Here is a 230,686-nt window from a genome sequence, read left to right on the forward strand (position 1 = left end):
ACCACTCGTTTAAATGAGTGGAACCATCTAATGGATCAGTTCCAAACGCACCCTGAACAACTCTCTAGTAATCATGCCCAGTGGATCAAAACGCTTGCTCAAAACTCCAAAGCGATGATGAGTGTGGTTGAAGCACTGCAGGATCAAGCGACCGACTCCAGCGAGCAACTGAAAAAGCTAAGAGAAGAGTTGCACCAATTCAACGTCCAACTTCTTCTGCAACAGGCGAGTTTGCCACAGCAGATGGCACCGCTCTTGTTCACTCACACCCACTTATCGACCCTGTTTAATGAGGAGCAACTCGCTAAATTTGAGCAGTTAAAATCCTCATTGAACACTCCTCAGTTTGAAAAACTTAACCAACTGATTGAATCCTTTATGCAGTGGCAGCAAGCAGGCCAAACACTGACCGAAGAGATGAATCAGATTACTGAGTTGGCAACGCAGACCTGGCAAGAGCAATTCGATGACTCACTCTCTGCCAAGGATCAGATTGAGCTCTGGGGGAAGATCTACGACAACACCTACCAGGTTCAATTCCAAGAGCCCTCGATGCAGCTAGCTCAAAGCGGGTGGCTGAATGGATGGGCCGATCTAAAACTGGCATGGAAACAACTTCTGACGCAACTTACAGAGCAAGCGGGACTCCCCTCACCTGAGCAACTCGATAGAATGATTGAACAGCTCGATCAACAACGCAGACGCATTCGACAGTTAGAGAAGCGACTCTCTGCCCTTGAATCAGGTGATCACAATGGCTAATCGCTATAACCAAGCCCTGCTCGATTCACAAAAAGAGCTGGCTAAGGCTATGGCGGTACTCAGTGAACTCCCCCCTTTGGAGGATAGCTCACTGAAAGCCGAGGTGGTGTTAACCCTCGATAAGATGAGACTGCTGCACTTTAAACAGTCTGGACGACGCAGACAGCCGCCGCTGATTATCTGTTACGCGCTGGTTAATCGACCCACTATTCTCGATTTAGCCCCCGACCGTTCACTGGTTCAAGATTTACGAGCCAAAGGGCGTGATATCTATCTGATCGATTGGGGTTATCCCGATCTGTGTGATCGACATATTGGACTTGATGACTACATTGGCGACTATCTAGATAGCGTCGTGCAGTGCGTTATAGAGCGTTCCGGTTTTGAACAGATTGACCTAATGGGCATATGCCAGGGTGGCGTATTCTCTCTCGCTTATGCGAGTTTAAAACCAGAGCGTGTTCGTAAACTGGTCACTTTGGTCACACCCGTGGATACTGATGTCGAGGGGTTTACGCTTAGCGAAATGGTCCGAGAGACGAACATTGAACAGCTGGTCAAATCCTATGGAAACCTTCCGGGTCAGTTTCTCAATCAGATCTACGCTGCGCTTAAACCACTGCAACTGGGTGTCGTAAAAGAGATGGGCCTGAGCCGCTCGATTCAAGACCCGACAAGCGCCGAGCTATTCTTGCGAATGGAGCAGTGGATCAATGACAGTCCTGATCTAGCAGGCCGGGCCACTATAGAGTTTGCAGAGACATTTTTTAAAGGGAATGGACTGATTCAAGGATCATTCTATGTCGACTCCAAAGCCGTTAAGCTAACGTCCATTCGCTCCCCCATATTGAATATCTTTGGGACTAAAGACCACTTGGTACCACCTGCCTCAAGCCAAGCGTTACAAACAGCCATTACCCCCAACACCCCCTACCAAGAGTTGGCTCTCCCTGCCGGCCACATCGGCGCCTTCATCAGTGATCGCTGTCGTTCCCAAGTGATTGATGCCATCGAGACGCACTTGAGCCAAAAATAGCAAAAGCACTCATTTTTTCGTAAATCACCAAATACCAGGATTGCAAAAAGGTTCAACACACTGTGGTTTGTTGGTAGACCTTGGCAGAGCTTTGCCATCCAATGATAAAGCCAACCACCCCTGCGGCATGGAAAGCATGTATGGAGCCGGAAGCTGTTTCTCACTGATCGATTGAAACCCCAGTTTGGAGTAAAAATTGGGGTCGCCATAAGTAACCAGAAATGGGTAAGACGCCTCCTTCAACTGCTCGATTGCAAATCTGATTAGATTTTGACCCACCCCCTTACCTTGAGCCTCAGGAATTACAGCCATCGGTGAGAGAAGTAAGCCATGTATTTGATCGGTGTAGATAAACTTCGAGAATAGCACTGCCCCAAGAAGCTGATCATCCTCAAGAGCCATAAAGCACAGGACATCTTCTTCTGGCAGGGTAAATAGATCAGTAACCAGCTCACGAATTAATGCGCCTTCACCCTCACCCTCACCTTCGGATGCGGAAAACGTTGTTAAAAACAGACCCGGAATGTCAGCAGCATCCGACTTAACTCTTTTGATGAAATCCATCATTTGTGACCTACCTTTTTTCTAACATGGTGAGAATATTAGAAGCATTCACTTACAACAAGCCAACGCTAAACGGTACATGACTAATGTGACATATTGAACTTGTTTCAAACTCTGATCGTACATCACAGTGATTTAAAACCCTCACTTAGGAGTACTAAGTTGAACCCAGCCCCTCACGAACTGGATATGCTGATAACCAGTATCTTTGTTTTTGCACTGGTTTTGTTCATGGTGTTTGTTGTTTTGAAAGACCTTGTCCTTCCAAGCAAAATGAACAGATTTGGTGTCTTTTTAACAGTAGGCGTTCTACTAACAGCACCTGCGGTTTTCGTTGCGAAAAATATTTACGTGGTTTTCGCTTCATTTAACCTGTAAGGCATTTATCGACCTGCAAAGAACGCACTGTGAAGGTGGATAAAACTCGAGTAACGATGATCTGAAAGATGTAGGTAGTCGGGTTCGCCTTCACAATTTACCAAACAGGTAGACATGTTCGCGTTGCGTCCAGCCTCTAGATCGTATTTGTAATCACCCACCATCATGATGGACGGGTTAGGCAGAGAAAAATTCTTCTCAACTTCGTGTTGGTGGATAATCGCTTCGGCGTCAGCCCTCTCTGGCAATGAAAGTGTTTCAACAAAACTCAACACATCTACATCAGCTGGACACCCGATATCCAAACGAATTTGATTGAAATCCAGTGTGGATGTCACAAGCGTTCCATCAAGGTCAAAAACAATACCGCGTATATGATTCAATTTAAGAGTCCTCAATTTATGATTTGCTTACGTAAATGTTCAGAACAGTGATCAATTCTCAAAGGCCAATAGTGTTAAATACTCCTCAACATTTCCAAAGCTGGCCTATTTTTTGCATTTGTTTATTGATGTTTCCTAATTCCCTACTAGAGTCAATAGATGCGAAACCGACACTTGATAAACCGTCTGATTGAACTGTCAAAAACAGCAGATCATCACGATATTCTGAGTAAGATCACACAGGCTTTCAGCGAAGCCTATTCACCCTCTCTGGTTTTTGTAGGTGTGTTAGTTGATAGCCACGCTGAGCTGATTGAAGGCCATGCCGCTTTTCGTGGGGAGGAGCCTTCTGAACCCTGGGTGTACTGCATGACCGATCAACCCTGTGCACTGGTTTATAAAGGGAAAAAGGTCTCTATACCCTGTGATGTCCAGAAAGACTTCATCAAAAAAGAGGGTTCAGGATTAGAGAGCTTTCTTGGCTTACCGATCAACCACCCCACTGCGGGTACCCTAGCTCACTTTGCCGTCTATGACAGTCAACCCAATCACTTTGATGACATCAAAGAGGAGACCCTCTGCCTCCTTCAAACGCTCATTGAGCGGGAATACTGGCGAATTCATGCGTTGCGTGCAGAACGTGTCGTTGACCTATTCAGCGACCTAGAAATCGGCATTCACCGCACCGAGACTGCAACCGGAAAAATTGTTGAGATAAACCCTTATCTGTCAGAAAAAACAGGGATTAAGATTAATGCTCAACAGGCTGTGCCAATCTGGGAAATGGATCTACTCAGCTCAGAGAACCAGATCAAGAATAGGGTTTTTGACCAAAACTTGTCTCATGAGTCCCTGTATAAGCTAGATGATGATCGTGAGTTCCCTGTTGAAGTGAGAACGATTTGTAACCCAGCGGACAGTCTAATGAATGAACATTGGGTAAGCGTGGTACTGGATCAAACAGAGCGATTAGCCAGAGAGAAAGAGCTCAGACTTGCGTTAGAACAACTCAAAGCTAAACAGGAACAACAAAAACAGTTTTTCGCAGTGGTTGGACATGAATTGCGTACCCCTATTGCATCGATCAACATGCTACTTAAAGATGAATCGATACCCCGCGAAGAGATCGATACCTATTTAAAATCGACTGCCAGCAACTTACTCGATGTTTTAGAAGATCTTCGCTTTATTGGCGAACCAGAAAAACGAGTAGTTCAATTTAAAACAGCAACTCCGGAATCCATTATTCAAGGTGTTTGCGGATCGCTTCATGGACTTCTGCTTCAACGCCAACAGCAATTGACTCTCAGCTTACAAGAGAGCGGTCAATTTGTACTGCCTGTACAAGCCATTCGACAAATCTGCACAAACCTAATCAAGAATGCATCGATTCACAGCGGGGGTCACCAGATTGCTGTCTCTCTGACACATGCAAGCGATCAAAACCTGTTGCAAATCGTTGTTGAAGATGACGGCGTAGGCATCCCTAAAGAAGCATTAGAGGATCTATTAAAGCCATTTAATCGAGGCAAAACAGACGCGGACGGTACAGGACTTGGGTTGTACATCGTAAAAGAGATTGCCAATGCTATTGAGGCTAAATTGGACTACAGCACTTCAGAACTAGGGGGTGCAAAATTCATACTGGAATTTGCCGTTAATGAACCTGAGATTAAAAATTCATCGCAGATAAGAGATTCAATCAACTTTTCAGACATGCGAATTCTGATAGCAGAGGATAATAAGACGCTTCAGCTACTGACCCAAAAGATGTTAAGTAAAGTTGGTGCACATGTAGAGGTTGCTGATAACGGTCGTGATGCGTTGCAGCTTGTAAAAAGAGATAGTTTTGATCTGGTGATTACGGATCTGAACATGCCAGAAATGAATGGCTTAGAACTGATCGAGCAACTCACGAAACAAGATTTCAAAGGGACGATTTTGGGATGCACGGCAGCGATTACGGGTAATGAGACAGAGCAGATGATAATTAAAGGCGCCAAAGAGGTTATCCCCAAGCCGATCTCATTGGATCAGATAGAACAGGCACTTAAGTAACAAAAAGAGAGCAAAAGCTCTCTTTTTTGTCGAATGAGAAACCAAGAAAAGAGCTATTTCTCCTCTTTCTCACCCTCTTGTTTAGCCGTTGGATTGAACATATTCCAGAAGGCCATGTTCTGATCCGTCAATTTGTTCATCATCGTTAATGGATTGGCTGCGCCCATCATCGTCTCCATCTGATCACGGATACGATCTTGGTGCTCTAGGAAGGCGCTGATGCTCTGTTCTAGGTACTGGCTCATCATGCCCTGCATGCTATCACCGTAAAAGCGGATGAGTTGCTGAAGCACCTGATTGGTTAGCAAGGTACCACCCCCATCAGCCTCTTGCTCAGAGATGATTTGCAGGAGAATGTTGCGCGTTAAATCTTGGCCTGTTTTAGAATCCTGAACCTGAAAGGTCTCACCGTTCATTACCAGCTGCTTTACATCTTCTAGGGTAACGTAGCAGCTGCGAGATGTGTCGTAGAGACGGCGGTTTGTATATTTACGAAGAATGCGCACAAAAGTACCTCAACAATTATTTATCGTTCTTATCGCTAGTGTTGCTGGTCATCATTCCGAAGAAAGCCTTTTGCATGGCCTCCATCGAATTTAGGCCTGAATTTAGATAGGGCTGCATTAAAGAGAGAGCGTCATAACCATCTGCGCCATTAAGCATCTGCTGTCTAAACTGTTCAACTAACTCTTTTTGAATTTCGGACACATCGGGTAGACCTAGGGTGCGGCGAAACTCTTCTGGGGTTAAATCAACATCTACACTGATTTTCATAACGATCTCCATGCAGCACTTTTAAGAAGCCTGTAGGCTTGAGCATAACGCGTTTATTTTCGCACTGCAAAAAAACCTTTTTAGCTATTTTGCTGCACTTTTGCCGGCAACTTTCCGAAGGATATCAACAACAGAGCTACGAGACTGGCCGCCGCCGCAAAGATGAAACTAACGCCAGAACCGAAGTGGTGCCAAAGGTAGCCGGCAATGATGGAACCAAACAGACCACCCAAACCAAAGCCGAGACTAGAGTGCAGAGCCTGCGCCCTGCCCTCGCTTCCAGCGGGAAAGAGCTGCTGCACAATACGAATACCACTGGCATGCAGCACCGCAAAACTGGCCGCATGTAGCAGTTGAGAGAGTATGATCATTAACAGTAAGTCAGACAGGGTTGCCATCATTAACCAGCGCAGCACTGCCAGCATTAAACTCGCCATAAAGACACTTACGAGCGAAAAGCGTTGCCACAATTTGTGCAACACAGCGAACATCGCTATCTCAGCCAGAACACCTAAAGACCACAATAAACCTATGGATAAGCCGCTGTACCCCTCTTGTTGCAGCAAGAGCGTGTAAAAACCGTTGTAGGGGCCGTGAGCCAATTGTGCAAAAAAGATCAGCGCAAAGAACTGCATCACTTCAGGACGTCTCATCACCTTTGCAACAGAGACAGATTTGGCTGAATTGATCGGTGCGGCAGCCGGCTTGGGAACCGTCCAGGTTGCAAAGTAGATAGCAATTAATACCACCAACAACCCAATAGGCACCCACTCGATCTGATCGTCTATGAACAACTCACCACCGATCAAGGTAGCCGCTATGAACCCAACGGAGCCCCACAAACGAATTTTCCCATAGCGATCTCGCTTCTCACCTAGATGACTTAAGGTCACTACTTCAAATTGCGGCAAAATCGCATTCCAGAAAAATGAGAAGCAGAGCATCGCAAGCAGCAGCGGCCAAAACCCCTCAATGAACAGCACCGGAATAAAGGCTAATACAGCCAGCAGCGCACCCAGTTTAACAACCCGCATGCGCTCCATATGACGATCGGCCACATAGCCCCAAATGCTGGGAGCATAAAGCCTAGAGAGGTGAAACGCGCCCAACAGGAGTCCAATCTCCTCAGCATTGAAACCTTCATGACTCAGGTAGGGAGCCCAAAAGGGCATCACCACCCCTAACAGCGAGAAGAAGGTGTAGTAGAAAAGCGAAAGTCTCAGCTCAAGGCGCATCGTTAACTACGCTCACCAAGTAAGAGGCGTAGTCCGAACATCAGATAAACAGTTCCACTTAAGCCATTTAAGGCTCTGATCACACCTCTATTGAACAGAAGATGACGGGCTCGATCGACACCTAATACCAAACCACCCTGCCAGACCATGGCAATACAAAAATGGATTAACGCCATCATCAGAGACTGTAGGAGAGGTGAATAGCCCGATACCAGAAATTGCGGTAACAGAGCCATATAGAAGAGTAAGGTTTTCGGGTTTAACAGATTGTTGAGAAAACCTTGGTAGAAGGCCGAGCGTAGAGCGCTTTCATTAGTAGCAGTTTCCAAAATCAATGCGCGTCCTCTGAACAGATCTTTAAACGCTTGCAGTGCAAGATAGATCAAATAGCCTGCTCCTAACATCTGCATGTAAAAGAACAGTGTTTCTGAACTGGCCAGAATGGCAGCCACGCCTAATGCACTCAATGTTCCGTGCACAAACAGCCCCAAGCAGATACCAAGACTGGCTAAAAACCCCTGGCTTCGACTGCCTACAGAGCGTCGCAATACCATCATCGTATCGACACCGGGGGTCAGTGTTAATAGGGTAATGGCCACCAGAAACGCGGCCCAAGGGAAGAGTTCAAGCATTAAAAAAGCCCAGTGCGATAACAAGTTTTCGTTATAACATCTGGGCTTGATGGGAGCTAGTCGATATTAAGAGAAATCGAGCGGACGCTCTCCATTTTCGTCACGGATCCATGTTGGCAGACCCATGTGGTTAAGATGATTCAGGAATGGACGTGGATCCAACTCCTCTACGTTAACCATCGTTTTACAATCCCATTCACCCGTCGCAATCAATAACGCAGCTGCAACCGGTGGAACACCAGCGGTGTAGGAGATACCCTGGCTACCGACCTCATTGTAGGCATCTTTATGGTCAGCAACGTTGTAGATGAACACTTCACGCTCTTGACCATCTTTAGTTCCTTTCACCTGATCACCTATACAGGTCTTACCGGTGTAGTTGGGTGCAAGTGACGCAGGATCTGGAAGACAAGCTTTAACCACTTTAAGAGGGACAACACTCTGCCCTTCAGCCGTTTCGATTGGCTGCTCAGAGAGAAGACCCAGATTCTTTAGAACCGTGAATACGGTGATGTAACGTTCCCCAAAGCCCATCCAGAAACGTACATTAGGACAACCTAGGTTGGCTGATAGAGAGTGGATCTCATCGTGACCCGTCATGTAGCTTGTGCGCTCACCCACCACAGGCAGATCGTCAGTACGACTGATCTCAAACATCTGGTTGGTTTGCCACTGATTGTTCTGCCAAGAGTAGACACGTCCGGTAAACTCACGGAAGTTGATCTCAGGGTCGAAGTTGGTGGCGAACCAGTGACCGTGATCGCCCGCATTGATGTCGATAATGTCGACTGACTCGAGCGTATCGAAGTACTTATTTTTAGCCAGTGCCGCATAAGCGTTTACGACACCTGGATCAAAGCCACAGCCCAAAATAGCCGTGGTGCCTGTCTCTTTACAGCGCTCGCGACGTTTCCACTCGTAGTTACCGTACCAAGGTGGGTTTTCACAAATCTTAAGTGGGTCTTCGTGAATAGCGGTGTCTAGGTAAGCGACACCCGTTTCAATACAGGCTTCAAGTACCGACATATTGACGAAGGCTGAACCGACATTAAGCACGATCTCAGAGCCCGTCGCTTTGATCAATGCAACCGTCGCGGCTGTATCCATTGCATCCAGTGCATGAGCCGTTAACTTGCCATCCACCTTCATTGCACCCTTCTCGTGGATGCTGTCGATGATCGCGTCACACTTCGATTTGGTTCTTGAAGCGATCGCTATATCACCGAGGATATCGTTGTGTTGGGCGCATTTATGCGCCACCACCTGGGCAACACCACCGCCGCCAATAATTAGTACATTCTTTTTCATAAGATCGCGCACTCCGATGCGTTACTTAACACTATTAAGAGAGGTTATCGACAAAGTCCTGATAACCAAATTCACGAACAAGTTTGATCGAACCATCAAACTCTTTAATGGCTATAGAGGGCATTTTCACACCATTGAACCAGTTTTTCTTAACCATGGTGTAGCCACCCGCATCCTCTATTGAGAGTCGATCACCGGCTTTAAGCTCATGATTAAAATTAAACTCACCAAAAATATCGCCTGCCAAGCAAGACTTACCGCACAGTTGATAGCTGTACTCACCATCACAAGGTGACATACGAGCGTCCTCTCGATAGATCAAAAGATCGAGCATATGCGCTTCAATCGAGCTATCAACAATCGCTAGGTGCTTACCGTTGTAGAGTGTATCTAATACCGATACTTCGAGCGTTGTGCTCTTGGTAATGGCCGCTTCACCAGGCTCTAAATAGACCTGAACACCATAGGTTTCAGAGAAGGACTTCAAACGCTGACAGAATTGATCAAGCGGATAATCATCCCCGGTAAAGTGGATACCACCCCCTAGACTGATCCATTTCATTTTGGCAATCAGGTGGCCAAAGCGCGCTTCGATATCACTGAGCATGGCACTGAAACGCTCAAAATCGCCATTTTCACAATTGTTGTGGAACATGAAACCGGAAATTTTATCGACTACCGTTTCGATACGCTCAGGGTCCCATTCACCCAGGCGGCTATACGGACGTGCTGGATCGGCAATGATGAACTCAGAGGTTGAAATACCCGGATTCACGCGCAAGCCACGCGTCTTGTCACGGCTCTGCTCTTCAAAGCGTTCAAACTGATTGATGGTGTTGAAGATGATCTTGTCACAGTTAGCGAGCACCTCCTCTATCTCATGATCGTCATAGGCGACCGAGTAAGCGTGTGTTTCACCGGGAAACTTGTCATGACCTAGCTTAACTTCATAGAGTGAGGATGAGGTTGTACCGTCCATATATTGCGACATTTGATCAAACACGGACCAGGTCGCGAAGCATTTCAGTGCTAGCAGAGATTTAGCACCCGATTGCTCACGTACGTAGGCGATCTTCTCCAGGTTCTTTTGGAGTTTCGATCGATCGATAAGGTAGTAAGGGGTCTTTAACATCTTAAAGCTGACCCAGCACCGGCGTATCAACCGATACATCCGCATTTTGGCCGCGATGACGCAGCAGATGATCAACCAAAGTCAGAGCCATCATCGCTTCTGCAATGGGTGTGGCACGAATACCGACACAGGGGTCATGACGGCCTTTGGTAACCACCTCCACTTCATTACCAAACTTATCAATACTGCGTCCAGGCAGGCGCATGCTTGAGGTTGGCTTAAGCGCGATGTGCGCAATGATATCTTGGCCACTGGAGATACCGCCTAAGATTCCACCCGCGTGATTCGAAATGAAGCCCTCTTTCGTCATCTCATCGCGATGCTCAGTCCCTTTTTGCGCAACCGATGCAAAACCATCACCAATCTCTACCCCTTTCACGGCATTGATACTCATCAGTGAGTGGGCAAGATCGGCATCCAAGCGATCGAAAATAGGTTCACCCAGCCCGACAGGAACACCCGAAGCAACGACAGAGATCTTAGCGCCCACTGAGTTACCCTCTTTGCGTAACTCGTCCATGTAGACTTCCATTTTTGCTGCAGCATCAGCATCAGGTGAGAAAAAGGGGTTATTACCCACTTCATTCCAATCAAACTGAGTGTGATCAATAGCAATAGGACCGAGTTGTGACAGGTATCCACGAATTTCAATGCCCTGCTTCGCCAGTACTTTCTTCGCAATAGCACCGGCTGCTACACGCATCGCAGTCTCACGAGCAGAAGATCGACCACCACCACGGTAGTCACGGATACCGTACTTGTGATGATAGGTGTAGTCGGCGTGAGCAGGACGGAATTGATATTTGATGTTGCCGTAATCTTTTGAACGTTGATCAGTATTCTCGATCAGCAAACCAATGGATGTACCGGTTGTCTTACCTTCAAAAACCCCAGACAGAATCTTCACTTGGTCCGGTTCGCGACGCTGCGTCGTGTGACGTGATGTTCCTGGTTTACGACGATCAAGATCCAGCTGCAGATCCTCTTCACACAACTCAATCCCAGGAGGACAACCATCGACAATGGCCCCCAGTGCTGGGCCATGGCTCTCGCCAAAGGTGGTGATTGTGAAAAGCTTTCCGTATGTATTACCGGACATGGTCCTAATCCTTCTGTTTGAGCCTCGGCTCAGTCATTAAATAAATTCTTGGTGTGCACGAAGACTGGGCGCATCAATAACAAAGACACCATTGCCGCCCTGATCGAGCTCAACCCATATCAGTGGAAGCTCAGGGTAAGCCTGCATCAGATGCACCTCTGAATTGCCCACTTCCACCACCAGTAGCCCCTGTTCACTCAGATGACGACCCGCCTCTTTCAAAATGCGGCGAGTAATATCGAGGCCATCCTCACCTGAGCCTAACGCCATTTCAGGCTCATGCTGATATTCGGCAGGCATTGAGGCTACATCGGGAGCATCAACGTACGGCGGATTGGTAACGATTAGATCGTAAACCTCACCTTCTAAATTGTTAAACAGATCACTGTGGACAACGCGCACACGCTCTTCCATCTCATGACGTGCCACATTGATATTAGCCACCGCAAGTGCATCATCTGATAGATCCGCAAGATCTACCTCAGCTTGATCAAACGCATAGGCACACGCGATACCGATACAACCACTGCCGGTGCAAAGATCCAGAACGCGCTCAACATCCACATCGCCCAGCCAAGGCTGGAACTGCTGTTCGATCAGCTGTGCGATCGGCGAGCGCGGAACCAGGACACGCTCATCAACCGTGAATGGCAGTCCCATAAACCAAGCCTCACCGGTGATGTACGGTAATGGTTTACGTTGCTGGCAGCGCTGCTGCACAAAATCGATGACACGCTCTCTTTCTGAGGGCAGAAGTTTTGCGTCTAACAGTTCAGCTGAACTGTCCCACGGAAGGTCAACCGCATTAAACACTAACTGCAGCGCCTCATCCCAAGCGTCTACATGGCCATGACCTAAATAGACTTGGTGACGGTTCATCTCACTGAGTGTCCAGCGAACGTAATCGCGAAGAGTGAGAAGTTGTTCGATCACTGCTTGATCTGAGCTCATGGCTAACCTGATAATATCCGAATCAAAAGTTGCCATAGTTTACCTGTAATCAACATGTCTGATAAGAGTGATAAGATCAGTGATTTCGCTTCTCTAAAGGAGCTTTTTAAGGATGTGACGCCGATTGAGCAGAATCGCGCTGATATTCAACGCCCCGTCAACAAACCCGATGAGGGATCGATTGAATATCGTCGACTGGCGGCCGCCGAAAAAGAGGAGCTTATCGTCGATGGGCTAAACTCTACTCATCACGAATTACTCAGTGCCGAAGAGAGCATTCTTTTTGCAGTACCCGGTGTTCAACTGAAGTTAATCAAACGGATGCAATCGGGTCACTTAGGTTGGGATGCTGGTCTTGATCTGCACGGATTTACCGTCGACCAAGCACGCAACGAGTTGCATCTGTTTATTAGGGATTGTCGTAAGCAGGGCCTCAAATCGGTACTGATCGTACATGGCAAATCCTATACTGACCCTAACAAACCTGCCCTTTTGAAGACTTACGTCAGCGAGTGGCTGCAACAGACAGAGGGCGTGCTAGCGTTCTGCTCTGCTCAGCCAAAAGATGGCGGAACCGGAGCACTCTACGTGCTTCTTAAATCGGATGAGCGTAATAAATCCAACCGGTAAACCTTTACCCAAGGGAGACATTGGCGTATGTTTGCCCGCTTAGTTGTTAACGGGCATAAAAGGGCCCGAGAAAGGAATAGAGTCATGGAAAAAGCCTACGAAAACATCATTGAAGCGATTGGCGAAGATCTTAACCGCGAAGGTTTGTTAGATACGCCTAAACGCGCTGCAAAAGCGATGAAGTTTCTGACCAAAGGCTACGACCAGTCGCTTGAAGAGGTGGTAAACGGTGCGCTTTTCCCATCAGACAACTCTGAGATGGTGCTCGTGAAAAATATTGAGATCTACTCAATGTGTGAACACCACCTACTCCCTTTCATTGGCAAAGCCCACGTTGCATACATTCCACAGGGTAAAGTGATTGGTCTGTCGAAAATAGCGCGTATCGTCGACATGTACGCACGCCGTCTTCAGATCCAAGAGAACATGACCAAAGAGATTGCCGAAGCACTTCAAGAGGTTACCGGTGCTCTGGGTGTAGGCGTGGTGATTGAAGCGCAACACATGTGCATGATGATGCGCGGTGTCGAGAAGCAAAACGCGATGATGAAGACATCGATGATGCTGGGTAGCTTCCGATCTAACCCCGCAACACGTGCAGAATTCCTGTCACTGGTAAACTAATCACCTCAGCTGTTTGGTGTCTGACTTCCAGTCTGACACCCAATCGGATCTTCTATTTAGCGATCACGACCACAGCAGATTGGTCGGCACCCAGCACACTGGGTGCTAATGCCCCTAATCCGTGTACTTCGAGTTGGCCAGTGGCTACGCCTGCCCTATCCAGATAAGCCCTCACCTGTTCAACTAAGCGCATTGATTCCTGTTCAGCAATTCCTTGATCACTGCCCTGCTGATGACCGACCAATCGAATGGGCAAACTGTTTTGCTTTAGATGATCAGCTAACAGCTTAAGGGTTGGCTCTTCGATGTTGGGTAGTTTAACCCAGCCACGATCTTCTAGTAGCACCAACCAAGGCACCGCCTGTTCCGCTTCAGTGATCTGATCGAGGTGAAGATAGACACGTCGGTTACCCCGCCTTACCGCGTAAGCCGCAAGGTATTGGTCGCCCAGCTTGGCAGCAAAATAGCGTTGGTAGTCATCACGACCATAGAGATCGGCATTATTAAATAGGTCATTCGCCCAGATATTACTGGTTCCGCAATCTCTACCATCACACTCAAACAGGATCTCACCTTTTTGGGTGATTACTTGATCACGAAGCACCTGCAGCAGTTCATGGGGATCAAATGATTTTGGCATCTCCCAGGTTGTACGCGTGAGTTGGCCCGACAGTTGCTGCTCTTTATCGATGCGAACATCTCGATTGATCTTAACGACAGCGCCTAAGGGAAAGCGATAATCTCGAACGGTTTGAGTGGTCTGTTTATCGAGCTCAGCGGATGGGTCAATACTGATGCCATTGGGCAGAGGAGCAGCCCCATTCGCATACGTCATGGAGGAGAATAGAAACAGAGGTAACAGTCGATGTAACACTAGCCTAATCATTCAACACACTCACTCAACCAAAAAACTCATTAAATGCCGCAGCCATCTGTGGCACGACCTCATCCTCTAAGTGTAGATGATGCCCACCCGGCATCCATCTAAATTCGATATTTTTTACGAAGGGTAAGCGTGCTTGGGTCAGCTCCTGGCTCAAACCTGACTGACCCGCAATCACCAAAACAGGTGACTCTATCTGAGCAAGAGTGCTGCGAACCTGCTCTTCTGTTAAACGTACTGAAGAGCGCAATTTGAGTCTGGGATCCACTCGTATTCTGAGCTCTCCATTGGGCAGTTGTTCACTACTGCGCACCACTAAGCGCTCAGCCGCATCCACTGGCACAGGGAAGCGACCCGTTGCTCTTAACTTGGTCAGCAATGCTTTGGATTTAGCAGAAGCCTGTTTTTGAATCGACAAGTTATCCGTTATCGACTGGCTTAAATTCTCAGCAAATTGATCGGGGGCGTTTGTAAACGGAGCTAGGTTCTCTATCAAGCCAAGTGTTAACACCTGATCCGGAAATGTCCCGGCGTAGAGAGACGCCACACCAGCACCTAACGAGTGAGCCAGTATTCGAATTGCCCCATCGGGTTGAAGTTGGCGCTTAACCGCATGAAGATCTTCTACATAACCCCAAACAGGATAGCCCGAATCCGCACTGCGCCAATCTGACTGACCATGCCCTGCCATATCGATAGCGACAACACGAAAACCCGCCAAGTGAGGCGCTAATTTGTAGTAACTCTCGGCATTATCTAGCCAACCGTGTAGTGCCAAAATCAACGGTTGGTCATCCTCACCCCACTGCAGTGCAGTAATGGTTCGACTGTGAACGGTAAACCTAATCTCTCTTGGATGAATCATGCTGTTTTCTATCAAATGTAAGCGGTAGGTTCAGGGGTAATGAGTAAACTGAGCAATGGAGCGACCCAGCCCCGCTGCAGGCAGATCACAATCGACCACCTCGATTTGAGCGGGCATAAACCCAACGCCAAAGCGACTTTCACCCTCAACGAGCGAGCTGAATAGACGACCCACCAAGGGCATGTGTGTCACTAATAGAACCCTGCTCTCATCGGGCAGAGATTGCAGATAGTTAAACACGGCTTCAGGCTCACCCTCAGGGGTAATCAGATCAAGAAGCAGAGCCTCCCGATTGGGCAGAAGGTTAGCTAATGTCTGCTGAGTACGCTGATAGGGGCTGACAAAGATGTGGGTCACTTCATCTAAGAAAGGTTGTAGACCTTCAGGGCGATTTTGCAGTGACGCCTCCCCATAAGGGGTTAAGCGACGTGATTCGTCCGGGAAGCCAGGGGCAGCCTCCGCATGACGCATCAATAGGATTCGCATGTTCAGGAACCCGACAGTGTAAACTCAACATCGGCACTGTGGGCACCCTCCATCATCTTACCGATGACCACTTTGACGGGCGCCTGATTAAAGACTACCTCGTAGAGGCCACGCACAAGAGGCATGTAGACATCTTGCTGCTCTGCGTGCTCGCTCACCAACTTCAGTGTATTGACACCCTCAGCGACCTCTCCCAGCTCAGCCACTGCTTGATCCAACGACTTACCCTGCCCCAACGCATAACCAACTCGGTAGTTACGTGACAGAGGTGATAGACAGGTCACGACCAGATCTCCCACACCCGCTAATCCAAGGAAGGTCAATGGATTAGCGCCCATGCTCACCGCAAGACGACTCATCTCTGCTAGAGAGCGCGTGATCAGCATGCTTTTAGTGTTTTCACCCATACCCAACGCAGCACTCATGCCGGACGCAATGGCGTAGATGTTCTTCAAGGTGCCACCGAGCTCCACACCGAAGGTATCAGCGCTGGCATAGACACGGAAATAGCTAGACTGAAGAAGCTCTTGAACCGTCTCTCGAAGATTCTCATCGTTACTGGCAATGACCGTAGCGGTCAGTTCACGCTTGGCGATCTCTTTGGCCAGGTTAGGGCCACTGATCACCCCAGATCGATGTGTTGGGCACTCCTGCTCCATGATCTGACTCATCAGACTGAAGCTAACGGCTTCAATGCCTTTAGTCGTACTGACGATCAATTGATCATCGCTGAGGTAGGGTTTAGCTTGATTCAGAACCGCTCGAAAGCCACTGCTTGGAATCGCAATAAAGACAACCTGAGCGTCTTTTAATGCGGACTCGATATCATCAGTCGCAACCAAGGAGTCGGCTAATGGGTAGTTGGGCACATAGCGATCGTTACAACGCTGCTGGTTAATATCATTAGCCAGTTCAGCTCGACGTACCCACAAGGAGGTCGGGATACCTTTTTCAGCCGTCATATTGGCGATGACGGTACCGAAACTCCCACCGCCTAACACGGCAACCTTAGTCACTGTCTGCATTACCTTTACCTAACTCAACCTAAGGAGTCTAAAATTCGTTCAACCAACTTGAACAGCATTCCAATCACATACCAAGAGATGATTGCTGCAACGAGAAAGAGGATCAGCTGAACCGGATCTCCACTATTGCTAAAGCCTAGCAAGCCAATCACTGCGAAGAACGCACTGACAATCATGGCCACTATTTTTTGAATACCCGCTAGGCCGTGACGATCACCACTCATTAACTGCGAGACTCCTTATCGTCGTTCTCTTCAGTGATCTCTAAATCTAACTGCTCTTCGCTTGTCTCAGCAGCTGTTTCAAGGGGTAGCACATCAATCTCGCCAGCCGTCTCTTCTGATGAGACTTCCGTTAGGTCGACTGACTCATTTGCTAGAGGCTCTTCCGCCACTGGCGCGTCAACAACGGTTTCAGTTTCAGTCTCTGTCGCTTCCAATTCGGTCGACTCTGTTTCAACAGCCTCTTCCACTACAACACTGTTTGGATCAACCAGCAATTCAGCATCAGGGTGGATACAGTTCAATTTAACACCGGTCATCGACTCAATGTCTGGGATAAGGAACGAATCGTCTTCACAGGCAAAACAGATTGATTCACCGGTAGCGCCTGCACGGCCGGTTCGACCAATACGGTGAACATAGTCATCCGCATCTTCAGGAAGCTGATAGTTCACAACATGGCTCACACCATCAATGTGTATACCGCGACCAGCAACGTCGGTAGCCACTAGGACTTCGATCTTGCCACTGCGGAAACCCTCTAGGGTTTTGATGCGTTTGTTCTGTGGGATCTCACCCGACATCATGGCCGCTTTGACACCGTCTTTCTCTAGACGCTCTGCCAACTTACGCGTCTCATGACGACGGTTACAGAATACGATCGCTTTCTCGACGCCATTGATACGTAAGTAGTTACGCAGCAAGTTGTACTTCTCATCACTTGAGACAAGAAATACCGTTTGAGAAACGTTATCCGTAGTTTGATGCTCTGATTCGATCTCAATCGTGACCGGATCACGCGTCCACTGCGCCGCTAAACGCATAATCTCATCGGTAAAGGTCGCACTGTAGAGCAGTGTTTGACGCTCAGCGCCCTTACGCGGTGTTGAACGAATGATGGTACGCACATCGGGAATGAAGCCCATGCTCAACATACGATCAGCCTCATCCAGCACCAACACCTCTACGTTGTAGAGATCGATATCCTGATTTCTGACGAAGTCGATCAAGCGACCCGGTGTCGCGACCAAAATATCGACAGGCGCTTTGGCGAGTGCTGCACGCTGCACGTCATAATCCATGCCACCTACCAGCGAGACGATACTTAAACCAGTGTATTTACATAGGCCTTCTGCATCGGCTGCAATCTGCAGAGCCAACTCTCGTGTCGGTGCAATGATCAATGCACGGGGTTCACCCTTGCGCGGTTCAACATCCAACTTGAAGTCGAGAAGATCGGTAATGATCCCGATTAGAAAAGCTGCAGTTTTACCGGTACCGGTCTGAGCCTTACCAATGATGTCACGGCCTTGAAGTGCCGGCTTAATCGTTGCCGCTTGAATCGGTGTTGCGTACTCAAAGCCAAGCTCATGAATACCACGCATCAATGAGTCTGGCAGATAGAAATCGTGGAAACGATCCTTACCCTCTTGAGGCTCTACAACAAACTGATCAAGGCTCCACTCTTGCGAGCGACGAGGTTTGTCGTCACGGCTTTTGCGGGGACGACGACGCTGGGTGCGACGCCGCTTTTCATTTGAATCTTGATTACCTTGTTGCTGTTCAGGGTTGGTATCTGTAGTCAAAATCGGGATCTCTCAATCAATAGATCATTCAAAATGGCGCGCAAAAGGAGGAAGCGCATCGATCAACTGCTGTCCATAACGACGTGTCACGACACGCCTATCAAGTAAAACAACACGACCGGAATCATTCTCCGTACGCAGTAATCTGCCTGCCGCTTGAGTTAGTTTGATAGAGGCTGCGGGTACACTTATCTCCATGAAAGGGTTACCACCGCGGGCTTCTATCCACTCAGCCAAGGTCGCATCCACAGGATCATCTGGAACACTAAAAGGCAACTTGGTAATGATAACATCTTTTAGGTAGTGACCGGGTAGATCTACACCCTCTGCAAACGACGCCAAACCAAAAATAACACTGGGTTCGTCACGGTCGATTCTCGCTTTGTGCTCTATCAGCATCGCTTGCTTACTGAGTTCACCTTGAACCGTTAAACGCGACAGCAGTTTGGTATCCATTAACTCTTCGACTCGACGCATTTGGCGCCAAGAGGTAAACAGAACCAATACAGAGGTTAAATTGGGTAACTCTCGGTTAAGCCAATCAGCAACCTCTTCGGTATGAAGATCCGCTTTTGAAGGATCGAACTTCATTTTCGGGACATGCAAAACGGCCTTATTGGCGTAGTCAAAAGGACTAGGCATTCGCAGTGCTGGCGTATCCAAAGGGAGACCCAATTGAGTAAAGAGGGAATCAAACCGCCCAAGGGCCGTTAGCGTTGCTGAGGTTAAAACCGCACCGTAACACTGATCCCAGAGCAGATCTTGAAGATGGTTTTGAGCGGAGACAGGGGCGCTGTGAAGTTCAATATCGCGACCCGCTTCAGACTCATGACGAACCAACCACCTTGCAACTTTATCCTCTTCATTTTCAATATCTTGCGAAAAACTTCTACACAGCCACATCATCTTCTGGACACGGCTAAACTGGGTACTTAGCGGTGGCAACCAGCGCTCCCCTACACCCTTATCGAGTGCAGACTCTTCATCTTCCATCGCCCCTTTAAGGGCATTAATAATCTTCTCTAACTGAGGATCAACCTGTGATAAAAACTGAGCCAATTCACGTGTCAGGCTAGCCAAACTGTCGGGTACCCTGCCTTGCGGGTAGCGCAACCTGCGCTCATCCACCGGGAGTGGCAAAAACTGTTCAGAGACTAGATCGTCCAGACGCTGCAAATGCCCCTGAACCACATTGAGACTGGATTGAATACGACTGATTGGATCTTGCAAAACCAATGCAGAATCCGCTTCATCCAACAGCCCTTTTAACTGACGCTCCAGGGTTTTGAAGGCCTTTTCACTCGCTTTAACTCGCATAGAGAGCGCGAAGTGGTTAGTCGCCTTATCACCCAGATGATGCGCCTCATCAAATATGTAGATTGAATCGGCCGGTTCAGGAAGAATCGCACCACCGCCTAACGCCAAGTCAGCCAGTACAAGATCGTGGTTGACCACCAAGAGATCGGTTGTCTCAATATCGGCCCTAGCACGATAAAACGGACAGGCGTTGAAATGCGCACAGCGACGATTAGTACACTGCATATGGTCTGAGGTAAGCGGCATCCAGGTCTCATCATCCAGGTTGCGCTCTAGCTCATCACGATCACCCTTCCAACGACCACTGGCAAACTCATCCAACAGGCCGCTGTACTCTTTGATCTGTTCAGGCCCCAAAACTTGGGCCAACTCATCTTCAAACAGGGCTGACTGTGAAAGATCCTGCTGATTACTAAGAAGAGACTCTAATCGGCTAACACAGAGGTAGCGCCGACGCCCTTTAGCAATTTCGTACTTAAATTCAATACCGGCGTGCTCAGCCAACTCAGGAAGATCTTTTAATAAAAGCTGCTCCTGAAGCGCAACGGTAGCGGTCGAAATGATCAGCGTTTTACCTTTAGCCTGCGCTATTGGAAGTGCGGCCAGCAGGTAAGCAATGGTTTTACCGGTGCCCGTTCCAGCCTCTACGGCGACCAGATGATTTTCACCCAGACGCTGACCCGCATCGTCCGACAAGATACCACCCAACTGCCGTGCGACCGCTGCAATCATATGCTTTTGTGCATAACGAGCCTTTAAATCGCGAGCATTTAGAAATGCGCGATAAGCTGTCTGTATGGTGGTTTGGGTCTCTTTGTTAAGCACATCGCCTCCGAATTAGTTGGCCATCATACAAAAATACTGGATATACAAACAGAAAAAACTTGACGACATTTAAAATACTGTATAAAAATACAAATACTGAATAAACAGACAGTCATTTAAATTCCAATCAGTACTGTCATAGGGGGCGTTTATGAAGCTTACAAATCGTCAAGAAGAGGTGCTTGATTGCATCCGTCGCCATATTGATGAAACAGGATTTCCACCTACACGCGTCGATATTGCTCGCGATCTAGGGTTTAAATCTGCCAATGCAGCAGAGGAGCACCTAAAGGCCTTAGCACGTAAAGGGGCCATTGAGATGATCCCTGGCACCTCTCGCGGTATCCGTATCGTCGGTGAAGAGGAGGAGCAGGAGGGCCTAGCGATCATCGGTCAGGTTGCCGCAGGTGAACCCATCCTCGCTGAACAACACATCGATGATTACTGCACCATCAGCTCAGACTTCTTTCGCCCAAGAGCAGACTACCTACTCCGTGTCCGCGGCATGAGTATGAAAGACATCGGCATTATGGATGGTGATCTCTTAGCAGTTCACCAAACACGTGAAGCACGTGAGGGTCAGATAGTCGTTGCTCGTGTCGGTGAAGACGTCACGGTAAAACGCTTCCACCGCGATGGTCACATGGTCTACTTGATAGCAGAAAACGAAGAGTTCGACCCGATTAAAGTTGATCTTCGTGAAGAGCAGTTAACCATCGAAGGCTTGGGTGTTGGCGTGATTCGTCAACAGAATGACTTTTAAAGGTAATGACCATGCTTGCTTACAATCAATTTGCACAGAATGATGCGAGTCTTAAACCACTGGTTTTGACTGAGCTGGTTCAGCATACCTCACAGGTAAATTTGAACACCATGCTTATGCCGATGCTTGCCGCATTAAGTCAAAAAGAGAGCTGGCTAGTTATGTTAGAGCCGCCAAAATCATTAACTAAGCAGGTGCTAGCGGATGCAGGCGTCGACCTTAAGAAAGTGTGGATACTTCGTCGTGATAAGCGCCATGGTTTAGACAAACTGGCTCAGCGCGCACTGCAAGCGGGAACCTGTCACACACTGATCTGCTGGCACAATGACCCTGCCGATGACGCGTTAGTCAGCCAACTGAAACGCACTCAGATCTGTAGCGACACTGAGTGTCTATTGGTACGTAAAAAAATTTAGCCTCCCCCTTTGCTGCGTTGTAGCAAAGACCCCCATAGCCGCTCTTTGAGCGGCTTTTTTATTTAGCTTGAATCAGACCCAGAACCATCATAGGCTCAATAGAGGAGTACCACTTACAAGGAGAACAGTGTGGGATCGCACAAGCCAAATCAGCAGCCGTATCAGTTAACCGACTTTCCTATCCAAACATTCGATAAGATCCGTTATGCCGATACCGATCGTCAGGGCCACGTGAATAATGCCGCATTCAGTACCTACCTAGAGACGGGCCGTGTCGAATTTCTCTACGATCCAAAAGACCCACTGGCCAATGACAATTGCGAATTTGTCATTGCCAGTCTGCATTTGAACTTTCTAGGTGAGATCACTTGGCCAGGACGTCTGGATATTGGCACCGGTGTAACTCGCGTGGGTACCAGCTCATTTGGACTCTACCAGGTGCTATTCCAAGATGATGTCTGTGTCGCGACGGCTGAGACGACCATAGTTCAGATGGATGTGAGCAGTCGAAAATCAGCCCCACTAGGGGATGCTACAAGACACTATCTAAATGATCATCTCTTTGTGAAGGGTGTTGAAACGAAAGGAATGAACTGAGCTTACCACTCTTGCGCGTTAGAGCGATGCCTCAGGATCATCGCTCGTAACTGCTCATACCAACCCTGCAACTGAGTCTCAAGTTGCTCCTCAAGGCTCGCTTCTTTCGCTAAATCTATAATTGCTATGTCAGATTGGCTAGCGCTCTCTTGCGAGGGAGGTAGGGGTTTATGAATAGCTTTGATGGCACTGATCAACTTAGACAACCAACTACCGGAATCCTGACAGAGCAGCTCCATCTCATCCAACTCACTGGAATGGATTCCCTGTTGCTTAAAAGCCTTGCTCAATTCAGAGGGTGTCGACTGGGTCAGCAGGACACGCTCACGTTCAGCCAACTCATTAAGATAGGCTTTATAGGCGCTGTCTAAATGAAACAGCGCAGCCTCTTGCAGGCCACGAAGCTTCATACGATTGGTCGATTCACCGGTCAACTCAGTGTTGATACCCACCAGCGCATATTGTGCAAACGCGAGTGTTTGATTCACACGCTGGGAGTATAGGTCAGCCATTAACGCTTCTTAGCTTTGGCTGCTTCAATTTGCCACATACCATTGGTGAAGTAAGCTCTCCAACCAGTCGCCTTACCGTCAACTTCCGTCATAAGGTACTGCTCTTTGGTTTTGCGGCTGTAACGTATTTGAGCGGGGTTACCCTGCTCATCTTGCTGAGGCCCTTCCATTAAGAAGTGATATTTAGGGTCAATCGCATTTTTATGTGGAATCAACTCTTTGACCAGAGGTGCACGGGTCTCACGATTACGTGGGAATTGGCTTGCTGCCAGGAATAGACCACTGGCTCCATCACGCAGGATGTAGGTATCGTCAACCTTCTGACACTTAAGCTCCGGCATCGGAACTGGATCCATCTTAGGCGGAGCCACTTCACCATTCTTGAGCAGCTTACGTGTGTTTTTACACTCTGAGTTGGTACAACCAAAGAACTTACCGAAACGGCCCGTTTTAAGGTGCATCTCAGCGCTACACTTATCACACTCGACTACAGGGCCTTCATAGCCCTTGATACGGTAGTTACCCTCTTCGACCTCAAAGCCGTCACAATCTGGGTTGTTACCACAGATGTGTAACTTGCGCTTCTCATCGATCAAGTAGGAGTCCATAGAGGAGCCACATTTACCACAACGGTGCTTCTCTAGAAGCAGACGTGACTCTGCCTCATCGTCTGCATCCACTGCGACAACCTCATCACCAGGAATCAGGTTGATGGTCGTTTTACAACGCTCTTTAGGTGGCAAAGCATAACCAGAGCAACCCAAGAAGACGCCCGTCGTTGCCGTACGAATCATCATTGGGCGCTGACATGCTGGACAGCTGATATCGGTCTCGGTTGGATCATTGGCACGCATGCCACCATCCGCTGATTGAGCCGCTTCCAGTTCGCCTTCAAACTGTGTGTAGAAGTTGTTAAGAAGATCCTTCCAGTTGATGTCACCATCTGCCACATCATCCAGCTTCTCTTCCATACGCGCGGTAAAGCTGAAGTCCATAAGGTCTGGGAAACTTTCAGCCAGACGATCCGTAACGATATCGCCCATTTTTTGTGCATAGAAGCGACGGTTTTGAACTTCGACGTAACCACGATCTTGAATTGTCGAGATAATCGCTGCGTAGGTGGACGGACGACCAATACCGCGCTTCTCAAGCTCTTTAACCAAACTCGCTTCTGTGTAGCGCGGTGCCGGTTTCGTAAAGTGCTGGCTAGGGTCCAAGGCTTTAAGTGTTAGTGATTCACCCACCTGCATGTCAGGTAGGATCTGATCTTCATCCGATTTACCGCGGAAGTTCATCACACGGGTGTAACCGTCGAACTGCAAGACACGACCTTTAGTGGTCAGCTCATAGGCACCCGCTTTCACTGTGACACGGGTACTTAGGTAACGAGCGGGTGTCATTTGACAGGCTAGGAATTGGTTACGAATCAGGTCGTAGAGTCGAACTGCGTCGGCATCGACACCGTTCAATGAGTCAGAGGTAACATTGACATCAGATGGACGGATCGCCTCGTGCGCCTCTTGTGCGCCCTCTTTAGAGCTATAACGAATCGGCTGAGGTGGCAGGTATTCACCACCAAACTGAGAACCAATAAACTCTCGTGCCGCTTCAACCGCCTCGTTACTCAAGTTGGTCGAGTCGGTACGCATGTAGGTAATGTAACCCGCTTCATAGAGACGCTGAGCGAGCATCATGGTCTTCTTAACACCGAAGCCTAGACGGGTGCTGGCGGCCTGTTGCAAGGTAGAGGTGATAAACGGCGCAGAGGGCTTGCTACTGGTTGGACGATCTTCACGATTAACAACCTCATAAGAGGCACTTTGCAGCGCTTTGACTGCAGCCATCGCCTGATCTTCATTGGTCGGTTTAAATGCCGCACCGGCCTGTTTAACGACCTCTAGACGAACCGCCTTATCACCTTGGGTCTGCGCATCCGCATGCAACTCCCAATACTCATCTGGAATAAAGGCACGAATTTCACGTTCACGTTCAACGACCAGGCGTACTGCAACGGATTGAACACGACCCGCCGACAGACCACGAGCGACCTTCTCCCAAAGAAGTGGAGAGACCATATAACCAACAACGCGGTCAAGAAAACGGCGCGCTTGCTGCGCATTAACACGATTTAGGTCTAGATCGCTCGGTTTTTCGAACGCTTCATTGATCGCTTTCTTGGTAATCTCGTTAAAGACAACACGACGGTAGCGTGAATCGTCACCGCCAATCGCTTCGCGAAGGTGCCATGCAATGGCCTCCCCTTCACGGTCCAAATCGGTTGCGAGATAGATCTGATCAGCGCTCTTAGCCAGTTTGCGCAGTTCATCAACGACCTTCTCTTTACCGGGAAGGATCTCATAATGAGCTGCCCAATCCTTGTTGGGATCAATCCCCATACGGGCAATAAGCTGCTCTTTCTGTTTGCGCTTTTTATGCTCAACCTTCTGCTCTGGCGAGAGTTTGCGTGTCAAAGCAGCCTGTTTAGCGCGCTCTTTAGGATCAGACTTCTGGGCACTACCACTGGTCGGCAGATCACGGATGTGACCAACGCTGGACTTAACCACGTACTGGTTACCAAGATACTTATTGATCGTCTTGGCCTTGGCTGGTGACTCCACAATTACCAGGGTTTTACCCATCTTTATCTACCTATTCAAAACTCTGTCTATTTTTACAAATACGTGGAAACTGACTTCAGCGTCAAGTGAGCATTGCAAAAAATTTATCGGCGCAACAATACAGCGCTAAAAAATAAATGCAAATAAACGCCTTAATAATAAGTGCTAAGAGAGCTGTTTAGATCAGTGAAAATCGATCAACCTCTTCCCCAGACTCTAAACGCACTTTTTCAACAAACATCTCATAGGGACGCACCCAGAGATCGAAGTTGCCATAGAGTGTTCGATAGACCACCATCAACTCTTCTGTCTCTGAGTGTCTGGCGGTTCCAATCACTTCGTAGTCATTGCCTTTATAGTGTCTGTAAATCCCTGGGGTTAACTCGCCGCTCATTAAATCATCTCCGTTAACAGTTGATTGGCCTTTTCACCTAGCTCATCCAGTGCGCCAGCCCGATCGGGTTCGCGCCAATAGAGCGTCAGGTGAATGGCGGTTGATTCAACCGCAACGACCTCTTCAGGCAACTGATCAAGCCAATCACTGAGCGCTTTCAGCTTAGTAGGACTCAAAGATCTTTCACCCTTTGCCCAGGACCAGCCCTCAGGAAGGCCATCAGCGGCCATGGCGTCGACTCGAGCCACCATCCACTCAACCCACTGCTCTTTTGCTGATCGATCCAATTTGCCACGCAGCATACGGTAAGCCGCCATATTGATAATTTCTGACTCCATCTCGCCCTTGGCTCTGGGTATCTCTAGACGCGATAGCTGCACCTGAAAACCGAGCTTGCGTGCCTCTAGTCTGAGCTTAGATTGGAAGCGCTGACGAGGACTTGGCATGACCCACATCATAGAACCGATCAAAGAGAGCATGATCAGAACAATAATTGCCCACTTCATATGTTAAAAACCTTCTTGTCTGCTATTAATAGTAGTAGGGACTAAACAGGGAGAATCACCATGAGTCACTACAATCGTATTCTTGTTGCCATCGACCTTTCTGAAGAGTCTGGTGTTGTGCTTGAAAGAGCCAAACTGCTAGCCGAACAGAATCAAGCTGAGCTCAATCTGATTCATGTGGTCGAGATTGTCAGCTACGCCTATGGCGGTGAGATCCCTGTCGACATTGCCGACATCCAAACTCAAATTGAGAACCACGCCGAGTCTAAACTGAGCGCCCTTGCCACCAGCCTTGGCTACCCTATTAATAAAGCGATTGTCGCAACGGGCAACACTGGTTCAGAGATTCATGCCGTCGCGAAAGATCTTAAAACTGATCTCATCGTGATTGGCTCTCACGGTCGCCATGGTCTATCGCTGTTACTTGGGTCCACCTCCAATGGCGTTCTGCACGGCGCAGAGTGCGATATTCTGGCCGTACGATTGGGGCATTAACCCTCAGCCATCGCCTCTAACTCCATCCAGCGCTCCATCTGCGTCTCCAACTGGGCTTCTAGAGTGCTTAACTTTTCAAGTTCAGCGGTGACCTCTTCATGAGGTCGCTGATAAAAGTCCGCTGAACCACAAACGGCCTGCTGCGCTTCAACGGCCGCTTCAGTCTGCTCCATCTGTTCTGGAAGCATGTCCAACTCTCGCTGCAGTTTATAGGAGAGTTTAACGGGCTTTTTAGCCTCTGCAGCCTCTTTTTTAGCCGGTTTAGCTGGCTCAGATTTTGGTACAACACTCTGAGTCACTACATTTTTAGGTCGCTGACGTAACCAGTCGTGGTAACCGCCCACATATTCACGAATGACACCCTCACCCTCAAACGCAAGCGTGCTGGTGACGATGTTATCGAGGAATTGACGATCATGGCTCACCAACAAAAGCGTCCCTTGATAGTCGAGCAGAATCTCTTCGAGCAGCTCCAGTGTCTCGACATCCAAGTCATTGGTCGGCTCATCGAGCACCAACAGGTTCGAGGGCTGACTGAACAACTTAGCCAACATCACGCGGTTAGTCTCGCCGCCGGACAGGGCTTTAACCGGTGTGCGCGCACGCTCTGGTGTGAACAGGAAATCTTGAAGATAACTGATGATATGACGTGATCGACCGTTAATATCGATACTTTCACGACCGCCTGAGACGTTATCGATGATGCTCTTCTCGGGGTCCACTTGGCCACGCAGCTGATCGAAATAACCCACCACCAGTTGGCTACCAAGGCGCACATCCCCCTGATCCGGAGCCTGCTCCCCTAAAATCAACTTAAGCAGCGAACTCTTACCAATACCGTTCGGACCAATCAGACCGATGCGATCGCCTCTCTGAATACGCACTGACAGATCCTTAACGACTGGCTGTCCCGCATAACTCAGTGAGACATTTTGTAGCTCGGCCACCAACTTACCCGAGCGAACCGCCTCTTCCACATCGAACTTGGCTTTACCCTGACGTTCACGGCGTTCGGATCGCTCAACACGCAGCTGCTTCAGAGCACGAACACGTCCCTCGTTACGGGTACGACGAGCTTTGATGCCTTGACGTATCCACGCCTCTTCCTGCGCCAATTTTTTATCAAACAGAGCGGCCTGCTTGGCCTCCTCCTCGAGCAATTTCTCTTTTTGCGTAAGGTAGGTTGCATAACTGCCTGGAAAGTCGACCAACTGACCTCGGTCTAACTCAATAATACGGGTTGCTAAACGCTCGACTAGAGCACGGTCGTGCGAGATAAATAGAAGCCCGCCTTTGTAAGCGGCTAATACCTCTTCTAACCACTCGATGGTCTCAATATCCAAGTGGTTGGTTGGCTCATCCAGCAGCAACAGATCAGGGCTTTGAACCAGTGCAGCCCCTAAGGCAGCTCGACGGCGCCAGCCACCTGAGAGTTCAGACATCAGCTTTTCGCCAGGTAGCTGAAGTTGACTAAGAATACGATCCACACGCGTCTCAAGTGACCAAGCATCACGGGCTTCCAGATCATGCTGAAGACGCTCCAACTCATCGAGCGAAGCATTACTGTTAGCCAGTAATGTCTCGTAGCGATCTCGCAACTCAACCAGATCAGCCAAACCTGCTTCTACAACACTGCGAACCGATCGTTCATCGGCCGCGGGTAGGCTCTGTGGTAACTGAGCAATTCGAGCGGTTGGGCTGCGCCAAATGACACCGCTATCAACGTCCATTTCACCCGAAACGATTTTTAGTAGGGTTGATTTACCCGTACCGTTAATACCGACCAGCGCTACTCGCTCACCCGCCTCAATTTGCAGGTTTGCGTTGTCTAAAATTGCTCGGGTACCAAAGGCCAGAGAGACCTGATCAAATCGAATAAATGCCATGTGAGTCGCTTAATTGTAAAACTGGTCGCGTAGTTTAACTCAGTTGCTAAAAATTAACCTGACAAGGGGTGAAATTTTTGCAGATTTAAACCATAGTTAGTGCAGAGACTTATTTGAGTGCGAGCTTTGTTAACAACGAATAAATTGAACAAATACTTAGCCCCCATTCTCTTTAGCACTTTTGCCATCAGCATAGAATCAATGGCCAAAGGTAAAGAGAGTGCAGAGCAACTCGCATTTCTAAAAGCCGAGAGACTCGCCAAACTGGGTCGCTTAGATCTTGATGACCCCGCCGCTAAACAGCTCGAGTCTTACCCCCTCTACCCCTACCTAGTCTTCAATCAGTACAGTGCCGAACTGAATCGACTCAAGCCAGAGGATATTCAACAGTTTGCCAACCGGTACCCTGATTCACACTTAGAGGGGCTATTGCGTTTCAACTACACAGAGCATCTAGGGGAAAAGAGAGATTGGGGGGCATTCCTCAGCCACTACACTGAGATCGACTCCCCTAATACTGAGATGCAGTGCCGCTATGCCGAAGCTCTCTATCGACAAAAGCGCACAACTGAAGCCTCTAAACTTGCGGCATCACTCTGGAGTGTGGGCCGCTCTCAGCCAGACAGTTGTGATGATCTATTCAGACTGTTTAGAGCCAATGGTGATCTGACCAGCGATGTCGCACTCAAACGGGTTCTCAATGCGTTGGATGCCAACAAATGGGGACTGTCGGGTTATGCGCTGCGCTTTGTTAAGTCAGAGTCTGATCGTCGCATTGCTGATGCGGCTCGATCGGTCTATCGATCACCCTTTAAAGTCCTTCGAATGGGCAGCGGTTACTCAGCTAAGCAGCTCGCCAAAATTCAACGCATTGCGATTGAACGTGCGTATCGTCACGACCCATATGAAGCGTTAAATCTGTTGCTAAAACTGGGCAAAGGATTTGATCTGAGTCTGGCGGATAATTTACAAGAGCTCACGCGTGTTGGTGTAAGGGTCGCTAAGGAGCTTGATGCACATGATCGAATCAAACTCGCCAAGCTTGATCCAACCTTTGCCAGTGCTGAACTCACTGAATGGCGCATACGCTTAGCCCTGCTTGAACAGGACTGGCAAGAGGTCGCCACCCTGATTGCTAAGCTCCCTAAAGAGCTGCAAGACTCCCCTCGTTGGCAATATTGGCTAGCCGCACTCCCCAATAATCCATTGCGCACAGAAATATTAAATACACTGCGTACCAAGCGCAGTTTTTACGGATTTCTAGCAGCTGATCATCTTGGGCAACCCGCTGATTTGAATCATGAACCGATCACGCTTGATCCAACCCTGCTAGCTAAATTAAGAGACTCCAAACACTACCTGCGCATTAAAGAGCTGACAGCGCTTGATCGCTATACAGTCTCACGATCTGAGTTTAATCGTTGGATAGAGACGATGTCTTCGAATGAGATCCAACACGCCGCGCACTTGATGAATGAGCTAGGTTGGTACCAACAGGGAATTCTAGCCGCCGCTTACCATGAGTTTTGGAATGATATGGACCTTCGCTTCCCAGAGGGGTTTGAGAGTCTCTTTATCAAACATGCCAATAAGCGAAATATAGACCCTATCTGGGCACAGGCCCTAGCTCGACAGGAGAGCGCCCTATTCCCCTGGGCTCGATCCAGTGTTGGTGCTAGAGGGCTCATGCAGCTGATGCCCAGAACAGCTAAGCGAACTGCCAAAGCAATCAAGGTGAAGTATAAAAGTAGTAACCGCCTCTACGATCCTGATTTCAATGTACAGCTAGGTACAGCTTACCTAGCGCAGATGTATCGTCAATTTGATAAAAATCGAATCTATGCAACGGCGGCCTATAATGCGGGGCCTCACCGTGTCAGCCGTTGGCTGAAGGGCCGTGAGAATTTGCCGTTGGAGATATTCATAGAGCTCATCCCCTTTGATGAGACCCGTACCTATGTGCAGAATGTTCTCAGCTTCTCTGTCATCTACGCACAGCGTAAGGGCCAAACACGACAGATGCTAACACCGACCGAACAGGCCCTACTGGCCCTCAACTGATCTGATAAACTGTGCCAACTGCTCAGCATCAAACGGCCAATCCAGTGACTGCTTAGATTGAGGATCGACCAAGACCGGTATCCGGGTGGCATATTGATTCATCAACTCGTCATCAAAGGCTATATCGACCAGATCCACTTCATACTTTGACGGATCAATACCAGAGACCAACAGAGGGAGTGCTTGATCACACAGATGGCAACCCTCTGTCGTCATTAATTCCAACAATTTCACGATTTAAAAATCCCTTAACATTAAAGCCATAGAGTAAGACTAACCTCTAACTTGTTCCCTACGAATCTTGGGGTTATTCTACGATAATATTTTGCGGTGCAACATTGACTGCATTAAACGTCATTCACACTGGAGTTTTACCATGGCGACTAAAGGTAACGGACCGACCGATCCTCAAGAGTTCATCAATTACGTAAGCCAAGAGACAAGCAAGATGCTTGAAAACTTCTCTGGCAAGGGTGCTGAGGATATGTTCTCTCAATTCACCAAGTCATGGACAGAACTTGCGACGCGTTCACTGCAAGATCCAACCTTGTGGATGCGTGCAATCGCCGATTACCAAACCGCGCAGTTTAACCTATGGCGCAACTTGTTAACCGGTAATACTACTGAAGCACCGGTTGCTGAGCCAGAGCGTGGCGATCGTCGTTTCCAGGCTGAAGAGTGGTCAACTAATCCTATTTACGACTACATCAAGCAGTCTTACCTACTGAGCTCTAAGATGCTGACTCAGATGGCTGAGAGCGCGAACCTATCGGATCAAGATCAGAACAAATTGGAGTTCTACACTCGCCAGTTCATCGATGCGATGTCGCCAACTAACTTTGCAGCAACTAACCCTGAAGTTCTGCAACAGGCGCTTGATACTAAGGGTCAGTCACTGCTCGATGGTATGAAAAATCTACTAGCCGACTTTGAGAAAGGTCGCATCTCAATGACTGATGAGAGCGCGTTTACGCTGGGCGAAAACCTTGCGACAACCGAAGGCTCTGTTATCTTCCAGAACGATGTCATTCAGCTGATTCACTACAAGCCAGAGGGTGAACAGGTTTACACTCGCCCGACTCTGATCATTCCACCGAGCATCAACAAGTTCTACATCCTTGATCTTCAGCCACACAACTCATTTGTTAAGTACTGTGTTGAACAGGGCCAAAACACCTTCCTAGTCTCTTGGCGCAACCCAACCTCTGAACAGTCAAACCTTAGCTGGGATGATCTTGTGTCAGAAGGTATCTTCGAAGCCGTTCGTGTGACCAAAGAGGTCTCAGGCAGCGATAAGATCAACACGGTGAGCTGGTGTGTCGGTGGCACATTAACAGCAACTGCACTGGCGGTTATGGCGAAGCGTAAAGATACCAGCATCGCAAGCGCAACCTTCCTAACAACACTGACAGACTTCTCTGATCCAGGTGATCTCTGCGTCTTCATTGATGACTACCAAGTCAAACAGTTGGAGCAGAAAGTGAGCCAAGCAGGCTTCCTAAACGGACGCGAACTGGCGACGTCGTTCAACATGTTGCGCTCGAACGATCTCATCTGGTCTTACGTTGTTAACAACTACCTAAAAGGTCAGACACCACCGCCGTTTGATATCCTCTACTGGAACTCGGACAGCACTAACCTTCCAGCGGCCATGTACACCTACTACATCAATAAGATGTACCTAGAGAACAAACTGGTTGAGCCGAATGCACTGGAGATCTGTGGTGAGAAGATCGATCTAGGCGAGATCAAAATCCCTTGTTACTTCCTTTCGACCATTGAAGACCACATTGCACCTTGGAAAGCGACCTTCAAAGCGACAGAGACCTTTGGTTCAGAGATCGAGTTCGTCCTTGGCGCAAGCGGTCACGTTGCCGGCGTAATCAACCCAGCTTCTAAAAACCGTCGCAACTACTGGGTTAAAGGTGAACAGGGCCAAGGCGCTGACCACTGGTTTGAAACCTCTGAAAAAGTTGAAGGCTCTTGGTGGCCAAACTGGGCTGAGTGGGTTCGTCGTCGTGCTGGTAAAAAAGTGGATGCACCTAAAACTCTTGGCAGCAAAGAGAACAAACCGATTGAAGCTGCGCCTGGTAGCTATGTAAAAGTTCGTATCGATTAATCTTCCAAATCGATGTAAAAAACCGGACACTGTGTGCCCGGTTTTTTTATGTGTGACTGAAACGATCAGGAGATCAACATGGATAACTTTTTTGATAAGGGTTTAGAGATGCGTCGCAGCACACTGGGTGCTGAATACGTTGATAAAAACCTAGCCGCTGCTGATGACTTTAACCGTCCCTTTCAGGAGGCGATGACCGCTTGGTGCTGGGGTTTCGGTTGGGGCGATGATGCCATTGATCCCAAAACACGTTCGTTAATGAATTTAGCGATGCTCGGCGCCATGGGCAAAAGTCACGAATGGGCTACCCACTGCAAGGGCGCATTGAATAATGGTTGCAGTGTTGACGAGATTCGAGCAGCCATTCATGCCGTCGGCATCTATGCCGGCGTGCCTGCCGCCGTTGAGTGCTTTCGTATTGCACGGACAGTGCTTGAGGAGGCGGGAGAGCTTTAAGCGCCCCTTATACGAAAACTAGCATGTCATTTTTTCCGCCCAACTCCAGAGTAGAGATCAAGCAGCTACTCCACCTTGCTTGGCCCATGCTGCTGGCTCAGTCCTCGCAAACAGCGATGAGTCTATCCGATACTCTGATGGCCTCTTGGGCGGGCGCTGAAGAGCTAGCAGCTATTGCTCTGGGGTCAAGTATATGGACGCCACTCTCGCTATCCTTGGCAGGCGCTATGATGGCATTGACCCCTATCGTGGCACATCATGTTGGTGGAAAACGTGAGGAGGAGACCGCCTCAGAACTGTTTAACAACCTTCTGATCACACTTGCGATCGGCGTGCTCAGCTGGCTCTTCATCAATGGCGCCTCTGACTGGATTCTTACCCTACTGTCTGTAGAACCGGCTCTTAAATCCACTGCCAATGACTATCTGTTTGCGATCAGCTGGGGCATACCAGGCATGCTGCTCTATCAATCGATCAGGGCGTTCGCTGAGGGACATGGGCAGACAAAAATTGTCATGAAAATAGGCATCAGCGCTGTACTGCTCAATCTACCTCTTAACTATATTTTCATCTTCGGCAAACTGGGTATGCCTGAAATGGGCGGCGTGGGCTGTGGATGGGCGACAACGATTGTATTCTGGTACATGTTCATAGCCGGTGCTGCTTATCTGATCTACAGCCGCTATTTCAAACCGTTGAACCTCTTCAAACAGACCCTCAAACCGAACAGAGAGAAGATCAAACATCAGCTCTCTATTGGCATACCGATTGCCGCGAGCCTTGGTGTTGAGACCACCATGTTCTGCCTGATTGCGCTCTTTTTGGCCGATTACGGTGCAACGGTGATCTCTGCTCACCAGATCACACTCTCGATATCGAGCCTGATCTTTATGATGCCGCTCTCACTCTGCTTGGCCGTCACCATTAGGGTTGGCCAGCTCAATGGCGCTAAACGCTTTGCTGACGCCCAGCAAGTAGGATTCCTGGGACTGCGCATCGCCCTTTTGATAGCCTGCTTCAGCTCAACGATTCTGTTTATCCTGTCCGATGGCATTGCTGCACTCTTCTCTAAAGATGCTGAACTCATCGCCATCGCCTCAACCCTGCTTAGCTACGCTGCACTCTACCAATTCTCCGATGCGCTCCAGCTGACCGCGAATGGCGCACTGCGCGGATACAAAGATACTCGAATCCCACTGCTGATCGCGTTTATCGCTTACTGGATACTTGGGCTACCCAGCGGTTACCTCATTGCCGAGTATTTAGAGATGGGGGCTGTTGGTTACTGGTTAGGCATACTCATCGGCTTAAGCTTTGCCGCCGTACTACTGATAAAACGACTCTATAAGCTATCCAATGAAGCACTGGTTAACCCTCCTAATTTCAACTAGTTTTATCGCGGGCTGTATCGATACCGATCCAGCCCAGTCACTGATTGAGACCTATGCCGAGCGTACCAGTCGAGCCATAGATATCGATTTTGATCTTCAGCTGAGCAAAACTTCTGAGCTCTACCCTATTCTTCCGGATCGAAGAGAGCGAACTGAAACCCTGACACCCATTACCGAAGGCCTGATCGATGTTCTCGATCTTAAGCAGTGTGGGCTGATCAATCTAATCGCACAGAGAAACACCAGCCTTGGCAAATTGGCCGGTGGATCACAACGACTGATTTACGAACTGGAGTTCATCCCTAAATTACGCAGCTGTCAGAAGCTGCTCACAGGCAACAGTAGTCAAACTGAAGTGTTAGCGCGTGTTCAAGAGATCAATCAGATCAAGAACGATAACTGGCCAAAGCAGATATGGAACAGTCTATACAGTAGCCCAGAGATGGAACAACACTTCTCACTGGGGGCTGCACCGCTGCCACCCGATGCAGACTACTCAACCTCAGAGTTAATGCTGACAATGCAGCGCTTTGCTGAGATCGCTGAAACCCAAAACAATAGAGACTGGCAAACACCCTCTTTTGCCAATGAGCTGGAGCGTGACTACGAAACGCTCTATCGATCCAATTTCGGATCAGAGTGGCTCGCCAGTATGGCACTGTTAACTCAGGTTTTAGAGCAGACCTCAGAAGCGATTAACCAAAGAATCAATGACAGACCGATCTGCTTTAATCAGAGGCAAAACCAGAAGTCAGAGATACTCTGGAACGTCTTTATGAAGTTTTACGTCAACAGTTTGCAACCCTACATCGCTCAGGTTGAACGTACAGGCCGCCAATGGAGTAACCTTCATCAAGCCATCATCGCGTCACTCAACCTCCCTCAAAGCCGATGGCTAGACACCTATACCCATCCCGAAGGAGAGGTCTGGTCTAGGTATCTAAAAGCTCGAGAGAACCACACCCAATCTTGGCAGAATATTTTGGATCAGTGTGGACTTCGTCCGGGTAATCAGAACTGAATTAACCCACCCACTGCTGCAGCTGGCTGATGTTCATTGCGCCCGACTGACGCTTGACCTCTTTACCACCCTCAAAACGGACAACGGTTGGTAGGCTTCTGATGTTATAGCGAGCGGCCAACTGTTGATTGGCTTCGGTATCAACTTTAACGAAGCGCACGTTTGGTTCAGTGCGTTTTGCCACTTCGGCAAACGCCGGTGCCATCATTCGACAGGGTCCACACCAACCTGCCCAGAAGTCAACAATGACGGGAATATCCGTATTGCGAATAAACTTAGCGAAATTCTCTTCGCTCAGGGCGATCGGTTGCTGAGTAAAGATCGCTTTTCGGCATTTACCGCAGGCAGGCCCTCTATCGAGCTTATCTTTAGGCACTCGATTGGTTGCTAAACAGTGTGGGCAGCTGAGATTGACTGATTGACTCATAACGTCTCCTATATCATTAATTACTAATATATAGGCGGAAATTCAGAGTTCAAGGGGAGAGAAAAACAGAGCAGCGAGATCCGCTGCCCTGCTCGAACGATTAGAACTTCTTAACGAGAGCTTCTAGTTTAGAGGTAAGACGCTCCTCTTTTTGAGCAACGCGTTGTTGTTTACGAGCCTCTTGATGGCGCTCTTTACGGCGCTGCTTGTATTCGTCTAGCTTAGCTTTAGCATGCTTTTCATCTTCAGCAGTCACTTCAGCTACTTCAGCACCGGTCAAATCGACACGCTGAGCGCCAACAACCATTGACTGAAGGTAACGTGGGTTACGAACATAAGTCGCTAGCGCACGCTTAATCTTACCGCGACTTACTTTTTCATCCGCCACTAAGTCCTCTTGAATACCAATTTTCAGAGGCTTGGGTTCTTCCAGGCTAAATGTGTTGGGGTAAGCGGCAATAAGCAGTTCGACTGCGGCTTGGTTAGCTTCACGGTTTTTATTGCGAGGCTTAGCTGTGTTCTGTTCTGTCACTGTTTTATTCTCTTGAAGTTGACGAGGTTCAGTTCGATCAACTTGTTGTTCAACTCTGATTAAAATCTCTTCTGCCTCTTGCAGAAGGCGCTCTGTATCAGAGGCTATCTGTTGAATGATTTTACTCATCCACCTTTCCGTATTCGATAGATGAAAAGATCATCCTTCACTTCATGACTGACCAACTCGTGCCCTAAGAAGTTACAAAACTTTGGGATATCACGCTCTGTAGAGGGGTCCGTCGCGATCACTTCAAAGAGATCACCCGTTTGAAGTTGAGCAATTTTACCATGCAACATCATCACTGGCTCTGGGCAGTAGAGGCCGCGCGCATCCAGCTGTTCAATGGGTTTTTCAATGCTCATTGCACTATCCTTTCAATCAAGTCGCGCATTGTCGCAAATAGTTTTTAAAAACTCCAACGAGTTTAAGCCCGATTCACCTTTACCTAGACAAATCCGAGCGTTATTCTCAAGGTATAACAAGTAGTTAGAGGACAAATCGATGATCAAGGTTTTTATAAACCGTAAGGTTCCTGCCGAACTAGAGCCACAATACACGGCCATTGCTAAAGAGACTCTGCAAGCTTCTATGCGCTCACCAGGCTTTATCAAAGGTGAGGTCATGCATGACATCAATGATCCAGAGCACCGATTAGTCATTGCCACCTACAGTACACTGGCTGACTGGGAGCGTTGGTATCAATCTCAGGAACGCCTTGAGCTGATGAACAAACTCCGCCCTATGTTAGAGCGTGACGAGCTGATCAAAATCTACGAGCACTAATTAGACGTCTAACTCCAGGTAGCAAGTGATCTCTTCACGGTCGTGGTAGAGATGCTTGCTTACCAGACGGTAGGGTTTTTCATGTTCCTGAAGAATCATCTCCAACTGCTCTATTCGATCTGATACTTCAATGTAGCGCTTTTTCATTGGCAACTTTAAGTTGAAGATCAAACGATCAGCCCAACCATTAATGGCCCACTTTGCCATCAACTCAATGACACGTGTCGGTTTATCAACGACATCACACACCATCAGATCCACTGGCTTGGCAGGCGCAAAGGTAAAGGCATCCTCGCGTTGGTGATCAACCTGACCGGTCTCCATTAGATCACCCTTCATGGGCCCATTATCAACCGCTGTGACAAACATGCCGCGTTTAACCAGCTGATAGGTCCAGCCACCGGGGGCCGCCCCCAAATCGACTGCTTTCATACCGCGCTGCAACCGCTCATCCCAGGCTTTTTGTGGGATAAAGTAGTGCCACGCCTCTTCAAGTTTTAATGTAGAGCGGCTCGGTGCATCGGCTGGGAATTTAAGTCGCTTAATCCCCTGCTCCCATTTGGAACTGTTATTGATCGGACTGACACCGACCCAAATCTGATTATTTTCGAGCAGGAAGATATGTAGCCGATATTCAGCCTTTGATTTTCTTGGAAGTAAAAGATCCTGCTGTCGTAAAAAGCCTGCTGCAGCACTACCGAGTTTTTTAGCCAAACCATTAAGGTTGCGGCCATCAGTAGTATCCGCACTCTCAACCAACAACTCAGAGGCTTTGGGCAGCTTAGCAACCGCTTCACTTATGGGTGTTAGGCGATCTTTTGACGAAACGCCCTGCAGCATTGGCTCACAGGCGATCCATTGGCGCGCAAAGATGAGATCGCGAAAGCGCAGCTTACTCATCAACTGCAGCGCGTTGTGAGGAGGGTTGATCACAAACTCTATATAACCCGCCAAATCATCAAACTTCGGATAACCGTAAACTCCAGCCTCCGCAGCTTTTACTGATATTTCACTGGCGGCCTCACTCTCAAAGCCACTGCGACAATAGATAATAATGTGATTCAAAGGAACCTCTCCCTAAAACAGAGGCGACAGTTTAACGAGTTAGCCGTCGTAATAGCAAAAATCAGTCACTTTTATGAAAATTGATACATATCAAAAAAGCGTTATTTTTGATGAATCAACAAATTGACTAAAATCGAACAAATAATAAACAGATATATAGTTTGAACCAATCGTAATAAACAATTAAATCAATAAATATCAGTAACTTATACTAACCAAGAATCATATCCGCCTTTTTAAAATTCACGACAACCGACTTATTAGATAATACTAATGGATAGCTACAACGCCCTATTTAGGGGCGTTTTGCATTGAAAAATCTTGCCCCATAACTGATAATTCGCAACGGTTTCAAAAACTATCAATTCACTTAGCTTTGATGAGAGCATGAAATGAGCACTGCAACAGCAAACACGACTTACAACTACAAAGTTGTACGCCAGTTCGCCATCATGACTGTAGTCTGGGGCATAGTTGGTATGACGATGGGTGTACTCATCGCCGCACAACTAGTCTGGCCGGCACTTAACTTCGACACTGCATGGTTCTCTTTCGGACGTCTTCGTCCGTTGCACACCAACGCAGTAATCTTCGCCTTTGGCGGATGTGCACTATTTGCAACGTCTTACTACGTTGTACAGCGCACCTGTCAGACGCGTCTAATCTCTGACGGTTTAGCATCGTTCACTTTCTGGGGTTGGCAAGCAGTCATCGTCGCAGCAGCAATCACGCTGCCGATGGGTCTGACAACCACTAAAGAGTACGCTGAACTTGAATGGCCTATCGATATCTTGATCGCGGTTGTATGGATCTCATACGCAATCGTCTTCCTAGGTACCGTTAAGAACCGTAAAACGTCGCACATCTACGTGGGCAACTGGTTCTACATGGCATTTATTATCACTGTTGCAGTGCTTCACATCGTTAACAGCATCTCTATGCCTGTTACACTTTGGAAGTCTTACTCAGTCTACCCTGGCGTTGTCGACGCGATGGTACAGTGGTGGTACGGACACAACGCAGTAGGCTTCTTCCTAACGGCAGGCTTCCTAGGCATGATGTACTACTTCGTACCTAAGCAAGCAGAGCGTCCAATCTACTCATACCGTCTATCGATCGTTCACTTCTGGGCACTGATCGCAACGTACATGTGGGCTGGTGGTCACCACCTACACTACTCTGCGCTTCCAGACTGGACTCAGTCAGTGGGTATGGTTATGTCTTTGATCCTTCTTGCACCTTCTTGGGGCGGTATGATCAACGGTATGATGACGCTATCTGGCGCTTGGCATAAGCTTCGCACAGACCCAGTTCTTCGCTTCCTTGTTGTCTCTCTATCCTTCTACGGTATGTCAACATTCGAAGGCCCAATGATGGCAATCAAGACAGTCAACGCACTGTCACACAACACTGACTGGACTATCGGCCACGTACACGCTGGTGCTCTAGGTTGGGTTGCAATGATCTCTATCGGCGCGGTTTACCACATGATTCCTAAGCTGTTTGGTAAGGCTCAGATGTACAGCGTCGGCCTAATCAACACTCACTTCTGGTTGGCAACAATCGGTACAGTTCTTTACATCTGTGCAATGTGGGTTAACGGTATCCTACAGGGTCTAATGTGGCGCGCAGTTAACGAAGACGGCACGCTTACTTACAGCTTCGTAGAAGCGCTAGAAGCGAGCCACCCAGGTTACTTTGTACGTTTCCTAGGCGGTGTCTTCTTCGTAACCGGTATGCTTCTAATGGCTTACAACGTATGGCAGACCGTACGTGCAGGCAGCACAGTAGCTAAAGCTGAAAACCCAGATCCATCAGCAGCTACTGCGTAATTAGTACCGGAGACATTAAGATGATTAAACACGATACTATTGAAAAGAACGTCGGCCTCCTTGCCCTACTGATCATCATCGTGATCAGTGGTGGTGGTTTGGCTGAGATCGTACCTCTGTTCTTCCAGAGCTCTACGACTAAGCCAATCGAAGGTCTTCGCACCTACTCAGCTCTAGAGCTTGAAGGTCGCGATATCTACATCCGTGAAGGCTGTCACGTATGTCACACTCAGATGATCCGTCCTTTCCGTGCGGAGACTGAGCGTTACGGTCACTTCTCTACTGCTAACGAGCACGTTTACGAGCACCCATTCCTTTGGGGTTCTAAGCGTACAGGTCCAGACCTAGCTCGTGTCGGCGGTCGTTACTCAGATGACTGGCAGCGTGCTCACCTATACAACCCACGTGACGTTGTACCTGAATCAAAAATGCCATCTTACCCTTGGCTGTTCGAACAGAAGCTAACGGGTAAAGATACGGCTGCGAAGATGGAAGCTCTTCGTAAGCTAGGCGTTCCATTTGACGATGCAACAATCGCTTCAGCGCGTGAAAACGTAGAAGGCAAATATGAGATCGATGCTCTAGTTGCTTACCTACAAGCGCTAGGCAAGATGCATACTGTGTACAACAACAAGCGGTAATTAATAGTGAGCTACGACGTCTACGGTCCATACATTCCAGTAGTGATGCTGGTAACGTTTCTGGCCCTGTTCATCTGGGTACTGAATCCGAAAAACCGCAAACGGTTTGACGATGCAGCCAACCTCCCCTTCCAGGACGAGGAGATTGATGAACGCACCAGAAAAACTGACAAAGACGTCGAGTAAGGAGTAGAAAGATGAGTGCTTTTTGGAGCGCATGGATCACAGTCATCACTCTAGCCGTTATTATCGGCTGTACTTGGCTGCTTCTAGCAACGCGCAAAAGTGAAACACACAAAGAAACAACTGAAGCGACTACGGGCCACGAATTCGATGGCATCGAAGAGCTTGATAACCCACTACCACGCTGGTGGTTCCAACTATTCATTGGTACGGTTATCTTCTCACTCGGTTACCTAGCGCTTTACCCAGGTCTTGGTAACTTCAAGGGCCTTCTTGGTTGGACGTCGGCTAACCAGTGGGAAGAGGAAGTGGCACACGCAGAAGAGGTCTACAAACCTGTTTTCGCTAAATACGCTTCGCTATCAATTGAAGAGCTAAACCAACCAGGTAACGAAGCAGGCCTTAAAATGGGTCAGCGCATGTTTGCCAACAACTGTTCTGTTTGTCACGGTACTGGCGGTCAGGGTGCTTACGGCTTCCCTAACCTAACCGACAAAGATTGGTTGTACGGTGGCGAGCCACAAACCATTATGATGTCTATCGTCAATGGTCGTCGTGGTGCGATGCCTGCTTGGGGTGCGGTACTGGGTGAAGATGGTGTTCAAGACGTGACTAACTACGTGCTTAGCATCAGCGGCAACGAACACGACGCAGCAGCCGCTGAACGTGGTCAAGCACAATACAACACTCTGTGTGCGGCATGTCACATGCCAACAGGTAAAGGTATGGCGGCACTGGGTGCACCAAACCTAACTGATGACACTTGGCTATACGGCGGCAAGTTTGAGCAGATCGCTCACACTATCCGAGCTGGCCGTGCAGGCGTAATGCCAGCGCACAAAGATCTTCTTTCAGAAGATAAGATCAAACTGATCTCTGCATACGTCTACAGCTTGTCTAACAACTAATAGACCCCCTGCAGAAGAAAAGGCGACCTGATATATATCAAGTCGCCTTTTTTTTATTCCATTTATAATAGACAATCAAATCAAGTCATATAAGCACAGGCGAGTTGCATGTCTAATATCCCAGTTAAAGATGTCACCCCAAAAAAGGGCTCTGGCGCTACTGAAACCTACGATCTGTACGCGAAGCGTGAAGAGATCTACGTCAAGTACACGACCGGCCTATTCAAGAATCTACGAAACATCTCAAGTGCGATCATGCTGCTGATGTTCTACGGTTTCTCTTGGATCCAATACGATGGCAAACAGGCCGTGCTATTTGATCTGCCAAACCGCCAGTTCCATGTCTTTAACTTCACGTTTTGGCCACAAGATTTCATGCTGCTTTCGTGGCTGCTGATCATTCTGGCCTTCACCCTCTTCTTTGTTACGGTGTTTGCCGGTCGTCTCTGGTGTGGCTATGCCTGCCCACAGTTTGTCTGGACTTGGTTGTTCATTCGTATCGAGCAACTAACTGAGGGTGATCGCAACGCTCGCATGAAGCTGGACAAAGCGCCTTGGAGTGCGAACAAGGTTCTGCGCAAACTGGCTAAGCACCTTATCTGGCTTGCTATAGGTGCCGTTTCAGCCGTTGCATTTGTTGGCTATTTCTCACCGGTACGCGAACTGGTTCCAAACATTCTGAGCTTCAATCTTGGACCTTGGGAACTTTGGTGGTTGGCGTTCTTTACGGTTGGTACCTACGGTGCGGCTGGCTGGTTACGCGAACAGGTCTGTATCTACATGTGCCCATACGCTCGTTTCCAGAGTGTTATGTTTGACCAAGATACCTTGATCATCTCTTACGATGAGAAACGCGGTGAGAATCGTGGTGCTCGTAAACGCCACATCGATCACAAGGCTGAAGGCCTGGGTGACTGTATCGACTGTGGTCACTGTGTGCACGTCTGCCCTGTCGGTATCGATATCCGTGATGGTCTTCAGTATGAGTGTGTCGCTTGTGGTGCCTGTGTCGATGCCTGTGACAACATCATGGAGAAGATGGGCTATGAGAAAGGTCTGGTTCGCTACACCACCGAGCATGAGCTTAACGGTAAAAAAACCCATATCTTCCGCCCTCGCTTGATCGGTTACTTCGTCGCGATCTGTGCCATGTTCATCGCCTTCAGTTATGTACTCTTTACACGAGTGCCGCTTGAGGTGGACGTTATTCGTGAACGCGGTCAGCTCTACAGCACTACTAATGATGGGTTGATCCGTAACACCTACACACTAAAACTGGCAAACAAATCACAACGTGATTACCAGTACGAGATCCGTGTTGAAGGGTTAGAGGATGCCATCATCAATGGTGATACCGTTGTAAACGTAGCCGTTGGTGAACTACTCGATCACAACCTGTCGATCATTCTGGATCCTCGCGCTATGGAGCGAGCAAACTATGAGATCGATTTTATCGTAACAGCGACTGATGGCTCAGGCGTTGAAGCTGAATCAGAAAGTCGTTTCATAGGTCCTGCGCCTAAGCGTTAAGACAGTGTCACAGAGAATCTGTGATATACTCGCGCGCGGATATTCTTAGGGATATCCGCGCTTTATTTTAGTCACTATTTTGAGGTTTACATGACTGAACAGACTCACGACATTGGCCCTTGGTACAAGCAGAAATGGCTATGGTTTGTATTGGCGCCGTTGATCGCTGTGGTTATCTATGGAACAACCTTCCTCTATCTTGCTATTACGACTATGGATGGCGTGGTTAAAGACGATTACTACAAAGAGGCACGTGGTACTAATGTCGACACCAGCCGTTCAGATGAAGCGGATCGCTTAGGCATTCATGGTGAAGTATTGTTGGACACACTGACCGGTGATATTCGCTTGGATCTTAAATCGAACAGTTTTTTGGGTGATCAACTATCCGTTGACCTGGTTCACCCTACCCACCAGAAGTATGATCAAAGCCTAACGGTTCGCTCAGTGGGCGGTACAGGCGTCTACGTTGGCAACTTACAGAGCACACTAACCGGCAAACGCTACCTGATCATTACCAACACTGAGGGTAACTGGCGTCTACGTCGCGAAATATTGCCCCCTTACGATCAAAATACCTTCAAGGTGGGTAAGTTCTAACAGACCAAAATGAGTAATCCAAAAGACTCTTGTTTTCACTGTGCCACCCCTATTCCTAAGGGGGTGAAGGTTGAGCTTTCAATTGATGGAAAGCAAGAGTCATTTTGTTGCCCCGCCTGCCGCGCGGTCACCCAAACAATACTGGGATCAGGTCTAGAGAAGTACTACCAGCACCGCGGCAATCAACAGCAAGAACGCCCCACTGAAATAGAGTCCGAAGATCAACTCGCACTCTATGATAATGAATCCATTCAAGCACCCTTCGTCAGAACCATAGACTCCGATCGCAAAGAGGCCCTCTTTGTCATTGAAGGGATCCACTGTGCTGCCTGTGTTTGGCTTTTAGAGAAGCATCTGACCGAACAGGTTGGTGTCACTAGCTTTACCGTTAACCTAACCAACCACCGCGCTCGACTCGTTTGGAACCCGTCAGAGAAACCCTTAAGTGAACTGATGGCCGCCATCATTTCGATCGGTTACACACCTCACCCGTTTACGCCCAACCAAGAAGAGAAGCTCTACGAACAGGAGCAAAAAAAGGCGATGCGCCGACTCGGTGTGGCCGGTGTCGGCATGATGCAGGTGATGATGATGTCATCGGCACTCTACCTAGGTGACGCCTTCTTCATGGAGGAGCACATCCAGAACTTTATTCGCTGGACCAGCTTCATTGTTGCCACCCCTGTTGTATTTTATGCCGCGCGCCCCTTCTTCAACGCGGCCCGACGGGATCTTCGCACCCGACACCTCAGTATGGATGTGCCGGTATCTATCGCTATTGGTGGCGCTTATATAGCCAGCGTATGGGCTACGATCACACAGAGCGGCGAGGTCTACTACGACTCGGTCTCGATGTTCACCTTCTTCCTGTTGATTGGCCGCTTCTTCGAGATGAAAGCTCGCCACAGAACGGGTATGGCTGGCAATGAGTTGGCCAATATTCTTCCAGCCAGCGCTACGCGATTGACCGAGACCGGCGAACAGCTTGTCCCTGTATCGGAACTCAATCCAGGGGATCGCGTACTGGTTAAGCCCGGTCACTCCATACCGGCTGATGGCATACTCTTTACGCAACACACCAGCATTGATGAATCGGCCCTCACCGGTGAGCCTCTGCCCGTCAGCAAAGCGCTTGGCGACCCTTTAGTAGGCGGTACCATCAATATGGAGCAAGCGATTGAGATGGAGATCACCAGCAGTGCTGAACAGTCGCGCATGTCCTCCATTTTGAATCTATTGGATCGTGCTCAGGCTGATAAACCCAAGGCGGCTCAGATTGCCGACAAGGTTGCGAGCTATTTTGTCGCTGGTGTTCTTCTAACGGCTGTCGTTGTCAGTCTTATCTGGTGGCAGATATCCCCTTCAGACGCTTTCTGGGTGACACTCTCTGTCCTAGTAGTTACCTGCCCTTGCGCACTATCCTTGGCTACACCGACGGCTTTAACAGCAGCCATAGGTTCTCTGCGTAAAATGGGACTGCTGGTTACTCGCGGGCATGTATTAGAGAGTTTGGCACAGTGCACGGCCGTCTACTTTGATAAAACCGGCACACTGACCACCGGCAAACTGACGTTGCGTGAGACCACCCCTCTCTGTGAGCAGTCCGTTGATGAGCTCAATCAACTAGCGGCAGCAATTGAGAGCCGCTCAGAGCACCCCATCGCGTCCGCTTTTGCTCCCTACTTTGAATACTCTGTTGAAGAGGCCACTAACCATGTGGGTAGAGGCGTAGAGGGAACGATTAACGGAAACACCTATCGTATTGGTAAACCCGGGTTTGTATCCGAACTCTTTGGAAACCAACCTCCCACTCACCCAGAAGGGACAGGGATTTTTCTTCTGATGGGTAATAGCTCCGGCCCTCTCGCCTGGTTTTCGATTGACGATCAACTTCGACCTGAGGCTATTGAAGCGGTTAAGCAGATCCAAGCATTAGGATTACCTGTTGGCATGCTAACCGGTGATCGCGAAGCGAATGCACAACGCATCGCCTCTGAGTTAGGGATCGATCATGTTGAAGCGCACTTGTCGCCAGAAGATAAGCTAGCTCGTGTAAAGGCGATGCAAAACGACGGTGAACGCATCCTGATGATTGGCGATGGTATCAACGACATTCCCGTTCTGTCCGGTGCGCAGACCTCTATTGCGATGAACGGCGCGACAGACCTTGCCAAAACATCCTCTGATGCTGTGTTGGTCAGCTCTGATCTAAGACGCATCCCTGGCTCCCTTAACATGGCTCGTAAAACACGAAACATCATTCGTCAAAATATTGGCTGGGCTTTGTTATACAACCTAATCGCGCTACCCTTAGCAGCAAGTGGTTTTATTGCCCCCTGGATGGCGGCTATTGGCATGTCCCTTAGCTCGCTGATTGTTGTCGGCAATGCCCTTCGTCTAACCAAACAGCTGTAGGTTTTTATGGAAATCGTCTATTTACTTATCCCTGTCGCGATCATCTTGGTAGCCTTTGCGACCTGGGCTTTCTTCTACAGCGTTAATTCTGGTCAATTTGATGACCTAGAGTCCCCTGCTCATCGCATTCTATACGACGATGATGAAGATATGATTCCTGAAGACGCGCGCGTCAAAAAAGAGCCTGAAGCTCCATCCTCTGAAACACCAAAAGATTGAGCATGCTGCCCGCCTCTCTTAGCTTCACCTCGGCATTCATCATTGGCCTTCTTGGCACAACACACTGCCTAGCCATGTGTGGTGGACTTGCCTCGAGTCTCAGTATAGGTGGAACAGGTCGAGCCAACTCCCTATTAGGTCTGTTTAGCTACAATCTTGGACGTATCGCTAGCTACTGTGCAGCGGGTGCCATTCTTGGTCTGTTAGGTGCAACCCTACAACAGACAGAGATAGCCTTTGCGCTACGCTGGATTGCAGGCCTTCTACTGATCAGCATGGGCCTCTACATCGCACAGTGGTGGTTTGGTTTAACCAAACTGGAACAGGCTGGTTCGCTATTGTGGAAACAGATAGCGCCTCTCCTTAAACCCTTTATGCCTGCCGATACCCCGTTTAAAGCCCTAGTACTGGGCATTGGCTGGGGCTGGCTACCTTGCGGTCTGGTCTACAGCACCTTGATCTGGTCATCAGCCGCCGGGAGCGTTACAGAAAGCACTCTACTCATGCTGGGCTTTGGCTTGGGTACATTACCAGCCATGCTCGCCACTGGACTACTGGCTAAACAACTACGCGAGCTGGTCGCCCACACTTTGGTACGCAAACTCTCGGGGCTGCTGTTGATACTGATGGGCATTTGGACACTGTTAAGCGCGTAGCGGTTGACCCGTATCAACACATAAACCTCTATTATTGCTTAATATTCTGACATCTGATGATTAAGGAATATTACTGTGCTGCAACAGACCAACATCCAGTGGGATACCGACCTGATTCGCCGTTATGATTTAGCAGGTCCACGCTACACCTCTTACCCAACCGCACTGCAATTTACTGACACTCCAGACAGTGTCAAAACGCTCTCTAAAGCGATCAGTGAGCGCGACAGTCGTAAGCCTTTATCACTCTATATTCACATCCCCTTCTGTGCACACGTCTGCTACTACTGTGGATGCAACAAAGTGGTCACAAAAGATCGTTCCCGCGCAGAACCCTACCTTCAGACGCTGTTAAAAGAGATTAAACTGCGCAGCGCTGAACTGGGCAGTGACGTTCAAGTGGATCAGCTTCACTGGGGTGGTGGTACACCCACCTTCATCGATGATGAGCAGACCGCTCGCTTAATGCAGGCACTAAAAGAGGCCTTCAAACTGCGTGATGATGATCAGGGTGACTACGCCATCGAGATCGACCCTCGCGAGATGACACCTGGCCGCTTAAAACTGCTGCGTGAATTGGGTTTCAACCGCATCAGTATAGGGGTTCAGGATTTTAATGAAGCGGTTCAAATCAAAGTAAACCGCGTGCAATCTCTCGAGATGACAACGGACCTGCTTAAAGAGGCGCGTGAACTGGGCTTTCGCTCAATCAACGTTGATCTAATCTATGGCTTGCCGCTGCAAACTGAAGAGAGCTTTGCCGAGACCTTGGACCGAATTCTAGAGCTACGACCCGATCGTCTCTCGGTATTTAACTATGCTCACCTACCCGAGCGCTTTAAACCACAGCGTCGCATCAATGCCGATGAGCTACCCGATGCGCTAACTAAACTGGCGATTCACCATCAAAGCATTGAGAAGCTGACTGCAGCGGGCTACCGCAACATTGGTATGGATCACTTTGCTCTGCCAGACGATACACTGACACAACACCAAGACGATGGAACGCTGCATCGAAACTTCCAGGGCTATACCACCCACTCACAGTGTGACTTGATTGGTTTGGGCGTCTCATCCATCAGTCAGATTGGTGATTACTACCTACAGAACAGCCCTAACATTGAGCGCTACACGCAGGATATTGAATCTCAGGGCTCAGCATTAACCAAAGAGTACTGCCTCAATGAGGATGACAAAATTCGCAGAGCGGTGATTACCCGCCTGATCTGTGACTTCCAACTCGATTTTGCGGATCAATCCAAAGCGCTCAACATCGACTTTAAAAAGTATTTCGCTAACGAATTAAAACTGCTTGAGCCTATGGCACAGGATGGCCTAATTCATTTAAGTGAGGATGGAATGGATGTCACCGCCGCTGGGCGTTTGTTGATTCGTCGAATCTGCATGACCTTTGATGCCTATATCGATCACTCAGAACAGCGATTTTCTAAAATCATCTAATCCGATTCCGCCCAGCAAATTGTATTAAAAGTGGACCGCTAAAAAGTCCACTTTTTTATCTAAATTGACTTGGGTCAATAAAGCGCTTTTGGATATACTGTCAGACAACTAAGGAGCCGTTATGTCTGACACCAAGAACATCAAACTCGCAAGCATCGGCCAGGTAAGCTGTAACACCTGTAGCTTGAGTACACTCTGCTTGCCTGTCTCTCTAAACGACGAAGAGGCGCTTCGCCTCGACGACATCGTTGATAAGAGTAAACCACTTCACAAAGGCGACTTCCTGTTTAGACAGGGTGAAGAGTTCACGTCACTGTTCGCCATTCGTGCGGGGTCGTTAAAAACTTACTCTGTAAACCCTGAGGGAGAAGAGCAGATCAACGGTTTCTACTTCCCAGGTGAACTGGTTGGCCTAGCCGGATTCGATTCAGGCAGCTACCCAATGTCGGCTAAGATGCTTGAGACGACCACTGTCTGTGAGATCCCTTTCTCACGCTTGGACGATCTGGCAGGTCAAATGCCAGAGCTGCGTCGTTCTGTGATGCGCTCTATGAGCCACGAGATCAGCGATGACCAACAGATGATGATGCTGCTCTCTAAAAAGACGGCTGAACAACGTATCGCAACCTTTATTTTCAAGCTGTCGCAACGTTATGCCCTGCGTGGCTACTCTGCACAATCCTTCCGACTTTCGATGTCACGTAACGAAATAGGCAACTACCTTGGCCTAGCGGTCGAGACGGTCAGTCGAATCTTTACACGCTTCTCTTCACAAGAGCTGATTCGTGTTGAAGGTAAAGAGCTGGAAATTCTTGATCAAGCAGCGCTGCTGGATGCGGCTGGTGAAGCACCCAGCCCAGAGTGCAATCAACACCACGGTTAAATAAGGATCTTTAATGTCTTACGACGAGCACTATGTAAAATCGGTTGTCCGCTCTATTCCAGATTGGCCAGAGCCTGGCATTCTGTTCCGTGATATTACGCCGATTTTTCAAGATCCACGTGCCTCTCGCATGGTCGCAAACGCCTTTATTGATCGTTACATGCAGATGGATATTACCCACATCGCCTGTATCGATGCTCGAGGTTTTCTATTTGGTGCGATTATTGCGCACCAGCTGAACAAGCCTCTGATTTTGGTTCGTAAAAAAGGCAAGTTGCCCGGTGAAACGATTCACCAAGACTATACGCTAGAGTACGGCACAGCCTCCGTGGAGATTCAGAAGGATGCCGTTACCGCTGGCGACAAAGTGGTATTGATCGATGACCTTATTGCCACTGGGGGCACAGCACTGGCGGCCTGCACACTGATCAACGGTCTAGGGGCTAGCGTTGTTGAGGTAGCAGCGCTGATTGACCTGCCAGACCTTAACGGATCACAAAAAATCCAAGACACCGGCGTCCCCGTATACTGCTTACTGGCCTACGACGGTCTCTAATAGAAACCGAGGTTTAGCCACCTCGGTTTTTTTATACCTAGAAACGATAAAAATTTTAAGTTTAATGGAGTTTTAAATGCTTCGACTATCGACCACCCTACTCGCTGCATCACTTATGGCAGCAACTGCACAGGCTGAACAGGTTCAGATTCCTTTTGAGGGTTTAACACTCAACGGCAATCTTGAACTGGCTGCTGATAAATCCTTAGCAGACGGTGTCCTAATGCTGACGCACGGCACCCTGGCTCACAACGAGATGGAGATCATCAGCTACGTGCAGGAACAGATGGTCGATTACGGCATCTCTACTTTAGCCATCAACCTAAGTTATGGATTGGATAACCGCGAATCAGCGATGTACGACTGTACCGTTCCGGCTCAACACACCATGCAGCAAGCACTGGCTGAAATGGATGCTTGGCAGACTTGGCTGGATGGACAGGGCGCAGGCGATCGTTGGGTAATGGGTCACTCACGTGGCGGCAACCAGACGGCTCAATTTGCTGCAGCTAACCAAGATAAGATCAAAGGCCAAGTTCTATTAGCACCTGCAACTTGGGACTACGGCAAGACGTTAGAGGGTTATGGCAAACGCTATGAAACGCCCATCGAGCCGATTCTAGAGAAAGCTAAGGGCATGGACCCTAAAGCGATAATCGATGGCATCAGCGTCATCTACTGTGAGAACAGCGGTGCGTCGGCTGAAGCCGTCCTAAGCTACTACGGCAACTACCCAGAGTACGACACACCCACAGTGTTAAAAGAGACGAACATCCCTACTCTAGTCATCGCAGGCAGCTTGGATACCGTGGTTGCAGATCTTCCTGAAAAGATGGAAAGTATCGACAAAGAGAACATTGAACTAGTAGTCGTTGAGGATGCAGATCACTTCTTCTTAGATCTGTTTGCCGACGAGGCGGTGGAATATGCGGTCGATTTTATCGAAAACCTGTAGCGCACTTCTTCTCAGCTTGGGCCTTATGATAAGCGCCCAAGCCGAGGTAAAGCTTGAGACAGCTACGGATCTTCAGTCGCTTGGTAAAGCGAACCCTAACGAAGTAATTGTTCTGTTGGTCTCTCAGGATGGCTGTGCCTTCTGTGTTACCGTCAAAGAGGATTTCCTAAAACCTCTTTTACAAACGAACGATGCACCCCCTATTCAGGTACTGGATCTGAGCAACCCTACTCCCGTTATCAACTTTGATGGCTCAACGGGCTCGGCTGAACAGGTTGCTAAAAGCTTGGGTGGACGCTTCACCCCGACCATTCTATTTGTCGATGCAAAGGGCGAGACTCGCGCTAAAAAGATCGTCGGTGTGAACACGCCAGAGTTCTACGGTTACTACATCGATGAAGCGATTAAATCGGCTCGTAACAGTTTTTAAGCTCAGAAACTAACCGCAAGCAGAGGGCTCTCTGCTTGCATCCCTTCTATCAGAGCAACATAATAGCGCCCCTTCACCTAATCCGCATTTAGAGGTTTTATGCTCTGGTTTCGTAACGCTATTTGGTACCGTTTTTCTCCCAGTGATTCATTCAATGAAGCCGCACTGATGGAGGCGCTAGAAGCCAGACCCTTCGTACCCTGCAAAGGCGCAGAACCACGTTCAGTGGGTTGGGGTGAAGTGGCGCCAGGTGTCATCGATCTACCGGTACTGACCAGTCACGGCTTTCACCTTATCTCACTGCGAGAAGAGGAGAAGATCCTACCCTCGAGCGTGATCAAAGATCAGCTCAACGAGAAGGTAGAACAGATAGAGGCGACCGAAGATCGTAAGGTCTACCGTAAAGAGAAGGTGCAGCTTAAGGACGAGATCACTCTGACACTGCTACCACGCGCATTTACACGCCGTAAAACCACACGTGCTCTTATTGCGCCTCACCATAAACTACTGATTGTGGAAGGCAGCAGCTTTAAGCGCGCAGAAGAGCTGCTAAGCACACTGCGTGAAGATCTAGGGTCACTCTCGGTAAAACTGACCTCGACCGCGCTTCCTGCCAACAAAGTATTCAGCGACTGGCTACTAGAGAACCGTGATCTACCCCGTGCACTTGAACTGGGTGCTGTCACCGAGTTTACCGATCCTCTAGAGACCAGCAGCCAGATCAAGATTAAAGGCCAAAACCTGACAGATAAAGAGATCCAAGCGCACCTTAGCGGAGGCATGTTAGCAGAGCGCCTAGAACTGGTGTGGCGTGATCAATTGCAGTTTGTCATGCACTCGGATCTAACCCTGCACTCGATTAAAATGACGGATCAGTACCAAGAGCAACAGAGCGACCGCGAGCAAGAGGACGAAGCACTGGCACTGGATGCTGATCTAGCCCTGTTGGGCATTGAATTTACCCGCCTACTCCCTGAGCTTTTGGAAGCCCTGGGCGGTGAGGCAGAAGAGGCTTAATTTTGGCAAAGACCTACTCCGTAAAAGAGATCTTCTACACCCTACAAGGCGAAGGCTTTCACGCAGGACGCCCTGCGGTGTTCTGTCGCTTTACCGGTTGTAATCTTTGGAGTGGTCGTGAAGCCGATCGAGTGGCTGCAGTCTGCCAATTCTGTGACACCGATTTCGTGGGTACCGATGGTCAAAACGGCGGCAAGTTCACCTCCGCCGAAGCCCTGGCACAAAGGATCGCTAGCTTCTGGCCAGATCCTAAGCAAGGACAACCCTTTGTCGTCATCACCGGGGGCGAGCCTGCCCTGCAGATGGACAGCGATCTGATCGATGCTCTACATAACCAAGGGTTTGAGATCGCCATTGAGACCAACGGCACCCTACCGCTTCCAAACGGAATCGATTGGGTCTGTGTCAGCCCCAAAGGGAGCTCCGAGATTCTTCTTTTAGAGGGCCACGAGTTGAAGCTGGTCTACCCGCAAAAAGAGCTCAGAGCACAGCCAGAACAGTTCCAAAATCTAAGCTTCGAACACTTCTACATCCAACCCCTGGATGACCAAAACGCGCTTGAAAATCGTGCACGTTGTATCGAATATTGTATGCAAAATCCTCAATGGAAATTGAGCATTCAGACCCACAAAATCCTTGACATCGACTGATCGTTTTTAACCTTTAATTCTCTAAAATCGACCACCCCAGTAACCATGGGGGCTAGCAAAGTGTGCTCACATTATCTGTGGATAACCCTGTGCACAGAGTCATCAAAGGTGAACTAAAGCGTCATTAAAAGGTAAAAGCAGAAAATTGGTTAAAATTTAACCAATACCATTAAGCCTATAATAAACAATAACTTACATTGGCAATGTAATCTTAAATTGTCTATTTTGGGCCTAACTTGTTCATAATGTCGAAAATAGAACTTAAGTTAGTACTTTGGCGACACTGATGCAGAATTACTCACTCGCCTCTTTAAAAAAGCGTTCGATATCGTCTCTTAACACCCTGCCAATGGGGCGGCCTTTTCTAGAGACAAGCAACTCATCTTGGCCACTCGATTGCATCAGCTCCATCGCTTGTAACAGGGTCGCTTTGGACTCAATCACAACCTGTTCATCCGTCGCAAAATCAGCATCACTTTCACTCAGCTGAATCATCAACTCTTTAACGCTGTGGCTGGTCATGACGCGTCTGTAGATTTGAGTATTTCGACTTAAGCCTTGAAGCAACAGCAGTCGTTCAAAGATCGAGGGGCGATTGAACAGCGATCGCATGATCAGGTCTGAGAGTACGATTACCGTGAGGGCTAGCGTTAGGGTGTGGACATTGCCGCTGAGTTCAAATACGGCCAGTAGAGCTGCCAGTGGTGCATGTATGACCGCTGATAACATCGCAGCCATTGCGATTAGCGATAGGCTTGCCTGATCAATCTCAAAATCGGTACCGAGTAATTGATACCCAAGGATGGATCCAATCAACGCGCCTAAGGTAAGCGAGGGGCCTATCATTCCTCCAGGTATGCCTAGGCCGATTACTAGAGGCGGTATAAATAGGTAGAAGAGGAGTAATAGATAGAGGGCTTGTTCCGCATAGGCTTGATCAAGCGTACCCAGCATCACTTCGTGTACTGGGGTGAACAGGATCGGCTCATAAGCAACCAGCGCACCGACTAATAGACCGGAGAAGATCAATTTCGCTGGCCAATATTGCCCACGCTGCTTTGCTAATCGCGTGACGATCTCGTGAAACAGAAACGCCCCCACTCCAATAAGGGCTGCCAACAGCACCAGAACTGGCAGGTGAGCAAACAGGTCACTGCTTTTCAGGCTGTGACCCAACAGTTCTGGAGAACCAAATAGGGCTCTGGAGATGGCATCGGCACTGATGGAAGCGACAATAATGGCGGTAAAGCCGACCAGGCTGTATTCAAGAAGAATGACCTCCATCGCAAACAGAACACCGGCTAACGGGGTATTAAAGAGCGCAGCGATGGCGGCCGCAGAGCCGCAGCCTATCAGCAGCCTTTGATAACTGTTAGAGACGCCCACTTTGGTGCCCAACCAACTACTGAACGCCGCACCAATGTGAACCCCAGGCCCTTCACGACCTACGGGTTGTCCGGTGCCTATGGCCAAGGTCGCACCCACGATCTGATTCAATAAGTTTTTAAAGGGTAAGGCGCCATGTTGGTAAGAGAGGTGCTCAAAAAGATGCGGTATGCCCACTCGGCGGCTGTCTTTAGATTGACCACTCCAAAAGAGCCATAAGAGCACAGAACCCGTTACAGGCAGAGCAAAAAGAACCCAAGGATCAGATGTCGACAACCCAAGCCCGCTAACCAGTTCAGTCGGTAGCGTAATGAGCCAACGGAACAGCCCCATCACCAATGCGGTGACGACGCCGACGGCGATACCTAATAGCACAAGCTGGGGTAACTTATTAAACGACGCTCTACTTGAGTTAGGTGTCGTATCTGACGGCTTTGAAGACATGTCGCTAGGCCAATAGTCATGAATGAATAGACAAAATTTTATCACATTCATTTTACAGAGACTCTGGCCCTGAATGCCTTAGTCACTTATCCTTATCAGAGTTAACTCTGGGAGCTTTCATGCAAAACGAATTGGATACCCGCCGTAAAGAGGCCGAAAAAGTCACACTCATTGGTTCAGCCGTCGACCTCTTTTTAGGGGTGACTAAAATTGTGGTTGGTTATTTTGCCAACTCGGCTGCCCTGATTGCTGACGGTGTTCATTCGCTCTCAGATCTTGCCACCGATTTTATGGTGATTGCGGTTCTGCGCATTTCCCATCAAGAGCCCGACGAAGATCACCCTTGGGGTCATGGTCGTTTTGAGACTGTGGGTACCACGGCGTTGGGTGTTGTCTTGATTCTGGTCGGTCTTGGTATGGCCTACGAGTTAATCAGCAATCTATTCTCAGGTGTCCCTGCCGAGGTGCCTACCTGGCCGGCTCTGGTTGTTGCTGCCATCTCGATCATCTCTAAGGAGTGGATCTTCCGCTACAGCCTTGCGGTGGGCAAGCGCCTTAAGTCGGATCTATTGATTGCGAACGCCTGGCACTCTCGTACCGATGCACTGTCATCGATTGTGGTGTTTGTTGCACTCATTGGGGCCATGCTCGGCTGGGTTTGGCTTGATGCAGTGGCGGCAGTATTGGTAGCGGGCCTAGTCACTAAGATCGGTTGGGGACTGGTTAAACGCAGTCTTACTGAGTTGGTTGATACCGCCCTACCCGAAGAGCAAGCCGCCGAGTTTCGTGCCGTTGTGAATGAGGTTGAGGGCATCATTAATGTTCACGACTTCAAATCGCGTCCTATGGGAAGCCAGATCATTCTAGAGATGCACCTTCAGGTTGCTCCGCATTTAAGCGCCAGCGAAGGCCACTATTTAGGGGACCAAGCTGTCTGCGCGTTGACCGAGGCGTTTCCGGAGATCAGCCAAGTGATCTTCCACATCGATACCTACAATGATGAGCATTTAGATGAGTTGAGCTGCCCAATCATGCCGACTCGTGGCACCATTCGAGAAGCGGTTGATGCTGCATTGAACGATGCCGTTGGCAGCAGCAGTGGTTATCAGCTGCAGCTCTACTATTCGCCGAAGAAGGTTGATTTAGAGATTCGTCTACTACCGGCTATGCAGCCGTTACTGGATGAGAAATCACTGACGCCCAGTCAGTTGAAGCAGGCGCTTAAAGAGACGTTAAGCAAACACAGTTGGCTTCACCATCTAGAAGTGTTGGTGGTTGCACAATAAGAAGTAACACACTGGTATCGGCCATTAAACACACCGATACCAGTGGCTTTAATGGTTAACGGGTTTTCTGCCTCATTGTTACAAACTCTTCAGCAGCCGTTGGGTGAATGCCGATCGTTCGATCGAAATCACGTTTAGTCGCGCCAGCGATCACTGCAACAGCAAGACCTTGCAAGATTTCTCCAGCATCCGCACCGACCATATGAATGCCCACGATTTTATCAGTGGCAGACTCCACGATCAGTTTCATCAGTGTGCGCTCTTCACTACCCGAGATGGTGTGGCGCATCGCTCTGAAATCAGAAACGTAAACATCCACGCTGTCAAAGCGTTCACGCGCCTGCTCTTCCGTTAGTCCCAAAGTACCAATATTGGGCTGGCAGAAGACCGCCGTTGGGATTAACTCATAGTTAGGCAGTTCGCCCTCACCGCTGCCATAGAGGTGATCAACCAACGACATCGCCTCAGCGAGCGCGACAGGCGTTAACTGAACACGATCGATCACATCACCTAAGGCGTAAATTGATGGCACTGAGCTTTGGAAACGATCGTTAACCTCAATGGCACCTTTGTTATTCATCGCTACGCCTGCTGATTCGAGCCCAAGGTTGGCCGTTTTAGGCACACGACCTGTGGCGTACAGAATCTGATCAACAACACGGACTTCACCGTTAGACAGGGTCACATCGAGTGCACCGTCAGAGCGTTTCTCAATGCTGGCGACATCGGTATTAAAGCTTAATTTAATGCCTTTGCGAGCCACTTCAGTTGCCGTGAACTCGCGCACCTCTTGGTCAAAGCCACGCAAGAATAGATCGCCTCGGTAGACCAGTTCCGTTTGTGCTTGCAGACCGGCAAAAATACCGGCGAACTCAATGGCAATGTAACCGCCACCAACCACCATGACGCGCTGTGGGAAGCTGTCTAGATCAAAGACTTCGTTTGATGTGATGGCGTGCTCTTTACCAGGAATATCGGGCACAAACGGCCAACCACCAACTGCCACTAAAATACGCTCAGCCGTTATTGTCTCACCATTCACGCTGACTGAATTAGGGCCTGTCACCGTCGCACGTCCATTGATGCGGGTACAACCCGAGTTATCCAACAATTTACCGTAGATACTATTGAGGCGAGCGATCTCGTGCTTTTTGTTATCACGCAGCGTCGCCCAATCAAAGCTGACTGAGTCTGCATTGACACCAAAGCCTCGCCCCTCTTCGATCTCTTGCATGTACTCCGATGCATAGACATAGAGTTTTTTAGGCACACAACCAACGTTGACACAGGTCCCCCCCAAATGGAGATCCTCTGCCACGGCCACTTTAACCCCTTTCGCCGCCGCCATACGCGCCGCACGCACACCACCAGACCCTGCACCAATAACAAAAAGATCGTAATCGTAACCGCTCATGCTCTACCTATCTGAGATCATTAATATTCAATCACTTAAGCTTACCCTGTGTGAGAGGCTGCATCCAATTAAGAAGCGCAAATGATGTGATTGAGTAGGGCTATTGGACTAACGTTTGTTTTTAAAATTTTCTAATCGCCTAAAGGCGACCAGCCTTACTTTTTGGTCAGCAAAAAGTAAGCAGCACCGAAAGTGTGCTCCTGCACTTTCGGTATTCACCACATCCTGAGGATCAAACTGACCACGCTCACTCGGCCTGCGGCACGCTCCGTTCAATGATTTTTCACTGAAGTCCAATAGGACACTGCAAACCGTTAATTGCTCCTGCATTAACGGAATACATGCCATCCATGGCACTAAGTCGGCTCCTGCCTCCGTTGCAGACTTCGGCCATCCGGGCCTCAGCCGATTGAACTCTTAATCGTGAAAAACCATCGTACTCACTCTCGATCGGACGTGGACGACTGGCACGAGATTTGAATCTGGCACTGTTGGAGCGGTCTAGAAAAGGCCGCGAAGGAATAGGTGCGTGGGGGAACCGTGGTGTCAGACCAGAGGTCATATATGGTCCGTCCCGCGTTATGCAAGATAAAAGTATCAATGGTTAAGGTGAGCTGCAGTCATATATCCGGCTTTTGATGAAGATCTATTTCTCCTAGCCCCAATGGATTCTGCATACTTCCTGCTTAATCAGACTTGCGGCTTCGTTGAGCCATAGACCTCGCCAAGCTGTTGGAAGTATAGGTCTTACCTATTTGCCATCTATCTACTTTTCTCTTAGCAACTCGAGATTAACGTTAATTGGTTAGACTGAGTACTTTAAAGCTCAGTCGAACTTCTGTTTTAGGCCGCTAGGTAGTTATTGCCATCCTGCAATATTTTCCAAGCAGTTCTAACATTCTTATTGGCCACCGCTACAGATGCCACATTCACATTTCGACGTCGTGCAAGGTCTGTAATCCAGTTACTGCGGTAGTCGTTATGCTTAGGCGATGTCCTGACTACCGCTCTACCACCATGTATCGACAACGATCGTAAATATTGATCACCACGTTTACTGATACCTAATAGCGTCGATCTGCCACCGGTTGAGTTCTGTCTTGGTACCAACCCTAGATACGCTGAAGCCTCACGCCCATCTTTAAATGCACTTCCGTCACCTAAGGTCGCCACTAATGCAGTTGCAGCCATGGGTCCAATACCGGGTATGGTTTGCAAACGAACACATCGTTCATCCTGTCTGGCTAATAACTCAATCTTTTGATTAAAGCTCTCTACCTGCTGATCTACCGTGATCAGTGCACTGTAGAGATTCTGAAGTAGTTCTCTAAATAAAATTGAAAGCTCTCTGTTATCGCTATCGATAATGGACGGCAAACTTCTTCGCAAGATCGATATACCTTGCGGAAGCACAATACCGTATTCAGTAAGTAAACCTCTTATCTGGTTCGACAGAGCCGTGCGATGAGCGACAACTAGGCTACGCGCTCGATGAATACTCTGAATATCTTGTTGTGCTGTATCTTTAGGCGATACAAAACGCATATCCGGCCGTTGCGATGCTTCACATATTGCCTGGGCATCAAACGCATCATTCTTGTTCGACTTTACAAACGGCTTAACAAACTGGGGAGCGATTAGCTTTACCGTATGCCCCATAGCTGTGAACTTCCGAGCAAAATGATTTGCTCCACCACAAGCTTCCATAACTACTGTGCAAGGCTGTAAGTTCGATACGTATTGAATAAGCTTCGATCGATTTACCGGCTTTGAATGTATCTTCACCCCTGATCGATCAGCCGCATGTATATGAAAACTCGTTTTCGCCAAATCAATTGCTAGGGTATGCACTTCTGCGTTTGATATAGTCTGCGTCATGGTCCGTCTCCTTTGGATAAAAGTGTGGTAACTAATATCCTGGCACATTGTGATGCCGTTTAAGAAGCGGGACGGACCATTCCATTAGACACCGGAGTATCAAACTTGCTACGCAGTTTCGGGTCTGACCTCTGATCTGACCCAACTTTCTCAGCGTTTTCCAGATAAGTAGTAAAGCATACTTGCGGATGACAGGCTGAAGCCAGTCACCGAAAAGATCGCCTCATCTTTGATAAGGCTCCAACAATAATTGGGTTATTCTTTTAACCCTCCCCCATTTTCGGTAGCATCCAAGCCACTAGACTTTGGAGGTTGTTATGTTTGTTGTCTCGTTTAATACCAATGGCATTCGTGCGCGTTTTCATCAGTTGCAGGCTTTGGTGGATAGCCACTCGCCCGATGTCATCGGTATTCAAGAGACCAAGGTGCATGATGATCAGTTCCCGATTGAAGAGATGGAGAAGCTGGGTTACCACGCCTATTTCCATGGTCAAAAGACCCACTACGGGGTTTGCCTTCTCTCCAAAGAGCCGGCTTTATCGATTCAAAAAGGGTTTGTCACCGATGATGAGGATGCTCAACGTCGTATGATCATCGGGGATTTCAAAACAGCCAAGGGCGAGACACTGCGTGTTATTAACGGCTATTTCCCACAGGGTGAAAACATAGCTCACGAGACAAAATACCCTGCTAAACGCAAATTCTACGCGGATCTCAGTGACTACCTACAAAATGATAATGACCCCAACAGCAATCTACTTGTGATGGGGGATTTGAACATCTCTGCGACCGATAAGGATATCGGCATTGGTGAACCCAACCGTCTTCGCTGGCTTAAAACCGGTAAAACCAGCTTCCAACCCGAAGAGCGTGAGTGGTTACAGCGCCTGTATGACTGGGGACTGGTTGACTCATTCCGTGAACAGCATCCAGAGACCAACGATCTGTTTAGTTGGTTCGATTACCGCAGTCGCGGGTTTGAGGACACGCCTAAACGGGGTCTGCGTATCGATGCGATCATGCCGACCAAACCTCTAATGCAAAAGTGCGTGGAGACCGGCATCGATCTTGATATTCGCGGTATGGAAAAACCCTCTGACCATGCACCAGTCTGGGCTAAGTTCGATCTTTAAATACTTTATTGATCGTGAATAACCAAAATATCGGACTCTATTCTATTTAAAAGACGTGCGGTGGTGCTGCCCATTAAGAAGCGCTCCACCCACCCTTTTTCGGGTGCGCCCAGAATCAACAGATCGATCTTCTCTTGCTGACAGAACTCAGGCAATTTTTCATCCGCATCCCCCACAATCAATTTAAGCAGTGGCGAACCCAATGGACGGTTTAGAGGTTCAATCAACGATTCAATTCTTTGACGATGCTCCTCACCCACCTGTTTTTGAAGCGACTCAAAATCTTCCACTAAATGCTCATCATAGATGACGCTCTGTGGAAGTGTTTGAAAACAGTGAACGACATGAAGCTCAGCTGACAGCCGTTGTGCAAACTGATCAGCCACCTCAAGCAGTTGCTTCTCCAACCTGTGATTGCGACTATCCAGATGGAACGGATCAATGGCTACGGCAATCCTTGGGTGGGCCTGCCAGGGTTGATCACTGGCTAGCAGAACCGGTTCATGGAGACGGCGGACCAACTCTTGCTCATCGCCACCGATTAGCCAATCCAACAGATCATGTTTTCTGACACGGGGTACCACCATCAAGTCAGGCTGGTAACGATCTGACTCTTCTAGTGCCGCTTTAAGAAAGCTAGGGTGCCAACGAATATCAGCCGCTACATCCTGTGGTAGGTCTAACTCTTCGATGTGCCGCTCAGCTTGGTTGAGCCTGTGCGTCACATAGAGTGCCAATGCATCCTCTTGTGATGGTTGATCTTCCGCCGTCGCCGTTTCAAACGCAGCGTTATAGACCGACTGAAACCACTCAATATGAGACGACTCTGCACAGAGTGCCGACGCTTTTAACAGTGGCTGCGGGGAGTAGTGTGACTCTTCATTGGTGACCAGGACTCGTTGGAACATAAGTACTCTCCTACCCTCTACTATGTGATTAATTGCAGTATAGCGTTAACTGTCGAAATGAGCCTGACTCAGCGCAATTAAGGGCGATTAAACGATGCGATAGGATAATAAAAATTTACAAACACCCATCAAGTCGTTATATTCAAAACTGCTAATTAAGCAAATCAACATCCCTTTTGGGACAGATCAATACCGAGTTCAACTATGACAGATACACAACGCCTACCCGCAGACACATTAGAGCTAATGCGTGAAAACTCAAAAGAGGCCGCGCGCTTGATGAAGGCACTCGCGAACGGTAGTCGCTTGATGATTCTTTGCTACTTGGAAGGTAAAGAGCTCTCTGTCACCGAACTAAACGAGCATCTGGATCTTAGCCAGTCTGCCTTGTCACAACACCTAGCGGTGCTGCGTCGTGATGGCCTAGTTAAAACTCGTCGAGATTCGCAAACGATCTACTACTCACTTGAAGGCGATCGTGCACAACGAATTATCAGCACTCTGCACGGTATGTACTGCGGTATTTAAATCAATAGCATGTACAACAGGCTGCCGAGCGCAATGCTGAGCAGCGCATTTTTGCTCAACCACTGAGTCACGGCTAACAGTATTAAACTTCCCAGACTGATTACCCACTGTTGATTGGCCATCGGCAGATCAGAGACCGCATACACCACCAACAGCACCATCAAAACCGGTGGCAGATAGCGACCCAGATACTCCAGTAGTGGGTGCTGACTGTGACGCGATAAAAAGAGAAACGGTAGCGCACGTGTTGCCACTGTTGCCAACGCTGCTAACGCTATAAAGCTGATCAGATAGAGTGACTGGTCCATCGCTGCCTCAAGTAGTTAATTAACATTAGAACCAGTGCGGTAGTGATCGATAGCAACAGCATCTGATCTTGCCAAAGCCAAATGGCAATCAGCCCAATCAAACAGGCTATCAACATCAAACCCGCCGCTCTATGCGTTCGATACTGTTCAACGGCCAGTACCACGAACAGTGCTGGCAGCACTATCTCCAAACCTAAATCGGGCAGTGTCAGTTGAGCACCCAATAGTGCACCAATCAATGTACCGAAAACCCAGTAGCTCTGATTGATGCCTGCCAAGCGCCAATAATCTTGCTGCTGCAGGCCGCTCTCTTTTGGCAGCCCGGTAATCAGTGAGAAGGTCTCATCGGTCAATGCGAAGACCATATAGGCCTTACGCCACCCAGTAAGCTTTAGCGAAGATAGCAGTGTCAGGCCATAGAAGATGTGGCGACTGTTCAGGAGGAAAACAGCCACAAACACTTCTAACAGCCCTGCATGATTGGCAATCAAACCCACCGATAAAAACTGGGCAGAGCCGGCAAACACAATGACGCTGAATGCGACGGCCCAATACCAATCCAATCCCAACTCGGTGACAAACAGCACGCCGAAGGCCATCCCAAGTGGAAGGTAGCCAAATAGAACCGGCAATGAGAGTCTAAAAAGATGCATGCATTCACTTCTCGTAAAAAAGCGATCCTCGCTCAGGCTCTTGATCAGGTCAACTTTATAGATAGTTAAAATATCGATTTTTATTGAAATCAGATTGAAAAAATTAATTTTCTCAAAATTCTAAGCATGAACTATATTCCGCATTAACGGTAACCCTCGACCGTGACTAGCGTCAGAACTGAGCGATCAATTTTATAGAGTGAGATTAAGAGATGGGCAGCAAAGTCCGTGTCGATGAAAAGATCGAAGACCTCGACGATTGGAATGATCAATTCGAAGAGCAAGAGAGCCAACGTAACCGATCCAGATACAATGCTAAGCGCAGACGTCAGATCGAAGATATTATGGATGATCGCGTTCTAGCCAGTCAGTTACGTGACGCTTACGACGAACTTTACTAGGCTCCCCGTACCACCTAAGTCTTAATAAAAAAGGTTGTGGTCAAAGTTTAACTTTGTTTATATGGAGTTGACTGAAGTTGACCTTAATTATTGAGGGCAAGTTCGGCACACCCGACCGGTGGCAGTATCAATAGCTGACACCGGTCGACCTCTTCTTCTTTCCCTACTTCGCTTCTGATACTATCTCAGCTCAAATTTATCCATTTGTAAGGTTTCGTTATGAGTAAGTTTTGGAGCCCGCAGATCAATGATCTCGTTCCTTATACACCCGGTGAACAACCTAAGGTTGCCAACTTAGTTAAACTCAACACCAATGAGAATCCTTACCCCCCTGCACATGGGGTTCAGGAAGTGTTAAACGCGTTTGAGACCGATCGCTTACGCCTCTATCCAGATCCTGAGTCTTCTGCGCTCATCAACGAGCTTTCAACCACTCTGGGTGTGCCTAACGAAAATCTATTTGTCGGTAATGGCTCAGACGAAGTGTTGGCTCATGCGTTTATGGCTTTCTTCCGTCAAGAGAAGCCACTGGTCAAACCAGACATCACTTACAGCTTCTACGACGTTTATGCCGATCTTTATAGAATTGATATTAAAAATCAAAAACTTAATGATGACTTCTCAATTTCTTTAGAAGATTACCCACTGGATAATGGCGGTATCATTTTTGCCAACCCGAATGCTCCGACTGGGTTAGCTCTGCCGTTAGAGCAGATCAAAAACCTACTCGATCGCAACACTGAAACAGTTGTATTGGTGGATGAAGCGTACGTCGATTTTGGTGGCGAATCGGCCATTGAGCTAGTGAATCAATACCCCAACCTAGTGGTGACACAGACCTTCTCTAAGTCGCGTTCACTTGCTGGTTTGCGCATCGGTTATGCCGTCGCACAACCCCATCTGATCGACGGTTTGAACAGGGTTAAAAACTCCTTCAACAGCTACCCTATGGATATGCTCGCGATCGCTGCTGGTGTTGCCTCATTGAAAGATAGCGCCTACTTCACGGAGATGTGTGAAAAAATCATCGCAACGCGCGAGACCACTCGTGATCGCCTTGAAAAGTTAGGTTTCAACATACTTCCATCAGCAACCAACTTCCTCTTTGCCGAGCACCGGTTTATTGAGGGGGGTGAGTTGATGGGCTATCTACGTACTAAAGGAGTGTTAGTTCGCCACTTCAGTCGTCCAGAGATCGCCAACTTCCTTCGCATCACCATTGGTACCGATGCTGAGATGGATGCCTTGATCGACGCACTCAAATCGCACCCTGATATGGTCGAGCTAGACGCTTGAACCAATCAATAGCGTCACAACAGGACTCACACAAAGAGTATCGACAAGGGCTTTTCCAAGGCACCCTAGCCTATCTAATCTGGGGCTGCTTTGGGCTCTACTTTACCCTACTTGCTGAGGTACCGGCCGACGAGGTGCTAGCACACCGTATTGTCTGGTGTGTGCTCTTTGTTGGCTTGCTGATTCTTCTGCAGAAAAAAATTCGCTCCACCTGGACGATGTTAACGTCCAAAAAGACGCTGTTCTGGTTAACCATTTCATCACTGCTCATCAGTGGTAACTGGTGGATCTATATCTGGGCGGTAGGCAGTGGCCAAGTGATCGCGGCCAGCCTGGGGTATTTTCTATCGCCTTTGGTTGCGGTGTTGTTGGGGCTGATCTTTTTTAAAGAGCAACTCAATAGGCTACAAAAAACATCGGTCTTTTTTGCCTCTGTCGGGGTCTTATGGCAGATAGTCGCCATTGGTGAGTTCCCATGGATCGCTGTTAGCCTATCTCTGCTGTTCGGCTTTTACGGCGTCGTGCGTAAGCAGATAGCGGTCGATTCAGTCAGCGGATTGTTGATTGAGACCCTAATCATGTTGCCGATCGCTCTGATCTACCTAAGCTTGCTAGCCACCCAGGGTGTTGATCATTTCGGAGCATTCACTTGGGAGTTAATCGGTGCCGGCGTCATGACCGCTGTTCCACTGATGCTGTTTGCCTCTGCCGCCAGAAAGCTTCCGTTAGGTACCGTAGGCTTCCTAAACTACATCGCCCCGATCATGCAGTTTCTTAGCGCTGTGTTCATTTTGAACGAAGCCTTCGGCATCGATCGTTTTATCAGCTTTGCTTTTATTTGGGTGGGGCTGATTGTGTTCAGTGTCGATCTATTTCGTAAGGCTAAGGCAAACGGTTAACAGCGGTGTCAGACCTTAGGTCAGACACCAGAGTGTTAAACTGGCTACGCAGCTGCGGGTCTGACCTTTGGTCTGACCCAACTCTCAGCACCGGTGTCTGGCTTTAGCCTGACATCCACTCTTTAAGCGTTTTCCAGATAAACAGTAAAGTTGACAGCGGATGACAGGCTGAAGGCCAGTCACCTGAAATAGTAATCGCGGCCTTTTCAAGACCGCTCCAACTGTGCCTAATTTTGTTGGAGCGGTCTTGGAAAGGCCGCGAACAAAAAAGGCCTGACAGTGTCAGGCCTTTTTGCTTCAAGTGGAGTGTTTAAGCACTCAACTCTAACAGCAGTTTGTTCAGACGAGCTGTGTAAGCTGCTGGATCCTCTAGCTGACCGCCGGTCGCTAGTTGAGCTTGATCCAATAGAATCATTGCCAGATCAGCAAAACGATCTTCATCGGACTCTTGATCAAGCTTACCGATCAGTGGGTGCTCTGCGTTGAACTCAAAGACGGGTTTAGTCTCTGGAACTGCTTGGCCAGCCGCTTCCATGATACGACGCATCTGTAGACCCATATCGTAATCCCCAAGCACCAGACAGGCTGGAGAGTCGGTTAGACGCTGTGAGACACGGACAGAGTCGACACGGTCGGTAAATACACCGCCAAGACGTTCAATCAGTGATGCGTACTGCTCGTTCTGCTCCTCTTGAGCTTTTTTGCTCTCTTCAGACTCTTCACCATCCAGTTTCAACTCGCCTTTGGTGACGTCTTGGAACGACTTGCCTGAGTAGTCCATCAAGTGGCTCATCATCCACTCATCAATGCGATCAGTCAGAAGCAGCACTTCAATGCCCTTCTTACGGAAGATCTCTAGATGTGGGCTCGCTTTAGCCGCGTTGTAGTTATCGGCGACTAGGTAGTAGATCTTCTCTTGATCTTCGCCCATACGCTCTATGTAGCTGTCTAGGCTGACGTTCTGATCGCCGTTGCTGTTCTCGGTCGATGCAAAACGCATTAGCTTAAGAATGCGCTCACGATTCGCATGATCTTCCGCAGGGCCCTCTTTCAAGACCTGACCAAACTCTTTCCAGAACTCTAGGTACTTCTCGGCATCCTTCTTAGCGAACTTCTCGATCATATCGAGGCTTCGCTTAGTCAGAGCGGACTTCAGCTTATCAACGTTTGGATCTTTCTGAAGAATCTCACGAGAGACGTTTAGTGATAGGTTTTTCGAATCAACGACACCTTTAATGAAGCGCAGGTAGAGCGGCAAGAACTGATCCGCTTGATCCATGATAAAGACACGCTGAATGTAGAGCTTAAGCCCTTTAGGTGCTTCACGGTTCCAAAGATCATACGGTGCTTTGGACGGTAGGTAGAGAAGACTGGTGTACTCTAAGTTACCCTCAACGCGGTTGTGGGCCCAGCTAATTGGCTCCTGGAAATCATGAGAGACATGCTGGTAGAAGTTTTTGTACTCCTCCTCGGTCACCTCTGACTTGTTCTTAGTCCACAACGCCGTTGCGCTGTTAACCGTTTCGATCTCAGGCGCATCCTTTGATGACTCCTCATCACCCTCTGCCGGCATGGGTTGTTTCTCCATCTGCACAGGCATCGCGATGTGATCTGAGTATTTGGTGACTAGAGAGCGAAGGCGCCAATCGCTGGCAAACTCTTTCGCATCCTCTTTCAGAGTCATGACGATACGCGTGCCACGCTCGGGCTTGTCGATGGTTGCGATATCGAACTCGCCTTCACCCTTAGAGGACCAGTGAACACCCTCTGCCGCGTCTAGACCAGCACGACGGGTGTATAGATCAACCTGATCAGCCACAATAAAGGCCGAGTAGAAACCGACACCAAACTGACCGATCAGTTGTGAATCTTTTGCAGCATCGCCGGTCAGATTTTGCAGGAAGCTAGCGGTACCTGATTTAGCGATGGTACCTAGGTGCTCAATGACCTCATCGCGCGACATACCGATGCCGTTATCTTCGATGGTAATGGTATTGTTCTCTTCATCAGCAGAGACGCGAATACGCAGTTCACCATCGTTTTCGTAGAGGTCGGCGTTAGACAAGGCTTCAAAGCGTAGCTTTTCAGCCGCATCTGAAGCGTTGGAGATCAATTCACGTAGGAAGATCTCTTTATTAGAGTATAGAGAGTGAATCATCAGCTGCAGCAGCTGTTTCACTTCGGTTTGAAAGCCAAGAGTTTCTTGTTTCGTTTCGGTTGTCATAGCTTAGACCTGAATTCCCAAGTTACTGATTAACACTCCATCAGATATGGGGGATGCCGATCTAATTTCAACCCTTGGCGTTGATATCAGTACTCATCATTAAGGTTCTTAGCGTCGAAGAGCTGAATTCACGACGATAGAGAATCCAGACAACCACTGCACACAAGAACATAAAGAGCCAGGTATTGACCATCCACCCTAGCACTGCGATGGCAAAGTAGTAGGTTCGTAGGCCGGCATTAAAGTTATTTGCCGCCATACTGGCCATGCGAGCCGAGCGTTCTGCGTACATATCGAGAGTCCGTGGATCGGCATTCTCTTTGGAGTTGGGGCCGCCACCAATCATGACCGAGACAAATCCATACTGGCGAATAGACCAGGTGAACTTAAAGAAGGCGTATACAAACATCACCATCAGCACGATGATGCGCAGGTCCCATTGCAGTCGAGTCATCGGCTCTGTGAACGGCAGTTCAGACAGAAGGTCGATCGCCATATCAGAGCGAGAGAGCAGGGTCAGAAGGCCGGCCAAAATCAGCATGGTGGTGCTGGCAAAGAAGGTGACACCGCGCTCAAGATTGGTGATCGTTGTGGTATCAGCCACCCTCACCTCACGATCCAGCGCCGCGCGCATCCACTCCTTACGATAGAGGTGCATTAGGCTAGCCAGACAGGTGACACGATAACTGGCTCGCTTAGCGTATATGAAATAGCCGTTGAAACAGATCAAAAACCAGATCAACGCGACCAGGTCCAGATTGAGTGAAATCAGCATATCCCAAAATGAATTCATGCATTGCCTCCTTGCTTCGCTTGACGCTGTGCTGCCGTTAAGGCGCGATCCAACGCGTTGGCAAACTCACGACGATCTGCCTGACTCATACCCGATTGGCCACCAGACTGAATACCGCTAGCGCGCATGGTTTCGTAGAAGTCACGCAGATTGAGGCGCGCTTTGATGTTCTCTTTCGTTAAGGCCTCGCCACGATGGGTAAGTACGCGAGCCCCTTTATCGATCAGATCATTAGCCAACGGCAGATCTGTAGCGATGACAAGATCACCAGCGGTCACTCGATCAACGATCTCTTGATCAGCCTGATCGGCACCCTGAGGGACTCGACGCCAGTTTAAATAGGGGGAATTAGGTAACTGATAGAAGTGGTTTGCAACGAACTCCATCTCTACTTTTCGATTGAGTGCTGCCTTGATGAGAATATCTCTAATCACCACAGGACACGCATCCGCATCAACCCAAACTTTCACACTCATTCCTTGAAATCTAAGAAGCGTTCAGTATCCCCTCTTCCCCGTCGAGAAAACAAGTCTGAAACTGATATAGATGATCAATTTCACACAATTGGTAAGATAGAGAGGAGGTCAGATGGGGACCTACTCGATTTTTGGGACGGTAACTGGTGTTGTTCATTAACTCAAACACACTCAGATCGATCGTCTCAAATCGATTCTGACAAACGCCTATTGGACGCCAATGGCGATCGCTAAACCAGTCATACAGCCCACCCAAAAACTGATCAAACGAGTCGTGAGGCAGTTCAAAGTTAGACGTTTGACTCTTCACAGACTCAGCATCCAGATGCAGACCCGAGTGAATCAGTGACTCGCATATCCATTGATACGAATGGGTTGAGAGCGTTGAGCCTGTCCCTCCGCCAACATCCCCATGCGATCCGGCAAACCACCGCTGCTCAACACTCTGATGCTCTTCAAGCTTGGGGGACCAGAGTGTCGGTATGAAATCAGCACGATGCTCATCAATGGCCAGTGCTTGAAAGCCCCGCTTCACATTGGAAGCTAAGCGTGTGTCATGAAAGCCCCAAAGATAGCGGTTTAACTGTTTAAAGCTACCTAATGGAATGCCCAACGACCCGACAGTATCCCAAACGGCAATAGCCTCAATCTGTATCGGGGTGGCGATCTGGGCTTTGAATCGATTTTGTTCACGACGGGTGCCGCGTCTGTAGAGCTGGTAGCAGGAATCGAATTGCTCTAGATGCTCCAATCTAAGCAGACCCAATCGATCAATAAGACCTGACAGGCTTCTCGCTGCAAACGCCCCACGACTGTAGCCGACCAGGTAGACCCGATCGCCCGTTTGGTAGTGCTCCATCAACCATAAATAGGCTTCGGCTATCTTGTCAGAGAGTCCCCAACCAAAGATGCCTCCTCGAATCTGTTGCCAGGCTGAAGTGCCTACTCCAGGGAGATAATGAACCTGTTGTGGAATATCTGTTTCTGAATTGTGAAGAGCCTCAACCAACCGCACAACATGGCTGTTTTGATCGCCATCACTCAAATCTGAATCGGTTTTTTGCCAAGTGCCATCAAATGCCAGCAGTAAATTGCGCACCAGATTCTCCTGTCATAATTAGAAGTACTGTGCGCTTGAGGTCGCTATGACGAGCAGGTTAAGAAAATCCCCTCTGCCCATTTCGGTGGAGCATCTGCATAGTCTGCCAGTGGCGCATAGTACTTAGTTGGTTCACGAACCATGGCAAGCAGATGATTCACGCGTTGATAGTCACCTTGGTGAGCGTCGCGAATCGCCTCTTCACACATGTAGTTACGTAAAATATAGACAGGGTTTAAGGTTTTTGCGTAATCCAGACGTGATCTTAGTTGCTCATCTTCTGAGTGACGTACTGCATAGAATCGGCTTAACCACTCTGAATAGGATTCGGGGCTCTCTACTTCGGCACCCAAAGCGTCGCCCTTTTCTAGATTTGTTAAAGCCAGAATAAAACGATTGAGATCACCCTGCTGTTTTTCTAACAACGTGAGCATCTCATCAATTAGTGCTTTGTGGGTGACCCCTGGATTCGGTAGTGCCAATCGCTGAGAGAGCTTTGTGTAATAGGCATCAAAATAGAGCGTTGAGAATCTCTCGAGTTGAGCCTCCAAGTCGGATTTATCTATCAGAGGGATTAACGCCTGAGCTAAGGCCGCAAGATTCCACTGCATGATGCTCGGTTGATTACTGAACGCGTATCGACCTCTGTCATCGTTTTTATTAGCGATGTGGTCCGGCTCATATCGATCCATAAAGGTAAACGGACCATAGTCAAAGGTCTCTCCTATGATCGACATATTGTCGGTGTTCATGACGGCATGAACAAACCCGTAACTCTGCCACTGTGCAACCAGGTAGGCACTGCGCTCAACCACCTGTTGATACATGAACAGGTAAGGATTTTCGGCCTGTTTCGCGTCAGGGTAGTAACGATCGATCACGTAATCGGCAAGCTGTTTCAGGTCCTCATGCTGACCAGAATAGTAGAAGTACTCAAAGTGGCCAAAACGTATGTGACAGGGTGTCACCCTAAGCACTTGAGCACAGGGCTCTGCCCCATTTCGTAGGGTAAACTCCTCACTGCCAAAAATAGCCAGCGCACGTGTGGTGGGAATACCCAGACCAAACATCGCCTCACTGACAAGGTACTCACGAATACTGGAGCGAAGTACCGCTTTGCCATCAGCAAAGCGCGAATAGGCGGTTTTACCCGCCCCTTTAAGGTGGAGATCCCATCGATTGCCAGCAGGGTCTAGATGCTCGCCGAGCAAGATACCACGCCCATCACCGAGATCTGGGTTATAGACACCGAACTGGTGTCCAGTGTATTTCATGGCCAAGGGTTCAGCACCCTCTGGGCCCTGCTCAGTGGTGAAAGTTTCCACCAGCTGACTGGGCGCCCATTCACAGGGATTTAGCCCTAATGCTTGAGCCAGTGGTGCATTGAAGCTGATTAAATGAGTGTTCTTTAACGGAGTGACAGAGACCGACTGATACCAGTGAGAGGGTAAACGGGCATAGCTGTTATCGAAATTGAGCTTAGACATGGCTAATCCTCAAACTTATGAGCCTCTGAGGTAATACTCTCTAGACGATTGCCAAGCAGAACCACTTGGCCACGGTAGCGCTGATCGCCGGTCGTGGTGAACTCAAACTGATATCGACGCCAGGGTGCCAAGCGACCTCTATCATCTCGTTTTAACCAAAGCGCACGCAGAGATACGTTTTGGTCCAACAACTGCAGATTCAACTTGTTGCAGTAACTCTCAACCGCTTTCAGTGCGCGCTCTCTAACGGCTAGGCCTTTGTACCAAACATAGATAACACCAGCGACTAGAGTCAGGAGAAAGAGATCGGTAAGTTCAATAAACACGCTGATGACCTATAAAGTGTGAGAATGTCGACAGTCTAATCAAGCATCTTTATTTAGTATAGAGTCGATCGTATCGCCAACGTGCCCAGCGCTTATAAGCCAGATTGACTATGGGCTTGATGATTGGCCAACCAAGGATGCGCCAAATCCAGCCCCAGCGGGTATGCTGCCAAGCGGCTATGTTCGCATCGATTCCAGTTACCCACTGGTCACCACGCTGCAGATGAAGAACCTTAAGCATGTTAATACGCTCCTCTTCTGTCAGTTGATCCGATAACTCATGGATATCTTGGAGTTCTAACTGTTCGCCCTTAATGACTGCCAACTTATCCATCTCGGCAACACAGAGCGAACATTTTCCGTCGTAGTAGAGTGTCTCTTTCATGTAATAAGATACGAAACACTTCTCAAAGCGGATGACCGGATAACCTGTCGATTAAAACAGATTACAGATCGCGGTTGACTGGCTTTTTGCGATTGCCACCAAAACGGCGAGGTTTACGTTTGGGTGTACCATCAGCCGGTCTATTGCGCCTTGGCTGATTTTGACGCGGTGCTGGTTGTGCTGATGCACCCTCCGCTTTCTGCTTTGGCTTTTTAGGTTTTTTCGGCTTCAACGGCGGTTGTAGCTTAGATTCTGGCAGTGGGTTGTTCGGCGCAAATCCCTTCAAGTCGCGACGTTCCAGAAGTTTCTGCGTCAAGCGCTCGATCGCTCGAAGCTGATCAAACTCATCAATTGAGACCAGTGATACCGCCTGACCCACACTGCCGGCACGACCGGTACGGCCGATACGGTGTACATAATCTTCTGCCACGTTGGGAAGATCAAAGTTAATCACGTGAGGCAGCTCTTTGATATCGATACCGCGTGCCGCAATGTCGGTAGCTACAAGGATCTGAATATCGCCCTGTTTAAAGGCCTGCAATGCACGCGTGCGAGCACCCTGACTCTTATTGCCATGGATAGCCGCTGCAGTAATACCCGCCTTATCCAGCTGAACGACTAGACGGTTTGCACCATGCTTAGTTCGGCTGAAGACCAGTACCTGAAACCAGTTGTTGGTCTTGATCAAATCGATGAGAGCCGCTGTCTTGCTCTTCTTATCAACCCCAATGACCCACTGCTCAACGGTGTGAGCGGTCGCATTTTCTGGTGATACCGAGACCTCTACTGGGTTGTTGACGATGTCGTGAGCCAGCTCTTTGATCTCTGGGGAGAAGGTCGCAGAGAACATTAGGTTCTGACGCTGCTTAGGCAGCAAGTTAAGGATCTTACGAATGTCACGAATAAAGCCCATGTCGAGCATGCGATCAGCTTCATCCAATACCAGCACTTCTAGCTGATCAAAACGAACTGCATTCTGCGAGTAGAGATCTAAAAGACGACCCGGTGTCGCGATCAATATGTCCGTGCCAGAGCGAAGCTTTTGCATCTGTGGGTTGATCTTAACCCCACCAAAAACCACATTGCTCTTGAGGTCGGTGTATTTGCCATAGAACTCAGCATTGTCTTGGATCTGAGCCGCCAGTTCACGAGTCGGTGTCAGCACTAATGAACGAACATTGTTGCTTTTTACCTTAGGGCCAGATTGCAATCTCTCGAGCAGAGGCAGAATAAAGCTAGCCGTTTTACCCGTTCCCGTTTGCGCAGCCGCCATAACGTCCTTACCGGACATCACGGCAGGAATGCCTTCGCGTTGAATAGGAGTCGCTTCTGAATAGCCCTTTTCAGCTATTGCACGGGTAAGAGGAGCCGAAAGGCCAAGAGATTCGAAAGACATGAGGACACTCAAAATGTTAAGGCGCGCACAGTAACATAAAGCGTGGCTAGGCACACGTGAATGTTGATTCTAAAAGGGCTGGATAATTTTCAATAAGATCAAAAGCGTTTCTATCCGACTGGCGTCGGCTAGCCTTCTTCTTTGTATGAGCAAAGAAGAAGCAAGAAAACACACCCCGCTCCTTCGGCCTTCGGCACACTGCGCGCGATACTCTTTTTCTAACATCGAAAGGCACATTTCAGAGCCTGCTCCGTGCAGGCGCTGAAACTCTCGCCCATCCGGGACTCGATCCTTTCAACGTCTTAACGAAAAAGAGCACCGTGCTCGTTCTCAGTCGGACGGGGACAAATCGGCACAAGATTCGAATCTGGCACTGTTGGAGCGGTCTTGAAAAGGCCGCGATGGGTGCTCATATGAATTTAGCTATTAGCACCGGTGTCTGGCTTTAGCCTGACATCCACTCTTTCAGAGTTTTCCAGAGAGTCGGTAAGTTCACGACCGGATGACAGGCTTTAGCCTGTCACCCGCTTCAATTTAAACCTTTCTCCACGAGAACCAAGCCGCTAGCAGTGCGGTTAACAGCGATACTGTCAGGGCATTGGTTGTGACACTTTCGAGAAGCTGTGGATCAGACTCCCCTATTGCGGCGCCAGCAAAGTAGAGTCCTAGTAACAGGGTAATCACCGCCATTCCGATCAACTGGCCACTCTGTCTCGATAGACTGAGGATGGCTGAGCCTATACCCATTCGCTCTGCAGGGAGTGTTGCCAGTGCGGCGGAGTTGTTTGGGGTAGAGAACATGCCATGGCCCGTTCCAATCACCATTATACAGAGCCCGATCACCCAAAGTGGTGTCTCGTGATTCATCAACGCTAACGCCAGTAAGCCAAGGGCTATGGACAAACTTCCTCCCGTCGCCAGTAGACGGTGCCCTATTCGATCAGAGACGCGTCCTGCCAGAGGCGCGATGATAGTCATCATCAACGCTTGAAGCATCATCAGCTGCCCAGTATCCGTTGGCGACAGTTGGCGGTTGTATTGCAGATAAAGTGACAAAATCAGGACAATGCCGTACTGGCTGGCGTACATAAACATGGCCGCGGTTGCAGAGTTGATGAAGGTTTTATTCTTCATCATCAAGTCGATTCTCACCAGTGGAAATGCCTGTTTGCCAGACCATTTGATGAAGAGATAACCCAGACCTACTCCTAAGAGTGCAAGCAACCAACCGTTGAGTTCAATCAGGCGAGTACTGCCAAAATAGAGAGCTGCAATGGCGGCTGAGAAAATGGCTGTACCGACCCAGTCGATCTTATGCTTTTCACTGCTTTTCCATTCACCCGGAATAAACAGTCGAATCGATAAAATGACCCCTAGTAATATCGGTACCGGCAACATAAACACAGATCGCCAGCCAAACAGATCGACCAACCAGCCACCTATTAGCGGGCCTGCAGTCATGCCGAGATAGACGGCTGATGTCATCCAACCCAAAGCGGCCCCTCGTCCACCTGCTGCGTAGATACGGGAGATCATGGCCATACCCGCGCTGGCTAGGATAGCCCCGGCAGCCCCCTGTACCACACGCCCTGCTAACAGTATTTCAATATTGGGCGCAAAAGCCGCCATGGCGCCACCCAACGCAAAAAGACCACAACTGATGAGAAAAGCCTTTTTAAGACCAATGAGATCCGATAGACGACCGCCTGGCAGTTGGGAGATCAAACTCACCAGAAGGAAGATGGCCGGTATCCAACTGATCAATACCGCATTGACTTGAAGGTCTTGAGCAATGGCAGGTAGTGCGACCAGAGATGCCGACACGGCTAAAGGAAACTGCAGAATCGCTAGACTGAGGATAATCAGTGCTTTTAGTCGAGCTTGTGAATAACGCTGATAGTAACGCGCAAACTGTGTCATCTAACGTCCTTGTGAAAAATTTTAGCCATCAGCTAAATGTCAGCTTTGCACACTATTATGAACCCAGCTGTTGTAAACACCCCTTTGAGAGGGTGAAGCCCTTTCCCCTCTCTTCTTTTTTCTTCCCTTAGATGGCTCGGTCTGTGTAGAGCTCAACATTGGTCAGTTTTGCTACTTCATTGATGTAATCTACAACATGCGTGGGCATCTGAAGATCTTTGATTACGGTTAAGTTGCGCAACATTGGAAAAATCATAACGTCATCCCAGCTAAGCTGCCCACCTCTATCCGAAGGCTTAATCAGCTTAGGCAAATCATTTAAAACCTGCTCTACAAGGGCTTGGTGTTCAGCTGTATTGTCCAGAGCTTGCTCAAAACTGCATTCAATCATTGCTTCCTTGTTTACGCGATAAAAATCAATTGCCGATTGAGTTTCAAACTCAGGCAAACCGATCTGTACATTGCGAGGAAAAAGCAGTGAGAAAATCGCGCGATTAACTGACATCAGTGGTTGTGTGAAACGATCAGAATCACCACCTTCGACAATTACCTGATCAGCACTGCCTAACTCATCCAACTTATGAGCGATATCAAGACTCTCCCCCATAGATTGGCCATCAATCTCTAATATCGGCACCATTTTATTGCCAACACGCTCAATACAGCTGTCGGCATCGTCATTCAGCAGGTAAATCGACTCAAAATTAACCTGTTTGTATTTAGCGACCATGTCAGCACGAACACAGAATGGACAATGATCATATTGGAAAAGCTTCATAATAACTCTCTTACATCGGGGATGGCTTATTAGAGCACAACTTATCCATCAGTATGTATCAACCTAGATAAGATAATTGCTATTCTCTATTCAAAGATGTGAGAAGGAGTCTCAATGAACCAAGCCATTCAAGATCTCTATCCAGAGAGCCATAGCCACTGTTTTGGCTGTGGTCGATCAAACGCGGATGGATGGCACCTGAAAAGTTATGTAACAGGTGACACAACTCTAGCTCACTTCACGCCAGAGCCTCAGTACAGTGGTGGTGTTCCTGGACACCTCTACGGCGGCGCGGTCGCTTCCCTACTCGACTGCCACGGCACTGCATCCGCGGCCGCTTTCAGCTACCTTCAGAAGCATGAAACACTCGAAAAAGATGCAAAGATTCAACGCCACGTTACAGGGCAATTAAATATTAAATACATCGCCCCCACTCCAATGGGCGTAGAGTTAGAGCTGCATGGCGAGCTGCTATCCATCGAGGGGCGTAAAGTGCGAGTTAAGTTGACCTTATCCGCCAATGAAAGGCTCTGTGCAGAGGCTGAGATGGTTGCGTTTGGCGTTGAGTGATTGTTGGAGCGGTCTTGTAAAGGCCGCGATTGGTATTCATTAGAGTTTATCTGAAAGCAACAGTGACTGGCTTCAGCCTGTCATCTGTTTTTTCGGTGTTTTCCAGATAGGCATTAAATTCTCACGGCGGATGACAGGCTGAGAGCCTGTCACCGGCACCATTGCTGAAGACAGAAGAAGGCTAGCCGACGCCAGTCGGATAGAAATGCTCTTGATCTTAAGAGAGATCGCGGCCTTTTCAAGACCGCTCCAACTTTTTGAATGGATCTTGGATCGATTAGTATCGACCCGCCATGTCATCCATTGAGATCGGTTTGATCTTACTGCCCTGTCCGGCACAGCCGAAGGCTTCGAAACGATCTTTGACGATACCTGAGGCTGCATCACGGGCAGCGGCTAGGAATTTACGTGGGTCAAACTCGCTCTTCTTCTCGGCCATCATACGGCGCATAGCACCGGTCATTGCCAAGCGAATGTCGGTATCAATATTGACCTTACGAACACCGTTTTGAATCCCTTTAACGATCTCCTCTACAGGGACACCGTAGGTCGGTTTCAACTCGCCACCAAACTCACGAATGATCGCTAACCACTCCTGTGGCACGCTGGAACTACCGTGCATCACCAGATGGGTGTTCGGGATTGCTTTATGAATCGCCGCGACACGATCAATTGCGAGAATATCGCCCGTCGGTGGGCGTGTAAATTTGTACGCACCGTGGCTGGTACCAATCGCAATTGCTAGGGCATCGACGCCAGTTTTCTCAACAAAGTCTTTAGCTTCATCAGGGTCGGTCAGCATTTGATCATGGCTCAAAATACCCTCAGCACCCTGACCATCCTCTTCACCGGCTTCGCCTGTCTCTAGCGAACCAAGACAGCCCAGTTCACCTTCAACCGATACACCGACAACATGCGCCATTTCACAGACTTGTCGAGTGACATCGACGTTGTATTCGTAGGTGGATGGCGTTTTACCATCGCTCATCAACGAACCATCCATCATGACACTGGAGAAACCAGAGCGGATCGACTGCATACAGACTGCAGGTGATGCACCGTGATCCTGATGCAGGACAACCGGAAGATCCGGGTGTGTCTCGATAGCCGCCAAAATGAGATGGCGAAGATAAGCCTCACCGGCGTAGGTGCGAGCGCCAGCAGATGTCTGCAGAATCACAGGACTGTCTGTTGCCTGCGCTGCTTGCATGATCGCTTGCACCTGCTCAAGGTTGTTAACGTTAAACGCAGGAACACCGTAGCTATTCTCTGCGGCGTGATCAAGTACCTGACGTAGGGATACAAGTGCCATTATTTACCTCCGAAGAGTCGATTAAGTTATTGAATTGATGGGTTAATCCACCAACTCTGAAAAGTCTTGAATGACGCGATCGGGGTTAGCCGACTCAATCGGTTCACCCATGTTGTAACCGTAAGGAAGTAACCAAACATCAATGCCTGCATTACGCGCCGTGGCCGCATCGATCGAGGAGTCACCCACAAACAGTGCATCCTCTGCTGAGATTTGCCACTGCTCAAGGCAGTCTAAAATTGACGTTGGGTCAGGCTTCTTCACTGGAAAACTGTCGCCGCTGACTACAATATCGAAGAGTTCCGTTAAGCAGTGAGCCGCTAACACACGATCGGTGTATCGGCTCTCTTTATTGGTAACCACTGCCAACTTGACCCCTTCAGACCCAAGCTTTTTAACCACCTCTAAAACATGTGGATAGAGGTAACTGGTGGTACCGCAGCAGCGTTGATAGTGCTTATCAAAGACAGGTAGTGCGCCTGCCAAAATAGGTCCAGACTCAATCTCTTCAATGGATTGGTTGTGGATGTAAGCCAGGGCTTTAATCAACAGCGCACGTGTGCCGTGCCCTATCCACGAGTTGACCTGTTCTTGAGTCACCCTTGCATAACCACACTCTTCTAAAGTGGCATTGGTGGCATCATAGATCTCCGGCGCCGTCTCGACTAAGGTACCGTCAAGATCAAATAACATCGCTTTATACATTTCTGTTACCCCTAAACTCGCTGGCGAACAGCATCAGCAACTGCGTTAGCAGTAATGCCGAAGTACTCATAGAGAACAGGAGCCGGTGCTGAATCACCAAAGCTGTCGATACCTACAACACCGCCTTTTCTGCCCACATATTTGCGCCAGAAATCGGTATGCGCAGCTTCCACTGCAACAGCCGGAAGATCCGATGGAATCGTCTGCTCTTGGTAATCTTCAGATTGGCGATCAAACAGATTGGTACAAGGCATTGAGACAACGCGAGTTGAGATACCCTCAGCCGCTAGAGTCTCTTGAGCCTGCAACGCCAATTGCACTTCAGAACCGGTTGCCATGATCACCGCTTGTGGACTGGCCATATCAGAGAGGATGTAGCCACCTTTGCGAACCTTATCTGCATCAGAGGCCGCCTTCAGTAATTTAGGCATCCCCTGTCGTGACAGCGCTAGAGCAGAGGGACCATCCTGTCGCTCAACCGAGTGCGCCCAGGCCGTTGCCGTTTCAAGGGCATCACAAGGACGCCAGACATCAAGGCCTGGGATGATGCGCAAGCTTGGAACGTGCTCGATACTTTGGTGTGTTGGGCCATCTTCACCCAGACCAATGGAGTCATGAGTAAAGACATGAACCACACGCTGTTTCATCAGTGCAGCCATTCGAATCGCATTACGAGAGTAATCGCTAAACGTGAGGAAGGTACCACCATAAGGTAGGTAGCCACCATGCAGTGCCATACCATTCATAATCGCAGCCATACCAAACTCACGAACACCGTAAGAGAGGTGGTTACCCCAAGTATCTCGGCCTGCATAGGTGGCTGTTTTGAAGTTAGTCAGGTTCGAACCGGTCAAATCAGCACTGCCGCCAAAAAACTCTGGAACAAGAGGTGCGATAGCATCTAGTGCATTTTGACTCGCTTTACGAGTCGCTACGTCCCCTTCTGCTGCAGCAATCTGAGCCATGACATCGGCAATCTTAGATTGATACTCATCGCTCAATTCACCGATCATACGACGTCTGAATTCTGCGGCTTTTTCTGGGAATGCTTTAGCGTACTCAGCAAAACGAATATCCCATTCCGCCTCTTCTGCTCTGCCTGAATCGGTGCAGTCCCAAGCGCTCTTCACGTCGCTAGGAATCTCAAATGGCGCATGATTCCAATTCAGTGCAGCGCGTGTCGCAGCGACCTCGTCAGCACCCAGTGCGGCACCATGAACGTCGTGTGTACCGACCTTATTGGGCGACCCTTTACCTATCTCGGTTTTAGTACAGATCAGTGTCGGTTTGCCATCAGCTAAGACCGCTTGAGCTTTGGCTGCACGAATCGCTGCATCGACAGCTGACGCATCATGACCGTTTACATCACGAATCACATTCCAGCCATAAGCTTCAAAACGTGCCGGCGTATCATCAGCAAACCACCCTTCGACGTGGCCATCAATCGAGATACCGTTGTCGTCGTAGATCGCGATGAGCTTAGACGTTCTTAGGGTCCCAGCCAGTGAGCAGACCTCGTGACTGATCCCCTCCATCATGCAGCCATCACCCAAGAAACAGTAGGTGAAATGGTCCACTATAGTGTGCCCTGATTCATTAAACTCTGCCGCCAACATCTTCTCGGCAAGTGCCAAACCGACAGCATTCGAGATACCCTGGCCTAATGGACCCGTCGTAGTCTCCACACCCGCTGTAACGCCCACTTCAGGGTGACCTGGTGTCTTAGAGTGCAGTTGGCGGAACTGTTTAAGTTCATCGATTGGAAGATCGTATCCCGTTAAATGCAGCAGTGCATAGATCAACATTGAACCGTGACCATTAGAGAGAACAAAACGGTCGCGATCTGGCCAGTGTGGATTGGCTGGACTGTGTTTCAAGTGACGGTTCCAAAGAACCTCTGCAATTTCTGCCATACCCATCGGTGCACCTGGGTGTCCCGATTTTGCGGCTTCGACGGCATCGATCGCTAGAAAGCGAATCGCATTGGCCATCTCATTTGCCATAGCGGCATTCGGTGCTGTTCTGTTCATCTGTTGCTCCTAATTAGCGACGGCCTTAACCACGACCCAAGGCGCGATTACGACGTTCCATCATGCGCCATACAAAGGGTGTGAAGATCAACTGCATTGCCAGCTCCATCTTGCCCCCAGGGACAACAATGGTATTGGCACGTGACATGAAGCTATTGCCAATCATGTTCAAGAGATACTGGAAGTCGATCCCCTTAGGGTTAGCAAAGCGGATAATCACCATGCTCTCATCGGCAGAAGGGATGTCCCGAGCGATGAAAGGGTTAGAGGTGTCGACCATCGGTACGCGTTGGAAATTCACATGCGTATGTTCAAATTGAGGGCAGATGTAGTGAATGTAATCAGGCATGCGGCGCAGAATCGTATCCGTTACCGCTTCAGCACTGTAACCACGCTGGTTCTTATCGCGCCAAAGCTTCTGCGTCCACTCAAGGTTGATGACGGGAACCACACCGATACGTAGATCTGGGTATTGGGCTATATCGTTCTGCTCAGTTTTCACCGCGCCGTGCAGGCCTTCATAGAAAAGGATATCGGTATCTTTATCGATCTCTTCCCAAGGTGTGAAGGTGCCTGGCTCTTGTCCGTAAGGCTCAGCCTCATCTTGGTTGTGCAGGTAGAAGCGTTTTTTACCGGTACCCGTCTCAGAGTAGCTTTTAAACAGGCCTTCGAGCTCATCAAACAGGTTGTTCTCTGGACCAAAGTGGCTGAGATGTTTATTGCCCGCTGCATCGGCTTGCGCCAACTGCTTTTTCATTTCGGTACGATCGTAACGGTGGAAGCTATCGCCTTCGACAATCGCGGCTTTAACATTTTCACGACGAAAGATGTTTGAGAATGTGCGAGTAACGGTTGAAGTACCTGCACCTGATGAGCCGGTAATCGCAATAATTGGGTGACGTTCTGACATAATGTTTCTCCAGGTCCAGTAACTTAATCGCGGAATAGACTGCGTTCAGCAAAGAGCGGCATATCTTCGCCTTTCTCTTCGATCGGTTCGTTGTGGTAACGCTCAATGCGCTCGACCTCGTTTTTAGAACCAAACACCAAACCTATGCGTTGGTGAAGCTCAGTCGGTTTCACATCCAGCATTGGGTAGCTGCCTGTACTGGCACGACCACCGGCCTGCTCGATAATCATACCGACAGGATTTGCCTCATAGAGCAGTCGTAACTTACCGGCTTTGCTTGGATCTTTGGTGTCACGTGGATACATGAAGACACCACCACGCATTAGGATACGGTGCGCCTCCGCTACCATCGAAGCGATCCAACGCATGTTGAAGTCTTTACCGCGCGGACCCGTCGATCCCGCAAGACACTCATCTACGTAACGTTTAACGGGCGCTTCCCAGAAACGGCTATTAGAGGTATTGATCGCGAACTCTTGAGTCTCCTCAGGAATGGTGATGCTGGGGTGAGTCAACATAAACTCACCTAAAGCGGGATCCAGAGTAAAACCAACTACACCGTTACCCACCGTAAGAATCAGCATGGTCGAGGGACCATAAAGCGCGTATCCCGCCGCTACCTGTTGTGATCCGGGCTGAAGAAATACCTCTTCTTGAATAGGCGCTGTTGCATCATCCGGTGCACGAAGAATCGAGAAAATACTGCCCACCGAGACGTTCACATCAATGTTCGATGAGCCATCGAGTGGATCAAATACAATCAGATAGCGACCTTTCGGATTCCCCTCTGGGATATCCAGCGCCTCATCCATCTCTTCCGAGGCCATGCCGAGAAGATGTCCGCCCCACTCGGTCGTTTTGATGAAGATGTCATTACTGAGCACATCCAGTTTCTTCTGAGCCTCACCCTGGACATTGATACTGCCACCAGCATCTTCATTGTGCTCACCATGCAGGCCCGCTAACTCGCCATAAGCGACAGCTTTCGCGATCTGCTTACAGGCCATCGCAACATCCAAAATCAAGGCGTTAAAATCACCGCTGGCGCTTGGGTAACGACGACGCTCCTCAATGAGGTATTGAGTTAAGGTCGTTCTATTGGTTCTAAATGGCATATCAGTTGCCTCTTATTATTTTTAAAAATCGGTATCCTTAAGCGATCAGTTGAGCCAACTGCTCTAAACTCACATCGCTTAATGAAGGAACAATTAAGTCAGCCCCTGTGAAATCATGGTGCTTGGAAAACTCATTAGGGGTTATTACAGTAGCCAATTCGGCGCCTTTAGCGGCTCTTAACCCATTGTTGGTATCTTCAATGGCGATAGCTTCTGCCGATGAGACACCAAGACGCTCCAATGCTTGAAGGTAGACACTGGGGTCCGGTTTTTTATTCGGAGCAGTTTCTGCGTTTTCGACAACGGTGAACGTCTCCTGCCAGTCATCGCCCATGGCGTGAGAGAGCAGTGCTTCTATATTGGCTGGACTGGTCGTTGTGGCGATGGCTAGCTTTAAACCAGCAGACTTCGCGGCTTTAATTAGCTCTAAAACACCAGGGCGCATCGCAACCTCTCCGCAAGCAACCATCTCTTCATAACGAGCAGTTTTAGTGGCATGCAGCTCTGGAATGATTGAGTCGATGCGCTCTTCGCTGACTTGAACACCTCGATCAGGCCGTTGGTTCCAGTAGTGACGAATTCGCTCTTTGCCGCCCGAGACTTCAAGCAGCTCTGTATAGGTCTCTAAATCCCATAACCAAGTGAGGCCCGCTGTTTCAAAGGCATAGTTGAAAGCAGCCATATGCGCCATTTCGGTGTCTGCCAATGTACCGTCGACATCAAAAATTAACGCTTTAAGTGCCATTTAATACCTTCAGTTATATTCTTATGTTTATTTTCTATTAACTAAGAGTATTCAGTGTGCTAAGTAAGCGCAATTAAAATGAGGTTATATTAGGATTAAGAAATCACTTAACTAACAACCGACGTAAAAAAGCCCCGATGCTTTTACATCGAGGCTTACTAAATAAAAGTTAATCTGCCATCAAATCTCTATCCGCGTCCCACCCCTTTGATTTTGCATGAACAATGGCTTGTTCTTGAATATGTAGGTAACGCACTCGGATCTCATCTGGCAACTGACTGACAGAAAATCCATAATTCTCCCACTCATCATTGACCTGACGCCAGAGTGTCTCCAGCCCCTGCACTAACCAACCCTCACAACTTTCCGTTTCCGGAATCAAACCAAAAGCCCAAGCATCCCTGATGATTTTTCCGGTATCGGTCATCCCTCCGTAAAGGTCATTGTGAATGCCGACGTATGTTTTTGATTTTTGCATAACGACTCCTAACAGGTCAGGCTGGCAAATAAGCTGGGTAGCTTTTCTGGCAGACGATCAACGTTATCGACCACCGTATAGTTATTGGCCCCAAAAATTCGTTTAACATAACTATCAGCATTGGGGTCTAAGGTTAAGCAATAGGTTAAAACACCTTGGCTGTACAGCTCTTCGACAGCTTTCTTGGTATCGTGCCTAAGGTGTTGGGGATCACGCTCATCGATATCAGCTGGTTCCCCATCTGTGACCAACAGGAGCAGCTTGCGGCGTTCAGGTTGTTTCATCAAAAGACTTCCAGCATGTCGCATGGCTGCTCCCATACGAGTTGACAGCCCTCCCGTCATTCCTGCAAGACGACTTTTTGCTTCGTCATTAAAGCTCTGATTAAAATCTTTAAATTTAAAGTATTGAACATCGTGTCGACCATCAGAAGCGAATCCATGTATCGAAAAAGGATCACCGATGCCATTGATCGCGCTTGAAACCAGCGTCGCTGCTTCACGCGTCAACTCAAGCACACTTTTATCAGATCCCTCCATGGTCTCATTCGTCGACTCAGATAGGTCCAACAATACAGTCACTGCAAGATCGCGATTTTTGACAACATTACGCATTGTGATTCTGGGGTTGGGTTGTTCACCCATTCTGATGGCAATCATCGCATCGATGGCCGCATTCAGATCAATCTCATCACCATCTTCCATATTTCGCTCTCTTTGAACGCCATCCGGTGAGAGAAGATCAACAACCTGTTTAATTTTCTGCACTATCGGCTTATGTTCTTGAAAGATCCGATCAATCGTTTCTGGATCCCCTTTTTGAGCTCTTTTTTCGTACACCGTTGCCCAATCGGGTCGGTATAACTGCACCTGATAATCCCACTCCTGATAGTGGTATGGATCTGAAATAGGCTCTTTACCCCAGCGGTCATTAAAAGACTCGGTCGCTTCACCTGCATCCTCATAAGGCATGAACTCTGTCGCGCATACCCAAACTTCTTGGGCATCATCGCCCGCTAGCTCACAGTCCACCTCATTCGCCATTTCGACGGCACTGACATACTTTCTTAACTGTCGTTGCGAAGCGGGAATATACTCCAGACCATGCTCAGCTAGATTGAAAGGCTCAAACTCCCAAACAAAACGATTATCATCACGATAAGGTGTGCGCATGGACTGCAGAATACGTAGACTGGGCACCTCTTTACGGTCATCAAACAGAGCAAAAAGCGCCAGTCCTAACTGAAAGCTGATTTCAGAAGAGTCTTTTTTAGCAGAAATTTCATGATGAAACTTAGCCGATAATTCATTCAACTCTGGGTCGTCTGATCTTACTGTTTCATCCATCAGCATCAATGCAAACTGACCCAACCGCTGTAAGGTTGGGTGTTCCTCACGGCCCTCCGGCTCAATTGACAGTAACGCTTGCCAAGTGGAACGCAGTCCAGGAAAGTCTTGCATCGCACAATACTCAACCCTGGCATCTTCGATCAATGCGATAAAGAACATCTGCGCCTGACTAAGGCCGCTAGCATCCATTCGGTCAGTCGTATAACTCATATGAGCAGCAGCGTGTGCCACTTGAGCACGATATAACGAGACGCCATCCACCTGGTTGAGATCATCAACCGCATCTGGCAAATGCATAACATGATGTTCAATGTAAGGTTTAAAGTCTTCGTAATCTGCCGAGGTGGGACGAAGAAAAAAATCTCTTCCCCATAAAGCCCTTAAGTAAAAATTTAATTTGCGTTGCGCATCAATAAACAGCGTACCCTTGCGCTCTTGTTGCAGCATTTTTTGACTATCAGCGGTCTTGAGCTCGAAATAACTGACTAGATTAACAAAATCTCTTCGATAAGCATCCGCCCCAAAGTTAGCCCAACGTCGAAGTCCTGAAAGCGTCAGCTTTGATAGCAGCTCATCCATATGATTCAGCATCGGCCTAAGGCCGCGAGCTGCCTTAGCAGACAATTGATGGATGAGAGTAAGGTACCCTCTCAGCAATTCAGGATCACCAAGACGATTTGCAGCAATCGGCAGGGATTGCAATAACAGAGTAATGACTTCACCAGAGGTCATCGAAGCGAGTTTCATGGCTGCATGAATACAGTCACTCATGACATCCTCACCACACTCTTTCACGACCTGTGGCATGCATTCAATAAACGCGATCACGAGCTCTTTACCACGACCTAGATTCGCCAAACTCTGTGCACCCTCAAGATAGTCTTGTAAGGCAGGCGATGACATCACTCGTGCGGCTTCATGAAAGTGACTCTCTAAAACATCGTTCATTTCTGGAGCGATGCTCTCAAGAGATTGACGATACTGGTCCATGTCGATACTCATCGGTGCTGCCCCTGTTAGCTCACAAAAAATGTGTTGACTGCAGCATCTAGGGTTTCTCGCATATCTGGATCATCGGTCAATGGTGTTACTAACGTCATTTTGCACGCAGACAACGGATCTACACCTTCAGCGATCATCTGCCCAGCATAGACAAGCAAACGAGTTGATATTCCTTCATCAAGGCCGTGCCCTTTCAAATTCCTCGCACGGTGGGCTATTTGAACCAATTTATTGGCGATATCAAGACCCACACCTGTCTCTTTATCTACAATTTCAGCTTCATCAGAATCTTTCGGATAGTCAAAGTTCATCGCACCAAATCGCTGTTTAGTGGATTGTTTAAGATCTTTCATCAGGCTTTGATAACCGGGGTTATAAGAGATAACCAATTGAAAATCAGGGTGCGCCTCGATCAGTTCCCCTTTTTTATCCAAAGGCAGTGTTCTGCGATGGTCAGTTAAGGGGTGAATCACAACGGTGGTATCTTGTCTTGCTTCAACGACCTCATCCAAGTAACAAATTGCCCCTATTCTGGCAGCTGTCGCTAATGGACCATCCTGCCAATGGGTACCGTCCTTATCGAGCAAAAAACGTCCAACCAGATCTGAGGCCGTCATATCTTCGTTACAGGCAACCGTAATCAGAGGACGCTTCAGTTTCCAGGCCATATACTCCACAAACCTTGATTTGCCGCATCCCGTTGGCCCTTTGAGCATCACCGGCATACGTCTTGCATAGGCGGCTTGATACATATCGACCTCATTGCCTACCGCCTTATAAAAGGGTTCGTCCTTGATAATGTATTGATCCGTATTCACTGCACTCATACTCTTACCTTTTGTATTCATTGAGAGCAAAACCCCCTCATTAGAGGGGGTATCTATAGCGTTATACTGGGTTGCCTCGGTAAACCACCATCTCAGCACCTTTTGACTGAGCATAGTTGTCATAACCGACCAACCTAACGTGGTTATTAGGGTGGGCTTGGTGGCAAGCTTCAGCCTCATTCAGAACTCGATCAACGTCGGTCTCACCGAACAGTGGCAACTTCCACATGTACCAGTAGTGATCGAACGCATTCTCTGGCTCTGTATGCTCTATCGCCGGGTTCCATCCTTTAGACACGATGTACTCAACTTGCTTTCGAATTTGTTCAGCATTCATCTCAGGCAGGTAAGAGAATGTCTCGAATTTACGGCTATTCACATCACTCAGGCTTGATGCGTAATCTTGCATTTCACTCATCATCTATTCCTCAACTCTAATAAGAGCTCAATTTATTAAGGAGGGTCTCTAAGGAACCCTCCCATTACTTTATTTATGAGAGACGTCTAGCTTATCGACCGTATCGAATTCAAACTTGATCTCTTTCCAGGTTTCCATGGCAACTTTTAGCTCAGGGCTGTGCTCGGCTGCAGAGAGAAGGATTTGTTTACCATCTTTCTCAAGTTCAGCACCGTGATTTCGCGCTTCAACACAGGCTTCAAGAGCCACACGGTTCGCAGCTGCACCTGCGGCATTACCCCACGGGTGACCCAAAGTACCACCACCAAACTGTAGAACTGAGTCATCACCAAAAATGTTAACCAATGCAGGCATGTGCCAAACATGGATACCGCCCGAGGCAACCGGAATAACACCCGGCATAGATCCCCAGTCTTGATCAAACATAATGCCGCGACTGCGATCCTCTTTTGTAAAAGAGTCACGCATTAGATCGATCCAGCCCAAGGTCGCCTCACGGTCACCTTCCAACTTACCAACCACCGTGCCAGAGTGAAGATGGTCACCACCGGAAAGACGAAGCATCTTAGTCAGCACTCGGAAATGGATACCGTGATTAGGGTTGCGGTCTAGAACAGCGTGCATGGCACGGTGAATGTGCAACAACATGCCATTTTCACGACACCAATTTGCTAGACCTGTGTTAGCGGTAAAACCACCCGTCAGATAATCGTGCATAATGATCGGGGCGCCGATCTCTTTTGCATACTCGGCACGCTTATACATCTCTTCCGGAGTTGGCGCTGTCACGTTCAGGTAGTGACCTTTACGCTCACCCGTTTCAGCTTCGGCTTTTTCAATGGCTTCCATGACAAAATCAAATCGTTGTCTCCAGCGCATGAACGGTTGAGAGTTAACGTTCTCATCATCCTTGGTAAAATCGAGACCACCGCGAAGACACTCATAAACTGCTCGTCCGTAGTTTTTGGCTGACAAACCCAGCTTAGGCTTGATGGTGCACCCCAACATTGGACGACCGTATTTGTTCATAATGTCGCGCTCTACCTGAATGCCGTGTGGTGGTCCACCACAGGTCATTACATAGGCGACCGGAATACGAACATCTTCCAATCGCAAAGAACGCACTGCCTTAAAGCCAAATACGTTACCAACAAGAGAGGTCAATACATTGACAACAGAGCCCTCTTCGAACAGGTCAATTGGGTAGGCAATGAATGCGTAGAACGCCTCGTCATTACCAGGAACATCCTCGATAGCGTAAGCGCGGCCTTTATAGTACTCAAGATCAGTGAGCAGATCTGTCCACACGGTCGTCCAAGTACCGGTAGAAGACTCTGCCGCAACTGCTGCTGCCGCCTCTTCACGTGGCACTCCATCTTGTGCAATTACCTTAAAACACGCCAGAAAGTCCGTATCTTTTGGTGTGTAATCGGGCATCCAATACGTCTCACGGTACTCCTTTACACCTGCTTGATAGCTTTTTGCCATGGTCAATTTCTCCTGTTGGATTAAACCTTGATTATTGTTGTGCTGTTTGAGTGCCAGGCTGAAATCAACTTAGCAATCGCATAGGAGAGACGTTATGGGAAAGTAATGTTAAGAACAACACAAACTTTCTTATCAAAATGATAAGTGATTACTTAACATTAATATTCAATCAGGAATTAAATAGATACTGTTTACATTAAGGTTAAACTTAACTATTTTGAATAAACCACAATAAATAACTCAAAGCATTAATCGGAGGAGCCAGTGCGTAATACAACCTTTCGTCAGCTCAGAGTCTTTAATGAAGTCGCAAAACAGCTGAGTTTCATTAGAGCCGCGGAATCTCTTCACCTAACTCCCCCGGCGATTACCATGCAAATTAAAGAGCTTGAAAGTAACGTAGGCATGCCGTTGTTTGATCGTGCTGGCAAAAAAGTCACGCTAACCACAGCAGGTGAATATATGCTGGTCTACGCTAGAAGAATCCTAGCGACCGTTAAAGACGCTGAAGATGCTGCAGCAAGATTAATTCACGCAGAAGCTGGAACAATTACGATAGGGATTGTTAGAACCGCAAAATACTTCATGATGCACCTTATTTCTGAATTCATTGAAGAACATAAGAGTGTCGACATAAAGCTATCGATTGGTAATCGTGAACAGCTGCTCAAATCTTTGCAAAACAATGAAGTTGATCTCGCTATTATGGGTCGACCACCCAAAGAGATGCGGACCCGAAATGAACCCTTTGCGGCTCACCCACACGTTTTTGTGGCCGCGCCCACAAACCCGTTATTTTTAAGAAGCCTGGATGAGCGGTTAACACCCGAGGAGCTGCGAGATATCCCGTTTATTGTTCGTGAAGAGGGCTCAGGCACACGAGCAGCGATGGAACGCTTTTTCGAGGGGAGAAGTATTGAACCGCATTATAAGTTTGAACTGGATTCCAACGAAATGATCAAACAGGCCGTAATGGCCGATCTGGGGATAGGATTTGTGTCACAGCACACAGTCGGTTTAGAACTGGAGCACCAAAAACTGGGGATACTCAATGTCGATGGCGCACCCATTGTTAGAGCCTGGAACCTTGTGCATACACAATCGAAGGTACTCTCCCCCGCTGCAGAGGCGTTCCGATACTTTATGCTTGAGCGTGCAGAGAGCTTCCTAGCTGAGCAGTTTGGGCGGTTAGAGTAAGCTTGGGGCGATCTTTTCGGTGACTGGCCTTCAGCCTGTCAACCGCATTTCTATCCGACTAGCGTCGGCTAGCCTTCTTCTTTGTGTGAGCAAAGAAGAAGCAAGAAAACACACCCCGCTCCTTCGGCCTTCGGCACACTGCGCGCGATACTCTTTTTCTAACATCAAAAGGCACATTTCAGAGCCTGCTCCGTGCAGGCGCTGAAACTCTCGCCCATCCGGGGCTCGATCCTTTCAACGTCTTAACGAAAAAGAGCACCGTGCTCGTTCTCAGTCGGACGGGGAACGGGGTGCCAGATTCGAATCTGGCACTGTTGGAGCGGTCTTGAAAAGGCCGCGATGGGTATTAAGTTAAGCTTAGCTATTGGCACCGGTGTCTGGCTTTAGCCTGACATCCACTTTCTCAGCGTTTTCCAGATTATTAGTAAATCTTACCAGCGGATGACAGGCTGAAGGCCTGTCACCAAATATCGCGGCCTTTTTAAGACCGCTCCAACTCAGATTACTTACGTGCTGCCTTAAGTGTATCCGCAATCATAAACGCTAACTCAAGTGACTGGTCAGCATTAAGGCGTGGGTCACACTGGGTGATGTAGCGCTCTGCCAGGGCAGATTCTGTGATTTGGTAGGCACCACCAACACACTCAGTTACATGATTACCGGTCATCTCAAAATGAACACCACCGGCGTAGCTACCCTCTGCCTTGTGAATCTCGAAGAAGGATTTCATCTCTGAGAGGATCGCATCGACCGAGCGGGTTTTGTAACCGCTGCTCGCTTTTACCGTATTGCCGTGCATCGGGTCGTTGCTCCAGACAACATTCACGCCCAGATCATTCACAGCACGCACTAGCTGTGGAAGGTGATCGCCGATCTTATCGGCACCCATGCGGGCAATCAGATTGATACGACCCGCTTCGTTCTCTGGGTTTAGAATCTCTAATAGACGTTTTAAATCATCCACTTGAGTGGTTGGGCCCACTTTTACACCGACCGGGTTTTGAACACCACGCAAGAACTCAACGTGCGCATGATCAGGCTGACGAGTCCGATCACCAATCCAGAGCATGTGCGCTGAACAGTCATACCAACCGTTGGTCAAACTGTCTTGGCGCGTCAACGCCTCTTCATAAGGCAGCAACAGTGCTTCGTGTGAGGTGTAGAGCGTTGTCTCAGAGAGCTGCGGTGTATTGTCTGAATTCAATCCACAGGCCGCCATGAACGACAACGCTTGATCGATCTGTGCGGCTAGCGCTTCATACTTTTCATGCGCAGGCGACTGAGACACGAAGCCTTGGTTCCATTTATGAACCTGATGCAGATCGGCAAAGCCACCACGTGAGAAGGCGCGCAGTAGGTTTAACGTTGCTGAGGATTGATGATAAGCCTTCAACATACGCTCAGGATCTGGAATACGCGCTTCTGCCGTGAACTCGGCCGAGTTGACGTTGTCACCACGGTATGAAGGTAGCTCGACACCATCAATCGTCTCAGTATCGCTAGAGCGAGGTTTAGCGAATTGGCCAGCAATTCGCCCTACTTTTACTACAGGACAACTACCCGAGAACGCCAATACAACGGCCATCTGCATTAGCAATTTAAAGGTATCTTTGATCTTATCAGCACTGAACTCGTTAAAGCTCTCTGCACAGTCACCACCCTGTAACAGAAACGCTTCACCACGACTGACACGTGCTAGATCAGCTTTTAAAGATCGGATCTCTCCTGCAAAAACCAGAGGTGGCTGTTGTTTCAGCTCAGCCTCAATCGATTGCAGTGCCGTTAGGTCTGGGTAAGTCGGTAACTGTTTAACCGGCAGATCGCGCCAGCTATTGGGCGTCCATACGCTCATGTGAAAAATTCCTTTAGGTGGTGATTAAAGAGGTTTCTAGTCTACTAAATTAATGCCAACAACTGCAGTAGGTAGAGCCCGAAAGTTATCGTGATCATCGACACAAAGGTCGTCAGAACGATGATGTTGGCGGCAAGTTCATCGTCATCACCTGCAATTTTGGCCATCACATAACTGGCAGCCGCGGTAGGAGATGCTAGGAACAGAAACAGAGTCCCTAACTCCATTCCACTAATGCCCAAGTAGGCGCCAATGGCCGTGAACAGCAGTGGTACCCAAATCAACTTGACCAGCGTAGCATTGACGGCCAACCAACCTGACAGACGAAAGGCTTTTAACGACAGCGTTGCGCCAATGCAGAGCAGTGCTAGTGGCAGTGACATAGACCCGAAGAGTTGAGCCGACTCCTCTACCCAGAGTGGCAATCGCAGATGCAAGAGTGACAGCAACGCACCGATTAACACCCCAATAATCATCGGGTTCAGCACCACCTCTTTCGCAACCACCAATGGTGTAGGACGATAGCGTGTACTGAAGACCGAAAAGAGCACGACCGAAAGACCGTTGTTTAGGATTCCCGCTAAACCAGCCATTAATCCGGCCACTTGCAGCCCCTCATTGCCATAAAGGCTCAATACCAGCGCCAGTGCGATGATGCCGTGATTACCTCTGAAACCTGCCTGAATAAAGACAGCACGCTGATCCGGCCGAATCCACCGATAAGCGACGAATCCCATGAGTATGACGACTGCGAAGTTCGCCAGGATGTAGTAGCCAAACAGAACGGAATCAAGCAGTCCAACCACGTCCGCTCGGTAGGTAGCTAAACCTAACAGAGTAGGCAGGGTTGCTTTGTAGACCAACATCGAGGCGCCACTGATGAAACCATCACTCAACAGGTTAAATCGTTTTAGCAGCAATCCGATGATGACCAGGGAGAAAATGGGGGCCGTAACAGCAAATATTTGAGCAAACAGCTCGAAGTGATTCATGCGATTCCAAGTCCATGTGGAGTAGACGTCTATTATGGCCGATACCGCACCTGCGAAACAGATAAAAACTGTGATTTTTTCTCTACTTACCTGCCCTAATCACTGATTGATCGCTACAATAGAATCTTTCTCATGCTATTTTCACTGGAGTCCAAGATTGTCAGGTCTAGATCAGTTTATTGCCCCAACTAAAGCCGGTGATTTGCGCCGTATTGGTGATGTAAAAGGGGCCGCCACCGGTTGGCTAATCGATCAGATACGCGACAAGCATCAGGGACCTATACTGATGCTCTGCAACGACAGTGAGAGCGCTAGCCGTATTCGTCGTGAGATACGCTTTTTTGCCGGTGACTCTCTGCCTGTGATGCTCTTTCCAGACTGGGAAACCCTAGCTTACGATAGCTTCTCCCCACACCAGGATATTACCTCCACTCGCTTAGAGACGCTGTACCGACTTCAAGGTTTAAAGTCAGGTGTCATTGTCGTGCCTGCTTCGACGGCGATGCAGCGTGTCGCCCCTAAAGAATTTGTCAGTGGCAATGTCTTCTGGCTTGAGAAAGGTCAGCAATTAGACGCCGACAGGATGCGTGAACAACTGATCGATGCAGGGTATAACCTAGTCGACACCGTTTATGAGCACGGTGAATTTGCTGTACGTGGCGCCATTATTGATCTCTACCCTACTGGCACTAGCGCGCCTCTTCGTATCGACCTATTTGATGATGAGATCGATACTCTAAGGACATTCGATCCGGAGACACAACGCTCCATTGAACAGATCGAGCGCATTCGCATTTTGCCGGCGCGTGAATACCCTTTCCACTCCAACGCGATTGATGGCTTTAAACAGCGCTGGCGTCAACGATTTGATGTCGATTATGGCAACTGCCCCATCTACCAAGACATCTCGAGCGGTTTAGCGCCGGCGGGGATCGAGTATTATCTGCCGCTCTTCTTTGAGCAGTGCTCTACCCTGTTCGATTACCTTCCTGAATCAACCCTTGTGATTCAGCAGAAAGGGATACTGGAGGCCGCATCACAATTCCATAGCGGTGTGGTAAGTCGACATAACGAACGCCAAGGCGATATCACTCGCCCAATCTTGACGCCAGATGAGCTCTTTTTAACACCGGATAACTTGGCAAGTGACCTAAAACGTTGGCCGGGAATCCGACTAAGTGCTGAGCCTGAAGAGGTTAAACCGGGGCGTGAGAATATCGGTGCGACTGAACCTCCCAGTTTAAGCACCTCTCCCACTGCGGCAGAGCCTCTGCGCCCACTGGCCAATCACCTAGACAAAGCCACTACTCCGGTTCTCATTCTTGCTGAATCAGCGGGCCGTCGTGAATCTCTATTAACGCAACTGCAAGCGATGTCGATCAAGCCTGTGCAACTCGACAGCTGGCACGCTTTTCAAAACAGCAATGAGTCACTCGCAATAAGCGTTGCACCGCTTGAACAGGGTCTTGCCATCAGTGATCAATTTGAGGTGATCTCGGAGGCACAGCTGTTTGGCAATCAGGTCTTCCAACGTCGTCGTCGCCAGCGTGAACAGAGCGATGCCGACCAAGCCGTTAAATCACTGTCTGAACTGAGCGTCGGGAATCCTGTGGTCCACATTGATCACGGCGTAGGTCGCTATCTCGGTCTGCAGACGATCGATTTGGATGGATCAGCCACCGAGTTTCTGACCCTGCAGTACGCGAATGATGCCAAACTCTATGTTCCGGTCTCCTCTCTGCATCTGATTAGCCGATACACCGGTTCCAGTGAAGAGTCTGCACCGCTGCACCGTCTTGGCACAGAGCAGTGGTCCAAAGCGCGCCGTAAAGCGGCCGAGAAGGTACGTGATGCAGCTGCCGAGCTGTTAGATATCTATGCACGTCGTGCCGCTCGCCAGGGGTATCAATACAGCATTGATGATGCTATGTACGATCAATTCTCACGTGCATTCCCATTCGAAGAGACGCCAGATCAAGCGATGGCCATTGAAGCGGTGCGCCGAGACATGCAAGCCGTGCAACCGATGGATCGTCTAGTCTGCGGTGATGTTGGCTTTGGTAAAACTGAAGTGGCTATGCGGGCAGCCTTCATTGCGGCACAAGCTGGCAAACAGGTCGCTGTATTGGTACCAACTACCCTACTCGCCCAGCAGCACTTTGAGAATTTCCGTGATCGTTTCGCCGACTGGCCTATGGAGGTTGATCTGATCTCTCGCTTCAAAACAGGCAAACAACAGGATCAGATCGCAGCCAAGGTAGAGGCCGGTCAGGTCGATATTTTGATTGGTACACATAAACTGATACAGGGCGATCTGAAATTCAGCAACCTAGGGCTGTTGATTATCGATGAGGAGCACCGTTTTGGGGTTCAGCAGAAAGAGAAACTCAAGTCGCTCCGTTCTGAGGTTGATATTCTAACCCTAACCGCAACGCCTATACCTCGCACACTGAACATGGCGATGTCGGGCATGCGTGATCTTTCGATCATCGCGACGGCACCGGCTAAGCGTCTATCGGTTAAAACCTTTGTGCGTCAATCAGATCCAGCGCTGATTAAAGAGGCCATTCTGCGTGAGTTGCTTCGCGGTGGTCAGGTCTACTATCTGCACAATGAAGTGAAAACCATTGAACAGACCGCTAAAGAGTTGGGTGAGCTGATTCCAGAGGCCCGTATTGGTATCGGCCATGGCCAGATGCGTGAGCGTGAACTGGAACAGGTGATGAGTGACTTCTATCACAAGCGATTCAACGTATTGGTCTCCACCACCATCATCGAAACCGGTATCGACGTTCCTAACGCCAATACGATCATCATCGATCGCGCTGATAAATTTGGTCTGGCTCAATTGCACCAGTTGCGTGGACGAGTCGGTCGTTCGCATCATCAGGCTTACGCTTACCTGCTTACACCGCACCACAAGGCGATGACTTCAGATGCCACCAAACGTCTGGAGGCGATTGTCGAAGCGAGCACTCTAGGGGCAGGCTTTACCCTAGCAACCCACGACCTTGAGATACGGGGTGCCGGTGAGCTGTTAGGTGAAGAGCAGTCGGGTCAAATGCAGACAATTGGTTTCTCCCTCTACATGGAGATGCTAGAGCAAGCAGTAGAGTCGATTAAAGAGGGTAAAACACCCAACTTTGATCAGCCTCTTCATCACGGCTGTGAAGTAAACTTGCACCTACCGGCACTGATTCCCGATGACTATCTGCCGGATGTGCATAACCGATTGACGCTCTATAAACGCATTGCCAATGCAGCCAATGACGAAGAGTTGCGTGAGCTTCAGGTGGAGATGATTGATCGCTTTGGTCTGCTACCAACGCCTCTTCAGAACCTAATTCGACAGACTTCAATCAAGTTGCGGGCTGAAAAACTCGATATTATCAAGTTGGATGCTGGCGCTGGGTCAGGACGCTTGGAGTTTGCTGAGGAGACCTGTGTCGATCCTTACACCCTTGTAAAACTGGTGCAGACACAGCCAAAGGTCTATAAACTCGATGGGGCTACCGCGTTTAAGTTCAGTGTACCGATGGAAAACAGTGAAACTCGATTCCAGACAGTTGAAGCGCTGCTTGATACACTGACACCGGCAAGTGATTGATTTGAACCTTCAGGAGCATATTAAAGTGAGAGTGATTGCAACGACCCTTTTGCTATTGGCTGGTATCGGCCAAGCCGTGGCTGACGATGAGGCGGTCAAGCTAGCGGTTGCCCCTGAACTGATCAGTGAAGAGAGTCTCTACACTGTTGAAGTGGTTATTTTCAAACAGGCTGAAGCCGACAAAGAGAGCGAAACCTGGCCTGCCGACTTAGAAAGTATAGAATTCACCAACGCTGAGCTTCCTCTCGTCAATGATGGCGAACCCTTAGCCCTGAATGAAGAGTTGCCAATAACCACCTTTGCATTGACTGAACAAGCCAATCGATTGGCGCAAAAAGGGTATGAGCTGCTCTACCACAATAGCTGGCTGGATCAGTTTAAACCTGGCGCTAACCGCACCACTCTGTTATTGGATGCATTTGGAAACTTCGAAGGTACATTACGCATTGAGCGTCAGCGTTATCTGCATATCTACCCATCGATCAACTACTACCCTAACGGTTTAAGCTTGACCGACGAGCCCGCTGAAACGATCCGTTTTGAGGAGTCACGTCGCATGCGATCGAAGGATCTGCACTACATCGATCACCCCGTTCTGGGAATGCTGGTACTCTTTAGACCGGTCGAAGCGGTTGAGATGGAGGTCACCGATCTGGTGACCTCAACAGAGACAGCAAACACCGTAAACTAGTTCGACGGCGCCTCATTCGGGGCAATATGAATCGTAGAGGTTGGGAAAGCGATCTCTGCGCCACGCGCTTCAACCAGATTGATAATCTTAACCAGTACATCCTGCTTAACCGAGTGGAACTCCACCCAGTTAACCGTTTTGGTAAAGGTGTAGACCATGATATCGATTGATGAGGCACCAAAGTGGTTCAGGTTTACGATCAGAGTTTGGCTCTGATCGATGTCAGCATGGCTCTGCAACATCGATTTAATATCTGCAACAATCTGCTCAACCACAGCCGCATCGTCATAACGAACACCAATGGTTTCATAGATACGACGGTTGGTCATACGCGATGGATTCTCAACGGCAATACTGGCGAAGGTTGAGTTAGGGACGTAGAGCGGTCGTTTATCAAAGGTGCGAATTCGGGTTAAGCGCCAGCCGATCTCTTCAACTGTACCCTCAATCTCTTTGTCGGGGGAGCGAATCCAATCCCCCACTTTGAAGGGGCGATCCATGTAGATCATCAACCCACCGAAGAAGTTAGCCAGTAGGTCCTTTGCGGCAAAACCGACAGCCAAACCACCAACACCACCGAACGCTAGTATGCCTGAGACACTGACGCCCAAATGTTGAAGCAGCACCAAACCCGCAAACAGAAGGACGGTTAATCGCAGTAGTTTTGCGACCGCATCAGCGGTGGTTCGATCAACACCAGGACGACCAGAAACGCCATCCACTAACTGCTGCTCAACCCGCTTAATTAGACGGATCAACGTCCATGCCGCTAACAGAATATACGCTAGTGAGCGCAAAGATTGCGTCAGAACCAGGTCTATCTCGTCCAGTGCTCGAGCGGCAATATCGAGTGAGAGCGTAATACCCACCACCCAGACTAGAAGACTTAAAGGGGCACGCACGGTATCAATGAATACCTGATTCCAAACGGACGAGAGATTGTTGATAAAGGGAATCAGTCGATTCAACAAAGTATTGCTGACTAGAGAGACGATCAGTGTCATCAACAGAATCACAGCGCCTTGTAGCAACCACTGATATTGATTCAAGGCAGGAATAGCATTTAACAGTGGGTTAAGCACCCAACTCAACAATTCAGTCACTTAAAAACTCCAATAAACAATCAGTTAGACCAACTCTTTCGCCATCGTTCTTACGCGAGCCAATCGTTCAGAATCACTCGGGCGCTTAGGTCTAGCACGCATTCTTACAATTCGATCAGAACCAGTGTGCCCAAGGTTGGTTAGGTGCTGCAACACCTCTTGCGCACGCTCGGGTGCGTTGCAGACAAGCACCATGTCACAGCCAGCTGCCAGCGCGGCGTCGGCTCTATCAGAATAACTGCCAGTCTCTGCTGCCCCCTCCATAGAGAGATCATCACTGAAGATCACGCCATCAAAACTTAATCGCTCACGCAGTTGGCGTTGCAACCAAAACTCTGAGAAGCCTGCGGGCTGTGAGCAGACACTGGTGTATTTAATATGGGCCGGCATGACCGCATCCAAGCCGCGTTTAATCAACTTGGCAAAGGGCTGTAGGTCTTGAGCATCTATCTCAGCAAAACTGCGCTGATCTTCTGGAAGACCCAAATGTGAATCCACCTCCACCCAGCCATGCCCTGGAAAGTGCTTACCCGTGGTCGCCATGCCCGCTTCATGCATGCCTGACATGAAGGCTCCCGCCAGTGCTTCAACCTGTTCGCTATCGCTGCCAAACGAACGGTCGCCGATCACCTCTGAGTGGCCGTAATCGAGATCTAACACAGGGGCGAATGAGATATCGATGTCATAGTCGCGCAACTCTGTAGCCATCAACCAGCCAAACTCATGAGCCCAAGCGACCGCTTTGCTAGGGTTCTCTTGCCAAGCTTCACTGAATACTCGCATTGGTGGCAGTCGGGTGAAGCCCTCTTTAAATCGCTGCACACGACCACCCTCTTGGTCGACCGCCACTAACAGGTCAGGACGGACCTGACGGATCGACGTCATGAGCTGTCGAAGTTGTGCAGGGTTTTGGTAGTTACGAGCAAATAGAATCAACCCTCCCACTTGGGGAGACTTGAGCGTCTCAACCTCAGCGGGCGTTAACTCAGTCCCAGCAATATCCAGCATTAGGGCGCCACTGCTCATTACTCTCTCCAATTAAGCCGTAATATTTACGATCATGTTGTTGTTGACCTGATCAAATAGTTCAATCAGATCCTGGTTTCTCATTCGGATGCAGCCGTGTGATTTAGGCACCCCCATCGGCTCACTGTCAGGTGTGCCATGGATGTATATGAAACGACTTAGTGTATCGACCTGACCACCACGATTGAAGCCGGACTCCATACCCTGTAGCCAGATGATTCGTGTCAAAATCCAATCTCGTTCTGGGTACTGCTTGGCTAGCGTTTCTGAATAGATTTCACCGGTTGATCGACGACCAACAAAGACACTGTTGATCGGTGCAGATTCGCCAATTTTAAGCTTTACTTTGTGCTGCCCAAGCGGTGTACAGCCTGACCCTTTAATATTCCCCGGCCCGTTTAAAGCCGTTGAGACGCTCCAACTCTGCTCACCCGAATCGGTCAGTAACCTTAAGGTTTGATCAGCAATGGAGATCTCAATACGACTCATCAGCGCGCCCAGAAACGGCTCTGTGTCAGGCTTGACCAAGCTCTACCAGCAACGCCTGTAATGGCCGAGACACCAAAGTGTTCGAGGCGCTCTTGTAAGCTCTGCTTCACCTGATAGCTCACTTTGTAGATATCAGCGTCATCGGCGGCATTAACCAGATAGTCATCACTGGTCTCTATCTGATCAATAAGACCATTGGCAATGGCGCGACGACCAAACCAGACTTCACCCGTCGCCACTTTCTCAATGTCTAAATCCGAGCGGTAGTCAGCGACAAACTCTTTGAAAAGAGCGTGCGTATCCTCTAGCTCCTCAACAAACTTTTCACGACCTTTATCAGTGTTCTCACCAAACATCGTTAGAGTTCGCTTGTAATCACCGGCCGTTAAGACTTCGTAATCGATGTCATTCTTCTTAAGAAGGCGATGAAAATTGGGGATCTGTGCAACCACACCAATGGAACCGATCAGTGCAAAGGGAGCTGCGACAATTTTATTGGCGATACATGCCATCATATAACCACCGCTGGCAGCCACTTTATCGACACACACCGTCAGTGGAATCTGCTTACGACGAATGCGCTCTAGTTGTGATGCAGCCAAGCCATAGCCATGCACCAATCCACCAGGGCTCTCTAGACGAACAACCACTTCGTCGACCTCTCTTGCCAACGTCAGAACCGCTGTGATCTCTTGGCGCATCTTGTCGACTTCAGAGGCTTGGATGTCGCCATCGAAGTCGATGACATAGATTCGTTTGCGATCCTCTTCTGCTTGAGCATCGGACTTGGCCGCCTTTTTACGGGCTTTAGCCTCCTCTTTATCCTGCTTCTTTTGCGCTTTATGCATCTGTTTGAGGCGATGCTCATCCAATATATGGTCTTCTAACGTCTCTTTTAGCTCGGTGAAGTGATCATTCAGCGACTCGACTTCAATCTCTCCGTCGTTAGGCTTACGACGTTTTTGAGCCGCCGCTGCAATCATCGCAAGCACGAGCCCAATCGCAACCACCCAAGTGACCGTTTTAGCCAAGAAAAGACCGTATTCAGAAAAAAATTCGACCACTGATTACCTCGTAAGAAAGTCGATTAACAGAGAGGGGTAGGTTAACATAGCCACTTCTAATGAGCGCTAGGTTTTTATGTCTTCAAACGTCACCCTCACGCAGGTTTTCAACAAGCTGCAAGATCGATTCAATTCTGAAAACGCCAAAGGTCTGAATAAGACGTTTCAGTTCTCGTTGAATGATGCAGATTCATTCTACCTAACGATCGAGGATTCAAAGCTAGACGCCAACTGGGGTGAGCACTCCGATCCAAACATCACACTGATTATGGATGAAGCGACATTCATTGGTGTTATACAGGGTGAGATCGATGGCATGAGTGCTTTCATGAAAGGTCTTCTGCGCGCCGAGGGTGATGTCATGCTCGCCACCAAGCTAGGCAAACTTTTTAGGCACTGATACCCAGCTATAGCTGCAAATCAGCCTTGTCGTGCAACCCAGTCGTCGATCAACGCTCTAGAAATAGCGAATTTGGGTGGCAGCACCACTGTATGCAGATCTTCCTTGGTAAACCAACGCCCTTCTAATATCTCACGACCATCAGGTTTAATGTCGCCACCGGCATACTGCGCAAAAAACGCCAACATCAGCGAGTCAGGAAATGGCCACTGCTGGCTTTTGAAGTAACGAATGTCGCTGATTTCAACACCTACCTCCTCTTTGACCTCTCGTGCTACCGCCTGTTCAGCTGTTTCGCCAGCATCGATAAAACCTGCAAGCGTACTGAATCGATTGGGTGTGAACTTAGCATTATGGGCCAACAAGATTCGATCGCCATCCTCAACGAGAGTGATGATACAGGGAGAGAGTCTCGGGTAAGCGTGATGCCCACAGTCAGTACATTTCAGGACCATCTCCGTCAAACCGAACGCCATACCCCCACCACAGCGACCACAAAACTGATGATTCACTCGCCAATTCAATAACTGCTGAGCTCTGGAGAGCAACTGATACTGGAATGGATCAGACCGTTCAAGTTCAGCTCGAAGATCCACCACTTTGGCACTGCCAGGTACCTCAGACATTCTGACCAACTCATAGCCCGGTAACACAGGGTAACGTTCGATCTCATACTCGCTGTCAAAGGATAGGGAGAGATCAATACGATCCAACACAACCCCTAGTTCTGGGTCAGCCAAGATCAGACGATTTTGATGGGCAATTAAGTATTTCAAGAAGACTCCCTAAAAACGGCAATGCTTATTTGTAATAGTTATATAAAACTAAAGTATTAAAACCGCAGTTTCCAAACTAAAGGAATAACCTTATAATCTTTGCGCTTTTTTGCTTTTGGGCAAATTAAAATAACTGTAAGGACCCTACATGAATCAATCAACCATGTCGGCAATTACCCGAAACTTTTTGGGCAACTCGCCAATTTGGTACAAGCAAGCAATCCTTTTCTTCCTTGTAGCCAACCCTATCCTACTTTTAACAGCTGGCCCTGTCGTAACAGGCTGGTTGCTAATTTTCGAATTCATTTTCACACTGGCGATGGCGCTTAAATGTTACCCACTTCAGCCGGGTGGTTTGATTGCGATTGAAGCGGTCGTGATCGGCTTAACCGATCCACATAACGTATACCACGAGATCAACGCCAACTTAGAAGTCATCCTTCTGTTGATGTTCATGGTTGCTGGTATCTACTTCATGAAGGACCTCCTGCTGTGGGTCTTCACTAAGATACTGGTTAAAGTTCGCTCTAAGACAACGATCTCTCTACTTTTCTCTATCTCTGCAGCCTTCCTATCGGCCTTCCTAGACGCGTTGACGGTGACTGCTGTATTGATCAGTGTTGGTGTCGGTTTCTACTCGGTCTACCACAAGGTCGCTTCGGGCAAAAATAACGACTCGGCACACGACCATACGTCTGACCATGACGTTCATGAAGAGCGTCGCCAAGACCTAGAAAACTTCCGTGGTTTCTTAAGAAGTCTCTTGATGCACGGTGCTGTGGGTACAGCACTAGGCGGCGTCTGTACGCTAGTCGGTGAGCCACAAAACCTGTTGATTGCCCAGAAAGCTGAGTGGACCTTTATTGAGTTCTTCGTACGCATGGCACCGATCACTATGCCTGTACTGGCGGTTGGCCTTCTAACCGTTGTAGTACTAGAGAAGACCGGCACCTTCGGTTACGGCGCTAAATTGCCAGAGAATGTTCGCCAAATTCTGGTTGATTACGATAAAGATCAATCGGCTAAGATGACCAAGAAACAACGCGTTAGCCTAATCGTTCAGGCTGCAGTGGCAGTATTCCTAGTCATTGGTCTAGCCTTCCACTTGGCCCCAGTGGGCATGATCGGTTTGACCGTAATCATTCTATTGACCGCCTTTAACGGCATCACAGAAGAGCATCAGATCGGTAAAGCCTTTGAAGAGGCACTCCCTTTCACCGCGCTGCTGGTTGTCTTCTTTACAGTGGTATCAGTGATTCACGATCAGCACCTGTTCCAGCCGATCATTCACATGGCACTTTCACTAGAGCCAAGTCAACAGCCGTCTGTCTTCTTCATTGCAAACGGTGTGCTATCGGCAATCTCGGATAACGTATTTGTTGCGACGGTCTACATTAATGAGATTCTAGCGGCATTGAACGCAGGTGATATCACTCGTGAACAGTTTGACCACCTAGCCGTTGCTGTGAATACCGGTACCAACATCCCATCAGTAGCGACTCCGAACGGTCAGGCAGCGTTCCTATTCCTGCTAACTTCAGCGATTGCACCGCTGATTCGCCTCTCGTACGGTACGATGGTGTGGATGGCACTGCCTTACACGATTACGATGTCGGTAACAGGTCTACTTGCAGTCATTTATGCACTCTAAGATCTGACTTGAAGAAAAGCCTGCCCTGCTCACGCTCGGCAGGTTTTTTTCTTTAAAACTTCCCTCAGTCTTCTGAAGACTATTGGCCGAGTAATGAGATGTGCAATAATATCGTTTTAATTCTCTCATTAAGCAGTTGATATGACAGACCTACCCGCAAAAATCGCTTATCAGGGTGTTCCTGGTGCCTACTCTCACCTCTCTTGTACCCGTGTCCACCCAGAATTGGAGGCACACGCATGTGAGAGCTTTGCTGATGCAATGTTTATGGTTGAACGTGGTGAAGCGCGTTTAGCGATGATCCCACTTGAGAACAGCACTGCCGGTCGTGTCGAAGAGATCTACCGCTTAATGCCTAAGACTCAACTGCACATCATTGCTGAACACTTTGAGCCGGTTAATCACTGCCTACTCGCTATTCCGGGCACTAAAGTTGAGCAGCTAAAACGTGTTTGGTCACACCCCCAGGCGCTGGCACAGTGTGATGGCAACATTCGAGCACTAGGACTTGAACCTATCGCGGCACTTGACACGGCAGGCTCTGCGTCGGATCTTTCAGAGAATCCAGATCCAGAGCTAGGCGCTATCGCCTCTTCACTTGCTGCAGAACTCTATGGTTTAGATATCGTCAAAGAGGGGTTTAGAGACGTCGAAGGTAATACCACGCGCTTCTTAATTCTGGCACGTGACAGTAAGGTGCCGGAATACGATGCTGACAAAGAGTTCATGACCTCGATCCTGTTCACCGCTCGAAATATCCCAGCCTCGCTGTATAAAGCATTGGGTGGTTTTGCCACTAATGGCCTGAACATTCTTAAGCTAGAAAGTTACATGGCTTCGGATACGATGCAGGTCACCAGCTTCCACCTAGATGTAGCCTCGCACCCTCAAGAGCCAGCCATGCAGCTAGCCCTACAAGAGCTTCACTTCTTTGCTAAAGAGGTTCGCGTCATGGGCACCTATGCCGCACACCCATTCAGAAAGAGCAATCTAATTATCGAAGAGTAGCCTTATTCCGCACCGCAGCATACAGGATTGAGTCTTATAAATAAGTTGACTTAAAAATCAGCTTTTACATATTGTGCACCGCACAAATAAGACTTATATTTAATCCATGCCTAATGGATTAGGTAACGAACAAATCCCTTGTGTTCGTTTTCTTCATTTTTCATCGATTGAAGATTCCTTTTTAGCCCCGCAGTGCGGGGCTTTTTTATGGCATAAATGTTTAAAGCGAATACCCAGCCTAAAGGCTGGCCATTGGCACTTTTTGGTCAGCAAAAAGTACCCAAAAACTGACCACGCTCACTCGGCCTGCGGCACGCTCCGTTCAATGATTTTTCACTGAAGTCCAATAGGACACTGCAAAGTCGGCTCCTGCCTCCGTTGCAGACTTCGGCCATCCGGGCCTCAGCCGATTGAACTCTTAACCGTGAAAAACCATCGTACTCACTCTCGATCGGACGTGGACAAATCGGCACGAGATTCGAATCTGGCACCCTGTCCCCGTCCGACTGAGAACGAGCACGGTGCTCTTTTTCGTTAAGACGTTGAAAGGATCGAGCCCCGGATGGGCGAGAGTTTCAGCGCCTGCACGGAGCAGGCTCTGAAATGTGCCTTTCGATGTTAGAAAAAGAGTATCGCGCGCAGTGTGCCGAAGGCCGAAGGAGCGGGGTGTGTTTTCTTGCTTCTTCTTTGCTCACACAAAGAAGAAGGCTAGCCGACGCAAGTCGGATAGAAGTGCTTTTGATCTAACGTTTTATCTAGGTCTTAAAGAAAAGATCGTCACATCTTCGATATGACTCCACCAAAAAATCACTCTGCCTCAAAAAAGAAATCGACGGGATAACTCTCACCATCCTGTTCGGTAATGATCAAACGAGCCTTCCAGACCATTAAGCCCGTCGTGCAGACTGACAGCTCGGTGACTCCCGACCAACTCTCACCATTGAATTTTATCGGTGTCTGGTTGATACCCATATACTCAGTGGTCCCTTGTAGATCGAGCCATGCACTCTCTGGTTGCTGCCCATCGATTGTAAAGCTGAATGTCAGAGGAACTAGAGATTTAGCTGGCTTTGGATTCATGCTGAGGCTCAGCACCCTGCTCTTCTCGCTATCGGACGGGAGTTCAATAAGACAGGTCTCGAAATTAACGTCGCAATCCGTTGTAATGGGATCCCGCTCTAGGAAACCACTCAACACAGACTGCAATAGATAGACGCTGACACCCAAGGGCAAAATGATCAGCAGTGCCGTTAGGAGAGGCTTAACACGCTGCATTGAAGTTAGCTTCCAACGTTAGCGGCATCGATATCCGCTTGCATCTCTTCCAGAATCCAGTCGCGGAACGCCATCATTGCAGGCGTAAGTCCATGATTCTTGCGGTAGACCAGATAGAAAGCATTATGGCTATCCAAACTGATATCAAAGGGTGCGATTAAACGACCGCTATCTAGTTCTCGGCCTAACAGCGCTGTATCAGCCAGTGCTATACCGATCCCTTCTGATGCCGCCGATACCGCCAACGAGGTGCTGGAGAAGGAGATGGTTTTATTAATCTCGGTGATGGAAATTCCCTGTTCTTGCAGCAGCTTTGTCCACTCATGACTACGACCTGAGACATTAATCAAGGTGTGGTTTAGCATGTCTTTGGGCGTGTTGAGCGGCTCTTTACCCTCAAGGAGTTTGGGACTCATGACGGGTGTTAGAAAGATATTACGCATCATATGCGACTCGATTCCTTTCCAATGGCCAGTACCATAATAGACAGCCATATCAGTCTCGGAGTTATCAAAGTCGATGTACTCAATCGAAGATTCAACTCGAAGCTCAACCTCAGGAAAGCGCTCTTGAAAACGCGTGATGCGTGGTACCAACCAACGTGTTAAGAAGGCTGGAGCGATGCTCACTTTCACCACGTTGGTATTAGGCGCTGCAACCAACCTGCGTGTCGCCTGCTCCAGTTCGTCTAAGGCTATCTGTACAGAGGGTAAATAACGTTCCCCTGCAGCCGTCAACGAAATGGTTCGCTTCTCACGTTTAAAAAGCTCAACACCTAAAAACTCTTCAAGTGACTTCAACTGATGGCTAACCGCCGATGGCGTGACACAAAGCTCTTCACTGGCGCGGTTGAAGCTACCATGGCGGGCAGCAGCATCGAACACGCGAAGAGCGTTGAGTGGTGGTAAGCGTCGCATAGGAGATTCCTGTAAGTGAATTTAACTCAACAATAAATCAAAAAAGGATCGTTTGTCGAGAGCCTTATACACCTTTAGTATGATCACAAATTGAACAGCGAAACGAATTAGAGGAAATGAACATGCCTTACACATACGCAACTGTAGATCTAGAAGCAGCAATCAAAGAAGCTCAAGCACTTCGCAGCCAAGCACTGGCTGAGTTGGTTGACACTACAAGCAAACGTCTAAGCCGTGTTTTTGTTAGCGAACTTCGCACGACTCGCGAATCAGCGCTAGCACGTCTAACTCAGGCTGCTTAAGCCTCCAAAGCATATTGCTCTTTGGCCGGTCAGGCTCAGCTCTGATCGGCCTGTTTTCTCTCTCGGGCGACACGCTCACTCATTTTGATCAACACTCGGCTTACCGCAACATTTGCGAACGCAGCCGTGACTGAAGTAACTGCCCCTAAGCCGCCAGAACAGTCTAAACGCACATCACTCTCACCAAAGTTTTTTGTCGCACAGACAGATCCATCCAACTGTGGATACCTAGCCTGCTCCTGCGAGAAGACACACTCGACACCAAATCGTTTACCGCTTCGACTGAACCCGAAATGACGTTTCAATATTGAACGAACCTTAGCGGCCAGCGCATCGTGCTGAGTTTTACTTAGATCAGCAACTTCAATTTTAAGCGGATCAATCAACCCACCAGCCCCGCCGGTGGTAACGATCGGAATCTTGCGGCGACGGCAGTACGCAATCATTGCCGCTTTAACACCGGCACTATCAATGGCATCGACGACATAATCAATCGGCTCAACCAATAGGTCAGTAAGATTATCTTGCGTCGCAAAACACTCATGCTCGTGAATAATTAAATCGGGATTAATCTCGCGCGCACGATCCGCCATCACCTGAACTTTGGAGGCACCTAAATTTGAGCTAACCGCATGCATCTGGCGATTCGTGTTTGAGACACAAATTTCATCTAGATCAATGAGGCTAAGCTCACCGATACCACTCCGGGCAAGCGCCTCTACCACCCAGGAGCCAACGCCACCTAAACCGACAACGGCAACATGAGCCTTGTGAAACTTTTCGAGTGAATCAGTGCCATAGAGGCGCCCAATACCTGCGAATCGATCAAGGTAATCAGAATTCATCGTCTGTAATCTCAGTCAGAACAACCTCTCCACACATCTGGCATTTCCCTTCCAGAAAGATAATACCGTGCAGTTCGTACTCAACAGGATCACTCATACCCAGATCCACTTTCTGACAATGGTCGCACCAGGTATGCAGTAGCAGCTCTTCACGATCCTCTTTGCTGCGCAGTGTAAAATCTCTAATGACTCGATCATCACTCATAACTTTTGTCTCATTAATTCTGGTTCTTAAGCCAATGTTCTGGCCAATAGTTGCCATTTTCAAGTTGCTTCAGCTTGTCGATAAAAGTGTTTTTGTTGAACCACTCACCTTCTAGAGGGGCTGCCTCTATCTGAAAAGCCTCTTTTTGGTACTGAAATGCGATACGCCAAGCATGCAGGTAGGTACGATCAGAGGGCTGGCCATATCGCTGGTCACCGAGTATTGCCGCACCTTCACTTTTCAGGGCGACTCGAATCTGGTGCGTCTTACCGGTTTTAGGTCGACAGACGAAGAGACGTAAACCCGGCTCAATAGAGAGTGAAAAGAAGTCAGTAATAGCAGGGTTAGACTGAGTTTTGAGCAGCTTATAACTTCCATTCCGCGCCGCTGCCATATCACCTTTGATGCGACCCTGCTTTCGTTTCGGCTTCGATTGGCTTAGGGCGAGATAAGTTTTTTGAATCGACTGTTCACTGAACAGGTTTGATAGCTGCGCGGCTGCTTCGGCATGTTTAGCGAACAGAAGCACGCCCGATGTCACCTTATCTAACCGGTGCACCATCCAAAGCTTTAACCCAAACTGTTGTTCAGCAAGCAATTGAAGACCCAACTCTCCTGACTCAGAGTGCATCCCAACGCCTATCGGCTTGTAGATGGCCATAAAATCGGGGTGATCAAAAAGGCGTTGCAGCGTCACAGCCAACCCAACACCTGTTTAGCAAAGGGGATGGTCAGTTTTCGTTGCGCCTGCAAAGAGGCTCGATCCAACTGATCCAGGTATTCATACTGTTTCGAAAGGTCTCGCTCACCATGATTCAATAGATACTGTGCGACCTCATCAGCCAACACCAAGCCTCTAGCGGCAGCCTCTTGCTGAATCGCTTCCCGTTTCTGCTCATCCGAGAGAGCCTCCAGCTTGAAAGCCAGCCCCCAAGCCAAGCGTGAACGAAGGTCTGGAAGCTCAATTTGGCTGTTTGCGGGGGAATCCACACCACTGATCAACAATGAGTGGCCAATGTCTCGAATGCGATTGAATAGATGAAAAAGCGCCTCTTGCCAAGCTGAATCTCCTATCACAGCACCCACATCATCCAAACAGACCAGCTGAAAATGCTCCAACCCTTCAAGCATCTCCACCGACAATTCATCGGTTTGACTCAGTGGTAGATAGATCGCCGAAATACCGAGAAGCTCTGCCTCGTTACAGAGCGCCTGAAGAAGATAGCTCTTACCGGTATTCTCACGACCGTATAGATAGACAAAAGACTCTTGGGACTGATTCTCTTGTCTATTAATCAAACCCTTTAACGCTGGTATTAATGCACTCTGTTGGGACTGAACAAAACGAGATAGCTTAGCGTCACTGCGAAGCTGAACACCTAAAGGGAGTTGCTGAGGAGTATTCTGTGATGAGAGAGACATCAGACTGACGGTTCATCCTGATCAACTGCGTGATGGTAAAGCGAACTCTGTTTATAGCCACTGTGAAGATGTGACAATAACACGCGAATAATAGCCGCCACCGGCAGCGCCAACAACACACCAATGAAGCCAAACAGCTGACCACCCGCCATAATCGCAAAAATGACCGTAACCGGATGAAGACCGATCTGATCACCGACGAGTTTCGGGGTCAGGACCATACCTTCCAGCAGTTGGCCGACCATAAAGACCGCTGCTACACCCAGAAGAATGGTCGGATCTTGGAACTGAACATAGGCCGCAACCGAAGAGGAGAGAATGCCAATGATCACGCCAAGGTAAGGAACGATACTCGCCAACCCTGCAATCAATCCTAACAGCAGAGCAAGATCTACCCCGAGAAGTGCCAGGCCTATCGCATAGATAACACCCAACACCAGCATGACCACTAACTGCCCTTTCATGAAAGCACCGAGGACAAAATCACACTCTTTTGCCCAGATAGAGACCTTAGGTTCTAGATTTCTTGGCAACAACTCAGCGATGTTTGCGACCATCGTGTCCCAATCTCTCAACAGATAGAAAGTGACGACTGGAATCAATACCAGATTGGCTAACCAAGCAGCGATAGCCAATCCAGACTGTGTAATAGAGGATATAAGAGCGGTCGCGATTGAACCGGTACTCTGCCAGTGTTGAGCCAACACGGCTGTAATTTGAGCCAGATCCGGTTTAGCAATGGACAGACCTAAGTTAGCTTCAATCAGAGGGATCAACTCGTTGTTAACCAGTTCGATAACTACTGGAATTCGCTGAGCGACAATCTGAATTTGATGTGACAACTGTGGTATCAGCAGCAGTAATGCACCCACCAGAACCAAGGCTAAGGAGGTAAATACAACAATGACGGCCGGGGTTCGACCCATGCCTTTTGCCTCTAATCGATCAGCAATAGGGTCTGATATGTATGCCAATAGAGCACCCGCAACAAAGGGACTTAATACCGGTGCCAATAGATATAGAAGGATTGTGATAACAATTAGAACTGAGAGAATAAACCAACGCTGCTGCATTATTCGATCACTTCTTCAATTGATGGAGTGATTTCTGCCTCAGGCACAAGAGTAGCATCACTATCAGTAGACAAAGGCTCTAATAAGGCTTCAAGGGTTGCTGGCTCTTCCAGCTGAAAGGGTTTGTACTGGTAAGCATCAATACCCGTCTCCTCTAACCAAGATTGCTCAACCAATAGAGCACTCAGTTCGGCAAGCCCGAGATCAGAACCCACCACTAAACGGATTTCAACGTCGTTCATCTGTGACACATACAAAAATTTAACACCCTCTGTCTCACGTAGTTTACCTGTCACTCGTAACAGTGAAGAGAGATCATCCAGACCTGTCACGCTGATCTCATGACCAGTGTGTTGATAGTTACTGGAAACAATCGCAGAGCTCTGTGTGGGTAAAACGGGCGCAGCGGTTTCAACAGCCGAGATAACCGGAGGCGCAACCTGATCTACCTGAGCCGTTGGAGCCTCAACCCTTTCCGGTTTAATCGATTCTACGTCTGCGGTGTTAGCATTGGGCTGCTCGACTATTTCATCAGCGGTGGAGCGCTCATCAATGGCCGGACCCGCCTCTAAATCCAGTTGCATTTTTAGCCAACTCACACCCAAGGCAAGCCCATCGCTGGTCACGGAAGTACGAAGATTTTGACCTACACCCTCTTTAATAAATCGCCAATTGATACCACCCTCGTTCAATTGCACGAGCACTGCAGCACCATTTCCGGTGCCGGCCGCACTGCGTTGAAGTGTTTCATCAATGGCTTTGCCCTGAACCAGTTGAGGGTAGAAGAGTGGCCCGACGCCAAATTCACTGGGCAGTGCGACTGAGATAGATTCAGATCGACCTTTTTCGACCAAGAATTGCACCCAACGAGCACTCTCCTGCTCAGCTTTAACCGGCGATTCGCGCCCATCAACTGGCCACAATAGTAGATCTTTAGCCACCGCACTCACTGAGCAAGTCAGTAGAGCTGAAGCTAGAGCTAGAACCTTGATTTTCATTAAATGGCGAGACATCAAAAAACCTAAGAAAAAATCATCGCTAAATTTGCTAAGAACTGTAACACACAATAGCTCAGCGGTGCGCAAACTGATAGAATTCACAACCTATTAAATTCGCTTTCACCCCTGAGGTTAAACACAGATGTCTAGCAATACCAATACCCCTTCAATCAGCTACAAAGATGCTGGAGTCGATATCGATGCAGGTAACGCCCTTGTCGAGAAAATAAAAGGTGTTGCTAAACGCACAGCCCGTCCAGAAGTGATGGGTGGTTTGGGTGGCTTTGGTGCTCTGTGTGAAATCCCGGAGGGTTACCGCCAGCCAGTACTGGTCTCCGGCACCGACGGTGTCGGTACTAAACTGAAGTTGGCCATGGATCTTGGCCGTCATGACACCATCGGTATCGACTTGGTGGCTATGTGTGTTAATGACCTAGTCGTTGCTGGTGCAGAGCCTCTATTCTTCCTTGACTACTACGCAACAGGCAAACTGAATGTCGATATGGCAGCAGACGTTGTATCCGGTATTGGTAAAGGGTGTGAACTGGCCGGTGCCGCACTGGTTGGTGGTGAAACAGCCGAAATGCCAGGCATGTACGAAGGCGACGATTACGATCTAGCCGGCTTCTGTACTGGCGTTGTCGAGAAATCAGAGATCATTGATGGTACTAAAGTACAAGCTGGTGACGCTCTAATCGCACTGGGTTCATCGGGTCCTCACTCAAACGGTTACTCACTGATTCGTAAAATTCTTGAAGTGTCTAACGCTGACCTAAACCAACCAATGGGTAAGGGTACGCTCGCAGATGCACTGATGGAACCTACTCGCATCTACGTTAAATCGGTTCTTGAGCTGATCTCGAAGGTACAGGTTAACGCTCTGTCTCACATCACCGGCGGTGGCCTTCTAGAGAACATCCCACGCGTACTTCCTGAGAGCGCAAAAGCGGTGATCGATACCAATAGCTGGGAGATTCCAGAAGTATTCCGTTGGATTCAAGCCGGCGGCAACGTTGATCAAACAGAGATGTACCGCACCCTTAACTGTGGCGTTGGCATGGTGATCTGTGTTCCTGGCAGTGAAGCTGATAAGGCCATTGAGATCCTGTCTGCAGCTGGCGAAGAGGCTTGGCTGATCGGTTCAATCGCAAACGCTTCAGCGGGCGACGAGCAAGTTGAGCTGGCAGGTATGAGCCACTAACTATGAAGAACATTGTAGTTCTAATCTCAGGGTCGGGATCGAATCTACAAGCCATCATAGATGCTACCGCCAACGACCAGCACTGCCGTGTTGTTGGCGTGCTCTCAAACAGAGAGAGAGCATATGGTTTAGAGCGCGCTAAAAAAGCCGGTATAGAGACAGCTGTGGTTGATCATACCCATTTCGATTCACGCCTTGCGTTTGATAGTGCACTGATGGAGCAGATCGATGCATGGCAAGCGGACCTCGTGGTATTGGCTGGCTTCATGCGGATCTTGACAGACGAATTTGTTCAGCACTTCAGCGGTCGACTTCTTAACATCCACCCCTCTCTTCTGCCTAAATATAAAGGCACCAACACCCATCAGAGAGCATTGGAGGCTGGCGATACAGAGCATGGCTGTACTGTGCACTTTGTCTCAGAAGAGCTGGACGGCGGAGCTGCCATCATTCAGGCTGCTACCTACATCGAGCAAGGCGACACTGTTGATTCATTGATCCAAAAAGTGCATCAGCTAGAGCATAAAATCTACCCACTTGCAGTCTCTTGGTTTGCCTCTGAACGCATCACTCTAGAGAACAACCGAGTCTTTCTAGACGGATCACCTTTGGGTGAAACAGGCTACCTTTACCGAGTGTAAATGAGGATTAATGGGAAGATGAGAAGTTGGGTAGCACTGTTATCGATACTTCTTATCGGCCCATCCTTTGCTCAACCTACCCCTTTTAAAGCCTCTTACAGTGCCAACATCGATCTTTTAATTGATGTTCCAGTGACTGCGACACGAGAGCTCGTTAAAACCTCCACAGGAACCTGGCGATTTACCAACAGAGCCTCAGCGTTTATGGCCAAGCAGAGAGAAACCAGCGAGCTCAAATTCAGTCATGGTGAGTGGTCACCGCTCTTATACAACTACGAGCGCAGTCTGTTTGGTCGCTCACGCTCTATCTCAATTGACTTTGATGAGGCTGGAGGCCGAATTACGACACTGGTCAATGGGGACCCCTGGAATCAACCTTGGGAGAGTGCAGTTCAAGATAGGCTCAGTTACCAGCTTCAACTCAGAGAAGATTTAAAGTCAGGGCGGCAACAACTTGACTATAGAATCGCTGATGGTGGGCAGATAAAAAATTATCAGTTTAATAGGCTTGGCGAAGAGTTACTGAGAACCCCTGCTGGAACCTTTCTATGTGAAAAATTGCAACTGGTTCGAGCCGGCCAACAGCATACGACTCTTATCTGGATGGCAAAAGAGCTCGACTACCTCACCATACGTTTAATCCGAATCGATGCAGACGGCAAAGAGCACCTTCTTAACTTAAAATCCGTGGAATTTTATGATTGATTTAAAGACCCTATCCGATCAACTGTTAGAGCTTGAAACCGTCTCACTGGACAACCCTGATCAGCTGTTTGCGATCTCCTATATCAGGGGGCATATCGATCTACTTCATAGCCAAGATGCAAAACTGAATCTAGCTCAATTGATCACTGAGATTAGCGAATCATTCAAGGTCGACAAGATGTCAGCAACCGATCAATCACTTGTTTTAGAGCTGTTGAATTCATTTTAATTCTTAGACTCTACACCTTCGAATAAATCCCCTTTACATCCCCCGTCGTAATTGACAATTCGCAAATTAAGAGTACGATACTTATCTTAAGCTATAAGCATATAACTAAAGTCTAGACAGACCGTTAATTGCACCTTAAAAGCTAGATGGAGCATCCAATGCAGCCTATCGTTAAAACCTTCTTTGATGAACCCACCTTTACCTTCAGCCACGTTGTTTCAGACTCTGAAACGAAAGAGTGTGCAATTATCGATTCCGTTCTCGATTTCGATTACGCGTCAGGTAAAACTGATCGAGTATCAGCCGATCAAATCATCACCTACATAAAAGAAGAGGGGCTGCAGACCAAATGGATTCTTGAAACTCACGTTCATGCCGATCACCTATCTGCAGCACCCTACTTAAAGGATCAACTGGGCGGCACCCTAGCCATTGGTGATCACATCACTGTGGTACAAGATGTTTTCGGAAAGGCTTTTAATGCCGGCACAGAATTCGAACGTGATGGCAGCCAGTTTGATCATCTATTCAAAGATGATGAGTCATTTAATATCGGCTCAATCGCTGCAAAAGCGATCCACACACCCGGACACACCCCTGCTTGTATGAGCTATTTAATCGGTGACGCTCTGTTTGTGGGTGACACCTTATTCATGCCTGACTACGGAACCGCGCGTTGCGATTTTCCTGGGGGCGATGCAACAACCCTCTACCAGTCGATTCAGAAGCTATTCACCCTACCGGATGAGACCCGTGTCTTTATGTGTCATGACTACAAGGCACCTGGTCGTGATGAGTACCAATTTGAAACCACCATCGGTGAAGAGCGCCAGCACAATATTCACGTCAGCGTAGAGCATGATCAGGCTGACTTTATTCAAATGCGTGAATCACGTGATGCAACACTTGATATGCCTCGCCTGATTCTGCCGTCGGTTCAAGTCAATATGCGTGCTGGTCATCTGCCACCTGCTGAAGATAACGGTCAGCGCTACCTAAAAATTCCGGTAGACCTTTTCTAATTAAGGAAACATTTCATGGATGTAAGAAAACTCACAGATTCAATCAGCGTGTCACCTCAAGTAGCGATTGAAGATATTAAGTCCATTGCTGAAGCAGGCTTTAAAACCGTTATTTGCAACCGACCAAACGGCGAGAGCGAGGATCAACCCGATCTAGCACTGATTGAAGCGGAGTGTCAGAAGCTGGGGTTAACCTACATCTCTCAGCCCGTTATCTCTGGCAACATCAGCGACCAAGATGTTGAGGCATTTGATCAGTTCTTAGCATCCGCGCAAACTCCGATCTTCGCTTTTTGTCGCACCGGTACTCGCTGCACCATGCTATGGGGCATGGCAGAAGGGTCAAGACAGGAAGCCCAAGCGATTATCGATAAGGCCGCTAATGCTGGGTATGACCTTAACGGAATTAGAGCGCGAATCGAGGCACGTCAGTAATAAAGCAGCGTTTTCTGCTTTTCAGGATTAATACTTTGAAGAACTATTTTCCGATTTTAGACTGGGCAAAATCGTACAATAAGCTGACGCTGACCAACGATCTTATCGCGGCAGTGATTGTAACGATCATGTTGATTCCTCAATCACTGGCCTATGCTCTGCTTGCTGGATTACCGCCAGAGGTGGGTCTATATGCAAGTATATTGCCGCTGATCGCTTACGCTATTTTCGGAACCAGTCGTACTCTAGCCGTTGGCCCTGTTGCTGTTGTTTCACTGATGACCGCAACCGCTTTAGGTAGCCTCGGACTTGCCAACACCACCGATTACATTGCCGCTGCCGGTGCTTTGGCGCTCATTTCGGGCACACTGCTAATACTGATGGGCTTTTTTAAATTGGGCGCGATGGCCAACTTGCTCAGCCACCCGGTCATCTCCGGCTTCATTACCGCCTCTGGACTGATCATCGCCGCCAGCCAGCTAAAACATATTCTTGGCATCAACGCGTCTGGCCACAATCTATATGACATTCTCTCTTCAATCATCATTCACCTAGAGGACACCAACATCCCGACACTGATTATCGGTGTCTCTGCGACAGCCTTCTTGTTCTGGACCCGTAAGAGCTTAAAGCCACTTCTGCTTAAAACCGGGATGAACTCAAAACTGGCTGATGTCATTGCCAAAGCGGGACCTGTTTTGGCTGTAGCCGCCACAGCCTTTGCGACCTACTACTACCGCCTAGAGCTTGAGGGGGTCAAAGTCGTTGGTATCGTTCCAACAGGACTACCCGAGTTTGCACTGCCACATTTTGATGCAGAACTTTGGCAACAACTGTTCATTTCAGCCATGCTGATCAGTATTGTCGGTTTTGTTGAGTCAGTCTCTGTTGCACAAACACTGGCAGCAAAGCGTCGTCAAAGAATTGATCCCAGCCAAGAGTTGATTGGCCTAGGCGCATCCAACGTAGGTTCAGCGGTATCTGGCGGCTTCCCAGTGACAGGTGGATTCTCTCGCTCCGTTGTCAACTTTGATGCCGGCGCAGAGACACCGGCAGCGGGCGCATTCACAGCAGTGGGTATTGCAGTCGCTACCCTCTTCCTAACACCGCTTCTATTCTTCTTACCCAAAGCGACACTGGCCGCAACCATTATTGTTGCCGTTCTGTCATTGGTCGACCTCGGCGCCCTAAAACGCACTTGGAGCTACTCGAAGCCTGACTTCATGGCAATGCTGGCAACCATACTGCTGACGCTGTTAGTCGGTGTAGAAGCAGGCATCATCGCCGGTGTGACCTTATCGATCGCACTGTTTCTGCAGCGCACGAGTAAGCCACACGATGCGATTGTCGGCCGAATTCCCGGTACAGAGCACTTCCGTAACGTCGATCGTTTTGAGGTGGAGTACGATGAGAAGATCATCACACTGCGTATCGACATGAGCCTCTACTTCGTTAACGCGCGTTATTTAGAAGACCGTGTTTATGACCTGATTGCCCAACAAAAAGGGGTCCAGCACTTTGTTCTGATGTGCCCAGCCGTCAACCTGATCGATGCATCAGCCCTAGAGTCTCTTGAAGCGATTAATCAGCGTCTTAAAGACTTTGGAGTCTGCTTCCACCTGTCAGAGGTAAAAGGCCCGGTGATGGATCAGCTTAAGAAGAGTCATTTCCTAAACGAACTGACTGGCCAAGTATTCCTCAGCCAATACCAAGCCTGGTGCACTCTTCACAACGAGTCCGATACGCGCATGAGCAAATGCGCCAAAGCGGCTTTGTCCGACTAAAGACAGACATTAGAGTGGTTTGATGGCACACTGAAGGCTAACTTTAAGTGTGTATGGTTTTATGAGTAAAACGCTTCGTTGGTTTATCGCGACCACTCTATTTTTAGCCCTAGCGATTGGAGTTGAGTTAACAATCGGGTGGAGATCCATTCTCGAAGATTGGCAGACTCTCTCTATAACCAATCTACTCTTTTTGACCCTGCTCACCTTTATCTCATACCTCCTAAGAGCTGAGCGTGTCTTTAACTACTTTGCCTCTGAATCACACTCCCGCGTTAGCTACATAAAGATCAGCTTTTTACATAACGCGCTGAATAACTTTTTACCGATGAGACTCGGCGAAGCCGCCTTCCCATTGTTGATGAAACGTGAATTTTCAGAATCCATGCTGACCACATCGGCGGGGTTGCTGGTGATTCGCTTGATGGACCTTCATGTTTTACTACTTCTTGCTTCGTTTACCCTCTTCTCAGTAACACCCCTGCTGGGAGGCATAGCTTGTACAGCCCTTATCTTGTTACCACTGTTAATGAGAGTTGGAGGAGAGTCACTAATCCGTCTATTTCCAGAAAAAATTAGGAACTTACTCAATAAAGTTGAACACCTATGGCCAAAAGACTACAGGCTGTTAGGCAAAACCTACCTTATGACTCTACTTATATGGATTGTGAAGTTGGTAGCACTTATTCTAATCCTAATGAGCTTCCTTAATATCGACTTTTTCAATGGTGCACTGGCTGTCATATTGGCCGACATTTCAGGCGTTTTGCCGATTCATGGACTAGCAGGTTCTGGCACTTATGAGGCTGCAATGTTAGCTGCTTTATACCCGATGGGATTTGAAACCATAGAGGCCGTAAAAGCGGCCATTAATGTGCACATCTACCTTTTGGGCGCGTCACTGCTATCTGTCCCTATTGCGCTACTTCTGCCCAGCCCTAGCAGGAAAACTAGCTTTTAAAAAGAGACGACAAACTTTGTTAAGAGTCAGCCATAAGGTATGATTCACCACTCAAATCCAGACACGAGATCACCATGTCAAACAGACCCACCCTCTCCGTTGTAGTTCCTATGTATAAAGAAGAAGATGTCGCACAACTGCTTGTCGAGCGGGTTCATGATGGTCTTTCTGATTACCAAGGTAACTGGGAACTTGTCTGTGTGGACGATGGATCACCCGATCAGACGGTAGACCGCTTAAAGGCCGCCGCAGAACAGTTTGGTAATCAGGTTAGAGTCATTGAGCTGCAACGTAACTTTGGTCAGACAGCTGCCATGCAAGCGGGTATTGATGCAGCACGTGGTGAACTGATCGTGACGATGGATGGGGATCTACAAAACGATCCTAAAGACATCCCTAGAATGGTCGATGAGCTCATTGAACGTGACCTCGACCTACTCCAAGGCTGGCGAGTCAATCGTCAAGATGCCGCCATCAAACGCAAACTGCCGTCAAAAATTGCCAACCGTTTGATTGCAAAAATCACCGGGGTAAAACTTCACGATTACGGCTGCAGTCTTAAAGTGTATCGCGCGTCCGTGCTTAAACAGGTGCGTCTGTTCGGTGAAATGCACCGCTTTATCCCCGTCTGGGTTGCTGGTGTCACCTCACCAAGACGGATCGGTGAAACACCTGTAACACATCACGCTCGTGAATTCGGTGAGTCTAAATATGGCATTAGCCGAACCTTTCGAGTGATTATCGACATCATCTCCGTTTTCTTCTTTCTTCGTTACAAAGCACGTCCTGGACACTTCTTTGGGTCGATTGGTCTGGCATCCGGTGCCATCGGCGGTGCTATGCTGAGCTGGCTATTTGCCGTTAAATTTTTCTTAGGCGAAGACATCGGCAGCCGTCCAATGTTGATGATCGCCATCTTTTTGATCTTGATGGCTTTGCAGTTTCTAACCACTGGCGTTATCGCAGAGATGTTGAGTCGAATCTTTTTCCAAGATAATCGAAGCGCCAGTTTTGTTGTTCGTCCATCAGCTCCCATTGCTGATGATGAGTGCTGGAAAAGAGCTGATCACGAATAATGCTAACGCTGTTTAGAGATCGCAGTTTTCAATTTCTGTTATTTGCGGCTGCGCTTTTATTTGCTTACCGTGAATGGATTACGCAGTCAGCACCGATTCACCTCTTTTTTGATGAAGCCTACTACTTTGGCTGGTCGCAGAGCCTAGACTGGGGCTATTACTCTAAGCCACCAATGGTGGCATGGCTGATTCGAATCACCACGGATCTATTCGGTAGCAGTGAGTGGGCAATCAAATTGGCCTCTCCGCTTCTCTACTCAATCACTTCGCTTATCCTGTTCTCGATTGGCCAACGTCTGCACTCAACTAGAGCAGGACTTTATGCCGGCTTACTGTTTCTTACCATGCCGTTGGTTAGTTTCAATTCGTTGTTCATTACCACTGACGCACCACTGCTTTTTTTCTGGACATTAGCTCTTTTGCTCTTTTTGAAGGCACAGCAGTCCAATCAATGGGTAACATGGATTGCAGCGGGTATCGTAGGTGGACTGGGGTTGCTCTCTAAATACACCTTCATACTCTTTCCGGCAGGCTTTCTAGTCTACGCTGCGATTTCAAAAGAGGGCCGTGAACTCCTGGCCAATCCAAGATTCTGGGTTGCCTGTGGCATTGCTATTTTGTTGCTACTACCGAACCTGTGGTGGAACTATCAACACGACTTCATCAGTTTTCAGCACACGGCTGAGATCTCTCAACAATCTGAATCCAGTTTCAGCATTGTTCGTTTAATCGAATTTTTGGCTACTCAACTTGCCGTAGTAGGTCCTTTAAGTGCACTAGCGCTTTTCGCATCAACTTTCATGCTAAAAAGAGTGAAAGGTACAAAGCTTCTATGGGCAATATTCATACCCATCTTTTTGGTTATCAGTTTTCAAGCACTCTCAGCTCGAGCCAATATTAACTGGGGTGCACCGGCTTACATAACCGGTGTATTACTGGTAGCGATTCTTTTATCACTCAGAAAAAGCCACAAAATACTCACCTTGGCTGTGAGCATCAATCTGTTATTAATGATTGGCTTTTATCACTACACATCAATTCAAAAGGGTCTAGGGTTCGAACCAACCCCGAAAAACAATCCTTACTCTAGAATCCAGGGGTGGTATGAACTTTCTAAAGAGATTGCCCCATCATTAGCTCAGTATCCTGACTTAATTGTTGCTAGTGAATCTCGAAAAGTTGCAGCCTATTTTGGTTTCTACCGTGATCCAAAAAATTTAAATGCACGAGCGTTAGATTTAGACAATCACATTAAGAGTCACTACGAACTTCTCTACCCTGTCTCAAATGAACCGGAAGCGAGCTTTTTATTTTTAAGTGAGCGAATGGATGCAAAATCACTGGAGCGTTATTTCAATCAAGCAGTACATTTAGATTACAAAAAAGTGACTGTCATGAAGGGGCTTGAGAGACAGGTCTATGTCACACTAGTCAGAGGTTTTAAAGATGACAATTAGGAGAGACCTCTTACTAACCATCTTATCAGTGATCCTATTTACTACACTGCCAAATTTAGATCTTTGGGTCTCTTCACTTTTTTTTGATGGTACGTTTTTCTCAAAATCATCTCTCTTCTTTGGCTCAATCTACTGGCTATTTGCTTATCTTCATTTTGCAATCTTGCCGATTCTTATTTTTCTTGCGATCTATTTCTGGATGACGACCACTGATAAAAGTGACCCTTTTCAAAAAAGGATCTATACCTTTTTGTCACTCTCTTTGATTTTAGGCCCGGGCATATTGGTTAACGCCCTGTTGAAAAACAACTCGATCGGCCGTGCTCGCCCGTCACAAATCACCGAGTTTGGCGGGCAAGCAGACTTTACTCGTGCCTTTGAATATTCAGGCGCCTGTGACAGCAACTGCTCGTTTGTCAGCGGTCACGCGTCGATGGGATTCTTCTTTATCGGCTTGGGCTGGTTAATGCAATCTAAGCGCTGGTTCTACATTGGTTTAGGAATTGGCGTGATTGTTGGTATCACACGGATTGTCCAAGGTGGGCACTTCCTATCCGATACTGTCTTTGCACTCTGGGCGGTTTATTGGGTGAACCTGGGGTTGGGCAAGATATTAAAGATCAAATCCCCCATTTAGAGCGGCTGACAGGCTAAAGCCAGTCACCGAACAAACTATAAAGTGACTGGCTTCAGCCTGTCATCGGCTTTATCAGCCGGCAGTGATCCGATTCATTCCCCTCAACCTATACCTCTGCATCAACAGAGGTACCCATGCCAACCCCCATCAACATTGTCTGGTTCAAACGCGATCTTCGCCTGACCGATCACCGACCTCTAAAAGAGGCGATTGAATCAGGCTTACCTCTACTGCTTATCTACATTTTCGAACCTGAGCTCATGGAAGATAGCCACTACGGTGAGCGTCACTGGCGGTTTATCTATCAGAGCATCAACGATATCAACCATCAGCTTGCGGCATTTAATTCTGAAATAGTCATGCTCAACGGTGAGCCAACCGAGGTACTCTCTAAAATACTCTCGATCACGTCTGTTCACTCAATCTATAGCCACGAAGAGATCGGCATGGCCAAAACCTTTGCCCGTGATAAACGGGTAAAGAGGTTATGCATGAAGCAGGGCATTCAGTGGAATGAGTCACCCTACGGAGCCGTTATTAGAGGGGCTCGCAGTCGTGATAACTGGTTGGATAATTGGGATGCACGGATCAAAGGCCCACTACATCAACCGGACCTAACCCAACTCATCCCTGCTAGGCTAGATCACTCAAACCCACTACCCTATTTTAAACCTCAACCGGATTGGTTAGAGACTGACTCGCTGATGCAATACGGTGGCCCTAGCGCAGCAGCATCTGTGATAGAGAGCTTTTTCACGGAGCGTGGTCAGCTCTATTCCAAAGCGATATCTAAACCCTCCGCCTCTCGCAAGCACTGCAGTCGACTGTCCCCCTACCTTGCGTGGGGAAATATCAGCCTGGCTGAGGTTTACCAACAATCCAAACCCCCTGGCATTAAAGGCCAGTGGGAGAGATCCCTTAGAGCGTTTCGATCGCGTCTGCACTGGCACTGCCACTTCATTCAGAAGTTTGAATCTGAGATCGAGATCGAAACCCAACCGATCAATGCAGGCTATAACCACTTTCCGTGGCGAACCGATGACAAAGTTGAAGAAGATCTAAAGGCTTGGGAGAGTGGCATGACCGGTGTACCTCTGGTTGATGCCTGTATGCGAGCACTCAATCGCACCGGTTACATCAACTTTAGAATGCGAGCGATGCTCGTCAGCTTTCTCTGTCACTACCTGAAAATAGACTGGCGTCTCGGCTCACCTCACTTAGCTCGACAGTTTCTAGATTTTGAACCGGGCATTCACTTCCCACAGCTGCAGATGCAAGCAGGAACGACGGGTATTCATACACTGAGAATATATAACCCCACTCTACAGGCCGAGGAGCATGATCCAGAGGGTCACTTCATCGCGAAATGGGTACCTGAACTAGCGGAACTACCCAAAGAGCTCAGACACTCCCCTTGGGCGATGGGTGGACTTGAGAGACAGATGCTAGAGAGAGAGCAGAGCTATCCAGATCCAATTATCGATCTAAAACATTCAGCTGCTGAAGCCAGAGAGCTGTTTTGGGGTTGGCGTGAACGGCCAGAGGTTCAGATGCATAATCGAGCCATACTCAGGAGACATGTGATTGAGTAGCTTGCCGTTGACTCAACAGGGGGTGACAGGCTGAAAGCCAGTCACCAGGGCAAACGCTAACTAGTACTGACGTGACTGGCTTTAGCTTGTCACCTAACGGAGCTACCGTGACTGGCTTTAGCCTGTCATCGGCACCAACAGCGTTTCAGAAACTACCTAGAAAGCGCATACCCCAACAACCCAAAGTAATCCTCAAACGCCTTATCTATAACAACCGCCTCCCCCTCCAACGGATAGAGCCCTTTTGTATCCCGAACGATATCTTTAGGGTTTATCAGTAAGCTATTCTTTATCTCCGCTCTCGATATCCAAGCCTCAAATGCACGAGCAAACAACTCCTCAGGCAGGCTCCAATAGAGCGATCCTGCTTGCTTATCTAAGACAACGGATCGAGTGACATAGTCACTTGGACTCTGCTTATCGTTGGAAAGGTAGAGCGTCGTGTATAGCCTGTCTAAGGCATCATTAAGCGGATGCACTTTGTGGGTAAAGTCAGCCAACCATGCGGTCGTTGCGAAACGTGCACCAACATCCTCTTCGAAAGAGGTCTTAGCCAGATAGTGATCTAAAGCGTGCGCCCACTCATGAGCCAAACTGCCAATTCCGGCTTTTTTAGCCAGGGCAAGGGTTCTAGCTGAGGGTTGATAGTGCGCACAGACACCGGGACGTCCACCGGTGCCATAATGGAGTGATAGTTCACCACGAAGTGACAGCGCAAAATTTGGAAGACCGAGTATCTCCTGAAGATCTAGCAGGGCAATAAAGAACTCTTCAGCCCGTATCGCCTGCTCTTCAGCGGTGACCCACCCACCAATGCGCACCGAACGAAAATCGAAGAAATTGCGAATCTCATTAAACCCAGGGTTGTGACCCAGATTTCGGGGAGGGCCTCGTCGCCAAACGCGCTGCATTCGTTCTACAAATCAATCTCGATCACAGGCGTTTTACTGCGTGAACAGCAGACCGTCATTTGTCGATTTGAGGCCTGCTCCTCTTCGCTTTGATACAGATCTCGGTGATCCGGCTCACCGGAAACAACATCAACTAGACAGGTACCACAGACACCCGATTCACAAGAGAGAGGCACAAAGACGCCTGCATTCTCTAGAACTTCAGCAATGGTTTGATCAACCGGTACCAGATACTCATCACCGGTCGATTTCAACTTCACGGTAAAGGGCTGGTCACCCTCTTCCACTTCTAGAACGGTCGCATTGAAATACTCACGATTGATCTGATCTGTGCGCCAGCCAGTCTCTTTGGCGGCCTCTAATAACGCATCAATAAAACGCTGTGGGCCACACACATAGAGCTGCTCATCGGCCTGAGGATTTGCCAACTCAGAAGCCAGATCAAGCCCGCCATCACTAGAGAAAGAGAAACGGCAGGCCTCAGAGAAATCACACTGCTGAAGTTGAGAGTAAAAGGCCGCTCTCTCCGGTGACTTTGCTCGGTAGAGTAGATCAAATTGACTGCCTCGTGCGTTCAGTTCACGCGCCATCGCAAGCATCGGTGTTATACCGATGCCTGCCGCAAATAAACGGTGATTGGACGCTGTTTTCAAGCCAAAGTGATTTTGCGGCTCATCCGCCTCAATGACGTCATCGAATTCAAGCGCAGCAACGGCTTTAGAACCCCCACGTGATTCAGTTTCAATCAACACTGCAAGTTCATAGTACTGAGTTGATGTGCCAGGGTTACAAATTGAGTACTGTCGGCTCAAACCGGTACCTAGGTGTAAATTGATATGTGCTCCTGCAGCTACTTCCGGCAGTGGCTCGCCTGATACGGATTCCAACTTCAGGCTCACAATCTGATCGGTGAGTGGAGCTTTACTCGCAACCCGCAGCTTAAGCATTGCCCGCCTCCTGTTCTAACTTAATCGCACGCTCAATCATACGGCGCGCCTGAACACCGCCGGCATCAATATCCAATTTAAGCAGGTCACGATCTGGGTAACGATCCAAGTTCTTCTGCTGCGCTTCCAGTACTTCAAGATCTTCAGTAAAGATACCACCCTGCCCTTCACGAATCTTATCGGTCAGCGCTGTATCTTCAGGCTGGAAGTTTCTCGCCATACCCCAGAAGTAGTGCATGGTTGAATCCGTCTCAGGGGTAATAAAATCGACCACCACACTGCTAGCACGTTTCTCAAGCGGTGCATCAATACCACCGTTACCAGCCAGCGCTACGCCTACGTCAATCATGATGTGACTCGGTGCATTAAAACGGCAGATCTGCCAACGATCGACGATTGCATTAGGGTCTAACCCCTGAAACTCCATCGCCATCTGCCAGAACGGAGGGGCTTTAACCTCAGGCATAAAGCGCTCAGTAATGACCTGATCACCCTCCATACGCGTTTTCACCGGTGCTTCATCGATCTCTTTTTGGCCAATGCTGGTCGAGTGAACGTAGGTCTCGTGAGTAAGATCCATCAGATTATCAATCATCAAACGGTAGTCACACTTGATGTGGAACAGGCCTCCACCATAAGCCCAACCTTCATTCTCAGCCCAATGGAACTTAGGCAATTTAGACTCATCCGCTTGGGCTTTATCACCCGGCCACACCCAGATAAACCCGTACTTCTCCATCACTGGGAACGAGCGCGTGCAAGGGAATCGATCGGTACGCTGTTTAGGCATCGAGATCGTCTGACCATCTGGTCCCATACGCAGGCCATGATAACCACAGACCAACTCACCCTCTTCTACATACCCCAACGACATGGCCGCACCACGGTGAGGACAAAAGTCTTCAATACAGGCGATGGCATCATCTTTACCACGGTACATAACCAAGTTGTGGTTACAGATGGTGCGACCGAGTGGTTTATCGGTCACTTCAGATGACATAGCCGCGACGTACCAGGCGTTTTGAATATGCATGACGCACTCCTTTTAATTTTATGAAGTCAGTATCTCAATTGGCTTAAGAACTCCCAACTCAAAAAAACGCCAATTAATTGCACTTTTCGGTCAAATAATAGAAATTAAAGGTAAATAACATCAATGGATTTACTTTTTTCGTCATGCAAAGATCTACAAAGTCATCTACAACACCCAACTATGCACTCTACGGTGACAGCCAGAGTGACGCTCAAGCGGGGTTTGTTCATATAGAAACAGTTCAAGAGAGTAGCAGACCCTATCGCGGTGTTATCAAACCGCATAAGCATAGCGATCTATTTCAGGTCTTAATCATTGAACAAGGTGAAGCTGAGATTCAACTGGAGGAGGATCAAGTCTCAATTAACGAACCGGTCATTGTTACGTTACCACCAGAGAACAGACACGGTTTTCACTTTCACAGCGGTATAAGAGGAGTCATTTTAAGCATCGCTCTGCCGATTATTCAGCAAGACATCGATATTGTGACCAGCAGCGCCTCTATTCTTCTTTTGGGGGATAAAGAGGAAGCGGCAAAACAGATACTGACGATCGCAGAACTTTTAATAGAAGAGCAGCAACAACCTACCGATCAACAGAGCGTTTCACTGCAACTGATCCACACACTGTTCGCAATGATCAAAAGAGTGGATACCGCGTTAACATTGAGTGAGAAGCTACCCGATGCGTTGAAACAGTTTTCTCAACTGATCGAAAGAAATTTAGAGAACCGATTGGATATTGATGATTACGCATCTCAGTGCGGAGTTTCAACGAGTACCCTCAATCGTCTGTGCAAAAAGCACTTTGGAAAAAGTGCTCTACAAACGATCAATCAGCGTTTAGCCATTGAGATCAAACGACGGTTAGCCTTCACTCAGAGGTCAATCGCCCTGATATCGGATGAGTTAGGGTTCAGTGATCCGGGGTATTTCACGCGATTCGTTAAACGAGAGCTTGGTGAAACACCCATGGCGTTTCGGAAGCGGCATCAGTTTGGTGGAGAGAGCGGGTGACAGGCTGAAGGCCAGTCACCGGAGTATAAACCAACTACGAAGCTGCCGTGACTGGCCTTCAGCCTGTCATCGGCTATACCAGTTGTTTTCCAGAGCTTTAAACCAACGCCGCTGCAGCCCCAATCAAACCCGGCTCTTCAGCCGTCATAACATAGGTCGGAATGGTCGACATGTACTGATCGAAACGCCCTTTAGCTTCAAAGCGCTGTCTAAACCCACTCTCGATAAAGAAGTCGAGCATCTTAGGAACAATTCCTCCAGTGACGAATACACCACCCTGGGCTCCATATGAGAGAGCTAAGTTACCGGCAACACTGCCATAGATTTTACAGAACTGCTCCAGCGTCTCTAATGCAAACTGATCTCGCTCTTCAAACGCTAAGCGACTGATCTCGGCAGGTGAGATTCGCTCAACCGGAGAGCCACGTAATTCCGCTAACGCTTGGTAGATGTTTTGAATCCCCATACCCGACACAAGACGTTCTGCTGAGACACGTTCATAACGTTTTAACAACCAACGCAAAATCGCTACCTCCTGTTCTGTGGTCGGTGCAAAATCGACATGCCCGCCCTCAGTCACCAGAGGAATGGATGCACCACCCGAGCGAACCAAACCTGACACACCTAAACCCGTGCCTGCACCCAACACAGCAATCGGAAAATCGTCCAGAGGCTCTCCACGACCCACCTGAATCAGTTGATTACCCGTCAGATTAGCCGCGGCATAAGCCATCGCAGCGTAATCATTAATGACAGATAGCTGTTCAATACCAAAATGGTTCTGCAGATCTCGCTTTGAAAATACCCAACCGTTGTTGGTCATCGAAATCCTATCGTTGTGAGTAGGACAAGCGATGGCAATACAGCAACGATCGGGAACATCACTTCCAAGATCACTAAGGTACTGTTTAATCGCCAGATCAATCGATGCAAAGTCATCGACTGCTAAATTACGAATATTAGTCGGGTTGATAGAACCCGTTTCAACCATGGCAAAACGCGCGTTGGTGCCACCGATATCGGCAATTAGAGAGAAGTTGTCCACACTCATACCTATTTTGCTGGGTAACGTGTCTCTTTTAATGAGTCTTTGATGTTCTTGAGGTGCTTAAGGAAGTCCGGTCCGCGACGTAACGTGACACCCGTCGCCAGTATATCGATTACGGTCAGGTGCATAATACGAGAGGTCATTGGCATGTAGACATCGGTATCTTCTGGTGCATCAACCTCAACAACAATAGAACAGTGCTGTGCCAGTGGTGAATTCGGTGCGGTAATGCCAACCACGGTGGCACCACTCGCACGGGCTAGCTCAGCAATATCAACTAACTCACGAGTACGACCGGTGTAACTGATAATGACAATAACATCGCCCGTAGAGGAAGCAGCTGCCGTCATACGCTGCATTAATACGTCGTCGTAGGCGACGACTGGGATGTTAAAGCGGAAGAACTTGTGCTGCGCATCTTGGGCAACCGGCCAAGAGGCACCTAAGCCAAAAAACATGATCTGCTTAGCCTGAATCAACTGATCAACCGCTAGATTGATCATCTGCGGATCAACGGTCTTCTTAGCAGTGACCAACGCAGCAATGGTCGCGTCGATGATCTTGTTGGTGTAACTCTCTGAGTCGTCATCAGGTTCGACACTGCGGCTAACATAAGGAACACCGTGGGCTAACGCCTGAGCTAGATGCAGTTTAAAATCTGGGAAACCGGCTGTATTGAAACGTTTACAAAAACGATTAACCGTCGGCTCACTCACCTGAGCAGCGCGAGCTAATACGGCAATAGAGGATCTTGTCGCCGCCTGCGGGTCTGCAAGAATGACTTCAGCGACTTTACGCTCGGATCGGTTCAGCGACTCAAGCTCTGCACTGATCTGCTGCATGATGTTAGATGGCATTAGCTACCTCAACAAATTTCATCAAAATCTAATTAAGTTACTTTAACACACCAAAGGTTAGTAAAAAACTTACGAATTAAAAGAAATTACGTAAGTTAATAACTTTTATGAGAGCAGCCTTAAATAGCGTAAACCCTATGAAAATTGGCTATATACGCTATAAATAGGGTCATTATTGCAAAAAAGAATAGGAATTTTATAACCGATACGATTGAACTTTAGACGAAAGTCGGCAAAACTGTACGTAAATTTACAACATAAACTGATAATAAAATTAGTTACGAGGGTTTTGAAATGACAATTCGCGTTGGCATTAACGGTTTTGGCCGTATCGGCCGCATGGCGTTCCGTGCAATCTACCAAGAGTTCAATGGTGATATTGAGGTGGTTGGTATTAACGACCTGCTTGGGTCTGAATACCTGGCTTACATGCTGAAATACGACTCAGTGCACGGTCAATTTAAAGGCGATATCCAAACCGACAATGGCAACCTAATTGTTAACGGCAAAACCATCCGCCTAACCGCTGAACGCGATCCTGCTGATCTTGCTTGGGGTGATATCGATGTCGATCTCGTCCTTGAGTGTACTGGTTTTTTCCTAACTGAAGAGGGTTGTCAAAAACATATTGAAGCAGGCGCTAAGAAAGTCGTCATGTCAGCCCCTTCTAAAGACGGCACACCGATGTTTGTTTACGGCGTAAACCACGAAACCTACGCAGGCCAAGCGATTGTCTCTGCAGCCTCATGTACAACCAACTGTCTTGCGCCTGTGGCTAAAGTCCTAAACGATAAATGGGGTGTGAAACGTGGTCTGATGACAACCGTTCACGCTGCTACAGCGACTCAAAAAACCGTCGACGGACCATCGGCTAAAGATTGGCGTGGCGGTCGCGGCATTCTAGAGAACATCATCCCCTCCTCAACTGGTGCAGCGAAGGCAGTGGGTGTGGTACTTCCTGAACTCAACGGCAAACTTACCGGTATGGCATTCCGTGTACCAACAACAGACGTTTCAGTCGTTGACCTGACCGTTGAGCTAAACAGTGAAGCGAGCTACGAGGATATCTGCTGCGCAATGCGTGAAGCTTCAGAGACAGGTGCTCTGGGTGAAACGCTAGGCTTTACTGATGATGCCGTTGTTGCAACGGATTTCCGTGGTTGTAACAAGTCATCGATCTTCGACTGCAAGGCTGGCATCCAACTGGACGATACCTTTGTGAAAGTGGTCGCTTGGTATGACAACGAGTATGGCTACACTTGTAACATGCTTCGTTTTGCTAAAGTCGTTGCTCAATAAAACTGAACAACCATTTCATACAAACGCCATCTAATCGTGGTATAAGATCTCTACAACTATCTACAACTGAGGGCTAACACCGGTTAGCCCTGCTTACCCACCGAAAGCAGATTGCTTAAGGATTTAAGATGCAACGCAGAACCAAAATTGTCGCTACCCTTGGCCCAGCAACCGATTCACCAGAGGTACTTGAACGCCTCGTTCAAGCGGGTGTGAACGTTGTCCGATTAAACTTCTCGCACGGCGAGGCGGATGATCACAAGAAGCGCGCAGCAATGGTTCGCGAAGCAGCCGCTAAAGCGGGTCGATTCGTTGCGATCCTGGGTGACTTACAAGGCCCTAAGATTCGTATTGCTCGATTCAAAGACACTAAGATCCATCTCAAAGTGGGTGATCGTTTTGCTCTGGACTCAAGCATGGACAAAACGGCCGGCACACAAGAGGCTGTTGGTATCGACTACGAGCAACTGGTAGAAGATTGTAAACCAGGTGATGTGCTACTGCTTGATGACGGTCGTGTACAGATGCGCGTTGTTGAGAAGAAGCTAAACCGCTTAGAGTGTGAAGTGACCGTGGGTGGCCCACTCTCAAACAATAAGGGCATCAACCTACAGGGCGGTGGCCTTTCAGCGGCCGCTCTGACTGAAAAAGATAAGGCAGACATCATTACCGCAGCAGAGATCGATGTGGACTACCTAGCGGTCTCCTTCCCTCGCTCAGGTGCTGACATCACAGAAGCGCGCGAACTGATGAATGCGGCCGGTGGTGACGCAGGTATTGTTGCCAAGATCGAGCGGGCAGAGACGGTTAGCTGTGTCGAAAATATCGATGAGATCATTCTGGCATCCGACAGCGTCATGGTGGCTCGTGGCGACCTGGGCGTAGAGATCGGCGATGCAGAACTGATCGGTATTCAGAAATTGATCATCGATCGTGCACGCACACTGGATCGCACCGTAATCACAGCAACGCAGATGATGGAGTCGATGATCTCCAGCCCAATGCCGACACGTGCAGAGGTTTTTGACGTAGCCAACGCTGTTCTAGATGGAACCGATGCTGTAATGCTTTCAGCAGAAACCGCCGCTGGTGAATTCCCAATAGAGACCGTCGAGGCGATGTCTCGCGTCATTATTGGCGCTGAGAAGAATCGTCAATCTCAAGTTTCTAAACACCGTATGAACGAGCGGTTCCACAAAATCGATGAATCGATCGCCTTGGCGGCTATGTATACGGCTAACCACTTAGAGGGTGTCACTGCGATTATTTCTATGACTGAATCAGGGGCTACACCCCTTCTGATGTCACGCATTCGCTCTGGCCTACCGATCTTCGCCTTCTCAAAGAATCCAAAGACACAGACCCGCGTGGCACTCTACCGTGGCGTTAAAACCGTTCCATTTGATTCAGAAGCGGTTCCCAACGAAGAGATCAACCAACGTGCTGTTGAAGAGCTACAGCGTCGTAAGGTAGTAAAAGAGGGTGATATCGTCTTGATTACTAAGGGCGACTACGTCAACGCTCAGGGTGGTACCAACACCATGAAGATCGTTCGTGTCGGACCGAATATTAAGTAACCACATCACGTTAGGTGTCTGGCTTCAGCCTGACACCCTTATTTATTGAATGGGTCAGACCAACAGTCTGGCCCATTTTTGTTGGAGCCTTATCGAAGATGAGGCGATAGCCTTCTCGCTTCACCCAGGGCTAGCTCCTACACCGCTAAGTAGTTATGTAGGAGCTAGCCTAAGGCTAAGCGAACTGAAAAAAATAAGCCGATTCGCGGCCTTTTCAAGACCGCTCCAACGCTTTCCTACGCCACACTCTTAACGCACTGCAAAAAATTTAAGAACCCGTTAAGAGGCATTTTTGACTTGTTTCTTAATCGTTCCCTGACTAAATTACGTAGCTACTAAATCGATTAAGTAAAACGTCTGTTTTGCATAATCTTATAACTGCAGGAAGCAGTATTAATAATAAGCAACTGGAGGTTTTTGGTGGCATCGGTCAATCTGAGCAACCTAAACAAAATTTACGGCGAAAAAAGCAAAACGCCGGTCCACATTCTTCATGATGTTAATCTCGACATCACCGACGGTGAGTTTGTGGTATTCGTTGGGCCTTCAGGCTGTGGTAAATCAACCCTACTTCGTTGTATTGCAGGACTTGAAGAGATCTCTTCAGGCGACCTGAATATCGCTGGTGAGCGCGTCAACGATCACACACCTAAAGAGCGTGGCATCGGCATGGTCTTTCAGTCATATGCGCTCTATCCGCACATGTCCGTCTACCACAACATGGCGTTTGGTCTTGAACTCTCTGGCATGCCTAAGGATGAGATCCGCAGCCGCGTAACTGAAGTGGCTAAGACTCTGCAACTGGATCATCTACTGGATCGTAAGCCTAAAGCTCTATCAGGTGGCCAGCGCCAACGTGTTGCTATAGGTCGCGCCATAGTTCGTGAGCCTAAAGTCTTCCTTTTCGACGAGCCTCTTTCTAATTTAGATGCGGCACTACGTGTTCAGATGCGTATCGAAATTGCTCGTCTTCACGGTACGCTAAAGAACACTATGATCTACGTGACTCACGATCAGATCGAAGCGATGACGCTTGCAGACAAAATCGTCGTTCTAAGCGCAGGCCGCATTGAGCAGGTGGGTGCGCCACTGGAACTGTACCACCGCCCTGCTAACCGTTTTGTCGCTGGTTTCATTGGCTCACCGAAGATGAACTTCCTAGAAGTGAGTGTCGATGCAGTCGAGAAAAATCAGATCACGATCTCTCTTGATGGTCACTCTCTGACGCTAGAGCGCCAAACTGATGCTTTTGCCTGCGATAAAGCCGCACTTGGCATTCGCCCAGAACACCTAACAGTAGATGGTAGCGGCGATCTCTTTATTGAGAGCACCGTCAGCCATGTCGAGCATCTTGGTGACCAGTGCATGATATATATGGATTTGGAAGGTTTGGAATCACCCGTTGTTGTTGTCGCTGATGGCGATGTCACTGCAAAGAGCGGCCAAACATTAAAGCTCGGCATTCCGGTTGAACGTTGTCACCTGTTTGATCAGAACGATCAGCGTGTGCTTCCGGTTGAATAAGAATTTGAGTTTCGTGCATTCGGCATGATTTTCACGGGTTGAGCACCCGGCATAGTGCAAGCCGCTCACACAATAAAATCAAAACAGAGGTTTACCCTGATGACTCTACGTAAGACTCTTTCGGTAGCAATCGCACTTGCTACTCTTTCAGGCACAGCGGCAGCTGAAGGTCTAAAGTTCGATAAAGCAGACAACCGTTTCTCTTGGGATTCACTGTCAAAATTCGAAAAGATGGATCTAAATGGCAAAACAATTCGCTTTGACGGCCCATGGATCGATGGTGACGAAGCTAACCTTCGCACAGTGATTGCCTACTTCGAAGAAGCGACCGGCGCGACTGTTGAATACAACGGCTCTAACGACTTCGAACAGCTTGTTCTAGTTGATATGAAAGCGGGCAACCCACCCAACCTAGCAGCATGGCCACAACCTGGTACCGTGTCTGAGCTAGCATCACAGGGTAACCTAGTCGCTCTATCTGACAGTGTTGAGCAAGCGGTAGCAACTAACTACGCAGCAGGCCAAAGCTGGGTTGATCTAGGTACTTACAAAGGCGCTGACGGCAAAGAGGCGATGTTTGGTCTTCCATACAACGTTAACTTGAAGTCACTCGTTTGGTACGTACCAGAGAACTTTGAAGAGATGGGTTACGAAATCCCACAATCGATGGAAGAGCTTATTGCTCTATCTGATCAGATTGTAAAAGATGGCGGCACACCTTGGTGTATCGGCATGGAGTCTGGCGGTGCAACCGGTTGGGTTGGTACGGACTGGATGGAAGATCTAATGCTTCGCACTCAGCCACCGTCTGTCTACGATCAGTGGGTTTCAAACGAGATGCCATTCAACGATCCTAAAGTGATTGAAGTCATGAACACCTTCGGTCAGTTCGTGCTGAACGACGACTACGTGGATGGTTCATCTTCTGCTGTTGCTTCGATCTTCTTCGGTGACTCACCAAAAGGTTTGTTCGATACACCACCTAAGTGTTACATGCACCGTCAGGCGTCGTTCATCCCTGCATTCTTCCCAGATCAGTACAAAGAGACTATCGGTACAGATTCTGACTTCTTCTACTTCCCATCGTACGAAAGCAAAGATCTAGGTAACCCTGTTCTTGGCGGTGGTACGTTGATCACGATGATGAAGGACTCACCAGAATCACAAGTCTTCATGGACTACCTGACTTCACCAATCGCACACGAGTTGTGGATGGCTGGCCAAGGCTTCCTAACACCACACAAAGGCGCGAAGCTTGAAGCTTACTCAAGCGACACGCTACGTAAGCAAGGTGAGATCTTCTTGAATGCAACAACCTTCCGCTTCGATGCGTCTGACCTAATGCCAGGTGCTATCGGTGCCGGTGCATTCTGGACAGGTATGGTTGACTTCACTTCAGGCAAATCGGCTGAAGAAGTGACGACCGACATCCAAAAAGCTTGGGATGCTATCAAGTAATAGCGCCCACCTTCGCTTCATCTGCGATAAAGCTCCTACACTCTTGTAGGAGCGATCTCGCAGAGGTCGCGATTCAAAAGAGGGATCAGACTCAAGGTCTGATCCCACTCTCTGATCGACTCATATTGAGACCACTATGACTGAACAGATCTACTCTGCCCTAATCGCGATCCTTATTGGTGTATCGGCGGTTATTATCTACTTCTGGGGCAGCAACTGGATTCTAGATGCGCTGATTTCAAAATCATCACGCGCTAACAAAGAGGTACTTCGCGAGAAAATCCGCCCATGGCTATTTGCGGGGCCGGCACTCTTCTTCTTGACGCTCTACCTTGTCTACCCTGTTTTCGAAACCCTGTGGTTGTCGTTCCAAAACTCCGACTCCACAGAGTTTGTTGGCTGGTCCAACTACGCTTGGCTGTTTAATGATGGACAGTTCCACATTACGCTGCGTAATAACCTACTTTGGCTGATCATTGTGCCTACACTCTCTACTGTTTTTGGTCTCGCAGTAGCTGTGTTAGCCGATCGTGCCAAATTCGGCACCATCGCCAAATCGATCATTTTCATGCCGATGGCGATCTCATTCGTCGGTGCCTCGGTTATCTGGAAGTTCGTTTATCACTATAACGGTGAAGGCGATACTCAAATCGGCATTCTCAACGCCATTGTGGTGGCGTTTGGTGGGGAACCGCAGTTCTGGTTATCGATGGAGATCTGGAACTCTGTACTGCTGATGGTCATCCTAATTTGGATTCAGACCGGTTTTGCGATGGTGATTTTAGGTGCAGCGCTTCGTAGCGTTCCTGAAGAGACACTAGAGGCTGCGATCATCGATGGCGCTAACCGTCGTCAGCTATTCTTCCGAATAACACTACCCCAGATCATGCCAACGGTCATCGTGGTATGGACCACCATCGCCATTCTGGTCTTGAAAGTATTCGACATCGTCTTGGCGATGACCAATGGTCAGTGGGAAACCCAAGTATTGGCCAACCTAATGTATGACTGGATGTTCCGAGGCGCCGGTGACTTTGGCCGAGGCAGTGCCATTGCCATCATTATTATGCTGTCGGTTACCCCGATCATGGCTTGGAACATCTACCGTTTCCGTAAAGATGAGGCAGGACGCTAATGAGTACACAATCTTCTTTCTTGCCAAGGTTCTTTAACGGCACCGCACTAACCGCCCTAGTTATTCTTTGGCTAGTCCCAACACTGGGTCTGTTTGTCAGCTCTATTCGTGACAAAGATCAGTTGGCGGCATCGGGCTGGTGGACCTCGTTTAATGAGTCAAAACAGGTCACCTTTGCTCGAACCGATCTACCTGAGACACAACAACAGATCGACGGTCAGTTTGTCTTAAGCGGCCAACTAACGGCTGACGATGGCACTGTGTTCACAAACGTTTTGGCGTTCGGCAGCAGTTCACGGGATCCAGAAGAGGTTCCAGCCGGTGAGACAGCGACGCTAAAAAATGGTGCGCAGCTAACGGTTAACAGTGACGGTAGCTACACCTATGTCCAGGACAAAGAGATTACCGGCAGTCGTGGTAAACGTATATTCTTCGCCTACGGTCAACCGCCACGCTTTACGCTAGAGAACTACGACAACGTCTTGGATAAAGGCAAAATCGGTCAGGCGTTTCTGAATACACTGGCCGTAACCATCCCAGCGACCGTCATTCCGGTTCTGATCGCAGCCTTTGCGGCCTACGCCTTCAGCTGGATGCAGTTTGCAGGTCGTGAGTGGCTGTTCGCTGTGGTTATCGGTCTATTGGTCGTGCCGCTACAAACCTCGCTGGTCCCACTGCTGCGCCTCTACTCAGACCTAGGTCAGATGTTTGGCTTTGAGAGTAAGGGCTACCCCGGTGTCTGGATGGCGCACACCGGCTTCGGCTTGCCGTTGGCGATCTACCTAATGCGTAACTATATGAAAAGTCTGCCGGGTGATTTGATTGAGAGCGCCCGTGTCGATGGAGCTAGCCACTTCCAGGTCTTCACTAGAATCATTCTGCCACTGTCTCTCCCAGCACTGGCCAGTTTCACGATCTTCCAGTTCCTTTGGGTTTGGAATGACCTGTTGGTGGCACTGGTATTCCTAGGACAGGGCGAAGATCAGATTGTACTGACTGCCCAACTGCGTGCCCTACTCGGCACCCGCGGTTCCAACTGGGAAGTGCTAACCTCTGGCGCCTTCATCAGTATTATCTTGCCGCTGCTCGTCTTCTTTGCACTGCAACGATTCTTTGTACGCGGCTTAGTAGCAGGATCAGTGAAAGGCTAAGCCAGCCTTTGGCGGTGACTGGCTTTCAGCCTGTCATCCACTGTATGGAAATCACTGAGAAAGCAGATGACAGGCTAAAGCCAGTCACTGTTGATATGAACTGAATTAGGTGACTGGCTTTAGCCTGTCACTGGTGAATTAAAAAAACAAAGGTGACTGGCTTCAGCCTGTCACCAAAACAGCGAATAAAACATGACCAACAAACCAGACCAAACACTACCCGAGCATTTCAAAGCTCCGCGCGGTTGGATCAACGATCCAAACGGCTTGGTCTATTTTGACGGTCGTTACCACCTCTTCTACCAGCACTACCCAGAAGGACTGACCTGGGGCCCTATGCACTGGGGACATGCCGTCAGCTCCGATCTGAATCAGTGGCAGCATAAACCCATTGCCTTAGAGCCTGACGAACAGGGTATGTGCTTCTCTGGAAGCGCCATTGTCGATTGGAAGGATGACTCGGGCCTATTTGATGGCCAAGTGGGCCTGATCGCTTTCTATACCGCTCATCGTGACAAAGAGGGGTTTGATCGCGACTACGAGCAAGATCAATGCATCGCCTACTCTAGCGACAGTGGTGAGACCTGGACCAAATATTCAAACAACCCTGTTTTGAGCAACCCCGGTTTTTCTGACTTCCGTGACCCTAAAGTCTTTTGGCACGAAGAGAGTCAGCACTGGATTATGTGTCTGGCAACACGTCAAACCATCTCTTTCTACCGTTCCAAAAATCTGCTCGATTGGAGCTTCTGCTCAGAGTTTGGAGAAGGCCAAGGGGCACACGAATGGCACCCTTGGGAGTGCCCTGATCTATTCGAACTGACCACCGAGAATGGTCTAACCGCTTGGGTATTGGTAGTGGGAATTGGTATGACACCCGACATCCACTACGGTTCGTACACCCAATACTTTATCGGTGACTTTGACGGAATACAGTTTACTAACCGAAACCCGGCCGGCACGGTTTTGCTGTTAGATGAGGGGCGCGACTACTATGCGACACAGAGCTGGTCAGACGCCCCCAATCAACAACGACAGGCCATCTCTTGGTTTAGCAACTGGCGCTACGCCAATGAACTCCCCTGCTCGGTCACCAATGGCCAGATGACTCTACCCCGTCAGTTAAGACTGATAGAGACCGCTGATGGATTAAGAATTGCACAACAGTTTGCGAGTCGTTCAGAAGCCGAGGCCATTCAGCCAACCGACTCTATTAGGTTGAGCGAGGGCAAACACCAGAGCACTCAAATGAATTTGAACGAGGGTGAATCAGCCTATATTGCTTCACACGATGAAGCGCATCGAATTGAGATCACGCGAACAGAAGAGCGTTACCAGATAAGTATTAGCCGCTCTGTGAATACCGATGATGAAACCCTAAACGAACACTTTTCACATCAATACAGCCGGGAATTGAATGTAAACGGGTCGCTACAGGTTGAGTGGATATTCAGTGAAGCAGGGCTAGAGATGCTACTGGCCGATGGATTGATGAGTATTACGCAAAGGTCGTTTCCAGAGCGCACTTAAAAGAGTGTTGGAGCGTCCTTAAAAGGTCGCGAAGCTTTAAAAAGATCTGGGATCGCCTCATCTTCGATAAGGCTCCAACAAAAGCTGGGTGACAGGCTGAAGGCCAGTCACCCGAAAAGAAACACCGGTGACTGGCTTCAGCCTGTCATCCGCAATAATAGAAAACAGTAGAGACAACACTATGAGCAACAACCCCTGGTGGAAAGGCGGTATCATCTACCAAATCTATCCTCGCAGTTATATGGACTCCAACGGCGACGGGATTGGTGATCTTCCCGGTATCACATCCAAGCTGGATTACATCGCTTCACTAGGCGTTGATGCCATCTGGCTCTCCCCTTTCTTCAAGTCACCGATGAAAGACTTTGGCTACGACGTCTCTGACTACTGTGATGTCGACCCTATGTTTGGCACGCTTGATGACTTCAAAGCGCTGGTTGCTCGCGCACACGAACTGGGGTTAAAAGTTATGATCGATCAGGTGCTATCACACACCTCGGATCAACACCCCTGGTTTACCGAAAGCCGATCTAATAGAACCAATCCGAAAGCCGACTGGTATGTCTGGGCCGATCCAAAACCGGATGGCACACCGCCCAATAACTGGCTATCGATCTTTGGCGGTTCTTCATGGCAGTGGGATACCCAGCGCCAGCAGTACTACCTGCACAACTTCCTAACGAGCCAGCCGGATCTTAATTTCCACAACCCAGAGGTGTTCCAAGCAAACTTGGATAACATGCGCTTCTGGTTAGATTTGGGTGTTGATGGCTTCCGTTTGGACACCGTGAACCTCTACTACCATAGCGCTGGGCTAGAGAATAACCCTCCTCATCCAGAGGGCATGCCGTACATTAACAGTGTTGACGCTTCGAACCCATATGTTCGCCAAACTCACCAGTACGATTTAAGTCAGCCGGAAAACCTGAACTTCCTGAAAGCGATGCGAGACCTGCTCAATGAGTATGAGGATCGCAGCATGGTCGGTGAGATCGGCGTCGACCATACTGATCCACTGCAACGTATGGCTGAGTATACGGCCGGTGGTGATAAGCTGCACATGGCCTACACCTTTGACCTGTTGTCATCAGAACACAGTGCTGACTACTTCCGTCAAGTGATAACTACCTTTAAAGCGAACGCGGGTGATGCTTGGCCCTGTTGGGCGGCATCCAACCATGACGTGAAGCGCAGCGCGACACGCTGGGGTGAGCAAGAGGATCCAAACCAATTCCCACTCGTTTCCATGGCCATGCTAATGAGCCTGCGCGGTAGCGTCTGTCTCTATCAAGGCGAAGAGCTTGGGCTACCAGAAGCGGATGTCCCATTTGAAGCTCTACAAGATCCCTATGGCATAGAATTCTGGCCCGAATACAAAGGCCGTGATGGCTGTCGTACCCCAATGGCTTGGGATAACAGCGAGCAAGCGGGCTTCTCGAACACTAAGCCATGGCTACCAGTCGATCCAAGACATCTACCACTGTCTGTTGAGACGCAGGAACAGCAGAACGACTCATTGCTTCAGAAAATGCGTCAGTTCATTCAATGGCGCCAGCAACAGCCGGCACTGATTCAAGGTGATATAGAACTTATTGAAGAGACAGGCGAAGCCTTTGTATTCACGCGTCAATCTGAGGAACAGTCACTGTTAGTTGCGATCAATATGACCAGTAAAGAGTTAACGGTGCCCTACAGCGGAGCGATCAACTCAGTGTTAACCGAGCACGGTTTTAGCGGAAGATACGAAAATGGTGCGATGGTACTGCCGCCCTATCAGGCGTTGTTTGCAGAGGTTTGAAGTAAATCGAGACAGCAGATGACAGGCTAAAAGCCTGTTAAGTCCAAGGATGGACTGTATGCAGTAATTGCAGGAGCAAATTACTGTCACTGTAAATGCACCGGTGACTGGCTTCAGCCTGTCATCCGCTTGCAAATTACGGGGAGTACTAGTCAAACCGATCGCCTCATCTTCGATAAGGCTCCAACGGGTAGAAACGATAAGGCTCCAACGGGTAGAGATGATTATGAAAAAAATGACAATAAAAGAGGTGGCGAAAGCGATTGGTGTCTCTACAGCCACCATCTCAAACGCCTTTAACCGCCCTGATCAGCTCTCAGAAGCGCTTCGCACCAAAATCTTGGCGCAGTGCCAAGAGCTCGGTTACGTCGGCCCTAGCGCTGCTGGGCGCTATCTGCGAACGGGTCGTTCAGGTGTCGTCGGCATTGTCTTAACTGATCGTCTTGCCTACTCAATGAACGACTACGTCGCTAGTCATTTCCTTTCAGGCTTGGCCGATGAGTTCGATAAGGCGCATCTCAATATGCTGCTGCTCTCGGCCAGGGATTTGGATCACGCCAACCGTCAGCGCCTGCACGAATCGATGGTGGATGGGTTCATTGTCTACGGCTTCATTCCGCCAGGCCCAACACTGGAGCATCTAAAACGTCAGCAGAAACGTCTGATTGTTGTGGATCATAAGATAGAGGGCTATGGGTCGGTTAATATCGACAACCGCGAAGCGAGCTACCAGATCGCTAAACATGCACTGAAACAGACACCGAAGAATCCTGCAATACTGGCACTGCGCATCACATCCGATGATGGTATCAGCCAAACTAATGAAGAGACCCTAAAAACCGTTGGCCTACGTCTCTCACTGGATCGCCTTAACGGCTACTTCGATGCCTTTGATGAAGCGGGAATCGAGCGTCCAGTGGATCAGATCTGGAACCTACACGTTAACGACTATGACGAAGCGTTCAAACTGGTTTATCAAGTACTAAGCCAACCCAAACGACCTGACCTACTCCTGTGCCAATCCGACGTTATGGCCATTGCTGCCATGCGTGCTGCTCTGCAGATGGGTATCAAATTCCCAGAAGATCTAAGAATCACCGGTTTTGATGGCATCCCTGAAGCCCAAGCTATGTCCAAAGCGATCACCACCGTACAACAGCACTCATCCGAAAAAGGCCGAATGGCAGCAAAACTGTTTATTGAGAATCGTATGAGTGAGGATGTAGTGATGCCGACGGAATTACTAATTGGCGACTCTTGTCCATAGCATCAAATTAGATCTCATTCACTGCGGTATAAACATACAATCTGTATGTTTCTTTATCAGAGTAGCGGTAAGGCGATTGATAAACTAAAAGAGTCTGCTCATCTAAATTCAAGTTGAAATGTGTTAACAATTTAGAAATGCCATGATCGCTACATTTTTCACTTTTACACACCACTAACGCACTGTTCACATGCGTCGTTGACTCTAAATGTATATTCTCTGGAGCAATGATTATTCTTCCATTGGACGATAAAACTAAATTACCCCCAATCAAACGATCATCGACTAAGATTACCGTTTTAGATGCATCCTCATTAATACGTTTGCCCAAGTCAATCAGCGGGAAATTAGGTCGACTGTATTTATCTAAAGAATCAGCCAATATAGTTCTAGCAGGTAATGCAAAACTAATTAAACCCATAAACAGCAGAACAAGACCTATATATACCTTAACTCCCTTGGTAGAAAAGTCTTTTGCAAACAAAGCCAAAAACAAAGGAAAAGTAACCATTAGAGGCTGATACCAACGATCTTTGATCTCTTGTGTTCCTGATAACAAGACAAAAACAAAAACGACTAGAAGAGAAACAATCAAATTAGTCATTAAAAACTTATGATCTGTAGTGAACGTAGCAACTGTTCTCCTGATGCCTCTAAAATCCAGAATAATCAATGCGAATATCCATAGGGGTGTCAAAAATGCAATCAGAGCTATAACGGAATCTACCAGACCCGTCCAAGGCGAATAACCATCAATTTTCAGCTTGTACAAGCTACCCGAGGCCACCTCAGTATTGGATAACATCCAAATGCCATGCGGTAAGATTATTATTGTAAAAACGGCTAGGGCGATGAATAGATTTGGCGTGTGATAAATTTTTTTACGATATTCCTTAATCAACAGCGAAGATAACAACAGTGAAATTAGTACAAGGACGGCTGAATACTTCGTTAGCAAAATTAGTGCAGCTAATAGTCCAACTGCAACAAAAAGTTTTCTAGACGTGTGATTTTTAATGGCAACTAACACATAAACAAGCGAGGCCGATAACAGAGCAACCATTGGGGAATGACTTAAATCTCGTTGAGATTCCCAAACAAATTGTGGGATGAACACAAAAGAGGCGACAGCAACGAAATGCTGAACAGAAGTAAACCTCAATTGAGTTGCTATACCACTTACAACAAGCATCAATGCGGATAGTAAAAACGCCTTTAGAATCATCAAGGCTAGTAAACTCTCTCCAGTAAAGAAGAAAATTGTATTGACAATGTAAGTGTAGAGTGGCGGTTGAGCACCGTAACCTAAAGACCAATGCTGACTAAATAGCAACTGTTCAGACTGATCCAAGTCAGCAGCACCAGTCACCCAATATTGTGAAAACTGATTGAAGAAAATAAAAAAACAAGCCAATAAAATATTTGCGTTTTGGCGGTTAAACCCAATCATAAAGACTCCAATCAAGCAAAAAAAAGAGAGGCTTAAAAGCCTCTCTTACTGGGTATTACAATTAGCTATTGCTAGCTAAAGAGTAATTAGAATGAGTAAGAAACCTCAACACCCATTTTAGTTTCACGGTCAGAACCTGAACCAGCACCTAGGTCGATGTTTAGGCCAGTAACACCTAGATCACCAACGTTGTAAGCGCCGTAGTAAGAAGTTTCGCTTTCGCCATCAGCGTTTTCGAAACGAACGTAAGTAACGTCGAAACCGTTCATGTTAGCAGTAACACCAGTAGCTGTGTTGTCTGCATCGCCGTCAGCAAAAGATACAGATACTGTAGCACCACCAAGAGTAGTAGTAGCAGATACAGCGTAACCTTCGTCAGCAGCAACTTCAGAAGTCTGCATGTTAGCCGCTAGAGTAACACCCTCAAAAGTGTATGCAGCGTAGATGTTAGAATCAGTATCAGTATCTGAAGTGTAGTTACCAGAGATCTGAAGATCTAGACCTTCAACTGCAGTGATATCTAGAGCGAATTCTGCATCACCAGCATCGTCGTCAGAGTTGCCTTTGAAAACTTCAGCAGCTGTTAGTTTGTTAGTAACAACGTTTGCAGCTTCAAATGAATCATCGCCTTCTTTGAACGCACGCTTAGTACCGAACTGACCAACAGTTAGAGCAGCAGCAGCGTTACCGATCTGGAAGTAGTTGTCGTCGATATCAAGAGCATTAGAAGCGTCACCTGCGTCGATAGCTTCTAGTTCGATGAACGCTTTAACGAACAGACCAGTCTCAGAAGTAGCTGTACCTGTAGCAGTGATGTTAGTTTCGATAGACTGAGTTGTGTTGCTGTCTTCAGACGCAAGGTTGTACTCAGTAGATGCACCGATAGTTAGGTCAGCCATTGCTGGCGCAGAGATAGCTGTTGCAACAGCAACTGCAAGAATTTTTTTCATTTGGAAATCTCCAGAATTTTTAATTTAAGCCTCAAATATCCGGCCAACTCATCATTTGTTGTACGAATACACCAAACCCGTTTGGCTTTGGACAGGTTGCACTCTATCGCCCGTCTAGACAGGGGTCAACTCTAATTTTTCAAAAAGTTCCCGGTTTTTCACTTTTTTTTTCGTTAATCTTTTGTTCAGAAAAGCCTAAAAACAATAAAAATCAATATAATCAATAGTTTACAGACGCTATTCAGGTTTCGTTAATTTTGAGATGATTTTGTTATATAGGACCTTTTATTTTGGAATATGTAACAAAATTGGGGAGTTAGCTGGAAAAGCGGTTGACAGGCTAAAGCCAGTCACCGATATGCATACTGCAACAAAGTATGTAGTAAACTTACGTAAATATATTCATTTAACCGCTTTATTCCCGTAGAATCAACGTAACTTAAACAAAAAACCTTATTTTAGGGGCCAAAAATGAATCTTCTTACCTCATCTGTGACTTGGAAAAAGCTGGAGCAGCTCGCGCAAGAGACTCAAGAGGACCGTATTAGCGACTACTTTAAGCAAGACGCTAAACGCTTCGATAAGATGAGTGTTCGCTTGGGCGAGCTCTTTTTGGACTTCTCTAAGAACAAAATTAATGACGATGTCTTTAAAGCACTGATCGATTTGGTTGAACACTCCTCTCTTCGCCAGCGTCGTGCACAGATGTTCTCTGGCGACATTATTAATGTTACTGAGAAGCGCCCTGTTCTTCATACCGCCCTTCGAAACCGTGGCGACGAACCTGTCATTGTTGACGGAGTTGATGTGATGCCAGAGATTCGCGCCAGCTTAGACAAGCTAAAAGTATTTAGCGAGCAAGTCCGAAACGGCGATTGGAAAGGCTATAAAGGCAACCGCATTACGGATGTGGTTAACATTGGTATTGGGGGGTCCGACTTGGGACCTAATATGGTGGTTCGCGCCCTACTTCAGTTCCGCCACCCTGACATCAAGTTCCACTTCATCTCTAACGTTGATGGTCAGCATATAAAGAAGACACTAAAGAACTTGGATGCTAAGTCGACCCTGTTTGTTGTCTCGACTAAGACCTTCTCTACTCAAGAGACGCTACTGAATGCGAAAACTGCACGCCGCTGGTTCCGCGAACAGACGGGCGGACATGAAGACATTAGCCAGCACTTTGTTGCTGTATCTACAAACCAAGCGGCTGCCATGGAGTTTGGTATTGCCCAGGAGAACATCTTTGAGTTCTGGGCTTGGGTCGGTGGCCGCTACTCTCTTTGGTCAGCCATTGGTCTACCGATTGCGCTATCCATAGGGTATGACAATTTTATTGACATGCTGGAAGGCGCCTACGAAATGGATCGCCACTTTGTGGAAGCCCCAATGGATCAGAACATGCCGGTGATTATGGCGCTGATCGGTATCTGGTACATCAACTTTTTGGGCGCCGAAACTCAGGCAGTGATTCCTTATGACCAGGCACTGCACCAACTGCCAGCCTTTTTGCAGCAGTTGGATATGGAATCAAACGGTAAGTCGGTTGATATCAATGGCGATCCGGTAGATTACGCAACCGGACCTATCGTATGGGGGCAGACAGGCTCCAATGGCCAGCATGCCTTCTTCCAGTTACTGCACCAAGGTACACGATTCGTACCGATCGACTTTATCGCATCGCTTGAGGCAGACGAGCAGACGGAAGAGCACCACTTTGCCTTGCTGACTAACATGCTGGCACAAGCCAATGCCTTTATGAACGGTGATGATTCAGACGGTCTGTTGGAGTATCAGAGCTGCCAAGGTAACCGCCCAAGTAACGTATTATTAATGGATCGAATTAGCCCCCGTAACCTAGGGGCGCTTATTGCGTTATACGAGCATAAGGTGTTTGTACAAGGCGCGATCTGGAACATCAACTCGTTTGACCAGTGGGGTGTTCAGCTAGGTAAGCGTTTAGCCAATGAGATCAGTCAGCAGATTGGTGAATCGACGCAGGGGTATGATCAGTCGACACAGGGGCTGATGGCGTTGGTGAGGAAGCACGTCAAATCGTAGATTTGACCGTGACAGGCTGAAGCCTGTTTATGCCATGGATGGCAAGTATGCCAAAAATGCAGGAGCAATTTTCGACCATCGGATCTTTAAGCTATCTCCCATGGATTCGAGCAAGACTGCCAGGCATACTTTTCCAGAGCCTTTTCCGTAATTTCAAAGCGGTTGACAGGCTGAAGCCAGTCACCGTGACTCCGTAGCCTGTTTATCACACCGGTGACTGGCTTCAGCCTGTCATCCGCACTAGCAGTTACTTCCCATACAACCGATCAATTGCCGCTTGATTATCTTCAATCACTTTAGAGCGTTTGATCTTCTGTGTGGGTGTTACATACCCATTCTCAATCGAGAAGAGCTCACGTTGTACGATGAACTTACGGATACGCTCGGTGCCGTTAAGTTCTTGGTTCACACGCTTCACCGCTTTAGAAATGATTTTTTCTAGCTCTTCATCTGAGTCTGTGGCTTTTTGTAGATCCTCAGACGGAACGATAATGGCGGACAACCAAGGTTTGGCATCGCCAAGCACCACGGCTTGATCCACCTCCTCTTCTAGCGTCAGCTTCGCTTCTAGCTTGGCAGGCGCAACGTTATCACCACCTGAGGTGACGATAAGGTCTTTCGAACGCCCTACAATAGAGACAAACCCTTCTTCATCAATTTCGGCTAGGTCGCCCGTATGCAACCAACCATCGATGATGGTGACTGCAGTAGCTGACTCATTCTGCCAGTACCCTTTCATGACGTTGTCACCACGGACTAACAGCTCACCATCGTCAGCCAACTTCAATTCACAATCGAGCGGCAAACCGACGGTCGACATACGAATGTTTCCTGGACGGTTCACGGTGATCAGTGGCGATGCCTCTGTCTGACCATAACCTTGGATAATGCCAATCCCCAAAGCAGCAAAGAAGTTACCGATCTCTGGGTTCAGCGGTGCACCACCTGAAACAAAGTATTTAATCTTGCCGCCAAAACGATCACGCAGTTTTTTACGAACCAATTTCTCTAATAGAGGATCAAGAATGGCTTCTATTAGCGAGAGTTTTTCATCATTAAGCTTTTTCGTACCGATCGACAAAGCCTTATAAAAGAGGCCTTTTCTAAAACCACTGGCGCGATCCACACCCGACTTGATACGCGCATAGAGCATGTCGTAGAGGCGAGGAACCGCCGTTGCTATAGATGGAGAAACCTCTGTCAGATACTGCGCGAGCCTATCGGTTGATTCGCAGTAGAAGATCTCAGCACCCTGTGTAATCGGCATATGCAGGCCAGCTGTATGCTCGTACGCGTGAGCGAGTGGCAAGAAGGAGAGGAACCGATCCTCTTCATTAACAGGTATGGTATCCAACACTCGCGCAGCAGCTTCGACGTTATGAATAATGTTCTTATGGGTCAACATCGCCGCTTTAGGGTGACCACCAGTGCCCGAAGTAAAGATCAGGGTACAGACATCGTCAGTTTCTATGGCTGACAGATCTGGACGCTCGATGCCTGGTTGAGCTTCAGGCCAAGGCAGAATTTCTGTATGCCAATCCGGTTTATCATGCTCACCCTGATCGATCACAATCATATGAGTGACGCATTCATGGCTGATATTGGCCTCTAAGACTCTATCTGCCAACTCCTGAGACGAGACGATGGCGAATTTAGGGCTGGTCAAAGAGAGAATGTGACGAAGATCGTCAACGGTGTGTGCTGTATAAGCGGGAACCACATAAGCACCCACAGACATAATCGCTAAATCACTGACAGCCCACTCGGGACGGTTTTCAGAGAGGATCAAAACGCGATCGTCTTTACCGACACCATACTGTGTTAGATAGTGACTGAGTGTTGAAACTTGATCGGCCGTCTGTTGCCAAGAGAGCGTCTTCCACTCACCGTCAGATTTGTAGCCAAGGAAAGTACGATCTTGAAAACGATCAACCTGTTTGTAGAAGCGGGATACTAGGTTCATGTTTTTCTTTTTCTTATAAATTTAATGGAAATACGCGTTTAGTGTTAACTTGGTGCTTTGGTTTTATTAAATTGATAACGCGATAGATATTTTAGAGCGGATGACAGGCTGAGGCCAGTCACCGCGACTTCGTAGCCTGTATAGCACACCGGTGACCGGCTTCAGCCTGTCATCCGCTCTATCATAATCAGTAAATTGTGTTTTTAAACTAAAGGTTAAAAACAATGAAATTTTTTAAACGCACATCAGCTTTACTAGCCCTTCTCTATATTTCTGCCAGCGCCTATATGTATTTTGCCCAGGAATCTTTGATCTTTAAGCCGACCTACGAAACGGAATCAGTTGAGAAGGTATTCCCCGGTGCAAGCGAGCTCTTTATCAATACCCCACATGGCAACCGCCTTCAGACTTGGTATAAACCAGCTAAGCCTGGACAAGAGATACTTGTCTATCTGCACGGCAATGCTCGCAACATGAGCACACGTGGGCGGTTGATTAACATTCTGTCAGAGGGTGATCGAGGGCTATTGATCTTCAGCTGGGGCGGGTTTGGTCAGAGTACAGGTACACCTAGCGAGGTTAGCTTTTATGAAGATGCGCGTGCGGTGTTTGATTGGTTAGCTAAAGAGCACAATCTAAATTCATCAGACCTGATCATCTACGGCGAATCACTGGGCACTGGCGTGGCGGTTCAACTGGCCACTGAACGCGATTTTAAAGGGGTGATTCTAGCCGCGCCTTATACCTCCATTGCCCAGATGGCGGCAGATGACTACCCCTGGTTACCGGTTAATCTACTGCTTAAACATCGATTCGATTCGATTGATAAGGTTCAACAGGTGCATGAGCCTTTAGTGATCTTGCACTCAACCGATGATGACACCATTCCCTACGAGCAAGGTGTAACGCTTTTTGAAGCTGCTGAAGAGCCGAAGCTGTTTATGGGGTTTGAGGATCGAGAACATACGCGGTTTCGATCGGAGGATGTTGATCGGGCAATTCGCTGGGTATTGGAGCGGGAGTAGAGAGCGGATGACAGGCTGAAGCCAGTTAAGGCCATGGATGGCCTGTATGGAGTCATTGCAGGAGCAAATTACTGCCACCGGAGCGCTGAACCAACTACGCAGCCGCCGTGACTGTCTTTAGACTGTCATCGGCTTTATCAGTCGACTTCCAGTGAATGGAGCTAAACTGCTAGGCAGCGCTTTCCAGAAACTTTCCCGTAACAGCAAAGCGGATGACAGGCTGAAGGCCTGTCACCGGTGCGCTGCATAGGCTACGGAGTCGCGGTGACTGGCCTTCAGCCAGTCATCCGCCCCATCACCGTCTTCCAGAAAACGCGCTAGACCACCGATACTCCGACGACATTCCACAAATCCCAGCCCGCACCGGATTCTGTTCGATATATGCTTTGATCTGCTCTACATGTGTTGAACTCATCACAGGAATATTCCTAAATCGCCCTTCCCAGATCGTTCCAGTCAATCCATAACGCTTATTGAAGTAACGACCGTAACTTCCTGCGATACGTTTCATCATCTCTGAAATGCCTTCATCAGAACTAGGCGTTACTAATAGGTGTATGTGGTTATTCATTAACACCCAAGCATGCAGTTGAACTGCGTATTCCTCTGACCAATACTCGAGTTTACTGAGGTACATTTCAAAGTCGGCAGTGGCTTTAAAGATGTATTGTCGGTTGTGGCCGCGGTGAATAATGTGCTGGGGCACACCTGCTGGACATAATCTTGGCTTCCTTGCCATGGTTAAACTCCTTTTTCTTTGGAGTATAGATCATGGTTGGGAGTTTACATTGACAGCGGATGACAGGCTGAAGCCAGTCACCGGAATACTTAATTAACTACGGAGCTGCGGTGACTGGCCTTCAGCCTGTCATCCGCCCTATCCCCGTCTTCCAGAAAACACAAAAGCGACCCAAGGGTCGCTTTTCTTTAACGCGAGAAACGAATTACTTCATTGCCCAGCCAGTTACTTCAGATAGGGCTACGCCGATATCTGCTAGTGAACGTACAGTCTTAACGCCTGCGTCTTCTAGTGCTGCGAACTTCTCGTCTGCAGTACCTTTACCGCCAGAGATGATTGCACCAGCGTGGCCCATGCGTTTGCCTGGAGGCGCTGTTACACCCGCGATGTAAGAGACAACAGGTTTAGTTACGTTTGCTTTGATGTAAGCAGCCGCTTCTTCTTCTGCTGAACCACCGATCTCACCGATCATAACAATCGCTTCAGTCTGTGGATCTTTCTGGAACATCTCTAGGATATCGATGAAGTTAGAACCTGGGATTGGGTCACCACCGATACCAACACAAGTAGACTGACCGAAGCCGGCGTCAGTAGTCTGTTTTACCGCTTCGTACGTTAGCGTACCAGAGCGTGAAACGATACCCACTTTACCGGGTAGGTGGATGTGACCTGGCATAATACCGATCTTACATTCGCCCGGTGTAATGACACCTGGACAGTTAGGACCGATTAGACGCACGCCTAGCTCGTCACACTTCACTTTACACTGAAGCATGTCCATCACTGGGATGTGCTCTGTAATACATACGATTAGCTTGATGCCAGCGTTAGCCGCTTCAAGGATCGAATCTTTACAGAACGCCGCTGGAACGTAGATGACTGATGCTTCTGCGCCAGTCTGCTCTACCGCTTCAGCAACGGTGTTGAATACAGGAAGGCCTAGGTGAGTTGTGCCACCCTTACCTGGAGTCACACCGCCAACCATTTTAGTGCCGTAGGCGATCGCTTGTTCAGAGTGGAAAGTACCCTGACCACCCGTGAAACCCTGACAGATTACTTTGGTATCTTTGTTAATTAGTACTGACATGATTAGTTGCCTCCTGCTGCTTTAACTGCTTGCTGTGCAGCGTCAGTCAAGCTGGTAGCCGCGATGATATCCAAACCAGATTCAGATAGCAGTTTAGAGCCGAGGTCTGCGTTGTTACCTTCAAGGCGAACAACCACTGGAACTTCTACGCCCACTTCTTTAACAGCACCGATGATGCCTTCTGCGATTAGGTCACAACGTACGATACCACCGAAGATGTTAACCAATACCGCTTTAACTTTGCTGTCTTCAAGGATGATCTTGAACGCTTCGGTTACACGCTCTTTCGTCGCGCCGCCACCAACGTCAAGGAAGTTAGCTGGGAAACCGCCGTGTAGAGAGACGATGTCCATAGTACCCATAGCTAGGCCAGCACCGTTAACCATACAACCGATGTTACCAGTAAGTGCTACGTAGTTAAGATCCCACTCAGCCGCGCGTGCTTCACGCTCGTCTTCTTGTGATGGATCTTCCATTGCTTGGATATCTTTGTGACGGTAAACCGAGTTGCCATCGATCACGACTTTCGCATCTAGACAGTGTAGGTTGCCTTCGTCAGTGATCACCAGTGGGTTGATCTCTAGAAGAGCTAGATCTTTCTCTTCAAACATCTTCGCAAGACCCATGAAGATCGCGACGAACTGTTTGATCTGAACGCCTTCAAGACCCAACTTGAATGCTAGCTCACGACCCTGGTATGGCTGCGCGCCAGTCAAAGGATCGATGGTTGCTTTAAGAATCTTCTCAGGTGTTTCGTGAGCGACTTTCTCGATCTCTACACCACCTTCAGTCGATGCCATGAAGACAATACGACGAGATGAACGGTCAACAACCGCACCTAGGTATAGTTCGTTTGCGATGTCTGTGCAGGTCTCAACAAGAATTTTAGAGACTGGCTGACCGTTCGCGTCAGTTTGGTAAGTTACCAGATTAGTACCTAGCTTATCTTTTGCGAAAGCTGCTGCTTCTTCTGGAGAGTCTACTAGTTTAACGCCGCCCGCTTTACCGCGGCCACCTGCGTGTACCTGTGCTTTAACAACCCACTTATCACCGCCAATTTGTTTGGCTGCTTCTGCGGCTGCTTCCGGTGTATCGACTGCAATGCCTTGTGACACTGGCAGACCGTACTGTGCAAACAGCTGCTTGCCCTGATACTCGTGAAGATTCATTCTATAGTCCGTTATTTAGGTCGGTTAAACGAACACGGGGTTACCCGTGCCATCGATCTGAACAAAAGCGCTTCAAGCTTTTGACCTGAAGCGCTCCCTGTTCCGCGATTAACGCTTTTTGCGATTCGCAATGTGGATAGCGTGATTATCCACTGCTAGAGCTGCTTCGTGGATCGCTTCACTCACGGTTGGGTGAGCAAATACGGTCAACTGCAGATCTTCCGCGCTTGATGCAAATTCCATAGCGATAACACCCTGAGCGATCAGCTCAGAGGCGATACCACCAACGATGTGTACACCAAGAATACGGTCGGTAGCTTCATCAGCGAGCATCTTAACGAAGCCCTCTGTCGCATTCGCTGCCATGGCACGGCCAGACGCTGCGAATGGGAATTTGCCACTCTTGTATTTGATACCTTCCGCCTTAAGCTGCTGTTCGGTCTTACCGACCCAAGCCAACTCAGGGAAAGTGTAGATGATGTTAGGAATGCAGTCGTAGTTCATTGCTGCTTTGTGACCCGCAATGATGTCTGCAACCATGATGCCCTCTTCTGATGCTTTGTGTGCAAGCATCGGGCCACGTACTGAGTCACCAATTGCGTAAACGCCTGGTGCGCCGGTACGACAGTTTTCGTCAACGAAGATGAAGCCGCGCTCATCTAATGAGACACCTGAGTCTTCAGCTAGAAGACCGTTGGTTTGTGGACGACGACCGACAGCTACAATCAGCTTATCAACAACAAGCTCTTTATCGCCTTCTGAATCGGTGTATTTCACTTTTACCGCTTTACCATCAACGATCTCAGTGCCGGTACAACGCGCACCCAGTTTGATGTCTAGACCCTGTTTAGTCAGAAGCTTTTTAGCCTCTTTCGCTAGGTCTTGGTCTGCTAGCGCTAGGAAATCATCCATCGCTTCTAGAACGGTCACTTTAGAGCCACAACGAGCCCAGATAGAACCCATCTCCAGACCGATAACACCGGCACCGATGATGCCTAGGTGTTCTGGGGTTTCATCGATATCCAACGCACCGGCGTTGTCTAGGATTAGACCCTCTGTCAGAGGTGCCGGTGGGATCTCTACAGGAACTGAACCTGATGCAAGGATCACGTTGTCAGCCTGGTAAGTAGAGACAGAGCCATCAGCAGCGGTTACTTCAACCTGCTTACCCGCTAGCAATTTACCTGTACCAGCAAGGGTTGTGACACCGTTCGCTTTGAACAGACCTGCGATACCGCCGGTTAGGTTCTTAACGATGCCATTCTTACGAGCAACCATCGCTTTAGGGTCGATCGATACATTCTCAGCAACGATACCCTGCGCCGCGAAGCCGTGTTGAGCTTCGTGAAGTTTGTGGGTTGTTTCAAGCATCGCTTTCGATGGGATACACCCTACGTTTAGACAGGTACCACCTAGGACAGTACCGCCCTTCTCATCAATCCACTTTTCAACACAGGCTGTTTTCAAACCAAGCTGTGCTGCACGAATCGCTGCTACGTAACCGCCAGGGCCAGCACCGATTACAATTACGTCAAACTTATCAGACATTACTCTTTCCTATCTCAGTAACTTTTTAAAGATTCCTAGAATGCGATTCGCATTAAACGTCTAGGAGCATGCGCGCTGGATCTTCCAGCAGGTCCTTAATTGTTACAAGGAACTGTACAGCCTCTTTACCATCGATCATACGGTGGTCGTAAGAGAGTGCTAGATACATCATTGGTAGGATTTCAACCTGACCATTCACCGCCATTGGACGCTCTTGGATCTTGTGCATACCCAAGATAGCTGTCTGTGGTGGGTTAAGGATTGGGGTCGACATCAATGAGCCGAATACACCGCCGTTAGTGATTGTGAATGTACCGCCCTGCATGTCTTCCATGCCAAGCTTACCTTCACGACCGCGCTTACCGAAGTCTGCAATAGTGCCTTCTACTTCTGCAAGGCTCATCGCATCCGTATCGCGCAATACTGGCACCATTAGGCCACGATCAGTCGATACAGCGACACCAATATCTTGGTAACCGTGGTAGACCATGTCGTTACCGTCGATCGATGCGTTAACCGCTGGGAAGCGTTTTAGTGCTTCAGTCGCAGCTTTAACAAAGAAGGACATAAAGCCTAGACGTGTACCGTTGTGAGTCTTCTCAAACAGATCTTTGTACTGTTTACGAAGCTCCATGACAGGCTTCATGTTCACTTCGTTGTACGTTGTTAGCATCGCAGCATTCTGTTGCGCTTCAACTAGACGCTTAGCGATGGTTGCACGTAGACGAGTCATTGGGACGCGTTTCTCAACACGCTCACCTGCTGGAACATTTACCGATACAGCTGGCTGGGCTGCAGCAGGAGCGGCTGCAGGTGCTGCCGCCGCAGGAGCAGAAGCCGGCTTGTTCGCCATGAAGTTCATTACGTCTTCTTTAGTGATGCCACCGTTTTTACCCGTGCCAGGGATCTGGCTAGCATCAAGACCGTTCTCATCAATCAGTTTACGAGCGGCTGGGCCTACTTTTTCTGCGTCACCTGCTGGAGCCGCTTCAGTCGCTGCTTCTGCTGCTGGAGCTGCTGCACCGGCTGCACCCGCTTCAAACTTAGCAAGAATCTCTTCGCTAAGAACCGTTTCACCTTCGCCCTTTAGGACTTCAGTGATCACACCGTCGGCTGGAGCGACAACTTCAAGAACCACTTTATCGGTTTCGATGTCGACAATAAGTTCATCGGCAGAAACCGCTTCACCTGGCTGCTTGTGCCAAGTTGCAACAGTTCCGTCTGCTACTGATTCTGGAAACGTAGGTGCTTTAATTTCGATTGACATGATTTTTCCTTTCTTGCCTTCTGCTCGTCGTACGAACGAATTCTTTATTAACCGTTTAGGGCGTCGTTAACCAATTTCTCTTGCTGCTCAACGTGAACAGAGATGTAACCTACTGCAGGCGCTGCAGCGTGTGGACGACCCACACCGTCTAGGTGAATCTCTGGCTTCACTTTACGTAGAGCGTTGCGCATGTGGTGCTGACTGCAGTACCAAGCGCCCTGGTTCATTGGCTCTTCCTGACACCAAACAACCGATTCAAGATTAGGGTATTGGCTCAACTCATCTACCAGATCCGCCTCTGGGAATGGGTAGAGTTGCTCAATACGAACGATCGCAACATTCTGCTTCTCTAGCTCTTCGCGACGGTTGTATAGGTCGTAGTAAACCTTACCGCTACACATCACAACACGATTCACTTTCGACTTATCAAGCTGATCCACTTCACCAATAACCGGTTGGAAGGTGCCATCCGCCAGCTCTTCTAGAGTAGAGATCGCCTGCTTGTGACGAAGCAGAGACTTCGGCGTCATGACCACCAACGGTTTGCGAAGTGGGCGAACCACCTGACGACGCAGTAGGTGGAAGATCTGCGATGGAGTTGTAGGGACAACAACCTGAATGTTGTGCTCAGCACAGAGCTGTAGGTAGCGTTCCAAACGAGCAGACGAGTGCTCTGGACCCTGACCTTCAAAGCCGTGTGGCAACAGCATAGTCAGACCACATAGACGCTGCCATTTCGCTTCGCCTGATGTGATGAACTGATCGATCACGACCTGAGCACCATTGGCGAAATCACCGAACTGCGCTTCCCAGATCACCAACGAGTTTGGTGTCGTGGTTGCGTAACCGTATTCGAATGCCAATACCGCCTCTTCAGACAGGTATGAATCGTGGATCGTGAATTTTGGTTGATCCTTATCCATGTTCTGAAGGGGTACGTAAGTCGTCGCATCTTTCTGATCATGCAGAACCGCGTGACGGTGTGAGAAGGTACCACGACCGACATCCTGACCGGTCAAACGGACTGGGTGACCCTCTGCAAGAATTGACGCGTAGGCCAATGTCTCTGCAAAGCCCCAGTTAGCGGCCATTGCACCGGCTGCCATACGCTTACGGTCGTCATAGATCTTAGAAACCTGACGCTGCACGCTGAAGTGCTCAGGGGTTTCAGCAATGTTCGCCGCAAGCTCTTGAAGCACTTTGATGTCGACACGAGTATCACACTCAAACGACCATTGGTGACCAAGGTAAGGCGCCCAATCGACAAACATCTTAGTGTTTGGTTCAAGCACAAGAGAGTGAGCAACGTGTTCGCCATTTTCTAGCGCCGCACGGTAAGCTTTTTCCATCTCTTTGCTCTGTTCAGCAGTGATCACACCCTCTTCGATCAGCTTAGTTGCGTATAGATCGCGTGTGGTCTTCTGCTTTTTGATGACATCGTACATCAACGGTTGAGTACCGCTTGGCTCATCCGCCTCGTTGTGACCGCGACGGCGGTAACAGACTAGATCGATAACAACGTCTTTCTTAAATTCGTTACGGTAATCAACCGCCAACTGAGTCACGAAACGAACCGCTTCTGGGTCGTCACCGTTGACGTGGAAGATTGGTGCTTCGATCATCTTAGCAACGTCGGTACAGTAATCTGTAGAGCGAGCATCTTCTTGCTTAGAGGTCGTGAAACCAACTTGGTTGTTGATCACGATGTGGATCGTGCCGCCTGTCTTATAAGCGCGTGTCTGAGACATCTGGAATGTCTCCATGACAACACCCTGACCGGCGAAGGCCGCATCACCGTGGATATTGACAGGGACAACTGTGTTACCGACTGGATCTTCACGACGATCCTGACGGGCACGAACCGAACCTTCAACCACTGGCGCTACGATCTCAAGGTGAGATGGGTTGAATGCCATCGCAATGTGCACCTCACCGCCGTCAGTATTGACGTTCGATGAGAAACCCTGGTGGTACTTAACGTCACCCGATGAATCAACCAGCTTCTTACCTTCGAATTCACCGAACAGGTCAGCTGGGTTTTTACCGAAGATGTTAACCAGCGTATTAAGACGGCCACGGTGTGCCATGCCGATCACAACCTCTTTAGCACCCTGCTTACCAGCACGCTGGATCAGAGTATTCAAAGAGACGATCAGAGATTCACCACCCTCAAGACCAAATCGTTTAGCACCAGCAAATCGGGAGCCAAGGTACTTCTCTAGACCTTCAGCTGCCGTTAGGCGCTCTAGGACCATGAGTTTCTTCTCAGGCTCAACCGTTGGGTGTGCACGAGTTGGCTCAATGCGAGACTGAAGCCATAGACGCTCTTCAGTGTTCACAATGTGCATGTACTCAGAACCTACCGAACTGCAGTAAGTCTCTTGAAGATCCTGAAGGATCTCGCGCAGTGTCGCCTCTTCGCGGCCAAACTGCAGACTACCGAGTTGGAAAGTTGTATCAAAATCTGCTTCTGAAAGTTCGTGGTAGCGCAGATTAAGGTCGGCCACTTCTGCACGTTCTAGCAGACTCAGTGGGTCGATCTTGGCGATCTGGTGTCCACGCATACGGTAAGCATCAAAAAGGGCTAGCGCGCGAACTTGCTTACGCTCGTGTTCAGAGCTGACAGAGGATACCGCTGCAGGCTGTGCACGTTTTTGATTCTTAGCAATGTATTGGAAATGTTCACGAATCGGTGCAAGAGGAACATCAGGAGTAATGTTTTCACCGACTTTAGGGAGTTTATCAAACTCTTCACGCCACTCTGGGGGAACGGAGTTTGGATCTAAAAGGTACGTTTCGTATAGCTGTTCTACGTAAGAGAGGTTGCCGCCGTATAGATGAGCATTCTTCCACAGCTGCTCCATCAGACCGTCTTGCATTATATATTTACCCTCGTTGTGGGGTACGGGACCTCCGAAGCTCTTGTGAAGCCTCTTCATCCATCGCCCTTATGCTTCTAATTTCCATTTTTCAGCGCATTATTCGGTGTTGCAACCAAATAAAACTCGCGTAGTTTACGCCTTTTATTCAACCCTGAACACCGCAGTTTTAGCGATTTAATACTAAAGTAATCAATGTTTTATCGCGTTTTGGAATAAGTTAATTCTACGGGCTTTTAACAGCCGTTTTTAGTTCTTTTAGGCTATTAAGTAAGAGCTTTTTAAACGTTTTTTTGCACTTTAGTCGTAATGCATGTTTTGGAGTGTTGTACGAGGAGTTTGGAGTGTAATTGAATTGCGGTTGACAGGCTGAAGCCAGTCACCAATGCATTATTCTAGCTACGGAGCTGCCGTGACTGAATAGCGGATGACAGGCTAAAGCCTGTCACCGAGGCATTATCCTAACTACGGAGCTGCCGTGACTGGATAGCGGCTGACAGGCTGAAGCCAGTCACCAATGTATTATTTTCGCTACGGAGTGACGGTGACTGGCTTCAGCCTGTCATCCACCCTTACAGCGATTTCCAGAAAACAAAAAACCCGCCAAGGCGGGTTTTTTTTGAGCTTCAACCTAATCTTAGGTTGCGCGTGAGATCAGCATGTTACGGATCTTACCAATCGCTTTGGTTGGGTTAAGACCTTTAGGACATACGTTCACACAGTTCATGATGCCGTGGCAGCGGAATACGCTGAATGGATCATCTAGCTCTGCAAGACGCTCGTTAGTCGCTGTATCGCGGCTGTCCGCTAGGAAACGGTAAGCCTGTAGAAGGCCTGATGGGCCGACAAACTTATCTGGGTTCCACCAGAACGACGGACAAGAGGTTGAACAACAAGCACAGAGGATACACTCGTATAGACCATCTAGCTCTGCACGCTCTTCAGGAGTCTGCAGGCGCTCGATCGCTGGAGCCGGAGTATCGTTGATCAAGAATGGTTTGATCTTCTCGTACTGCTTGTAGAACTGACCCATATCGACAACCAAGTCACGGATAACCGGAAGACCTGGAAGTGGACGAAGAACCAGCTTGTCGTTCTTAACCACTTCAGAAAGAGGGGTAATACACGCAAGACCATTCTTACCGTTCATGTTCAAACCGTCAGAGCCACATACGCCCTCACGACAAGAACGACGGAATGTCATTGATGTATCTTTCTCTTTGAGAAGGTGTAGAAGATCCAACACCATGATGTCCTTGCCACCAGGGATATCGATCTGGATATCCTGCATGTAGGGAGCATCATCAATCTCAGGGTTGTAACGATAAACACTTACTAGCATCGTAACGACTCCTTAATATGTACGAACTTTAGGTGGGAACGCTTCCATGGTCTTCGGAGCGAAGTTCACGGCACGTTTGCCCAGCGTTTTCGTTTGTGGGTAGTAAACTGAGTGACACAACCAGTTTTCATCATCACGCTCAGTAAAGTCGTTACGAGCATGCGCACCACGAGACTCTTTACGCTCGTATGCAGCAATGGCAGTTGCCTCAGCCACTTCCATTAAATTCTCAAGCTCAAGCGCTTCAAGACGTGCAGTGTTGAATGACCCAGTCTTATCTTCAAGATATACGTTCGCTACACGCTCACGGATTGCCTTAAGCTTAGTCAAACCTTCCTGCATCGCATCGCCGTCGCGGAATACACCGAAGTAGAGCTGCATGCACTGCTGAAGATCTTTACGAATATCCGCAACCTTCTCACCGCCAGTCGAGTTATTTAGACGGTTTAGACGAGCCATTGCTGCCTCGATCTCTTCTTCAGTAGCGTCTTTAACTTCGTAGCCTTCGCGCATCTGCTGTTCGATCTGAAGACCTGCAGCACGACCGAAGACAACCAAGTCTAGTAGTGAGTTACCACCTAGACGGTTAGCACCGTGTACCGATACACAAGCAACCTCACCACAAGCGAATAGACCTTCAACGATCTTATCTTCACCTGATTCAGGATCTGGGTTAATCACCTGACCACCGATGTTAGTGGTCACACCACCCATCATGTAGTGACAGGTTGGCACCACTGGAATTGGCTCTTTCACAGGATCAGCTGCTGCGAATGTCATTGAAAGCTCACAGATACCTGGTAGACGTGAGTGAAGAACCTCTTCACCTAGGTGATCAAGCTTCAAGTAGACGTGATCGCCGTCTGGACCACAGCCACGGCCTTCAAGGATCTCTAGGATCATTGAGCGCGCAACAACGTCACGACCGGCAAGGTCTTTCGCATTAGGAGCGTAACGCTCCATGAAGCGCTCGCCGTCTTTATTAACTAGGTAGCCACCTTCACCACGACAACCTTCAGTTACCAGCGTACCTGCACCCGCAATACCGGTTGGGTGGAACTGCCACATCTCCATGTCTTGCGCAGCAATGCCGGCACGAAGTGCCATACCCATGCCGTCACCAGTGTTGATCAAAGCGTTGGTAGTCGATGCGTAGATACGACCTGCACCGCCAGTAGCCAATACAGTCGCTTTCGCTTTAATGTAAACGGTTTCACCTGTTTCGATACAGATCGCAATACAACCGACAACCGCGCCGTCTGCATTTTTAACAAGATCGACTGCAAACCACTCGTTTAGGAAAGTTGTACCTGACTTCATGTTTGCTTGGTATAGCGTGTGAAGCAGTGCGTGACCTGTACGGTCTGCCGCAGCACAAGTACGAGCAGCCTGACCACCTTCACCGAAGTTCTTAGATTGACCACCAAATGGACGCTGGTAGATACGACCTGTCTCTGTGCGAGAGAAAGGAAGACCCATGTGGTCAAGTTCGAATACCGCACGTGGACCTACAGAACACATGTATTCGATCGCGTCTTGGTCACCGATGTAGTCAGAACCTTTAACGGTATCGTACATGTGCCAGCGCCAATCGTCGTTTGGATCCGCACTCGCGATTGCACAAGTAATACCACCCTGTGCTGATACTGTGTGTGAACGTGTTGGGAACACTTTTGTAACACACGCAGTGTTTAAACCTGACTGTGCAAGTTGAAGGGCTGCGCGCATACCTGCACCGCCACCGCCGACAACAATTGCATCAAATGTAAGCGTACGTAGCTTAGACATCTATTAAACCCCCCAAAGAATCTGAATACCCCACACCACGTAAACAAACGCGAGCAGGCCACAGGCAGATTGGAATACGAAACGAATGCCAGTTGGTTTAATGTAGTCGGTAGAAATTGACCACATACCGATCCAAGCATGCGCAACCAATGAAAGCAGTGTTAACAGTGTGAAGATACGCATTGCAGTACCTTCAAACAGTGCTGACCACTGGTTGTAATCTAGTTCAGGGTTAAGCAGCATGTAGCCGATCATGAAGATCGTGTAAGCTGCAAGGACAACCGCAGTTACGCGCTGCATCATCCAATCGTAAAGGCCGCTACGGCCAAAGCTTGTTACCGAAGTTACCATACCCAAACTCCTGCTAGCACAATGGAGATAGCTGAAATCGCAAGCGTTGCTTTCGCAGCCGCATTGCCAGATTCAATCTCTTCACAGTAACCCGCATCCATAACAAGGTGCTTGATACCTGCGAAGAAGTGGTACAGAAGTGCAGACAACAGACCCCAAGCAATGAACTTGGCAATGAATGATTCTGTTAGAAGTGCAGCTGCTGCATCAAAACCCTCTTGAGACTCAAGAGAAAGGCTCAGTGCGTACATCATGAAAATGGTACCGACAAATAGAATCAGACCAGTGACACGGTGCAGAATTGAAGTCACAGCCGGTAGAGGCTGCTTAATGGTTCTCAAATCGAGATTTACAGGTCGTTTTTTGTTCACGGCTCTAGTTCACACTTATGTGCCCTCTCCGGGGCCTCGTTTACTAGTAAGTACCTGATTCGGTAGTGACAGAGTCAACTACTCAGGACGACGATTAAAACTGCACGTTTATGACAAATATTCATATGAATATTCACATATTGCAGCGCGCAATTTTCGGAGGCTGATTATAACAATTGATAGGCTTTTGACAATCAATCTAAGGCCCTATTAGCCAATGGTTTAATAGGGCCATGTACAGTTCCGACGCGATTCATACGCCAGAGCGCATAAATTCGACTTATAGCTTTTTGTCCTTACTTTATAGCTTTTGCACTGCAACAATTGACGATTGACAATCACTTTGGGCTCACTATAGTGATCAGGCCTTAAAGAGTTCTGAGCCAACCTCAGAAGACCTCTAAGATGCTTAAATACCCATATTAAGCAGTAACGGAAATAGATAGGAGCCAACCATGGCTGATAAGAAAGCTCGTCTCGTAGTAGACGGTGTAGATAAAGAGATCGAACTGCCGGTTTATCACGGCACAGAAGGTCCAGATGTTGTTGACGTTCGCCCACTAACAGGTGAAGGCCTGTTTACTTACGACCCAGGTTTTGTATCAACAGCCTCTTGTGAATCAAAAATCACATACATTGACGGCGCTAATGGTGTTCTTCTTCACCGCGGTTACCCAATCGAAGAACTGGCCGAGCACTCAGACTACTTAGAAGTGTGCTACCTCCTTCTAAATGGTGAACTCCCTACTCCAGAGCAGAAAGCTAAATTTGACTACACTGTGAACCAACACACTATGGTTCATGAGCAGCTTCGCTCTTTCTACAACGGTTTCCGCCGTGACGCTCACCCTATGGCGATCATGTGTGGTGTCGTAGGTGCGCTATCAGCTTTCTACCACGACTCACTGGATATCAATGACCCTCATCACCGTGAAGTCTGCGCTTACCGCCTGATCGCTAAAATGCCAACGCTGGCTGCGATGTGTTACAAATTCTCAATCGGTCAGCCATTCATCTACCCACGTAATGACCTTGGCTACGCTGATAACTTCCTACGCATGATGTTTGCGACACCTTGTGAGGATTACAAAATCAACCCTGTGCTATCTCGCGCAATGGATAAGATCTTCACGCTTCACGCAGACCATGAACAGAACGCTTCAACATCGACTGTTCGTCTTGCTGGTTCATCAGGTGCTAACCCGTTTGCCTGTATCGCAGCGGGCATCGCGGCACTTTGGGGCCCAGCACACGGTGGTGCAAACGAAGCAGTACTGAAGATGCTTGCTGAGATCGGTTCTGTTGAGAACATCCCTGCGTTCATCGAGAAAGCAAAAGATCCAAACGATCCATTCCGTCTAATGGGCTTCGGTCACCGCGTATACCGCAACTTTGACCCACGCTCGCGCGTTATGAAACAGACCTGTGATGAAGTATTGGCTGAACTGGGCATCACGGATGATCCAATGCTAGATATCGCTAAAGAGCTTGAGCGCATCGCGCTAGAAGATGAATACTTCGTTAGCCGTAAACTCTACCCTAACGTTGACTTCTACTCAGGCATCATCCTGAAAGCTATCGGTATCCCTACCTCTATGTTTACCGTTATTTTCGCTCTGTCACGCACGATTGGATGGATCTCACACTGGAACGAGTTCCACTCAAGCCCGAACAAGATCGGTCGTCCACGCCAGCTTTACACTGGTGCGCCTAAGCGCAAGCACCCACGTGCTTAATCGCTAATAGCGCCCCATAAAAAAACCCCGCTGTAGCGGGGTTTTTTATTGTCTAGCACAAGACAGTTATTAGTGCTGTGTACGCATCAACGGTGAGCTGAACACCTGCTGGATAGCACGATGATTAACAACCTGCGCAGCTACTTTAGACGCTTTTTTCTGAGCCTGAAAAACAAGCGCTGCCAATTCAGAGCGACGAATCTGTTTTGCATTCCACTCAACCAGAGCGATCTTTTCTGACTCGCTTAGGTCGTTGCTGTCTAGAAGTTCTAGAAGTGTTTTTTGATCAAGGATCTGTGACATGAGGTCATCCTCCACTGTTTAATTAAGTTAGCGCTAATATATTCGACCAAGGTATTAGTCAGCAAGAGAGGCTTTTTCACAGAATAGGTGAGTTTAGTTCAACATATGTAGCGTAATTCGAAAGTGGTGTCAGACCATAGGTCAGACACCGGCATGCCGAACCAACTACGAAGCTAAGGGTCTGACCTTCGGTCTGACCCTACTTTTCAATTACGTAACGTGCTTTGGAGTTAAACCAAACAGCGGATGACAGGCTAAAGCCTGTCACCGGTACGCAGACTTAGCTACGGAGTCGCAGTGACTGGCTTTCAGCCTGTCATCTGCTTTCGGCAACAGCAAAAACAAAAAAGCGAGCCTGAGGCTCGCTTTTCATTCACAAGGTAAATTCAATTACCCAGCAATCATTCCATTCTCACGCATGATGCCTTCGATCTCTGGCAAGCTGGCTGGATCATCGATGGTTGATGGTACTGTGTACTCTTGGCCATCAGCGATCTGACGCAGTAGCTTACGTAGGATTTTGCCTGAACGAGTTTTAGGCAGACGTTTAACCACTGCCGTGCGCTTGTAACAGGCGATTGGGCCAATCTCTTTACGAATGTTAGCAACCAATTCCGCTGAAAGTTGCTCGTCTGAAATATCAGCACCATCTTTCAGAATGACAAGACCAACAGGCTCCTGACCTTTTAGCTGCTCAGAGATACCGATCACGGCACACTCTGCAACGGCTGGGTGCGCAGCTACGATCTCTTCCATCTCACCCGTCGATAGACGGTGACCGGCAACGTTAATTACATCATCGGTACGACCCATGATGAAGACATAGCCATCTTCATCTTTATAACCACCGTCACCTGAGGTATAGAAACCTTCAACATCTGACAGGTAACCCGACTTGAAGCGATCGAAGTCACCCCAAACCGTTGGCAGACAACTTGGTGGTAGTGGCAGCTTGATAGCTATAGAACCCTGCTGACCTGCTGGCAATTCATTACCCGCTTCGTCAACAATCTGCACATTAAAGCCTGGGCTTGGCAGCGTTGCTGAACCGGCTTTTGGTGGCATTGGCTCGACACCCATCAAGTTGCCACAGATCGCCCAACCGGTCTCTGTCTGCCACCAGTGATCAATAACGGGTTTACCGGTTTTCTCAACAGTCCAATCATAGGTTGGTGGATCTAGACGCTCACCCGCCATGAAGATGGTTTGCAGTTCAGACAGGTCGTACTTAGCCACTTCCTGAGCTTCAGGATCTTCTTTTTTAATTGCACGGAAAGCGGTTGGTGCAGCAAATAGAATCTTAGCTTTGTACTCTTCACAGACACGCCAGAAAGCGCCAGCGTCCGGAGTGCGAACCGGCTTGCCTTCGTAGACAATCGTACTACAGCCAGCCAGAAGTGGTCCGTAAACAATGTAGGAGTGACCAACAACCCAACCTACATCCGAAGCGGCCCAGTAAACATCACCCGCTTTCACGTTGTAGATCGCTTTCATTGAGTAGTTCAGTGCGGTCGCATGACCACCATTATCACGAACGACACCCTTAGGTTTGCCCGTAGTACCTGAGGTGTAAAGAATGTATAGAGGATCTGTACCTTTAACCGCCACTGGCTCTGCTGGCGTCGCGTTAGCCATCTCTTCAGCCCAGTCACAATCACGTGGAGCCGTTAGCTCGGCCGTCACCTCTTCACGCTGGAAGACAATAACAGACTCCGGCTTATGCTCAGACAGGTTAATCCCTTCATCTACCATCGGCTTGTAAGGAAGTACCTTGGCAACTTCGACACCGCAAGAAGCCGTCACAATCGCCTTAGGTTGTGCATCATCGATACGTACAGCAAGCTCGTTAGGCGCAAAGCCACCAAATACAACTGAGTGGATAGCACCTAAGCGTGCAACCGCCAGCATAGCAACCACGGCTTCAGGGATCATTGGCATGTAGATAACGACACGATCGCCCTTCTCGACCCCTTTAGATTTCAAAACACCCGCAAAGCGTGACACCTGATCTTTCAGTTCAGAGTAGGTCACAGTGCGTTTAGTGTTGGTTACTGGTGAATCATAAAGTAGAGCTGCTTGGTCACCGCGACCCTGTTCGACATGATAGTCAACAGCCATGTAAGAGGTGTTCATCTCACCATCAGCAAACCAACGGTCAATACCGTTCTCATCTTTCGAAAGAATCGTTTGTGGTGCTTTGAACCATGGCAGATCAGCCGCTTTTTCAGCCCAAAACGCTTCTGGTTGCTCGATCGACTTCGTGTATTCGCTAAGGTAAGACATACTCATTCCTCATTAACTGACGAGATGTGATTATTTTTAGACGCTCGATATGAGCACTTTTCTAAAATAAGATTGTCGACACTTTACCGGAAAAGATTGGGGATTTATTTACGACTTATGGCGATATTGTCGACAATCCTATCCATCCTTATAACCAGATAAATGGATTTAAGGCACTTTTATCGCCAGCATGTAGTTCTACTACAGCCCTATTTGGGTTGGATTTGTTCGAAAGCATAGGCTACTCTGCGTCCACATTTTGAAAAGTTACATACCCTTTTACCAATGCACACCCCATCCATAGAGTTAAGTCACGTCACTCTGATAAGAGAAGGACGCACCATCTTCGATGATCTGACGCTGTCACTTAATGAGTCACGCATTGGTATTATCGGGTTTAATGGCAGTGGCAAAAGCAGCCTGATTCGCCTGCTTAACGGTTTACTTACCGCCGACAGCGGCACCATCAGCATCAACGGCAAAGACCCATCGAAAGGGCCTGCCGCCATGTCGACTGAAGTCGGTTTTGTATTTCAAAATCCAGATCACCAACTGATCTTCCCTACCGTGCTTGAGGAGTTGATCTTTGGTCTGCAGAACCAGGGCAAGGACAAGTCAGAGTCAGAAGCCGAAGCACTCGCACTATTAAAAGAGCACGATCGACTGGATTGGAAAGATCTTCCGGTCCACAGCCTCTCTGAAGGACAAAAGCAGTTGATCTGTATTTTCTCGGTACTCCTATTGAAGCCTAAAGTTATTGTCTTCGATGAACCCTTCTCTGCACTTGATCTACCCACTCGATATCAGCTTCAGAAAGTGATCAGCACTCTGTCCCAGCAGGTCATTATGATCAGTCACGAGCTAGACGGTTTTGACGGGTTTGATCGACTGGTATGGCTAGGTGATCAAGGGGTCGTAAAAGACGGTCCCACTGAAGAGGTGATCACTGACTATAAACAGCATGCTGTTAAGACCGCTGAGTCATGATGAGTCTCTACCTTGCACAAATATCCTGGCTGCACCGTCTACCTGCCGGGTTAAAGCTCTTCTGTTTAGCCATCGCCACGGTGCTGCTCTACCCAGTAAAAGAGGTAGGAATCATCTCTTTAGCCGTTGCTGTTACGTTGGGGATCTACGCCAGCTTGGGCAGATCTGGCTTGGCGCAATTGAAACTATTGAAACCGCTGTTCTGGATGATGCTGGCAATCTTTGCCTTACAGTATTGGACCATGGGGCTTGCCGAGGCTTGGATACTACTGGGTCGCATGTTGGTACTAATCTTACTGGCCAATGCCATCAGCATGACTACGCGAATGGATGAGATGAACGCGGTTTTTCAATTTTTGCTAACGCCACTTCGATGGCTGGGTGTTCAGACCCAACGAATCGCGTTTGCACTCTCTTTACTGATACGGTTTGTTCCTGTGTTGGTCTCGTTTATGCATGCTCTGTTAGCGGCATGGCGAGCACGAGGTGGACAGCGTCGCTATTGGCAAATTATAGCCCCATTAGTGGTACAGGCACTTAGAATGTCTGACCAGGTGGCTGAAGCGGTCGCCGCTCGTGGCGGTATACCAAAAATTAAAAACTAGAGAGCCATTTCGGCTTCAAGCAACTCAAAAGGAGTCACTGTGAGTGAAATAACGAAAGACAAACAGGTTGTTCAAATTGCAATCTTCGCAGCGCTGCTAGCTGCATTGGGCTTTATCCCACCGATCCCATTTGCGACGGGTGTTCCCATCTCAGCTCAATCGCTGGGCGTTATGCTAGCGGGCACGATCTTGGGCGCACGTAACGGTGCTCTATCGATGATTCTGTTCCTAGTCGTCGTGGCTCTGGGTGCTAACCTCTTGGCCGGTGGTCGTGGCGGTCTTGGCGTCTTTGCAGGCCCTACTGCTGGTTTCCTGTTCGCCTTCCCATTTGCTGCGTTCACAGCAGGCCTTCTGACACGCTCACTGTCAGGTAAATTCTCCCTCACCATTGCAGCAGGCATTGGTGCTCTGGTTGGCGGCATTGTCGTGATGTACCTCTTTGGTATTGCTGGATTCAAACTGGTCACTGGACGTACATGGCTTGAGTCACTGATGATCATGTGGGTCTACATTCCAGGTGACGCAGTGAAGGTCGTTCTTGCAGCGGTCGTAACAGGTGCAGTCGCTCGAGCGCTTCCGGGCACTTACGCCAACAAGTAACACCAACATTGAACACAAAAAAACCCGCTACTTGGCGGGTTTTTTTTACTTCTAGAAACGACTTACATTGAAGCAGGCTGAACAGGAATCGCTTTTTTCACACCGGTCAACTTGTTACGAGCGCGGATCTCTTCATCGGAGACTCCGTCTACCTCATCAAACTTAGCGCCTTCGAAATAGCAGAGCGTTGGTTGGAAGCCATCCAGTTCTGAACTATCTAGCTGGACGTAAGCGGCAATAATAAGCAGGTCGCCCTTGTTCGCTTTATGAGCCGCAGCACCGTTCACAGAGATTACACCGCTGCCACGCTCAGCACTGATAACGTAGGTCGAAAAACGTTCGCCGTTATTGATGTTATAGATCTCAATTTTCTCATACTCATGAATACCTGAAGCATCTAGAAGGTCCTGATCAATGGCGCAAGAGCCTTCGTAGTGCAGTTCAGCATGAGTGGCTGTCACGCGGTGCAGCTTCGCTTTTAAGAAAGTTTGTAGCATATCTATAACCCATGAATTGGTTGGGGATTCTATCCCTGAGTCGAACGAGGTCGCGATTTTACTCTTATCATCTAAATTTTGCACCTGCGTAATCGTTCTAACAATATTCAACGTCAATTCAGGTTAAACATGAGCTGATTTCAGTCAAAGATGAAATGCAATCAAAACCATTCCAATCAACTTGTTATAGAATATGCGCCTCAAAATTCGTTTAGATAAAAGGCGTGACAGCGTGCGTGACTATTCTGCAACCGATCAACTACTAAAACAGCTACTCAAAGAGCGCATCCTCATTCTGGATGGTGGCATGGGTACGATGATCCAAGGGTACAAGCTAGAAGAAGCCGACTACCGCGGTGAACGCTTTGCAGATTGGCACTGTGACGTCAAAGGTAACAATGATCTATTGGTGTTAACACAGCCCAAGATTATCGAAGATATTCACTACGAGTACCTCAAAGCGGGCGCCGACATTATTGAAACCAACTCATTCAACGCGACCACCATCGCGATGGCCGACTATGAGATGGAATCGATCAACCACGAGATCAATGTCGAAGCGGCTAAAGTGGCACGTCGTGCTGCAGATCGTATGACGGCCGAGACACCAGACCGCCCTCGTTTTGTTGCAGGTGTACTTGGCCCGACCAACCGCACCGCTACCATTTCACCCGATGTAAACGATCCCGGTTTTCGTAACATCACCTTTGATCAACTGGTTGAAGCGTACACCGAGTCGCTTGATGGTTTGATCACCGGTGGTGCAGACCTGATTCTGATCGAAACCATCTTCGATACCTTGAACGCTAAAGCGGCCGTTTTTGCCTGTGAGCAGTACTTTGACGATCACAATCTAAGACTCCCATTGATGATCAGTGGCACCATCACTGACGCTTCAGGCCGCACGCTCTCTGGCCAAACGACCGAGGCGTTCTGGAACTCTCTTCGTCACGCTAAACCACTCACCATCGGTTTGAACTGTGCCCTAGGCCCTAAAGAGTTACGCCAGTACGTTGAGGAGCTCTCTCGTATAGCGGATACCTATGTCTCTGTTCACCCTAACGCGGGTCTACCCAACGCCTTTGGTGAATATGACGAATCTCCTGAAGAGATGCTGAGCGAAATTGCCGAATGGGTCGACTCTGGCTTCGTCAATGTGGTGGGTGGCTGTTGTGGCACAACCCCAGATCATATACGCGTCATTCGCGAAGGGATCATCTCTAAAGCGCCACGTCAGATTCCAGATCTACCGATAGAGTGTCGCCTAGCCGGCCTAGAGCCTCTAAACATTGGAGCTGAGACTCTGTTCGTTAACGTCGGTGAACGGACCAACGTCACCGGCTCTGCTCGTTTCCGCCGACTCATTAAAGAGGGTGACTACGAGACAGCACTAGAGGTCGCTCGTCAGCAGGTAGATAACGGTGCACAGATCATCGACATCAATATGGATGAGGGGATGCTGGATGCCGAAGCGGCCATGATTCGCTTCCTCAATCTGATTGCATCCGAGCCAGATATCTCACGTGTGCCGATCATGCTCGACTCCTCTAAATGGGAGATCATCGAAGAGGGTCTAAAACGCATACAAGGTAAAGGCGTTGTTAACTCCATCTCACTCAAAGAGGGTGAAGAGAAGTTCATAGCTCAAGCCAAGCTGATTCGTCGCTACGGTGCTGCGGTGGTCGTGATGGCCTTTGATGAAGTGGGTCAAGCCGACACCTATGAGCGCAAGATTGAGATCTGTGAGCGCTCTTATCGCGTGCTGGTCGATACCGTAGGTTTCCCACCAGAAGATATCATTTTTGATCCGAACATCTTTGCCATTGCTACCGGCATCGAAGAGCACGACAACTACGCAGTCGACTTTATTGAGGCGACTGGTTGGATCAAAAAGAACCTACCGCACGCTATGATCTCGGGCGGTGTCTCCAACGTCTCGTTCTCGTTCCGTGGTAACGACAAGGTCCGCGAAGCGATCCACTGTGTATTCCTCTACCACGCCATCAAACAGGGCATGGACATGGGTATCGTCAATGCGGGTCAGTTGGCGATCTATGACGACCTACCTGAAGCGCTGCGTGAGCATGTTGAAGATATCGTACTTAACCGTCGCGAAGACGGTACCGAGCGAATGCTCGAGCACGCTGAACAGTATCGAGGTGATGCGGCCACTCAAGCGAACGGGGCTGATTTGGCATGGCGTGAACTGCCTGTCCAAGAGCGCCTATCGCACGCCCTAGTCAAAGGCATTGCCGATTACATCGATGAAGATACCGAAGAGTGTCGTCACCTGTACGATCGTCCACTGCACGTCATCGAAGGTCCATTAATGGATGGTATGGGCGTTGTAGGTGATCTGTTTGGCGCCGGTAAGATGTTCCTGCCTCAGGTGGTGAAATCGGCCCGCGTTATGAAGAAAGCGGTTGCCTATCTGATGCCTTACATTGAGGCGGAGAAAGATGGCAGCGAGTCGAGTTCAGCCGGCAAAGTGATCATGGCGACCGTAAAAGGTGACGTGCACGACATCGGTAAGAATATCGTTGGGGTGGTACTGCAGTGTAACAACTTTGAGATCATCGACCTCGGTGTCATGGTCCCTGCAGAGACCATTCTGAAAACAGCCCGCGAAGAGAACGCCGATATTATAGGTCTGTCTGGACTGATCACACCGTCACTGGATGAGATGGTGCATGTTGCTAAAGAGATGCAGCGCCAAGGCTTTGACATACCGCTGTTGATCGGTGGCGCAACCACGTCAAAAGCACACACTGCAGTTAAGATTGAACCTAGCTACCAGAACAACCAAGTGGTGCACGTAACCAACGCATCACGTTCGGTCGGTGTTGCCTCTGCCCTACTCTCGAAAGAGCGTAAAGAGCAGTTCATTGCCGACACTCGTGAAGAGTACCAGGCGGTTCGTGAGCGTCACCTGGCCCGTCAAAATGAGCAGCGTCGCGTCAACATCGATGCGGCTCGTGCGAATGCAGAACCGGTAAACTGGGAAGGCTACCTACCGCCAGTACCCAACAAACCTGGCATCCACACCCTCAATAATATTCCACTGGAATCACTGCTTGAGTTCATTGACTGGACACCCTTCTTCCAATCTTGGGAGCTGGCCGGCAAATACCCTCGCATCCTGACCGATGAGATTGTTGGCGAACAGGCAACTAAACTGTTTGAAGATGCCAAATCGATGCTAAATAAGATTGTTTCGGAAAAACTGTTAGAGGCACGCGCTGTCGTTGGGCTATTCCCAGCTAACCGCGTCGGTGATGACATCGAACTCTACAAGGACGAGAGTCGGACTGAGCTATTAACGACGGTTCACCACTTACGTCAGCAGACGCAAAAGATTGAAGGTCGATACAACCACTGTCTGTCGGACTACATTACGAGTAAAGAGAGTGGTACACCGGACTATCTAGGCGCCTTTGCCGTCACGGCGGGCATTGGTGTTGACGAGATGGTGGCCGAGTTCGAAAAAGACCATGACGACTACCAGTCGATTATGGTTAAAGCCCTCGCTGACCGTCTTGCCGAAGCGCTTGCCGAGAAACTCCACGCAGATGTCCGCAGGGATTATTGGGGCTATGCTTCTGAAGAGTCTCTCGATAACGAAGCGTTGATTCGCGAAGAGTATGTTGGCATTCGCCCAGCACCTGGCTACCCAGCCTGCCCTGACCACACCGAAAAAGGGTTACTGTGGGAGCTTCTGGATGTCGAGCAGCAGGTCGGCATGACGCTGACTGATAGCTTTGCCATGCTACCCACCGCCGCTGTCAGCGGATGGTACTTCAGCCACCCTGAGGCGAAGTACTTTGGTGTTGCCAAGATCAGCGAAGACCAGGTAGAGGACTACGCTCATCGTAAAGGGATGGAGTTGTCAGAAGCTGAGCGCTGGTTGGCACCGAATCTAGGGTATGAGCCGGAGTCGTTGTAAAAGCACGTGATTTGAATGCGGTGACAGGCTGAAGGCCTGTCACCCGTACCTTGATCGGCACCATTATGATTATTCGCGGTTTTTCGCTTCGCTCAAATTCGCTCCTACAACACTGCCTTGTAGATAATCTGCTACAAAACCCGAGTGTAGGATCGAATCCCCCGAAGGGGAAACCGCGAACCTAAGGCCTCTCAACGTTGTGATGAACTTACACCAAAGTGCCCGTGACTGGCTTTAGCCTGTCATCGGCATCACCAGCGTTTTCCAGAACCTCTGCGAACACCAGACAGCGGATGACAGGCTAAAGCCAGTCACCCGGTCTTAGCAAAACCTCTGGATAAACCACGCCAAACCACCTTATAACTTTCCCGACTTAACTTGATCCAAATCGACCTAGCACTCCTACACCTTAAGTCTTAGTCCCGCTCTGTAAAATAACTACACACCCCAGTATAATGCGCGCTGCGAAACTATCACCGCAGATTCCGAAGGAAATAAATTGAGGTCACAAACTTCAATTTGATGGAATCCTACCGTTAACATTTGGGGACTAGAATGGCTAAAAAACCAAGTACCATCGTCTACACACTCACTGACGAAGCACCAGCACTTGCGACAGCATCACTACTACCGATCGTACGTAAGTTTGCTAAAACCGCAGACATTAATGTTGAACTCTGCGACATCTCACTAGCAGGACGTATCCTCTCCTCTTTCCCCGAGTACCTTAACGATCAACAGAAGGTTGAAGACGGTCTAGCACAACTAGGTAACATGACCTCTGATCCAAACCTTAACCTGATCAAACTACCAAACATCTCAGCCTCTGTACCTCAGTTGAAAGCTGCAATTGCTGAACTTCAGGGCCAGGGCTACCACGTACCTGAATTCCCAGATGAGCCACGTAACGACAAAGAGATCGAGATCCGTGATCGTTACTCTAAGATTCTAGGTTCCGCTGTTAACCCTGTACTACGTCAGGGTAACTCAGACCGTCGTGCTCCAGCGGCTGTTAAAGCCTTTGCACGCAAGCACCCACACAGCATGGGTCAATGGAGCAAAGCATCACGAACACACGCTGACTACATGAACGGCGGCGACTTCTTCTCAAGCGAACAGTCTGTAACGATGGAGAAGGACACTAAGGTCCGTATCGAGTTCATCTGTGGCGATGGCAACATCAATGTTAAGAAAGAGCTAGACCTTCAGAAAGGCGAAGTACTTGACGGCATGTTCATGAGCGCTAAAGCGCTACGCAACTTCTTCGAAGAGACACTTCAAGACTGTAAAGAGTCTGGTGTTATGTGGTCACTGCACGTGAAAGCGACCATGATGAAAGTCTCTCACCCAATCGTTTTCGGTCACGCAGTGACTGTCTTCTACAAAGAGGTATGGGACAAGTGGGGCGAGCTGTTTGAAGAGCTAGGTGTTAACCCTAACAACGGTATGGGTAACATTCTTGATAAGCTTGAAACACTGCCTAACTCTAAGCGTGAAGAGATCCTAGAAGATATCCACGCAGCAGCACTGCACCGCCCAGAAATGGCGATGGTTGATTCCGTTAAAGGCATCACTAACCTTCACGTACCTTCAGACGTTATCGTCGACGCCTCTATGCCTGCGATGATCCGTAACTCAGGTAAGATGTGGGGCCCTGACGGCAAGACTAAAGACACTAAAGCGGTCATGCCTGAATCGACTTACGCTCGTATCTACCAGGAGATGATCAACTTCTGTAAGACTCACGGTGCATTCGATCCAACGACTATGGGTACCGTTCCAAACGTCGGTCTAATGGCGATGAAAGCGGAAGAGTACGGTTCGCACGATAAGACCTTCGAAATGGAAGAGGATGGCATCATGCGCGTCGTTGCTGAAGACGGCACTGTATTGATGGGCCACAAAGTTGAGAAAGGTGATATCTGGCGTGCGTGTCAGACCAAAGATGCTGCGATCCGTGACTGGGTTAAATTGGCTGTGACTCGTTCACGTCAATCAGACACTCCTGCGATCTTCTGGCTAGACGCTGAACGTGCCCACGACCGTGAACTTCGTAAGAAGGTAGAACTCTACCTACAAGAACACGACACTGAAGGTCTAGATCTTCGCATCATGTCTTACGTACGCGCGATGCGCTCTACTTGTGAGCGTCTAATCCGTGGCATGGATACCATCTCTGTTACCGGTAACGTACTTCGTGACTACCTAACCGACCTATTCCCAATCATGGAGCTAGGCACTTCTGCTAAGATGCTATCGGTTGTTCCAATGCTTGCGGGCGGCGGTATGTACGAAACAGGCGCTGGTGGTTCTGCACCTAAGCACGTACAGCAGGTTGTCGAAGAGAACCACCTACGTTGGGACTCTTTAGGTGAATTCCTTGCAATCGGTGTCTCACTAGAAGAGCTAGGCATCAAAGAGAACAAACCACGTGCTAAAGTTCTTGCAGCAGCACTCGATCGTGCAACTGAAACACTACTTGAGCGTGGTAAGTCACCCTCTCGTCGTACTGGTGAACTGGACAACCGCGGAAGCCACTTCTACCTAGGCCTTTACTGGGCACAGGAACTTGCACAGCAGGAAGAAGATAAAGAGCTAGCAGCAACCTTCGCTAAAGTTGCTGAAGATCTAAGCGCTAACGAAGCGAAAATCCTAGAAGAGCTAGCAGCCGTTCAAGGCAACCCAGCGGATCTTCAGGGTTACTACCATGCACCGCTAGACGTTGTAACTAAGGTTATGCGCCCAAGTGAGACTCTAAACAGCATCATCGATGCCTAAGGGTTAGCGTGAATAAAAAAACCGCGGCTTGCCGCGGTTTTTTTGTTGGAGCGATCTTGAAAAGGTCGCGAAAAAAGATCGCCTCATCTTCGATAAGGCTCCAACGTACTGGTGACAGGCTTTAGCCTGTCATCCGCTTTTAAATTACGTGCAGAGCTTGGCAGTAAACTAAAAGAGCGGGTGACAGGCTAAAGCCAGTCACCGGCAATCTGCCCAAACTAGGCTTTCGCTTTCAACGTCATCACCCCACCCAACACAATCAACCCCATACCGGCAATCGTTAAGGTTGCTAGAGTCTCATCCCACAACAACCAACCGACCAGACTGGCTATGATGACTGAGCTGTAGGTGAATGGCCCAAGATAACCAGCGGGGGCGCTATGGTATGCCTTAGTCATTGAGAGTTGCGCCAAGGTCGATAGCGCAGCGATTCCAATAACACCCGCTAACTCAAACCAGCCCAGTGCCACCCACCCCTGCAGTGCAAAGGGTGCACTGAATAGTGACGCAAATAGCGAGAAGTAGAAGACCACCCTGCGAGAGGGTTCTGTATCTTTCATTTTACGCACGAAAATTTTTGCTTGAGCCCCCAGCACAGCACCAGCAAGGCCTATCAATACTGCCAGTTGCAAACCGGCATTGGCCGGATTAAGGACTAGTGCTACCCCAACAAACCCGATCGGTAGGGACCAAAAAAGAATGGGGTGGATCTTCTCTTTCAAGAACCAGAGCGCCAGCAGAGGCATGAACAGCGGTGCCGTCTGTTTTAATAGGGCTGCCGTACCCAGAGGAAGATGGGTCCAGCCATAGTAGAGACAGGACATAGCAGAGACACCAACCAGAGCCCTACCCAAATGAAGGTTGATGCGTGAGGTTTTCAGCGAGATCCCCTTCGCACCCAACACCAGTGGTAGCATAATGAGTAGACCAAAGGCGTTTCGTAAGAAGACCAACTGTGCAACCGAGAGCGCCTCAGCAACGGTTCGAATTAACACACCGGTAGCCACCAAGACAGCTTCTGCAAAAATAACTAACAGAACTCCTTTTAAGAGCTGGTTCGGCCCCTGCTCACTCACAACGAGAATCGCTGGTAGTCGTCAGAGAGAGTCTCTGCCGTTTTAGCGCTGGTCACAATCGCTTCATAGCCCTCTTCAGGGTTTGATAGATACTGATTAACGACGCGCTCAATATCACCTAAGGTGACAGCTAACACTCTTGAGCGATACTCCATGCGTTGTTCCGGTGTACGGCCAAAGAGCGCATTCAGGTGAGTCGCTTTAGCTTCGCCAGCCGGTGAACCCGGTTTATCGATCGAACTGATCACACCCAAGATTGCCTCTTCCAACTTTTCAGAATCCGCACCACCGTCAAGCAACCAAGCCACTGATTGATCGAAATGGTTGATCGTCTCGATGCTGTTTGGATCACGGTAGCTGTAGAAACGGAATAGCCCGTCACCACTGTCTTGGCTAGCACCCGAACCGTAAGCACCACCCTGCTCTCGAATGGCACGATGCAGGTAACCGTTGCGGAGAATCTCACCAGCAACGGTCAACGCGGCGGCATCTGGATGCGCAACAGTAACGGTCCTGAAGACCTTGGCACAGAAGTTTACCTGTGTATTAACAATCCAAGCCTGCTGCTTCACTGGCGCTTCAGCCGATACTTGGAAAGGCTTATCGACCGAACCAGAGGATAGACGCGCGAACTCTTTTTCAAACTGGCGCAGACAGCTCTCTTTATGCTCTGAATCAGCCACTAACAGCGCTTTAGGGCTAGAGGCCATTATTGCTTGGTGAATGCCTCTAAGCTCTTCAGCCAGGGCGTTCAACTGGCTTTCATCACTGGATTGATCAGCCAACTCACGGGCCAATTTAATCGATGGCAAACCTCTAGAGGCGTGTGAGAAACCGGCCCCAGGTGCTAGACCTGCACTGGCGGCCAAAATCGCTAACGAGTGACCCTGCCCAGTAACAGACTGCTCTTTTCGAGACGCGTTCTGGTTTAGCAACTCAGCAATACGAGCCGTCTCATTAAAAGGTGCTGAAACCAACATATCGGCCATCAACTCAGAGAGTGCCGCTTGATTAACAACCAACCCTTTGCCGGATAAGATCAGGATAGCGCGCAGTTGTGTCGCATCATCGGTCGCCGCTCGCGCATTGATAGAAGCTGAGATTCCACCACTGATGGCACTCTCCAATGCCTGGTGCTCTTTGTAGGTTCGGCCAGCACTACCCAATTCCGTTAGACACTGAGTGTAGAGTGGTAGAAGGGTCTGCTGCCTTGCCGTTAGTTCTGGCAGATCAAACAGCAGCTGTTGGTAGACGATGCCATTGGTGCCGGCTGTAAACCAAGTAGTGGAATCATTGACCTGATCACCTACCGGGAAGTGACATTCAACAGGAACATCCTCTAAAGTCACTTTTGGCAGCAGTGAAGGGTCATCGGCTTGGGTTTGACGCTCTTCGAGCTGTTTAGCGAGCGCATCGATCGACTCTAACGCTTCACGACTCAAACTCTGTTTGTATTGGGCCAGACGATCCGCCTCAGCCTGATCTTTACGCTGACTCAATTCGGTATCAGGCCTTAGAGTGAGTAGCACACGGTGCGGGTTATCGAGCAACCAAGTTTTTACTAGATTCGGAATGAACTGAGGGTCTTTAATCTCCTCTCGTAGTTGATCCAGAACAGAGTCAATATTGAGGCTCGCAATGGCATCACCACGGTGAATCGCATTTGATAGGGAGGCTAGGATTAGCGACATACCAAAGGGGTAGTGATCACCAGTAATTTCTCGTTGTTGAAGCTCCAACTGGTGCAGTTGGGCGGCCACAACGGATGGATCAACACCCTGATCAACCACCTCTTGCAGCGTATCCAACACCAGCTGCTCAAACTGCGCCGCTCGCTCAGGCTCACTCCCCTCGATACCACAGAGGAATGACATTTCGCGATTAGAGTCCTCGATACCACAAAGCGGTGAAGGTGCAGCTCCTAAATCTGTTGACTCTAGAGCGGCTCGCAGGGGTGAACTGGAATTATCCAACAGAACGCGTGACAGAAGTTGCCCCTCAAGTTCTGCCTTAAGATCGATCGAAGGCTTGGTCAACCAACCGAGGACATGATGGGTCTTCCCCTCTGTCTCACCCTGATCCAGTGGGTAGGCCTCTTCCACCTTGATCGGGGCAAAGTAACGCTTCTCATCGGCCACACTCAATTCAGCATCGAGTCGTTCAAAACGATTAAACGCCTGCTCTTCAAAGCGACGCTGTAATTCGTCAACGGGAATATCACCAAAGGTCATGACAATGGCATTACTTGGGTGATAGTGGGTCTCATGAAAGGCTTTTAACTGATCGTAGGTCAGATCCGGAATATCCGCAGGTTCACCACCCGAGTTGTAGTGGTAGGTCGTCGTTGGAAACAGGTATTTAGATACCGTTTGCCACAGCACCGATGTGGTTGAGCTCATGGCCCCCTTCATCTCGTTGAATACGACTCCTTTAAAGAGCAGGTCCGACTCTGGATTACCCGCTTCCGCTAGCTCTACACGGTGTCCCTCTTGCGCAAAATCTAATGGGTCGAGACGCGGGAAAAATGCAGCATCAAGATAGACATCCAAGAGATTGAAAAAGTCTTTACGGTTCTGGCTGGCAAAGGGGTACGCAGTCCAATCGCTGCTGGTAAACGCGTTCATGAAGGTATTCAATGATCGACGCGTCATCATGAAGAAGGGGTCACGAACGGGAAAACGCTCACTACCACAAAGCGCTGTATGTTCGAGGATATGAGCCACCCCGGTTGAATCTTCAGGCATGGTTCTGAAGGCCACTAAAAAGACGTTTTCATCATAGTCAGTTGCAAGGTGGAAGTGCTTAGCCCCTGTCGCCTTGTGCTCATACTCACTCATCTCGATACCGAGCGAGTTGATCATTTCTGAACGGATAAATTGAAAACTCTCGTGTGCTTGTGCCAAACCGAACAACCCTTTAATAAAAATTTATTGCAGAATTGTACCGGCATTGAATCATTTAAGCATCCACTTCGAACCATTCGATATTACTTAAAAGCCCCATATTTACTGGGGGTTAAGGTTAAAAATCATAACTAAAAACTTGAAATCTTGAGTAAAATGCTCAACATTATAGAGAGCTATAAAACTAAAGCGTTCAGGTTGAAATAAACCGAACCAAACCAGCAACGAGAAGAGGACATTATGGCCACTTACGACAGTATCAACACACAAGCACAGGGTGCCGTACGCGATACCAATAAAATGATTCGCAACACATACATGTTGCTTGCGATGACCATGGTATTCAGTACCGTCACTGCCGTTATCTCTATGGCGATCAACCCACCGTTTATCGTCTACCTAGGAAGCATCATTGTCAGCTTCATTATGCTTTTTGTCATCAACAAGAAGCAGAATACAGCCGCTGCACTCCCACTGACCTTCCTTTTCACAGGTCTAATGGGTTTTGGTCTAGGCCCTATCCTTAACTCCTACCTAGCACTTCCTAATGGCGGTCAAATTGTAGCGACGGCTCTGGGTATGACTGCAGTAACCTTCTTCGGTCTAACAGGCTACGTCATGTCTAGCCGCCGTGACTTTAGCTTCATGGGTGGATTCCTAGCTGCAGGCTCTATCGTACTGATCGTAGCAATGCTTGCGATGTTCATCCTGCCTCTGTTCGGTGTGGATGTATCAGGCATGCAGCTTGCTTTCTCTGCTGCGGTTGTTTTCCTAATGGCAGGCTTCCTTCTGTACGATACAAGCAACATCATCAACGGTACCTACACCAACTACATCATGGCGACGGTGGGTCTCTACCTAAACGTCTACAACTTGTTTGTTCACCTACTGAGCCTAGTGGGTGCGTTTAACGACGACTAATTTGTTGTTTTAGTTTCTTTAAAAATCCCCGCAATTGCGGGGATTTTTTGTTGGAGCTATATAGAAGATGTGGCGATCTTTTCGGTGACTGGCCTTCAGCCTGTCAACCGATGGTAGACTTTACTGCCAATCTGGAAAACACCGATAAAGCAGATGACAGGCTGAAGCCAGTCACTGGTGCTTTTAGATAAACTCTAATGGATACCAATCGCGGCCTTTTCAAGACCGCTCCAACAGTGCCAAATTCGAATCTCGTGCCAGTCGTCCACGTCCGATCGAGAGTGAGTACGATGGTTTTTCACGGTTAAGAGTTCAATCGGCTGAGGCCCGGATGGCCGAAGTCTGCAACGGAGGCAGGAGCCGACTTTGCAGTGTCCTATTGGACTTCAGTGAAAAAGCATTGAACGGAGCGTGCCGCAGGCCGAGTGAGCGTGGTCAGTTTTTGGGTACTTTTTGCTGACCAAAAAGTGCCAATGGCCAGCCTTTAGGCTGGGTATTCGCTTTTGATCTTCAATAACAAAACACCCACAAAGATGTGCCTATCAAAAATAAGTTGTTAGAATTCTCTCCATGAAATACACCCTCATCATTCAATCCGCGCCGATCGATCATCAGAGCAGCTATACCGCTTTGCGCTTTGCTCGTGCGCTTTTGAAGGCGGGTCATAGCATTGAGCGCCTATTTTTTTATGGTGCTGGGGTTCACAATGCGACCAGTCACAGTGTTGCTCCGCAAGATGAGTTAAACCTGCCTGAGCAGTGGCAGCAGTTTGTTACTCAACACTCACTGGATGCTGTTGTCTGCATTGCGGCGGCGGTACGGCGTGGGGTTATTAACTCAGCGGAGAGTAGCCGCTACAGCAAGACGGGTGACAATTTAGCGGACGGCTATGATCTATCGGGTCTGGGGCAGCTAGTCGCCAGTGCGGTGGAATCTGACCGTGTCGTTACCTTTGGGGCTGGTTCATGAAACAGTTTCTTGTGATCACCTCTTCAGCACCTTATGGAAGCGCTCAAGCCCGAGAGGCAACTGACCTTGCACTGGCTGCCGCTCTGTTTGATCAGAAGGTCTCTCTTCTGTTTCAGGGTGATGGCGTGTTCCAACTGCTACCGGATCAAAACCCAGCAGTGATAGAGCAGAAAAACCTTTCCGCCATGCAGCAGGCGCTTCCGCTCTACGATGTAGAGGATCTGTTCTATTGTGCTGACTCTTTAAAGGAGCGAGGCATTACTCAAGACAAGCTTGCTCTGCCGGCAAAAGCGTTGAGTCGTTCTGAGATCGCACTACTCATTCGCCAACAGGATCATATTTTCCATGTCTAGCTCCAACGACAAGATCAGAGGCACTCTCTACATCGTCAATACACCGCCTAACAGCCCCAACAAGCTTCATGCATGCCTTGAGCTACTGCAGGCTGATGATCATCTACTTCTTATCGAAAATGGCGTCTACTGGGCTTCTGAAGGCTTAAGCCGTTCATTACAAGAACTACCCTGCCCCGCGACGGTTTTAGAGTGCGATTGCCAGGCTCGTGGGGTCGTTAGTTCATTACCGACCTGTAGCGATGGTGGGTTTGTCGATCTGACGATTCAGTATCCGCGCTCTGTGAGTTGGTTCTAATGAGTGATCTGCTGGTTAACGGTGTTAGCTACCCATTGGATGCCGAAGGGTACCTAGAAAATTTAACTCAGTGGAATGTTGAGCTGGCTGAGTCCTTTGCAGAGAGCATTGATCTAGAGCTTACAGAAGCTCACTGGGAATTGATTGACCTGATGCGTCAGTTCTATCAAGAGTTTGAACTATCCCCTGCGATGCGTCCGTTCATCAAATACACCACACTGCATCTGGGGGCTGATAAAGGGAAAAGTATCTACCTAATGCAGCTCTTTCCTGGCGAGGGTAGCCCGGTTAAACGTATTGCCCTGATTGCAGGACTGCCTAAACCGGACAACTGTCTGTAGGTTATCTAAACCGCTTTTTTGAACAGGCGGTGGAAGTTAGCCGCTGAACGTTCAGCCACCTCTTCTACTCTTAGCCCTTTAAGATCAGCAACGCACTGTGCGACTTCTGCGACGTAACCTGGTTGGTTCGGTTTACCGCGATAAGGTACAGGCGCTAGATAGGGTGAATCGGTCTCAATGAGGAACTTATCCAATGGAACCGCTTTAACGACCTCGCGAAGATCTGCGGCGTTCTTAAAGGTGATAATGCCTGAGAAAGAGATCATAAAGCCGAGCTCAATTGAGCGCATCGCCATCTCCATCGTCTCTGTAAAACAGTGCATCACCCCAGCAGTCTTTGGATCCGCATGCTCCTGCATCACCTCAAGCGTCTCTTCTCTCGCTTCACGTGTGTGAATGATGACGGGGAGATCCAACTCACTTCCCAGCTTTAAGTGGTTAGCAAAACTCTCTACCTGCTGCTCTTTGGTATCCGTCTTATAGAAGAAATCGAGTCCAGTCTCACCTAAGGCAACGACACGCTGATTAGCCGCAACCGCTTGGCGAATCTGAGCTTCATCCCAAGGACTCTCTTCGACGTGGCATGGGTGAATGCCAACCGAAGCGTAGACATCAGACTGTCCCTCTATCGCCTCCAACATCGCAGGGTAGAGATTCATATCGATACCGACACAGAGCATTTTAGATACACCGCGTTGACGCGCATCATTAAGCAGCTCAGTCAGTGAATCGTTATGTTTGGAGAGATCTAAACGGTCTAAGTGACAATGAGAATCGATGAACATGATTGTAAACTTTGAAAACGATGAAAATTAAATGGTAAGGGTTTGACGGCCCGATTCGTGTGCACCCGCAAGGTAGGTATCAATCTTCTTAAGCAGCTCAGTCTCGTCAGATGAGAGTTGAATGCCAATCCCCGGCACTTTACCGCCCTGCGCATTCTTGGGTGTTTGCCAAACCACTTTGCCGGTGACAGGGATCTTATCAGGCTCCCCCATTAACGATAGTAGTAGAAAGATCTCTTCGCCTAGCTCGTACTGATCTTTGGTTGGTATAAACAGACCACCACGCTCTAAAAACGGCATGTAAGCACGATAGAGATCCTCTTTCGTATGTATAACGAGACCGAGGATGCCGTGATTTTCTGATTTAACTGTCTCAACCATTACTTAACACTCAACTCTTTCCAATCAAAAAACAGTTTCTCTAATAGTAGCTGCTTATTGGGGTTTAGGTGGCGTTGGATCGCGTTTAATTCAACTTGAACTGACTCATAGAGTTTCAGTACACGGCTTGCATTCGCCTGTTTTGCAACTGAATCCACCATCTTACGCATATCCAAGTTGATACGAGGCTGTTCATCCTGCGCCATCTGAATTCTAACAATATCACCCAACAGAGATTGCCACCAAATTAGAGGCAGACGCAGATCCTCTTTTTGGTATTTCTCTGCCAAGGCGACTGGGCTGACTCGTGCACGCAACAGATCGGCCAAGCCACCCAGAAAATTGGCACGAAGATCAATCGCACCGCCGGACTTCCATTCGTAAGCTGTTAATGGAGCTCCTTGCGCTAACCCCAAGTAACCTTTGGCTTTTTCCGGTGGTAGCTGAAGCTTTTCGGCCAACCAATCGGTCGCCAAACCGGCTTCAGGCAGGCTAAATTCAACTCTTTGACAACGACTACGAATGGTCGGCATCACTTGACCTAACTGGTGAACAATCAACAGAATGAGTGTGTTATTGCCAGGTTCTTCGAGGGTTTTCAACAGAGCATTGGCCGCAGAGATATTCATCTCTTCTGCAGGATCGATGATCAAGACGCGATAACCACCCTGCTGCGCAGTGCCGTGCAAGCGATCAATGGTTTCGCGCACCTGATCAACTTTGATCACCTTGCCGGCCTCTTCAGGTGAAAGGTGAAGCAGATCCGGATGCGTTTCGTGCTGAATCAGCTCACAGGTTTTACACTGACCACAGGGTTCTGAACCCCTAGGGTTATTACAGAGCAAGCGTTTAGCGAGGTGCTCAGCAAACGCACGTTTACCCACCCCTTTATGCCCAGCCAATAGCAGCGCATGAGGTAATTTATTATCAGCGATCAACTGATCAATACGCTGCCAATACTCTGCCTGCCAAGGAAGAATGCTCACAAGGCAACTCCAAACTCACGCAGCACCGCCGCAATTTGGGCTTGAACCTGAGGAATGGAAGGCTCTGCATCAATAATTCGAATGCGTCCGTTTGAAGCCGCTGCACGCTCTAGGTAACGATCGCGTACCCGACCAAAGAAGCTCATCTCCTCTTGTTCGAAGCGATCGAGCGCAGCTCGTGCACGCGCACGGCTCATACCTACCTCAACCGGTAGGTCTAGCAGTAGGGTTAAGTCGGGTTGAAGATCGGACAACACCAACGACTCTAGCTGATCAATAGTCGTTTGATTCATCGCTCGGCCACCACCCTGATAAGCATGAGTCGCATCGATAAAACGATCACAAAGCACCCATTTACCTTCAGCCAAAGCGGGTTTAATGAGGGTCTCAACATGCTGTGCTCGAGCAGCAAAGACAAGAAGGAGTTCTGTCATCTCGGACATCGATTCAGATCGCGGGGTCAAAAGCAGCTCACGAACCTGTTCAGCCAATTCAGTTCCACCCGGTTCACGTGTCACGACCAGATCGATACCCGACGATTCGAGACAGTCTTGAATGTAGTCTAAGTTGGTCGTTTTACCGACCCCTTCACCACCTTCGAGTGTAATGAACTTGCCTTGCATTAGTTGGCCTCTGGTGTAGAACGATAATCTTTGCGACGTTTCAATTGATACTCTCTTACGGCGCGATTGTGTTGCTCTAGTGTATCTGAAAACTGGTGCGAACCGTCACCTTTGGCGACAAAATAGAGCGCCTTACCAGGCTCAGGATTAAGCGCTGCGACAATCGCATCCTCCCCTACCAATGCAATTGGCGTAGGAGGGAGCGCTGGAATTCTATAAGTGTTATAGGGTGTCGACTCTTTTAAATGCTTACGTGTCAGATTGCCCTGATAACGCTCACCTAAGCCATAGATCACGGTTGGATCGGTCTGCAGTCGCATCCCCCGATTGAGACGACGAATGAAGACACCCGAGATCTGCCCCCGCTCACTACTCAAACCCGTCTCTTTCTCGATGATAGATGCCAGAATAAGGGCTTCGTAGGAACTCTCAAGCGGCAATGTTATATCACGACTCTGCCAATGCTTATCTAACACATCATTAAGCATTCTGTGTGCACGAAGCAGCAGTTCTTTGTCCGTTGTACCCCGCTCAAAATAGTAGGTCTCGGCTAAAAATAGGCCTTCAGATGAATCGACATTGAGGCCCAGTTCAGTCGACAAACTGGCGGCATCCGTAGCACTCAATGTTTTCTCAAGCAGTTCATTGTCTGCAAGAGAGGCCAGCATCTCTTTAACGGTTGCCCCCTCAATAAGGGTCACTCGATACTGCACAGATCGACCCGATATGAGACGATCAAGCAGGGTCTCTAGGGTATCACCCACCCTTACCTCATACTCGCCGCTGCGCAACTTGGTGAGTTCTGGCTGAAGCTTAAACAGTAACTTAAGTTTGAACGGCTCATCCAACCAGTGACGATCGGATAGCTCTTGAACCAAGCGTGAGGCCGTATAGCCAGTAGGAACCGTCAAGGTGGTTGGTTGCTGGAGCGCTAGACGCTGTTTAGGAAGATCAAGAACGGACTGATATTGGCTCCACCCAACAGAGGCAAGCACCATAAAAAAAGCAACAAATACTATGACTGTTCGTTTTAACAAACCTAAACCCAATGAGTATTAGCAATCAGTATGAGTCGGGGCCGATAGGCACCCGACTCAACGGTCGCTAGATCTTGTTAAAGACGAGTGTACCGTTGGTACCACCAAAGCCAAATGAGTTGGACATAGCGGCAAATAGCTTCGCCTCTTGGGCCGTGTGAGCCACATAGTTAAGGTCACAGCCTTCACTTGGGTTATCCAAGTTGATCGTAGGCGGCGCTACTTGATCACGAAGAGCCAGCACACAGAAGGCTGCTTCGACAGCACCTGCAGCCCCTAATAGGTGACCTATCATAGATTTAGTCGAGCTCATACGGACATCTGAAGCAGCGCTTCCCAACACCGCTTTAGCCGCATTGGATTCCGCAATATCACCCGCCGGAGTCGATGTGCCGTGTGCATTGATGTAGTTGATTTGATCGACGTTCAGACCGGAATCTTTAATCGCATTAGTCATCGACAGAGCAGCACCGGCACCATCCTCTGGTGGTGAAGTCATGTGGTAGGCGTCATCACTCATACCAAAGCCACTCAACTCACAGTAGATCTTCGCACCACGCGCTTTAGCATGCTCATAGGACTCAAGTACCAACATTCCGGCACCATCACCCAGCACAAACCCATCACGATCACGATCCCATGGACGACTTGCTGCTTGTGGATCGTCGTTACGACTCGACAAGGCACGCGCAGCGGCAAAACCACCCAAACCAAGTGGCGTTGTCGCCATCTCAGAGCCACCTGCGATCATCACATCAGCATCACCGTATTGAATCATACGCATCGCATGACCAATGTTGTGGGTACCGGTTGTACAGGCGGTTGTGATCGCAATATTCGGTCCACGGAAGCCATATTTAATGGCTAGGTTACCGGCGATCATATTGATGATACTGCCAGGAACGAAAAATGGAGAGACTCGACGAGGGCCTGACTTATTCAGTATGTCGTGTGTGTTTTCAATCATTGGTAGACCACCGATGCCGGAGCCAATGGCACAACCAATGCGTGGTGCTTTCTCTTCTGAGACTTCAATACCGGAATCTTCAACTGCTTGAATAGCAGCCACCATGCCGTATTGAATGAACAGATCCATCTTACGAGCCTCTTTAGGGTTGAGGTAAGGCTCTAGTTGAAAATCTTTAACAGATGATGAGAAACGTGTGCTGAAAGCCGAAGCATCAAAATGCTCAATTGGGCCTGCACCACTCTTTCCCGCAAGAATATTTGACCAAGTGTCATCGACCGTTTGACCAACAGGTGTTAATAGACCAAGACCTGTGACTACAACTCGATTGCGCGACATCTAAAACTCTCCGATGGGCTAATAAAAGAAAAGCCGCAACTACTCTAGGCAGGTGCGGCTTTTCGAACGTACGTAGAACCGATTACTGGTTAGCGTTAACGTAGTCGATTGCTAGCTGAACTGTAGTGATTTTCTCAGCTTCTTCATCAGGAATTTCAGTTTCGAATTCCTCTTCAAGAGCCATTACTAGTTCAACAGTGTCAAGTGAATCAGCACCGAGGTCTTCTACGAAAGAAGCTTCGTTAGTCACTTCTTCTTCTTTAACACCAAGTTGCTCGGCGATAATTTTCTTAACGCGATCTTCAATATTGCTCATATCGATTCCTATAATGTTTCAACGCCCACTGTATCTATACTGACACTTTGGGAATTTTAGAAAACCGCTGCTTACATAAAAGATAAGCAACAATTGTTAACTGGGTGCAATTATCCGCTATCTGATGGAAATTACAACCTTTTATACGGTAAAAAACCACACCTAAACGGGGGTTTTAACCCATGTACATACCACCGTTGACCTGGATCGTTTCACCGGTCACATAACCGCCAGATTCGCTGCATAAGAAACCAACGACTGCTGCGATCTCTTCAGGCTTACCTAGACGTGACAGTGATATCTGAGACTGCAGCATCTCTTTATGTGCTTCAGGTAGATCAGCCGTCATATCGGTATCGATGAAACCAGGCGCAACACAGTTGACCGTCACGTTACGACTACCTAATTCACGAGCCAATGCACGTGAGAAACCTTCCATACCTGCTTTAGCTGCTGCGTAGTTTGCTTGACCCGCGTTACCCATAGAGGCCACAACAGAGCTGACGCTGACCACACGACCCCAGCGCGCTTTTGTCATGCCGCGTAGAACACCTTTAACCATGCGGTAGACTGACGAAAGATTGGTATTCAGCACAGAATCCCACTCATCATCCTTCATACGCATCATCAGGTTGTCTTTAGTAATACCAGCATTGTTGACCAGAATGGTAACCGCACCGAACTCCTCTTGGATCTGTGCCAGTACCGCATCAACCGACTCTTTATCAGAGACGTTTAGTACATAACCTTTACCCGCATTACCGGCTGCAGCTAAGTATTCAGTGATTGCACTAGCACCACCTTCACTCGTTGCTGTTCCAAGAACGGTAGCGCCCTGTGCAGCGAGATTCTCTGCGATCGCTTTACCGATACCGCGGGTAGCACCTGTTACTAGCGCAACTTTATTTTCTAAACTCATCTTTTAATCCTTAGCTATTTTGTGCTTCTAGGGCTTTATCTAGACCCGCAGAATCACCAATATTCAAAACGGTTAATGCGCGATCGACTTTCTTATTCAGACCCGACAGAACTTTACCTGGACCACACTCAACGGTGCGATCAACACCCAGTGCTAACATTGCTTGTACGCTCTCAGTCCAACGCACTGGACTGTACAGCTGCTGCACCAACAGATCACGCAATTCAGCAACATCTTCACAGGTCGATGCATTGACGTTGTGAATGAGTTTAATCGCTGGCAGTGTAATCTCAATCTTTGCCAATGCTTCAGCCAACTTCTCAGCTGCTGGCTGCATCAAAGCACAGTGAGAAGGCACCGATACAGGTAGCTCTACTGCACGTTTAGCACCCGCCTCTTTACAAGCTTCCACACCACGCTCAACCGCTGCTTTCTCACCGGCAATTACGACCTGACCTGGGCAGTTAAAGTTAACAGCAGAGACCACTGCACCTTGAGCGGCTTGCTCACAAGCAGCCACAACAGCCGCGTCATCAAGACCAAGAATTGCCGCCATCGCCCCAGTACCAGCAGGAACCGCAGCCTGCATCAACTCGCCACGAAGGCGAACCAGACGCACACCGTCAGCCAAGGAGATAGCACCAGCACAAACTAGCGCGGAGTATTCACCCAGTGAGTGACCTGCGACAACCGAGGGTGCTTCACCACCCTGCTGTTGCCATAAACGCCACAGAGCGACACTCGAAGTCAGCAGAACGGGTTGTGTATTCTCAGTGCTATTAAGAACCGCTTCAGGCCCCTCTTGAGCAATAGCCCAAAGATCCTGACCTAAGGCTTCAGAAGCCTCTTTAAACGTATCCGTGATAATAGAGTGCTGTGCAGCTAGATCACTCAACATACCGAGTGATTGTGAACCTTGGCCTGGGAAGACCAATGCAAGTGATTGAGACATGTTGTCCTCGATTAACTGTCGGAGATTAACTCCATAAAAATTCCTAATGCGGAGTTTACATCATATGAGGAATATCTGAACCCTTAAGGGGAACTGTTTAGATCCTGAGCAACCTGATCCGCCAACTGGTTAGGCAGATCGGCTTTAAGCATATTCAGAGTGTTTTCTAAAGCCGCCTTAAAGTCATTAGCGTTCGCAGCACCATGACTTTTAACGACCAGACCATTCAAACCTAAAAACAGTGCACCATTTCTTTGACCTGAATCGAGCGATTTAGTCAGGGCTGTCAGCATTGGGCTAGCCAGCCATGCGATGACTTTACTGTAGAGTGAACCTGCAAACACCTGGCGCAGTCGATGAGCTAGCAGCTTAGCGACCCCTTCGCTACTCTTTAGGGCCACGTTACCGACCAGACCATCACAGACGATCAAATCCGCTTCACCAACAAACAGATCAGCGCCTTCAACAAAGCCGATGTAGTTCACCTCTGGAAGTTCCGCTATCTGAGCACTCGCTTCACGAAGCGTCTCGTTGCCCTTGGTCTCTTCAGAGCCTACGTTAAGCAGACCAATTTTTGGATCTCTACCTGTTGTAACCCGCACCAAAGCGCGCCCCAACACAGCAAACTGCTTTAGCATCTCTGGGGATGAGTCTAAGTTAGCGCCCAAATCGACGACCTGACACTCGCCTTTCAAGGTCGGCATAGCTGCAGAGATAGCGGGACGATCGATCCCCTGAATCATTCCCAAGGTGCGTCTCGCAAGGGCCATCAAAGCCCCCGTATTGCCAGCACTCACAACGGCACAGGCCGAACCTGATGCGAGCTGATCCAGAGCTAACTGCATTGAGCTGTCCGAGCCTTCACGCAGAGCGGAAATTACCCTCATATCGGCCGTAATAACCGATGAAGCATGCACAAGGCTTAACTGTGAATTAGCGTCTTTAGGAAGATAGGGAGCGATCTGCTCTTGATCACCCACAAGGGTAATCGATAGATCAGGGTGATCTTTAAGAACTGCGAGGGAGGCCTCAACAGTAATACGGGGACCGAAGTCCCCGCCCATTGCATCAACAGCGATGCAATAACTGTGTTGCACGGCTAAGACTTACTCGTCGCCTTTTGCAACAACCTGACGACCGCGGTAGAAACCGTCAGCTGTCATGTGGTGACGACGGTGAGTCTCACCAGTAGTCTGTTCAACTGAAAGAGTTGGGTTGCTAAGTGCATCGTGTGAACGGCGCATATCGCGACGTGAACGAGACTTTTTGTTCTGCTGTACTGCCATGGTTTTTACTCCTGGATCTTACTTTACTAGCGCTACTTCTTAAGGCTCGCTAGCACACTAAATGGATTCGGTTTTTCAATCTGCTCCGCAGGTATCTCATCTTCGCCGAAGGACATTTTTACTGAACAGTCATCATGATAACAGACGGCTGGTAAACTCAGTATCAACTCTTCTCCGACCAAATCTGCAAGATTTACATCATCCTCTAACAGTAGAGGATCATAGTAACGGGGCAAATTCTTGGCCTGCTCTTCGTTTAACACAACGGCTAAACTGAACTCTGCTTCCAATTGCAATGTCACTGGCTCCAAGCAACGTTGACACTGTTGCTGAACTTCAACGTTCGCTTGTCCGGTCACAGTTCTTAGCTTCTGCTCATCAAGGGCAAAAGCCAGTTCTACATTGACATCACCACAGGGACTGACCAGCAAGGAGCAGAGCTGAGGCATAGATTGCAGTGCAATAGTGCCTGTTAAAACTGCTTCCCGCTCGGCAAGTTTCCGAGGGTCGACTTTTTTCGGAAGAGGGCCGTTCGACATAAGCGCGCAATTCTAGGGATCTGAAGCCCAACTGTAAAGGAATATATGCCATTAATTGAGGATATTTGTTAGGTTAGAGCCTCTTTAGCTAACAAAAGCCCAATCTGCACAAAATCGCAGCGGAATATCGATGAAAAGCCACCAATTACCGATCGTTTTAGCCTCAAGCTCAAAATATCGCCGCGAACTACTGTCTCGCATTTTAAATGAGTTTGAACACGCCTCTCCCGACATCGATGAGACGCCAATAGCCGGTGAGTCTCCAGAGGCTTGTGCGGCTCGTTTAGCCCAACTGAAAGCCAAGGCGTTAGCTAAAGAGTTCCCTGCACACTGGATTATAGGGTCTGATCAACTGGCTACGCTTGACCAGCTGATTCTTGGCAAACCTTTAACCAAAGAGAGAGCGATTACCCAGCTCTCTTTGTGCAGCGGTCGGCGTGTCAGCTTTCTAACCTCTTTGGCGCTTTTCAACAGCCAAACTGAGGAGACTAGAGAGTATCTAGAAGAGGTTGTCGTGACCTTTAGAGAACTGTCAGACGCAGAGATCACAGCTTACATTGATCGCGAGCAACCGCTGGACTGCGCAGGCAGTTTTAAATGCGAGGGGTTAGGTATCACACTGTTTGAGTCGATTGAGAGCAGAGACCCTAATACTCTAATTGGCCTGCCACTGATTGGGTTAAACCATCTATTACTAGAAGCGGGCATCAACCCGCTTCTAAAATAGACGCTATTAGCGATCTATTTGAACTGGATAGAGCTCGTTATACCGAGAGTGTTCATAACCTGACTGGCCACCCCAACACCTAGACGCTCTGCCAAGCGTTCAACCGCGTTTGGACGGTAGCTGTAATCAATTAGATGATCGGTATTAAACTGTTCGCGAGCAACAGAGCTAGCACTGCCTAACCCATCAACCAAACCCAATTCAACGGCCTGTTCACCTGTCCAGATTAGTCCAGAGAACAGCTCAGGGTTATCAGCAAGACGATCACCCCTACCCTGCTTCACAGCGTCAATTAACTGTTGGTGAGTAGTATCCAACACAGATTGCCAAAAGCGCTTCTGTTGATCCGAGAGCGGCTGGAAAGGGTCTAGCAGTGCTTTGCTGTCGCCTGCGGTAAGAGCACGGCGTTCAACCCCTAGCTTCTCCATCAAATCGACAAAACCAAATCCACTTGAAATGACCCCAATTGAACCTACCAGGCTGGCTTTATCCGCATAGATAGCGTCCGCGGCACTGGCTAGGTAATAACCGCCACTGGCGCCAATATCGGTAATAACGGCCATCACCGCCTTATCAGGATAGAGTGCACGGAGTCGAACAATCTCATCATAGACGTAACCGGCTTGAACAGGACTACCACCCGGGCTGTTAATACGCACAATAACACCGAGACTGTCAGATGCCTCAAACGCATCGCGCAGAGAGGTGATCAACAGATCAGCACTGGCTTCGCTGCTGTCTGAAATAACGCCACGCACTTGAACCACTGCCACATGTGGCTTAGAGATCTCCTCAATGGAGGCGAACTTCTCACTCCACAGAAAAAAGCCTGCGATACCAAACAGATAGATAAAGGTCAGAGACTTGAAGAAGATGCCCCAACGGCGAGATCGGCGCTGCTCACGGTTGACGTTATCAACCAGCTTTTCAAGCAAGCGCCAGCTTTTTGAATCGGTACTGTCTACAGCAGGCTGATCACTCTTCTCATTAGTTTGCACAACCGTTCCACTAGCCTGCTCAATACTCTCTTTTGAATCACTAGGCTTTTCACCCCAAGGATTGTGTTCCACATTAACTCCTTAACCAATCCACTAACTCATTAAAATGATCAAACACCTGCAACGGTTCAAAGGCATGCAGATCATCCACCTCATGCACCCCATAGCTCATAGCCACTCGATCAATACCCGCACTGCGCGCCATCTCCAAATCATAACTGGTGTCACCAATCATAAGGACTTCGCTAGCATCCAAACCTGTCTCTTCTAGGATCTCATGCAGCATCAAAGGATCTGGCTTGGATGCCGTCTCATCAGCACACTTGGTCAGTTCAAAATGGCCCGCCAACTCTGTATCAGACAGGACGCGATCCAAACCACGGCGGCTTTTTCCAGTCGCGACCGAGAGTCGATAGCCATGCTGTTTGAGTAGCCCCAGTCCATCAAATGCACCGTCAAATAGCGCCGTGGGTGTCTGATCAACCTCTAGATAGTGTTTACTGTAACCCTGCCGAATGAGCTCTCGCGTTGCGGCATCACATTCAGGCATGACTTTAAGAATAGCCTCTGGCAAGCCAAGGCCAATAATATCTCGCACTGACTCATCACTGGGGATTCTTAGACCTAGCTCACGCGTAGCGCCCTGAAAACTGGATACGATACGCGCTTGAGAATCGATTAAAGTTCCATCCCAATCGAAAATAAGTAGCCTATACTTCACGTAAACCTCAAAGTTTGAGCATTATGTATTTAAACAAGCGTCTAACACTGCTGTCGACACTGCTGATAGTCAGCTCAGTCTACAGCACCTCTGCGAAAAGTGAGAGTTCGCAGACCATCTATAAATTTCGCAACGAGTCAGGCGTGCTCTCGTTCAGCGATCGACGCCCTAAACAGACCACTCATTATGAAATACTCAAATTTGACTGTTATGCCTGCCGGTCAAACCCATCAATCGATTGGCACACTGTGCCTCTAAACACTCGAGACTTTCGCAGCATTACACAAATCGCCGCCAACCAAGTCAAGGTTGACGAATCTCTTATTCGCGCCGTGATTCATGCGGAGTCGGCATTCAAAAGCAACGCGCTCTCTTCACAAGGGGCAATGGGTTTGATGCAGCTAATGAAAAAGACAGCACTCTCCCTAGGTGTCGAGAACCGACAGGATCCTAGCGCGAACATCTTTGCCGGGAGCCAATACCTAAAAGAGCAGCTAGAGCAGTTTGGTGACACAAAATTGGCCCTAGCAGCCTACAACGCAGGGCCAACGGCTGTAAAACGTTACCAAGGCATACCACCCTATCCCGAGACAGAGCGCTACATCGAACGTGTAATGATTCTTAAAGCACGCTACGACAAAGCACTCTAGAAAGCATTTAGGCTTAGCTAAAATTTAGGCAATAAAAAACCGCAGGCCGGATAAAGGGGGAGTTCCAGGCTGCGGTCAGCAGTAATAACTGCTCATTTAGAGGCTTTCAAGCTGGTGATTTACCAAATAGGGCTTAAAAAATGCCCTGCTTGTAGAACAGTAGACCCTCTGTGAAGTCTTTTAGTTCCGTGAATCTGTAACTTTTTTTGAAAAAATTTTAAATCTGTTTAAAAACAACAACTTATAAAATAGAAAAAATTACAGCCGCTCAACTAAGAACGGGCTGTGGATAATAGACCTATGCTGGTCAATTTTCAATCAATCGTTAACTCTTTTTCGCTAACCAGCAGACCGTTGTTATCAGCGTAGAGATATTCACCCGGAATGAAATCAACACCGCCAAAACGAAGCGTGACATTTAATTCCCCCGCCCCTTTTTTCTCGGTCTTCAACGGGTGGCAGCCCAACGCTTGAACACCTAGGTCAAGATCACCAATGGCATTCACGTCACGGATACAGCCGTAGATAACAATACCCGACCAGCCATTCTTGACTGCTTTCTCAGCCAGCATGTCACCCAACATCGCGCGACGCATAGAGCCACCGCTATCAACTACCAGCACTCGACCTTCACCAGGTAGCGCAACTTGTTCACGAACCAAGGAGTTATCTTCAAACGCTTTGATCGTCACGATCTTTCCGCTAAAGCGTTCACGACCGCCAAAGTTACCAAACATCGGTTCAAGAATGCGCACATCATCTTCATAGCGATCGCACAGTTCGGGTAGTAGATCTTCCATCGATTTCTCCTGATAGATTTTAAGATTTTAGACGAAGGCCATCCGCTTCAATTTGGATCTTGCCCTCTTTCAACAGCTGACCAATCGCCATTTTGTAGGCTTTTTTACTGCAACCAAAACGGGCATTAATCGCTTCAGGCGGACTCTTATCACCCAGTGGACAGAAGCCGCTGTTCGCCTCCAACTCAGCCAACAGCTTATCGGCAACAGACCCGACTCGTTTATAACCAGGTGGCGTCAGCATAAGGTCAATCTGTCCATCCTCACGCACCTGCTTAACATAGCCCGTCAGACGCTGACCCAATTTCAAATGCTGAGTGAGGTCTTGACGATGGATAAGGCCTTCATAGCGATCATTGATGATGCAGAGCATGCCTAAGTCAGTCATACGCCAGGGCAGCATTTCAACCAGCATCTCTTTGTTTAGGTCGGTTGGGTTGGACTCAAGATAACGATCCGTTTTCATTGAGGCCGCGATACGGTTCGAGTTATCAATGTAGATGAAGACATTCACCCACAGACCTTCCGTCACATCACGCTGCTGCTCTGAGAAAGGCAGCAGCAGATCTTTAGATAGTCCCCAATCCAGGAAAGCACCTATCGGCGTGGTCTCTTTAACACGCAGTCGAGCGAATTGACCCACTTCCGCTTTGGGATGCGCCAAGGTCGCGATCTCTTGATCTTGGGAGTCAAGGTAGACAAACACACGCAGCTTATCGCCAGGCTTAGTACCTTCAGGCACTTCACTTCGAGGGAGCAGTATGCCGCCACCATCACCTGTCTCTAAATAGACACCGTATGGACTCTCTCGCAACACCGTTAATTGATTGCGCTTACCGAGTTCAAACACGCCTCTCTCCCAATATTAAAAACCCTATGATAACCGGTTAGGCCAGAACGAAAAACGGCCAGGGAGTGAATCCTGACCGTTTTTAAGGATTTAGCCTCTTTTAGGCTTTGTCATTCGCCAAGTAGAACCAGGTATCCATGACTGAATCAGGGTTGAGTGACACACTGTCGATACCCTGCTGCATCAACCAACGGGCAAGATCAGGGTGGTCCGAAGGTCCTTGTCCACAGATACCCACATATTTACCCTGCGCCTTACAGGCGGTAATCGCCATCTCAAGAAGACGCTTAACCGCTTCGTTTCGCTCATCGAACAGATGCGCAATAAGGCCCGAATCACGGTCCAAGCCGAGTGTCAGCTGAGTCAGGTCGTTCGAACCAATTGAGAAGCCGTCAAAGTACTCAAGGAACTGGTCAGCGAGTAGTGCGTTGGATGGGATTTCACACATCATGATCAACTTAAGACCGTTCTGTCCGCGCTGAAGCCCATTCTCCGCCAACAGATCTACGACCTGTTTTGCCTCGCCTGGTGTGCGTACGAACGGCACCATGATCTCAACATTGGTTAGACGCATCTCATCACGGACACGTTTCAATGCACGACACTCCAGCTCAAAACAGTCACGGAAGTCTTCAGAGATGTAGCGAGCAGCACCACGGAAACCTAGCATTGGGTTCTCTTCATGCGGTTCGAACGATTGACCACCGATCAGGTGACCGTACTCATTAGATTTGAAGTCCGACATACGAACGATCACTTTCTTAGGGTAGAAAGCGGCCGCAAGCGTTGAGATACCCTCAGTCAATTTATCAACGTAGAAATCAACAGGCGATTTGTAACCTGCGATGCGGCGTTCAATAACCTGACGCACATCACGTGGTTGCTCCTCTAGATTAATCAACGCTTTCGGGTGAACACCAATCATTCGGTTGATAATGAACTCTAAACGCGCCAGACCAACACCAGCATTCGGCAGTGATTGGAAGTCAAAGGCACGGTCTGGGTTACCCACGTTCATCATAATGTCGAACGGCAGCGATGGCATCTGTTCAACATTGTTTGTAGTGTGTTCAAAGTCTAGACAACCCGCGTAGACGTAGCCTGTATCACCTTCTGCACAGCTAACAGTCACCTCTTGGCCGTCAGTCAGTGCAGAGGTTGCATCACCACAGCCCACGATAGCAGGAATACCTAACTCACGTGCAATGATCGCCGCGTGACAGGTACGACCACCACGGTTCGTTACGATCGCTGATGCACGTTTCATAACCGGCTCCCAATCTGGGTCGGTCATATCCGTTACCAACACATCACCATCCTGAACGGTGTGCATCTCATCAAGTGACTTAACAAGACGAACAACACCGGCGCCAATTCGGTGACCAATCGAACGACCTTCAACGAGGACCTGACCCTTCTCTTTCATCAGGTAGCGTTCGATCACGGTTTTTTGTGTCTGACTGCGAACCGTTTCTGGACGAGCCTGAACGATGTAAAGCTGACCATCATCCCCATCACGAGCCCACTCGACATCCATTGGACGGCCGTAGTGGTTCTCAATGATGACGGCAATGCGCGCCAACTCTTCTACCTCTTCATCCGTCACACAGAAACGGTTGCGATCCGCATAAGAGACATCGACCGTCTCTACCGCCTTACCCGCACTGTGCTCATCCGTGTAGATCATCTTGATCGCTTTAGAGCCCATGGTACGACGAAGAATCGCAGGAGCGTTCTGCTTTAGAGTGGGTTTGTAGACGTAGAACTCATCAGGGTTAACTGCGCCCTGAACAACGGTTTCGCCCAAACCGTACGCGGCGGTGATGAAGACAACGTGCTGGAAACCTGATTCTGTGTCCAATGAGAAGAGAACGCCCGATGCGCCGGTCTCACTGCGAACCATGCGTTGAATACCCGCAGATAGCGCTACTTCAGCGTGAGTAAATCCTTTGTGAACTCGGTAAGAGATGGCGCGATCGTTATATAGGGAAGCAAACACCTCTTTGATCGCGTGTTTAACATTATCTAGGCCTTTAATATTTAGGAAGGTCTCTTGCTGGCCAGCAAAAGAGGCATCTGGCAAATCTTCTGCAGTCGCCGATGAGCGCACTGCGACACTGATCTCAGCTTGGCCATCCAACATCTCTGCGTAAGCTGTTTCGATCGCAGCATCCAATTCAGGTTGAAAATCCGCATCCATAATCCACTGACGAATCTGACCGCCAGTTTCCGCCAATGCACGCGTATCATCTGCATCCAGCTCATCAAGACGTGCATTAATACGATCCGCCAAACCACCATAGGCTAGGAACTCTCGATACGCTTCGGCAGTCGTGGCAAAGCCACCCGGTACACGCACACCGGCTTCACTCAATTGACTGATCATTTCACCAAGAGAGGCATTCTTACCACCTACTTTTTCCACATCGGTCATGCGCGCCTGATCAAGACGAATCACGTATTCTGTCAAAGCACTATCTCCTAAACTTTGGTCGTTAAACTGAGTATTTACTACCCAATACACGCCATACTAGAGGAAGAAAAGAGAAATAAAACCCCCTTTTAAAAATGTAATTTCGCTACAAAAACTCTAGTATAGGGCATTGAATTTAGTCGAATTGAGTATCCAAAATGAAGCGCACCGCTTTCTTTATATCGGACGGAACCGGCATCACAGCTGAAGTTCTTGGTAACAGTCTGCTTAGCCAATTTGAGTCGGTAGAGTTTGAAGAGATCACCCTTCCCTACATCGATACACCCGAAAAGGTCGAAGCCGTTATTCAACGCATTAACGAAACAGGCAAACAAGACGGACATCGTCCAATTGTGTTCGATACCTTTGTTAATGCAGAGTACCGCGCAATGATCGCTGATGCTGAGTCCTACAACATCGACATCTTCTCGACCTTTTTAAAACCGCTTGAATCCGAGCTCGATACCGCATCGACCTACACGGTTGGTAAATCACACGCGATTAACCAAATTGATCGCTACAAGGCCCGTATCGATTCGGTTAACTTTGCGTTGGATAACGATGACGGCGCCAGAACTCAGCAGTACAAAGAGGCTGACATTATCCTAGTAGGTGTCTCCCGTTGCGGTAAAACACCCACCTGCCTCTACATGGCACTGCAGTACGGTATTCGCGCCGCCAACTACCCACTGACCGAAGAGGATATGGGCGGTGAAGATCTACCCGATATTCTTAAGCAGCACCGTGAAAAGCTGTATGGATTGACCATCGATCCGTTCCAGCTTGCCGCGATTCGTAATGAGAGACGCCCAAACAGCCGATACTCGTCACTCGACCAATGCGATCTTGAGACTCGCACGGCTGAGCGCTATTTCCGCCAGAACAATATGCAATCGATCAATACCACCAACTTCTCGATTGAAGAGATCAGTACACGCATCATGGCCGATGCTAATCTCAATCGACGCATTGTTTAGGAGCCTATCATGCCACTACCCACACCGGCTGCGAGGACGCATCGCCATACACGACAGGTCACCTGCACTGGCTATCAGCGTGAAGATGGGCTTTGGGATATTGAAGGCCATCTCGTCGATACCAAAGCTGATGAGATGCCATTAAGTGAATTTATCTTAAAAGCGGGCGACCCACTGCACGATATGGCGATCCGCCTGACTGTTGATCTTGATCTGAACATACACGCCGTTGAAACCACGATGGATGCCACCCCCTACACAATGTGTCCAGGTATCGCACCGGTATATAAACAGTTAGAGGGAGAGTCGATTAGACCCGGCTTTACCAAAAAGGTGAGAGATCTGTTTGGCGGCATTCAAGGCTGTACACACCTGGTTGAGCTATTAGGTCCAGTAGCGACAACGGCCATACAAGTCACCTTTCAAGAGCGCCATCGATTAGCAAAAAGCACGGCTGAATCACCGGTTTCCGCGCAACTCAACAGCTGCCACACCTACGCTGAAGACTCGCCTGTCGTCGAACAATATTGGCCCGAACTCTATAAAGGTTAACCAGTATGGCACTGATCGACAGAGATAACTGCACGCTATTCGTAATTGATGTTCAGGGGAGGTTGCTACCGGCTGTGCAATCACCAGAACAGACCCTCGCTAATACCGTCGCACTGGTTGAGGTGGCGCAACTTCTTGAGATACCCATCGCCTACTCTGAACAGTATCCACAAGGTCTTGGAGCCACTGAAGAGTCGCTACTATCGCTTCTTGAAGGTAAGGCTGAGCGGTTCGAAAAACAGAGCTTTTCATGCGTAAGTGAACCACAGATAAAAACCGCGTTGAATCAGTGGGAGCGCAAACAGATCATCATTGCAGGCATGGAGACACATGTCTGTGTTCTTCAAACAGTCTTAGAACTTAGTGAAATGGGATTTCAGGTTTTTGTGGTCGAAGACGCTGTCAGTTCACGAAAGGCCGAGGATAAAGTGCTGGCTCTTAAGCGAATGCAACAAAACCAAGTGACCCTGGTTTCAAAAGAGATGGTGATGTTTGAGTGGTTAAAGCGTGCCGATCATCCTAAGTTTAAAGAGATCAGTAGAGAGTTCATTCGATAGATAGCTAGAAACAGAAGAGCCAGCTATTTGCTGGCTCTTTAGCAACTAAAATTAATGACTACTCTTGTGGGAACTTGTAGTAGGTCTTGTTGAGGTAAGCCGTAACATCGGCAACCTCTTCCGGGAACCAGCCGACATTCATCTTGTCGTTACAGCCCTGAACCCAGGCCTGTTCAAGATTTTTATAGCTGGAAGCCATACGGTCTGAACGAGTGTAAAAGGCAGGTTCGTGACAGGTTGCGCAGGTCACATCATCACGCATTTCGCCGTTAATCTCTCGCTCAAAATAGGTTTCATCATAAAGCTCCTTGCCGTTATCCGCGTCGGCAGCAAGTGCTACGACAGGGGTCAACAGAAGGGCTGCAAACAGAGTACTTTTTTTCATTTTCATCACTCCAAAGAGCAGGACAATTGTCTTGCCTAAGCTCAGTTATTGCTTAAAGTTGATTGCTCATTTGTAAAAACTGTTCTGGCGAGGGTACACCCACCAGAGTTAACTCTTTTCGATACTGACCAAGTCCATCATAAAAGATAAGCGTTGGCGGACCAAGTACTTCATAGCGCTTTGTAAGCTGCTTCGACGCTTCATCATTAGCCGTCACATCTACTTTTACCAGCAACATTTGCGCCATCCTGTTCTGAACGGCTGAGTCAGCGAAAGTGACGTAATCGAGCTCCTTACAGGAGACACACCAATCCGCGTAGTAATCCAGTAAAACAGCCTGTCCTCTCGATTTAGCCAGGCTCAATTGAGCGTCTAAATCGGTTGGATTGGTCACGGTTACAAACTCAATCTTCGCTGCAGTCGTGGCTTCACTTGTCGATACGAGGCCTTTCAATGGGTAGATCAAACTCTTACCACCGGACAGAAGCCCTAGGGTTAAAGAGGCACCGTAAACGAGCAGGATAACCCCTACCCCTTTGGCGATCTTCTTAACACCATGAACTTCCGAGGCGTGACTTTCAAAGACCCCCATAAAGACAGAGGTGATGATAAGGATCAACGCGACTAACCCCATCGTCACCTCAACCGGCACGATGCGATCTAACATCCAAACCGCCATCAAAAGAAGAACGACACCAAAACCGGCTTTGACACTCTCCATCCAAAGACCCGCACGTGGCATGTACTTGGCTGCAGAGGTGCCGATCAATACCAGAGGAATACCCATACCAATCGACAGTGAGAATAGTGCTAACCCGCCAATAACAGGATCACCCGTTTGACCAATATAGATCAAAGCGCCCGCCAACGGAGCAGCCATACAGGGACCCACAATCAGTGCAGAGAGGAAGCCCATAACAGCCACACCAACATAACTGCCACCTTTCTGTTTATCAGAATTGCGACTCAACCAGGTTTGAACAGAGGACGGCATCTGCAGCTCGTAAAAGCCAAACATAGAGCCTGCTAACAGAACAAACAGAAGACTGAATACAGCAATTACGGCAGGAGCCTGAAGTGCTGCTTGCAGATTCGCTCCAAACAGTCCTGCCAGCACCCCAGCGATTGTGTAGGTCACCGCCATAGCCAGCACATAGATGATCGACAAGGCTAAACCATGCTTGGCATTAGTGTTGTGACCATGACCGGCAATAATGCCAGACAGAATGGGAATCATCGGGAATACACAGGGAGTCAACGACAGAGCCAAACCCGCTAAAAAGAAGACTCCAATCAAAGTCCAAGTAGAGTTACCTGATAGGGTTTGTAAGAACTGATCTTGCTCACTGACAATCTCAGTCGTGATTGCGTCAGCAGGAGCCGTTTTTGCAGCCTGTGAAGCTTCCGCTAGGCCGGTAAAGATTACCTCACCAGTCACTGGTGGATAACAGATCCCCCCTTCCCAGCAACCTTGGTAGCTCACATCAAATTGACCATCTGCCGATGCAGCGGTTTGACGCGCCAGCTCTACGGTCACCTCAGCGCGATCATGAAAGACCTCTACAACACCAAAGACAGGATCCTCTTTAGTATCAGTCGCGGAATCGGATCGGCTAACTTGGCTAAACCCTTCTGGAAGGGTTAACTCGATTCGATCTTGGTAGAGGTAGTAACGAGGCTCAATATCCCATACCAATAGAAAGCGGTTAGCATCCAGTTGCTGAGCAATGAATTTAAACGCCTGTTCAACCTCTAACGGCTCATCACTGTTACCACCAAACAGAGACGCATTGGCGCCTGACAGTGACAATATGAACGCCATTAACAGGCTGAGTGTGAATTTGATAGAACGCACAAAGTCCTCGCATTAAAACTAATCTATCGCAATAACGAAGATTTAAATTACACAGTTAGAGCTATTATTCCGTTTTGTCGGTCATAGATCACTAAAATTCGTATTTTATACTGACAGAGCCCTTAAACCTGACCATTGACTGTGTTACAAACGCTCTTCTTTCAAAGGATTATTCGGATTTAACCCATGACCGATACTCGTATTGACGATTTAAACGTCGAATCAAATGACCCACTGGTCACGCCCAACCAGCTTAAAAAAGAGTTACCTCTGTCTGATAAAGCTGCCGCGAGCGTGATGGCCGGCCGCAACACCATCAAACAGATTCTTAAGCGCGAAGATAAGCGCCTGTTCATCGTGGTAGGTCCTTGCTCTATTCACGATCCAGAAGCCGCGATCGAATATGGTCGTCGCCTATTGAAGTTGCAAGAGCAGGTGAAAGATTCACTCTACCTAGTGATGCGAGTCTATTTTGAAAAACCACGTACCACCGTCGGTTGGAAAGGGTTGATCAACGACCCTCATATGAACGACAGCTTTGAGATTGAAGAGGGTCTTCGCATTGGTCGTAAGTTACTGCTTGATCTAGCTGAGATGGGCCTTCCTCTGGCGACTGAAGCATTGGATCCAATCTCACCACAGTACATGCAGGACCTTATTACTTGGTCAGCCATTGGCGCGCGTACCACTGAATCGCAAACCCACCGTGAAATGTCCTCAGGCCTATCTGGTGCCGTTGGCTTTAAAAACGGAACTGACGGAAGCTTAGATGTTGCTATTAATGCGATGCAATCGGTCAGCCACCCTCACAGTTTCTTGGGGATCAACTCAGAAGGTCAGGTATCCATTGTCCGCACTCGTGGTAACCAATACAGTCATGTCGTACTTCGTGGTGGTGCGGGACGTGCCAACTACGACACCGTCAGCGTCAATCTAACAGAGCAAGCGTTAGAGAAAGCGAAGCTGCCACAGAACATTATGATCGACTGTAGCCATGCTAACTCAAACAAAGATCACAACCGCCAGCCACTGGTGGCTAAGGATGCAATGCATCAGATCGTTCAGGGCAACCGCTCAATCATCGGTCTTATGATCGAGTCGCACATTAATGAGGGCAACCAGTCGATCCCTTCAGATCTCAGTGAATTGAAATACGGTGTCTCGGTGACGGATGCCTGTATCAACTGGGAGACGACCGAAAGCTCACTGATTGAGATGAATGATCAGCTTGCTGAGATTCTAAAAACTCGATAAGCATCGATCGGATACAAAAAAGGGAAGCGGTTACGCTTCCCTTTTTCATTTCAGCGGATCAGTGATGATCGCTGCCACAACCACAAGATGACTCACCCCAGTATTTCAATTTACTGGTTTGACCGATACCTGCGTTGAATCCATTGGTTGGATCCAGACTACGGTAGAACTCTTTAAGCGCCTCTTTCGCAGCATACTCATGACCAACGTTATGTTCCGCTGGGTATTCAGCACCACGCGCATCAAAGGTATCCAAAATCTGGTTCTTAACCGCTTTGGCATCAACACCTGGTTTCATGATGTAGTTCTGGTGCATGACGTGGCAGAAGAAGTGACCATAGTAGACCTTAACGGCAATTTGATCCGCTAGCTCTTGTGGCAGCGTTTCAAACCAGTCGCGCTCATTACGAGGAAAGGCCACATCGATGGTCATAACCGCACCTAGCTTATCGCCTTCCATGATTTTATTACGTCCAATCGCACCACCGGCAACAAAACGGTGCAGTATGGCCTGCTCTGCTTCGCGCTCAGTACACTCGAAATACTCACCTTCGTTCGTTTTAAAGAACTCATTAAGGTAAGCGCGCATCTCATCGACACACTCATTCCCTGTTTCGAGAATCCAGTGGTGTTCAAAGCGATCACGATACTCTTCCATGCTAGCGGGTAGATGATTTGGCCATAGGTAGCTCATCCACTGCAGCATCTTGTCCGAGAAGTTTTTCGGTAAAAAGCCTAGCTTATTGGTCCAACGATCAACGGTGCGTTTAAGCGCAAACATCTTAGGCATGTAGGAAGCACCGAGTTTGTCGATCACGATGAACGAATCTTTACCGTACTTCTTAGAGACGTCATAACAGGTACGGTGAATGTACTCACCGGCGATAGGCAGATTCTTAAAGGTCGACAAGATATCGCGACGCATCTGCTCCATAACCGCAGGGTCATTAGTACCAACGTAGAACACCTGCTGTTTCTTTGGAATCTCGAAGGTATCCATACGCACAGCAAAGACAGCCAATTTACCGGCACAACCAGACGCTTCGTGCAGACGACGACCATCATTGTTGTAGCGAGAGGGTGTCTCAGCATCAATATCACGAATACGATCGTTGTACTCGTTATCGGAACCCAGCAGATCTGGGTACTGGACATCATCAGCGCGATAACGCTCGTACTGAAGATTTTCGAGCATCTCCTCAGGTGTATCACCCAAGTTGATTCCTAGATTGTTCACCAACTCCAACTCACCGTCGGCATTGATCTGAGCAAAGATAGACATCTCAGTGTAAGCAGGACCACGCTGAACTAACGCACCGCCAGAGTTGTTACAGATACCGCCAACAATTGACGCACCGATACAAGAGGAACCGATAACAGAGTGAGGCTCACGACCGTATGGACGCAGGCGATCTTCCAGACCAAAGAGCGTTGAACCCGCAAGACCAACAATCTGCTTGCCCTGATCGATCAGGTGAATAGAGTCGATGCGCATGGTGCTGATGATCACGATAGGACGATCGTAATCGTCACCATTGGGAGTAGAGCCACCGGTCAAACCGGTATTCGCGGCCTGCATAATGACAATCACATCCGCTTTGACACAGGCTTGCAGACAGTGCCAAACCTCAACCAAGGTTCCAGGACGAACGACAGCTAATGCACTACCACCACCCAGACGAAAACCGGTAGCGTAAGGCGCCACACGATCAGATTCGGTTATTGCGTACTTCTTACCAACAATGGTTTGTAACTGCGAAATAAGTGCCTGAGTCGACATTATTCAAAGCCTCTATCTTGAAATCAGATGCGGATTATAGCGGATCCTGCGGGGAATTAAATTTAGCTTTCGCAATGCACAAAAAAAGAGATCACTTTTATCTGCCCTCATTATGTAAAAACCAAAAAGTTGACATATCAACTTTTTGGATCTATTGTTCATTTCACAATAAATAACACCATCGGAGAGAAGCAATGAGTTCAATGGATACCGATCTAATTCATGACGATCAGCCTTACAAAAACCACCCATATCAAGGTAAACAGATCAAAACACTACCCCTGGCTTCATCGATGGGCGCCGAGGTGCTGGATGTTCAATTAAAAGATCTTGATGACGAAGCCTTTGAGGAGCTCAAAGAGGCGCTTTGGCACCACAAGATGATCTTCTTGCGTAAGCAGAATCTCTCCCCTGCTGATCAGTTGGAGTTTACAAAGCGCTTTGGCGAGTTAGGTACCGATGCTTACACCACAGGTCTTCCTGGCTTCCCAGATGTACAACCTGTTATCAAAGAGGCTGATACCAAATCTAAAATCATCTTTGGCGGTGGCCACCATACCGACTCAGCTTTTCTAGAAAGACCACCATCAATCAGTGTACTTCACGGCATCGAAATTCCACCCTATGGTGGTGACACCATCTGGTACAACTCAGTGATGGCGTATGAGAGCCTGTCTGCCGGCATGAAAAAGATGCTAGCGCCGCTAAAGGTTCATATGGCTGCTGACCGCGTTATAGGCTCTATGAAAAAAGTGGTTGAACAGACAAAGAACATGACTTCAATGACCGATATCGAGTTAGAAATTGATATCGACGCGATGATGCGCGGAAACTTCCATCCGATGGTTCGCAAGCATCCAGAGTCAGGTCAAGTGTCACTCTATGTTGATGGGGTTTACTCGGTCAATATCGAAGGCATGGAACGCCGCGAGTCAGAACCTCTGCTTAAATTCCTACACGAGCACGCAACGCAGGAGTTCTTCTGTTGTCGTTTACGCTGGGAAGAGGATACTGTCGCCATTTGGGACAACCGCATCTGTCTTCACCGTGCGTTTAATGATTACGATGGATTCCGTCGTGAACTACATCGCACAACAGTCATGGGAGAAAAACCTCAGGCTGCGTTTGAAAGTTAATGTCAGATAAATTGGACATTATTCGACACAGAGAGGGGCATGAAGTTCTCGACTATGATCGTTACCTTCAACACCTTATCTCTGTGATCGCCAATAGGCTGACAAGCTACTCATCAAGCCAGTACCTCTCGCAATTTGGTTTGGGCTCGGTTGAGATGAGGGTTCTCGCATCTCTGGCTTATAAGCCAAACCAAAAGGCAGCTGAAGTCTGCTCCCTGATCAGCATAGATAAGGCAGCGGCCAGTCGAGCCATGGCTAAACTGGACTCACAAAATCTGCTCATTGGTGAAACAGCCACACCCAAAGGCAAGCAAAAACGCTGGTCACTTAGTGAAAAGGGTTGGGCACTACATCAACGCTTCTTGGACGTGGTGCTTGATCGTCATGAGAGAGTCGTAAAAGAGATTGATGAGAGTGAATTAGTTCAATTTGTTGGGACCCTTCACAAATTGATTAAAAATATTGAAACGCTCGACACCGAATAAATAAAAGGACAGAACATGAGTAACGATCCAAGATTTCAGGTAGATCTACCCGATGCACCTGAAGGAATGAGTGACACTGAATGGCAAGCCCGCCTTCAACTCGCAGCGACCTACAGAATGGTTGATCACTTTGGCTGGACATTCATTGTCTACAACCATATCAGCCTGCGTATTCCTGGAACTGATGAGTTTTTAATCAACCCGTTCGGGGTTCGTTATGATGAAATGCGCGCATCAGACCTGATTAAGATCGATATTGATGGTAACGCCCTTTCTGAAAGTGAGTGGAACGTCAACAAAGCAGGCTACACCATTCACTCAACGATTCATAAAGCCCGCCCTGATCTGCACTGTATATTACATACACACGAGCCAGTTTCGCAGTCACTGTGCGCGCTGGATTCACCATTAATTCCTGTTACGCAAGAGGGTTGTCAGTTCTTCGAACGCACTGGCTATCATGACTTTGAAGGGATCGTTCTGGATGGCTCTGAGGGGCCGCGACTAGCGGCGGCAATGGGTGAAACCAACCACACGCTTGTTCTCAAGAACCACGGTCTTCTCACAGCAGGCCCAACTTGTACCTGGGCCTTTGTAAGACACTTTGCTTTCATTAGAAATGCAGAGGTGCAATTGGCTGCTATGGCAGCAGGCAACCTGAACCCAATTGATGAAGAGATCATTCGAAAAACTCGTCATCAGTTCGAAGGCGGCGAAGCTCAAGCCAATGCAAAAGTTAGACACCCTGAGTGGCCGGCGTTGATCCGTTTGATCGATCAGAAAGATCCTAGCTGGAAACTGTAAAAGAAAAAGCCCTCTGACAAGAGGGCTTTTAGTGGGCATAATTATATGCCACCCATACAGAGGTATTTAATCTCTAGGTAGTCATCCAGACCGTACTTAGACCCTTCTCGACCTTGGCCACTCTGTTTAACCCCACCAAAGGGTGCCATTTCTGAAGAGATAATCCCTTCATTGATGCCCACAATCCCAACATCCAGTGCTTCAGCAACACGCCAGACACGGCCAATATCGCGACTGTAGAAATAGGCTGCCAAGCCGAATTCTGTGTCATTTGCCAGTGCGATGGCCTCCTCTTCTGTTTCAAACTTGTAGATAGGTGCCACAGGACCAAAGGTCTCTTCGTAAGTCACACACATATCGGTTGTGATGTCAGCCAGTATGGTCGGCTCAAAGAAGGTGCCACCCAGTGCATGGGGCTTTCCACCTAATACAATCCGAGCCCCCTTCTCTACCGCGTCTTTGATGTGTCGTTCAACCTTGTCGACCGCAGCTTGGTTGATCAGAGGACCTTGAACAGCGTCGTCCACTTCAAGACCGTTACCCACTTTAAAGGCTGAAACACGCTCAGCGAGCTTTTGAAGGAAAGACTCATAGATACCGCTTTGGACAATGATACGGTTGGCGCAGACACAAGTTTGGCCAGTGTTTCGATACTTAGATGCAATCACACCATCGATAGCCGCATCCAAATCAGCATCATCAAAAACGACGAAGGGGGCATTTCCTCCCAGCTCCATACTGACTTTTTTGACACTGTCGGCGGCTTGTTTCATTAGAATCTTGCCGACCTGCGTCGAACCAGTGAAGGAAATTTTACGAACTTTATCTGAACTCGTAAGCGCACTGCCTACGGCAGCCGCATTAGCTCTCGAGCTTGTCACGATGTTGATAAGACCCGCAGGGATACCTGCTCGTGCTGCAAGTTCTGCCAGAGCGAGAGATGAAAGTGGTGTATCTTCTGCCGGTTTAGCAACCACTGGACATCCCGCTGCTAGCGCTGGTGCAATCTTGCGCGCAATCATGGCATTCGGGAAGTTCCAAGGAGTGATTGCACCCACTACACCGACTGGCTGCTTGATAACAACTAAACGCTTATCACCCGTAGCTGCAGGAATGGTATCACCATAAACACGCTTGGCCTCTTCAGCGAACCACTCGATGTAGCTCGCGCCGTAAGCGACCTCACCACGCGCTTCTGCAAGAGGCTTACCCTGTTCTGCTGTCATCAAACGCGCTAGATCTTCCTGATTCTCCATGACCAAATCAAACCAACGACGGATAAGATTAGCTTTCTGTTTGCACGGAACGGCTTTCCAATCGGCCCAAGCAGCATCGGCCGCGTCGATAGCTCGTTGAGTATCGACCTCATCCATATCGGGAACTTCAGCAAGTAACTCTCCAGTAGCTGGATTGGTCACGGCGAATGTTTCGCCGGAATGTGAGTCTACCCACTGACCATTAATAAACGCTTTAGAGATAAGAAGAGAGGTGTCGCTAAGTTGAAGTGGCATGATCAAAAGATCCTGTGGTCTGGTTATAAACGTTATTCAATATAAACAATACGTTAACCCGATGGAAAGGATCAATTATATGCTGTTTTGCGGAGTGAAATTCACTTGTTTAGTGGTGAATGAAGAAAGGGCGGATGACAGGCTGAAGGCCTGTCACCTGGGTACTAACCCACTACGCAGTTACCGTGCCAGGCCTTCAGCCTGACATCGGCACTTTCAGCATTTTCCAGAGACTAAAAGGTATCCCCTGGAACATGCACAGAACCCGTCATTAGAAGACGCGCACTTCGGCTCATGATGGCGGCTTTAGCAGTCCACTCACCATTCACCTCTTCCGCTTTTGCACCGACACGCAAGGTACCCGATGGGTGACCAAAGCGAACGGCATCGCGCTCTCCGCCACCGGCAGCGAGGTTAACCAGCGTACCCGGTACTGCTGCTGCCGTTGCGATAGCAACTGCCGCTGTACCCATCATCGCGTGATGAAGTTTACCCATAGACAGTGCACGAACTAGAACATCTACATCATCCGTTGTGATCTCTTTACCACTAGACGCTGTGTAGTTCTTTGGTGGTGAGACAAAAGCAATTTTAGGGGTATGTTGACGCGTCTCAGCCTCTTTAAGATCCGTGATTAGACCCATCTTTAGCGCACCGTGGGCACGCATGGTTTCAAAACGCGCTAGCGCTTCAGGATCATTATTGATCGCTTCACGAAGCTCAGTACCTTGGTAACCAATCTCTTCTGCATTGAGGAAGATGGTTGGGATACCTGAGTTGATCATTGTCGCTTTAAAAGTACCCACACCAGGAACTTCAAGATCATCGACAAGATTACCTGTTGGGAACATAGAACCTTCGCCATCGGCTGGATCCATGAACGACACTTCAATCTCAGCTGCGGGGAAAGTGACACCATCAAGCTCGAAGTCACCTGTCTCTTGTACCTGACCATTAGTAATCTGGACTTTACCGATGATGGTCTTCTTGATGTTGGCCTGCCAAATTTTGACTTCGCAGATGCCGTTTTCAGGAATCTTAGCTGCGTCGATTAGCCCTTCATGAATAGCAAAAGGGCCAATAGCCGCCGATAGGTTACCGCAGTTACCTGACCAATCCATAAATGGACGATCGATCGCGACCTGACCAAAAAGGTAGTCAACATCATGATCTGGCATGGTGCTTTTTGAGACGATAACCGTCTTCGATGTCGATGAAGTCGCACCACCCATACCATCAATTTGAGCACCGTATGGATCTGGGCTACCAATGACACGCATTAACAATTTATCGCGCGCTTCACCTGGAACCTGACACGCATCTGGTAAATCCTTCAGATTGAAGAAAACACCCTTAGATGTACCGCCACGCATGTAGGTAGCGCGAACCTGAATTTGAGGAACAAATGCCATTTCAAACATCTCCCTTAATTTAAAAAAGGGCCGCGATGCGACCCCTTGTAGTTAGCCAATTGCTTATGCATTGCCCTCAAGAAAATCTTGAGCAAAGCGTTGCAACACACCACCAGCTTTATAGACACGAACTTCTGCAGCCGTATCAAGACGACAGGTCACTGGTACGCGAACCTGTTCACCGTTACGACGATTGATGATCAGCGTTAGATCTGCACGTGGCGCGATCTCACCTTCCACATCGTACGACTCAGTACCATCAATACCGTAAGTATGACGTGTTTCGCCCTCTTTGAATTGAAGAGGTAGTACGCCCATACCGACTAGGTTAGTACGGTGAATACGCTCGAAACCTTCAGCAACGATCGCTTCAACACCCGCTAGGCGAACACCTTTAGCCGCCCAGTCACGTGATGAGCCCTGACCGTAGTCAGCGCCAGCAACGATGATTAGGTTCTGCTTGCGCTCCATGTAAGTCTCAATCACTTCCCACATGCGCATCTGTTCACCCTGAGGTTCTAGACGAGCTAGAGAACCCTGAATGATCTCGCCGTTCTCATCACGACACATCTCATTCAACAGTTTCGGGTTAGCGAAGGTTGCGCGCTGTGCTGTTAGGTGGTCACCACGGTGAGTTGCGTATGAGTTGAAGTCCTCTTCTGGAAGACCCATCTTAGCAAGGTATTCACCCGCTGCAGACGACGCAAGAATCGCATTCGATGGCGATAGGTGGTCAGTTGTGATGTTGTCACCTAACACTGCCAATGGAAGCATACCTTTTAGCGTACGCTCACCTGCCAACGCACCTTCCCAGTATGGAGGGCGACGAATGTAGGTCGACATTTCACGCCAGTCGTAAAGTGGGCTTGGCGCTTTCTCAGCTTCACCTAGGTCAAACATAGGGATGTAGATCTGCTGGAACTGCTCTGGCTTAACGGCCTTAGCGACAATCGCATCGATCTCTTCATCTGATGGCCAGATATCTTTAAGCGTTACTGGGTTACCGTTGGTATCCGTACCCAATACATCGTTTTCGATATCAAAACGCATCGTACCGGCAATCGCGTAAGCAACGACAAGTGGTGGTGATGCTAGGAATGCCTGCTTAGCGTATGGGTGGATACGGCCGTCGAAGTTACGGTTACCCGATAGTACAGCTGTCGCGTAGAGGTCACGATCAATAATCTCTTGCTGAATCACAGGATCAAGCGCACCCGACATACCGTTACAGGTTGTACAAGCGTATGCCACGATACCGAAGCCCATCTTCTCAAGTTCTGGAAGAAGACCCGCCTCTTCTAGGTAAAGTTTTGCAACTTTTGAACCTGGAGCAAATGACGATTTAACCCAAGGCTTGCGCACAAGGCCAAGCTCGTTAGCACGTTTAGCAACAAGACCTGCAGCAACAACGTTGCGGGGGTTAGAGGTGTTGGTACATGAAGTGATCGCTGCGATGATCACTGCGCCATCTGGTAGCAGGCCATCAGCCTCTTCCGCTTTCGCTGCAGCCAATTTCGCTTCGTCAGCGATACCGCGATTGGTTAGATCCGAAGTTGGTAGACGACGGTGTGGGTTTGATGGACCTGCCATGTTACGGACAACAGTTGATAGATCAAACTCAAGAACTCGCTCGTATTCAGCCGTAACAAGATCGGTCGCCCATAGGCCAGTCTCTTTAGCGTACTGCTCAACCAGTGCAACCTGCTCTGGTTCACGACCCGTCAGTTTTAGGTAGTCGATCGTCTGGCCATCGATGTAGAACATCGCAGCCGTTGCACCAAACTCTGGAGTCATGTTCGAGATAGTCGCACGGTCACCAATCGATAGTGAATCAGCGCCTTCGCCGAAGAACTCAAGGTATGCACCAACGACACGCTCCTGACGTAGGAACTCAGTCAGAGCCAATACGATATCAGTCGCAGTGATTCCTGGATTACGTTTACCCGTTAGCTTCACACCCACGATGTCTGGAAGACGCATCATTGATGGGTGACCCAGCATAACAGTTTCAGCTTCAAGACCACCGACACCGATCGCGATAACACCCAGTGCATCAACGTGAGGCGTGTGCGAGTCAGTACCGACACAGGTATCAGGGTAGGCAACCCCATCACGCGCCTGAATAACCGGAGACATCTTCTCAAGGTTGATCTGGTGCATGATGCCGTTACCGGCTGGAATTACATCAACGTTTTCAAACGCAGTCTTGGTCCAGTCGATAAAGTGGAAACGGTCTTCGTTACGACGATCTTCAATCGCACGGTTCTTATCGAACGCTTCTGGATCAAAGCCTGGTGCCTCTACTGCCAACGAGTGGTCAACAATCAGCTGAGTTGGCACGACAGGGTTAACCTTAGATGGGTCACCACCCTGATCCGCAATCGCATCACGCAGACCTGCTAGGTCAACCAGTGCTGTTTGACCAAGAATGTCATGACAGACAACACGCGCTGGGTACCAAGGGAAATCGAGGTCACGCTTACGCTCGATTAGCTGTTTTAGCGAATCAGTTAGAGCGTCCGGCTCACAACGGCGAACCAACTGTTCTGCCAATACACGCGATGTGTAGGGAAGCTTCGCATAAGCGCCAGCTTCAATTGCTTCAACCGCTGCACGAGTATCGAAGTAGTCGAGCGTCGTGCCAGTTAAAGATTTACGGTATTGAGTATTCATCATTTCAAGTTCCTACTCTTAATTAGGCACGGTCTTCAATCGCAACCCACTCAGCCGACTCAGGGCCAGTGTAGTCTGCAGAAGGACGGATAATACGGTTGTTTGCACGCTGTTCGATGACGTGAGCAGTCCAACCCGCTACGCGCGAACAGACAAAGATCGGCGTGAACAGTTCAGTAGGGATACCCATGAAGTGGTAAGCCGATGCGTGGAAGAAGTCCGCGTTACAGAAGAGTTTCTTCTCACGCCACATGACCGCTTCAACACGCTCAGAGACAGCGTAAAGGTGCGTATCACCTACCTGTTTAGAGAGTTTTTCAGACCACTCTTTGATGATCGCGTTACGTGGATCTGACTCGCGGTAGATCGCGTGACCAAAGCCCATGATCTTATCTTTACGAGCCAACATACCCATGATCGCTTCCTCTGCTTCGTCAGCAGATTTCCAGTTTTCGATCATCGCCATCGCCGCTTCGTTAGCGCCGCCATGCAAAGGACCACGCAGTGAACCGATGGCACCGGTCACACAGCTGTGAATGTCAGACAGCGTTGACGCACAGACACGAGCCGTAAAGGTTGAGGCATTGAACTCATGCTCTGCGTAAAGGATCAAAGAGGCGTGCATAACATCGACGTGCAGCGGCTCTGGTTTTTTATTGTGAAGCGTCCATAGGAACTGCTCTGCAATAGAGTCTGCGTCCGTCTCTGTCTCAACTCGGATGCCTTTGTGAGCAAAGTTGTACCAGTAGTTGATGATGCCTGGGAATACCGCCAGCATGCGATCGATGTGATCGTGCTGTTCGCTAAAGTCCATCTCTGTCTCAAGGTTACCCAACATAGAGACACCGGTACGCATCACATCCATTGGATGAGCATTTTTAGGGATGTTCTCTAGAACCGTTTTAAGCGCTGCTGGAAGTGCGCGCATGCCTTTCAGACGTGCTTTATAAGCATCCAGTTCCGCTTGGTTAGGCAGTTTGCCGTATAGAAGAAGGTAGGCAACCTCCTCAAACTGCGCATTGTCAGCCAACTCTTTAATATCGTAGCCGCGGTAAGTAAGACCAGCGCCCGATTTACCAACCGTACAGAGTGCCGTTTCACCCGCAGATTGACCACGCAGACCTGCACCACTTAATTTTTTTGCTTCAGCCATCTCTTTCTCCTTGAATGACATGGACCTGCGACAGAACAACAGATCCGAGAGTTAGGGATTAGTTACTTGTTTTTACCTTCTTGGAACAGAGCATCTAGCTTCTGTTCAAAGTCGTGGTAGTTCAAGAAATCGTAAAGATCCATGCGAGTCTGCATCGTATCCACAACGGCTTTCTGATCGCCATCACGCAGTAGCGCTTCGTAAACGTTCAAAGAGGCTTTGTTTGCTGCACGGAAACCAGACAGTGGGTAAAGAACCATCGTACAACCGTTCTCTGCCAACTCCTCTTTATTGAATAGAGGTGTCGCACCAAATTCAGTGATGTTCGCAAGTAGGTGTCCACCGTTAATACCCTGAGAGAAGGCTTTATAGTCTTCAAGCGTATGAACCGCTTCAGCGAAGATACCGTCAGCACCCGCTTCTAAACAGGCTTGTGCACGTTCAACGGCTGCGTTAAGACCTTCCATCTGGAATGCATCGGTACGGGCAATGATAAAGAAGTCATCGTCTGTTTTAGCATCAACGGCCGCTTTAACACGATCAACCATCTCTTCTAGAGAGACGATCTCTTTGTTTGGACGGTGACCACAACGCTTCTGAGCAACCTGGTCTTCAAGGTGACACGCCGCTGCGCCACCACGAATCATCTCTTTAACCGTACGTGCGATGTTGAATGCACCACCCCAACCTGTATCGATATCAACCATCAGAGGCGTATCACAGGCTGCTGTTACACGACGTACATCTTCCATCACATCGTTCAATGAGGTCATACCTAGATCAGGTAGGCCGTAAGAGGCGTTTGCAATACCACCACCAGAGAGATAGATCGCTTGGTGACCAACACGTGTTGCCATCATTGCGTTGTATGCGTTGAAAGTACCCACAACTTGAAGTGGCTTGTTATCGGCTAGTGCCTTACGGAACTTAGCGCCTGGGGACATCGACTGAGTCATCTCTATCTCTCCTTAGGGTTGATTTAATTTAGATTCGATATTGCGTCTTGATGCACTGATGTGACGACGCATTAAAAGTTCGGCCAGCTCTTCATCACGCGCTTCAATGGCATCCAATATTTGATGGTGCTCACGTAAAGCCATGGTGGGACGAGAACTGGAAAGACTGAATTGGAAACGATACATTCGCACCAAGTGGTATAGATCGGCCGCTAATAACTCTTGAAGTTTTGAGTTACCAGACGCCATCACAATTCGGTAGTGAAAATCGAGATCGCCCTCTTTCTGAAAGTAGGCCTGTCCCTCTTGCTCTTCGATACCTGACTGATGCTGATCTAGCAGAGCACGAAGCTGGTTGATCTCCTCTTGCGGCATAACGGTCGCGGCTAAACGGCACGCCATACCCTCTAGCGCTTCACGAACGCGATAGATTTCCAACAGCTCTTTGACACTTAACTGAACAACACGCGCGCCAATATGAGGCTTTCGCTCAACCAGACGCAGCCCCTCTAAACGACGTATCGCTTCACGAAGTGGGCCTCGCGAAATACCGTAGGTTTTAGCCAGTTCTGGTTCAGAAATTTTAGCGCCCGCTGGAATTTCACCCTTCACAATCGCAGTAATAATTTCATGACACACTCGGTCTGCAAGCGTGCTACTCTGTTGTGATTCTGAAGCGTAAAGCGGTTCAATGGTCATAAATATTGTCGACAATCTGATTGTGCAATGTAGAATAACCCGCTTTATATAGGCTGACAATCAACCAAAAGGCTAACATTGTCGACAATTTTGTTATCTCGACTGATCAGTCGGATATAAGCAGGAGTGAAATATGGATACCTACGCTGCAGCATTGATGCTCTTCTTAATCATGGATCCGTTGGGCAATATCCCTGTGGTGTTATCCATTCTTAAAAAGGTCGACCCCGCCAGACGTATCAAGGTACTACTCAGGGAGTTAGTGATCGCCTTAATCCTAATGCTGATCTTCTTATACAGCGGCTCGGCACTGTTAAAACTGTTATCGCTCTCTAAAGAGGCGGTCTCTATCTCTGGCGGTTTAGTACTACTGATTATTGCAATCCGAATGATCTTCCCATCCCGTGGTGGCGTTATGGGCGATGATGAGGATGATAGCGAACCGCTAGTGGTCCCCTTGGCTACGCCAATGATCGCAGGCCCTTCAATACTGGCCACTCTGGTTCTACTGGCAGAGAGCGAACCGAGTCGCAGTATAGACTGGTTAATCGCCCTTCTGATCAGCTGGGTGGCGACCGCTATTATTTTAATCGCAGGACAATCACTCTATAGAATACTCGGCAAACGTGGCTTGAAAGCGATAGAACGTCTGATGGGTATGATATTGATCTCGATCGCTGTTCAGATGCTAATCAATGGATTTTTAGCAATTCAGCAGCCTTTTAAATAGCGCTTTAACTCATCATTCATGATACGGGCGATCTGACGAGGCTTTTGATAAGGTAGGGAGTGATCTGTCCCTGCCACAAAATGGTAGTGCCAATTACGCATACTGTCTGACAGGTGCTGATGCAGTTGATGCATCGGCTCGACACTCAATCCACCTATAAAACTGCTGACATCCCCTTGAGCCGCTAGCAGTCTCTCTCGATCGATGAACAGGGCCGCATTGGTAACGGCGTCTAGAGAGTTAGCAAAACCCAGTCGACGCTCGCCCAAACGCTGCAAAGTCATTTTTTCAACCGCTTCACTCACCTTACGATTGGGCGAAATGGTATCAAGAAAGGTTCGAATCCCTTCATCACCCTCTGTATTGCGTAGGCTTTTAGCCGCGGCAGAGAAGGATTGACGAATGGAGACGGTCTCTTGCCAATCATGACGATCGAGCAGCGCACTCTCAAGCAGGAACTGTTTGCGCACCCGATCTCTGAGGTTCTGTTTTAACAACAGTGACACCAAGCCCCCAAGAGAATAGCCCGCTAGATCGAACTCATGCCAGCCTAAATGATCCACTAGGTGGGTCATATCCGACACCAGGTCATTGACACTGAAGGGGTGCTCTACTCCATCATCACTGACGGTCTCACCTGCCCCTCGTAAATCAGGTACAAGGATTTCACCCCAGCCTTCAAGAAAGTGCTGCATCGCTTCCCAAGTATATCGACCCGCCACACCAGCGCCGTGGATTAACAGCAGTCGGCGACCACCTTCAGATTCTGGGTGACGATAAATGCGATAAGCGTGCTGATAACCTGCATGGGCTAGAGTGTCTGAATGACAGTGACTATCTGATAGTCGACTCATGGTAAGCACTACTCGGGATAAGTAGGGGCAGCTAATGCTACCCCCAATAGGCAGGTTTAAAGGGAGAGATTGCGGTTACTTGCCGCTAGAAACTCTTTCTTAAGATCTTCGTAGGTGTGTACCGCTGGGAATTGCGGGAACTCTTCAATGACGTTCTGCGGAGCATGGAAAAGAATGCCCTGCTCAGCTTGAGCCAACATAGTCGTGTCGTTGTAAGAGTCGCCTGCAGCGATAACACGGTAATTAAGCAGCTGGAAAGCACGCACTGATTGACGCTTAGGGTCGCGCTGACGAAGCGTGTAGTCAGTTATACGACCGTTTTCGTCTGTCTCAAGTCGGTGACAAAGCAGCGTTGGGTAACCCAATTGAGCCATCAACGGTGCTGCAAACTCATAGAAGGTATCGGAAAGAATCACCAGCTGGAAACGCTCACGCAACCAATCGGTGAACTCTTTAGCGCCTGGAAGTGGGCTCAGCTTAGCAATGGTCTCTTGGATCTGAGGAAGGGTTAGACCGTGCTCATCAAGAATACGAAGGCGCTGCTTCATCAACACATCGTAATCAGGGATATCACGAGTCGTTGCTTTTAACTCCTCGATACCAGTCTCTTCGGCAAATGCGATCCAGATTTCAGGGATTAGGACCCCTTCAAGATCAAGACATGCTAGTTCCACGCTAGGCTCTCCTTTAAAAATTGAGAGGCTACTCTAGCGATTTAGTCGCCGCCTTTCAAACGAAAGACGACAATATTAGAGGTTCATTAGACCTATGGCCTTACATCGAAGGGATCTGTATATCCTGGAACAGCTCATCCACTTCAGCACGACCGCTACAGGCTTGAACTTTTTCAAGAACGTCGTGAGTAATGTGTGGAGCAAACTTCTGAATGAAGTCGAACATGTAACCGCGAAGGAAGGTGCCACGACGGAAACCGATTCGAGTGATAGAGGGCTCAAACAGATGAGATGCATCGATCGCTACCAGATCCTGATCTAGCTGCTGATCGACCGCCATGCTGGCAATGATACCTACACCCAACCCTAGGCGAACGTAGGTTTTGATAACGTCCGAATCCACCGCAGTGAAGACCACTTTAGGATCGAGACCTTGCTCTTTAAACGCTTCATCCAACTTGCCACGACCGGTAAAACCAAAGGTATAGGTAACAATTGGATAAGAAGCTAACTTCTCTAGAGTTAACTCGCCACCTTGCGCAAGCGGGTGATCTTTAGGTACGACCACTGAACGGTTCCAGCTGTAGCAAGGCATCATAATTAGATCTGAGTAGCTGCCCATCGCTTCCGTCGCAATCGCGAAATCGACAGTACCATCGGCGGCCATCTCAGAAATTTGAGTAGGTGTACCCTGGTGCATATGAAGCGCAACTTCAGGATACATTTTGATGAATTCATTAATCACAGGAGGCAGAGCGTAACGTGCCTGTGTGTGAGTGGTGGCTACCGATAGGCTGCCTTTACGCTCATCGCTGAACTCTTGAGCAATCTGGCGAATAGAGTCCACTTTCTGGAGAATCTCTCCTGAGATCTCAAGAATCGCTTTACCAGCAGGTGTAACGCGCGTCAGGTGCTTACCACTACGAGCGAACACTTCAACACCCAGTTCATCTTCTAGTAGACGGATCTGCTTAGAGATACCTGGTTGCGATGTGTATAGGCTTTGTGCCGTAGCAGAGACATTGAGGTCGTGTTTAGAGACTTCCCAAATGTAACGCAGCTGCTGAAGTTTCATCTATTGCTCCAATTTATAGCCAATTATTAGCCAATCGCCCTTAGTCGGCGTTGATATCTATTAATAAGCCAAATATAACACTAGAGAATAAGCTAAAGCAAAAGGCTATATCCTTATACACGACTAAAGGCGAGCATTGAGTCGGCGAATCTGATCTTCCTGCTGAGTAATACGCTTCTCCAGTGAGTTCACTCGAGCGGTAGCGCGCGTCAGCGATTCATCTTTCTCTTTGAGTTGCTGACGAAGCACGCTTTCGCGCTTTGCAGCTTCCGTTGCTGCGACCGTCAACTTCTGATTCAGTACACGAACCTGATCATCGCGCTCTTTAATCTGAGCTTCCAAACGACGGTTGGCGTTAGTTTCACGCAGCAGCTTAGAGTTGATATTCGAGATATCACGACTGGCCGATGTCATGTTCTCTTTTAGTTCGTTCAGATCACGCTCCAGATCGCTGATGGTCTTCTCTTGCATCTCAAGACGTGCATCTTTCTTCGCTATCTGAGCCTGGTTTTCATGAACTGAACGCGTCAGCTCTGACTCTGTTCGAGTGCCCTCATCACGAAGCTTTTCAAGCGCATTACGATAGTGACGAGCTTCAACCTCAGCACGGGTAACGTTCTCCAATGCCTGCTGCTGCTCCGCTTTGATACGTGCATCAAAGGTTTTCTTGGCATCTTCGTGCATCTTACGAAGCTGGTTCAATTCGGTCTCTAGGTTAGTACGAACCTGTTCAGCCTTTTTACGTTGATTGATCTCACTGGCAATGTTGGCTTTAAGCACGCCCATTTCAGCTTCAATCGCTCGAAGAGCCTGCTCACTCTTATCCATCTGCTGAGTTTGCGCGCGGTATTTCACTTCCAAGTCACGATAGAGTGCTTCCGCGTCACGAACCATGTCGCGAGTCGCCTTGCGATCCTCTTCATCACCCGCTCGTTCACTCTGCAACTCAACTCGCAGCTCGGCCATCGCCTCTTGCAACGCAAGATCCCAGATCTGTTCAATGCCTTTACTCAGTGACTCGGGCACAGAGTTATGTAACTTTGCACTGGCATGCACCTCAGGCAGTCGGGCATAACTCAAACTCTGCGCCCACTGACTTAATGCCGCACTGGCTTCATCTCTAGAGAGACCCAGTCGTTCAGAGATCACAACCTCAGTCGGCAATTGGCCTTCGGCCAACAGCTCTTCTGCTAACTCAACTACTTTAAGATCTAACTCGCTCATCTTTACCTTTTCGTTCCACTGCAACGAACTACAAATTGTCCATCAATCTTAACAAACTATCATCTAACGGAGCACGCACTTCTAGCTCTTCGCCATCAGGCAGGATGAACCTGAGGCCGGCTGCATGAAGCATCAATCGTTTAAAACCCAGCTTTTTAAATTCAGCGTTGTTCTCATCCGAAGTGTACTTAACATCACCCACGATCGGATGACCCGTATATTGGGTGTGCACTCTAATCTGGTGAGTGCGACCCGTTTTAGGCCGAGCTTCCACTAGGGTGGCAAGATCACCAAATCGACGCAGCACTGAAAAGTTAGTAACCGACGGTTTGCCCTCAGGGGAGACGCGGACGGTTCGTTCACCTGATCGGTGCTCATCTCGCAGCAGAGGTGCATTGATCTGTTTGTGCTTAGCATCCCAACGACCAACAACCAGTGCCTGATAGATCTTATGCACTCGACGCTCCCTAAACGCATCGTGCATGTAACGTAACATCGAGCGTTTTTTAGCAATCATGATGCAACCTGAGGTGTCACGATCGATTCGGTGAATCAGCTCTAAAAAACGCGCATCTGGGCGCAATTTTCTAACCGCCTCAATCAGCCCTAATGAGACGCCGCTACCACCATGCACCGCTATACCCGAGGGTTTATTGATGATCAGCAGTGAGTCAGTCTCATAGACCACTGAACGCTCTAGCAATTCGAGCAACTGATCACTGACAGGGGCACTCTCCCCTTTTTCGGGCAGGCGAATCGGTGCGATGCGTATTTGATCCATCGCTTGAAGCTTATAGTCAGGTTTAGTGCGTTTTTTGTTAACTCGAATCTCACCCTTGCGCAACAGCCTGTAGATCAGCGTTTTTGGCGCCCCTTTAAGAAAGGTCCGCAAGAAATTATCGATACGCTGACCCGCTTGATCGGCATCGATATCAACAAACTGAACTTTATTCAAAGAGCCGGACTTAGGGGGATTTGAAGGCATTATGTGTGGGTAAAATAAATTGCTGAAAAACCAGTAAGTTGCTATATTCTACCGCTGCTGGATGAAGAAGGCTTCATTTTTATTTACACCCCACTAGAGCGAACAGTGATTCACTCACAATTTGGCGGTAGTTACCCAGCTTGAATAGCCATGTAATGGCTGAAGAAATTTATAAATAGCGACGTATTTTTCACGAGTGCTGAACAACAGCCCTCGGCTGAAGGATGGAGACGCACATCAACCAGGAACCTGCAGCCTCCCACTCCACGTTGAGTAAATTGGGCAGAGCAGCAGCCACAGCTAGAATCGATAACGATATTGGTTGATGTTTCCTTCATCGCTGAAGAGACCCTAATTATCTGGTGCAGAGCGTACTGGAGATTAGTTATTGCTTCGATAAAGCCAGGACACAGGTTTGTTGCCCGTCAAAGATGCGTTGCGTTAAGAGAACGTCAAAATGAAACGCATGTTAATCAACGCGACTCAACAAGAAGAGTTGCGTGTTGCGCTTGTCGATGGACAGCGCATGTTCGATTTGGATATTGAATCCAACTCCCGCGTGCAGAAGAAGGCAAACATCTACAAAGGCCGTATCAGCCGTGTAGAAGCCAGCCTTGAAGCTGCATTTGTCGATTACGGTGCCGAACGTCACGGTTTCCTACCCCTAAAAGAGATCGCTAAAGAGTACTTTGTCTCATCGCCTGAACGCGGCCAGCGTCCAAGCATCAAAGATCTTGTAAAAGAGGGTACCGAAGTCATCGTTCAGGTCGATAAAGAGGAGCGTGGCAATAAAGGCGCCGCTCTGACAACCTTTATCAGCCTTGCCGGTCGTTACATGGTTCTAATGCCTAACAACCCTCGTGCAGGTGGTATTTCGCGCCGCATCGAAGGTGATGAGCGCTCTGAACTGAAAGCGGCCATGAACGGCTTGGACATTCCTAAAGGCATGGGCGTCATCGTTCGTACCGCCGGTATTGGCCGTTCGACTGAAGAGCTGCAGTGGGATCTTAACTACCTAGCAACGGTTTGGACTGCGATTACTGAAGTTGATGATCGCCCTGCTCCATTCCTGATCTACCAAGAGAGCAACGTCGTTATTCGTGCTATTCGCGACTATCTACGCGATGACATCGGTGAAGTGCTAATCGACGAGCCGAAAGTATTTGAACAAGCTCAGCTTTTCGTTCGTCAGGTAATGCCAACTTACGAAAACCGTATCAAGCTTTACAAAGAGTCTGTACCACTGTTCAACCGCTTCCAGATCGAGACACAGATCGAATCAGCATTTGAACGTGAAGTAAAACTCCCTTCTGGCGGTTCGATTGTTATCGACCCAACAGAAGCTCTAGTTTCAATCGATATCAACTCCGCTCGCGCAACTAAGGGCGGCGATATTGAAGAGACCGCTCTGAACACCAACCTTGAAGCGGCTGATGAGATTGCTCGCCAGCTTCGCCTTCGCGACATGGGTGGTCTGGTAGTTATCGACTTCATCGATATGACGCCAATCAAACACCAGCGCGAAGTTGAAAAACGCCTTAACGATGCACTCAAGCTTGACCGCGCACGCGTTCAGATGGGACGCATCTCGCGCTTTGGTCTTCTAGAGATGTCACGTCAACGCCTGCGTCCATCGTTGGCAGAGAGTCGCGGTCACGTCTGCCCTCGCTGTAATGGCCAAGGCTACATTCGTGATATTGAATCACTGGCACTCTCTATTCTGCGTATTCTTGAAGAGGAAGCGTCTAAAGATCGCACCTCTCAAATTCGCGCGATTCTTCCAGTCAGCGTAGCGACCTTCCTGCTTAACGAGAAGCGTCATCAAGTGCACGCTGTTGAGCTGCGTCAAAACGTTCGTATCGTTGTGGTTCCTAATCCAAACATGGAAACACCACACTACGAAGTGGTTCGTTTGCGCGATGATCACACCATCACTACGGTGAATGATGCGAGCTACACGCTTCAACCAGAACAGCCAGTCGAAGATCCTACCGACAAACCACTTCCGGTCGTTCCGCGTGAGCAAGCTGCTGTGCAGGGGGTTCTTAACTCATCTGCGCCACCAGCACCTAAGAGCGAGAGCTCTGAACCAAAAGCAGAGCCAGCTCGCCAACAAAAACGTCAGCAGACTAGTCGTAAGCCTGTCGCTAACAAGTCATTGGGCGAGCGTATTATTGCAGCGATTAAAGGTCTGTTTGGTCTATCCGATTCTGCCAAAGAGGACGATAAAAAGAGCACTCGCCGTGATGACAAGAAAGGCTCTGACCGCGATGGCAACCGTAACAACCGTCGTCGTAACAATAACCGTAACGATCGTCGCCGTGGTAACAATCGCCGTAACGATCGTCGTGAGCGTCGTGATGCAGACGAAGTCATTACGGTTGAGACGGAGAACAACCTGCCGACCATAGGCGATAACGATAAGAGTTCATCGAATGACGAGCAGCGCTCTGGCCGTTCACGTCGTCGCCGTCGCGGTGGTCGTGATCGTCGCTCTGAAAACGGCAATGAAGAGTTCAACTCTGGAAACAATAGCGAAACGGAACTACCACCTCGCAGTAAAAACCGTGGACGTCGTCGTCGCGCCAATGAAGAGCGCAGTGCTGAACGTAGCAATCCTATCCCAGAGGAGTTGCTCAATGCACCGCTAGAAGCCGTTTCAGAAGAAGTTGCTGCGGAAGCCTCAACTGAAGCTCCAAAAGCATCTGAAACAGCGACCACTACTGAAGCGCCAGCAGCTAACGAAGTGTCAGAAGCAACAGCAGAGCAAGCCGCGGCTACTGAAACAGAGAGCCAAGCTACTGAAGTGACTACCGAAGCTACTGCTGAAGAGTCTGCAGAAAATACACCGGTTGTTGAACAAGAGCCGGAAGTCGTTGCAGAAAAGTCAACTGAAAACACAGTAACTGAAGTTGAAGCTACGGCTGAAACAGTCACTGAGACACAGGTTGAGTTGGATCTGACTCCTGCTGTAGAGCCCTCAGCGAATGAAGAGCCCTCAGCGAATGAAGAACCTTCAGCTGATGAAGAGCCTTCAGCTAATGAAGAACCTTCAGCCAATGAAGAGCCTGCAGCAGAAGCAACTGAAGAACCTACTGCTACTGAAGAGACTGTTGAAGAAGCACCTGCTGAAGCAGAAGCGAGCGAAGAGGAAGCAAAACCTCGTCGTCGCCGTCGTGCTGCAAACGATCCTCGATTGAAGCGTCGTCAAGCAGAAGCCGCTGAATAACAGCACGCCTCCAATAAAAAAGCAGCCTATGGGCTGCTTTTTTTTGGTTTAATTTCTGATCACGCTAGGGATAGGCGATCGGCTCTTGCTCTAGGCGAACAGAGAAACGATCAAACACGCTCTGTTTAATATCATCGGCTAGCTCATCAATATCCTGACGCGACCCACCCGCATGATTCACGATCACGAGCGCCTGATCTTTATGAACACCGACTCGTTCACGATAGAGACCTTTCCATCCGCACTGATCGATCAACCAACCCGCAGCAAGCTTGACTCCAGAAGCATCTGGATAGTTAGGAATCTCTGGATAGATTTGACGTAAACCCTCAAAGCAGTCGTTTGAGACAACAGGATTCTTAAAGAAACTACCCGCATTAGGGAGCACTTCAGGATTCGGCAGTTTAGATTGGCGCACAGCGACCACTGCGTCAAAAATCGCTTGAGCGCTCAGCTCTTTAATCCCTTGCGTATCTAACCAACCCTGAAGTGCCGCATAGGAACATTTAGCTTCAAATTGTTTTGAGAGGCTGAATCGCACTGAAGTGATAATGAAACGGCCAGGGTTTCGCTTGAACAGCGAGTCACGGTAGGCGAACTGACAGTCCGCTTTCTGCATGACGTTAAAGGAGTTGGATAGCGTATCAAACACCTCTACCTGATCGATCAGATCCGCTACTTCAACACCATAGGCTCCGATATTTTGCACAGGGGATGCACCAACCGAACCTGGTATCAGTGCGAGATTCTCTAAACCATACCAGCCATTTTCAAGACAGTGAGTCACTAGGCCGTGCCAGCTCTCTCCTGCAGCCACTTTAATCAAAACCGACTCTTCTGAGTCTGATTGGATCTCAATACCTTTCGTTGCAATATGAACAACGCAACCTGGCACTTCATCTGCCAACACCAGGTTACTGCCACCGCCTATCCAAAGAGAAGGAAGATCCTGCTGAGCAATAAAATCGAGCAGTTCAGGAAGGTCATTTAAGTCAGATAACTCAGCAAAAAATTGAGCTTTAGCCGGCATCGCCAAAGTGTTGAACGCCGTTAAATCATGCCACGAGTGTATGGTGAGCATTAGGCGAGTCTCACCTCTAACTGCTTGATTAAGCCATCGGATGCCGCTTCAATCAGATCAACCACCTCATGAAAACCTGAGTCGCCCTCACCATAATAGGGATCTGGCACTTCTGCTCCGCTTTTCCCTGAAAAATCGAGAAACAGGCTCAGGTGGCCAGAGTAGTGATTCGGCGCAATGGCCTGCAAGTTATCCAGATTGGTCTCATCCATTGCAAGGATGTAGTCAAAGCGTTCAAAGTCAGCAGCAGTCGCTTGCCGTGCACGTAAAGGCGTTAGATCGTATCCACGCTCAGCCCCCACTCTGACCGAGCGAGGATCTGGCGGGTTACCCACATGCCATGCTGCGGTTCCAGCTGAATCGACTTCAACTCGATTGGCTAACCAAGGGTGATCATCCAATTTTTTACGAAAAATAGCATCGGCTGACGGTGAGCGGCAGATATTACCTAAACAGACAAACAACACTCTTATCATTGCACACGACACTCTTATTACTGCAACCGACCTACTGGCCTTCCATTATCCGTTTAAGCCTTTCAAGGTCTTCAGGGGTATCAACACCCGCTGGAGGAGCTTCGACGGCATTGGCTACATGAATCGAAACACCATTGAATAGAGCACGCAATTGCTCAAGGGATTCAGTCTTTTCAATAGGTGCAGGTGACCATTGAACATATGCATTAAGAAAGCCTACACGGTAGGCGTAGATACCAATATGACGGCGCCAAGCAAATAGAGAAGGCAGAGTCTCAGGCAGCTCATCATTGGTCATCATATCTCGCGGCCAAGCGATCGGAGCTCGCGAAAAATAGAGCGCCATGCCGCGAATATCCGTCACAACCTTGACCACATTTGGATTCAAAAGATCGGTTTTCGTCTCGATAGGCTCGGCTAATGTTGAGATGCCTGCATCTTGATGTGCCGCAAGGTTATCGGCGACTTGATCGATCAGCTTTGCTGGAATTAGAGGCTCATCACCCTGAACATTGACGACAATTTCATGATCCGCCAAACCAATCTTATTAACGACCTCTTGGAGTCTATCAGTGCCTGAAGGATGATCCGCAGAGGTCATACAGACCTCTGCACCAAAACCTTTGGCTACCGCCTCAATTCTTGGGTCATCGGTTGCGACAATGACACGACTAGCACCACTCTCAAGTGACCGTTCATAGACGTGTTGCACCATCGTTTTACCGGCCAGCTCAACCAAAGGTTTACCTGGGAAACGGGTAGATGCATAGCGCGCCGGAATAACAACAGTGAAACTCATCAAGCTTACTCCGGAAGGCGCTCTTCACTGGTTAAAGTGCGAGCTTCGCTCTCAAGCATCACAGGAATACCATCACGGATAGGATAGGCTAAACCACTGGTGCGACAGACTAGCTCATTACTCTCCTTATCCCACTCCAATGGGGCTTTGCTGACAGGGCAAACAAGGATATCGAGTAGTTTAGGATCCATTTTATTCTCCGTTAGGGTTAACAACACGTTTCAGTAATCGGGCCAAATGCTCCGCCTCTTTGGGTGCAAATTCCGCCTCTACTGAAAGCGCCCAACAATTATCTGGGGCGATAGAGTGACATTTTACTGCATCTTTATCGGTCATCACCAATGGCAATGAGCGGTATTGATCGAGCAGCTCTTTAATAATCGGTGCGTGATCCTTTAATGGGATGGTTTTCAGCTCTAAACCCAGCCCCATTAGGGTATCAAAAAACCGTGAAGGGTTACCGATACCGGCCAATGCATAGACTGTTTTGCTACCTAGCTCATCGAGCTGAAGCGCTTTTTGTTCACCCGATGCTAGGTGTCTAAACGCAGTAGGACGTAGACGATAGGAGAGCGCACCCGGATAGCTAAAGGAGCCCTCACCATTCAACACAACCAGATCAACTTCATTTAAGCGCGACAGCTCTTCTCTTAAAGGTCCTTCCGGCATCAACTGTTGGTTACCTAACCCTCGCACAGAGTCGATCACCGCAATTTCGAACTGACGCCCCATTTGATAATGCTGCAGACCATCATCACTGAAGATGATATCGACCGGGTGTTGGTCAATTAGATGCTGGCAGGCAGAGACTCGATTCGGATCAACAACGACTGGCACTCCTGTCTTTTCAAAGATCATCTGCGGTTCATCCCCAACCACCTCTGGCGAGGTCTGGTTAGAAACCTGCATAGGATAACTTGTTGCCTGACCACCGTATCCACGACTGACCACACCAGGGTTGAACCCCAAGGATTTAGCCAGGGTCACCAAATAGATTAAGAGGGGTGTTTTACCCGTACCACCGACACTGATATTACCGACCACGACAACCGGCACATCCATTGTGACCGCCTGTTCGGTCAGACGAGCACGGCGGCGTCTAGAGATGAAACCATATAGCAGTGATAAGGGA

The 230,686-nt window shown here is 48.7% G+C and carries 219 protein-coding genes and 1 pseudogene (2 of these 220 only partly in view); 92 read left to right on the forward strand and 128 right to left on the reverse strand.

Going from position 1 to position 230,686, the window contains the following annotated elements; all coding sequences use genetic code 11:
* On the forward strand, window positions 1-762 hold the 3' portion of the coding sequence (locus tag XMD530_RS03865; RefSeq protein ID WP_173498941.1) for a hypothetical protein. The gene continues 72 nt to the left of window position 1, outside the view; the window shows 762 of its 834 coding nt (coding positions 73-834); its start codon lies off the left edge, out of view; the stop codon is at window positions 760-762.
* Window positions 755-1,798, forward strand: coding sequence for an alpha/beta fold hydrolase (locus XMD530_RS03870; protein ID WP_173506766.1), 1,044 nt, complete (start codon window positions 755-757; stop codon window positions 1,796-1,798). The genes XMD530_RS03865 and XMD530_RS03870 overlap by 8 nt, the downstream gene beginning before the upstream one ends.
* Before the next feature lie 24 nt (window positions 1,799-1,822).
* Here XMD530_RS03870 and XMD530_RS03875 read toward each other — a convergent pair whose 3' ends face one another.
* Window positions 1,823-2,365 carry a GNAT family N-acetyltransferase gene (locus tag XMD530_RS03875; RefSeq protein ID WP_173494407.1) on the reverse strand — a complete coding sequence of 181 codons (543 nt, stop codon included), beginning with the start codon at window positions 2,363-2,365 and terminating at the stop codon, window positions 1,823-1,825.
* 159 nt (window positions 2,366-2,524) lie between these two features.
* Here XMD530_RS03875 and XMD530_RS03880 point away from each other — a divergent pair, with 159 nt between their 5' ends.
* The gene (locus XMD530_RS03880) at window positions 2,525-2,740 is read left to right on the forward strand and encodes a hypothetical protein (RefSeq protein WP_173506767.1); all 216 of its coding nucleotides are present in this window, start codon (window positions 2,525-2,527) and stop codon (window positions 2,738-2,740) included.
* Between the two features lie 5 nt (window positions 2,741-2,745).
* Here the strand turns inward: XMD530_RS03880 and XMD530_RS03885 are convergent, their stop codons facing one another.
* Window positions 2,746-3,123 carry an HAD family hydrolase gene (locus XMD530_RS03885; RefSeq protein WP_217364157.1) on the reverse strand — a complete coding sequence of 126 codons (378 nt, stop codon included), beginning with the start codon at window positions 3,121-3,123 and terminating at the stop codon, window positions 2,746-2,748.
* A 159-nt stretch (window positions 3,124-3,282) separates the two neighbouring features.
* Between XMD530_RS03885 and XMD530_RS03890 the strand changes: the two genes are divergently transcribed.
* Complete coding sequence (locus XMD530_RS03890; protein ID WP_173506769.1) at window positions 3,283-5,181, forward strand: response regulator; 1,899 nt, start codon at window positions 3,283-3,285, stop codon at window positions 5,179-5,181.
* 53 nt (window positions 5,182-5,234) lie between these two features.
* Here the strand turns inward: XMD530_RS03890 and phaR are convergent, their stop codons facing one another.
* From phaR to prmB, 8 genes are all read right to left on the reverse strand, one after another.
* Window positions 5,235-5,687, reverse strand: coding sequence for a polyhydroxyalkanoate synthesis repressor PhaR (gene phaR, locus XMD530_RS03895; protein WP_173488921.1), 453 nt, complete (start codon window positions 5,685-5,687; stop codon window positions 5,235-5,237).
* A gap of 16 nt (window positions 5,688-5,703) precedes the next feature.
* Complete coding sequence (locus XMD530_RS03900) at window positions 5,704-5,955, reverse strand: DUF6489 family protein (protein WP_173480824.1); 252 nt, start codon at window positions 5,953-5,955, stop codon at window positions 5,704-5,706.
* 80 nt (window positions 5,956-6,035) lie between these two features.
* On the reverse strand, window positions 6,036-7,190 hold the full coding sequence (locus tag XMD530_RS03905; RefSeq protein WP_173506770.1) for an MFS transporter: 1,155 nt from the start codon (window positions 7,188-7,190) through the stop codon (window positions 6,036-6,038).
* Between the two features lie 2 nt (window positions 7,191-7,192).
* Complete coding sequence (locus XMD530_RS03910) at window positions 7,193-7,822, reverse strand: LysE family translocator (RefSeq protein WP_173506771.1); 630 nt, start codon at window positions 7,820-7,822, stop codon at window positions 7,193-7,195.
* Window positions 7,823-7,888: 66 nt separating this feature from the next.
* Window positions 7,889-9,130: a saccharopine dehydrogenase family protein gene (locus tag XMD530_RS03915; RefSeq protein WP_173506772.1), complete on the reverse strand. Its 1,242-nt coding sequence runs from the start codon at window positions 9,128-9,130 to the stop codon at window positions 7,889-7,891.
* A gap of 34 nt (window positions 9,131-9,164) precedes the next feature.
* A complete protein-coding gene (nspC, locus tag XMD530_RS03920) occupies window positions 9,165-10,262 on the reverse strand; it encodes a carboxynorspermidine decarboxylase (protein ID WP_173506773.1) in 1,098 nt (365 codons plus the stop codon).
* A 1-nt stretch (window position 10,263) separates the two neighbouring features.
* Window positions 10,264-11,361, reverse strand: coding sequence for a chorismate synthase (gene aroC / locus XMD530_RS03925; RefSeq protein ID WP_173506774.1), 1,098 nt, complete (start codon window positions 11,359-11,361; stop codon window positions 10,264-10,266).
* A gap of 36 nt (window positions 11,362-11,397) precedes the next feature.
* Window positions 11,398-12,312 (reverse strand): 50S ribosomal protein L3 N(5)-glutamine methyltransferase, encoded by a 915-nt coding sequence (prmB, locus tag XMD530_RS03930; protein WP_173506775.1) that lies wholly within the window; start codon window positions 12,310-12,312, stop codon window positions 11,398-11,400.
* A gap of 54 nt (window positions 12,313-12,366) precedes the next feature.
* Here prmB and XMD530_RS03935 point away from each other — a divergent pair, with 54 nt between their 5' ends.
* Both XMD530_RS03935 and folE read left to right on the forward strand, forming a co-directional pair.
* Window positions 12,367-12,942, forward strand: a complete 576-nt coding sequence (locus XMD530_RS03935) for a Smr/MutS family protein (protein ID WP_173506776.1) — start codon at window positions 12,367-12,369, stop codon at window positions 12,940-12,942.
* 84 nt (window positions 12,943-13,026) lie between these two features.
* On the forward strand, window positions 13,027-13,566 hold the full coding sequence (folE, locus tag XMD530_RS03940) for a GTP cyclohydrolase I FolE (protein ID WP_173480816.1): 540 nt from the start codon (window positions 13,027-13,029) through the stop codon (window positions 13,564-13,566).
* Window positions 13,567-13,618: 52 nt separating this feature from the next.
* On the opposite strand, the gene XMD530_RS03945 is transcribed toward folE, so the two are convergent.
* The 7 genes and pseudogenes from XMD530_RS03945 to dinG form a co-directional block, all read right to left on the reverse strand.
* Complete coding sequence (locus XMD530_RS03945) at window positions 13,619-14,440, reverse strand: DUF4892 domain-containing protein (RefSeq protein WP_173498082.1); 822 nt, start codon at window positions 14,438-14,440, stop codon at window positions 13,619-13,621.
* 25 nt (window positions 14,441-14,465) lie between these two features.
* Entirely contained in the window at window positions 14,466-15,314 is an 849-nt protein-coding gene (locus XMD530_RS03950; protein ID WP_173480814.1) for an alpha/beta fold hydrolase, read from the reverse strand.
* 30 nt (window positions 15,315-15,344) lie between these two features.
* Window positions 15,345-15,800: a histidine phosphatase family protein gene (locus XMD530_RS03955; RefSeq protein ID WP_173488929.1), complete on the reverse strand. Its 456-nt coding sequence runs from the start codon at window positions 15,798-15,800 to the stop codon at window positions 15,345-15,347.
* Between the two features lie 2 nt (window positions 15,801-15,802).
* Entirely contained in the window at window positions 15,803-16,825 is a 1,023-nt protein-coding gene (locus XMD530_RS03960; RefSeq protein ID WP_173505972.1) for an NAD(P)H-dependent glycerol-3-phosphate dehydrogenase, read from the reverse strand.
* Between the two features lie 14 nt (window positions 16,826-16,839).
* A complete protein-coding gene (locus XMD530_RS03965; protein ID WP_173482411.1) occupies window positions 16,840-17,049 on the reverse strand; it encodes a hypothetical protein in 210 nt (69 codons plus the stop codon).
* A 269-nt stretch (window positions 17,050-17,318) separates the two neighbouring features.
* A pseudogene (locus tag XMD530_RS03970) lies at window positions 17,319-18,632 on the reverse strand (DEAD/DEAH box helicase); the annotation flags it as partial.
* Window positions 18,633-18,656: 24 nt separating this feature from the next.
* Window positions 18,657-20,774: an ATP-dependent DNA helicase DinG gene (gene dinG / locus XMD530_RS03975; RefSeq protein ID WP_173482410.1), complete on the reverse strand. Its 2,118-nt coding sequence runs from the start codon at window positions 20,772-20,774 to the stop codon at window positions 18,657-18,659.
* Window positions 20,775-20,925: 151 nt separating this feature from the next.
* Between dinG and lexA the strand changes: the two genes are divergently transcribed.
* The 3 genes from lexA to XMD530_RS03990 all read left to right on the forward strand — a co-directional run bounded on the left by lexA (window position 20,926) and on the right by XMD530_RS03990 (window position 22,550).
* Window positions 20,926-21,537, forward strand: a complete 612-nt coding sequence (gene lexA, locus XMD530_RS03980; protein ID WP_173480808.1) for a transcriptional repressor LexA — start codon at window positions 20,926-20,928, stop codon at window positions 21,535-21,537.
* An 11-nt stretch (window positions 21,538-21,548) separates the two neighbouring features.
* Complete coding sequence (locus tag XMD530_RS03985) at window positions 21,549-21,953, forward strand: SulA-like leucine-rich domain-containing protein (protein WP_173506777.1); 405 nt, start codon at window positions 21,549-21,551, stop codon at window positions 21,951-21,953.
* 129 nt (window positions 21,954-22,082) lie between these two features.
* Window positions 22,083-22,550 (forward strand): thioesterase family protein, encoded by a 468-nt coding sequence (locus XMD530_RS03990; protein WP_173495447.1) that lies wholly within the window; start codon window positions 22,083-22,085, stop codon window positions 22,548-22,550.
* Between the two features lie 2 nt (window positions 22,551-22,552).
* On the opposite strand, the gene XMD530_RS03995 is transcribed toward XMD530_RS03990, so the two are convergent.
* The 4 genes from XMD530_RS03995 to XMD530_RS04010 form a co-directional block, all read right to left on the reverse strand.
* On the reverse strand, window positions 22,553-23,062 hold the full coding sequence (locus XMD530_RS03995) for a DUF6586 family protein (RefSeq protein ID WP_173482407.1): 510 nt from the start codon (window positions 23,060-23,062) through the stop codon (window positions 22,553-22,555).
* Window positions 23,062-25,701 carry a type I DNA topoisomerase gene (gene topA / locus XMD530_RS04000; RefSeq protein WP_173506778.1) on the reverse strand — a complete coding sequence of 880 codons (2,640 nt, stop codon included), beginning with the start codon at window positions 25,699-25,701 and terminating at the stop codon, window positions 23,062-23,064. The genes XMD530_RS03995 and topA overlap by 1 nt, the downstream gene beginning before the upstream one ends.
* 157 nt (window positions 25,702-25,858) lie before the next feature.
* A complete protein-coding gene (locus XMD530_RS04005) occupies window positions 25,859-26,074 on the reverse strand; it encodes a DUF1653 domain-containing protein (protein ID WP_173480803.1) in 216 nt (71 codons plus the stop codon).
* On the reverse strand, window positions 26,074-26,580 hold the full coding sequence (locus XMD530_RS04010) for a hypothetical protein (RefSeq protein WP_173506779.1): 507 nt from the start codon (window positions 26,578-26,580) through the stop codon (window positions 26,074-26,076). The genes XMD530_RS04005 and XMD530_RS04010 overlap by 1 nt, the downstream gene beginning before the upstream one ends.
* Window positions 26,581-26,640: 60 nt before the next feature.
* On the opposite strand from XMD530_RS04010, the gene XMD530_RS04015 reads away from it, so the two are divergent.
* On the forward strand, window positions 26,641-27,075 hold the full coding sequence (locus tag XMD530_RS04015) for a universal stress protein (protein WP_173482405.1): 435 nt from the start codon (window positions 26,641-26,643) through the stop codon (window positions 27,073-27,075).
* Here the strand turns inward: XMD530_RS04015 and XMD530_RS04020 are convergent.
* The gene (locus tag XMD530_RS04020) at window positions 27,072-28,961 is read right to left on the reverse strand and encodes an ATP-binding cassette domain-containing protein (RefSeq protein WP_173484477.1); all 1,890 of its coding nucleotides are present in this window, start codon (window positions 28,959-28,961) and stop codon (window positions 27,072-27,074) included. The two genes, XMD530_RS04015 and XMD530_RS04020, sit on opposite strands and share 4 nt — an antisense overlap.
* Before the next feature lie 201 nt (window positions 28,962-29,162).
* Here XMD530_RS04020 and XMD530_RS04025 point away from each other — a divergent pair, with 201 nt between their 5' ends.
* Window positions 29,163-31,022, forward strand: a complete 1,860-nt coding sequence (locus tag XMD530_RS04025; protein ID WP_173506780.1) for a transglycosylase SLT domain-containing protein — start codon at window positions 29,163-29,165, stop codon at window positions 31,020-31,022.
* Here the strand turns inward: XMD530_RS04025 and XMD530_RS04030 are convergent.
* Window positions 31,005-31,256: a glutaredoxin family protein gene (locus tag XMD530_RS04030; RefSeq protein WP_371731430.1), complete on the reverse strand. Its 252-nt coding sequence runs from the start codon at window positions 31,254-31,256 to the stop codon at window positions 31,005-31,007. The two genes, XMD530_RS04025 and XMD530_RS04030, sit on opposite strands and share 18 nt — an antisense overlap.
* A 142-nt stretch (window positions 31,257-31,398) precedes the next feature.
* Here XMD530_RS04030 and XMD530_RS04035 point away from each other — a divergent pair, with 142 nt between their 5' ends.
* The 4 genes from XMD530_RS04035 to XMD530_RS04050 all read left to right on the forward strand — a co-directional run bounded on the left by XMD530_RS04035 (window position 31,399) and on the right by XMD530_RS04050 (window position 36,009).
* Entirely contained in the window at window positions 31,399-33,141 is a 1,743-nt protein-coding gene (locus XMD530_RS04035) for an alpha/beta hydrolase (RefSeq protein ID WP_173506781.1), read from the forward strand.
* Window positions 33,142-33,219: 78 nt separating this feature from the next.
* Entirely contained in the window at window positions 33,220-33,597 is a 378-nt protein-coding gene (locus XMD530_RS04040; protein ID WP_173480796.1) for a carboxymuconolactone decarboxylase family protein, read from the forward strand.
* Window positions 33,598-33,620: 23 nt separating this feature from the next.
* A complete protein-coding gene (locus tag XMD530_RS04045) occupies window positions 33,621-34,988 on the forward strand; it encodes an MATE family efflux transporter (protein ID WP_173506782.1) in 1,368 nt (455 codons plus the stop codon).
* Window positions 34,954-36,009: a DUF3080 family protein gene (locus XMD530_RS04050; protein ID WP_173506783.1), complete on the forward strand. Its 1,056-nt coding sequence runs from the start codon at window positions 34,954-34,956 to the stop codon at window positions 36,007-36,009. Before XMD530_RS04045 ends, XMD530_RS04050 begins: the two co-directional genes overlap by 35 nt.
* Window position 36,010: 1 nt before the next feature.
* Here the strand turns inward: XMD530_RS04050 and trxC are convergent, their stop codons facing one another.
* The 3 genes from trxC to tusA all read right to left on the reverse strand — a co-directional run bounded on the left by trxC (window position 36,011) and on the right by tusA (window position 37,333).
* Window positions 36,011-36,436, reverse strand: a complete 426-nt coding sequence (trxC, locus tag XMD530_RS04055; RefSeq protein ID WP_173505963.1) for a thioredoxin TrxC — start codon at window positions 36,434-36,436, stop codon at window positions 36,011-36,013.
* A 100-nt stretch (window positions 36,437-36,536) separates the two neighbouring features.
* Window positions 36,537-37,097: a ProQ/FINO family protein gene (locus tag XMD530_RS04060; protein ID WP_173480792.1), complete on the reverse strand. Its 561-nt coding sequence runs from the start codon at window positions 37,095-37,097 to the stop codon at window positions 36,537-36,539.
* The gene (tusA, locus tag XMD530_RS04065; protein ID WP_173480791.1) at window positions 37,094-37,333 is read right to left on the reverse strand and encodes a sulfurtransferase TusA; all 240 of its coding nucleotides are present in this window, start codon (window positions 37,331-37,333) and stop codon (window positions 37,094-37,096) included. The genes XMD530_RS04060 and tusA overlap by 4 nt, the downstream gene beginning before the upstream one ends.
* A gap of 139 nt (window positions 37,334-37,472) precedes the next feature.
* Here tusA and XMD530_RS04070 point away from each other — a divergent pair, with 139 nt between their 5' ends.
* Complete coding sequence (locus tag XMD530_RS04070) at window positions 37,473-37,754, forward strand: antibiotic biosynthesis monooxygenase (protein ID WP_173480790.1); 282 nt, start codon at window positions 37,473-37,475, stop codon at window positions 37,752-37,754.
* Here the strand turns inward: XMD530_RS04070 and rlmM are convergent, their stop codons facing one another.
* A complete protein-coding gene (gene rlmM, locus XMD530_RS04075) occupies window positions 37,755-38,819 on the reverse strand; it encodes a 23S rRNA (cytidine(2498)-2'-O)-methyltransferase RlmM (protein ID WP_173480789.1) in 1,065 nt (354 codons plus the stop codon).
* Window positions 38,820-39,211: 392 nt separating this feature from the next.
* Here rlmM and ccoN point away from each other — a divergent pair, with 392 nt between their 5' ends.
* From ccoN to queE, 16 genes are all read left to right on the forward strand, one after another.
* Entirely contained in the window at window positions 39,212-40,651 is a 1,440-nt protein-coding gene (ccoN, locus tag XMD530_RS04080; RefSeq protein WP_173480788.1) for a cytochrome-c oxidase, cbb3-type subunit I, read from the forward strand.
* Between the two features lie 20 nt (window positions 40,652-40,671).
* On the forward strand, window positions 40,672-41,292 hold the full coding sequence (gene ccoO / locus XMD530_RS04085) for a cytochrome-c oxidase, cbb3-type subunit II (protein WP_173480787.1): 621 nt from the start codon (window positions 40,672-40,674) through the stop codon (window positions 41,290-41,292).
* 6 nt (window positions 41,293-41,298) lie between these two features.
* Window positions 41,299-41,478 carry a cbb3-type cytochrome c oxidase subunit 3 gene (locus XMD530_RS04090; protein WP_173480786.1) on the forward strand — a complete coding sequence of 60 codons (180 nt, stop codon included), beginning with the start codon at window positions 41,299-41,301 and terminating at the stop codon, window positions 41,476-41,478.
* 11 nt (window positions 41,479-41,489) lie between these two features.
* Complete coding sequence (gene ccoP, locus XMD530_RS04095) at window positions 41,490-42,383, forward strand: cytochrome-c oxidase, cbb3-type subunit III (protein ID WP_173480785.1); 894 nt, start codon at window positions 41,490-41,492, stop codon at window positions 42,381-42,383.
* Between the two features lie 108 nt (window positions 42,384-42,491).
* Window positions 42,492-43,913 (forward strand): cytochrome c oxidase accessory protein CcoG, encoded by a 1,422-nt coding sequence (gene ccoG / locus XMD530_RS04100; protein ID WP_173488940.1) that lies wholly within the window; start codon window positions 42,492-42,494, stop codon window positions 43,911-43,913.
* Between the two features lie 90 nt (window positions 43,914-44,003).
* Window positions 44,004-44,513: a FixH family protein gene (locus XMD530_RS04105; RefSeq protein WP_173482395.1), complete on the forward strand. Its 510-nt coding sequence runs from the start codon at window positions 44,004-44,006 to the stop codon at window positions 44,511-44,513.
* Between the two features lie 9 nt (window positions 44,514-44,522).
* Window positions 44,523-46,928, forward strand: a complete 2,406-nt coding sequence (locus tag XMD530_RS04110) for a heavy metal translocating P-type ATPase (protein WP_173506784.1) — start codon at window positions 44,523-44,525, stop codon at window positions 46,926-46,928.
* Between the two features lie 6 nt (window positions 46,929-46,934).
* Window positions 46,935-47,147: a cbb3-type cytochrome oxidase assembly protein CcoS gene (ccoS, locus tag XMD530_RS04115; RefSeq protein WP_173480781.1), complete on the forward strand. Its 213-nt coding sequence runs from the start codon at window positions 46,935-46,937 to the stop codon at window positions 47,145-47,147.
* A 2-nt stretch (window positions 47,148-47,149) separates the two neighbouring features.
* A complete protein-coding gene (locus tag XMD530_RS04120) occupies window positions 47,150-47,803 on the forward strand; it encodes a sulfite exporter TauE/SafE family protein (RefSeq protein ID WP_173494396.1) in 654 nt (217 codons plus the stop codon).
* Window positions 47,804-47,878: 75 nt separating this feature from the next.
* The gene (gene hemN, locus XMD530_RS04125) at window positions 47,879-49,264 is read left to right on the forward strand and encodes an oxygen-independent coproporphyrinogen III oxidase (protein WP_173506785.1); all 1,386 of its coding nucleotides are present in this window, start codon (window positions 47,879-47,881) and stop codon (window positions 49,262-49,264) included.
* Between the two features lie 121 nt (window positions 49,265-49,385).
* Window positions 49,386-50,147 carry a fumarate/nitrate reduction transcriptional regulator Fnr gene (gene fnr, locus XMD530_RS04130; RefSeq protein ID WP_173480778.1) on the forward strand — a complete coding sequence of 254 codons (762 nt, stop codon included), beginning with the start codon at window positions 49,386-49,388 and terminating at the stop codon, window positions 50,145-50,147.
* 13 nt (window positions 50,148-50,160) lie between these two features.
* A complete protein-coding gene (locus XMD530_RS04135; RefSeq protein ID WP_173480777.1) occupies window positions 50,161-50,703 on the forward strand; it encodes an adenine phosphoribosyltransferase in 543 nt (180 codons plus the stop codon).
* 76 nt (window positions 50,704-50,779) lie between these two features.
* Window positions 50,780-51,658, forward strand: a complete 879-nt coding sequence (locus tag XMD530_RS04140; protein ID WP_173480776.1) for an alpha/beta hydrolase — start codon at window positions 50,780-50,782, stop codon at window positions 51,656-51,658.
* Between the two features lie 25 nt (window positions 51,659-51,683).
* Window positions 51,684-52,088: a thioredoxin fold domain-containing protein gene (locus tag XMD530_RS04145; protein WP_173480775.1), complete on the forward strand. Its 405-nt coding sequence runs from the start codon at window positions 51,684-51,686 to the stop codon at window positions 52,086-52,088.
* Window positions 52,089-52,187: 99 nt separating this feature from the next.
* Window positions 52,188-53,105, forward strand: coding sequence for a recombination-associated protein RdgC (locus tag XMD530_RS04150; protein ID WP_173482390.1), 918 nt, complete (start codon window positions 52,188-52,190; stop codon window positions 53,103-53,105).
* Complete coding sequence (gene queE, locus XMD530_RS04155; RefSeq protein WP_173481156.1) at window positions 53,105-53,755, forward strand: 7-carboxy-7-deazaguanine synthase; 651 nt, start codon at window positions 53,105-53,107, stop codon at window positions 53,753-53,755. The genes XMD530_RS04150 and queE overlap by 1 nt, the downstream gene beginning before the upstream one ends.
* A gap of 294 nt (window positions 53,756-54,049) precedes the next feature.
* Here the strand turns inward: queE and XMD530_RS04160 are convergent, their stop codons facing one another.
* Complete coding sequence (locus tag XMD530_RS04160) at window positions 54,050-55,585, reverse strand: chloride channel protein (protein WP_173506786.1); 1,536 nt, start codon at window positions 55,583-55,585, stop codon at window positions 54,050-54,052.
* Between the two features lie 119 nt (window positions 55,586-55,704).
* Here XMD530_RS04160 and XMD530_RS04165 point away from each other — a divergent pair, with 119 nt between their 5' ends.
* Complete coding sequence (locus tag XMD530_RS04165) at window positions 55,705-56,871, forward strand: cation diffusion facilitator family transporter (protein ID WP_173506787.1); 1,167 nt, start codon at window positions 55,705-55,707, stop codon at window positions 56,869-56,871.
* 55 nt (window positions 56,872-56,926) lie between these two features.
* Here the strand turns inward: XMD530_RS04165 and gorA are convergent, their stop codons facing one another.
* On the reverse strand, window positions 56,927-58,285 hold the full coding sequence (gene gorA / locus XMD530_RS04170; RefSeq protein WP_173506788.1) for a glutathione-disulfide reductase: 1,359 nt from the start codon (window positions 58,283-58,285) through the stop codon (window positions 56,927-56,929).
* A gap of 843 nt (window positions 58,286-59,128) precedes the next feature.
* Window positions 59,129-60,163 carry an IS110 family transposase gene (locus XMD530_RS04175; protein WP_173506789.1) on the reverse strand — a complete coding sequence of 345 codons (1,035 nt, stop codon included), beginning with the start codon at window positions 60,161-60,163 and terminating at the stop codon, window positions 59,129-59,131.
* Window positions 60,164-60,480: 317 nt separating this feature from the next.
* Here XMD530_RS04175 and xthA point away from each other — a divergent pair, with 317 nt between their 5' ends.
* Window positions 60,481-61,296 carry an exodeoxyribonuclease III gene (gene xthA / locus XMD530_RS04180; protein WP_173488948.1) on the forward strand — a complete coding sequence of 272 codons (816 nt, stop codon included), beginning with the start codon at window positions 60,481-60,483 and terminating at the stop codon, window positions 61,294-61,296.
* A 5-nt stretch (window positions 61,297-61,301) separates the two neighbouring features.
* On the opposite strand, the gene XMD530_RS04185 is transcribed toward xthA, so the two are convergent.
* Window positions 61,302-62,204 (reverse strand): universal stress protein, encoded by a 903-nt coding sequence (locus XMD530_RS04185; protein WP_173506790.1) that lies wholly within the window; start codon window positions 62,202-62,204, stop codon window positions 61,302-61,304.
* 204 nt (window positions 62,205-62,408) lie between these two features.
* Between XMD530_RS04185 and XMD530_RS04190 the strand changes: the two genes are divergently transcribed.
* Window positions 62,409-62,732, forward strand: coding sequence for a metalloregulator ArsR/SmtB family transcription factor (locus XMD530_RS04190; protein ID WP_254442871.1), 324 nt, complete (start codon window positions 62,409-62,411; stop codon window positions 62,730-62,732).
* Here XMD530_RS04190 and XMD530_RS04195 read toward each other — a convergent pair.
* Both XMD530_RS04195 and XMD530_RS04200 read right to left on the reverse strand, forming a co-directional pair.
* Window positions 62,729-63,040 (reverse strand): branched-chain amino acid transporter permease, encoded by a 312-nt coding sequence (locus XMD530_RS04195; RefSeq protein WP_173506791.1) that lies wholly within the window; start codon window positions 63,038-63,040, stop codon window positions 62,729-62,731. The genes XMD530_RS04190 and XMD530_RS04195 overlap by 4 nt on opposite strands.
* Window positions 63,019-63,693: an AzlC family ABC transporter permease gene (locus tag XMD530_RS04200; RefSeq protein WP_173484244.1), complete on the reverse strand. Its 675-nt coding sequence runs from the start codon at window positions 63,691-63,693 to the stop codon at window positions 63,019-63,021. The genes XMD530_RS04195 and XMD530_RS04200 overlap by 22 nt, the downstream gene beginning before the upstream one ends.
* A gap of 212 nt (window positions 63,694-63,905) precedes the next feature.
* Between XMD530_RS04200 and XMD530_RS04205 the strand changes: the two genes are divergently transcribed.
* The 3 genes from XMD530_RS04205 (at window position 63,906) to rarD (ending at window position 66,289) form a co-directional block, all read left to right on the forward strand.
* Window positions 63,906-64,094 carry a PA3496 family putative envelope integrity protein gene (locus XMD530_RS04205; RefSeq protein ID WP_173481498.1) on the forward strand — a complete coding sequence of 63 codons (189 nt, stop codon included), beginning with the start codon at window positions 63,906-63,908 and terminating at the stop codon, window positions 64,092-64,094.
* Window positions 64,095-64,313: 219 nt separating this feature from the next.
* Window positions 64,314-65,390, forward strand: coding sequence for a histidinol-phosphate transaminase (gene hisC / locus XMD530_RS04210; protein WP_173481499.1), 1,077 nt, complete (start codon window positions 64,314-64,316; stop codon window positions 65,388-65,390).
* Window positions 65,387-66,289, forward strand: coding sequence for an EamA family transporter RarD (gene rarD / locus XMD530_RS04215; protein WP_173488952.1), 903 nt, complete (start codon window positions 65,387-65,389; stop codon window positions 66,287-66,289). The genes hisC and rarD overlap by 4 nt, the downstream gene beginning before the upstream one ends.
* A gap of 310 nt (window positions 66,290-66,599) precedes the next feature.
* On the opposite strand, the gene htpG is transcribed toward rarD, so the two are convergent.
* The 10 genes from htpG to grxB all read right to left on the reverse strand — a co-directional run bounded on the left by htpG (window position 66,600) and on the right by grxB (window position 77,173).
* Complete coding sequence (htpG, locus tag XMD530_RS04220) at window positions 66,600-68,513, reverse strand: molecular chaperone HtpG (RefSeq protein ID WP_173481501.1); 1,914 nt, start codon at window positions 68,511-68,513, stop codon at window positions 66,600-66,602.
* Window positions 68,514-68,580: 67 nt separating this feature from the next.
* Window positions 68,581-69,306, reverse strand: a complete 726-nt coding sequence (locus tag XMD530_RS04225) for a DUF599 domain-containing protein (protein ID WP_173505942.1) — start codon at window positions 69,304-69,306, stop codon at window positions 68,581-68,583.
* Entirely contained in the window at window positions 69,303-69,776 is a 474-nt protein-coding gene (locus tag XMD530_RS04230) for a YaiI/YqxD family protein (RefSeq protein ID WP_173483271.1), read from the reverse strand. The genes XMD530_RS04225 and XMD530_RS04230 overlap by 4 nt, the downstream gene beginning before the upstream one ends.
* Before the next feature lie 16 nt (window positions 69,777-69,792).
* Window positions 69,793-70,881 carry a DUF2235 domain-containing protein gene (locus XMD530_RS04235; protein WP_173506792.1) on the reverse strand — a complete coding sequence of 363 codons (1,089 nt, stop codon included), beginning with the start codon at window positions 70,879-70,881 and terminating at the stop codon, window positions 69,793-69,795.
* A 44-nt stretch (window positions 70,882-70,925) separates the two neighbouring features.
* Window positions 70,926-72,368: a YdiU family protein gene (locus XMD530_RS04240; protein WP_173484250.1), complete on the reverse strand. Its 1,443-nt coding sequence runs from the start codon at window positions 72,366-72,368 to the stop codon at window positions 70,926-70,928.
* 2 nt (window positions 72,369-72,370) lie between these two features.
* Entirely contained in the window at window positions 72,371-72,694 is a 324-nt protein-coding gene (locus XMD530_RS04245) for a DUF3301 domain-containing protein (protein ID WP_173484251.1), read from the reverse strand.
* Between the two features lie 49 nt (window positions 72,695-72,743).
* Window positions 72,744-73,079: a thiol-disulfide oxidoreductase DCC family protein gene (locus XMD530_RS04250; protein WP_173484252.1), complete on the reverse strand. Its 336-nt coding sequence runs from the start codon at window positions 73,077-73,079 to the stop codon at window positions 72,744-72,746.
* A gap of 61 nt (window positions 73,080-73,140) precedes the next feature.
* Window positions 73,141-74,475 (reverse strand): DEAD/DEAH box helicase, encoded by a 1,335-nt coding sequence (locus XMD530_RS04255; protein ID WP_173481507.1) that lies wholly within the window; start codon window positions 74,473-74,475, stop codon window positions 73,141-73,143.
* 534 nt (window positions 74,476-75,009) lie between these two features.
* Complete coding sequence (locus XMD530_RS04260; protein WP_173495424.1) at window positions 75,010-76,395, reverse strand: MFS transporter; 1,386 nt, start codon at window positions 76,393-76,395, stop codon at window positions 75,010-75,012.
* Between the two features lie 127 nt (window positions 76,396-76,522).
* On the reverse strand, window positions 76,523-77,173 hold the full coding sequence (grxB, locus tag XMD530_RS04265; RefSeq protein ID WP_173506793.1) for a glutaredoxin 2: 651 nt from the start codon (window positions 77,171-77,173) through the stop codon (window positions 76,523-76,525).
* 114 nt (window positions 77,174-77,287) lie between these two features.
* Between grxB and XMD530_RS04270 the strand changes: the two genes are divergently transcribed.
* Window positions 77,288-77,743 carry a PaaI family thioesterase gene (locus XMD530_RS04270; RefSeq protein WP_173506794.1) on the forward strand — a complete coding sequence of 152 codons (456 nt, stop codon included), beginning with the start codon at window positions 77,288-77,290 and terminating at the stop codon, window positions 77,741-77,743.
* Between the two features lie 277 nt (window positions 77,744-78,020).
* On the opposite strand, the gene fba is transcribed toward XMD530_RS04270, so the two are convergent.
* The 11 genes from fba to XMD530_RS04325 all read right to left on the reverse strand — a co-directional run bounded on the left by fba (window position 78,021) and on the right by XMD530_RS04325 (window position 90,122).
* Window positions 78,021-79,055, reverse strand: a complete 1,035-nt coding sequence (gene fba, locus XMD530_RS04275) for a class II fructose-bisphosphate aldolase (RefSeq protein WP_173481511.1) — start codon at window positions 79,053-79,055, stop codon at window positions 78,021-78,023.
* 42 nt (window positions 79,056-79,097) lie between these two features.
* Complete coding sequence (locus XMD530_RS04280; RefSeq protein ID WP_173506795.1) at window positions 79,098-79,760, reverse strand: HAD family hydrolase; 663 nt, start codon at window positions 79,758-79,760, stop codon at window positions 79,098-79,100.
* Between the two features lie 11 nt (window positions 79,761-79,771).
* Window positions 79,772-81,790: a transketolase gene (gene tkt, locus XMD530_RS04285; RefSeq protein WP_173494375.1), complete on the reverse strand. Its 2,019-nt coding sequence runs from the start codon at window positions 81,788-81,790 to the stop codon at window positions 79,772-79,774.
* Window positions 81,791-81,815: 25 nt separating this feature from the next.
* A complete protein-coding gene (locus XMD530_RS04290; RefSeq protein WP_173483141.1) occupies window positions 81,816-82,700 on the reverse strand; it encodes a phosphoribulokinase in 885 nt (294 codons plus the stop codon).
* Between the two features lie 23 nt (window positions 82,701-82,723).
* Window positions 82,724-83,815, reverse strand: a complete 1,092-nt coding sequence (locus XMD530_RS04295) for a class 1 fructose-bisphosphatase (protein ID WP_173483142.1) — start codon at window positions 83,813-83,815, stop codon at window positions 82,724-82,726.
* Window positions 83,816-83,852: 37 nt separating this feature from the next.
* Complete coding sequence (locus tag XMD530_RS04300) at window positions 83,853-84,560, reverse strand: HAD-IA family hydrolase (RefSeq protein ID WP_173483143.1); 708 nt, start codon at window positions 84,558-84,560, stop codon at window positions 83,853-83,855.
* A 169-nt stretch (window positions 84,561-84,729) separates the two neighbouring features.
* Window positions 84,730-85,038, reverse strand: coding sequence for a hypothetical protein (locus tag XMD530_RS04305; protein WP_173481517.1), 309 nt, complete (start codon window positions 85,036-85,038; stop codon window positions 84,730-84,732).
* Window positions 85,039-85,046: 8 nt separating this feature from the next.
* Window positions 85,047-87,389 (reverse strand): nitric oxide reductase activation protein NorD, encoded by a 2,343-nt coding sequence (locus XMD530_RS04310; RefSeq protein ID WP_173506796.1) that lies wholly within the window; start codon window positions 87,387-87,389, stop codon window positions 85,047-85,049.
* Window positions 87,390-87,403: 14 nt separating this feature from the next.
* Window positions 87,404-88,216 (reverse strand): CbbQ/NirQ/NorQ/GpvN family protein, encoded by an 813-nt coding sequence (locus XMD530_RS04315; RefSeq protein ID WP_173481519.1) that lies wholly within the window; start codon window positions 88,214-88,216, stop codon window positions 87,404-87,406.
* Window positions 88,217-88,277: 61 nt separating this feature from the next.
* Window positions 88,278-88,637 (reverse strand): ribulose bisphosphate carboxylase small subunit, encoded by a 360-nt coding sequence (locus XMD530_RS04320; protein ID WP_217364159.1) that lies wholly within the window; start codon window positions 88,635-88,637, stop codon window positions 88,278-88,280.
* 66 nt (window positions 88,638-88,703) lie between these two features.
* Window positions 88,704-90,122, reverse strand: a complete 1,419-nt coding sequence (locus XMD530_RS04325) for a form I ribulose bisphosphate carboxylase large subunit (RefSeq protein WP_173481521.1) — start codon at window positions 90,120-90,122, stop codon at window positions 88,704-88,706.
* Window positions 90,123-90,386: 264 nt separating this feature from the next.
* On the opposite strand from XMD530_RS04325, the gene XMD530_RS04330 reads away from it, so the two are divergent.
* The gene (locus tag XMD530_RS04330) at window positions 90,387-91,319 is read left to right on the forward strand and encodes a LysR family transcriptional regulator (RefSeq protein ID WP_173481522.1); all 933 of its coding nucleotides are present in this window, start codon (window positions 90,387-90,389) and stop codon (window positions 91,317-91,319) included.
* Window positions 91,320-91,821: 502 nt separating this feature from the next.
* Here XMD530_RS04330 and XMD530_RS04335 read toward each other — a convergent pair.
* Window positions 91,822-93,171 (reverse strand): class II 3-deoxy-7-phosphoheptulonate synthase, encoded by a 1,350-nt coding sequence (locus tag XMD530_RS04335; RefSeq protein ID WP_173506797.1) that lies wholly within the window; start codon window positions 93,169-93,171, stop codon window positions 91,822-91,824.
* Window positions 93,172-93,215: 44 nt separating this feature from the next.
* Window positions 93,216-94,163 (reverse strand): AEC family transporter, encoded by a 948-nt coding sequence (locus XMD530_RS04340; protein ID WP_173494373.1) that lies wholly within the window; start codon window positions 94,161-94,163, stop codon window positions 93,216-93,218.
* A 157-nt stretch (window positions 94,164-94,320) separates the two neighbouring features.
* Between XMD530_RS04340 and mfd the strand changes: the two genes are divergently transcribed.
* On the forward strand, window positions 94,321-97,770 hold the full coding sequence (mfd, locus tag XMD530_RS04345) for a transcription-repair coupling factor (RefSeq protein WP_173483147.1): 3,450 nt from the start codon (window positions 94,321-94,323) through the stop codon (window positions 97,768-97,770).
* A 25-nt stretch (window positions 97,771-97,795) separates the two neighbouring features.
* Window positions 97,796-98,461 carry a CsiV family protein gene (locus XMD530_RS04350; protein WP_173481526.1) on the forward strand — a complete coding sequence of 222 codons (666 nt, stop codon included), beginning with the start codon at window positions 97,796-97,798 and terminating at the stop codon, window positions 98,459-98,461.
* On the opposite strand, the gene XMD530_RS04355 is transcribed toward XMD530_RS04350, so the two are convergent.
* The 4 genes from XMD530_RS04355 to sohB are packed head-to-tail and all read right to left on the reverse strand — an operon-like array spanning window position 98,458 to window position 102,143.
* Window positions 98,458-99,564 (reverse strand): mechanosensitive ion channel family protein, encoded by a 1,107-nt coding sequence (locus XMD530_RS04355; protein WP_371731441.1) that lies wholly within the window; start codon window positions 99,562-99,564, stop codon window positions 98,458-98,460. The genes XMD530_RS04350 and XMD530_RS04355 overlap by 4 nt on opposite strands.
* A 24-nt stretch (window positions 99,565-99,588) precedes the next feature.
* On the reverse strand, window positions 99,589-100,590 hold the full coding sequence (gene nagZ, locus XMD530_RS04360; RefSeq protein WP_173481527.1) for a beta-N-acetylhexosaminidase: 1,002 nt from the start codon (window positions 100,588-100,590) through the stop codon (window positions 99,589-99,591).
* 12 nt (window positions 100,591-100,602) lie between these two features.
* Window positions 100,603-101,079: a L,D-transpeptidase gene (locus tag XMD530_RS04365; protein WP_173506798.1), complete on the reverse strand. Its 477-nt coding sequence runs from the start codon at window positions 101,077-101,079 to the stop codon at window positions 100,603-100,605.
* Window positions 101,079-102,143, reverse strand: a complete 1,065-nt coding sequence (gene sohB, locus XMD530_RS04370; RefSeq protein ID WP_173506799.1) for a protease SohB — start codon at window positions 102,141-102,143, stop codon at window positions 101,079-101,081. The genes XMD530_RS04365 and sohB overlap by 1 nt, the downstream gene beginning before the upstream one ends.
* Before the next feature lie 76 nt (window positions 102,144-102,219).
* On the opposite strand from sohB, the gene XMD530_RS04375 reads away from it, so the two are divergent.
* Window positions 102,220-102,543 (forward strand): SCP2 sterol-binding domain-containing protein, encoded by a 324-nt coding sequence (locus XMD530_RS04375; protein WP_173481530.1) that lies wholly within the window; start codon window positions 102,220-102,222, stop codon window positions 102,541-102,543.
* A gap of 20 nt (window positions 102,544-102,563) precedes the next feature.
* On the opposite strand, the gene nudC is transcribed toward XMD530_RS04375, so the two are convergent.
* Window positions 102,564-103,319, reverse strand: coding sequence for an NAD(+) diphosphatase (nudC, locus tag XMD530_RS04380; protein ID WP_173506800.1), 756 nt, complete (start codon window positions 103,317-103,319; stop codon window positions 102,564-102,566).
* A gap of 148 nt (window positions 103,320-103,467) precedes the next feature.
* On the opposite strand from nudC, the gene nhaB reads away from it, so the two are divergent.
* Window positions 103,468-104,970 (forward strand): sodium/proton antiporter NhaB, encoded by a 1,503-nt coding sequence (gene nhaB / locus XMD530_RS04385; RefSeq protein ID WP_173481532.1) that lies wholly within the window; start codon window positions 103,468-103,470, stop codon window positions 104,968-104,970.
* Window positions 104,971-105,111: 141 nt separating this feature from the next.
* Window positions 105,112-105,978, forward strand: a complete 867-nt coding sequence (locus XMD530_RS04390) for a prephenate dehydratase (protein WP_173481533.1) — start codon at window positions 105,112-105,114, stop codon at window positions 105,976-105,978.
* An 807-nt stretch (window positions 105,979-106,785) separates the two neighbouring features.
* On the opposite strand, the gene XMD530_RS04395 is transcribed toward XMD530_RS04390, so the two are convergent.
* Together XMD530_RS04395 and gcvA are read right to left on the reverse strand one after the other, a co-directional pair.
* Window positions 106,786-107,253, reverse strand: a complete 468-nt coding sequence (locus XMD530_RS04395; protein ID WP_173484270.1) for a hypothetical protein — start codon at window positions 107,251-107,253, stop codon at window positions 106,786-106,788.
* 5 nt (window positions 107,254-107,258) lie between these two features.
* Entirely contained in the window at window positions 107,259-108,170 is a 912-nt protein-coding gene (gene gcvA, locus XMD530_RS04400) for a transcriptional regulator GcvA (RefSeq protein ID WP_173484271.1), read from the reverse strand.
* A 122-nt stretch (window positions 108,171-108,292) separates the two neighbouring features.
* Here gcvA and XMD530_RS04405 point away from each other — a divergent pair, with 122 nt between their 5' ends.
* Window positions 108,293-108,472: an RSP_7527 family protein gene (locus XMD530_RS04405; protein WP_173481536.1), complete on the forward strand. Its 180-nt coding sequence runs from the start codon at window positions 108,293-108,295 to the stop codon at window positions 108,470-108,472.
* A 35-nt stretch (window positions 108,473-108,507) separates the two neighbouring features.
* On the opposite strand, the gene tcdA is transcribed toward XMD530_RS04405, so the two are convergent.
* Genes tcdA through XMD530_RS04435 form a run of 6 tightly spaced genes read right to left on the reverse strand, consistent with a single transcriptional unit; the run spans window position 108,508 to window position 113,030 of the window.
* Entirely contained in the window at window positions 108,508-109,317 is an 810-nt protein-coding gene (gene tcdA / locus XMD530_RS04410; protein ID WP_173483154.1) for a tRNA cyclic N6-threonylcarbamoyladenosine(37) synthase TcdA, read from the reverse strand.
* Window positions 109,307-109,522, reverse strand: a complete 216-nt coding sequence (locus XMD530_RS04415; protein ID WP_173481538.1) for a hypothetical protein — start codon at window positions 109,520-109,522, stop codon at window positions 109,307-109,309. The genes tcdA and XMD530_RS04415 overlap by 11 nt, the downstream gene beginning before the upstream one ends.
* Window positions 109,523-109,535: 13 nt before the next feature.
* Window positions 109,536-110,219 (reverse strand): TIGR01621 family pseudouridine synthase, encoded by a 684-nt coding sequence (locus tag XMD530_RS04420; RefSeq protein ID WP_173498108.1) that lies wholly within the window; start codon window positions 110,217-110,219, stop codon window positions 109,536-109,538.
* Window positions 110,216-110,944 (reverse strand): DnaA regulatory inactivator Hda, encoded by a 729-nt coding sequence (hda, locus tag XMD530_RS04425; protein WP_173484274.1) that lies wholly within the window; start codon window positions 110,942-110,944, stop codon window positions 110,216-110,218. Before hda ends, XMD530_RS04420 begins: the two co-directional genes overlap by 4 nt.
* Window positions 110,944-112,017 carry an AI-2E family transporter gene (locus tag XMD530_RS04430; protein WP_173481541.1) on the reverse strand — a complete coding sequence of 358 codons (1,074 nt, stop codon included), beginning with the start codon at window positions 112,015-112,017 and terminating at the stop codon, window positions 110,944-110,946. Before XMD530_RS04430 ends, hda begins: the two co-directional genes overlap by 1 nt.
* Window positions 112,017-113,030 (reverse strand): hypothetical protein, encoded by a 1,014-nt coding sequence (locus tag XMD530_RS04435; protein WP_173481542.1) that lies wholly within the window; start codon window positions 113,028-113,030, stop codon window positions 112,017-112,019. The genes XMD530_RS04430 and XMD530_RS04435 overlap by 1 nt, the downstream gene beginning before the upstream one ends.
* 127 nt (window positions 113,031-113,157) lie before the next feature.
* On the opposite strand from XMD530_RS04435, the gene purM reads away from it, so the two are divergent.
* The 12 genes from purM to XMD530_RS04495 all read left to right on the forward strand — a co-directional run bounded on the left by purM (window position 113,158) and on the right by XMD530_RS04495 (window position 124,755).
* Window positions 113,158-114,216 (forward strand): phosphoribosylformylglycinamidine cyclo-ligase, encoded by a 1,059-nt coding sequence (purM, locus tag XMD530_RS04440; protein ID WP_173498109.1) that lies wholly within the window; start codon window positions 113,158-113,160, stop codon window positions 114,214-114,216.
* Between the two features lie 2 nt (window positions 114,217-114,218).
* A complete protein-coding gene (gene purN / locus XMD530_RS04445) occupies window positions 114,219-114,857 on the forward strand; it encodes a phosphoribosylglycinamide formyltransferase (RefSeq protein ID WP_173498110.1) in 639 nt (212 codons plus the stop codon).
* An 18-nt stretch (window positions 114,858-114,875) separates the two neighbouring features.
* A complete protein-coding gene (locus XMD530_RS04450; RefSeq protein ID WP_173506801.1) occupies window positions 114,876-115,562 on the forward strand; it encodes a DUF3108 domain-containing protein in 687 nt (228 codons plus the stop codon).
* On the forward strand, window positions 115,555-115,791 hold the full coding sequence (locus tag XMD530_RS04455; protein WP_173498112.1) for a YfcL family protein: 237 nt from the start codon (window positions 115,555-115,557) through the stop codon (window positions 115,789-115,791). The genes XMD530_RS04450 and XMD530_RS04455 overlap by 8 nt, the downstream gene beginning before the upstream one ends.
* Window positions 115,792-115,949: 158 nt before the next feature.
* The gene (locus XMD530_RS04460) at window positions 115,950-116,813 is read left to right on the forward strand and encodes an MBL fold metallo-hydrolase (protein WP_173483162.1); all 864 of its coding nucleotides are present in this window, start codon (window positions 115,950-115,952) and stop codon (window positions 116,811-116,813) included.
* Window positions 116,814-116,828: 15 nt separating this feature from the next.
* On the forward strand, window positions 116,829-117,248 hold the full coding sequence (locus XMD530_RS04465; protein WP_173506802.1) for a TIGR01244 family sulfur transferase: 420 nt from the start codon (window positions 116,829-116,831) through the stop codon (window positions 117,246-117,248).
* Window positions 117,249-117,274: 26 nt separating this feature from the next.
* Window positions 117,275-119,032, forward strand: coding sequence for a sulfate permease (locus XMD530_RS04470; protein ID WP_173506859.1), 1,758 nt, complete (start codon window positions 117,275-117,277; stop codon window positions 119,030-119,032).
* A gap of 61 nt (window positions 119,033-119,093) precedes the next feature.
* Entirely contained in the window at window positions 119,094-119,993 is a 900-nt protein-coding gene (locus XMD530_RS04475; protein WP_173483164.1) for a lysylphosphatidylglycerol synthase domain-containing protein, read from the forward strand.
* A gap of 74 nt (window positions 119,994-120,067) precedes the next feature.
* The gene (locus tag XMD530_RS04480; protein ID WP_173498113.1) at window positions 120,068-121,069 is read left to right on the forward strand and encodes a glycosyltransferase family 2 protein; all 1,002 of its coding nucleotides are present in this window, start codon (window positions 120,068-120,070) and stop codon (window positions 121,067-121,069) included.
* Entirely contained in the window at window positions 121,069-122,526 is a 1,458-nt protein-coding gene (locus tag XMD530_RS04485) for a glycosyltransferase family 39 protein (RefSeq protein ID WP_173506803.1), read from the forward strand. Before XMD530_RS04480 ends, XMD530_RS04485 begins: the two co-directional genes overlap by 1 nt.
* Window positions 122,516-123,163, forward strand: coding sequence for a phosphatase PAP2 family protein (locus XMD530_RS04490; RefSeq protein WP_173506804.1), 648 nt, complete (start codon window positions 122,516-122,518; stop codon window positions 123,161-123,163). Before XMD530_RS04485 ends, XMD530_RS04490 begins: the two co-directional genes overlap by 11 nt.
* A gap of 134 nt (window positions 123,164-123,297) precedes the next feature.
* A complete protein-coding gene (locus tag XMD530_RS04495) occupies window positions 123,298-124,755 on the forward strand; it encodes a deoxyribodipyrimidine photo-lyase (RefSeq protein ID WP_173506805.1) in 1,458 nt (485 codons plus the stop codon).
* 152 nt (window positions 124,756-124,907) lie between these two features.
* Here XMD530_RS04495 and XMD530_RS04500 read toward each other — a convergent pair whose 3' ends face one another.
* Genes XMD530_RS04500 through XMD530_RS04510 form a run of 3 tightly spaced genes read right to left on the reverse strand, consistent with a single transcriptional unit; the run spans window position 124,908 to window position 127,646 of the window.
* Window positions 124,908-125,666 carry a CLCA_X family protein gene (locus XMD530_RS04500; protein ID WP_173506806.1) on the reverse strand — a complete coding sequence of 253 codons (759 nt, stop codon included), beginning with the start codon at window positions 125,664-125,666 and terminating at the stop codon, window positions 124,908-124,910.
* A gap of 5 nt (window positions 125,667-125,671) precedes the next feature.
* Complete coding sequence (locus XMD530_RS04505) at window positions 125,672-126,613, reverse strand: PDR/VanB family oxidoreductase (protein ID WP_173498960.1); 942 nt, start codon at window positions 126,611-126,613, stop codon at window positions 125,672-125,674.
* A complete protein-coding gene (locus tag XMD530_RS04510; protein ID WP_173505910.1) occupies window positions 126,606-127,646 on the reverse strand; it encodes an aromatic ring-hydroxylating dioxygenase subunit alpha in 1,041 nt (346 codons plus the stop codon). The genes XMD530_RS04505 and XMD530_RS04510 overlap by 8 nt, the downstream gene beginning before the upstream one ends.
* Before the next feature lie 143 nt (window positions 127,647-127,789).
* On the opposite strand from XMD530_RS04510, the gene XMD530_RS04515 reads away from it, so the two are divergent.
* Complete coding sequence (locus tag XMD530_RS04515) at window positions 127,790-128,662, forward strand: helix-turn-helix domain-containing protein (RefSeq protein ID WP_173498119.1); 873 nt, start codon at window positions 127,790-127,792, stop codon at window positions 128,660-128,662.
* Window positions 128,663-128,759: 97 nt separating this feature from the next.
* Here XMD530_RS04515 and glk read toward each other — a convergent pair whose 3' ends face one another.
* Window positions 128,760-129,713 carry a glucokinase gene (glk, locus tag XMD530_RS04520; RefSeq protein ID WP_173506807.1) on the reverse strand — a complete coding sequence of 318 codons (954 nt, stop codon included), beginning with the start codon at window positions 129,711-129,713 and terminating at the stop codon, window positions 128,760-128,762.
* A 2-nt stretch (window positions 129,714-129,715) separates the two neighbouring features.
* Window positions 129,716-130,567 (reverse strand): MurR/RpiR family transcriptional regulator, encoded by an 852-nt coding sequence (locus XMD530_RS04525; RefSeq protein WP_173481555.1) that lies wholly within the window; start codon window positions 130,565-130,567, stop codon window positions 129,716-129,718.
* 294 nt (window positions 130,568-130,861) lie between these two features.
* Between XMD530_RS04525 and gap the strand changes: the two genes are divergently transcribed.
* From gap to XMD530_RS04570, 9 genes are all read left to right on the forward strand, one after another.
* Window positions 130,862-131,866, forward strand: a complete 1,005-nt coding sequence (gene gap / locus XMD530_RS04530) for a type I glyceraldehyde-3-phosphate dehydrogenase (RefSeq protein ID WP_173481556.1) — start codon at window positions 130,862-130,864, stop codon at window positions 131,864-131,866.
* Between the two features lie 128 nt (window positions 131,867-131,994).
* On the forward strand, window positions 131,995-133,443 hold the full coding sequence (gene pyk, locus XMD530_RS04535) for a pyruvate kinase (protein WP_173505908.1): 1,449 nt from the start codon (window positions 131,995-131,997) through the stop codon (window positions 133,441-133,443).
* 420 nt (window positions 133,444-133,863) lie between these two features.
* Entirely contained in the window at window positions 133,864-134,967 is a 1,104-nt protein-coding gene (locus XMD530_RS04540) for a sn-glycerol-3-phosphate ABC transporter ATP-binding protein UgpC (protein ID WP_173494356.1), read from the forward strand.
* 99 nt (window positions 134,968-135,066) lie between these two features.
* Entirely contained in the window at window positions 135,067-136,425 is a 1,359-nt protein-coding gene (locus tag XMD530_RS04545; RefSeq protein ID WP_173494355.1) for an ABC transporter substrate-binding protein, read from the forward strand.
* 136 nt (window positions 136,426-136,561) lie between these two features.
* The gene (locus XMD530_RS04550; protein ID WP_173483173.1) at window positions 136,562-137,560 is read left to right on the forward strand and encodes a carbohydrate ABC transporter permease; all 999 of its coding nucleotides are present in this window, start codon (window positions 136,562-136,564) and stop codon (window positions 137,558-137,560) included.
* Window positions 137,560-138,711, forward strand: a complete 1,152-nt coding sequence (locus XMD530_RS04555; protein ID WP_173506808.1) for a carbohydrate ABC transporter permease — start codon at window positions 137,560-137,562, stop codon at window positions 138,709-138,711. Before XMD530_RS04550 ends, XMD530_RS04555 begins: the two co-directional genes overlap by 1 nt.
* A gap of 192 nt (window positions 138,712-138,903) precedes the next feature.
* Window positions 138,904-140,241, forward strand: a complete 1,338-nt coding sequence (locus tag XMD530_RS04560; protein WP_173506809.1) for a glycoside hydrolase family 32 protein — start codon at window positions 138,904-138,906, stop codon at window positions 140,239-140,241.
* 181 nt (window positions 140,242-140,422) lie between these two features.
* Window positions 140,423-142,039: an alpha-amylase family glycosyl hydrolase gene (locus XMD530_RS04565; protein WP_173506810.1), complete on the forward strand. Its 1,617-nt coding sequence runs from the start codon at window positions 140,423-140,425 to the stop codon at window positions 142,037-142,039.
* Window positions 142,040-142,265: 226 nt separating this feature from the next.
* Window positions 142,266-143,306, forward strand: coding sequence for a LacI family DNA-binding transcriptional regulator (locus XMD530_RS04570; RefSeq protein ID WP_173506811.1), 1,041 nt, complete (start codon window positions 142,266-142,268; stop codon window positions 143,304-143,306).
* 7 nt (window positions 143,307-143,313) lie between these two features.
* On the opposite strand, the gene XMD530_RS04575 is transcribed toward XMD530_RS04570, so the two are convergent.
* The gene (locus tag XMD530_RS04575) at window positions 143,314-144,756 is read right to left on the reverse strand and encodes a glycosyltransferase family 39 protein (RefSeq protein ID WP_173506812.1); all 1,443 of its coding nucleotides are present in this window, start codon (window positions 144,754-144,756) and stop codon (window positions 143,314-143,316) included.
* Between the two features lie 86 nt (window positions 144,757-144,842).
* The gene (locus XMD530_RS04580; protein ID WP_173506813.1) at window positions 144,843-145,706 is read right to left on the reverse strand and encodes a porin; all 864 of its coding nucleotides are present in this window, start codon (window positions 145,704-145,706) and stop codon (window positions 144,843-144,845) included.
* A gap of 471 nt (window positions 145,707-146,177) precedes the next feature.
* Between XMD530_RS04580 and pgi the strand changes: the two genes are divergently transcribed.
* A complete protein-coding gene (pgi, locus tag XMD530_RS04585; RefSeq protein ID WP_173506814.1) occupies window positions 146,178-147,767 on the forward strand; it encodes a glucose-6-phosphate isomerase in 1,590 nt (529 codons plus the stop codon).
* Between the two features lie 247 nt (window positions 147,768-148,014).
* On the opposite strand, the gene XMD530_RS04590 is transcribed toward pgi, so the two are convergent.
* The gene (locus tag XMD530_RS04590; RefSeq protein ID WP_173506815.1) at window positions 148,015-149,730 is read right to left on the reverse strand and encodes a long-chain fatty acid--CoA ligase; all 1,716 of its coding nucleotides are present in this window, start codon (window positions 149,728-149,730) and stop codon (window positions 148,015-148,017) included.
* A gap of 224 nt (window positions 149,731-149,954) precedes the next feature.
* Between XMD530_RS04590 and XMD530_RS04595 the strand changes: the two genes are divergently transcribed.
* Window positions 149,955-150,755 (forward strand): alpha/beta hydrolase, encoded by an 801-nt coding sequence (locus XMD530_RS04595; RefSeq protein ID WP_173506816.1) that lies wholly within the window; start codon window positions 149,955-149,957, stop codon window positions 150,753-150,755.
* A gap of 295 nt (window positions 150,756-151,050) precedes the next feature.
* Here XMD530_RS04595 and XMD530_RS04600 read toward each other — a convergent pair whose 3' ends face one another.
* The 10 genes from XMD530_RS04600 to sdhC all read right to left on the reverse strand — a co-directional run bounded on the left by XMD530_RS04600 (window position 151,051) and on the right by sdhC (window position 163,296).
* Window positions 151,051-151,461, reverse strand: coding sequence for a transposase (locus XMD530_RS04600; RefSeq protein ID WP_173506817.1), 411 nt, complete (start codon window positions 151,459-151,461; stop codon window positions 151,051-151,053).
* 238 nt (window positions 151,462-151,699) lie between these two features.
* On the reverse strand, window positions 151,700-152,581 hold the full coding sequence (gene sucD / locus XMD530_RS04605) for a succinate--CoA ligase subunit alpha (protein ID WP_173506818.1): 882 nt from the start codon (window positions 152,579-152,581) through the stop codon (window positions 151,700-151,702).
* Window positions 152,582-152,583: 2 nt separating this feature from the next.
* Window positions 152,584-153,750 (reverse strand): ADP-forming succinate--CoA ligase subunit beta, encoded by a 1,167-nt coding sequence (gene sucC, locus XMD530_RS04610; protein ID WP_173481571.1) that lies wholly within the window; start codon window positions 153,748-153,750, stop codon window positions 152,584-152,586.
* Between the two features lie 108 nt (window positions 153,751-153,858).
* Window positions 153,859-155,298, reverse strand: coding sequence for a dihydrolipoyl dehydrogenase (lpdA, locus tag XMD530_RS04615; RefSeq protein WP_173483186.1), 1,440 nt, complete (start codon window positions 155,296-155,298; stop codon window positions 153,859-153,861).
* A gap of 52 nt (window positions 155,299-155,350) precedes the next feature.
* Entirely contained in the window at window positions 155,351-156,565 is a 1,215-nt protein-coding gene (gene odhB / locus XMD530_RS04620; RefSeq protein WP_173481573.1) for a 2-oxoglutarate dehydrogenase complex dihydrolipoyllysine-residue succinyltransferase, read from the reverse strand.
* A 47-nt stretch (window positions 156,566-156,612) separates the two neighbouring features.
* Window positions 156,613-159,444 carry a 2-oxoglutarate dehydrogenase E1 component gene (locus tag XMD530_RS04625; protein ID WP_173506819.1) on the reverse strand — a complete coding sequence of 944 codons (2,832 nt, stop codon included), beginning with the start codon at window positions 159,442-159,444 and terminating at the stop codon, window positions 156,613-156,615.
* A 637-nt stretch (window positions 159,445-160,081) separates the two neighbouring features.
* Window positions 160,082-160,786, reverse strand: a complete 705-nt coding sequence (locus tag XMD530_RS04630) for a succinate dehydrogenase iron-sulfur subunit (protein WP_173481575.1) — start codon at window positions 160,784-160,786, stop codon at window positions 160,082-160,084.
* A gap of 12 nt (window positions 160,787-160,798) precedes the next feature.
* Entirely contained in the window at window positions 160,799-162,574 is a 1,776-nt protein-coding gene (sdhA, locus tag XMD530_RS04635; protein ID WP_173481576.1) for a succinate dehydrogenase flavoprotein subunit, read from the reverse strand.
* Between the two features lie 3 nt (window positions 162,575-162,577).
* Window positions 162,578-162,925, reverse strand: a complete 348-nt coding sequence (gene sdhD / locus XMD530_RS04640; RefSeq protein ID WP_173481577.1) for a succinate dehydrogenase, hydrophobic membrane anchor protein — start codon at window positions 162,923-162,925, stop codon at window positions 162,578-162,580.
* Window positions 162,919-163,296 carry a succinate dehydrogenase, cytochrome b556 subunit gene (gene sdhC / locus XMD530_RS04645; RefSeq protein WP_173481578.1) on the reverse strand — a complete coding sequence of 126 codons (378 nt, stop codon included), beginning with the start codon at window positions 163,294-163,296 and terminating at the stop codon, window positions 162,919-162,921. The genes sdhD and sdhC overlap by 7 nt, the downstream gene beginning before the upstream one ends.
* 455 nt (window positions 163,297-163,751) lie before the next feature.
* Between sdhC and gltA the strand changes: the two genes are divergently transcribed.
* Entirely contained in the window at window positions 163,752-165,032 is a 1,281-nt protein-coding gene (gene gltA / locus XMD530_RS04650; protein WP_173481579.1) for a citrate synthase, read from the forward strand.
* A gap of 69 nt (window positions 165,033-165,101) precedes the next feature.
* Here gltA and XMD530_RS04655 read toward each other — a convergent pair whose 3' ends face one another.
* Complete coding sequence (locus XMD530_RS04655; protein ID WP_173506820.1) at window positions 165,102-165,335, reverse strand: hypothetical protein; 234 nt, start codon at window positions 165,333-165,335, stop codon at window positions 165,102-165,104.
* 390 nt (window positions 165,336-165,725) lie between these two features.
* Window positions 165,726-167,618, reverse strand: coding sequence for a propionyl-CoA synthetase (locus tag XMD530_RS04660; RefSeq protein WP_173484291.1), 1,893 nt, complete (start codon window positions 167,616-167,618; stop codon window positions 165,726-165,728).
* A gap of 285 nt (window positions 167,619-167,903) precedes the next feature.
* Here XMD530_RS04660 and XMD530_RS04665 point away from each other — a divergent pair, with 285 nt between their 5' ends.
* From XMD530_RS04665 to XMD530_RS04675, 3 genes are read left to right on the forward strand one after another with little or no spacing between them, the layout of a single operon-like run.
* Window positions 167,904-168,605 carry an energy-coupling factor ABC transporter ATP-binding protein gene (locus XMD530_RS04665; RefSeq protein WP_173506821.1) on the forward strand — a complete coding sequence of 234 codons (702 nt, stop codon included), beginning with the start codon at window positions 167,904-167,906 and terminating at the stop codon, window positions 168,603-168,605.
* Window positions 168,602-169,210 carry an energy-coupling factor transporter transmembrane protein EcfT gene (locus XMD530_RS04670; protein WP_173484292.1) on the forward strand — a complete coding sequence of 203 codons (609 nt, stop codon included), beginning with the start codon at window positions 168,602-168,604 and terminating at the stop codon, window positions 169,208-169,210. Before XMD530_RS04665 ends, XMD530_RS04670 begins: the two co-directional genes overlap by 4 nt.
* A gap of 39 nt (window positions 169,211-169,249) precedes the next feature.
* Window positions 169,250-169,810 carry a biotin transporter BioY gene (locus XMD530_RS04675; RefSeq protein ID WP_371731723.1) on the forward strand — a complete coding sequence of 187 codons (561 nt, stop codon included), beginning with the start codon at window positions 169,250-169,252 and terminating at the stop codon, window positions 169,808-169,810.
* A 62-nt stretch (window positions 169,811-169,872) separates the two neighbouring features.
* Here the strand turns inward: XMD530_RS04675 and panD are convergent, their stop codons facing one another.
* Window positions 169,873-170,307: an aspartate 1-decarboxylase gene (panD, locus tag XMD530_RS04680; protein ID WP_173481584.1), complete on the reverse strand. Its 435-nt coding sequence runs from the start codon at window positions 170,305-170,307 to the stop codon at window positions 169,873-169,875.
* Between the two features lie 232 nt (window positions 170,308-170,539).
* Between panD and metH the strand changes: the two genes are divergently transcribed.
* On the forward strand, window positions 170,540-174,250 hold the full coding sequence (gene metH, locus XMD530_RS04685; protein ID WP_371731444.1) for a methionine synthase: 3,711 nt from the start codon (window positions 170,540-170,542) through the stop codon (window positions 174,248-174,250).
* Window positions 174,251-174,805: 555 nt separating this feature from the next.
* Complete coding sequence (locus XMD530_RS04690; RefSeq protein ID WP_173506822.1) at window positions 174,806-177,028, forward strand: NADP-dependent isocitrate dehydrogenase; 2,223 nt, start codon at window positions 174,806-174,808, stop codon at window positions 177,026-177,028.
* A 218-nt stretch (window positions 177,029-177,246) separates the two neighbouring features.
* Here XMD530_RS04690 and XMD530_RS04695 read toward each other — a convergent pair whose 3' ends face one another.
* Window positions 177,247-178,104: a DMT family transporter gene (locus XMD530_RS04695; protein WP_173506823.1), complete on the reverse strand. Its 858-nt coding sequence runs from the start codon at window positions 178,102-178,104 to the stop codon at window positions 177,247-177,249.
* Complete coding sequence (locus tag XMD530_RS04700; RefSeq protein WP_371731724.1) at window positions 178,101-181,007, reverse strand: insulinase family protein; 2,907 nt, start codon at window positions 181,005-181,007, stop codon at window positions 178,101-178,103. Before XMD530_RS04700 ends, XMD530_RS04695 begins: the two co-directional genes overlap by 4 nt.
* A gap of 240 nt (window positions 181,008-181,247) precedes the next feature.
* Between XMD530_RS04700 and XMD530_RS04705 the strand changes: the two genes are divergently transcribed.
* From XMD530_RS04705 to XMD530_RS04725, 5 genes are all read left to right on the forward strand, one after another.
* Window positions 181,248-181,928 carry a Bax inhibitor-1/YccA family protein gene (locus tag XMD530_RS04705; protein ID WP_173481588.1) on the forward strand — a complete coding sequence of 227 codons (681 nt, stop codon included), beginning with the start codon at window positions 181,248-181,250 and terminating at the stop codon, window positions 181,926-181,928.
* Window positions 181,929-182,498: 570 nt separating this feature from the next.
* Window positions 182,499-182,897 (forward strand): sulfurtransferase complex subunit TusD, encoded by a 399-nt coding sequence (gene tusD, locus XMD530_RS04710; protein ID WP_173495395.1) that lies wholly within the window; start codon window positions 182,499-182,501, stop codon window positions 182,895-182,897.
* Window positions 182,894-183,250 carry a sulfurtransferase complex subunit TusC gene (tusC, locus tag XMD530_RS04715; RefSeq protein ID WP_173506824.1) on the forward strand — a complete coding sequence of 119 codons (357 nt, stop codon included), beginning with the start codon at window positions 182,894-182,896 and terminating at the stop codon, window positions 183,248-183,250. The genes tusD and tusC overlap by 4 nt, the downstream gene beginning before the upstream one ends.
* Window positions 183,243-183,548, forward strand: a complete 306-nt coding sequence (gene tusB, locus XMD530_RS04720; protein WP_173506825.1) for a sulfurtransferase complex subunit TusB — start codon at window positions 183,243-183,245, stop codon at window positions 183,546-183,548. Before tusC ends, tusB begins: the two co-directional genes overlap by 8 nt.
* Window positions 183,548-183,889 (forward strand): TusE/DsrC/DsvC family sulfur relay protein, encoded by a 342-nt coding sequence (locus tag XMD530_RS04725; protein WP_173481592.1) that lies wholly within the window; start codon window positions 183,548-183,550, stop codon window positions 183,887-183,889. Before tusB ends, XMD530_RS04725 begins: the two co-directional genes overlap by 1 nt.
* 5 nt (window positions 183,890-183,894) lie before the next feature.
* Here XMD530_RS04725 and XMD530_RS04730 read toward each other — a convergent pair whose 3' ends face one another.
* The 12 genes from XMD530_RS04730 to XMD530_RS04785 form a co-directional block, all read right to left on the reverse strand.
* Window positions 183,895-184,674 carry a TatD family hydrolase gene (locus XMD530_RS04730; RefSeq protein ID WP_173483195.1) on the reverse strand — a complete coding sequence of 260 codons (780 nt, stop codon included), beginning with the start codon at window positions 184,672-184,674 and terminating at the stop codon, window positions 183,895-183,897.
* 27 nt (window positions 184,675-184,701) lie between these two features.
* Window positions 184,702-185,055, reverse strand: coding sequence for a PilZ domain-containing protein (locus XMD530_RS04735; protein ID WP_173481594.1), 354 nt, complete (start codon window positions 185,053-185,055; stop codon window positions 184,702-184,704).
* The gene (locus tag XMD530_RS04740; RefSeq protein WP_173483196.1) at window positions 185,055-186,041 is read right to left on the reverse strand and encodes a DNA polymerase III subunit delta'; all 987 of its coding nucleotides are present in this window, start codon (window positions 186,039-186,041) and stop codon (window positions 185,055-185,057) included. Before XMD530_RS04740 ends, XMD530_RS04735 begins: the two co-directional genes overlap by 1 nt.
* Entirely contained in the window at window positions 186,038-186,664 is a 627-nt protein-coding gene (gene tmk, locus XMD530_RS04745; protein WP_173483197.1) for a dTMP kinase, read from the reverse strand. Before tmk ends, XMD530_RS04740 begins: the two co-directional genes overlap by 4 nt.
* Window positions 186,664-187,701: an endolytic transglycosylase MltG gene (mltG, locus tag XMD530_RS04750; RefSeq protein WP_173481597.1), complete on the reverse strand. Its 1,038-nt coding sequence runs from the start codon at window positions 187,699-187,701 to the stop codon at window positions 186,664-186,666. The genes tmk and mltG overlap by 1 nt, the downstream gene beginning before the upstream one ends.
* Before the next feature lie 67 nt (window positions 187,702-187,768).
* Window positions 187,769-189,007, reverse strand: coding sequence for a beta-ketoacyl-ACP synthase II (gene fabF / locus XMD530_RS04755; protein WP_173506826.1), 1,239 nt, complete (start codon window positions 189,005-189,007; stop codon window positions 187,769-187,771).
* Window positions 189,008-189,089: 82 nt separating this feature from the next.
* Window positions 189,090-189,323: an acyl carrier protein gene (acpP, locus tag XMD530_RS04760; protein ID WP_173481599.1), complete on the reverse strand. Its 234-nt coding sequence runs from the start codon at window positions 189,321-189,323 to the stop codon at window positions 189,090-189,092.
* A 175-nt stretch (window positions 189,324-189,498) separates the two neighbouring features.
* Entirely contained in the window at window positions 189,499-190,242 is a 744-nt protein-coding gene (gene fabG / locus XMD530_RS04765) for a 3-oxoacyl-ACP reductase FabG (RefSeq protein WP_173481600.1), read from the reverse strand.
* A gap of 10 nt (window positions 190,243-190,252) precedes the next feature.
* Window positions 190,253-191,194 (reverse strand): ACP S-malonyltransferase, encoded by a 942-nt coding sequence (fabD, locus tag XMD530_RS04770; protein WP_173498144.1) that lies wholly within the window; start codon window positions 191,192-191,194, stop codon window positions 190,253-190,255.
* A gap of 83 nt (window positions 191,195-191,277) precedes the next feature.
* Complete coding sequence (plsX, locus tag XMD530_RS04775) at window positions 191,278-192,291, reverse strand: phosphate acyltransferase PlsX (protein ID WP_173483199.1); 1,014 nt, start codon at window positions 192,289-192,291, stop codon at window positions 191,278-191,280.
* Between the two features lie 9 nt (window positions 192,292-192,300).
* A complete protein-coding gene (gene rpmF / locus XMD530_RS04780) occupies window positions 192,301-192,480 on the reverse strand; it encodes a 50S ribosomal protein L32 (RefSeq protein ID WP_173481603.1) in 180 nt (59 codons plus the stop codon).
* A 32-nt stretch (window positions 192,481-192,512) separates the two neighbouring features.
* The gene (locus tag XMD530_RS04785; RefSeq protein ID WP_173481604.1) at window positions 192,513-193,019 is read right to left on the reverse strand and encodes a YceD family protein; all 507 of its coding nucleotides are present in this window, start codon (window positions 193,017-193,019) and stop codon (window positions 192,513-192,515) included.
* A gap of 130 nt (window positions 193,020-193,149) precedes the next feature.
* Here XMD530_RS04785 and XMD530_RS04790 point away from each other — a divergent pair, with 130 nt between their 5' ends.
* On the forward strand, window positions 193,150-193,746 hold the full coding sequence (locus XMD530_RS04790) for a nucleoside triphosphate pyrophosphatase (RefSeq protein ID WP_173481605.1): 597 nt from the start codon (window positions 193,150-193,152) through the stop codon (window positions 193,744-193,746).
* 14 nt (window positions 193,747-193,760) lie between these two features.
* Here XMD530_RS04790 and XMD530_RS04795 read toward each other — a convergent pair whose 3' ends face one another.
* Window positions 193,761-194,816 carry a S49 family peptidase gene (locus tag XMD530_RS04795; RefSeq protein WP_173506827.1) on the reverse strand — a complete coding sequence of 352 codons (1,056 nt, stop codon included), beginning with the start codon at window positions 194,814-194,816 and terminating at the stop codon, window positions 193,761-193,763.
* A 1-nt stretch (window position 194,817) separates the two neighbouring features.
* Window positions 194,818-195,465 (reverse strand): HAD-IA family hydrolase, encoded by a 648-nt coding sequence (locus tag XMD530_RS04800; RefSeq protein ID WP_173481607.1) that lies wholly within the window; start codon window positions 195,463-195,465, stop codon window positions 194,818-194,820.
* A 23-nt stretch (window positions 195,466-195,488) separates the two neighbouring features.
* Here XMD530_RS04800 and XMD530_RS04805 point away from each other — a divergent pair, with 23 nt between their 5' ends.
* The gene (locus XMD530_RS04805; RefSeq protein ID WP_173483201.1) at window positions 195,489-196,115 is read left to right on the forward strand and encodes a lytic transglycosylase domain-containing protein; all 627 of its coding nucleotides are present in this window, start codon (window positions 195,489-195,491) and stop codon (window positions 196,113-196,115) included.
* A gap of 314 nt (window positions 196,116-196,429) precedes the next feature.
* Here the strand turns inward: XMD530_RS04805 and rraA are convergent, their stop codons facing one another.
* From rraA to ppsA, 3 genes are all read right to left on the reverse strand, one after another.
* Window positions 196,430-196,915 carry a ribonuclease E activity regulator RraA gene (gene rraA / locus XMD530_RS04810; protein WP_173481609.1) on the reverse strand — a complete coding sequence of 162 codons (486 nt, stop codon included), beginning with the start codon at window positions 196,913-196,915 and terminating at the stop codon, window positions 196,430-196,432.
* Between the two features lie 19 nt (window positions 196,916-196,934).
* Complete coding sequence (locus tag XMD530_RS11500; RefSeq protein WP_173481610.1) at window positions 196,935-197,765, reverse strand: S1-like domain-containing RNA-binding protein; 831 nt, start codon at window positions 197,763-197,765, stop codon at window positions 196,935-196,937.
* A gap of 100 nt (window positions 197,766-197,865) precedes the next feature.
* The gene (gene ppsA / locus XMD530_RS04820) at window positions 197,866-200,235 is read right to left on the reverse strand and encodes a phosphoenolpyruvate synthase (RefSeq protein ID WP_173484298.1); all 2,370 of its coding nucleotides are present in this window, start codon (window positions 200,233-200,235) and stop codon (window positions 197,866-197,868) included.
* A gap of 161 nt (window positions 200,236-200,396) precedes the next feature.
* Between ppsA and XMD530_RS04825 the strand changes: the two genes are divergently transcribed.
* The 3 genes from XMD530_RS04825 to XMD530_RS04835 are packed head-to-tail and all read left to right on the forward strand — an operon-like array spanning window position 200,397 to window position 202,324.
* Window positions 200,397-201,215 (forward strand): pyruvate, water dikinase regulatory protein, encoded by an 819-nt coding sequence (locus XMD530_RS04825; protein ID WP_173481611.1) that lies wholly within the window; start codon window positions 200,397-200,399, stop codon window positions 201,213-201,215.
* Window positions 201,216-201,224: 9 nt separating this feature from the next.
* Window positions 201,225-201,767 (forward strand): DUF2889 domain-containing protein, encoded by a 543-nt coding sequence (locus XMD530_RS04830; protein ID WP_173481612.1) that lies wholly within the window; start codon window positions 201,225-201,227, stop codon window positions 201,765-201,767.
* A 5-nt stretch (window positions 201,768-201,772) separates the two neighbouring features.
* On the forward strand, window positions 201,773-202,324 hold the full coding sequence (locus XMD530_RS04835) for a hydrolase (protein ID WP_173481613.1): 552 nt from the start codon (window positions 201,773-201,775) through the stop codon (window positions 202,322-202,324).
* Between the two features lie 58 nt (window positions 202,325-202,382).
* Here XMD530_RS04835 and XMD530_RS04840 read toward each other — a convergent pair whose 3' ends face one another.
* Complete coding sequence (locus XMD530_RS04840; RefSeq protein WP_173481614.1) at window positions 202,383-202,709, reverse strand: hypothetical protein; 327 nt, start codon at window positions 202,707-202,709, stop codon at window positions 202,383-202,385.
* A gap of 52 nt (window positions 202,710-202,761) precedes the next feature.
* Window positions 202,762-204,564, reverse strand: coding sequence for a protein-disulfide reductase DsbD (gene dsbD / locus XMD530_RS04845; RefSeq protein ID WP_371731725.1), 1,803 nt, complete (start codon window positions 204,562-204,564; stop codon window positions 202,762-202,764).
* A gap of 186 nt (window positions 204,565-204,750) precedes the next feature.
* Here dsbD and XMD530_RS04850 point away from each other — a divergent pair, with 186 nt between their 5' ends.
* A complete protein-coding gene (locus XMD530_RS04850) occupies window positions 204,751-205,818 on the forward strand; it encodes a 3-deoxy-7-phosphoheptulonate synthase (RefSeq protein ID WP_173483204.1) in 1,068 nt (355 codons plus the stop codon).
* A gap of 58 nt (window positions 205,819-205,876) precedes the next feature.
* Here XMD530_RS04850 and dld read toward each other — a convergent pair whose 3' ends face one another.
* Entirely contained in the window at window positions 205,877-207,598 is a 1,722-nt protein-coding gene (gene dld / locus XMD530_RS04855) for a D-lactate dehydrogenase (RefSeq protein ID WP_173506828.1), read from the reverse strand.
* 194 nt (window positions 207,599-207,792) lie between these two features.
* Between dld and XMD530_RS04860 the strand changes: the two genes are divergently transcribed.
* Genes XMD530_RS04860 through XMD530_RS04870 form a run of 3 tightly spaced genes read left to right on the forward strand, consistent with a single transcriptional unit; the run spans window position 207,793 to window position 210,023 of the window.
* On the forward strand, window positions 207,793-208,734 hold the full coding sequence (locus XMD530_RS04860) for a TauD/TfdA family dioxygenase (protein WP_173481617.1): 942 nt from the start codon (window positions 207,793-207,795) through the stop codon (window positions 208,732-208,734).
* A complete protein-coding gene (locus XMD530_RS04865) occupies window positions 208,734-209,219 on the forward strand; it encodes a MarR family winged helix-turn-helix transcriptional regulator (RefSeq protein WP_173506829.1) in 486 nt (161 codons plus the stop codon). The genes XMD530_RS04860 and XMD530_RS04865 overlap by 1 nt, the downstream gene beginning before the upstream one ends.
* A 15-nt stretch (window positions 209,220-209,234) precedes the next feature.
* A complete protein-coding gene (locus XMD530_RS04870; RefSeq protein WP_173483206.1) occupies window positions 209,235-210,023 on the forward strand; it encodes a class II aldolase/adducin family protein in 789 nt (262 codons plus the stop codon).
* A gap of 41 nt (window positions 210,024-210,064) precedes the next feature.
* Here XMD530_RS04870 and XMD530_RS04875 read toward each other — a convergent pair whose 3' ends face one another.
* The 6 genes from XMD530_RS04875 to XMD530_RS04900 form a co-directional block, all read right to left on the reverse strand.
* On the reverse strand, window positions 210,065-211,534 hold the full coding sequence (locus tag XMD530_RS04875; RefSeq protein WP_173506830.1) for an NAD-dependent succinate-semialdehyde dehydrogenase: 1,470 nt from the start codon (window positions 211,532-211,534) through the stop codon (window positions 210,065-210,067).
* Window positions 211,535-211,767: 233 nt separating this feature from the next.
* On the reverse strand, window positions 211,768-212,946 hold the full coding sequence (prpF, locus tag XMD530_RS04880; RefSeq protein WP_173506831.1) for a 2-methylaconitate cis-trans isomerase PrpF: 1,179 nt from the start codon (window positions 212,944-212,946) through the stop codon (window positions 211,768-211,770).
* A gap of 63 nt (window positions 212,947-213,009) precedes the next feature.
* Complete coding sequence (gene acnD, locus XMD530_RS04885; RefSeq protein ID WP_173481659.1) at window positions 213,010-215,619, reverse strand: Fe/S-dependent 2-methylisocitrate dehydratase AcnD; 2,610 nt, start codon at window positions 215,617-215,619, stop codon at window positions 213,010-213,012.
* Between the two features lie 22 nt (window positions 215,620-215,641).
* Window positions 215,642-216,772, reverse strand: a complete 1,131-nt coding sequence (gene prpC / locus XMD530_RS04890) for a 2-methylcitrate synthase (protein WP_173481622.1) — start codon at window positions 216,770-216,772, stop codon at window positions 215,642-215,644.
* Window positions 216,773-216,834: 62 nt separating this feature from the next.
* A complete protein-coding gene (gene prpB / locus XMD530_RS04895) occupies window positions 216,835-217,728 on the reverse strand; it encodes a methylisocitrate lyase (RefSeq protein WP_173481623.1) in 894 nt (297 codons plus the stop codon).
* Between the two features lie 12 nt (window positions 217,729-217,740).
* Window positions 217,741-218,427 (reverse strand): GntR family transcriptional regulator, encoded by a 687-nt coding sequence (locus XMD530_RS04900; RefSeq protein ID WP_173481624.1) that lies wholly within the window; start codon window positions 218,425-218,427, stop codon window positions 217,741-217,743.
* Between the two features lie 133 nt (window positions 218,428-218,560).
* Between XMD530_RS04900 and XMD530_RS04905 the strand changes: the two genes are divergently transcribed.
* On the forward strand, window positions 218,561-219,157 hold the full coding sequence (locus tag XMD530_RS04905) for a YhgN family NAAT transporter (protein WP_173506832.1): 597 nt from the start codon (window positions 218,561-218,563) through the stop codon (window positions 219,155-219,157).
* Here the strand turns inward: XMD530_RS04905 and XMD530_RS04910 are convergent.
* The 5 genes from XMD530_RS04910 to rluC form a co-directional block, all read right to left on the reverse strand.
* Window positions 219,139-220,011 carry an alpha/beta fold hydrolase gene (locus tag XMD530_RS04910; RefSeq protein WP_173506833.1) on the reverse strand — a complete coding sequence of 291 codons (873 nt, stop codon included), beginning with the start codon at window positions 220,009-220,011 and terminating at the stop codon, window positions 219,139-219,141. The genes XMD530_RS04905 and XMD530_RS04910 overlap by 19 nt on opposite strands.
* A gap of 56 nt (window positions 220,012-220,067) precedes the next feature.
* Complete coding sequence (thrH, locus tag XMD530_RS04915) at window positions 220,068-220,685, reverse strand: bifunctional phosphoserine phosphatase/homoserine phosphotransferase ThrH (RefSeq protein ID WP_173481627.1); 618 nt, start codon at window positions 220,683-220,685, stop codon at window positions 220,068-220,070.
* 100 nt (window positions 220,686-220,785) lie between these two features.
* Window positions 220,786-221,760: an HTH-type transcriptional regulator CysB gene (gene cysB / locus XMD530_RS04920; RefSeq protein ID WP_173481628.1), complete on the reverse strand. Its 975-nt coding sequence runs from the start codon at window positions 221,758-221,760 to the stop codon at window positions 220,786-220,788.
* Window positions 221,761-221,883: 123 nt separating this feature from the next.
* Window positions 221,884-222,984, reverse strand: a complete 1,101-nt coding sequence (locus XMD530_RS04925) for a DNA-binding protein (protein WP_173484303.1) — start codon at window positions 222,982-222,984, stop codon at window positions 221,884-221,886.
* Window positions 222,985-223,012: 28 nt separating this feature from the next.
* Window positions 223,013-223,939: a 23S rRNA pseudouridine(955/2504/2580) synthase RluC gene (gene rluC / locus XMD530_RS04930; RefSeq protein WP_254443911.1), complete on the reverse strand. Its 927-nt coding sequence runs from the start codon at window positions 223,937-223,939 to the stop codon at window positions 223,013-223,015.
* Window positions 223,940-224,426: 487 nt separating this feature from the next.
* On the opposite strand from rluC, the gene rne reads away from it, so the two are divergent.
* Window positions 224,427-227,198, forward strand: a complete 2,772-nt coding sequence (gene rne, locus XMD530_RS04935; protein ID WP_254446184.1) for a ribonuclease E — start codon at window positions 224,427-224,429, stop codon at window positions 227,196-227,198.
* Between the two features lie 64 nt (window positions 227,199-227,262).
* Here rne and murB read toward each other — a convergent pair whose 3' ends face one another.
* The 5 genes in view from murB to lpxK are tightly spaced (at most 31 nt apart) and all read right to left on the reverse strand, a layout consistent with a single transcriptional unit that may run on beyond the window.
* Window positions 227,263-228,279, reverse strand: a complete 1,017-nt coding sequence (murB, locus tag XMD530_RS04940) for a UDP-N-acetylmuramate dehydrogenase (protein WP_173506834.1) — start codon at window positions 228,277-228,279, stop codon at window positions 227,263-227,265.
* The gene (locus XMD530_RS04945) at window positions 228,279-228,755 is read right to left on the reverse strand and encodes a low molecular weight protein-tyrosine-phosphatase (RefSeq protein WP_173506835.1); all 477 of its coding nucleotides are present in this window, start codon (window positions 228,753-228,755) and stop codon (window positions 228,279-228,281) included. Before XMD530_RS04945 ends, murB begins: the two co-directional genes overlap by 1 nt.
* 31 nt (window positions 228,756-228,786) lie before the next feature.
* Window positions 228,787-229,554: a 3-deoxy-manno-octulosonate cytidylyltransferase gene (gene kdsB / locus XMD530_RS04950; RefSeq protein WP_173483214.1), complete on the reverse strand. Its 768-nt coding sequence runs from the start codon at window positions 229,552-229,554 to the stop codon at window positions 228,787-228,789.
* Window positions 229,555-229,559: 5 nt separating this feature from the next.
* A complete protein-coding gene (locus tag XMD530_RS04955; protein WP_173483215.1) occupies window positions 229,560-229,745 on the reverse strand; it encodes a Trm112 family protein in 186 nt (61 codons plus the stop codon).
* 1 nt (window position 229,746) lies between these two features.
* Window positions 229,747-230,686, reverse strand: the 3' portion of a protein-coding gene (gene lpxK, locus XMD530_RS04960) for a tetraacyldisaccharide 4'-kinase (protein ID WP_173506836.1). Its footprint extends 50 nt past the window's final position; only the last 940 of its 990 coding nucleotides appear in the window; its start codon lies off the right edge, out of view; it ends in the stop codon at window positions 229,747-229,749.

The sequence above is a fragment of the Marinobacterium sp. xm-d-530 genome (assembly GCF_013283365.1).
Taxonomy (GTDB): domain Bacteria; phylum Pseudomonadota; class Gammaproteobacteria; order Pseudomonadales; family Balneatricaceae; genus Marinobacterium_E.

What these genes read in the sequence shown, in the direction of transcription:
- XMD530_RS04510 (WP_173505910.1), bottom strand. Translation starts at nt 127,646, where the DNA reads ATGCATATTCAAAACGCCTGGTACGTCGCGGCTATGTCATCTGAAGTG.
- fnr (WP_173480778.1), top strand. Translation starts at nt 49,386, where the DNA reads ATGTCTGACACCAAGAACATCAAACTCGCAAGCATCGGCCAGGTAAGC.
- prpB (WP_173481623.1), bottom strand. Translation starts at nt 217,728, where the DNA reads ATGACTCAGTCGATGTCCCCAGGCGCTAAGTTCCGTAAGGCACTAGCC.
- prpC (WP_173481622.1), bottom strand. Translation starts at nt 216,772, where the DNA reads ATGGCTGAAGCAAAAAAATTAAGTGGTGCAGGTCTGCGTGGTCAATCT.
- XMD530_RS04375 (WP_173481530.1), top strand. Translation starts at nt 102,220, where the DNA reads ATGTCTTCAAACGTCACCCTCACGCAGGTTTTCAACAAGCTGCAAGAT.
- XMD530_RS03950 (WP_173480814.1), bottom strand. Translation starts at nt 15,314, where the DNA reads ATGATTCATCCAAGAGAGATTAGGTTTACCGTTCACAGTCGAACCATT.
- XMD530_RS03915 (WP_173506772.1), bottom strand. Translation starts at nt 9,130, where the DNA reads ATGAAAAAGAATGTACTAATTATTGGCGGCGGTGGTGTTGCCCAGGTG.
- XMD530_RS03900 (WP_173480824.1), bottom strand. Translation starts at nt 5,955, where the DNA reads ATGAAAATCAGTGTAGATGTTGATTTAACCCCAGAAGAGTTTCGCCGC.
- hisC (WP_173481499.1), top strand. Translation starts at nt 64,314, where the DNA reads ATGAGTAAGTTTTGGAGCCCGCAGATCAATGATCTCGTTCCTTATACA.
- XMD530_RS04485 (WP_173506803.1), top strand. Translation starts at nt 121,069, where the DNA reads ATGCTAACGCTGTTTAGAGATCGCAGTTTTCAATTTCTGTTATTTGCG.
- sucD (WP_173506818.1), bottom strand. Translation starts at nt 152,581, where the DNA reads ATGTCAGTACTAATTAACAAAGATACCAAAGTAATCTGTCAGGGTTTC.
- tusD (WP_173495395.1), top strand. Translation starts at nt 182,499, where the DNA reads ATGAAATACACCCTCATCATTCAATCCGCGCCGATCGATCATCAGAGC.
- murB (WP_173506834.1), bottom strand. Translation starts at nt 228,279, where the DNA reads ATGCTCACCATACACTCGTGGCATGATTTAACGGCGTTCAACACTTTG.
- XMD530_RS04185 (WP_173506790.1), bottom strand. Translation starts at nt 62,204, where the DNA reads ATGTTCCAACGAGTCCTGGTCACCAATGAAGAGTCACACTACTCCCCG.
- nagZ (WP_173481527.1), bottom strand. Translation starts at nt 100,590, where the DNA reads ATGAGCAGTGGCGCCCTAATGCTGGATATTGCTGGGACTGAGTTAACG.
- XMD530_RS04925 (WP_173484303.1), bottom strand. Translation starts at nt 222,984, where the DNA reads ATGAGCGAGTTAGATCTTAAAGTAGTTGAGTTAGCAGAAGAGCTGTTG.
- XMD530_RS03875 (WP_173494407.1), bottom strand. Translation starts at nt 2,365, where the DNA reads ATGATGGATTTCATCAAAAGAGTTAAGTCGGATGCTGCTGACATTCCG.
- XMD530_RS03935 (WP_173506776.1), top strand. Translation starts at nt 12,367, where the DNA reads ATGTCTGATAAGAGTGATAAGATCAGTGATTTCGCTTCTCTAAAGGAG.
- odhB (WP_173481573.1), bottom strand. Translation starts at nt 156,565, where the DNA reads ATGTCAATCGAAATTAAAGCACCTACGTTTCCAGAATCAGTAGCAGAC.
- hda (WP_173484274.1), bottom strand. Translation starts at nt 110,944, where the DNA reads ATGTCTCTCTCATCACAGAATACTCCTCAGCAACTCCCTTTAGGTGTT.
- XMD530_RS04405 (WP_173481536.1), top strand. Translation starts at nt 108,293, where the DNA reads ATGCCTTACACATACGCAACTGTAGATCTAGAAGCAGCAATCAAAGAA.
- XMD530_RS04655 (WP_173506820.1), bottom strand. Translation starts at nt 165,335, where the DNA reads ATGTCACAGATCCTTGATCAAAAAACACTTCTAGAACTTCTAGACAGC.
- XMD530_RS04050 (WP_173506783.1), top strand. Translation starts at nt 34,954, where the DNA reads ATGAAGCACTGGTTAACCCTCCTAATTTCAACTAGTTTTATCGCGGGC.
- XMD530_RS04545 (WP_173494355.1), top strand. Translation starts at nt 135,067, where the DNA reads ATGACTCTACGTAAGACTCTTTCGGTAGCAATCGCACTTGCTACTCTT.
- prpF (WP_173506831.1), bottom strand. Translation starts at nt 212,946, where the DNA reads ATGGCATTTGTTCCTCAAATTCAGGTTCGCGCTACCTACATGCGTGGC.
- XMD530_RS04300 (WP_173483143.1), bottom strand. Translation starts at nt 84,560, where the DNA reads ATGGCACTTAAAGCGTTAATTTTTGATGTCGACGGTACATTGGCAGAC.
- XMD530_RS04395 (WP_173484270.1), bottom strand. Translation starts at nt 107,253, where the DNA reads ATGCAGCGTGTTAAGCCTCTCCTAACGGCACTGCTGATCATTTTGCCC.
- XMD530_RS04835 (WP_173481613.1), top strand. Translation starts at nt 201,773, where the DNA reads ATGGCACTGATCGACAGAGATAACTGCACGCTATTCGTAATTGATGTT.
- XMD530_RS04730 (WP_173483195.1), bottom strand. Translation starts at nt 184,674, where the DNA reads ATGTTCATCGATTCTCATTGTCACTTAGACCGTTTAGATCTCTCCAAA.
- XMD530_RS04150 (WP_173482390.1), top strand. Translation starts at nt 52,188, where the DNA reads ATGCTCTGGTTTCGTAACGCTATTTGGTACCGTTTTTCTCCCAGTGAT.
- XMD530_RS04670 (WP_173484292.1), top strand. Translation starts at nt 168,602, where the DNA reads ATGATGAGTCTCTACCTTGCACAAATATCCTGGCTGCACCGTCTACCT.
- sucC (WP_173481571.1), bottom strand. Translation starts at nt 153,750, where the DNA reads ATGAATCTTCACGAGTATCAGGGCAAGCAGCTGTTTGCACAGTACGGT.
- panD (WP_173481584.1), bottom strand. Translation starts at nt 170,307, where the DNA reads ATGCTACAAACTTTCTTAAAAGCGAAGCTGCACCGCGTGACAGCCACT.
- XMD530_RS04280 (WP_173506795.1), bottom strand. Translation starts at nt 79,760, where the DNA reads ATGTATAAAGCGATGTTATTTGATCTTGACGGTACCTTAGTCGAGACG.
- XMD530_RS04435 (WP_173481542.1), bottom strand. Translation starts at nt 113,030, where the DNA reads ATGTCTCGCCATTTAATGAAAATCAAGGTTCTAGCTCTAGCTTCAGCT.
- tkt (WP_173494375.1), bottom strand. Translation starts at nt 81,790, where the DNA reads ATGAACAGAACAGCACCGAATGCCGCTATGGCAAATGAGATGGCCAAT.
- XMD530_RS04465 (WP_173506802.1), top strand. Translation starts at nt 116,829, where the DNA reads ATGGATGTAAGAAAACTCACAGATTCAATCAGCGTGTCACCTCAAGTA.
- XMD530_RS04365 (WP_173506798.1), bottom strand. Translation starts at nt 101,079, where the DNA reads ATGAGTCGTATTGAGATCTCCATTGCTGATCAAACCTTAAGGTTACTG.
- XMD530_RS04415 (WP_173481538.1), bottom strand. Translation starts at nt 109,522, where the DNA reads ATGAGTGATGATCGAGTCATTAGAGATTTTACACTGCGCAGCAAAGAG.
- XMD530_RS04045 (WP_173506782.1), top strand. Translation starts at nt 33,621, where the DNA reads ATGTCATTTTTTCCGCCCAACTCCAGAGTAGAGATCAAGCAGCTACTC.
- XMD530_RS04690 (WP_173506822.1), top strand. Translation starts at nt 174,806, where the DNA reads ATGGCTAAAAAACCAAGTACCATCGTCTACACACTCACTGACGAAGCA.
- XMD530_RS04035 (WP_173506781.1), top strand. Translation starts at nt 31,399, where the DNA reads ATGGCGACTAAAGGTAACGGACCGACCGATCCTCAAGAGTTCATCAAT.
- XMD530_RS03985 (WP_173506777.1), top strand. Translation starts at nt 21,549, where the DNA reads ATGCTTGCTTACAATCAATTTGCACAGAATGATGCGAGTCTTAAACCA.
- glk (WP_173506807.1), bottom strand. Translation starts at nt 129,713, where the DNA reads ATGAGTGTGGACAACTTCTCTCTAATTGCCGATATCGGTGGCACCAAC.
- grxB (WP_173506793.1), bottom strand. Translation starts at nt 77,173, where the DNA reads ATGAAGCTTTTCCAATATGATCATTGTCCATTCTGTGTTCGTGCTGAC.
- gap (WP_173481556.1), top strand. Translation starts at nt 130,862, where the DNA reads ATGACAATTCGCGTTGGCATTAACGGTTTTGGCCGTATCGGCCGCATG.
- dld (WP_173506828.1), bottom strand. Translation starts at nt 207,598, where the DNA reads ATGTCGACTCAGGCACTTATTTCGCAGTTACAAACCATTGTTGGTAAG.
- fabG (WP_173481600.1), bottom strand. Translation starts at nt 190,242, where the DNA reads ATGAGTTTAGAAAATAAAGTTGCGCTAGTAACAGGTGCTACCCGCGGT.
- XMD530_RS04190 (WP_254442871.1), top strand. Translation starts at nt 62,409, where the DNA reads ATGACAGATACACAACGCCTACCCGCAGACACATTAGAGCTAATGCGT.
- rne (WP_254446184.1), top strand. Translation starts at nt 224,427, where the DNA reads ATGAAACGCATGTTAATCAACGCGACTCAACAAGAAGAGTTGCGTGTT.
- XMD530_RS04145 (WP_173480775.1), top strand. Translation starts at nt 51,684, where the DNA reads ATGATAAGCGCCCAAGCCGAGGTAAAGCTTGAGACAGCTACGGATCTT.
- XMD530_RS04020 (WP_173484477.1), bottom strand. Translation starts at nt 28,961, where the DNA reads ATGGCATTTATTCGATTTGATCAGGTCTCTCTGGCCTTTGGTACCCGA.
- XMD530_RS04010 (WP_173506779.1), bottom strand. Translation starts at nt 26,580, where the DNA reads ATGAAGTGGGCAATTATTGTTCTGATCATGCTCTCTTTGATCGGTTCT.
- XMD530_RS04110 (WP_173506784.1), top strand. Translation starts at nt 44,523, where the DNA reads ATGAGTAATCCAAAAGACTCTTGTTTTCACTGTGCCACCCCTATTCCT.
- XMD530_RS04660 (WP_173484291.1), bottom strand. Translation starts at nt 167,618, where the DNA reads ATGTCTTACCTTAGCGAATACACGAAGTCGATCGAGCAACCAGAAGCG.
- purM (WP_173498109.1), top strand. Translation starts at nt 113,158, where the DNA reads ATGTCTAGCAATACCAATACCCCTTCAATCAGCTACAAAGATGCTGGA.
- XMD530_RS04505 (WP_173498960.1), bottom strand. Translation starts at nt 126,613, where the DNA reads ATGCTTAAGCTGCGGGTTGCGAGTAAAGCTCCACTCACCGATCAGATT.
- XMD530_RS04840 (WP_173481614.1), bottom strand. Translation starts at nt 202,709, where the DNA reads ATGAAAAAAAGTACTCTGTTTGCAGCCCTTCTGTTGACCCCTGTCGTA.
- XMD530_RS04240 (WP_173484250.1), bottom strand. Translation starts at nt 72,368, where the DNA reads ATGTCTAAGCTCAATTTCGATAACAGCTATGCCCGTTTACCCTCTCAC.
- topA (WP_173506778.1), bottom strand. Translation starts at nt 25,701, where the DNA reads ATGGGTAAAACCCTGGTAATTGTGGAGTCACCAGCCAAGGCCAAGACG.
- XMD530_RS04475 (WP_173483164.1), top strand. Translation starts at nt 119,094, where the DNA reads ATGAGTAAAACGCTTCGTTGGTTTATCGCGACCACTCTATTTTTAGCC.
- htpG (WP_173481501.1), bottom strand. Translation starts at nt 68,513, where the DNA reads ATGACAACCGAAACGAAACAAGAAACTCTTGGCTTTCAAACCGAAGTG.
- XMD530_RS04200 (WP_173484244.1), bottom strand. Translation starts at nt 63,693, where the DNA reads ATGCATCTTTTTAGACTCTCATTGCCGGTTCTATTTGGCTACCTTCCA.
- XMD530_RS04625 (WP_173506819.1), bottom strand. Translation starts at nt 159,444, where the DNA reads ATGCAAGACGGTCTGATGGAGCAGCTGTGGAAGAATGCTCATCTATAC.
- XMD530_RS04195 (WP_173506791.1), bottom strand. Translation starts at nt 63,040, where the DNA reads ATGGACCAGTCACTCTATCTGATCAGCTTTATAGCGTTAGCAGCGTTG.
- pyk (WP_173505908.1), top strand. Translation starts at nt 131,995, where the DNA reads ATGCAACGCAGAACCAAAATTGTCGCTACCCTTGGCCCAGCAACCGAT.
- XMD530_RS04120 (WP_173494396.1), top strand. Translation starts at nt 47,150, where the DNA reads ATGCTGCCCGCCTCTCTTAGCTTCACCTCGGCATTCATCATTGGCCTT.
- XMD530_RS04165 (WP_173506787.1), top strand. Translation starts at nt 55,705, where the DNA reads ATGCAAAACGAATTGGATACCCGCCGTAAAGAGGCCGAAAAAGTCACA.
- tusC (WP_173506824.1), top strand. Translation starts at nt 182,894, where the DNA reads ATGAAACAGTTTCTTGTGATCACCTCTTCAGCACCTTATGGAAGCGCT.
- XMD530_RS04495 (WP_173506805.1), top strand. Translation starts at nt 123,298, where the DNA reads ATGCCAACCCCCATCAACATTGTCTGGTTCAAACGCGATCTTCGCCTG.
- XMD530_RS04105 (WP_173482395.1), top strand. Translation starts at nt 44,004, where the DNA reads ATGACTGAACAGACTCACGACATTGGCCCTTGGTACAAGCAGAAATGG.
- gorA (WP_173506788.1), bottom strand. Translation starts at nt 58,285, where the DNA reads ATGAGCGGTTACGATTACGATCTTTTTGTTATTGGTGCAGGGTCTGGT.
- XMD530_RS04850 (WP_173483204.1), top strand. Translation starts at nt 204,751, where the DNA reads ATGACCGATACTCGTATTGACGATTTAAACGTCGAATCAAATGACCCA.
- XMD530_RS04865 (WP_173506829.1), top strand. Translation starts at nt 208,734, where the DNA reads ATGTCAGATAAATTGGACATTATTCGACACAGAGAGGGGCATGAAGTT.
- rraA (WP_173481609.1), bottom strand. Translation starts at nt 196,915, where the DNA reads ATGGAAGATCTACTACCCGAACTGTGCGATCGCTATGAAGATGATGTG.
- rpmF (WP_173481603.1), bottom strand. Translation starts at nt 192,480, where the DNA reads ATGGCAGTACAGCAGAACAAAAAGTCTCGTTCACGTCGCGATATGCGC.
- XMD530_RS03995 (WP_173482407.1), bottom strand. Translation starts at nt 23,062, where the DNA reads ATGGCTGACCTATACTCCCAGCGTGTGAATCAAACACTCGCGTTTGCA.
- gcvA (WP_173484271.1), bottom strand. Translation starts at nt 108,170, where the DNA reads ATGCGACGCTTACCACCACTCAACGCTCTTCGCGTGTTCGATGCTGCT.
- acnD (WP_173481659.1), bottom strand. Translation starts at nt 215,619, where the DNA reads ATGAATACTCAATACCGTAAATCTTTAACTGGCACGACGCTCGACTAC.
- XMD530_RS04430 (WP_173481541.1), bottom strand. Translation starts at nt 112,017, where the DNA reads ATGCAGCAGCGTTGGTTTATTCTCTCAGTTCTAATTGTTATCACAATC.
- aroC (WP_173506774.1), bottom strand. Translation starts at nt 11,361, where the DNA reads ATGTCCGGTAATACATACGGAAAGCTTTTCACAATCACCACCTTTGGC.
- XMD530_RS04500 (WP_173506806.1), bottom strand. Translation starts at nt 125,666, where the DNA reads ATGCAGCGCGTTTGGCGACGAGGCCCTCCCCGAAATCTGGGTCACAAC.
- XMD530_RS04320 (WP_217364159.1), bottom strand. Translation starts at nt 88,637, where the DNA reads ATGATGAGTGAAATGCAAGATTACGCATCAAGCCTGAGTGATGTGAAT.
- XMD530_RS04450 (WP_173506801.1), top strand. Translation starts at nt 114,876, where the DNA reads ATGAGAAGTTGGGTAGCACTGTTATCGATACTTCTTATCGGCCCATCC.
- XMD530_RS04905 (WP_173506832.1), top strand. Translation starts at nt 218,561, where the DNA reads ATGGATACCTACGCTGCAGCATTGATGCTCTTCTTAATCATGGATCCG.
- XMD530_RS04140 (WP_173480776.1), top strand. Translation starts at nt 50,780, where the DNA reads ATGCTTCGACTATCGACCACCCTACTCGCTGCATCACTTATGGCAGCA.
- XMD530_RS04455 (WP_173498112.1), top strand. Translation starts at nt 115,555, where the DNA reads ATGATTGATTTAAAGACCCTATCCGATCAACTGTTAGAGCTTGAAACC.
- XMD530_RS04205 (WP_173481498.1), top strand. Translation starts at nt 63,906, where the DNA reads ATGGGCAGCAAAGTCCGTGTCGATGAAAAGATCGAAGACCTCGACGAT.
- ccoS (WP_173480781.1), top strand. Translation starts at nt 46,935, where the DNA reads ATGGAAATCGTCTATTTACTTATCCCTGTCGCGATCATCTTGGTAGCC.
- fabF (WP_173506826.1), bottom strand. Translation starts at nt 189,007, where the DNA reads ATGTCGCGCAATCGAGTTGTAGTCACAGGTCTTGGTCTATTAACACCT.
- XMD530_RS04060 (WP_173480792.1), bottom strand. Translation starts at nt 37,097, where the DNA reads ATGAGTAAAATCATTCAACAGATAGCCTCTGATACAGAGCGCCTTCTG.
- XMD530_RS04260 (WP_173495424.1), bottom strand. Translation starts at nt 76,395, where the DNA reads ATGACACAGTTTGCGCGTTACTATCAGCGTTATTCACAAGCTCGACTA.
- tmk (WP_173483197.1), bottom strand. Translation starts at nt 186,664, where the DNA reads ATGCAAGGCAAGTTCATTACACTCGAAGGTGGTGAAGGGGTCGGTAAA.
- XMD530_RS04580 (WP_173506813.1), bottom strand. Translation starts at nt 145,706, where the DNA reads ATGAAAAAAATTCTTGCAGTTGCTGTTGCAACAGCTATCTCTGCGCCA.
- ccoG (WP_173488940.1), top strand. Translation starts at nt 42,492, where the DNA reads ATGTCTAATATCCCAGTTAAAGATGTCACCCCAAAAAAGGGCTCTGGC.
- lpdA (WP_173483186.1), bottom strand. Translation starts at nt 155,298, where the DNA reads ATGTCTGATAAGTTTGACGTAATTGTAATCGGTGCTGGCCCTGGCGGT.
- XMD530_RS04790 (WP_173481605.1), top strand. Translation starts at nt 193,150, where the DNA reads ATGAAAAGCCACCAATTACCGATCGTTTTAGCCTCAAGCTCAAAATAT.
- XMD530_RS04900 (WP_173481624.1), bottom strand. Translation starts at nt 218,427, where the DNA reads ATGACCATTGAACCGCTTTACGCTTCAGAATCACAACAGAGTAGCACG.
- XMD530_RS04570 (WP_173506811.1), top strand. Translation starts at nt 142,266, where the DNA reads ATGAAAAAAATGACAATAAAAGAGGTGGCGAAAGCGATTGGTGTCTCT.
- XMD530_RS04575 (WP_173506812.1), bottom strand. Translation starts at nt 144,756, where the DNA reads ATGATTGGGTTTAACCGCCAAAACGCAAATATTTTATTGGCTTGTTTT.
- tcdA (WP_173483154.1), bottom strand. Translation starts at nt 109,317, where the DNA reads ATGAATTCTGATTACCTTGATCGATTCGCAGGTATTGGGCGCCTCTAT.
- XMD530_RS04335 (WP_173506797.1), bottom strand. Translation starts at nt 93,171, where the DNA reads ATGAGCGTATGGACGCCCAATAGCTGGCGCGATCTGCCGGTTAAACAG.
- tusB (WP_173506825.1), top strand. Translation starts at nt 183,243, where the DNA reads ATGTCTAGCTCCAACGACAAGATCAGAGGCACTCTCTACATCGTCAAT.
- XMD530_RS04070 (WP_173480790.1), top strand. Translation starts at nt 37,473, where the DNA reads ATGATCAAGGTTTTTATAAACCGTAAGGTTCCTGCCGAACTAGAGCCA.
- sdhD (WP_173481577.1), bottom strand. Translation starts at nt 162,925, where the DNA reads ATGGTAACTTCGGTAACAAGCTTTGGCCGTAGCGGCCTTTACGATTGG.
- XMD530_RS04590 (WP_173506815.1), bottom strand. Translation starts at nt 149,730, where the DNA reads ATGAACCTAGTATCCCGCTTCTACAAACAGGTTGATCGTTTTCAAGAT.
- XMD530_RS04005 (WP_173480803.1), bottom strand. Translation starts at nt 26,074, where the DNA reads ATGAGCGGCGAGTTAACCCCAGGGATTTACAGACACTATAAAGGCAAT.
- XMD530_RS04325 (WP_173481521.1), bottom strand. Translation starts at nt 90,122, where the DNA reads ATGGCAAAAAGCTATCAAGCAGGTGTAAAGGAGTACCGTGAGACGTAT.
- XMD530_RS04870 (WP_173483206.1), top strand. Translation starts at nt 209,235, where the DNA reads ATGAGTAACGATCCAAGATTTCAGGTAGATCTACCCGATGCACCTGAA.
- tusA (WP_173480791.1), bottom strand. Translation starts at nt 37,333, where the DNA reads ATGAGCATTGAAAAACCCATTGAACAGCTGGATGCGCGCGGCCTCTAC.
- XMD530_RS04860 (WP_173481617.1), top strand. Translation starts at nt 207,793, where the DNA reads ATGAGTTCAATGGATACCGATCTAATTCATGACGATCAGCCTTACAAA.
- XMD530_RS04160 (WP_173506786.1), bottom strand. Translation starts at nt 55,585, where the DNA reads ATGTCTTCAAAGCCGTCAGATACGACACCTAACTCAAGTAGAGCGTCG.
- XMD530_RS04270 (WP_173506794.1), top strand. Translation starts at nt 77,288, where the DNA reads ATGAACCAAGCCATTCAAGATCTCTATCCAGAGAGCCATAGCCACTGT.
- trxC (WP_173505963.1), bottom strand. Translation starts at nt 36,436, where the DNA reads ATGAGTCAATCAGTCAATCTCAGCTGCCCACACTGTTTAGCAACCAAT.
- XMD530_RS04255 (WP_173481507.1), bottom strand. Translation starts at nt 74,475, where the DNA reads ATGTCTTTCGAATCTCTTGGCCTTTCGGCTCCTCTTACCCGTGCAATA.
- xthA (WP_173488948.1), top strand. Translation starts at nt 60,481, where the DNA reads ATGTTTGTTGTCTCGTTTAATACCAATGGCATTCGTGCGCGTTTTCAT.
- XMD530_RS04040 (WP_173480796.1), top strand. Translation starts at nt 33,220, where the DNA reads ATGGATAACTTTTTTGATAAGGGTTTAGAGATGCGTCGCAGCACACTG.
- XMD530_RS03890 (WP_173506769.1), top strand. Translation starts at nt 3,283, where the DNA reads ATGCGAAACCGACACTTGATAAACCGTCTGATTGAACTGTCAAAAACA.
- folE (WP_173480816.1), top strand. Translation starts at nt 13,027, where the DNA reads ATGGAAAAAGCCTACGAAAACATCATTGAAGCGATTGGCGAAGATCTT.
- XMD530_RS03960 (WP_173505972.1), bottom strand. Translation starts at nt 16,825, where the DNA reads ATGCAGACAGTGACTAAGGTTGCCGTGTTAGGCGGTGGGAGTTTCGGT.
- XMD530_RS03870 (WP_173506766.1), top strand. Translation starts at nt 755, where the DNA reads ATGGCTAATCGCTATAACCAAGCCCTGCTCGATTCACAAAAAGAGCTG.
- XMD530_RS03910 (WP_173506771.1), bottom strand. Translation starts at nt 7,822, where the DNA reads ATGCTTGAACTCTTCCCTTGGGCCGCGTTTCTGGTGGCCATTACCCTA.
- XMD530_RS04250 (WP_173484252.1), bottom strand. Translation starts at nt 73,079, where the DNA reads ATGAAAGAGACACTCTACTACGACGGAAAATGTTCGCTCTGTGTTGCC.
- XMD530_RS04910 (WP_173506833.1), bottom strand. Translation starts at nt 220,011, where the DNA reads ATGAGTCGACTATCAGATAGTCACTGTCATTCAGACACTCTAGCCCAT.
- XMD530_RS04875 (WP_173506830.1), bottom strand. Translation starts at nt 211,534, where the DNA reads ATGCCACTTCAACTTAGCGACACCTCTCTTCTTATCTCTAAAGCGTTT.
- XMD530_RS04295 (WP_173483142.1), bottom strand. Translation starts at nt 83,815, where the DNA reads ATGCCATTTAGAACCAATAGAACGACCTTAACTCAATACCTCATTGAG.
- ccoP (WP_173480785.1), top strand. Translation starts at nt 41,490, where the DNA reads ATGAGTGCTTTTTGGAGCGCATGGATCACAGTCATCACTCTAGCCGTT.
- XMD530_RS04945 (WP_173506835.1), bottom strand. Translation starts at nt 228,755, where the DNA reads ATGATAAGAGTGTTGTTTGTCTGTTTAGGTAATATCTGCCGCTCACCG.
- XMD530_RS04390 (WP_173481533.1), top strand. Translation starts at nt 105,112, where the DNA reads ATGACAGACCTACCCGCAAAAATCGCTTATCAGGGTGTTCCTGGTGCC.
- XMD530_RS03955 (WP_173488929.1), bottom strand. Translation starts at nt 15,800, where the DNA reads ATGCGAATCCTATTGATGCGTCATGCGGAGGCTGCCCCTGGCTTCCCG.
- XMD530_RS04015 (WP_173482405.1), top strand. Translation starts at nt 26,641, where the DNA reads ATGAGTCACTACAATCGTATTCTTGTTGCCATCGACCTTTCTGAAGAG.
- fba (WP_173481511.1), bottom strand. Translation starts at nt 79,055, where the DNA reads ATGGCACTTGTATCCCTACGTCAGGTACTTGATCACGCCGCAGAGAAT.
- XMD530_RS04525 (WP_173481555.1), bottom strand. Translation starts at nt 130,567, where the DNA reads ATGCCATCTAACATCATGCAGCAGATCAGTGCAGAGCTTGAGTCGCTG.
- sdhA (WP_173481576.1), bottom strand. Translation starts at nt 162,574, where the DNA reads ATGTCTAAGCTACGTACGCTTACATTTGATGCAATTGTTGTCGGCGGT.
- XMD530_RS04805 (WP_173483201.1), top strand. Translation starts at nt 195,489, where the DNA reads ATGTATTTAAACAAGCGTCTAACACTGCTGTCGACACTGCTGATAGTC.
- XMD530_RS04025 (WP_173506780.1), top strand. Translation starts at nt 29,163, where the DNA reads ATGGCCAAAGGTAAAGAGAGTGCAGAGCAACTCGCATTTCTAAAAGCC.
- XMD530_RS04955 (WP_173483215.1), bottom strand. Translation starts at nt 229,745, where the DNA reads ATGGATCCTAAACTACTCGATATCCTTGTTTGCCCTGTCAGCAAAGCC.
- XMD530_RS04595 (WP_173506816.1), top strand. Translation starts at nt 149,955, where the DNA reads ATGAAATTTTTTAAACGCACATCAGCTTTACTAGCCCTTCTCTATATT.
- fabD (WP_173498144.1), bottom strand. Translation starts at nt 191,194, where the DNA reads ATGTCTCAATCACTTGCATTGGTCTTCCCAGGCCAAGGTTCACAATCA.
- XMD530_RS04785 (WP_173481604.1), bottom strand. Translation starts at nt 193,019, where the DNA reads ATGTCGAACGGCCCTCTTCCGAAAAAAGTCGACCCTCGGAAACTTGCC.
- XMD530_RS03965 (WP_173482411.1), bottom strand. Translation starts at nt 17,049, where the DNA reads ATGAGTGGTGATCGTCACGGCCTAGCGGGTATTCAAAAAATAGTGGCC.
- purN (WP_173498110.1), top strand. Translation starts at nt 114,219, where the DNA reads ATGAAGAACATTGTAGTTCTAATCTCAGGGTCGGGATCGAATCTACAA.
- nspC (WP_173506773.1), bottom strand. Translation starts at nt 10,262, where the DNA reads ATGTTAAAGACCCCTTACTACCTTATCGATCGATCGAAACTCCAAAAG.
- XMD530_RS03905 (WP_173506770.1), bottom strand. Translation starts at nt 7,190, where the DNA reads ATGCGCCTTGAGCTGAGACTTTCGCTTTTCTACTACACCTTCTTCTCG.
- XMD530_RS04515 (WP_173498119.1), top strand. Translation starts at nt 127,790, where the DNA reads ATGCAAAGATCTACAAAGTCATCTACAACACCCAACTATGCACTCTAC.
- acpP (WP_173481599.1), bottom strand. Translation starts at nt 189,323, where the DNA reads ATGAGCAATATTGAAGATCGCGTTAAGAAAATTATCGCCGAGCAACTT.
- XMD530_RS04705 (WP_173481588.1), top strand. Translation starts at nt 181,248, where the DNA reads ATGGCCACTTACGACAGTATCAACACACAAGCACAGGGTGCCGTACGC.
- XMD530_RS04825 (WP_173481611.1), top strand. Translation starts at nt 200,397, where the DNA reads ATGAAGCGCACCGCTTTCTTTATATCGGACGGAACCGGCATCACAGCT.
- nhaB (WP_173481532.1), top strand. Translation starts at nt 103,468, where the DNA reads ATGAATCAATCAACCATGTCGGCAATTACCCGAAACTTTTTGGGCAAC.
- XMD530_RS04560 (WP_173506809.1), top strand. Translation starts at nt 138,904, where the DNA reads ATGACCAACAAACCAGACCAAACACTACCCGAGCATTTCAAAGCTCCG.
- XMD530_RS04550 (WP_173483173.1), top strand. Translation starts at nt 136,562, where the DNA reads ATGACTGAACAGATCTACTCTGCCCTAATCGCGATCCTTATTGGTGTA.
- XMD530_RS04555 (WP_173506808.1), top strand. Translation starts at nt 137,560, where the DNA reads ATGAGTACACAATCTTCTTTCTTGCCAAGGTTCTTTAACGGCACCGCA.
- XMD530_RS04290 (WP_173483141.1), bottom strand. Translation starts at nt 82,700, where the DNA reads ATGTCAGAACGTCACCCAATTATTGCGATTACCGGCTCATCAGGTGCA.
- ccoO (WP_173480787.1), top strand. Translation starts at nt 40,672, where the DNA reads ATGATTAAACACGATACTATTGAAAAGAACGTCGGCCTCCTTGCCCTA.
- XMD530_RS04175 (WP_173506789.1), bottom strand. Translation starts at nt 60,163, where the DNA reads ATGACGCAGACTATATCAAACGCAGAAGTGCATACCCTAGCAATTGAT.
- XMD530_RS04225 (WP_173505942.1), bottom strand. Translation starts at nt 69,306, where the DNA reads ATGAATTCATTTTGGGATATGCTGATTTCACTCAATCTGGACCTGGTC.
- XMD530_RS04735 (WP_173481594.1), bottom strand. Translation starts at nt 185,055, where the DNA reads ATGGTTGAGACAGTTAAATCAGAAAATCACGGCATCCTCGGTCTCGTT.
- kdsB (WP_173483214.1), bottom strand. Translation starts at nt 229,554, where the DNA reads ATGAGTTTCACTGTTGTTATTCCGGCGCGCTATGCATCTACCCGTTTC.
- XMD530_RS04565 (WP_173506810.1), top strand. Translation starts at nt 140,423, where the DNA reads ATGAGCAACAACCCCTGGTGGAAAGGCGGTATCATCTACCAAATCTAT.
- XMD530_RS04460 (WP_173483162.1), top strand. Translation starts at nt 115,950, where the DNA reads ATGCAGCCTATCGTTAAAACCTTCTTTGATGAACCCACCTTTACCTTC.
- XMD530_RS04630 (WP_173481575.1), bottom strand. Translation starts at nt 160,786, where the DNA reads ATGCTAGTAAGTGTTTATCGTTACAACCCTGAGATTGATGATGCTCCC.
- gltA (WP_173481579.1), top strand. Translation starts at nt 163,752, where the DNA reads ATGGCTGATAAGAAAGCTCGTCTCGTAGTAGACGGTGTAGATAAAGAG.
- XMD530_RS04725 (WP_173481592.1), top strand. Translation starts at nt 183,548, where the DNA reads ATGAGTGATCTGCTGGTTAACGGTGTTAGCTACCCATTGGATGCCGAA.
- XMD530_RS04135 (WP_173480777.1), top strand. Translation starts at nt 50,161, where the DNA reads ATGTCTTACGACGAGCACTATGTAAAATCGGTTGTCCGCTCTATTCCA.
- lexA (WP_173480808.1), top strand. Translation starts at nt 20,926, where the DNA reads ATGAAGCTTACAAATCGTCAAGAAGAGGTGCTTGATTGCATCCGTCGC.
- cysB (WP_173481628.1), bottom strand. Translation starts at nt 221,760, where the DNA reads ATGAAACTTCAGCAGCTGCGTTACATTTGGGAAGTCTCTAAACACGAC.
- XMD530_RS04490 (WP_173506804.1), top strand. Translation starts at nt 122,516, where the DNA reads ATGACAATTAGGAGAGACCTCTTACTAACCATCTTATCAGTGATCCTA.
- XMD530_RS04305 (WP_173481517.1), bottom strand. Translation starts at nt 85,038, where the DNA reads ATGCAAAAATCAAAAACATACGTCGGCATTCACAATGACCTTTACGGA.
- XMD530_RS04665 (WP_173506821.1), top strand. Translation starts at nt 167,904, where the DNA reads ATGCACACCCCATCCATAGAGTTAAGTCACGTCACTCTGATAAGAGAA.
- XMD530_RS04480 (WP_173498113.1), top strand. Translation starts at nt 120,068, where the DNA reads ATGTCAAACAGACCCACCCTCTCCGTTGTAGTTCCTATGTATAAAGAA.
- ccoN (WP_173480788.1), top strand. Translation starts at nt 39,212, where the DNA reads ATGAGCACTGCAACAGCAAACACGACTTACAACTACAAAGTTGTACGC.
- pgi (WP_173506814.1), top strand. Translation starts at nt 146,178, where the DNA reads ATGAATCTTCTTACCTCATCTGTGACTTGGAAAAAGCTGGAGCAGCTC.
- XMD530_RS04310 (WP_173506796.1), bottom strand. Translation starts at nt 87,389, where the DNA reads ATGAGTATCGACATGGACCAGTATCGTCAATCTCTTGAGAGCATCGCT.
- prmB (WP_173506775.1), bottom strand. Translation starts at nt 12,312, where the DNA reads ATGAGCTCAGATCAAGCAGTGATCGAACAACTTCTCACTCTTCGCGAT.
- XMD530_RS04315 (WP_173481519.1), bottom strand. Translation starts at nt 88,216, where the DNA reads ATGAGTGCAGTGAATACGGATCAATACATTATCAAGGACGAACCCTTT.
- XMD530_RS04340 (WP_173494373.1), bottom strand. Translation starts at nt 94,163, where the DNA reads ATGAATCACTTCGAGCTGTTTGCTCAAATATTTGCTGTTACGGCCCCC.
- XMD530_RS04830 (WP_173481612.1), top strand. Translation starts at nt 201,225, where the DNA reads ATGCCACTACCCACACCGGCTGCGAGGACGCATCGCCATACACGACAG.